Genomic DNA, 226,440 nt, shown 5'->3' with positions numbered 1-226,440 from the left:
CCGGCCGGCCGTGCGGACGCGTACGCCGGGGGTGAGGACGGCGTCGGGCCAGCCGCCGTACAGGGTGCGGCGGTACAGCTCGTCGTGGATGGTGGCGATCGTGTCGGCGTCGATGCCCTTGTGGAGCTGCCACTGGGCGGTGACGAGCCGGTCCCGGACGGGTTCGGCGAGGGCGTGGAAGTAGCGGGTGTAGTCGGGGGTGAAGTGCTCCAGGCCGAGTTTGGAGTACTCCATGGGCGCGAAGGCCTCGCTGCGGCCGATCCAGTGCAGCCGCTCGCGGCCGGCGGGGCGGCCCCGGAGCAGGTCGAGGAAGACCTCGGCGCCGGACTGTCCGGAGCCGACGACGGTGACGTGCTCGGCGGCGAGGAGTGCCGCGCGGTGGTCGAGGTAGTCGGCGGCGTGGAACACCGGGACGGCGGGCGCCTCGACGAGCGGCTTGAGCGGGTCGGGGACGTAGGGCTCGGTGCCGATGCCCAGGACGATGTTCCGCGTGTACGTACGGCCCAGGGCCTCGGCCTCGTCGTCGGTGTCGAGCTGGGTGAAGTCGACCTCGAACACGTCCCGTTCGGGGTTGAAGCGGACGGCGTCGACCTGGTGGCGGAAGTGCAGGGCGGGCAGGTTCTCGGAGACCCAGCGGCAGTAGGCGTCGTACTCGGCGCGCTGGATGTGGAAGCGCTCGGCGAAGTAGAAGGGGAAGAGGCGGTCGCGGGCCTTCAGGTAGTTGAGGAAGGTCCAGGGGCTGGCGGGGTCGGCGAGGGTCACCAGGTCGGCGAGGAACGGGACTTGGATGCGGGCGCCGTCGATGAGCAGGCCGGGGTGCCAGTCGAAGGCGGGGCGCTGTTCGTAGAAGACGGTGTCGAGTTCGGCGAGGGGGTGGGCGAGGGCGGCGAGGGAGAGGTTGAACGGGCCGATGCCGATGCCGACCAGGTCGCGGGGGGTGTCGGTGGTGGGGCTCATCGGGGGGTGGTTCCTTCCACGAGTTTCAGGAGCGCGGCCAGGTCGTCGGGCCGGGTGTGGGGGTTGAGGAGGGTGACCTTGAGCCAGAGCCGCCCGTCGAGCCGGGCCCGGCCGAGGACGGCACGCCCGTCGGTGAGGAGCGTTCGGCGTACGGCGGCCACGGCGTCGTCCGTCACGGCGGGGCGGAAGACGACCGTGCTGATGGTGGGCCGGTCGTAGAGTTCGAAGGCGGGGCTTTCGGCGACGAGGTCGGCGAACTCGCGGGCCAGGTCGCAGACTTGGTCGACGAGCCGTCCGAGGCCGGCGCGGCCGAGGGTCTTCAGTGTGACCGCGATCTTGAGGATGTCCGGGCGGCGCGTGGTGCGCAGGGACCGCCCGAGGAGGTCGGGCAGACCGGCCTCGGTGTCGTCGTCGGCGTTGAGGTACTCGGCGTGGTGGTGGAGGGCGGCGAGGTCCCGGCCGTCCCGGACGGCGAGCAGCCCCGCGGCCACCGGCTGCCAGCCGAGCTTGTGCAGATCCAGGGTGACGGTGTCGGCGGCATCGAGCCCGGCGAGCTCGTCACGGTACCGGTCGCTGAACAGCAGCGGACCGCCGTAGGCCGCGTCGACGTGCAGACGGGCACCGTGCGCCGCGCACAGGCCGGCGATCTCGGGGAGCGGGTCGATGAGCCCTGCGTCGGTGGTACCGGCGGTGGCGGCGACGATGTGCGGGCCGCGGAGACGGGTGAGCGCCTCGTCGAGCGCGGCGGGGTCGAGCGTGCCGGCGGGCGCCGGCACGACAACGGGCTCGGGCAGCCCGAGCAGCCAGGCGGTCCGGGGCAGCGAGTGATGAGCGTTGGCCCCGCAGACGAGGCGGATACCGGGGTGAGCCTCGCGGGCGAGAAGCAGGGCGAGCTGATTGGACTCGGTGCCGCCGGTTGTCACCAGGCAGTCGGGGGCGCCGGGCGGGGCGTCGGCGTGCTCCGCGCCGTAGACCTCCCTTGCGAGGGCCCGGGTTACCAGGTGTTCCAGTTCTGATGCGCCGGGGGCCTGGTCCCAGGAGTCCAGGGAAGGGTTCAGGGTGCTTGCGGCGAGGTCGGCCGCGGTGGCCACCGCGAGGGGTGGGCAGTGGAGGTGGGCCGCACACAGAGGGATCGCCGGGTCCGCCGAGGTTTCCGTCAGGGTTCGTACGACGGTGTAGAGGGCGTCCGGGGTGCCCTCCTGCGGCAGGATCTCGCCCACCGCGGCGCGTACCCGGGCGGCGACCTCGTCCGGGCCTCCCGCGGGCAGGGGGCCGCCGCGGGCTCGCGTGCCGTCCCTCAGGGCGTCGAGGGCCGTGTCGAGCAACGGCCTGAGGGCGTGCGGGCCTTCGGGGCCGGAGGCGAGGGGCGGCGTGCTCATGAGGTTCAGCTTGTACGCCGATGGGGCGGCGTGTCCGAAAAGCCCGGTGATCGGAACCCGAAAGGGGTATGGAGGGGGCGGTCGCCCGCCCCCTCCACAACAGGGCGACTACGCCTGCCGTACCCGCAACGCCCGTGCCAGGTCGTCCAGTTGGTCGACCAGCTTGCGGCGCAGCGCCGGAATCGGCTCCGCGTCGCTCAGACAGGCCTCGCCCAGGCTCAGCGCCTCCGCGTCGACCGCGTACGCCGGGAATGCCCACCGGCCCACGACCTCGGCGATGGCGGGGCCCCGCCGGGCGGCGACGGCGACCGCGTCCTCGTAGAAGCGCGGCACGTACTGCCGTACGAGGTCGGCCTGTTCCGGCTGCCAGAAGCCCTGGGCGGTGGCGGTGAGCAGGTAGTTGGAGAGGTCGTCCGTGGCGAACATCGACTCCCAGGCCCGTGCCTTCGACTCCGCGTCCGGCAGCGCCGCCCGGCAGCGGGCCGCGCCCTCCTGGCCGGTGGCGCTCGGGTCGCGTTCCAGCTCGGCGGCGATGGCCGCCTCGTCGGTGGCGCCGAGGACGGCCAGCCGGGACAGCACGCGCCAGCGCAGCTCGGGGTCGAGCTCCGGCCCGCCGGGCACGGTGCCGTCGGCGAGCCAGGCCGCGATGGGCTCGGGGTGTGCGGCGACGTCGATGAAGTGGCGTACGGCGATCAGGCGCCGGCCGGGGTGGTCGCCGTCCTCGGTGCGGCGGATGAGGTCGCGGCACAGGGAGGAGAGGGTGGCCAGGGCCGCCGGGCGCTCCTCGGGGGTGAGGTAGCGGTCGGCGATCTGGACCGAGGCGAAGGCAAGGACGCCCTGGACCAGGGCCAGGTCCGTCTCGTGCGGGAGGTGGGCGCGGGCGGTCTCCAGGTAGGCCGTGGCGGGGAGTTCGCCGTCGCGGACGGCGTCCCTGAGGGCGTTCCAGACGACCGCGCGGGTCAGCGGCTCGGGCAGCCCGGACAGGTTCGCCCGGACGGCCTCGAAGGACTCGGGGTCGAAGCGGACCTTGGCGTACGTGAGGTCGCCGTCGTTGAGCAGGAGCAGCGCCGGGCGCTTGCCGACGGGCTGGGCGACGGTCTGCGGGACGTCGAGGTCGAGGCGCTCGCGCAGCACGAGATGGCGGCCCTCGTCGGCGACGTCCTGGTCGTAGAGGCCGACGGCGATCCGGTGCGGGCGGCTGCCGGCGTGCTCGACCTGGAGCGTGTACGTGCCGTCGTCGGCGGGCGTGACGCGCGGGGTGAGGGTGTCGACGCCGGTGGTGCGCAGCCAGGCGTCGGCCCAGGCGTGGACGTCGCGTTCGGTGTTGGCGGCGAGGGAGTCGATGAAGTCGGCGAGCGTGGCGTTGGCGAACCTGTGGCGGGCGAAGTGGGTGTTGATGCCCGCGAGGAAGTCCTTCTCGCCGAGCCAGGCGACGAGTTGGCGCAGCGCGGAGGCGCCCTTGGCGTAGGAGATGCCGTCGAAGTTGAGCATGGCGGAGGCGGTGTCGTCGACGGCCTCGGGGGCGACGGGGTGGGTGGACGGGCGCTGGTCGGCGTCGTAGCCCCAGCCCTTGCGGATGACTCCGAAGTCGGTCCAGGTGTCGGTGAAGCGGGTCGCCTCGGTGAGGGTCTGGTAGCCCATGTACTCGGCGAAGGACTCGTTCAGCCAGATGTCGTCCCACCAGCGCAGGGTGACGAGGTCGCCGAACCACATGTGGGCCATCTCGTGGGCGATGACCATGGCACGGGTCTGCCGCTCGGCGTCGGTGACGGCGGAGCGGTAGACGAACTCGTCGCGGAAGGTGACCAGACCCGGGTTCTCCATGGCGCCGGCGTTGAACTCGGGGACGAACGCCTGGTCGTAGGAGTCGAAGGGGTAGGGCTCGGTGAACTTCTCGTGGTAGCGGTCGTAGCACTGCCGGGTGATCTCGAAGAGTTCGTCGGCGTCGGCGTCGAGGTACTCGGCCAGCGAGCGGCGGCAGTGGATGCCGAAGGGCAGGCCGCGGTGCTCGGTGGTCACCGAGTGCCAGGGGCCGGCGGCGACGGCGACCAGGTAGGTGGAGATCAGCGGGGTGGGCGCGGCCTGCCAGCGGCCCTCGCCGAGGTGCTCGGTGATGCCGTTGGCGAGGACGGTCCAGCCCTCGGGGGCCTTGACCGACAGGTCGAAGACGGCCTTGAGGTCGGGCTGGTCGAAGGCGGCGAAGACGCGCTGGACGTCCTCCATGAACAGCTGGGTGTAGACGTACGTCTCGCTGTCGGTGGGGTCGGTGAAGCGGTGCATGCCCTCGCCGGTGCGGGAGTAGCGCATGCTCGCGTCGACGCGCAGTTCGTGCTCGCCGGCGGTGAGGTTCTTCAGGGGCAGCCGGTTCTCGTCCAGGGTCTCCGGGTCGAGGGGCTGTCCGTCCAGGGTCACGGAGCGCAGTTCGGCCGGCTTGACCTCGACGAAGGTGTCCGCGTCGGCGCGCGAGACGAACCGGATGACGGTACGGGAGTCGAAGGTCTCGTCCCCGGTGGTCAGATCGAGTTCGATCGTGTAGCGGCGGACGTCGAGGAGCTGGGCTCGGATCTGCGCTTCGTCGCGCGTCAGTACGGACATGGAGGACATGCTGCCTGATGGCACCGACAAGTCACAGGGGCGGATCGGAACGCGGCCTATGTCCGGTCCTGGGCCGGCTTGGGCCCGGCGGTGTCGCGCTGCGGCGGGACGCGGCTCTCGGGGTGGGGCAGGGCGCGGCGCGGGTCGGCTTCGCCGGCCTCGGGGTGGTCCTTGACCAGGGCGCGCAGTTCGCGCACCTCCTCCTCCAGTGCGCGGTGGCGCCGGTGGGCGTCGTACAGGTAGCGGACCTTGGTGCGCAGCGCCCAGGGGTCGATGGGCTTCATCACGAGGTCGGCGACGCCGAGTCCGAAGGCGGTGGAGGTCAGTTCGTGGTCCGGGCCGAAGCCCGTGAGTAAGACGACCGGGATGTGCTGGGTCTGTTCCAGGCGCCGCATGTAGCGCACGACGTCCAGTCCGCTGACGCCGGGCATGCGCACGTCGAGCAGCAGGAGACCGACCTGCCCGCGGAGCACCTGCTTGAGCGCCTCGTCCCCGGTGGTGGCGCGGCCCAGCTGGTAGCCCAGCGGGGCCAGGGCGCTCTCCAGCGCGTACAGCGTGTCCTCATGGTCGTCGACGATGAGGATCTTGGCATCCGACGGCATGGCCCGACGTCCCTCCCGCATGGGACAACCAGCTTATGTCCGTGACGCTGACGGGGTGTGCCCGTCGGCTGACAAGGAGTGCACAGCGCAGCATGCCCCTCGCAGGCGCCGGTGTCACGCCCTCGGAAGGCTTGCGGGAGGTCAGTTCGCCGTGGGCGCAGAGCCGTTGACCGAATCCTCCGCGATGCTCTCGTGGTGCCGGATCACTTCGGCGATGATGAAATTGAGGAACTTCTCAGCGAAGGCCGGGTCCAGCTTGGCGTTCTCGGCGAGGGTGCGCAGCCGGTCGATCTGCCGCGCCTCGCGGGCCGGGTCGGCGGGCGGCAGCTGGTGGGCGGCCTTGAGGTGGCCGACCTGCTGGGTGCACTTGAAGCGCTCGGCGAGCATGTGGACGACGGCCGCGTCGATGTTGTCGATGCTGTCGCGCAGCCGGGCGAGCTCCTCGCGGACGGCGGGGTCGACGTCACCGGTTCCGGTGTTGCTGGTGGTCATGGGGGACAACCCTACGGTGCGTGGGGTCGCTCGATCCTCGGAGGATCGGCGGGGTCGGGGACGCGGTCGCTCCAGCCGCCGGGGACGGTGCGGCCCTGCTGGGCGCGGAAGCGCACGGGGGCCAGGCCGACGCGGCGGGTGAACAGGCGGGAGAAGTAGGCGGGGTCGTCGTATCCGACGCGGCGGGCGACGGCCGCGACGGGCAGTTCGGTGGCGGCGAGGAGTTCCTTGGCGCGGCCGAGGCGGATGCCGAGCAGGTACTCCTTGGGGCTGCACCCGGCGCCGCGGCGGACGGCGGTGCGCAGTTCGGCCGGGGTCATGCCGTGCCGGGCGGCGTGTTCGGCGACCGTCATCGGGGTGCAGGCGTCGCGGGCGAGGGCCTTGAGTACCTGATCGCCGTCGGGGGTGAGGTCGGCGCGGGCGCGGCGCAGGGCGACGAGGAGCTCGTGGACGGCGGCGCCGGTCTCGACCTCCAGCAGGGGGTTGTCGCGGCGGGCGGCGCGGGCGATCCTGCCGATCACGCCGCGCGGGCCGGAGGCGTCCGAGAGGGGCACCACGGGCCGGTCGGGTTCGATGTAGCCGAGTTCGGTGTACGTGGCCGTCGCGGGCCCGGCGAAGTCGACGAAGCCCTCGTCCCAGCCGGTGCCGGGGTCGGGCGCGTAGTGGTGCGGGACGCCGGGAGTGAGCCACAGCAGCGCGGGCGCGGTGACGGTCGTACGGCGGCCGCCGGGGCTCAGGTACCAGCCGCCGCCGCTGCTGACGACGACGGCGACGTGGTGGTCGAGGGTGCGGGGGCCGACGGTGGGCAGGGCGCCGTACTGGAGGCCGACGCCGAGGCAGACCAGGCCCAGGCGGTGGTGGGCGGGGCCGGGCGTGAGGAAGCGCATCCAGGTGCGGTACACACGCACTCCTTCCCGCTCGTCCGTCCAAGTTGCGCCGATCTTTGTCCATGGACCCTGACCTGCGCCAGAGGCGAGGGTGGGCACATGAGCGAGTTCACTGTGGGGGACACGGATTTCCTGCTGGACGGGCGGCCGGTGCGGCTGCTGTCCGGCGCGCTGCACTACTTCCGGGTGCACGAGGCGCAGTGGGGGCACCGGCTTTCGATGCTGCGGGCGATGGGCCTGAACTGTGTGGAGACGTACGTGCCGTGGAATCTGCACGAGCCGCGGCCCGGCCACCACCGGGACGTGCAGGCCCTGGGACGCTTCCTGGACGCGGCCCGCGAGGCGGGGCTGTGGGCGATCGTGCGGCCGGGTCCGTACATCTGCGCCGAGTGGGAGAACGGCGGCTTGCCGCACTGGCTGACCGGCGAGGTCGGCACACGCGCGCGTACCCGCGACGAGCGCTGGCTGTGGTACGTGCGGAACTGGTTCCACCACCTGATGCACGAGATCGTGCCCCGCCAGATCGACCGCGGCGGCCCGGTGATCATGGTCCAGGTGGAGAACGAGTACGGCAGCTACGGCTCGGACGCCGAGTATCTGCGCAAGCTGGCCGAGCTGCTGCGCGAGAAGGACGTCACGGTCCCGCTGTTCACCTCCGACGGCCCGGAGGACCACATGCTCACCGGCGGCTCGGTGCCGGGTGTCCTGGCGACGGTGAACTTCGGCTCCCACGCGCACGAGGCGTTCGAGACGCTGCGCCGGCACCGACCGGGCGGCCCGCTGATGTGCATGGAGTTCTGGTGCGGCTGGTTCGACCACTGGGGCGCGGAGCATGTCGTACGGGATCCGGGGGACGCGGCGGCGGCCCTGCGGGAGATCCTGGAGTGCGGGGCCTCGGTCAACCTGTACATGGCGCACGGCGGCACCAGCTTCGCGGGCTGGGCGGGCGCCAACCGGGGCGGCGGCGACCTGCACGACGGCCCGCTGGAGCCCGACGTGACGTCCTACGACTACGACGCCCCGATCGACGAGTACGGGCGGCCCACGGAGAAGTTCTGGGCCTTCCGCGAGGTGCTCGCCGAGTACGCCGACGGCCCCCTGCCGGACCTCCCGGCCCCGCCCGCGCCGCTGGGCGCCCCGGCCGAGGCGGGCATGACCGCGTGGGCGCCCCTGGCAGCCGTACTGGAGGCGCGCGGCGGCACGGAGGTGTCCGGGCCCGTCCCGCCGACCTTCGAGGAGCTGGACGTCGACCGCGGTGTGGTGCGCTACGAGGTGGCCGTGCCGGGGCCGCGGCAGCCGTATCCGCTGATCGCGCGCGGGCTGCGGGATCTCGCGGTGGTGTACGTCGACGGGGAGCGGGCCGGGGTGCTCACCGAGCAGGAGGAGCGGCTGAAGGAGCCCGTCGCCGGGCACGCGCGCGTGGAGCTGTGGGTGGAGTCGCTGGGGCGAGTGAACTACGGGCCGCGCACCGGGGAGGCCAAGGGGATCACCGGGGGGATCCTGCACGAGCGGCAGTATCTGCACGACGTACGCGCGCGGGGGCTGCGGCTCGATGCGCTGGACGAGGTGACGGACGTGCCGTTCGGGGAGCTCGACGGGGTGGGTGCGCCGGGGCTGTACCGCGGGACGGTGACCGTGCGGGGGGCCGGGGACGCGCTGCTGGAACTGCCGGGCTGGACACGGGGGTTCGTGTGGGTGAACGGCTTCAATGTCGGCCGGTACTGGTCGGCCGGGCCGCAGCGGGAGCTGTTCGTGCCGGGGCCGGTGCTGCGCGAGGGGGAGAACGAGGTGCGGGTGCTGGAGTTCGAGGGGACTTCGGGGCGGGGGCCGAGGCTGCGCTCCGTGTGAGATGAGCCGCGGGCCGCCTCCGAGAAGGCCCGCGGCTCACGTCCCTACAGGGCCGAGGCGGCCCGGGCTATGTCGGCGGCGAACGTGTTCACCTGGGTGTAGACACCCGGCACGCCCGCGCGTGCGCAGCCGTCGCCCCAGCTGACGATGCCGACCTGGATCCACTTGCCCGCGTCGTCCTTGCGGAACATGGGACCACCGGAGTCGCCCTGGCAGGTGTCGACGGCGCCGCGCGTCCAGCCGGCGCACAGCTCCTCGTTCGGCACCAGCCGGTTGCCGTAGTGGCGCTTGCAGACACGGTCGGCGACGAAGGGCACGGTGGCCTTCTGGAGCTTGGTGGTGCCGGTGCCGGCGCCCTCCCGGGTGTCGCCCCAGCCGGCGATCGTGAACATGCCGCGGTTGTAGCGGTCGGTCGTGGCGATCTTCAGCGTGGGCTTGTCGATGGGCTTGGCCAGCTTGATCAGCGCCCAGTCCTTGCCGGTGCCGTCGTAGCCGGGGGCCACCTTCACCTTGGTCGACCGGACCTTGATCGCCGCGGAGGAGTTGAGGTCGTTGACCCCCGCGGTGACGGTGATGCGGTTGTTGTTGCCGGAGCCGTCCATGCAGTGGGCGGCGGTCAGGACGATGTCCTTCTTGTAGAGCGCCCCGCCGCAGCCCATGGAGAGGTGGACCATGAAGGGGAACTCGTTCTGCGCCGCGGGCGTTCCACCGACGACACGGGTGTCGGCGGCGTTCGCGCTCAGCGGCTGGAGGGAGGCGACGGCGAGGGCGACGGCACCGATGGCCGCGGCTCGCTTCACCAGGGTCAGGCCGCCGCTTCTCTTGGGCGTGTTATGGGTCAACGCATGTCCTTTCGTGGGGGGTTGGGCGGCCCGCAGTATGGGGATCAAGGAGGGTCCATGACAAGGACGGATCTCACGTCCCCCTGGTGGAACCCGACCGGGGAAAATCCCCTCACATCCCCGTAGAGTGGAATCGGGTTCAGGCGTCTTGGGGGTTCGGACGTGGCGAACGGCGGACCGGTCGAGCACGGCTACCCACACCTGGAGACGGTGCGGGCGGCGATCACCGCGTTGTACAAGCGCCTGTCGTACGACACGATCCAGACGTTCGCGAGCAGTGTGGTGCCCGCCGATGTGGCCTTCTGCGACACCGATGACCTGTATCTGGGCACGCAGCGGGTGGCACGGGAGCTGGTGCGGCACTACCGGCTGCCGGACGCCCGGATCATCGTGAGCTTCCGTGAGATGACCCATGCGGCGAACATCGAACTCGCGGCGGGGCCCGAGTACTTCGTGGAGCTGAACGACCGGTTCCGGACGCATCGGCGGGACATCGGGGCGGCGCTCGCGCACGAGATCATGCATGTGTATCTGCACCGGCTGGATCTGTCCTTCGCGGGGACGCGGGACAACGAGATCCTCACGGACACGGCGACGACGTATCTGGGGGCGGGGTGGCTGCTGCTGGACGCGTTCCGGGAGGACGGGGCGTCGTCGCAGAAGCTGGGGTATCTGACGCCGGAGGAGTTCGGGTATGTGCTCGCCAAGCGGGCGCTGGTGTTCGGGGAGGATCCCTCGGTGTGGTTCACCAGTCCGCAGGCGTACACGGCGTATGTGAAGGGGATGGCGGAGGCGCGGAGGGACGGTCAGCAGCCGCCGTTGACTGCGGCGGGGTGGGCGGGGCGGCGGCGGTATGCGCGGGATCGGAGGCATGGGGGTGGGGCGCCGGTGGGGGTGCCGTATGCGTTCACGCCGGATGGCGGGGGGCTGCGGGTGTCGTTTCCGTGCCCTACGTGTCATCAGCGGATACGGGTGCCGGTGCGGGGGCGGGTGCGGGCACGGTGTGCTTTGTGCCGGACGGTGCTGGAGTGTGACACGTAGGTCATCTGCGGGCCGGTGGGGGCTGCTCGCGCAGTTCCCCGCGCCCCTTTGGGGCGCGGGGCCCTACCCCCCGTACACCTGCCCCGGTGCCTCCGCCTCCCCCAGCAGTTTCCGTGCTGTCTTCCCCGCCTCCTCGGGAGTCCAGCGCGCCCCCTTCTCCGCCCCCGGCCCCCGCCGCCAGCCCTCCATCACCGTGATGCGGCCGCCCTCCGCCTCGAAGACCCTCCCCGTCACGCCTGCGCTCGCCGCCGAACCCAGCCAGACCACCAGCGGGGACACGTTCTCCGGGGCCATCGCGTCGAAGCCGGTGTCGGGGGCCGTCATCGTGTCGGCGAACGTGCGCTCTGTCATCCGCGTCCTGGCCGCCGGGGCGATGGCGTTGACCTGGACGCCGTAGCGGGCGAGTTCGGCGGCGGCGACGAGGGTGAGGGCGATGATGCCGGCCTTCGCGGCGCTGTAGTTGACCTGGCCGAGGGAGCCCAACAGGCCTGCTCCGCTGCTGGTGTTGATGATGCGGGCGGTCGGGGTGCGGCCCGCCTTCGTCTCCGCGCGCCAGTGGGCCGCGGCGTGCTTCAGGGGGAGGAAGTGGCCTTTGAGGTGGACGCGTACGACGGCGTCCCAGTCGTCCTCGTCGAGGTTGACCAGCATCCGGTCGCGCAGGAAGCCGGCGTTGTTGACGAGGGTGTCGAGGCGGCCGTAGGTCTCCAGGGCGGTGCGGACGAGGGAGGCGGCGCCGTCCGTCGTGGCGATGTCGCCGCTGTGCGGGACCGCCCGGCCGCCCGCGGCGCGGATCTCTTCGGCCACCTGTGCGGCCGGGCTGTCGGGGTCCGGAGTGCCGTCCAGGCCGGTGCCGAGGTCGTTGACGACCAGCTTCGCCCCCTCGGCCGCGAAGGCGAGCGCGTGGGCGCGGCCGAGTCCACGGCCCGCGCCGGTGACGACCACGACCCGGCCGTCGCAGATTCCGGTCATCTCACGTCTCCTTGCGGGTGGTTGAGGCCTCCGGGAAGGCGGGGCTCTCCCCCTGCCGGCGGTCGAGGGCGTCCAGAAAGGCGGGGTGCACCCCCGTCGCCGTGCACGAGCAGACTCACCCCACCGATGCGAGCGGCGACGGCCTCGGTCATCTCAGCTCCCCCTGTTCACGGTCGAGGCATCCAGAAACGCAGGCCGCTCCCCGCCCCCGTGCACCAGCAGATTCACCCCACCGATGCGAGCGGCGACGGCCTCGGCCATCTCAGCTCCCCCTGTTCACGGTCGAGGCATCCAGAAACGCAGGCCGCTCCCCGCCCCCGTGCACCAGCAGGCTCGCCCCGCTGATGTACGCGGCGGCGTCCGAGGCGAGGAAGACCGCTGCCGCGCCCACGTCGGACGGTTCGGCGAGGCGGCCCAGGGGGACCGTGCGGGAGACGGCGGCGATGCCGTCCTCGCCGCCGTAGTGCAGGCCGGCGGCGTCGGTGCGGGCCAGGCCGACCACCAGCGTGTTCACGCGGACCTCCGGTGCCCATTCGACGGCCATGGAGCGGGCGAGGCTCTCCAGGCCCGCCTTGGCCGCCCCGTAGGCCGCCGACCCAGGCGACGGGCGGCCGCCGCTGACGCTGCCGATCATGACGACGCTGCCCCGCGCCCGCCGGAGGTGCTCGTACGCGGCGAGCGAGACCGTGAGCGGGGCGGTGAGGTTGAGGTCGATCACGCGCGCGTGCCGCTCGGCGTCCGCCTCGGTCAGGAGGCGGTACGGGGTGCCACCCGCGTTGTTGACGAGGACGTCGAGGCGGGGCAGGGCGGAAAGGAAGCGGCGTACGGCGTCGGGGTCCCGGACGTCCACGGCCCTGAACTCGGCGTTCTTGAGCGGGACTTCCGGCGGTCTGCGGGCGCAGACCACGACCTCGGCGCCCGCCTCGGCGAAGGCGCGGGCCAGGCCGGCGCCGAGGCCGCGGGTGCCGCCGGTGACGACGGCGACCTTCCCGTTCAGCTCCATCCGCTGCTACCTTCCACCTAACAAACGTTAGGTGGAAGGTAGCTGATGCGCCCATGGGTGTCTCCACCTCGTCCCCGGAAAAGGGGATCCGTCTCGTCACGGTCGACTTCCCGCCGGTGAACGCCCTGCCGGTGGCCGGCTGGTTCGCGCTCGCGGACGCCCTGCACGCGGCCGGCCGCGACCCGGAGGTGCGCTGTGTGGTGCTGGCCGCCGCCGGGCGCGGGTTCAACGCCGGCGTGGACATCAAGGAGATCCAGGCGCGCGGGCAGAGCGCGCTGATCGGCGCCAACCGGGGCTGCTTCGCCGCTTTTTCGGCGGTCTACGAGTGCGAGGTGCCCGTCGTCGCGGCGGTGCAGGGGCACTGCCTGGGCGGTGGGATCGGGCTCGTGGGCAACGCGGACGCGATCGTCGCGAGCGAGGACGCCACCTTCGGGCTGCCCGAGCTGGACCGGGGAGCGCTGGGTGCCGCCACGCATCTGGCCCGGCTGGTCCCCCAACACCTCATGCGTGCCCTGTACTTCACCTCGCGCACCGCCACCGCGGCCGAGCTGCACGCACACGGTTCGGTGTGGCGGGTGGTGCCGCGAGAGCAACTCCGGGCTGCGGCGTTGGAGTTGGCCAGGGACATCGCGGCCAAGGACGGGGAGCTGCTGCGCCTCGCCAAGGCGGCCCTCAACGGCATCGATCCGGTCGACGTGCGCCGCAGCTACCGCTTCGAGCAGGGCTTCACCTTCGAGGCGAGCGTGAGCGGGGTGGCCGACCGGGTCCGGGACACCTTCGGAGCAGGAGGCGGGCAGTGACCGACAAGACGATGACCGCCGACGAGGCGGTGTCCCGGCTGCACAGCGGCATGACGCTCGGCATCGGCGGCTGGGGCTCGCGCCGCAAGCCGATGGCGCTGGTGAGAGCAGTGCTCCGGTCCGAGATCACCGATCTCACGGTCGTCTCGTACGGCGGCCCGGACGTCGGCATGCTGGCCGCCGCCGGACGGATCCGCCGCCTGGTCGCTCCCTTCGTCACCCTCGACTCGATCCCGCTGGAACCACACTACCGGGCGGCCCGCGAGCGCGGCGCCCTCGAACTGACGGAGATCGACGAGGCGATGTTCCTGTGGGGCCTGCGCGCCGCCGCCAACCGGCTGCCGTTCCTCCCGGTGCGGGCCGGCCTCGGCTCGGACGTCATGCGGGTCAACCCGGGCCTGCGCACGGTGACTTCGCCGTACGACGACGGCGAGACGTTCGTCGCGATGCCCGCCCTGCGGCTGGACGCGGCCCTGGTACACGTCAACCGCGCCGACCGGCGGGGCAACGGCCAGTACCTGGGCCCCGACCCGTACTTCGACGACCTGTTCTGCGAGGCGGCGGACGCGGCGTACGTCTCGTGCGAACGGGTAGTGGACACCGTTGAGTTGACGAAGGAGGCGCCGCAGAGCCTGCTGATCCAGCGCCACACGGTCACCGGCGTGATCGAGGCCCCGAACGGTGCCCACTTCACCTCCTGCGCACCTGACTACGGCCGCGACGAGGCCGCCCAGAAGGAGTACGCGACCACGCCGTGGCCCGAGTTCGCGAAGCGTCATCTCGGCGCACAGGGGGACCGATGACCGCCACCCGCGCCGAGCACTGCGTCGTCGCCTGCGCCGAGGCCTGGCGGGGCGCCGGGGAGATCCTCGCCAGCCCCATGGGCCTGATCCCCTCCGTCGGCGCCCGTCTCGCCCGGCTCACCTTCGCGCCGGACCTGCTGCTGACCGACGGCGAGGCGATGATCGTCCGCGCGGACGGCACCGTCGAGGGCTGGCTGCCGTACCGCCGGCACCTCACCCTGGTCACCGGCGGCCGACGGCACGTGATGATGGGCGCGAGCCAGATCGACCGCTACGGCAACCAGAACATCGCGTGCATCGGCGACTGGGAGAGACCGAAGCGACAGCTCCTCGGTGTGCGCGGCGCGCCGGTCAACACCCTGAACAACCCGACCAGTTACTGGATCCCGCGCCATTCGCGACGGGTGTTCGTCGAGCGGGTCGACATGGTGTGCGGAGTGGGCTACGACCGTGCCGACGGCGCCCGCCACCACCGCATCCCGCGTGTCGTCTCCGACCTCGGCGTCCTCGACTTCGCGACCCCGGACCGCTCGATGCGGCTGGCCTCGCTGCATCCGGGCGTCACGGTCGAGGAGGTACGGGAGGCGACCGGCTTCACGCTCACGGTCCCGGACGAGGTGCCGTACACCCGCGACCCCACGCCCGAGGAACTGCGGCTGATCCGCGAGGTGATCGACCCGGAGAACGCCCGCGCGCGGGAGGTCGATCACTGATGGAGACCGCGCTCACCCGGCTGGTCGGGGTCCGGCATCCGATCGTGCAGACCGGGATGGGATGGGTGGCGGGGCCGCGGCTGGTCTCCGCGACGGCGAACGCGGGCGCCCTCGGCATCCTGGCCTCCGCCACCATGACCGTGGACCGGCTGCGCGAGGCGGTCCGCGAGGTCAAGTCCCGTACGGACGCGCCGTTCGGGGTCAACCTCCGCGCGGACGCGTCGGACGCCGCCGACCGCATCCAGGTGATCATCGAGGAGGGCGTACGGGTGGCCTCCTTCGCCCTCGCGCCCTCCCCTGGGCTGATCGCCGAGCTCAAGGAGGCCGGCGTCGTGGTGATCCCGACCGTGGGAGCGCGGCGGCACGCCGAGAAGGTCGCGGCCTGGGGCGCGGACGCGGTGATCGTGCAGGGCGGCGAGGGCGGCGGCCACACCGGCGAGGTGGCGACGACGGTGCTGCTGCCGCAGGTGGTGGACGCGGTGCGGATCCCGGTGGTGGCGGCGGGCGGCTTCTTCGACGGGCGGGGCCTGGTCGCTGCGCTGGCCTACGGGGCGGCCGGTGTCGCCATGGGCACCCGGTTCCTGCTCACCTCGGACTCCACGGTCCCGGACGCGGTGAAGGCCCGCTATCTGGCGGCGACGGTCCGGGACGTCACGGTCACCACGGCGGTCGACGGCCTCCCGCACCGCATGCTCCGCACGGAACTGGTCGATTCGCTGGAGCGTTCCGGCCGTACGAAAGCCCTGTTCCAGGCGGTACGAAGAGCCGCCGCCTTCCGGAAGCTGTCCGGCACGAGCTGGCCCCGGATGCTCCGCGAAGGCCGCGCCCTCAGACACGGCAAGGACCTCACCTGGAGCCAGGTCCTGCTCGCCGCGAACACCCCGATGCTGCTCAAGGCCTCGATGGTGGACGGCCGCACGGACCTCGGGGTGATGGCCTCGGGACAGGTCGCCGGGGTGATCGACGACCTGCCGTCGTGCCGGGAACTGGTGGACCGGATCATGGCCGAGGCCGCACAAACCCTGGGCGCGTTGTCGGCAGGCGGTGCTTCAATGCCCGCATGACGGAGACGATCAAGGAGCCCTGGGGGCTCAGTGTGTTCGGTGCGGGCAGTGTGCGGGCCGAGCCCCAGCTGGTCCGGGTGAAGCTGGGCGTGGAGGTCCTGGAGGCCGCCCCCGAGCAGGCGTTCCACGAGGCGGGCGCGGCGGTCATGCGGCTGCGCGAGGTGCTGCGCCGGCACGGCATACCGGATGCCTCGGTGTCGGGTTCCCGGCTGAGGCTCAGCTCGGAGTACGGCCATGACAATGGCGCACGGAAGTTCGTCGGCTACCTCTGCCGGGCCCAGTACGTCATCGAGACCGAGACGCTGGACAACCTTCAGCAGCTCTTGGTGGACGTGGTGGAGGCCGGTGCGCGCAGCATCGACAGCGTGGAGTTCGACGTGCACGACAAGCCCGCGCTGCGGGACGAGGCGCGCCGCAGGGCGGTGGCCGCCGCCCGCCGCAAGGCCGAGGTCTACGCGGAGGCGGCGGGCGTGCACCTCGGCGCCGTGATCCACATCCAGGACGTGGACGCCGAGTCGTACGAGTTCCGTCAGTACCGCGGGCACGGCGGCGGTGGCGGGGCCTCCGCCGGTGATCTCGCGCCGGGCATGGTGCAGGTGGCCGCGGGTGTGGTGCTCGGCTTCTCACTCAGCCGCTGACAGCCGCTCGATGATCGTCACGTTGGCCTGACCCCCGCCCTCGCACATCGTCTGCAGCCCGAACCGCCCGCCCGTGCGCTCCAGTTCGTGCAGCAGCGTCGTCATCAGGCGTACGCCGGTGGCGCCCAGCGGATGCCCCAGGGCGATGGCGCCGCCGTTGACGTTGACCCGGTCGGGGTCCGCGCCGGTCTCCTTCAGCCAGGCGAGGACGACCGGCGCGAAGGCCTCGTTGATCTCGACGAGGTCGATGGCGTCGATGGTCAGGCCGGTCTTCTTCAGGGCGTGCGCGGTGGCCGGGATGGGCGCGGTGAGCATCCGGATCGGGTCCTCGCCACGGACCGAGAGGTGGTGCACGCGCGCGCGTGGGGTCAGCCCGTGCTCGCGCACCGCCCGCTCGGAGGCGAGCAGCATGGCCGCCGCGCCGTCGGAGACCTGCGAGGAGCAGGCCGCCGTGATCGTGCCGCCGTCGAGGACCGGTTTCAGCCCCGCCATCTTCTCCAGTGAGGTGTCCCGGCGGGGCCCCTCGTCCACGGCCACGGGGCCGTAAGGCACGACCTCCCGGTCGAAGCGCCCCTCGTCGATCGCCCGGACCGCCCGCTCGTGCGAGCGCAGCGCGAACTCCTCCTGGTCCCGCCTGCTGATCCCCCACTTCGCGGCGATCATCTCGGCGCCGACGAACTGGTTGACCGGCTTGGTCCCGTACCGCGCCCGCCAGCCCTCGCTGCCCGCGAAGGGTCCGGCCGTCAGCCCGAGCGGCTCGGCCGCCTGCCGGGTGGCGAAGGCGATCGGGATCATCGACATGTTCTGCACCCCGCCGGCCACGACCAGGTCCTGCGTGCCGGACAGCACGGCCTGCGCCGCGAAGTGCACGGCCTGCTGCGAGGACCCGCACTGCCGGTCGACGGTCACCCCCGGCACCTCCTCGGGCAGTCCGGCCGCCAGCCAGCAGGTCCGGGCGATGTCCCCGGCCTGCGGCCCCACGGCGTCCAGGCAGCCGAACACGACGTCCTCGACGGCGGCCGGATCGACGTCCGAGCGTTCCATCAGCGCGCGCAACACATGAGCGCCCAGGTCGGCCGGGTGCACCCCGCCGAGCCCTCCCCCGCGCCGCCCCACGGGCGTACGGACCGCTTCGACGATGTAGGCCTCGGCCATGGCAACTCCCCAGTGAGTCACATACGTACGGCGATCCCGTCCAGCACCATCGACAGGTACTGCCGGGCGATCTCCTCCGGGCTGTGGTGTCCGCCGGGCCGGTACCAGGACGCGGCGACCCACACCGTGTCCCGCACGAACCGGTAGGTGAGCCGGACGTCGAGGTCGGCCCGGAAGACCCGGGCCGCGACGCCGCGCTCCAGCGTGGACAGCCACGCCTTCTCGAACCTGCGCTGGGACTCGGCGAGGAACGCGAACCGCTCCTGCGCCACCAGCTGCTTGCTCTCCTTCTGGTAGATCGCGACGGCGGCGCGGTGCCGGTCGATCTCCCGGAACGACTCGGTGACCAGTGCTTCGAGGGTCTCCCGCGGCCCCAGCTCGCCGCCCAGGACGGAGTCGTAGCCGTCCCAGAGCTCGTCGAGGAAGGTGCGCAGGATCTCCTCCAGCATCGACTCCTTGGAGTCGAAGTGGTAGTAGAGGCTGCCCGCGAGCATGCCCGCGTGGTCCGCGATCTTGCGGACGGTGGTGGCGTTGTAGCCCTGTTCGGCGAAGACCTCGGCGGCGGTGTCGAGGAGTTCGCGGCGGCGGGCGGGCGCCGCCGTCACCTGGGGCTTCTTCTTGGTCGGCACGCGGTCCATTGTCCTAGGGGTGCTGGCTGCTGACGGAGACGACCTCTCCGGTCAGGTACGAGGAGTAGCCGGAGGCCAGGAACACGATCACGTTGGCCACCTCCCAGGGCTCGGCGTACCGCCCGAAGGCCTCCTGTGCGGTCAGTTCCTCCAGGAGCCGTGCCGAGGTCACCTTCACGAGGTGCGGGTGCATGGCGAGGCTCGGCGCCACCGCGTTGACGCGTACGCCGTACTCGGCGGCCTCGACCGCCGCGCACCGGGTCAGCGCCATCACGCCGGCCTTGGCGGCGGCGTAGTGCGCCTGCCCGGCCTGGGCGCGCCAGCCGACGACGGAGGCGTTGTTGACGATGACCCCGCCGCCGGTCTCCTTCATGGCGCGCAGGGCGGCCCGGGTGCACCGGAAGGTGCCGTTCAGCGTGACGTCCAGGACGCGGGACCACTGTGCGTCGGTCATGTCGACGAGGGGTGAAGTGCCGCCGAGTCCGGCGTTGTTGACGACGACGTCGAGCCGGCCGTGCAGCCGGACGGCCGTCTCGAACAGCGCCCGCACCTGGGCCTCGTCGGTGACGTCGCAGACGGCCGCGGCCACGGCTCCGGGGAACCGGCGGGCCAGCTCCGCCTCGTGCTCCTTGAGCCGGCGCTCATGGGCGTCGCTGATCAGCACGCGGGCTCCCTCTTCCAGGAAGCGGCGTGCGGTGGCCCCGCCGATGCCCGCGCCCGCGGCCGCCGTGATGACGGCGGTGCGGCCGGTCAGCAGCCCGTGCCCGGGCTCGTAGGCCGGGCTCTCGACGCCTGTCATAGGGGCACGCTAACCTACCAAACACTTGTTAGGGAAGGAGCGGCGGCCGATGGATCTCACCTTCACACCGGCGGAGGCGGCGTTCCGCGCCGAGGCCCGCGCCTGGCTGCACGCGCGCGTGCCGTCCGTTCCGCTGCCGTCCCTTGAGACCGAGGAGGGCTTCGCGGCGCATCGCGCGTGGGAGGCCGAACTGGCCGCGGACCGCTGGTCGGTGGTGAACTGGCCGGCGGCGTACGGCGGCCGGGACGCCACGCTCGTCGAGTGGCTGCTGTTCGAGGAGGAGTACTACGCGGCGGGCGCGCCGGGCCGGGTGGGGCAGAACGGCATCAGCCTGCTGGCGCCGACGCTGTTCGACTTCGGCACCGAGGAGCAGCGGGCGCGGGTGCTGCCGCCGATGGCCACCGGCGAGGTGGTGTGGGCGCAGGCCTGGTCGGAGCCGGAGGCGGGCTCGGACCTGGCGGCCCTGCGCTCGAAGGCGGTGCGCACGCCGGGCGGTTGGCTGCTGAGCGGCCAGAAGACCTGGTCGTCCCGGGCGGCCTTCGCCGACCGCGCGTTCGGCCTGTTCCGCAGCGACCCGGACGCCGCGAAGCCGCACCAGGGCCTGACGTATCTGATGTTCGACCTGCGCGCGCCCGGCGTCACGGTCCGCCCGATCCGCCGGCTGGACGGGAAACCGGCCTTCGCCGAGCTCTTCCTGGACGAGGTGTTCGTGCCGGACGAGGACGTGATCGGCGAGCCCGGCCAGGGCTGGCGGATCGCGATGTCGGCGGCCGGGAACGAACGGGGGCTCATGCTCCGCTCCCCCGGCCGCTTCCTGGCCGCGGCGGACCGCCTGCTCGGCCTGTGGCGGGCCCAAGGGAGCCCCGCGACGGCGCAGGCCCGCGTCGCCGACGCGCTGATCGGCGCCCGCGCCTATCAGCTCTTCGCCTACGCGGCCGCCTCCCGCTTCCTTGAGGGCGGGCCGATCGGCGCGGAGTCCAGCCTGAACAAGGTCTTCTGGTCCGAGTACGACATCGCGCTGCACGAGACGGCGCTCGATCTCCTCGGGGAGGAGGGCGAGTCGGCGGACACGGACTGGGCCGAGCGGTATGTGTTCGCCCTGGCGGGGCCCATCTACGCCGGTACGAACGAGATCCAGCGGGACATCATCGCCGAACGCCTGCTGGGGCTTCCGAAGGGACGCCGCTGATGCGCTTCCTCCTCGACCCCGAGCAGCGGGCGTTCACCGACTCGCTCGACGCCATGCTCACGGCCGCCGGCACGCCGTCCGTCGTCCGGGACTGGAGCCGCGGCGACCACAGGAGCGGGCGCGCGCTGTGGGCCCGTATCGCGGATGCGGGGGTGTTCGCCCTCGCCGTACCGGAGGCGTGCGGCGGGGTCGGCCTGCGTCCCGTCGAACTCGCGCTCGCCTTCGTGGAGTTGGGGCGGCATGCCGTGCCCGGCCCGCTCGTCGAGACCGTCGCGGCCGCCGTCCTGCTGCGCGAGTCCGGGCTCGTCAAACAGCTCGCCTCGGGCGAGACCATGGCAACGGTGGCTTACGGCAGCAGGTATGCCCTCGACGGCGACGCGGCCGGCATCCGCCTCGCCCTCGACGGCGACGGCCTGCGTCTCGCCCCCGGACACGGCCCCGTACGCCCGTCCCTCGACCCCGCCCGCCGCCTCACCGTCCTGGAGCCGGGCGGTGAACTCCTCACCCGGGAACCGCCCGTCGGCCCCGCCCTCGCCCTCGCCCGCCTCACCACCGCCGCCCAGGCCCTGGGCGTCGGCCTCGCCCTCCTGGACCGGACCGTCACCCACGTCCGCCGGCGCACCCAGTTCGGTGTCCCCATAGGCTCGTTCCAGGCCGTCAAGCACCGGCTCGCCGACGCCCGGATCGCCCTGGAGTTCGCCCGCCCCCTGGTCCTCGGCGCCGCGCTGACCATGGCGGCCGCCGACCTCGCCGCCGCCAAGGTCACGGCCTGCGAGGCGGCGTACACAACCGCCCGCACGGCCCTCCAACTGCACGGCGCGATCGGCTACACGGCGGAGTGCGACCTGTCGCTCTGGCTGACCAGAGCCCGCGTCCTGCGCACCGCCTGGGGCACCCCGGACGACTGCCGGGCCGCCGTCCTCAGTGGTGGTGATCGCCGCTGGTGAGCTCCCGGTACTCCTCCACCGTCGGCTTCTCGATCCGCGTCTCGGGCCCGAACATCGCCCGCGCCAGCCGCGCCCGCACCCGCTGCGACGACGTCACCCGGCGGCGCACCCCGTTGGCGTCGACGAGCGGGCCGACCTCGTACGGCGGGTTCTGCTCGTGCTGGGTGAGGGTGTGCAGCTGCTCCTGCGAGAGGGGTTCGTGTATCTCGACGTACTCACCGTGCGGCAGCCGCTTGATGGTGCCCGACTCCCTGCCGTGCAGCACCTTGTCCCGGTCCCGGCGCTGAAGGCCCAGACAGATCCGCTTCGTGATCACGAACGCGAGGACCGGGACCACGAAGACGGAGATCCGCACGAACCAGGTGATCGCGTTGATGGACAGATGCAGATGCGTGGCCACGATGTCGTTGCCACCGCCGATCAGCAGCACCACGTACAGGCTGAGCCAGGCCACGCCGAGGCCGGTGCGCACGGGCACGTTGCGCGGCCGGTCGAGGATGTGGTGCTCGCGTTTGTCGCCGGTGATCCATGCCTCGACGAACGGATACGCCCCGAGCGCCATCAGGATCAGCGGGAAGAGCGAGAAGGGGATGAAGACGCCCGGTTCCAGGGTGTGCCCCCAGAAGGTGATCTCCCATCCCGGCATCACCCGGATCAGGCCCTCGGAGAAGCCCAGGTACCAGTCCGGCTGGGCGCCGGTGGTGACCAGGTCCGGCCGGTAGGGCCCGAACGCCCAGACGGGGTTGATCTGCGCGAGCCCGCCCATGATCGCCAGCACGCCGAAGACGAGGAAGAAGAAGCCGCCCGCCTTGGCCATGTACACCGGCAGGAGCGGCATTCCGACGACCGTCTTCTGGTCCCGTCCCGGGCCGGGGTACTGCGTGTGCTTGTGGTAGAAGACCAGGATCAGATGGGCGACCACCAGGCCGAGCATGATCCCGGGCAGCAGCAGGATGTGGACCGGGTACAGCCGCGCGATGAAGTCGTCCCCGGGGAACTCCCCGCCGAAGAGGAAGAACGCGATGTACGTCCCCACGATCGGGATCGACAGGATCGCACCGTGGGCGAAGCGCAGACCGGTGCCGGACAGCAGGTCGTCCGGGAGCGAGTAGCCGGTCAGCCCGGTGATGATGCCGAGCATCAACAGGGTCCAGCCGAAAACCCAGTTGATCTCGCGCGGCTTGCGGAAGGCTCCGGTGAAGAAGATCCGCATCATGTGCACGAGCATGCCGGTGACGAACACCAGCGCCGCCCAGTGGTGCATCTGCCGGATCAGCAGCCCACCGCGCACATCGAAGCTGATGTCCAGTGTGGACTCGTAGGCCCTGGTCATCAGGACGCCGTTGAGCGGCTCGTAAGTGCCGTTGTAGACGACCTCGTTGGTGCTCGGGTCGAAGAACAGGGTGAGGTAGGTGCCGGTGAGGATCAGCACGATGAAGCTGTAGAGGCAGACCTCGCCCAGCATGAACGACCAGTGGTCGGGAAACACCTTGCGCATATTGGCCTTGGCCATTGCGTAGAGCCCGAGCCGGCCGTCCGCCCAGTCGGCGATCTTCTCGCCCCTGGGCCGGTCGCTCCGTTGGCCCGATCGTGCGCCGTTCATATGTCGTCGCCCTCCCCGTCGGATCAACCTCAGGGTGGCACGACGTTCCGCTCAAGCCAACGGTGCCAACAGCCGTGCGAGCGACTGGCGTGACCCTTCCAGATGGGCGATCCGCTCCTCGATGCCCTGGAGTTGCTCCAGCAGCATCGGCGTCAGGCACGGCTCCACCTCGGCCTCGCTGCCGCACACGCAGTCCAGTACCTCCCGGATCACCCGCGTGGGCAGGCCCGCCTCCAGCAGCGCGCGAATGCGGCGGACGGTCAGGGGCGCCGCGTCGTCGTACACGCGCTGACCGCCCGGGGTGCGCTCGGCATCGAGGAGGCCCTGCTCCTCGTAGTAGCGCAGCAGCCGGATGCTGACCCCCGTGTCCCGGGACAGCTGCCCGATCTTCAAGTGATCCCCCTCACATCGGCTTGAAGCTCACATCCATGTGAGCTCATAGCGTCACAGCCATGACGAACTCCACGGTATTCCGGCTCGGCGGCGACCTCGCAGTACGACGGATCGGCTACGGCGCGATGCGTCTGGCGAACGCCCCGCACGAGCGCTCCGGCATGACGGCCCCCATCTGGACGGCGCCCACCGACCGCGCCGAGTCGATCGCACTGCTGCGCCGGGCGGTCGAGCTCGGGGTGAACCTCTTCGACACCGCCGACGCCTACGCCCTGGGCGCGAACGAGGAGTTGCTGGCCGAGGCGCTCGGCCCGCACCGCGACGACGTCGTGATCGCCACCAAGGCGGGCGTCCTGCGCCCGAGCCCGACGGAATGGATCACGCACGGCCACCCGGCCTATCTGCGCCAGCAGGCCGAGCTGAGCCTGCGCCGGCTGCGCACCGACCGCATCGACCTCTTCCACCTCCACCGCATCGACCCCGAGTACCCGCTCGCCGACCAGATCGGCGCGTTGAAGCAGCTCCAACAGGAGGGCAAGATCCGGCACATCGGTCTCTCCGAGGTGACGATCGCCGAACTCACCGCGGCCGAGGAGATCGCGCCGATCGCGAGCGTGCAGAACCTCTACAACCTGGCCGAGCGCGGCCACGACCCGGTGATCGACCACACCGCGAACCGCGGGATCGCCTTCGTGCCCTACTTCCCGGTCAGCGGCGGCGAGCACGGCCCGCTGGCGCAGGTCGCCGCGGAACTGGGCGCCACACCGTCCCGGACGGCGCTGGCCTGGCTGCTGCACCGCGCCCCGAACGTGCTCCCGATCCCGGGCACCTCCTCCCCCGCCCATCTGGCGGAGAACACCGCGGCGCTCGAACTCGCGCTGACCGAGGAGCAGTTCAAGCGCGTGGCGGGATGATCCCCTGCGCCCGCGCCGCCACCAGCCACTTCGGGAACTCGCCGACGAGACGGTCGTACAGCTCGGCGTCGGACACCTTCCGCGGATCCGAACCGGCGTGGAAGAACCCGGCGTTGTCGACGACCCGCTTGTCCGGCACGGACAGTTCGTCGAGCTTGCGCAGATAGTCGAACTGCCTGCTCGACGCGTCGCCGAAGCCGATGAACTGCCAGAACAGCGGCAGCCGCGCCGCCTTGCACAGATACCGCTCCGCGGCGAGCTTGTTGATCGGCCCGCCGTCGGTCTGGAAGACGACGAGGGCGGGTTCGCGGGAGCCGCTGTCGAGGTAGTGGTCGATGACGGCGTCCATGGCGAGGTGGTAGCTGGTCTTGCCCATGTGCCCGAGCCCGGCCACGATCCGCTCGATCCGCCCCTGGTGGTCGGCGAGGGCGATGTCGGTCTCGGCGTCGACGTCGGTGGAGAAGAACACCACCGGCACCCGGCCGTCGTCGTCGAGGTGCGCGGAGAGCCCGAGCACCCGGTCCGCGAGGGCCTGCACACTGCCGTCCTTGTAGTACGGCTTCATCGAACCGGAGTAGTCGACCACGAGATAGACCGCGGCCCGCAGCCCGTCCAGCCCGTGCTTGGTCAGCGAAACTCCCGCGCTCTTGTACAGGCTGACCAGCGCGGGCGCGGTCTCCTCCACCTTGCTCAGACTGATGGCGGCCATACGTTCTTCCCCCTCGGCTCCCCGGACTGAATGCCGAGATTACGGCACCCTGGACCCACCTCTCCCGGCATCCACAGGTGTTCGCTATTTTGTTCGCCGCCGTCCCCACCGGCTCACCGTCCGTCCCATGCCCGAGGAGCCGGCTTGGAATCCGAGCACGCCGTCACCACCTGCTACCGCCATGCCGAGGTGGAGTCCTACGTCCGCTGCACCCGTTGCGAGCGGGTCACCTGCCCGGACTCCATGCGGGAGGCGGCCGTCGGCTTCCACTGCGGGATGGGGACACCTCTGTATCTGCTGGCGGGGCTCGGCAGCTCGGTCCTCGAACTGTTCCTGGCCGACCCCGCGCTGCCCTCGCCGGGACGAGCCTGGCAGGGCCGCCTCGGCGGACTGCTGACCGGCGGGGCGGTGGCGCCGGCGTTCGCGTACGCTCCCCGGAGGCCGCGGCGCGGCCTGATCCAGGCCGCCGCCTGCGTGGCCGTACTGGCGCTGCTGGTGCCGGCAACGGTCGCGCGGGTCGGCGAGCTGACAAGTGGAGGGGTCCAGTGAGACGCACCGGTGTACTGATGTTCGCGGCCGTGCCGGTCGCGATCACGGCGGCGGCCTACTTCCTGATGCCCACCGACTCCGCGGAGAGCCCGGCCAAGCCGCCCGTGTCGGCCGCCCAGCTGGCCCGCGAGGAGGCCAAGGAGCGGGCCGAGACGGAGCGGGCGGAGGACGAGAAGACGATCGCGAGCCTGCCGCCGGGCCTGGCCGACCCCGACAAGAAGGAACTGGCCCTCAAGATCACGGCCACGGCCGAGTTCTCCAGCCTCAACTGGCGCCTGGGCTATGGCAGCGTCGAGGACAACGGCGACGGCTGCGGCTACACGGCCGGCGCCATCGGCTTCTGCACCGGCACCCACGATCTGCTCACCCTGGTCGAGCGGTACACGAAGGCCCACCCGGACAACGGCCTGGCCCGTTATCTGCCCGCCCTGCGCAAGGTCGACGGCACCGACTCCCACAAGGGTCTGGACCCCGGCTTCACCGCCGCCTGGCAGGCGGAGGCGAAGAAGCCGGCGTTCCGCGAGGCCCAGGACGCCGAGCGCGACCGCGTCTACTTCAACCCCGCGGTCCGCCTCGCCAAGCTCGACGGCCTGGGCACGCTGGGCCAGTTCGTCTACTACGACGCGATGGTCTTCCACGGCCCCGACCCGAGCGCGAACGGCTTCTACGGACTGCGCGAACGCGCCCTGCACGAGGCGAAGCTGCCCTCCCGGGGCGGCTCGGAGAAGGCGTACCTCGACATCTTTCTCGACCTCCGCAAGAAGGCCATGAAGGCCAAGAAGCCGAGCACCGACACCAGCCGCATCGACACCGCCCAGCGACCCTGGCTGTACGACGGCAACCAGGAGCTGAGCACTCCGCTGACGTGGCAGATGTACGGGGAGCCCTACCGGGTGCCTTAAGAGGCCCCCCACTTCTCGCGCAGCACGTCCTCCGCGGGCTTGCCGTGCGGGGTGTACGCCAGACGGGCCGGCGTCTCCCCGCTGTCCGGCCAGTCGTCCCACATCCACCAGCAGACCCCGGCCCACCAGTCCCGGCCCGTGAAGGTGTCCAGCAACGCCCGGTAGGCGGCGGCCTGTTCGTCCTCCGCGGGCCGGGAGCTGACGGTCCAGGAGTACGGCGCCGTCGTCGTCCCGCGCTGGCTGACATAGCCGGCCTCGGTGAACAGGACCGGCCGGTCCGTGCGGCGGGCGAAGGCGGCGAGCTCCTCGCTGATCGGCCGCCAGGCGCGGCGCAGCGCCTCGGTGTCCCGGGTGGGGCGGTCGGACAGCGGCCAGTAGGCGTCGATGCCGATGAGGTCGAGCCGGTGCCAGAAGCCGATGCGCCGGTACTCGTCGTAGTTGGCGGCGTAGGTGAGCGGGCCGTCGTAGTGGTCGCGGACCGCCTCGACGACCTCGGCCCAGGCGGCGGTGTGCCGGGAGACGCCGGCGAGTTCGGTGCCCACGGCGAACTGCTCGGCGCCGGTCCGCGCGGCGAGGTCGGCGTAGTGGGTGATGAAGCCCCGGTAGGCGGTGAACCAGGTGGTGCGGTCGCGCGGGCGGATGTCGGCGCGGTCGCCGTCGCCGGGCAGGTCGACATGCGGTTTGATCATCACCTTCAGGCCCGCGGCGTGGGCCCGGTCCACGATCCGCCGCAGCCCGGCGTCGCTCGCGGTCTCCTCGGTGGGCCGCATGACCGAGTCGCCGATGCGTTTCTGGTACCAGGTCGGGGTGAAGGTGACCCAGCGCGCGCCGGTGGCCCGGATGTCCCGCAGATAGCGGTCGGCGGCGGGGCTGTCGTAGTCGGTGCGGTACCACGAGGGCAGGGTGATGCCGCGCATCGCGGGGTCCTTCTCCTCCCTCTCCTCCGGGGTGCAGCCGCCGACGGCGAGGAGGACCGCCGCCAGGACGGCGGCGGTCCTCCCCCTCACTTCCTCCTCACAGGCTCGCGGGGCTGACGAAGGTGTAGCCCAGGGCCTTGATGCCCTCGACCGTCTCGCGCAGCGGCTGGACCGGGAAGTACGGGTGGTAGAAGAAGCTGGCGAAGCCGTCCCGTACCGCGAGGTTGGCCTTGGCCGAGGCGATCAGATCGGCCGGCAGCCGTGGCGGATGATTGTTGAATTCCTCCGGCTCATAATTCCCGATGTTCTCGGGAATCACCTTCGTCCCGTACACATCACGCACCACATACGGGAAGAACTGTCCGATGAAGCGGTTCGGATCCGACGAGACTCCGCTGAGAGTTCCGGCGAAATAAAGCGACCGTTCGAGTCGGGCCGAGAAATTCGAACTGAAGACCCGGTAATCGGTGGCCGAACCCGCGTAGTGCGGAGTGGTCCACAGCTGCGGCCTCGGCAGTCCCGCCGCCGCGAACTCGGCCAGACCGCTGTCGACCCGTCCCTGGGCCCAGGCGGTGGAGTCCTCGGCGACCGGGCCGTCGTAGATCACGCTGTTGTTCGCGTCCACGTGCGCCCGGTAGAACTCGAAGTCGTCGCCGCTGACGCCGTTGTACGGGTTGGCCACATTGCCGTACTGGTGCGTGTAGCCGTGGTTCATCAGTACGGCGCCCCTGGCCAGCATGTACTTCAGCGTGTTGACCAGCTGCGGCCGCTGCGAGAGCCGGATCGTCTCCGGGACGCCGTTGTTGTAGGCGCCGTTCGGGTCCGTGTAGACCGGGATCACGTTGATGCCGTAGGGGATCTTCTGCGCGTACAGGTAGTCCGCGATGGCCCGCAGCTCGGCGGGTTCGGCGTTGGGGCTGATGTCCTCAAGCCGGACGACCGCCCGGTGCCGTTCGGCCGTGCCCGGCGCGAGCGCGTCGAAGAGCAGGTCCTCGAAAACGATGACCCGGTCGCTCTCCGAGACGTAGGCGAAGGGGATCTCACCGACGTAGGTGAGGTTGGACGAACGGACCGCCCACCCGAAGGTGTGCCCGTTGGAGCTGTCCAGCCCCTCCGCGACCCGGGTGACCGGCGGATATCCGGCCCCTGTCAGGACGTTGGGACGCAGTACGCCGCCGTCCTGCCCGGCCGGGATCTTCCGGGTGAGGTTCTGGCCCTTGTACGTCACCTGTGTGACGGTGCCGATCGAGCCGCCGTCCTCGTAGTACGACGTCGTCGGGTCCCAGCCGTACTTCGCGGCGAACTGGGTCGGTCCGACGGCGTTGGCCATGTTCCAGATGTTGGCGCCCATCCAGGTCACGGGCTTGGTGGTGGTCATGGCGTCCTGGTAGAACGCGGCCGGGATCGCGTCCGGGACGTCGCAGCAGTAGTACGTCGACCCGATGTAGATCGTGGCCGTGTGCTGCTCGACCAGACCCGCGGTGTACTGCGAGACGGGCTTCGCCGTCACCGTGCCGAAGTGTCCGGCGAGGTTGGCGGCGGCCATCGCGTACAGCTCGCCGAGGTGCCCGTAGGGGCCGGCCGTGTCGTACAGGACGAGGGTGGTCGGGTCGGCCGCGGGGCCGACGTCGGCCGGGGCGAGCAGCTCCGCCTGGCGGCTCACGGCGGAGGCGAGCGTGGTCGCTGTCGTGCTCGCCGGGGTGACGGCCGCGGCCGTCCGGTCGCGTGCCCGGTCGTGGCGTGCCTTGTCGGCCTTGAGCTGGGCCTTCGCCCAGGCCTTGAGGTCGACGTGGTTGAGTCCGGACCTGGTGCCGGTGGAGTGGCCCCGGTGCCGGTCGGGTTCCCCGGCGGCCTGGGCGCCGGCGGCCAGGAAGGTGCCGCTGAGCAGCGCGGCAACGAGTAACAGGAGTACGGAAAGCCTGGAGAATCTACGTCTCCGCGGTCGGATCACTGTTCTCACGATCATTCCCCCCACCTCGCCGTGTTTCGGCAAAGGCGTTTTCCGACAAGAAGCCACCGATTGTTCTTGGCGATCAAGAGGGGTGTCAATGGTCCGAAGGGTGAATTCCTGTGGGGCCGATGGTCCCCCTTCGTTGATCACCTCGTCCCTTTTTCCGAATACCCTTCTTGCGCGGCCCGACGGTCTGCTACGTTCACCTTCGCGCGATGGGGACGCGCTGTGAAATATGGGGGGACAATGTACGGACGACCCGCTCTGGGGGCACTGCTGCCCCTCGCCGGGGCCATGACCGCACCGGAAGCGATACCGGGTCTACCATTGGCCAAAGCGTTACAGGCAACGGCCGGGGCCGGATTCCTGCTCTACTGCCTGATCGCCTGTCTGATACTCCTGGCCCGGACAAGACTGCGCAGACAAGCACGGAAAGCGCAGGTCAGCGCCGGGAGCAGCCATGATCACTGACCTGCTTCTCTGGGCAAGCGCCGCCCTGATCGTGCTGGCCGGCTGTTACAACACGAGTCTGTTTCTCCTCTCCCGGCGCAGAATTCGCCGTACCCGCACGGAGCGTAGAGAACGCTTCTATATATTTCTTCTCGCATGCCTCAACGAGGAGAAAGTGCTTTCGGAATCCCTGGCGCGTATCACCGCTCTGCCCGCCGGGAATTTCATGGCGCTGGTCATCGACGACGGATCCGACGACCGCACCTCCGAGATCGCCCTGGCGGCGGACCCCGACCGGGTCCGGGTGCACCGGCGCACGCCGCCGAACGCACGCCGGGGCAAAGGAGCAGCGCTCAATGACGGAGTGCGCCACCTGCGCGCGTCCGGTCTGCTCGCCGGCCGCGACCCCGCCGACGTGATCGTCTGTGTGGTGGACGCCGACGGCCGGCTCGACCCGCATGTCGTGCAGTCGGTGGACCCCTACTTCGACGATCCCCGTACGGGCGCCGTTCAGGTCTGCGTCCGTATGTACAACCGGGGCCAGGGCCTGCTCGCCCGGATGCAGGACATGGAGTTCGTCGTCTACGGCGATGTCTTCCAGAGTGCCCGCCGCTTCATCGGCAGCGTGGGCATGGGCGGCAACGGACAGTTCATGCGGCTGTCCGCCCTCGACACGCTCGACGGGGACGGCCCCTGGAGCGACAGCCTCACCGAGGACCTCGACCTCGGGGTGCGGCTGATCGCCAAGGGCTGGACCAACCAGCACTGCACCACCGCCTCTGTCTCCCAGCAGGCCGTGCTCAGTCTGCGCCGGCTCATCCGCCAGCGGTCCCGCTGGTTCCAGGGGCATCTGCAGTCGGCCGGTCTCGTCCCGCTCATCCTGCGGGACGTACCGACCCGTCCGGCGCTGGACCTTCTCTACCACCTGTCCAGCCCGGTGCTGATCCTGCTCACCTCGCTGCTGCCGCTGTCCTTCCTCGTCGCCCTGGGCGCCACCACCGTGGCCTCCGTCCAGGACGGCCAGGCCCTCGTGTCGCCCATGTGGCTGCTCGGCCCGTATCTGCTCTCGTTCACCGCCGCCTACGCGTACGGCTTCGTGTACGCCAAGCGGGAACGGGATCTCGGGCTGGTGCGCTCGGTGCTGCTCGCCCATGTCTTCGTCTTCTACGGCTACATCTGGTTCTTCGCCGGCTGGTGGGGCTTCTGGCGGATGCTCACCGGCAAGCGGACCTGGCTGAAGACCGCGCGCACCTGACTTCTCCTCCCACCTCGCCACTCTCATCTCTCACCCTGCGCGCGGCTTGTGTTGACCGCGCACGCCCAAGGGGGGCTTTCCATGTCCACAGCTCCGTCAGCCGTGCCCGTACGCGCCATGCTGGTGCTCGGCACCCGGCCGGAAGCGATCAAACTGGCCCCGGTGGCCCGTGCGATGGCCGCCGACAGCCAGTTCGAACCGGTCGTCGTCACCACCGGCCAGCACCGCGAGATGCTCCACCAGATGCTCGGACTGCTCGGCGTCGACACCCGGATCGCGCTGGACGTGATGCGCAGCCGCCAGCAGCTGTCCGACCTGACCGCCCGGCTGGTCGGCGAGCTGGGCGAGGTGATGCGGTTGCAGCGGCCGGACCTGGTGGTGGTGCAGGGGGACACCACCACCGCGCTGGCCGGTGCCCTGGCCGCCTTCTACGAGAAGATCCCGGTCGCCCATGTCGAGGCAGGACTGCGCACCGGCGTCATGGACAACCCCTTCCCGGAGGAGCTCAACCGCAGCCTCATCGGCCGGATGGCCCGCTGGCACTTCGCCCCGACCCCGCGCGCCGCCCGTCATCTGACCGACGAGGGCGTGCCCCAGGAGCAGGTCTTCGTCACCGGCAACACGGTGATCGACAACCTGCTGTGGGTGCTGGCCGAGGGCGCCGGCACCTCCGCCTTCCGCACCGCCGCCAAACGGATCCTGGTCACCCTGCACCGCCGGGAGAACCAGGGCGAACGGATGCGCGGCATGGGACGGGCGCTGCGCCGGCTCGCCGGGCGCGGTGACGTGGAGATCGTGCTGCCGCTGCACAAGAGCCCCGCCGTACGGGAGGTGCTGTTGCCCGAACTCGACGGCCACCAGGGCATCGTGCTGGTGGAGCCGCTCGGTTACCTGGACTTCGCGGCCACCCTCGCCGAGTGCGACCTGGTCCTCACCGACTCCGGCGGCATCCAGGAGGAGGCCCCGAGTCTGAGCAAGCCTGCGCTGGTGCTGCGGACGACCACCGAACGCCCGGAGGCGGTGGAGGCGGGGGCGGCCCGGCTGGTCGGCACGGATCCGGAGGCCATCGTGGAGGCCGCCGAGGAACTCCTCGACGACGCGGAGCGGTACCGGCGGATGGCGGGCGCGGGCAACCCGTTCGGCGACGGCCGGGCCGCGGGCCGGGTACTGGCCCAGCTGGCCGAGGACTTCGCCGCGGATGTTCCTGTCGGGGCCACCGTGTTGGGGCCATACTCGACGGCATGACTCGCTCCCGGCGTGGCGTCCTCACCGTGCTCGTGGCGGCGGTGGCGCTCGCCGGACTGCTGAGCATCACATTGAGCCAGTGCGGGTCGGACGAGGCCGGACCGCCGCCGACACCCTGGGCCGACGGTTCCACTCACGGCCGCTGGGTGTCGGTGTTCAACGGCCACGGCACCAACTCGGGCGACGACGACTCGCTCACCCTGTCGCCGATGCCCGCGGAGGACCCGGGAACCACGCACGCGGGTCTGGTGGTGAGTACGGCCGCGTACACCGACGTGCGCTTCGAGGCCCGGATGCGGACCGTCGAGCAACTGCGCGAGCCCGACCCCAACCCATGGGAGGTGCCCTGGCTGGTGTGGGCCTACACCGACCCGGAGCACTTCTACTACGTCACCCTGAAGCCCAACGGCTGGGAACTCGGCAAGCGCGACCCGGCCTACCCGGGCGGCCAGCGCTTCCTGGCCACCGGCCACGAGAAGTACGAGGTGGGCGACTGGCACACCGTGCGGGTGGAACAGCGGGGGGCGGAACTCGTGGTCGAGGTGGACGGCAAGAAGCTGATCACTTTCACCGACACCGAACGCCCTTACCCGACGGGCCAGGTGGGGGCGTACACGGAGGACGCGACGGTGGAGTTCGCGGGGCTGAAGGCAGAGTAAATGCGGCGGCGCCTGCCCTTGTCCGGTCGGGGACTGGGCAGGCGCCGTCTGTGTTCCGTACGCCTTTGTACGGGACGTCTCTTGAGCGGTCCTAAACGGACCGTCAGACCATCAGGGCCCGGTCCGTCGGGCGGATCGGCGCCGGCAGGTCGCTGGCCCCCGTGAGGAAGCGGTCCACGCCGCGCGCGGCCGAACGGCCCTCCGCGATCGCCCACACGATCAGCGACTGGCCACGACCGGCGTCACCGGCGACGAACACTCCGGGCACGTTGGTCTGGAAGTCGGCGTCGCGGGCGATGTTACCCCGCTCGTCGAGGTCCAGACCAAACTGCTCGACGAGGCCGTTCTCCCGGTCGGTGCCGGTGAAGCCCATGGCGAGGGTGACCAGCTGGGCGGGGATCTTGCGCTCCGTGCCCGGCTTCTGGGTCAGCTTGCCCTCGACGAACTCGACCTCGACCAGGTGCAGCCACTGGACGTTGCCGTCCTCGTCGCCCTCGAAGTGGGTGGTGGAGACGGAGTAGATCCGCTCGCCGCCCTCCTCGTGGGCCGAGGTGACCTTGTAGAGCATCGGGAAGGTCGGCCACGGCTGGGAGACCGGGTTCCGGTCGTCGTTCGGGCGGGGCATGATCTCCAGCTGCGTCACCGAGGCCGCGCCCTGGCGGTGGGCGGTGCCCACGCAGTCCGCGCCGGTGTCGCCGCCGCCGATGACGACGACGTGCTTGCCCTCGGCCGAGATCGGCGCGGTGACGTAGTCGCCCTCCTGCACCTTGTTGGCCAGCGGCAGGTACTCCATGGCCTGGTAGATGCCCTTCTTGAGCTCCCGCCCGGGCACCGGCAGGTCACGGGCGGTCGTGGCACCGACGGCCAGGACCACGGCGTCGTACCGCTTCTTCAGATCGGTCGACTTCAGGTCGCGGCCGATCTCGATGCCGGTACGGAAGCGGGTGCCCTCCGCGCGCATCTGCTCGATACGGCGGTTGATGTGCCGCTTCTCCATCTTGAACTCGGGGATGCCGTACCGGAGAAGGCCTCCGATGCGGTCCGCGCGCTCGTAGACGGCGACGGTGTGACCCGCCCGGGTCAGCTGCTGGGCGGCGGCGAGGCCGGCCGGGCCGGAGCCGACGACGGCGACCGTCTTGCCGGACAGGCGCTCGGGGATCTGCGGCGCGACATCACCGGTCTCCCACGCCTTGTCGATGATCGAGACCTCGACGTTCTTGATGGTGACGGCCGGCTGGTTGATGCCGAGCACACACGCCGACTCGCACGGAGCCGGGCACAGGCGGCCGGTGAACTCCGGGAAGTTGTTGGTGGCGTGCAGGCGCTCCTGCGCGGCCGACCAGTCCTCGCGGTAGGCGTAGTCGTTCCACTCGGGGATCAGGTTCCCCAGCGGGCAGCCGTTGTGGCAGAAGGGGATGCCGCAGTCCATGCACCGGCTGGCCTGCTTGCTGATGATCGGCAGCAGGGAGCCGGGGACGTAGACCTCGTTCCAGTCCTTCAGCCGGACGTCCACGGGACGGGACTTGGCGACCTCGCGGCCGTGGTTGAGAAAGCCCTTGGGATCAGCCATTGGTCGCCGCCTCCATCATCTTCTCGGTGATCTCGGTCTCGGAGAGACCGGCTCGCTCGGCGGCGTCCTTGGCGGCGAGCACTGCCTTGTACGTGCTGGGGATGATCTTGCTGAAGCGCTCCGCGGACGCGTCCCAGTCGACGAGCAGCTTCTCGGCGACCGTCGAGCCGGTCTCCTCCGCGTGGCGGCGCACCACATCGTGCAGCCACTGCTTGTCGTCGGCCGACAGCGCCTCGACCGCGTCGAGGTTGCCGACGTTGACGTTGTCCCGGGCGAGGTCGATGACGTAGGCGACACCGCCGGACATGCCGGCCGCGAAGTTGCGGCCCGTCTCGCCGAGCACCACCGCGTGACCGCCGGTCATGTACTCGCAGCCGTGGTCGCCCACGCCCTCGGAGACGACCAGCGCACCGGAGTTGCGGACGCAGAACCGCTCACCGGTCCGGCCGCGCAGGAACAGCTCGCCGCCGGTCGCACCGTAGGCGATGGTGTTGCCCGCGATGGTCGAGTACTCGGCGAGGTGGTCGGCGCCCCGGTCCGGGCGGACGACGACACGGCCGCCGGAGAGGCCCTTGCCGACGTAGTCGTTGGCGTCGCCCTCCAGGCGCAGCGTGACACCGCGCGGCAGGAAGGCACCGAAGGACTGGCCCGCGGAGCCGGTGAAGGTGATGTCGATGGTGTCGTCGGGCAGGCCCGCGCCACCGAACTTCTTCGTCACCTCGTGGCCGAGCATGGTGCCGACCGTGCGGTTGATGTTGCGGATGGCGACCTGGGCGCGCACCGGCTGGGCGTCGGTCGCGGAGTCGGCGGACAGCGCATCGGCGGCGAGCTTGATGAGCTCGTTGTCGAGCGCCTTCTCCAGGCCGTGGTCCTGCGCGATCAGGTGGTGGCGGACCGCGCCCTCGGGCAGCGCGGGCACGTGGAACAGCGGCTCCAGGTCCAGGCCCTGCGCCTTCCAGTGGCTGATCGCGCGGGCCACGTCGAGGGCCTCGGCGTGGCCGACGGCCTCCTCGATGGAGCGGAAGCCCAGCTCGGCGAGGATCTCGCGGACCTCTTCGGCGATGAACTGGAAGAAGTTCACGACGTACTCGGCCTTGCCGGAGAACCGGTCGCGCAGCGTCGGGTTCTGGGTGGCGATGCCGACTGGGCAGGTGTCCAGGTGGCAGACGCGCATCATGACGCAGCCGGAGACGACGAGCGGCGCGGTCGCGAAACCGAACTCCTCGGCGCCGAGCAGCGCGGCGATGACGACGTCACGGCCGGTCTTCAGCTGGCCGTCGGTCTGCACGACGATACGGTCGCGCAGGCCGTTGAGCAGCAGGGTCTGCTGGGTCTCGGCGAGACCGAGCTCCCAGGGGCCACCCGCGTGCTTCAAGGAAGTAAGGGGAGAAGCACCCGTACCACCGTCGTGACCCGAGATGAGCACGACATCCGCGTGCGCCTTCGACACACCCGCCGCAACCGTGCCGACACCGACCTCGGAGACCAGCTTCACGTGAATCCGCGCCTGCGGGTTCGCGTTCTTCAGGTCGTGGATCAGCTGGGCCAGGTCCTCGATGGAGTAGATGTCGTGGTGCGGCGGCGGGGAGATCAGGCCCACGCCCGGCGTCGAGTGACGCGTCTTGGCGACCCACGGGTAGACCTTGTGGCCGGGCAGCTGGCCGCCCTCGCCGGGCTTGGCGCCCTGGGCCATCTTGATCTGGATGTCGTCGGCGTTGACGAGGTACTCGCTGGTCACACCGAAGCGGCCGGAGGCCACCTGCTTGATGCTGGACCGGCGGGCCGGGTCGTACAGACGGTCCGGGTCCTCGCCGCCCTCACCGGTGTTGGACTTGCCGCCCAACTGGTTCATGGCGATGGCGAGGGTCTCGTGCGCCTCCTTGGAGATGGAGCCGTACGACATGGCGCCGGTGGAGAAGCGCTTGACGATCTCGGAGACGGGCTCGACCTCGTCGATGGAGATCGAGGGCCGGTCGGACTTGAAGCCGAACAGGCCGCGGAGCGTCATCAGCCGCTCGGACTGCTCGTTCACGCGGTCCGTGTACTTCTTGAAGATGTCGTAGCGGTTGGCACGCGTCGAGTGCTGGAGGCGGAAGACCGTCTCCGGGTCGAACAGGTGCGGCTCGCCCTCGCGGCGCCACTGGTACTCGCCGCCGATCTCCAGCGCACGGTGGGCCGGCGCGATGCCGGAGGCCGGGTAGGCCTTGGCGTGGCGGGCGGCGACCTCCTTGGCGATGACGTCGATGCCGACGCCGCCGATCTTGGTGGCCGTGCCGTTGAAGTACTCCTCCACGAAGGCCTGGTCGAGACCGACGGCCTCGAAGACCTGGGCGCCGCGGTAGGAGGCGACGGTGGAGATGCCCATCTTGGACATGACCTTCAGCACGCCCTTGCCAAGGGCGTAGATCAGGTTGCGGATGGCCTTCTCGGGCTCCAGGCCGTTGATGAAGGTGCCCGCGCGCAGCAGGTCCTCGACGGACTCCATCGCCAGGTACGGGTTGACGGCGGCGGCGCCGTAGCCGATGAGCAGGGCGACGTGGTGGACCTCGCGGACGTCACCGGCCTCGACCAGCAGGCCCACCTGGGTGCGCTGCTTGGTGCGGATGAGGTGGTGGTGGACGGCCGCGGTGAGCAGCAGCGAGGGGATCGGCGCGTGCTCGGCGTCGGAGTGGCGGTCCGACAGGACGATCAGGCGGGCGCCGTTGTCGATGGCGGCGTCGGCCTCGGCGCAGATCTCCTCGATGCGCGCGGCGAGGGCGTCACCGCCGCCGTGCACCCGGTACAGACCGGAGAGGGTCGCGGCCTTGAAGCCGGGCATGTCGCCGTCGGCGTTGATGTGGATGAGCTTGGCCAGCTCGTCGTTGTCGATCACCGGGAAGGGCAGCACGACGGTACGGCAGGACGCGGCCGTCGGGTCCAGCAGGTTGCCCTGCGGGCCGAGCGACGAGCGCAGCGAGGTGACCAGCTCCTCGCGGATGGCGTCCAGCGGCGGGTTGGTGACCTGCGCGAACAGCTGCGTGAAGTAGTCGAAGAGCAGTCGCGGACGCTCGCTCAGCGCGGCGATCGGCGAGTCGGTGCCCATCGAACCGAGCGGCTCGCCACCGGTCTTGGCCATCGGCGCGAGGATGACGCGCAGCTCCTCCTCGGTGTAACCGAAGGTCTGCTGGCGGCGGGTGACCGAGGCGTGCGTGTGCACGATGTGCTCGCGCTCGGGCAGGTCGCCGAGCTCGATCTCACCGGCCTCCAGCCACTCCGCGTACGGGTTCTCCGCGGCGAGCTGGGCCTTGATCTCGTCGTCCTCGATGATGCGGTGCTCGACGGTGTCGACGAGGAACATCTTGCCGGGCTGCAGCCGGCCCTTGCGGACGACCTTCGAGGGGTCGATGTCGAGGACGCCGACCTCGGAGCCGAGGACGACGAGGCCCTCGTCGGTGACCCAGTAGCGGCCGGGGCGGAGGCCGTTGCGGTCGAGGACCGCGCCGACCTGCTTGCCGTCGGTGAAGGTGACACAGGCCGGGCCGTCCCAGGGCTCCATCATCGTGGAGTGGAACTGGTAGAAGGCGCGGCGGGCCGGCTCCATGGAGTCGTGGTTCTCCCACGCCTCCGGGATCATCATCAGCACGGAGTGCGGCAGCGAACGGCCGCCCAGGTGCAGGAGTTCGAGCACCTCGTCGAAGGAGGCGGAGTCGGAGGCGTCCGGCGTGCAGATCGGGAAGACCCGGTCGAGCTTCTGCTCGCCGAAGAGGTCGGAGACGAGCTGCGACTCGCGGGCGACCATCCAGTTGCGGTTGCCCTTGACGGTGTTGATCTCACCGTTGTGCGCGACGAAGCGGTACGGGTGGGCGAGCGGCCACGACGGGAAGGTGTTCGTGGAGAACCGGGAGTGCACGAGCGCGATCGCGGAGGCGAAGCGGCGGTCGGACAGGTCCGGGAAGAAGGGCTCCAGCTGACCGGTGGTCAGCATGCCCTTGTAGACGATCGTCCGCGCGGACAGCGACGGGAAGTAGACGCCGGCCTCGCGCTCGGCGCGCTTGCGCAGCACGAACGCCTTGCGGTCGAGCGCGATGTCCTTGCTGGCGCCGTCGGCGACGAAGATCTGGCGGAAGGCCGGCATCGTGGACCGGGCGGTGGCGCCGAGCAGTTCGGGCGCGACGGGAACCTCACGCCAGCCCAGAACGGTCAGCCCCTCCTCACCGGCGATCGTCTCGATCTGTGAGACGGCCTCGGTGGTGACGTCCTCCGGCACGAAGGCGATACCGACGGCGTACGCACCGGCCTCGGGCAGCTCGAACCCGGCCACGTCACGGAAGAAGGCGTCCGGAACCTGGGACAGGATGCCCGCGCCGTCACCCGAGTCGGGCTCGGAGCCGGTGGCACCGCGGTGCTCCAGGTTGCGCAGAACCGTGAGCGCCTGCTCGACCAGCGCATGGCTCGCCTCGCCGGTGAGGGTGGCCACAAAGCCGACGCCACAGGCGTCGCGCTCATTGCGGGGGTCGTACATACCCTGCGCAGCAGGGCGAGCATCCATGAACGACCAGTTCTGGCCATTCGTGGAGTGCTGGGACGGCTGGCGCGGCGTACGCATCGGCTCTCCCGTCGTCGTCAGTGGCATTTGGCAGGTGCCGAGGGACGACGTTGGCCCTCTGCGTGAGATCTGCGATGAGATCAAAATTTCGTGCAGGTTACATGATGGAGCGGTTCTCGGGAACCGGATACTCCGTTCCAACATGCGGACACCACGCAGTGGCGACAAGGGTTTCGCGCACGTGGCTTGAAGTGTGTGGGACCAAACAGGACAGATCGGTATCCGTCGGCCCGAGGGGCGGAGGGGGCGTCTTCGCCCACCCCGCGAGTGCGCCGCAGGCGTCATTGCCCACAGCGCTTACGGCTCATGCCCGGTGGTTAAGCATTCGAAACCAGCGAGTAACGGCTACTTATGCGGCCCAACGCATAAGTTCCAGTCGAGCTATCCTACGGCGGTTCCGAACAGAGTGCCCAGGGCGTACGTCACACCGGCCGCGGCACCACCCAGGGCAAGCTGCCGCAAACCGCTGTACCACCAGGTCCGCGCGGTCACCTTGGCCACGACGGCGCCGCAGGCGAACAGCCCGACGAGAGCGAGCAGCACGGCCGGCCACAGCGAGGTCGCACCGAGCAGATACGGCAGTACGGGCAGCAACGCGCCCAACGCGAAGGAACCGAAGGACGACACGGCGGCGACCGTAGGAGAGGGCAGGTCGCCCGGGTCGATCCCGAGCTCTTCACGGGCGTGGATCTCCAGGGCCTGCTCGGGATCACGGGAGAGCTGCCGGGCAACCTCCCGGGCAAGCCGGTCCTCAACGCCCCGCGCACGATAGAGGGCCGCCAGCTCGGCCTCCTCGTCCTTCGGGTGCTTGCGCAGCTCCCGCCGCTCCACGTCCAGCTCGGCCTCGACCAGCTCGCGCTGCGAGGCCACGGAGGTGTACTCACCGGCGGCCATGGAGAAGGCGCCGGCCGCGAGCCCGGCGAGACCACTGAGCACGACGGTCTGATGACTGACCGCTCCGCCCGCGACACCGGTCATCAGGGCGAGGTTGGAGACAAGCCCGTCCATGGCACCGAAGACCGCCGGCCGCAGCCAGCCACCGTTCACATCGCGGTGGGTGTGGTTGTCGCGGTGCGCCACGTGCAGCGGCGCCTGGGTCTCGATGATGGCCACGATGGTCCCCCTTGAACTTAGGAAAGGCTAAGTTTAGACAGTTTCTACTCTTTGACAACCCAAAATCTACGCCGCCTATTCCGTGATCGCCAGCAAGGAAAGGCTGGGCTAACCTGCACTTTTCCCCTCGATCGCTCATTCGATGGAGAGGCTGCACAGATGTCGACCGGGTGACGCTGAGGCCGCCGAGGCTCTCCCCGCCCCCTCCCGTGGGACACATCCGCAAAGGGCTCCTGGGAGCCCCCGGAGGAGAGGCCGCGTATGGCATCGATCGCCTGCATCCCCTCGGTCCCGGCGCCGGGGGACGCCGCCGAACTCCGCGACCGGGCGCGCGGCGCGCTGCTCGGCCTGGCCGTGGGAGACGCCCTCGGGGCCCCCGCGGAGAACATGAAGCCCTCGGAGATCCGAGCCCGCTGGGGCCGCATCACCGGCTACGTGGCGGAGCACCCCTCGGGCACGGACGACACGGAGTACGCGATCTTCTCCGGCCTCCTCCTCGCCCGCCACGGCTCGGCCCTCACCCCGGCCCATGTGGAGGCGGCCTGGCACGAGTGGATCGCCGACCGCGACGAGGGCCCCTTCCGCGGCGCCGGCTTCAGCGAGCGCGGCACGCTGGAGAACCTCCGCCGGGGCCTGGCCGCCCCCATCTCCGCCCAGCACCGCCACGCCTGGAGCGACGGCCTGGCCATGCGGGCGGCCCCCTTCGGCGTCTTCGCCGCGGGTCGCCCCGCCGAGGCCGCCCGCCTGGTGGCGATCGACGGCTCGGTGAGCCACGACGGCGAGGGCATCTACGGCGGTCAGGCCGTCGCGGCGGGCGTGGCGGCGGCGATGGCCGGGGCGCCGACGATCGCGGTGGTCGCCTCGGCCCTGGCGGTGGTCCCGGACGACTCCTGGACGGCCCGCTCCCTGCGCCGCGCCGTGGCCGTGGCCCACCGAGGCGAACGCGCCGTCCGCTCCGCGGTCGTCATCGGCGGCTACCCCTGGACGGACCTGGCCCCCGAGGCGGTCGCCCTCGCCTTCGGCGCCTACGCGGCCGCGGACGGCGACTTCGTCCAGGCCGTACTGACGGCGGTCAACATGGGCCGCGACGCGGACACGACGGCGGCGGTGGCGGGTGCGCTGGCGGGAGCGACCCGGGGCGCGGCCACCATCCCGGCGGAGTGGGCGGAGGCAATCGGCCCGGCACGGGGAAGCTGCCTACCGGCGATGCGCGGCCACCACGTACTGGACGTGGCGGACCTGCTGACGCCGGGTGACTACGTACTGGCAGCGGAGGGGGACCAGTGACCCTCCCAGCCCGTCCGGCGTTCGAGGACGAGGCCGTTCAGGCCGAAGGGGGGTCTGGGGGCGCAGCCCCCAGCGGGGTCGAAGGGGCGGAGCCCCTGGAGGTGGGACGGGTAGGGGCGGCGAGGGCGACCGCATCCAGCGGCTCCGCCGCGGGCCCCCGCCGTATCGAAGGCCTCCTCCTCGGCCTCGCCGCAGGCGACGCCGCCGGCTGGCCCGCCGCCCGCCACCGAGCCGCCCGCATGCCGGACTGGACCCGCCGCCTCACCCGCGAACTCGACACCTTCGCCGAACAGAACGCCACCACCACCCTCCCCGTCCCCATCGCCCTGAACCAACCCCCCGAACCCCTCCGCCTGGGCCCCTCCGACGACGCCGAATGGGCAGCCTTCGCCGCCGAAGCCGTACTCCGCGCCGGCGACGACACCGCCCTCGGCGACCTCAGCCGAGAACGCCGCACCAGAGCCGCCATCGACCTCACCTGGAACGCCCTCGCCAGCGAAGTCGCCGCGGCAGCGGACCGCGCCCCGGAGGTCGAATCCGCCGTACTCCCCCTGCGCGCCCGCATCTCGGTAAGGGCAGGCCTCGGCAACCTCGCCACCGGCCTCCGCCCACCCGCCACCGGCCACGACAACCCCCACTACTTCGACGACGCCGCCTGCGTACGGGCCTGCGTCCTCGCCGTGGCCCACCCCGGCGACCCCCGACTCGCCGCCGCGCTCGCCGAGTTCGACGCCCGCTACACCCAGGACGGCGACGGAGTCCACGGCGCCCGCGCCATGGCCGCCGCCCTCGCCCTCGCCCTGTCCGGCGCCGACGTCGACGCCTGCGTCACGGCCGCGCTCGAAGAGCTCCCACCCGGCACGGAGATCGGCCGCAACGCCCGTCACGCCCTCACCCTCGCCCGCGACGCCGACAGCGCCTTCGCCCTCGTCCCCCACCTGGAACACCAGATCGTCGACCACGTCTACAGCTACGGCATCGCCGCCGCCGAGACCGTCCCCGTCGCCCTCGCCCTCGCCACCGCGGCCCGCGGCCGGATCGCCGAGGCCGTACCGGCGGCGGCCTGTCTCTCCCGCGTCGCCGACTCCGCCCCCGCCCTCGCCGGCGCCCTGACCGGAGCGCTGGGCGGCGGCGCGTCGATCCCCTCCTCCTGGCGCGACTCCTGCCGCACCCTCTCCGGCTGCGCCCTGCCCCGGCTCACCGGCACCGACCTGGTGGAACTCGCCGAACTCCTCGAAGCCACGCAACCGGCCCGATCAGGAGGATGATTCGGCACATGACGGCCAAAGCAACCGAAAACCAAGGGACAAGCCTGGACGACCGCATCACCGGAGCCCTCGTCGGAGCCGCCGTCGGCGACGCCCTCGGCGGCCCCGTGGAGGGCTACTCCCCCGCGCAGATCCTGGAACGTCACGGCGGCCGCGTCCACGGCATCGTCGGCCCCTGGAACGGCGACGCCTGGCGCACCGCCCGCCCCATCGCCCCGTACCACAAGGGCGACGGCCACGTCACCGACGACACCTTGATGACCCACGCCCTGGTCCGGGTGTACGCGACGGTCCGCGACCACCTGGATGCGTACGCCATCGCCGACCACCTGGTCCCGGACCTGATGACGAACCCGCGCTGGATCCCGGAGCTGGAGGCGGAGGCGCTCCCCCTGCAACGGATCTTCCTGGCCGAGAAGTGGCTCGTCACCCGCCTCCACTACGGCCATGTCGACCCCCGCGAGGCGGGCACCGGCAACATCGTCAACTGCGGTGCCGCGATGTACATGGCCCCGGTCGGCCTGGTCAACGCGGCCGATCCGCGCGCCGCCTACGCCGAGGCGCTCGACATCGCGGGCGCCCATCAGTCCTCGTACGGCCGTGAGGCGGCGGGCGTCTTCGCGGCGGCGGTGGCAGCGGCGACCGCACCGGGCGCGACCCCGGACTCGATCGTCTCGACGTGCCTGACCCTGGCGAAGGACGGCACACGAACGGCGATCGAGCGGGTGTGCGAAGTGGCGGCGCGGCACACGGAGTTCGAGTCGGCACTGGACCCGCTGCGGCAGGCGGTGGCGCCGTACGACACCGTCGGCCCCGACTACCGCGCCCCCTCCCTCGGCGCCCGCCGCCCGTCCCGACTGCACGCGATCGAGGAACTCCCCGTCGCGCTCGGCATGTTGCTGATCGCGTCCGGCGACTTCCGCCACGCGGTGCTGGGCTCGGTCAACTACGGCCGCGACTGCGACTCCATCGCCACGATGGCCGGCGCCCTGTCCGGCGCCCTCGGCTCCCCGGTCCCCGAGGACTGGTCGAAACAGGTCGCCGAGGCCAGCCGCCTGGACCTGTGGGCACCGCCCCGAACGCTCGCCGAAGTCACCCGGGAGATCTTCGAACGGGACGTACGCCGCCGCCGCGCCCACGAACAGGCCTTCACCGACCTCGGAGGCACGGGATGCTCCGACTGACCTGGGTCCAGCCGGAGGACCTGATCGGCCACGAACTGCGCCAGGCGGTGCAGGACGGCAGAGAGCCGTTGGCGATCGCGGCCCGCTGGAGAGCGGCGGGCGGCCAGGAGGCCCCACTCCGGGCGGGCGCCTCCCCGGAACCGGCGTCGCGCTACCTCCGCCAGCTCGCGGAGGACCTGCTGGACGAACTGGCGGACTTGCCGAGCAAGTTGACGGAAGAGGAGCCGACCAGCCTCGCCAAGATCAAGGCTTCCTGCCCGTCGTGGCCCAGCCCTGCCGTCAGCCTGCGGGCATGCGTGCCGCCTGGGGCGGCACGGGTGGGCGCAGGCGGCACCCCGCAAGCGCCGGGCTGCGCAACCCACCCCCGCCCAGCCCCCACCCCGCCCCACTACGAAGCGGCCTGGCTCGGCAGAGCCATCGGCTGCCTCCTCGGCAAACCCGTGGAGAAGCTCCCCTTGGACGCCATCCGCGCCCTAGCCAAATCCACCGGCAACTGGCCCCTCCACACCTACTTCACCGCAAAGGGCGTCCCCCAGGACCTCCTCACCACCCACCCCTGGAACCGCCGCTCCGCCACCACCTCCCTCGCCGAGAACATCGACGGCATGCCCGAGGACGACGACCTCAACTACCCCCTGCTCAACCTGCTCCTCCTCCAGCGCCACGGCCGCACCTTCACCACCACCGACGTGGCCACCCTCTGGCTCGACGAACTCCCCGCCGGCCGCACGTTCACCGCCGAACGCGTCGCCTACCGCAATCTCCTCTCCGGCCTGGAACCCCCGCGCACGGCCGACCACCGCAACCCCTTCCGCGAATGGATCGGCGCCCTGATCCGCGCCGACGTCCACGGCTGGACCAACCCCGGCAACCCGGCAGCCGCAGCGGAGCAGGCGCACAGGGACGCCGCCCTCACCCACACCGCCAACGGCGTCTACGCGGCGATGTTCACGGCCGCCACCATCGCAAGCGCCGCGACCGGCACGAACGACATCCACACCTGCCTGCGCACCGGCCTCACCGTGATCCCCCCGGCCTCCCGCCTCGCCACGGCAGTCGCCCACGCCGTCCAACTGGCCCAGGAGCACGAGAACTTCGACACCGTCGTGGACCACCTCCACGCCACCCACACCCACCACTGGGTCCACGCGATCCCCAACACCGCCCTGATCGCCGCCGCCCTCACCCACGCGGACGGCGACTTCACCGGCTCCATCTGCCGTGCCGTCTCGGGAGGCTGGGACACCGACTCCAACGGCGCCACGGCCGGCAGCATCGCCGCCCTCCTCGCCGGCACCCCGTCCGCCCTCCCCGACCGCTGGACGACCCCCCTGAAGAACCGGCTGTCCACCTCCGTCGGCGACTTCAACGGCATCGGCTTCGACACCCTGGCCCACCTCACCCACCGGGAGGCAGTCCGCCCATGACCCATATCGCCGTACTCGGCAGCACGAACATGGACCTCGTCGCCTTCGTCGAGAAGGCCCCGCAGCTCGGCGAGACGGTCACCGGCCGCGAGTTCCGCACCATCCCCGGCGGCAAGGGCGCCAACCAGGCGATCGCGGCGGCCCGCGCGGGCGCCACCGTCTCGATGATCGGCGCGGTCGGCAACGACTCCTTCGGCGCCCGGCTGCGCTCCACCCTCGAACACTCCGGCGTCGACACCGACCATCTGCGCACGGTCGAGGGCCCGTCCGGCACCGCCCATATCGTCGTGGACGACGAGGGCGGCAACGCGATCGTCGTGATTCCCGGCGCCAACGGCACCGTCGACCACCTCGCCCCCGGCGACGAGGGCCTCATCGCCTCCGCCGACGCCCTGCTGCTCCAGCTGGAGATCCCCCTGGCCGCGGTCTACGCGGGCGCGCAGGCCGCCCGCGCCCACGGCGTCCGCACCGTCCTCACCCCGGCGCCCGCCCAGCCGCTGCCCGCCGAACTCCTCGCCTCCGTCGACCTGTTGCTCCCCAACGAGCACGAGGCCGCCACCCTCACCGGCCGCACCGACCCGCGCGGCGCGGCCCTCGCCCTGCTCGACCAGGTCCCGGAGGTGGTCGTCACCCTGGGCGCGGCGGGCAGCCTGTACGCGGCACGCGGCGCCGAGCCGGTCACCGTGCCCGCGCCCCGGGTCACCGCCGTGGACACCACCGGCGCCGGTGACACCTTCGCCGGCACACTCGCGGTGGCGCTCGCCGAGGGCCGCCCGATGCGGGAGGCGCTGGCCTGGGCGGCCGCGGCCGGCGCGCTGTCCGTCCAGCGGGCCGGGGCGTCGGACTCGATGCCGTACCGCTCCGAGATCGACGCGCAGTACGCCTCATGACGCCCGCACCCCTCGCCGGCCTGCGGGTCCTGGACTGCGCCACCCTCTTCGCCGGTCCTCTCGCCGCCACCATGCTCGGTGACTTCGGCGCCGAGGTCATCAAGATCGAGCACCCCGCGAAGCCCGACCCGTCCCGCGGCCACGGCCCGTCGAAGGACGGGATCGGCCTGTGGTGGAAGCACCTCGGCCGCAACAAGCGCACGATCACCTTGAACCTGTCGACCCCGGGCGGCCGCGCCACGCTGCTTCGCCTCGCCGCCACCGCGGACGTGGTCATCGAGAACTTCCGCCCCGGCACCCTGGAGAAGTGGGACCTCGGCTGGCCGGAGCTGTCCGCCGTCAACCCCCGGCTGGTGCTGACCCGGGTCACCGGCTTCGGCCAGTTCGGGCCCTCCGCCCACCGCCCCGGCTTCGGCACCCTCGCCGAGGCGATGAGCGGCTTCGCCGCGCTCACCGGCGAACCGGACGCCCCGCCGACGCTGCCGCCCTTCGGCCTCGCCGACTCCATCGCCGGCCTTGCGACGGGGTACGCCGTGCTCACTGCGCTCGCCGCCCGCGAGCGCACCGGCGAGGGCCAGGTCGTCGACCTCGCCCTCATCGAGCCGATGCTGTCGGTCCTCGGCCCCCAGCCCACCTGGTACGACCAGCTCGGCTACGTCCAGCAGCGCACCGGCAACCGCTCCGCGAACAACGCCCCGCGCAACCTCTACCGCACGGCCGACGGGAGCTGGGTCGCCGTCTCCACCTCGGCCCAGTCGGTGGCGGAACGCGTGCTGCGCCTGGTGGGCCGGCCGGACCTGATCGACGAGCCGTGGTTCGCCACGGGCGCCGATCGGGCCCGTCACGCCGACGTCCTGGACGAGGCGGTCGGCGGCTGGATCGCCGAACGCACCCAGGACGAGGTCCTCGCCGCCTTCGAGAAGGCGGAGGCCGCGGTCGCACCGATCCAGGACGTACGGGAGGTGATGACGGACCCGCAATACCAGGCCCTCGACACCATCACCACGGTCGACGACCCGGACCTGGGCCCGCTGCGCATGCAGAACGTCCTCTTCCGCCTCTCCGCCACACCGGGCGCGATCCGCTGGACGGGCCGCCCGCACGGCGCCGACACGGACGAGGTCCTCGGAGAACTGGGCCTGACCCTGGCCGAGGTGGCGTCGCTGCGCGCGGACGGCGCCGTATGACCACACCCCTGACCTGGCTCTACGCCCCCGGCGACCGCCCTCACGTGGTGGCCAAGGCCCTGCTGGCCGGCGCCGACGTCGTGGTGATCGACCTGGAGGACGCGGTCGCCCCGGACCGCAAGGAGTACGCCCGCGCCGCCACCGCCGACCTCCTCGCCGACCCGCAGCCGGTCCCGGTGCACGTCCGCGTCAACGCCCCCGGCACTCCCCCGGCGGCCGCGGACCTCCGGGCCCTGGCCGCCCTCCCCGGTGTCTCGGGCCTGCGCCTGCCCAAGGTCACCTCCCCCGAGCAGATCCGCCGTGTCGCCGCGACCACGTCCCACGCCCTGTACGCCCTGCTGGAAACGGCCCTCGGCATCGAGCACGCCTACCCGATCGCCCGTGCCCACCCCGCCCTGCACGGCATCGCGCTCGGCGAGGCCGATCTCCGCGCCGACCTGGGCGTACGCGAGGACACGGGCCTGGACTGGCCCCGCTCCCGAGTGATCGTCGCAGCCCGGGCAGCCGGCCTGCCGCCCCCGCCCCAGTCGGTCCACCCCGACACCCGCGACCTCGACGGCCTGGCCGCGTCCTGCGCCCACGGCCGCGCCCTGGGCTTTGTCGGCCGAACGGCCATCCACCCCCGCCAGCTCCCGGTCATCGAACGCGCCTACCTGCCCACGGAGCAGCAACTGGAACACGCGGAAACGATCATCAAGGCGGCCACCGCGAGCGAGTCCGCCCAAGCCCTCCCGGACGGCACCTTCATCGACGCGGCGGTGGTGGCGGAAGCCCACCGCACCCTGTCCCTCGCGCGCCGGAATTGACGAAGGGCGCCCGGCCAACCCGGGCGCCCTCATCCTCGTACGACCGACCGGTCAGCTCTTCTTCGCCGACCCGGCCTCGTCGTTGGCTTCGTCCTTCACTTCGGCGGCCTCCGCCTTTTCCGCGGCCTCTTCCTCGCCCTCGGCCTCCGCGTCACCGTCGGTCTTCGCGCCCTCTTCGGCCGCACCGTCGGAGCCACCCGCGCCCGGCTCGACCACAGCCTCGCGGCCCGGCCGCTTCTTCGCCGACAGCACGATGTACAGCACCGCGAGCAGGAACACGACCAGCGCGGTCCAGTTGTTCAGCCGCAGACCGAGAATGTGGTGGGCCTCGTCGACCCGCATGTACTCGATCCAGAAGCGGCCGACGCAGTACGCCGCGACGTACAGCGCGAACGCCCGTCCGTGGCCCAGCGTGAACTTCCGGTCGGCCCAGATGACGAGCAGCGCGACGCCGATGCACCACAGCGACTCGTACAGGAACGTCGGGTGGTAGGTGCCCGGCACCCGCCCGTCCGAGGAGGACGTGATCTCCACGGCCCACGGCAGGTCGGTGGCCTTGCCGTACAGCTCCTGGTTGAACCAGTTGCCCCAGCGGCCGATGGCCTGCGCAAAGGCGATTCCGGGGGCGACGGCGTCGGCGTAGGCGGGCATCGGGATGCCGCGGCGCCGGCAGCCGATCCAGGCGCCCAGCGCTCCGAGCGCGATGGCGCCCCAGATACCGAGGCCGCCCTCCCAGATCTTGAAGGCGTCGACCCAGTCACGGCCCTCGCTGAAGTACAGCTCGTAGTCCGTGATCACGTGGTAGAGCCGGCCGCCGACGAGGCCGAAGGGAACGGCCCAGACCGCGATGTCGGCCACCGTGCCGGCCCGCCCGCCGCGGGCGATCCAGCGCTTGTTGCCGAGCCAGACCGCAACGAAGACGCCGATGATGATGCAGAACGCGTAGCCGCGCAGCGGAACGGGGCCGAGGTACAGCACTCCGCGCGACGGGCTGGGGATGTAGGCAAGTTCCATGGCAAGGTCGACGCTACCGTGCCGGGCCGGGCACGCGACGGGCAGCCCGGCTACGGCTCCATAACGGGCGGCGAGAACCCCTCACCCCGCGGCCGCCTCCTGTACCTGCTGCTTCAGCTTGGCCGGGGTCATCGACTGGTCCTGGTAGATGTTCTTGCCGTCGAGCAGAACGGTGGGCGTGCCGGTGAAGCCGCCGCTGCGGAAGGCGTCGTTGGACTTGGCGACCCAGCTGTTGTGCGTGCCCTTCTCGACACAGGTGCGGAACGCCGACGTGTTGAGGCCGTCGACCTTGGCCGCCAGCTCGAACAGCTTGGCGTTCTTGGCGAAGGCGTCGTCGGTTTCGGCAGGCTGGTTCTGGTAGAGCACGTCGTGGTAGTCGACGAACTTTCCGGCGTCCTGGGCGCAGGCCGCGGCGTTCGCGGCATTGCGCGAGCCCGTGCCGCCCATGTTGCCGTCGATGATCGTCGCCAGGCGGTACTCCACTCTCAGCTGACCGGCGTCCGTCAGCTCGTGGATCGTCGAGCGATAGGCGTCCTCGAAGGACTTGCAGGCGGGGCAGCGGAAGTCCTCCCAGACGACCAGCGTCGACTTCGCGCCCTCCTTGCCGACGGGGATCGCGAGGCTGTCCTCGCCCTGCGCTCCCGAGGGCACCACGACGGGGCCCGCGGAGTCGCCGCTGTCGTCCTTGCCGGCGTTGGCCGCGACGATGCCGATCACCGCCGCGAGCCCCAGGACGCAGACGACGCTCGCCCCCACGATCAGCGCGCGCCGTCGCTTCTCCGCGGACTTCTGCTTCTCGCGCTCGACCGCCAGCCGCTCCCGGGCGGTGCGCTTTCCCTCACGATTCTTCTCGCTCACACCCCGGAAACGAACCGGGGAGGCGCCCAGCGCCTCCCCGATCCCAGGTCCACCCGTTCGAGTGACCGCTTTCTTGATGTTTTTCCCGTTACGGCAGGACAGGCGCCGTTACACCCGGCCGCGCACGCCCTTCGCGAGGTCCCCGGCAAGCGCCCGAACGGCCTCGATACCGGCGGCATGGTCCGGCGCGTCCAGCATCCGCTTCACGAAGGCCGAGCCGACGATCACACCGTCGGCGAATCCCGCGACCTCGGTGGCCTGCTCGGCGTTGGAGACGCCAAGCCCGACGCAGACCGGCAGGCCGGTGCCGGTGGCCCGGGTCCGCTCGACCAGGTCCTGCGCCTGCGCGCCCACCGACTCACGCGTGCCGGTGACACCCATCAGCGAGGCGGCGTAGACGAAGCCGCTGCCCGCCGCGGTGATCCGGGCGAGCCGCTCGTCCTTGCTGCTGGGCGCGACGACGAAGACCGTGGCGAGCCCGTGCTTCTCCGCGTGCTCCCTCCACAGCGCCGACTCCTGCACGGGCAGGTCGGGCAGGATGCACCCGGCGCCCCCGGCCTCGGCCAGCTCGGCGGTGAAGCGCTCGACGCCGTAGCGGTCGATCGGGTTCCAGTACGTCATCACGAGCACCGGCTTCCCGGTGGCCTCGTGGGCCTCCTTGACCGTCCGCATGACGTCCGCGATCCGCACGCCGCCGCGCAGGGCGATGTCGTCGGCGGTCTGGATGACCGGGCCGTCGAGGACCGGGTCGCTGTGCGGCAGACCGACCTCGACGACGTCGGCGCCGCCCTCGAAGGCCGCCTTGATCGCGTCGATGCCGCCGTCCACGGTCGGGAATCCGGCCGGGAGGTAGGCGATGAGGGCCGAGCGCCCCTCGGCCTTGGCGGCGGCGAGGGTGTCGGACAGCAGCTGAATGTTCCCGCTCACTTGGCGTCCCCCTCGATCTCAGCGATGTCGGCGGCGTTCGCGGCCACCTCGGCGTCGGTGTCGTACAGGCCGAAGTAGCGCGCGGCCGTGTCCATGTCCTTGTCGCCGCGGCCGGACAGGTTGACGATGATCAGCCCGTCCTTGCCCAGCTCCTGGCCGACCTCCAGGGCACCGGCCAGCGCGTGCGCGCTCTCGATGGCCGGGATGATGCCCTCGGTGCGCGACAGCAGGCGCAGGGCCTGCATGGCGGCGTCGTCGGTGACCGCGCGGTACTCGCCGCGGCCGCTGTCCTTGAGGTAGGAGTGCTCCGGCCCGATGCCGGGGTAGTCCAGACCGGCCGAGATCGAGTACGGCTCGGTGATCTGGCCCTCGTCGTCCTGGAGGACGTAGGAGCGCGAACCGTGCAGGATGCCGGGCTCGCCCGCGGTCAGGGTCGCCGCGTGCTCGCCGGTCTCCACGCCGTGCCCGGCCGGTTCGCAGCCGATGAGGCGTACGCCGCTGTCCGGGATGAAGGCGTGGAAGAGGCCGATGGCGTTGGAGCCGCCGCCGACGCAGGCGACGGCCGCGTCGGGGAGACGGCCGGCCCGCTCCAGGATCTGGCGGCGGGCCTCGACGCCGATGACTCGGTGGAAGTCGCGGACCATCGCCGGGAAGGGGTGCGGTCCGGCGACCGTGCCGAACAGGTAGTGCGTGTGGTCGACGTTGGCGACCCAGTCGCGGAACGCCTCGTTGATCGCGTCCTTCAGCGTGCGGCTGCCGGACTTCACGGCGATGACCTCGGCGCCGAGCATGCGCATGCGGGCCACGTTGAGGGCCTGGCGCTGGGTGTCGATCTCGCCCATGTAGATGGTGCATTCGAGGCCGAACAGCGCGCAGGCCGTCGCCGTGGCGACGCCGTGCTGACCGGCGCCGGTCTCGGCGATGACACGGGTCTTGCCCATGCGCTTGGTGAGCAGGGCCTGGCCGAGCACGTTGTTGATCTTGTGCGAGCCGGTGTGGTTGAGGTCCTCGCGCTTGAGGAACACCCGGGCTCCGCCGGCGTGCTGGGCGAACCTCGGCACCTCGGTGAGGGAGCTGGGTCGGCCGGTGTAGTTGACCATCAGGTCGTCGAGCTCGCGGGCGAACTCGGGGTCGTGCTTGGCCTTGTCGTACTCGACGGCGACCTCGTCCACGGCGGCGACGAGGGCCTCCGGGATGAACTTGCCGCCGAAGGCGCCGAAGTAACCCTCGGCGCTGGGGACTTGACCCTCGGGGTCAGGGATGAAGAACTGGCTGGGCATGCGTGTACCTCACGGTGAGTGCGTGGAAAAGAACACCAATCGCCGTGGGGGCGGGGCTTTGTCAGTCGGCCGCGGGCCGGCTGTGGCTTGTCGCGCTCGCGCGGCGGTAGCCGCAAATCAAACAGGGCCCCGCGCCCCTGAAGGGGCGCTGCCATCGACGGCCGTTCACCTGTCCGGGTTCGTCACCGATGACGTACCGCACACGGCGGCCGTGTACCCGGCGGGCCGGGGCGCGGCAGCCGCGGGGGCGGCAGCCGCGCGCGAGGCGCGCGTGCCGGTCCGCGGTCGTCACAGTGAGAGTCATCGGAGTCAACCCTACCGGGTGATCATCCGCGGCCGTGCCGCAGTGCGGGATGCTCGCCCGCCGCCACCAGGTCGGCGACCGCCGACTTCGGGTCGCGGCCGGTGACGAGGGACTCGCCGACCAGGACGGCGTCGGCGCCGGCGTTGGCGTAGGCGATGAGGTCGTGCGGGCCGCGGACGCCGGACTCGGCGACCTTGACGATGCCGGCCGGGATCTCGGGCGCGACGCGCTCGAACGTGCCGCGGTCGACCTCCAGCGTCTTGAGGTTGCGCGCGTTGACGCCGATGATCTTGGCGCCCGCGTCCACGGCGCGCTCCACCTCGTCCTCGTCGTGCACCTCGACGAGCGGGGTGAGCCCGATGGACACCGCGCGCTCGATCAGCGACTCCAGGGCCGACTGGTCGAGGGCCGCCACGATCAGCAGCGCGAGGTCGGCGCCGTACGCCCGTGCCTCCCACAGCTGGTACGAGGTGACGATGAAGTCCTTGCGCAGCACGGGGATGTCCACGCGCGCGCGGACGGCCTCCAGGTCGGCGAGCGAGCCGCCGAAGCGCCGCTGTTCGGTGAGGACGGAGATGACGGCCGCGCCGCCCGCCTCGTAGTCCGCGGCAAGGCCGGCCGGGTCGGCGATCGCGGCCAGGGCACCCTTGGAGGGGCTGGACCGCTTGACCTCGCAGATGACCTTGACGCCGTCGCCCTTCAGTGCGGCGACCCCGTCCTTGGCCGCGGGAGCCTTGGCCGCGCGCTCCTTGAGCTCGTCGAGGCTGACGCGCGCCTGCCGCTCAGCGAGGTCGGCACGGACTCCGTCGATGATCTCGTCGAGCACACTCACGCGAGCGGCCCCCTTCCAGACTGTTGACGGACAAAACCGATGGTCACTGCGATGGTATCCGCAGGAGGGCGTAGGCCTCGCATCCGGTTGACGCCGGTCCCACTACCTGGACGTTCACCAATTGATCAAGGATGCAGCCAGTCACCGAACGGCAGGTTCCGGACAACGGTGAAGACCAGCAGCAACGTCCCGAGCGTCCACAGGTGCACCGGCCCGGGATCGAGCCGCACGGGCCGCCCGCGCACCGCGCGGATCACCCAGACGGTCCACAGCACGGCGAACCCCACATAGCCCAGCACGGCCGCCGCGTTGTCCTGGAACGCCGCCGCGAAGTCGCCGTGCACGACGGCGTGCGCGCTGCGCAGTCCGCCGCAGCCGGGGCAGTAGACGCCGGTGTACTGCAGGAGCGGGCAGGCCGGGTAGTGGCCGGGCTCGTTGGGGTCCACGGTGCCCACATAGGCGAAGGCCCCCGCGACGGCCGCGAGCACCCCCGCGGGCACGGCCAGCCGCCCCAGCAGGGTGACGCGGGGCAGCGCGCGCTGACTGTCGGCGTTCACATCTCGCATTGTGCCCCGCGCGGGCCCCGGACGCGCTTGAGGGGCGGCATGGGGCCGCCCCTCAAGCGAAGTCGTACGAAGTCGTACGGGGAGATCAGCTCTCGATGCCCGCCGGCTCGCGCTGGGTGGTGACGAGCGCCTTGTGGGCGTCCTTGGGCTGGCCCATCCCCATCGCGCTCATGATCCAGCCGACGACACCGCCGAGGACCACGATCCCCATGCCGCCCCAGAAGCCCGCCGGCTGGGCCATCACCATGAAGGCGCCCGCGACGCAGAAACCGATGAAGGCGATTGTGACACCGGTCCAGGCGGCCGGGGTGTGACCGTGGCTGCTGCCCGCCATGACTTGCTCCTCGTTGCTGTGTGTACGTCTCCGAGCCGGACGCTCGCCATCATTGTCCCGCACGCGCGCGTGCGGGATGCTCGGGGGTCGCTCTCGCGAGTCGTTCAGGCTCCGGTCGGATCCTCGCCCCGGTCCAGCGCCTTCCAGAGGTCCTCGGGTCGATCGGGGTCGACGACAGGAGCCTTGCGGGCCCGGGGAGTTCCATTGCGCTCGTACCGGCTGGACATCGCCGGCCACAGCGGCGCGTAGCGCAGCGCCAGCAGCCCGGCCACCAGCAGCAGCACGCCGCCGACGGCCGCCACGTACGGCCAGGCGGTGTGGCTGAGCGCACCGACGGTCGCGGCCGTGTCGCCCGTGGCCTGCGCCGCCTGCTCGTCCAGCGCGGAACTGTCGTCCGCGCCGATGAGGGAGGCAGCCACCGTCCCCGCGCCGGACAGCGCAAGCAGCCCGGCGACGAACACCCGGCCGAGACGACGGACGGCGAAGACGGCGACCAGCGCGGCGAGGCCCACTATGGCCAGCGACGCGGGCACGCCCGTGACGTCGCTGCCCTTGGCGGTGAGGGGGAAGTCGCCGCCGGCCACGGTCGCGGTGCCCTCCGACCACCGCTGACGCGTGGCCAGCAGCGCCACGGCCGCGCCGAGCGCACCGGACAGGAGGGCTACGGCGAGGCTGATGCGGCCGGCCCGGGCGGGGCCTGCGGCTTCGGAACGGGGGTGAGGTACGGCAGTCACGTACTCCACTATCGCCCGAACCCCGGGCGAACCGTCACCCGGGGTTCATATGAGAAGCGCCCTATTTCTTCAGACGGTTCGCCGTGTGCACCGCGCGCAGGACCGCCGCCGCCTTGTTGCGGCACTCGTTGTCCTCGGCGACCGGGTCGGAGTCGGCGACGATCCCGGCGCCGGCCTGGACGTATGCGGTGCCGTCGCGCAGCAGGGCCGTGCGGATGGCGATGGCGGTGTCGGAGTCTCCGGCGAAGTCGAGGTAGCCGACGCAGCCGCCGTACAGGCCGCGGCGGGACGGTTCCAGTTCGTCGATGATCTGCATCGCGCGGGGCTTGGGCGCGCCGGAGAGGGTGCCGGCCGGGAAGCAGGCGGTGAGCACGTCGAAGGCGGTGCGGCCCTCGGCGACCTGTCCGGTCACCGTCGAGACGATGTGCATCACGTGCGAGTAGCGCTCGATGGACATGAAGTCGACGACCTCGACGGAGCCCGGCGCGCACACCCGCCCGAGGTCGTTGCGGCCGAGGTCGACGAGCATCAGGTGCTCGGCGCGCTCCTTGGGGTCGGCGAGGAGCTCGTCGGCGAGGGCCTGGTCCTCCTGCGGGGTGGCGCCGCGGTGCCGGGTGCCGGCGATGGGGTGGACCATGGCCTGCCCGTCCTCGACCTTGACCAGGGCCTCGGGGGAGGAGCCGACGACGTCGAAGCCGTCGAAGCGGAACAGGTACATGTACGGGGAGGGGTTGGTGGCCCGCAGCACCCGGTACACGTCCAACGCGCTGGCCGTGCACGGCGTTTCGAAGCGCTGGGAGGGGACGACCTGGAAGGCCTCTCCGGCCCGGATGCGCTCCTTGATGTCCTCGACGGCCTCCTGGAAGTCCTCGCCGCCCCACAGGGCGGTGTACTCGGGGAGCTCGGAGGGCGGGAGCACGGCCGGGGGCTGGGCGACCGCGCACGTGAGGTCGGCCTCCATGGCGTCCAGGCGGGCCACGGCGTCGGCGTGGGCCTCGTCGACGCCGGTGTCGAGGTCGTTGTGGTTGATCGCGTTGGCGATCAGCAGGACCGAGCCCTCCCAGTGGTCCATGACGGCGAGGTCGCTGGTCAGGAGCATGGTCAGCTCGGGGAGCCGGAGGTCGTCGCGCTCGCCGGGGCCGATCTTCTCCAGGCGGCGCACGATGTCGTAGCCGAGGTAGCCGACCATGCCGCCGGTGAAGGGCGGCAGGCCCTCCTGGTGCGGGGTGTGCAGGGCCTCGATGGTGGCGCGCAGGGCGGCGAGCGGGTCGCCGTCGACGGGGACGCCGACGGGCGGGACGCCGAGCCAGTGGGCCTGGCCGTCGCGTGCCGTCAGCGTCGCTGCCGAGCGGACGCCGACGAACGAGTACCGGGACCAGGAGCGGCCGTTCTCCGCGGACTCCAGCAGGAAGGTGCCCGGGCGCTCGGCGGCGAGCTTGCGGTAGAGCGCGACCGGGGTGTCGCCGTCGGCGAGGAGCTTGCGGGTGACCGGGATGACGCGGCGGTCGGTGGCCAGCTTGCGGAACGTCTCAAGGTCCATGGCGGCTGACCCTACTGATCTCCGGCGTTCACGCCGGAATCCTTGAGCAGGACGTCGGCGTCGAAGCAGGTGCGCGCGCCGGTGTGGCAGGCGGCGCCGACCTGGTCGACCTTGACGAGCACGGTGTCGGCGTCGCAGTCGAGGGCGACGGACTTGACGTGCTGGAAGTGGCCGGAGGTGTCGCCCTTGACCCAGTACTCCTGGCGGCTGCGCGACCAGTAGGTGCAGCGGCCGGTGGTCAGGGTGCGATGCAGCGCCTCGTCGTCCATCCAGCCGAGCATGAGCACCTCTCCGGTGTCGTACTGCTGGGCGATGGCGGGGAGGAGCCCGTCGGCGCTGCGCTTGAGGCGCGCGGCGATCTCGGGGTCCAGCTGGCTGGGCCGGCGGGGCGTGCTGGTGGTCATGGGTGCCATTGTGCCGCGCGGCAGTGACAGTCCTGGCGCTGTGTCCACTGTGCGGACCGGAGGGACGGTCGTAGGCTGACGGCATGTCGACTTTCGCCAAGCGTGAACGACTTCTGCTGGCCGATCTCCTGGAGGCCGAGGGCCCGGAGGCCCCGACGCTCTGCGAGGGCTGGACGACCCGTGATCTCGCCGCGCACATCGTCGTGCGCGAGCGCCGGCCCGACGCCGCCGTGGGCATCCTGATCAAGCAGCTCGCCTCCCGCCTGGACGGGGTGATGGCGGAGTTCACCGACAAGCCCTACGAGGAGCTGATCCAGCTCATCCGTACGGGACCGCCACGGTTCTCGCCCTTCGCCCTGAAGCAGGTCGAGGAGATGTCGAACACGGTGGAGTTCTACGTCCACACCGAGGACGTCCGCCGTGCCCGGCCCGACTGGACGCCGCGCGAGCTCGACCCGGTCTTCCAGGACGCCTTGTGGTCCCGGCTGGAGCGCTCCGCCCGGCTGATGGGCCGGGCCGCCCCGACCGGCCTGGTGCTGCGCCGCCCGGACGGCCAGACGGCGGTCGCGCACCGCGGCACGCCGGTGGTGACGGTCACCGGCGAGCCGTCGGAGCTGCTGCTGTTCCTGTACGGCCGGCAGAACGCGGCCGAGGTGGAGCTGGAGGGCGACAAGGACGCGGTGACCAAGCTGCACGAGGCGAAGCAGCTGGGCATCTGAGCCCGAGGGGTCACTTGGGGAGCTCGGCGCGGCGCAGGTCGCGCACGCACAGCGCGATCACCCCGCCGAGCCCGCACACCACCGCGCTGGCCACGAAGACCGGGCCGGTGCCCCAGGCGCCGATGGCGGCGGCCGACAGCGGCATGCTGAGCGGTGCGAAACCGAGGCTGACCAGCCCGGAGACGGCGGTGACGCGGCCCAGGTAGGCGGGGTCGGCCTGGGTCTGGAGCAGGGCGCCGCACATGGCGCCGCTGAGCCCGGCGAGCAGTCCGATCATCAGGGCGACACCGACGGCCGCGACCACACCGGGCACAAAGGCCAGGGCGCCGATCGCGACCGACCCGGCGATGATCGCGTACCCGGCGACCTGCCCGGCGTGCGGCAGCCGCCCGCGCACGGTCAGCAGCAGCGACGCGGCTCCGGCGCCGACGCCGAACCCGGCGAGCACCCAGCCCATGCCGGAGGCGCCCCAGCCGCGCTCGTCGGCGAGCAGCGTGAGGCCGACGTTGAGCGGGCCGACGAAGCCGAGGTCGCCGAGGGCGATGGCGAGCATCAGCGGGGCGAGCACACGGTGGCGGCGTATGTAGCGGAGGCCGGCGATCAGATCGCGCCAGGCGGTGCCGCCGTGCGCGGCCTTCTTGTCGTCGGCGGGCAGTTCCCGCACGCGTACGGCCATCAGCAGCGGCACGGACACGGCGATGAGCAGCCCCGCGAGGCCGAAGGCCACCGCCGCTCCCCCGACCGCCACGCCGAGTCCGCCGAGCGGGCCGCCGACCACGCTGGCGAAGCGGATGCCGAGGCCCCGCATGCCCTGCACGCGCGCGAGTTGCCCATGTGTCGTCACGCGCGCGGGGAGCGCGCCCACGGCCGGCATGAACACGGCGTCGACGGTGCCGAAGACCAGCGCCAGCGCGGCCAGCGCCCACAGGCCCGGGCCGGAGAGGAACAGCAGCGCCGCCACCGCGAGCACGGCCGCGCAGCGCACGATGTCGCTGCCGATGACGACTCTGCGCGGCCCGAGCCGGTCGGCGATCACTCCCCCGCCCAGCATCAGCAGGGCCCTCGGCACCGCGCTCACCGCCATGACCACTCCGGCCTGCGAGGGCGAACCGGCTTGTACGGCCGCCCAGGACAGGGCGATGTAGTACACGCTGTCGCCGATCATCGAGGAGGTGTAGGCGGCGAGCCAGCGCAGGACGTTGGGGTCACGGTGGGCGGGCCGCTCGACGAGGCCGGCGGGGGCGGTGAGCGTTGCGGTCACGGGAGGGGCCTCTCAGACGTGAGTCAGACGCGGAACGGGAAGCCGTACATGTGCAGGGCGATGTGCTCGCGCCCCTCGGTCTCACCGGCGGCCTCGCGGGCGCGCCCCTGGTCGTCGTACTTCTTGAGCACGTCCAGCAACTCCCGCTTCAGCTCGGCCAGTTCACCGGCCGTCAGCCTGAGCAGGGACTCCGAGTCGACGACGGCCTCGTTCCACTGCGCGCCCCAGTGGGCGCGCTCGTCGAGGTAGGTGCGGTACATCTCGGAGCGCTGCTCCTGGAACAGCCGGGACGCCGCCGTGTGCGCGGCGGCCTTCTCCGGCGCGTCCCGGAAGTCCGCGCTGCGAACGGAAACACCGTCCGAGGCGGGCTGCCACCAGCGCTCCCGGGCGTCCCCGCTGCGCGGCTCGGCCTCCTCGATCAGCCCGTGCTCGGCGAGCTTGCGCAGGTGGTAGCTGACCAGCGAGACGGCCTCGTCGACCTGCTCGGCGAGGTGCGAGGCAGTCGCCGTGCCGGCCAGGAGCAGCAGCCGGTACAGCTTCATGCGCAGCGGATGGGCGAGCGCCTTCAGGGTGCCGACGTCCGTGATCCGACGGTTCTCTTTGCTTGCCATGACCCCGACCCTAGATACAAAAGAAAAGTTGCGCAATAGATTTTGCGCAACTTCTCTTTCGCGTCTGCCCACAAGAAAGCCCCGGCCGCCGCAAAGGCAACCGGGGCTCGGACCGGCGTCAGCGGACGGGGTGGCCCGCTTCCTTCAGCGCCTGCTTCACCTCGCCGATCCGCAGATCGCCGAAGTGGAACACCGACGCCGCCAGCACCGCGTCCGCGCCCGCCTCGATGGCCGGGGCGAAGTCGGCGAGCTTGCCGGCACCGCCGGAAGCGATGACCGGAACGGTCACGTGCTTACGCACCGCCTCGATCATCTCCAGGTCGTAGCCGTCCTTCGTGCCGTCCGCGTCCATCGAGTTGAGCAGGATCTCCCCCGCGCCCAGCTCGGCGGCCCGGTGCGCCCACTCCACGGCATCCATGCCGGTGCCGCGCCGGCCACCGTGGGTGGTGACCTCGAAGGTGCCCTCGGGAGTGCGCCGGGCGTCCACCGACAGGACCAGCACCTGACGGCCGAAACGCTCCGCGATCTCACGGATCAGCTCGGGCCGCGCGATGGCGGCCGTGTTCACGCCCACCTTGTCCGCGCCCGCCCGCAGCAGCTTGTCCACGTCCTCGGCGGTACGGACGCCGCCGCCGACCGTCAGCGGGATGAACACCTGCTCGGCGGTGCGGCGCACCACGTCGTAGGTGGTCTCCCGGTTGCCCGAGGACGCGGTGATGTCCAGGAACGTCAGCTCGTCGGCGCCCTCGGCGTCGTACACCTTCGCCATCTCGACGGGGTCGCCCGCGTCGCGCAGGTTCTGGAAGTTGACGCCCTTGACGACCCGGCCGTTGTCCACGTCCAGGCAGGGGATGACTCGGACCGCCAGGGTCATGAATCCACGGCTCCTCTGAATGCTTCTAGTTCCACTTCGACCAGGATGCGCGGGTCCACGAACCCCTCCACGACCAGCAGGGTCGAGACCGGACGCACCTCGTCGAACAACTCCTTGTGGGCCCGGCCCGCCTCGTCCACGTCCCGCAGATGCGTCAGGTACATCCGCGTACGGATCACGGATCCGACGTCGAGCCCGAACTCGCCGATCGCCTCGATCGCGCTGGTGAAGGCCGTCTTGGCCTGCTCGTACGGGTCGCCCTCGCCGTACAGCACCCGGCCCTTGAAGGACGTGGTGCCCGCCACCAGAACGCGGTCTCCCGCCGCGATGGCGCGCGCAAAACCGAAGGACTCTTCCCAGGGACTTCCGCTCTGCACACGCCGCACGGCATCGCTCATGACGACACAGCCTCCAAGGCCTCTTCCAGGGTGAACGCCTTCGCGTACAGGGCCTTCCCGACGATGGCGCCCTCGACACCGAGAGGTACCAGCTCGGAGATCGCGCGCAGGTCGTCCAGCGACGACACGCCGCCGGAGGCGACGACCGGGCGGTCCGTCGCCGCGCAGACGTTCCTCAGCAGCTCCAGGTTGGGTCCCTGGAGCGTGCCGTCCTTGGCGATGTCGGTCACGACATAGCGCGCGCAGCCCTCCTGGTTGAGGCGCTCCAGCGTCTCGTAGAGGTCGCCGCCGTCACGGGTCCAGCCGCGCCCGCGCAGGGTCGTGCCGCGTACGTCCAGGCCGACCGCGATCTTGTCGCCGTGCTCGGCGATGACCTTGGCGACCCACTCGGGGGTCTCCAGGGCGGCGGTGCCGAGGTTCACCCGGGTGCAGCCGGTGGCGAGGGCCGCGGCGAGGGTGTCGTCGTCGCGGATGCCGCCGGACAGCTCGACCTTGATGTCCATCGCCTTCGCGACCTCGGCGATCAGCGCCCGGTTGTCGCCCGTGCCGAACGCGGCGTCGAGGTCGACCAGGTGCAGCCACTCGGCGCCGGAACGCTGCCAGGCGAGGGCGGCCTCCAGCGGAGAGCCGTACGAGGTCTCCGTACCGGACTCGCCGTGCACCAGGCGGACGGCCTGGCCGTCGCGGACGTCAACGGCCGGGAGGAGTTCGAGCTTCGAAGCCATCAGAGGGTTCCGATCCAGTTGTTCAGCAGCTGCGCTCCGGCGTCGCCGGACTTCTCGGGGTGGAACTGGGTGGCCCACAGGGCGCCGTTCTCCACGGCGGCCACGAAGGGCTTGCCGTGCGTCGACCAGGTGACCTTCGGGGCGTGCATCGCCGTGTTGTGCGTCTCCAGGGTCCAGTCGTGGACGGCGTAGGAGTGCACGAAGTAGAAGCGCGCGTCCGCGTCCAGGCCGGCGAACAGCTCGGAGTCGGCCGGGGCCTCGACCGTGTTCCAGCCCATGTGGGGCACGATGTCGGCCTGCAGCGGCTCGACCGAGCCGGGCCACTCGTCCAGGCCCTCGGTCTCCACGCCGTGCTCGATGCCGCGTGCGAACAGGATCTGCATCCCGACGCAGATGCCCATGACCGGGCGCCCGCCGGACAGCCGGCGGTCGACGATCCAGTCGCCGCGCGCCTCCTTCAGGCCCCGCATACAGGCGGCGAAGGCACCGACGCCGGGCACCAGCAGGCCGTCGGCGTTCATGGCCTTGTCGAAGTCACGCGTTATCTCGACGTCGGCCCCGGTGCGCGCGAGGGCACGCTCGGCGGAACGGACGTTGCCGAAGCCGTAGTCGAAGACGACGACCTTCTTGGGGGCGCTCAATTCCACACCTCCAGCCTCATGACGCCCGCGACGAGACACATCGCGGCGCCGATGGAGAGCAGCACGATGAGCTGCTTCGGCATCTCCTGCTTGACGAAGGAGATGATCCCGCCGACCAGGAAGAGGCCGACGACGATCAGGATGGTCGACAGGCCGTTCACAGCGCGCCCTTCGTGGAGGGGAGGATGCCGGCCGCGCGCGGGTCGCGCTCGGAGGCGTACCGGAGCGCCCGGGCCAGCGCCTTGAACTGGCATTCGACGATGTGGTGCGCGTTGCGCCCGTAGGGCACGTGCACGTGCAGCGCGATCTGCGCCTGGGCCACGAAGGACTCCAGGATGTGCCGGGTCATCGTGGTGTCGTACTCGCCGATCATCGGCGCCATGTTCTCGGGCTCGGTGTGCACGAGGTACGGGCGGCCGCTGAGGTCCACCGTCACCTGGGCGAGGGACTCGTCCAGCGGAACCGTGCAGTTCCCGAATCGATAAATCCCCACCTTGTCGCCGAGGGCCTGCTTGAAGGCGGCGCCGAGGGCGAGGGCGGTGTCCTCGATGGTGTGGTGCGAGTCGATGTGCAGATCGCCCTCGGTCTTCACGGTCAGGTCGAACAGACCGTGCCGGCCGAGCTGGTCGAGCATGTGGTCGTAGAAGCCGACGCCGGTCGCCACATCGACCTGGCCGGTGCCGTCGAGGTTGATCTCGACGAGGACCGAGGTCTCCTTCGTCACCCGCTCCACACGTCCTACGCGGTTCATGCGCTCTGCTCCTCCGGGGGTGTGGGGGTGTCCCCCACATAGCTCAGTAGTTCACGGACCGCGTCGAGGAACGCGTCGTTCTCCTCCGGGGTTCCGGCGCTGACCCGCAGCCACCCCGGGATGCCGTTGTCCCGGACCAGGACACCCCGGTCGAGGATCTTCTGCCAGGCCGTGTGCGCGTCCTCGAACAGACCGAACTGCACGAAGTTCGCGTCCGACTCGACGACCTCGAAGCCGGTCGCGCGCAGTTCGGTGACCAGCCGGTCCCGCTCGGCCTTCAGCTGCTCGACGTAACCGAGCAGCGTGTCGGTGTGCTCCAGGGCGGCCAGCGCGGTCGCCTGGGTGACGGCCGACAGGTGGTAGGGCAGCCGTACAAGCTGGACGGCGTCGACGACGGCCGGGTGCGCGGCGAGATAGCCGAGGCGCAGGCCCGCCGCGCCGAAGGCCTTCGACATCGTGCGGGAGATGACCAGATTCGGCCTGCCGTCGAGCAGCGGCAGCAGCGAGTCGCCGTGGCTGAACTCGATGTACGCCTCGTCGACCACGACCATCGACGGCTTCGCCGCCTGCGCGGCCTCGTACAGCGCGAGGACCGTCTCAGGCGGGACCGCGTTGCCCGTGGGGTTGTTGGGGGTGGTGATGAAGACGACGTCCGGCCGGTTCTCGGCGATGGCCTGCTCGGCGGCGGCGAGGTCGATGCTGAAGTCCGCATTGCGCGGCCCGGAGATCCAGCCGGTGCCGGTGCCCCGCGCGATGAGGCCGTGCATCGAGTACGACGGCTCGAAGCCGATCGCCGTACGGCCCGGTCCGCCGAAGGTCTGCAGCAGCTGCTGGATGACCTCGTTGGAGCCGTTGGCGGCCCAGACGTTGGCGAGGCCGACCTCGTGCCCGGACGTGTTCGTCAGGTACTCGGCCAGCTTCGTGCGCAGTTCTACGGCGTCCCGGTCCGGGTAGCGGTTGAGGTTCCGGGCCGCCTCGCGCACCCGCTCGGCGATGCGCTCGACCAGCGCCTCGGGCAGCGGGTAGGGGTTCTCATTGGTGTTCAGCCGTACGGGGACGTCCAACTGGGGCGCGCCGTAGGGGGACTTGCCGCGCAGCTCGTCCCGTACGGGGAGATCGTCGATGCCAGTCACTTGCCTTCAGGAACCTTCCAACCGAACCGAGCCTTGATCGCCGCCCCGTGGGCCGGCAGGTCCTCCGCCTCCGCCAGCGTGACCACGTGATGCGCCACGTCGGCCAGCGCGTCCTTCGTGTAGTCGACGATGTGGATGCCGCGCAGGAAGGACTGGACGGACAGGCCCGAGGAGTGGCAGGCGCAGCCGCCGGTGGGCAGGACGTGGTTGGACCCGGCGGCGTAGTCGCCGAGCGAGACCGGCGCCCAGGGGCCGATGAAGATCGCGCCGGCGTTCCTGACCCGGTCGGCGAGCGCGGTGGCGTCGGCGGTCTGGATCTCCAGGTGCTCGGCGCCGTACGCGTCGACAACCCTGAGGCCCTCCTCGACACCGTCGACCAGCACGATCGCGGACTGCTTGCCCTTGAGCGCAGGGACGATCCGGTCGTCGACGTGCTTGCTGGCCGCGACCTGCGTCTCCAGCTCCTTCTCCACCGCGTCCGCCAGGGCCGGGGAGTCGGTGACCAGGACGGCGGCGGCCAGCGGGTCGTGCTCGGCCTGGCTGATCAGGTCCGAGGCGACGTGGACCGGGTCGGCCGTGTCGTCGGCCAGGACCGCGATCTCGGTCGGGCCGGCCTCGGCGTCGATGCCGATCTTGCCGGTGAAGTAGCGCTTGGCGGCCGCCACCCAGATGTTGCCGGGGCCGGTCACCATGTTGGCGGGCGGGCAGGACTCGGTGCCGTACGCGAACATCGCGACGGCCGTGGCGCCGCCGGCCGCGTACACCTCGTCCACGCCGAGCAGCGCGCACGCGGCGAGGATCGTCGGGTGCGGCAGGCCGTCGAACTCGGCCTGGGCGGGCGAGGCGAGCGCGATGGACTCGACGCCGGCCTCCTGGGCGGGCACGACGTTCATCACGACGGAGGACGGATACACCGACCGGCCGCCGGGCGCGTAGAGGCCGACGCGCTCGACCGGCACCCACTTCTCGGTCACGGAACCGCCGGACACCACCTGCGTCGTGTGCGTCGTACGGCGCTGCTCGCGGTGGACGAGACGGGCGCGGCGGATGGACTCCTCCAGGGCCGCGCGGACGGCCGGGTCGAGCTCCTCAAGCGCCTTGGCGAGGGCCTCGGCGGGCACCCGCACCCGGTCGAGCCTGACCCCGTCGAACTTCTCGGCGAAGTCGATCAGCGCCGCGTCGCCACGATGATGCACGGCCTCGCAGATCGGACGCACCTTCTCCAGGGCGGCCTGAACGTCGAAGTCGGCTCGGGGCAGCAGGTCGCGCAGGGCGGGGCCCTCGGGAAGGGCGTCGCCGCGCAGATCGATTCGGGAGATCACGCGGTCAATTCTCTCAGACCGGGATCGGGCACTGTTCGCGTGTATCAATGGCTGATACAGAGTGCGGGGGGTCGCGCCCCTTCAGTGAGGCGCTCCGCGTTCGGCGCGTCACCGAGCGGGCATGAACGGTCGTACGAAACCAGTGAGCAGCCGAGGGGGAAGAGAACACCGTGACCGAGGGGGCCGGCGTGCGCGACGGAGACCTGCCGGACGATCTGACCGCCGCCGAGGCCGGCATGTGGCAGGCCTTCCGCAACGGCACCGTCTACGACCTGAGCAGCGGCGACGCGCTCGTGGACGATCCGCACGGCGGGCATCCGTGGGGGCCCGAGCGGACCGTGCGGGCCCGCATCGTGTGCTGGCTGCTGCTGGACGGGCCGCCCGCGCTGGCCGGCCGGGTGTCGTCCCTGAAGCTCGCCGGAATCCGGATCAGCGGCTGCCTGGACCTCGCGGGCGGCACGGTGGTGCCGTACGTCGAGATGCGCGGCTGCCGTTTCGAGCGCGAGGTCCTGCTGCCGGAGGCGCGCTTCACGACCGTACGGCTGGTGGACTGCTCGGTGCCGCGTCTTGAGGCGGCGCGGGTGCACACCGAGGGCGATCTGCATCTGCCGCGCTGCCGCTTCCACAACGGCATCCGGCTCACCGACGCCCAGATCGGCACCGACCTGCTGCTCAGCCAGGCCGTCGTGTACCGCGACCGCACCGGCAAGTCGATCGCCGGGGACGGCATGACCGTCGGCCAGGACGTGCAGGCCGAGCTGCTGGAGTCGCACGGCGAGCTGAGCCTGCGCAGCGCCAAGATCGGGGTGTCGCTGAGCCTGCGCGGCGCACGGCTGATCAACCCGTACACCCGGCACGCGCTCAACGCCCCCCAGCTGACCGTCGAGCGCTCCCTGTACCTGACCCCGGCCGGCCTCGGGAACCCGCTGCTCAGCGGCGCGACCCCCGCGCGCGGGACCCGGGTCCAGCGGTTCGAGTGCCAGGGCGGGGTGCGGCTGGACGACGGGCGGTTCGGGGACGCGGTCGACCTGGAGCGGGCCCGGTTCACCTTCAGCGACGACCAGGAGCTGTCGCTGCGCCGGATCCAGACGCCGGAGCTGCGCTTCCTCGGGGAGCGGCCCGCGCGGGGCACGGTCGTGCTGTCGGGGGCGCGGATCGTCAACCTCATGGACCGCGCGGACGCCTGGCCGGGCCCCGGCCGACTGCACATGGGTGGCTTCTCCTACGAGAACCTCGTGCCGCGCGGCCCGTTCCCGCTGGCCGAACGGCTGGAGTGGGTGGCCGCGGCGACCGCCGAGTACAACCCGGAGCCGTACGAGCGGCTGGCCGGGGTGCTGCGGGCGGGTGGCGAGGACGAGGACGCCCGCGAGGTACTGCTCGCCAAGCAGCGCCGACGCCGCGAGAGCCTGCCGATCGCCGCCAAGCTGTGGGGATACGTGCAGGACTGGACGGTCGCCTACGGGTACCGCCCCGGCCGGGCCGCGGTATGGATGGCGGTGCTCTGGGCGCTGGGCTCCGTGGCCTTCGCACAGGCCGGCCATCCGCCGATCAAACGCGGTGAACACCCGGAGTGGAGCCCTACCCTGTTCGCCCTGGACCTCCTCCTGCCGGTCATCGACCTCGGCCAGGTCGGCTTCTGGCAGCTCAAGGGGGGCTGGCAGTGGCTGGCCACGGTGCTGATCCTGCTGGGCTGGACCTTGGCGACGACGGTGGCGGCAGGGGCTACTCGGCTGCTGCGCAGGGGTTGACCTCACATGGCTCCTCACCCACCTCGCGCGGTCCTTTTTACCCGTCCTTGACCGGCCGCCGTACAACTTTCCATGAGTTGCCCGGTGCCCCTGGCGCCGTCTCGAACTGCGGCTTTTCAATGGTCGACACCATGGCTCTGATGCTGCCGTTCATCCGCGCGCCCCGGATGGCCAGGACCGCGCCCCACCCCGTCGCCGGGCCCTCGGCCGACGACGAGGTACTCCTCGACGTGCCCGACCAGCGCCTGGGACCGGCGCTGGTCGCGGCCGCCCAGGGCGACCACGCACCCGCCGCCGCGCTGCTCTCCGCCACCCGCGCGGCCGCCGAGTGGGACCACCGCGACCGGTACACCGCCCGGCTCGCCGCCTTCGCCCACGCGCGCCCCGAGTGGTTCGAGGCCTGGCGCGCCGCCGCGCCGGACGATCCCGACGGCCTCCTGGTCGATGCCCAGCTGCGCGTGGACCGCGCCTGGCTGTCCCCGGCCCGGGCGGAGCTGCTGCGCGAGGTGAGCCCGCTGGTCACCGCCGCGGCACACGGCGACGACCGCGACCCGGTGCCCTGGCGGATCGCCCTGGACCACGCGCGCGGGGCGCAGGCCGGACCCCGCTACGTCGAGGAGCTGTGGGAGGCGGCGGTGCGCCGCGCCCCGCACCACTACGGCTGCCATGTGGCGGCCCTGCGCTATCTGGCGGCGTCCTGGCAGGGCTCGCACCGCGAGTGCCTGGACTTCGCCGACCGGGCCGCCCAGGACGCGCCGGCCGACTCGCTCGTCCAGGCGCTGCCGGTGCGGGCGGTGTTCGCCTGTCTCACCGACGGCGGCGGGCCCGAGGTGCCGCGGGCGCAGCTGGACGCGGCGGCCGACCGGGCGATCGCCCTGTCCGCCCGCCTCCCGCTCGCGGATCCGTGGCCGGCGGAGATCCGCAACCTGCTGACCTACGTCCTGGTACGGCTGGACCGGCGGGCGGACGCCCTGGAGCAGCTGCGGCTGACCGGCCCGTACGCCACGTCCTTCCCCTGGGACCGCTTCTCGGACGACCCTCTGGGCCACTGTCTGCGGGTGCGCGACGAGATCCGGGACCCGTCCGGGCATCCACGGACCGGGCACACCGGACGCGCACACTCCGGCGACCATTAGGCTTCTGCGTCGTGACCACCGTCCGGCTCCCGCTCTTCCCCCTGAACTCAGTACTGTTCCCGGGGCTGGTGCTGCCTCTGAACGTCTTCGAGGAGCGCTACCGCGCCATGATGCGCACCCTGTTGAAGACCCCCGAGGACGAACCGCGCCGCTTCGCCGTCGTGGCGATCCGCGACGGCCACGAGGTGGCGTCGACCGCACCCGGCATGCCCGACCCGACCGCACTGCCCGAACGCGGGCCCGCGGCCGGCTTCGGCCCGGAGCCGATCAAGTCGTTCCACTCGACGGGCTGCGTGGCGGACGCCGCGACGATCCGCGAGCGCGCGGACGGCACCTTCGAGGTACTGGCGACGGGCACGACGCGGGTGCGGCTGCTGTCGGTGGACGCGTCGGGCCCGTTCCTGATGGCGGAGCTGGAGGAGCTGCCCGAGGAGCCGGGCGAAGAGGCCGGCGCGCTGGCCGAGGGCGTACTGCGGGCGTTCCGCCAGTACCAGAAGCGCCTGGCGGGAGCGAGGGAACGCTCGCTTGCCACGGGCGCGGACCTCCCGGACGAACCGTCCGTCGTCTCGTACCTGGTGGCCGCGGCGATGATGCTGGACATCCCGACGAAGCAGCGCCTGCTCCAGGCCCCCGACACGGCCTCCCGCCTCCGCGACGAACTGAAACTCCTTCGCGCCGAGACGTCGATCATCCGTAGCCTGCCCTCACTGCCGGCGTCGGAACTGACGCGCGGCCCGACGAGTCTGAACTGAGGCCGGAACCCGGGATGGCGAAGAAGCCGAAGAAGCAACAGCAGCAGTCGGGAGGCGGCACGCCGGCAACGGTGGCCCTGACGAGCGCAGGCGTGCCGTTCACGACCCACTCCTACGACCACGACCCCTCCCACCCCTCCTACGGTGAGGAGGCGGCCGAGGCGATGGGCGTCTCACCGGACCGCGTCTTCAAGACTCTCGTCGCCGACGTCGACGGCAAGCTGACGGTGGCCGTGGTCCCGGTCGCGGGCCAGCTGGACCTCAAGGCCCTGGCAACGGCGGTCGGCGGCAAGCGCGCCGCCATGGCCGACCCGTCCCTCGCCGAACGCACCACGGGCTACGTCCGAGGCGGCATCTCCCCCCTCGGCCAGCGCAAGAAACTCCCCACGGTCCTGGACGCCTCCGCCTCCGCCCACACCACGATCTGCGTCTCGGCGGGCCGCCGCGGCCTGGAGGTGGAACTCTCCCCCACCGACCTGACCAACCTCACGGAAGCGGTACTCGCCCCCATCGGCCGCGCATAACCCCTCGACGCAAGTCCCTTCCTCGGCTAGGTACGAGGGACATGTCGAAGAAAACACGCAAGCGAAAGTGGCGCATCAAGAAGGGCCGCTCCAACCACGGCAGGCGCCCGGCGTAGAACCACCGACCGTGCGGGCCCGTACGCCCCAGCCCGTCCGGCGTTCGAGGACCTTCCAGCCCGTCCGGCGTTTGAGGACGAGGCCCGTTCAGGGCCGAAGCGGGGGTCTGGGGGCGGCAGCCCCCAGGGATGGGACGGGTAGGGGCGGCGGGGGCGAAAAACCGACTACGCCGACGGCGCCCCGTACCCGTCCCGCTCCCCCGGCCGCTGCTCATACGGATCCGGATCCCGAGGCCCGAACAACGCCGTCAGCCCCAGATGCACAACCAGCGCCGCCACCGACCAAGCCAGCAACGCCCCCTTCGCGTCCAACTCCAAGGGCGCCGAGAACGTCACCCCCTTGCCCACATCCTTCGCATGGGCGATCACATCCGAGGCCGGCCCCAGCCACACCCCGATCCGCCACGCCAGCAACGACCCGAGCAGCCCACCCACAGCCAGCCCGACCACCAGCGGGACACCCCCACGCCGCCGCACCAGAAAGACAGCCAGCGCACTCACGAACCCGAACGCCAGCGCCAGCAGCGTGAACGTCCCGTCCACCCCCACCGCCTGCTCCCCCTCGGTGTCCTTGAGGTAGACGACCCAACCGCCGTCGACAACGTCACCCACCAGCGGCACCCGCGGCGCAAGCCACCACCACAACACCCCGAGCAGCACCCCACCGAGCGCCACCGCCACCGTGATCACGGCAGCCTCCCGCACCTCGGTCTTCATCCCAGGACCGTCCTGTTCGTACAAGCCGTGCGAGCCCTGCGACCCGGGCGAGCCGGGAAAGCCGTACCCACCCCCCACGGCGGCAGGCGGCTGCTGCCACGCCTGCTGAGGGGACTGGTCACGCGGCGGCGGAGGAGGAGTCAGCGGTGCGGTCACCCTGACATCGTGCCAGGCCCGCCTGTGCGGCGCGTCACCGGACGGCCGCCCGACGGTACGCCCACGTCGCGGCGGCCAGCGACACCACACCCACACCCGCGCACACGGCCAGATCCCCGAGCACGAACGCCCAGTCGGGCCGCGCCCCGAAGGTCCGCGCGAAGGCCTCCACGCCGTACGTCGACGGCAGCAGATCCCGCGCCAACCGCACCACCTCCGGCATCCGCTCGGCCGGCAGCACCCCCAGCAGCAGCGCCGCGGACATGCCCAACTGCCCGAGCACCGTCGCCAGTTCCGGCCGCGGCGCGAGCAGCCCGAGCGCGGCCCCCAGCCCGGCGAGCGCGGCCCCGGCCAGCGGGATCACCGCGGCCAGCACCCACAGGTGCGCCAGCGGCAGCCCGAACAGCACACACCCGAACACGGCCGTCACCACGGTCCCGGGCACGGTGAAGGACGCGTACGCGCCCGCCGCCCCCAGCACCACCGCGGCCGGCGGCACCGGCAGCGTGGCGTAATGATCAAGCCCGCCACTCGCCCGCAACTGCCCGAAGTACTGGGCGAGCAGGTTCAGCGCGACGAAGGCGACGACGAGCACCGACGACCCGGCGACGACGGCCCGCGCCTCCTCCCCGCCGTCCACGACCCCGCGCATCAGGATCATGATCCCGATCGACTGGAAGGTCGCCACGAACAGCAGCGGGATGCGCGCGACCCGCGCACGGGACAGCTGCGCACGGTAGACAGCGCACAGCGACGGCCACAGCCGGGCCCGCGGCCCGAGCTCGGCCGCGTCCGTGGCGGCCGTCTCGTCCGCGGCCAGGACGCCACCCGGCAGAACCTCGGCGGGTACGACACTCACGTGGCGCTGCTCCTCTTCGCTCCTGCGGTGGTCCCGTTCCGTACGGATGCGACAGCCTGTGTACTCAAGCCCTCACCAGACGTGCTCAAGCCTTCACCAACCCCTGCTGCGCGGCCCCGCCCAGCGCCAGGTAGACGTCCTCCAGGCTGGGCGTGGCGAGAGTGAAGTCGTCCAGGGCGGAGAACGCGGCCCCGCCGGTGACGGTGGCGACGACCGCGCGCGCCTCCTCGGGGGCGAGCCGCAGCGTCCACTTCCGCCCGGACTCCAGCACCCGGTCCTGGAGCGCGGCGACCTCGGGAACGTGCAACGGCGCGGCCGAACGCCACACCAGCTCGACCCGGACCTCCCCGGCGACCTGCTCCTTGAGCCCGGCCGGGGTGTCGCAGGCGATCACCCGGCCGCGGTCGAGCACCGCGACCCGGTCGAGGACGGTCTCGGCCTCGATGACGTTGTGGGTGACGAGCAGCACCGTCGTCCCCTGTTCGGCCCGCCTCCGGTCGACGGCGGACCAGACGGCCCGCCGCGCCACGGGGTCCATCCCGGTGGTCGGCTCGTCGAGCACGAGCAGCGGCCGCCGGCCCACCAGCGTGGTGGCGAAGCAGGCGAGCCGCCGCTGGCCTCCGGACAGCTTCTTCAGGGGGCGCCCGGCGAGCGGGGTGAGCCCCAGCTCCTCCAGCACGGCGTCCCGCTCGGCCCGTGCCTGGCGTACGTCGAGGCCGCGCAGTCGTCCGGTGGTCTCGGCGGCCAGGGAGACGGTGAGTTCGTCGAGGGCGGTCGACTCCTGCCCGAGGTAGGCGAGGATCCGCGCGGCCCGCTCCGGGTGGCGCACGATGTCGTGGCCGAGGATCTCCACGCTGCCGCGGTCGGGCCGCATCAGCCCGGTGAGCTGCCGTACGAGGGTGGTCTTGCCGGCGCCGTTGGGCCCGAGCAGTCCGAAGATCTCACCGCGCCGGATGTCCAGCCGTACGTCGTCGGTGGCCCGCACCTCGGGAGTCGCGGGGGTGCCACGCCGGCCGCGTACCGCCGGATAGGTCTTGGTCAGCCCGCGCACCGCGCACACGACATCACCACTGGGCCGAAGTGCCTGTGCCGCGCGCGTACTCACAAGGGATGAGAGTACGGGGTCGGGCAGCTGCACTCGTCCTTGGGGCGGCGTATGTGCCGTTTCACTCCCCCGCGGGAGCGTGCTCCGCCGCCGTCCGTACGTCGATCTCCCGCCAGAACCCGGCCCGGATCGCGTACCGGTCGTGCTCGTCGATCTGGTCGTCCTTGTGCGCGAGCAGCCCGAACCGGGCCGCGTACCGCAGCAGCTCGCCGTCGATGCGGTGCGGGATCCGCGGATACATCCCCGACAGCTTCTGGAGATGGCTCTGGTCGCCCAGCCGCTCCATCCACCGCCGCGCGAAGACCTGCCCCACCTCGTACGGGTCTCCGCCGACGGTGGTGATGTCCTCCTCCCGGTCCGCCCACCGCTGTTCCGCGGTGGTCAGCTGGGCGAGGGTCGGCATGGAGGCGACCTCGGGCGGCTCGGCGGCGGTGCCGGGGCGGTCGACCCAGCCCTTGTCGGAGGACCAGCGCAGGGTCGCGCTCGCCGGGTGCGGTGCGGGCTGGACGCCGGGGGCGCGCAGGGCGGCCAGGTCCTTGGGGGTGGGTACGCCCTTGGGCGCGGGCACGCGCTCCTGTGTGCCGTTGCCGGCGGCGCCGGCCTGTGCGTGGTGCTCGCGCTCCTCGGCCGGCCGTTCGGCCGCCGCGGCGAGCGCGGACTCGGGCAGCGGCGCGGAGAGGATCGCGGCGATCTCGGGCCGGGGCGCGGGCGGCGGCGCACAGACCCCGCCGAGCTCCTTGGCGCGTACGGCCTTGGTGATCCACGTACGGTCGAGCACGCGCCGCTCGTCGGCCTCGGCGACCAGGTCCTCGGACTGGTTGTAGTCCCCGTCCGCGGCCTGCACGGCCCACAGGTGTACGGCGACTCCGTGCTCCTTGGCGGCCATCATGCCCGGCAGCAGATCGCCGTCGCCGGTGACGAGGACGACGTCGGAGCAGGCGCGGTTGCGGGCCAGTTCGGTGAGTTCGGCGTGCATGGCGGCGTCCACGCCCTTCTGCGCCCAGCGTCCGTCGCTGCGGGTCAGCGCGCCCAGGCGGACCGTGACCCGGGGCATCACGCGCAGCCTGCGGTGCTCGGGCTGGGGGACGCGGTCAGGGGCGCCGTCGAACCAGTAGATGCGCAGCAGCGGCCGCTCCGTGTCCGACTCGGCGCGCTCGCGCAGGCCCTGGATGAGGGCGGCGTGATCGACGGTGATCCGGGAGCGGGAGGGCTCTCCGGCGAGGAGAGAGGCGGCGGCCCCCAGCAGATACCCGGCGTCCACCAGGACGATGCAGCGGTCCACGCGATCCACCCTCTTTCCGGGAGGTTTGCTTCGGGCTTCCTTCGAGTCTGCCCGACCGCGCGAAGGTTAACGGCCGGAACTCGATCTTCGGCGTGGCGTTTCGGTGCGCAGCGCTCCGACGAGCGCCGTCACGGACGGTAATTATCCGAAATGCGGTCTTTGTCAGCCTATGTGAATCTGGTCGCGGCCCTGGCCCCTAGATCCCCCACAGGAGGCAGATCACCATGGCCAAGAACAAGAACCGTGAGCGAAAGCAGCCGCAGTCGGAGCGCGGGCAGCAGCAGGCCCAGCAGTCCTCGATGGAGGCGCAGGCCGAGCAGCGGCTGTCCCAGGTGACGCCGGCGGACGTGGCGCGCAAGGGCAAGCAGAAGCGCTTCGGTCACAACTGACATCTTCATAACGGGCCGTTGAAGCCCAGGCACATGACGAGGGGCGCACCCCATCACAGGGTGCGCCCCTCGCGCGCGTGTCAGTGGGTCAGCCGGCCAGGCAGGACGGTCCGAGCAGCACCTTCAGATCGCCGAACAGCGCCGGGTCCGGCTTCACCCGGTGCCGGTCAAGCCGTAGCACCGTCGTCCTGGTCGGCCCCTGGAGCCTGATCCGGACCTCGCTCTCACCCTTGTGGTGGCTGAGGATCTCGCCGAGGCGGCTCACCATCGGCGGGGTGACCCTGGTGGCCGGGATGGTGAGGACCACGGGCGCGTTGGTGCCCGCGTTGGAGAGGTCGGGGACCTGGAGCTCCATCGCGACCAGCCGCGGCACGTCCTCGCGCTTGTCCAGGCGGCCCTTGACGAACACGACGGCGTCCTCGACGAGCTGGGTCGACACCAGCTGGTAGGTCGCCGGGAAGAACATGCACTCGATGGAACCGGCGAGGTCCTCGACGGTGGCGATGGCCCAGGCGTTGCCCTGCTTGGTCATCTTGCGCTGGAGGCCGGAGATGATGCCGCCGATGGTGACGACCGCGCCGTCGGCGTGCTCACCGCCGGTGAGCTGGGCGATGCCCGCGTCGGCCTTGTCGGACAGCACGTGCTCCAGGCCGAAGAGCGGGTGGTCGGAGACGTACAGACCGAGCATCTCCCGCTCCTGGGCGAGCAGATAGGTCTTGTCCCACTCGTCGGGTGAGAACTCCACGTCGAGTCCGAAGCCCGGCTCGTTGCTCTCCTCCTCGCCCATGCCGCCGAAGAGGTCGAACTGGCCCTCGGCCTCCTTGCGCTTGACCGCGACCACGTTGTCGATCATCGAGTCGAAGTGCGCGGTCAGCCCCTTGCGGGTGTGCCCCATCGTGTCGAAGGCGCCGGCCTTGATCAGCGATTCCGTGGTGCGCTTGTTGCAGGCGACCGCCTCGACCTTGTCGAGGTAGTCGGGGAAGGAGGCGTACTTCCCCTTGGCCTTGCGGCTGCGGATGATCGACTCGACCACGTTCGTACCGACGTTGCGCACGGCTTCGAGGCCGAAGAGGATCACGTCGTCGCCCTGCGCGGCGAAGTTGTGCACCGACTCGTTGACGTTCGGCGGCAGCACCTTGATGCCCATGCGCCGGCACTCGTTGAGGTAGACGGCCGACTTGTCCTTGTCGTCCTTGACCGAGGTGAGCAGCCCGGCCATGTACTCGGCGGGATGGTTGGCCTTCAGATAGGCCGTCCAGTACGAGACCAGGCCGTACGCGGCGGAGTGCGCCTTGTTGAAGGCGTAGCCGGCGAAGGGGACCAGCACGTCCCACAGGGCCTGGATGGCCTCGTCGCTGTAGCCGTTCTTCTGGGCACCGGCCTGGAAGATGGTGAAGTTCTTCGCCAGTTCCTCGGGCTTCTTCTTGCCCATCACGCGGCGGAGGATGTCGGCCTCGCCGAGCGAGTACCCGGCGATGATCTGGGCTGCCTTCTGCACCTGCTCCTGGTAGACGATCAGGCCGTAGGTGACGTCCAGGACCTCCCTGAGGGGCTCTTCGAGCTCCTTGTGGATGGGCGTGATCTCCTGGAGCTTGTTCTTGCGCAGCGCGTAGTTGGTGTGCGAGTCCATGCCCATCGGGCCGGGACGGTAGAGCGCGGAGACGGCGGAGATGTCTTCGAAGTTGTCGGGCTTCATCAGGCGCAGCAGCGAGCGCATGGGGCCGCCGTCGAACTGGAAGACGCCGAGGGTGTCGCCGCGCTGGAGCAGTTCGAAGGTCTTCGGGTCGTCCAGCGGCAGGGCCAGCAGGTCGAGGTCGATGCCCTTGTTGGACTTCACCATCTTGACGGCGTCGTCCATGATCGTCAGGTTGCGCAGGCCGAGGAAGTCCATCTTCAGCAGGCCGAGCGACTCGCACTGCGGGTAGTCCCACTGCGTGATGGTCACGCCGTCGGTGTGCCGCACCCAGATCGGGGCGTGGTCGACGATGGGCTCGCTGGACATGATCACGCCGGCGGCGTGCACACCCATCTGCCGGACCAGGCCCTCGACGCCCTTGGCGGTGTCGATGACCTTCTTCACGTCCGGTTCGTTCTCGTACATCCCGCGGATCTCGCCCGCCTCGCTGTAACGCGGGTGCGAGGGGTTGGTGATGCCGTCCAGGTCGATGCCCTTGCCGAGGACGTCGGCGGGCATGGCCTTGGTGAGCCGGTCGCCCATCGCGTACGGGTAGCCCAGCACGCGCGCGGAGTCCTTGATCGCGTTCTTCGCCTTGATCTTGCCGTAGGTGCCGATCATGGCGACCTTGTCGGCGCCGTACTTCTCCGTCACGTACCTGATGACCTCGACGCGCCGACGCTCGTCGAAGTCGATGTCGACATCGGGCATCGAGATGCGCTCGGGGTTGAGGAACCGCTCGAAGATCAGGCCGTGCGGGATCGGGTCGAGGTCGGTGATGCCCATGGCGTAGGCAACGATCGAACCGGCCGCGGAACCACGACCCGGGCCGACCGCGATGCCCTGGCTCTTGGCCCACATGATGAAGTCGGCGACGACGAGGAAGTAGCCCGGGAACCCCATCGAGATGATGGTGTCCATCTCGTACTCGACCTGCTTCATACGGTCGTCCGGGATGCCGCCCGGGAACCGGCGGTGCATGCCCCGCATGGTTTCCTCGCGGAACCAGCTGACCTCGGTGTAGCCCTCGGGGATGTCGAACTTCGGCATGAGGTTCTTGGCCTCGAACATGCCGCTGGTGTCGACCATCTCGGCGACGAGGAGCGTGTTGGCGCAGCCCTCCTGCCAGGCGTCCGAGGAGTCGACGGCGTACATCTCGTCGGTGGACTTCAGGTAGTAGCCGGTGCCGTCGAACTTGAAGCGGTCCGGGTCGGAGAGGTTCTTGCCGGTCTGGATGCACAGCAGCGCGTCGTGGGCGGTCGCCTCGTGCGCGTACGTGTAGTGCGAGTCGTTGGTGACCAGCGGGGGGATGCCGAGCTTCTTGCCGATCTCCAGGAGGCCGTCGCGGACCCGGTGCTCGATCTCGATGCCGTGGTCCATCAGCTCCAGGAAGTAGCGGTCCTTGCCGAAGATGTCCTGGTAGTCGGCGGCGGCCTTCAGGGCCTCGTCGTACTGGCCGAGCCGGAGCCGGGTCTGGAGCTCGCCGGAGGGGCAGCCGGTGGAGGCCACGATCCCCTCGGACCACTGGGCGATGGTCTCCTTGTCCATCCGCGGCCACTTCTGCAGCCAGCCCTCGGCATACGCGTCCGAGGACAGCCGGAAGAGGTTGTGCAGGCCCGTCTTGTTCACGGCCCACATCGTCTTGTGGGTGTAACCGCCGGAACCGGAGACGTCGTCCCGCTTCTGGTGCGGCTGGCCCCACTGGATCTTGCGCTTGTTGCGCCGGGACTCGGGGGCGACGTAGGCCTCGATCCCGATGATCGGGGTGACTCCGGCCTTCTTCGCGGTGTGGAAGAAGTCGTACGCCCCGTGGAGGTTGCCGTGGTCGGACATCGCGATATGGGTCATGCCCATCTCGTTGCACGCGTTGAACATGTCCTTGAGCCGCGCGGCACCGTCCAGCAGCGAGTACTGGGTGTGGACGTGCAGGTGCGTGAACGGCGGCTTTGACACGGCTTGGCCTCCAAGGAAAACAGTCGGCGACGGGCTGGCGCACAGTTCGGGGGACAGCTGCGAAGTCTATGCCTCGGCACTGACACTCCGGGCGCTGCCCCGCGTACCTTCACAGCGAGAGGCCGCGGGCACTTTCGTGCGGCTCCGCCCGTTGAGACGACAGAAACGCTGTCGTACACATGCACCAGGAGGCACCCTGCGATGTCGGTCCCGCAGCTCAGTGACGAGCACCGCGGCGAGGAGATCCTCGCTGTCTTCGACACCGCCTTCGGCGAGCTCCTGGCCGCCGACCCGGCCGCGTTCCGCGTGAAGTTCCGGAAGATGGCGGCCTCCGCCTTCGCGTTCTACCGGGGTACGGCGTGCCTCTTCTACCACGACCTGGACGCGGAGCGGGCCGGGACCATAGACAGCGGCCCTTACCTGGACGAGCGCACCTCGCGCGTGTGGATCCACGGCGACCTGCACGCGGAGAACTTCGGCACGTACATGGACTCCACGGGCCGTCTGATCTTCAACGTCAACGACTTCGACGAGGCCTACGTCGGCCCGTTCACCTGGGACCTGAAGCGCTTCGCCGCCTCCGTGGCGCTCATCGGGTACGCCAAGGCGCTGAGCGACGGGCAGATCACCGACCTGGTGCAGGTGTACGCGGGCGCGTACCGCGAGCGGATCCACGCCCTGGCCACCGGCGCCAAGAGCGACGAGGTGCCGCCCTTCACCCTGGACACCGCTCAGGGGCCACTGCTGGACGCCCTGCGCGACGCCCGCGCGCTGACCCGGTTCGGGCTGCTGGACTCGATGACCGAGATCCGTGACTTCGAGCGCCGCTTCGCCCCGGGCGGCGGCTCCATCGAGCTGGACGCGGCCACGCGCTACAAGGTGCTGGCCGCCTTCGACGGCTATCTGGAGACGCTGCCCGAGTCCTCCCTGGCCCGCCCGGACTCCTACCGGGTGAAGGACGTCGTCGGCCGTCGCGGCATCGGCATCGGGTCGGCCGGCCTGCCGTCGTACAACATCCTTCTGGAGGGCAACAGCGACGCCCTGGAGAACGATGTCGTGATCTACATCAAGCAGGCCCAGACCCCGGCCGTCTCCCGGCATGTCACGGACCCGGCGATCCGCGGCTACTTCCAGCACGAGGGGCACCGCACGGTGATCTCCCAGCGTGCCCTCCAGGCGCACGCCGACCCGTGGCTGGGCTGGACCGAACTGGACGGCGCGGGCCAGCTGGTCGCGGAGGTCTCGCCGTACGCCGTGGACCTGGACTGGGGCGACATCGACGACCCGGAGGAGATCGCGGCGGTCGTCGCGGACCTCGGCCGGGCCACGGCCACTATGCACGCGGCGGCGGACGACACCTCCGGCGAGTCCCTGGTGCCCTTCTCCACCGAGCGCGCCATCGACGCGGCCATCGCCGCCGACGAGGACGGGTTCGCCGACCTTCTGGTGGGCTTCGCGCACGACTACGGCGCACGCGCGCGTGCCGACCACCAGATCTTCGTGGACCTCTTCCGCAACGGCCGGATTCCCGGTCTGTGACGCAGTCCTTCCCACCGGGCCGGTTCACAGGGAACCTTTAAGGGTCCCTTACCGGCCCTCGTGACAGACTCTCAGCGCTATGGACATATCCGGGACCCAGCTACGAGCGCTCCGCGCGGCGCTGTTCACGGCACTCGTCGTGACGCTCAGCACCGCGTCGCACGTGCTGCTGTCCCGGGTCCCGCTGCCGCTGAACACGGTGGCCCTGGTCGCCGCCACGGTGTTCGTCGTCGCCTACGCGCTGGCCGGCCGCGAGCGGGGCTTCGGGCGGATCGCCGCCCTGCTGATCCCGCTGGAGCTGGCCGCCGACACGCTCTTCACCACCGGCCAGCACGCCTGTTACGGCGCCGCGGGCGGCCCGGTCACGGGCCCCTTGCGCTCGGTCGGTCTGGACGTGCTGTGCGGCGACGGCACCCGCGTCGGCACCGCACTGACCGCGATGTCCGAGAAGACCGGCACCGACCGGCTCGCCGCCCTCCTCGCCCACGCCGACCCCTCGACCGCCTGGCTGCTGCTCGGCGCGCACATCGGCGTCGGTCTCCTCGCGGCCGTCTGGCTGCGCCGTGGCGAGCGGGCGCTGGCCCAGCTGCTGGGGGCGGTGGCGGCCACCACCTTCCGGCCGCTGCTGCTGGCGGTCGCCGCGGTGTCGGTACGGCCGGCCCGGTCGCCGCGCCGCCTGCCGCGCCCGCACCGTCGTACCTCCCCTGCGCGCGAGCGGATACTCGTGCACTCCTTGGGACGGCGTGGACCGCCGTGCTCGGCCTCATTCGCCTGAGCACGACCAGTCCACCCTTACGTATTCCGCACACCCGGTGTGTGCGCGTCCCCATGGAGAACAACCGAGATGAGCAAGCGGAACAGCCAGTCGGCGAAGTCGGCGGCCCGCGAGCGGCTGCGTGCCGAGCGTGAGCGCGAGGCCAAGAAGGCCAAGGCCAAGCGGCAGGTCATCGTGGCCGCCACGGTCGTCGGCGTGCTGGCCGCGGCCGGCGGCATCGGCTACGCCGTCGTCCAGGCCAACAAGCCGGGCCACTGGGAGGCCGTGCGGGACGAGAAGGTCGTCGCCCCGGCCAACACCACGGGCACCAACGGCACGACCGTCGTCATCGGCAAGGACAGCGCGAAGAAGACCCTGAAGGTCTACGAGGACCCGCGCTGCCCGGTCTGTGCCTCGTTCGAGCAGGCGGTCGGCTCGACCGTCGAGAAGGACGTCGAGGACGGCAAGTACAAGGTCCAGTTCGTCGGCGGCACCTTCCTCGACGGCGACTCCCTCGGCGACGGCAAGATAGGCAGCAACGGCGAGGGCTCCAAGAACGCGATGAGCGCCCTCGGCGCCGCGCTGAACGTCAGCGACGAGGCCTTCCTCCAGTACAAGGCGGCGCTGTACTCGGCGGATTACCACCCGGAGGAGTCGGACGACAAGTTCAAGAGCGACGACTACCTGATCGAGATCGCCGACTCGGTCGACGCGCTCAAGAACAACACGAAGTTCCAGAACGCCGTGAAGAACGGCACGTACGACGCCTGGGCGCTGGCCATGTCGAAGACCTTCGACACCAACAAGGACGAGGTGACCGGCACGCCGAGCCTCGTCATGGACGGCAAGATGCTCACCACCGACCAGAACAACCCGCCGATGACGGCGGACGAGTTCAACACGCTGGTGGACGCGGCACTCAAGGCCTGACCCAAGCGACTCGGACACGAAGAGCGGGCGAACTTTTACCAGTTCGCCCGCTCTCGTTCATACCGGTCAGTAACCTGATCGCTCGTGACCAGACGATACAGATCAACCGAGCCGCTCAACGCCCTTTCCCCACGCCGCCGTACGGTCGTCAAGGCCGCGGCGGCCACTGTCGTCCTGACCGGACCTCTCGCCGCCGCCGGCACCGCCCGCGCCGCCGATGCCCCCGCCTTCCTGCACGGCGTCGCCTCCGGCGACCCGCTGCCCGACGGCATCCTGCTGTGGACCCGGGTGACCCCGACCGCCGAGGCGATACCCGGCTCCGGGCTCGGCCCGGACACCGAGGTCAGCTGGGTCGTGGCCACGGACAAGGCGCTGACGAACATCGTCGCCAAGGGCTCCACCACGGCAACCGCCGCCGCCGACCACACGGTCAAGGCGGACATCCGCGGCCTCAAGCCCGCCACCGACTACTGGTTCCGCTTCTCGGCCGGCGGCACCGACTCCCCCGCCGCCCGCACCCGCACCGCGCCCGCCGCCGACGCAGCCGTGGCGGGCCTCCGCTTCGGCGTGGTCTCGTGCGCCAACTGGGAGGCCGGCCACTTCTCGGCGTACCGCCATCTCGCCACCCGCGGCGACCTGGACGCCTGGCTGCACCTGGGCGACTACATCTACGAGTACGGCACGGGCGAGTACGGCACCCGCGACACCGTCGTACGGCCGCACGCCCCCGCCCACGAGATCCTCACGCTCGCCGACTACCGGACCCGGCACGGGCGTTACAAGACCGACCCCGACCTCCAGGCCCTGCACGCGGCCGCGCCGGTCGTCGCGATCTGGGACGACCACGAGATCGCCAACGACACCTGGTCGGGCGGCGCCGAGAACCACACCGAGGGTGCCGAGGGCACCTGGGCCGCACGTCAGGCCGCCGCGAAGCAGGCGTACTTCGAGTGGATGCCGGTGCGTCCGGCGGTGGCCGGCACCACCTACCGCCGGCTGCGCTTCGGCAAGCTCGTCGACCTGTCCCTGCTGGATCTGCGGTCCTACCGCTCGCAGCAGGTCACGATCGGCAACGGCACGGTCGACGACCCGGAGCGCACGCTCACCGGCCGCGCCCAGCTCGACTGGCTGAAGGCGGGCCTGAAGTCCTCCGACACCACCTGGCGGCTGGTCGGCAACTCGGTGATGATCGCGCCGTTCGCCATCGGCTCCCTCTCCGCCGAGCTGCTCAAGCCGCTCGCCGAGCTGCTCGGCCTGCCGAAGGAGGGCCTCGCCCTCAACACCGACCAGTGGGACGGCTACACGGACGACCGCCGCGAACTCCTGGCCCACCTGCGCTCGAACGCGATCCGCAACACCGTGTTCCTCACCGGCGACATCCACATGGCCTGGGCCAACGACGTTCCGGTGAACGCCGCCACCTACCCGCTGTCCGCCTCGGCCGCCACGGAGTTCGTGGTCACCTCGGTGACCTCCGACAACCTCGACGACCTCGTGAAGGTCCCCGAGGGCACGGTCTCCGCGCTCGCCGCACCGCTCATCAAGGCCGCCAACCGGCATGTCCGCTGGGTCGACACCGACCGTCACGGCTACGGCGTCCTGGACATCACGGCCGACCGCGCGCAGATGGACTACTACGTCCTGTCCGACCGCACGAAGGCCGACGCGACCTCCTCCTGGGCCCGCTCGTACCGCACCCGCACCGGTACGCAGAAGGTCGAGCGGACGTACGACCCCGTGTAAAACCCGCGTTTCAACAGCGACTTTCGGCCAGCGGCGGGTGGCGGAACCGGGTGCTGAATCCGGCCACACCACCCGCCGGGGGCGGGTTGTTTACCCCCTTTGTTGGAGATCTTGATTGGCCGAAACGTTTCTCTTCTGACCTAGGCATGTACACGTAATCTCCGGGCGGCGGCCAGGAAGACCCCTGCGCCCCTTCTCCCCAACGCATCAGCCAGGAGTCAGCATGCGTGCCCTTGCCCGGATAACCCCCTCTACGCGCAGACGCCTTCTCAGCACGGCAGTCGTGGCCGGAACCTTGATGCTCACCCCCCTGTCGGCCCCCACCGGCATCGCGGCGGCCCAGGCTCCGGCCGCCGACTGCGCCGAGACGGACACCCACGCCGCGGCCCGCGAGTCCCACCCCGGACACGCCGGCGAGAGCGTCGCCGAGCCCAACGAGATCAGCGCCGCCAAGGCCCAGGCGATGGACGCGGATCTGAAGAAGAAGCTCGACAAGCTGCCCGCCTCGGGCAGCCGCAGCCTCGCCGCCGCGGCCTCGACGACGATCCCGGTGTACTTCCACGTCATCCACAGCGGCACCACCGGCAAGCTGAGCGCGACCGACGTCAACGCCCAGATGAACGTGCTGAACGCCGCGTACGCCGGCCAGGGCACCGGAAACACCGACTCCGGCTACCAGTTCACGCTGGCCGGCACCGACTACACGGACAACTCCGCCTGGTACAACGTCGGCTACGGCTCGGCGGAGGAGAAGGCGATGAAGTCCACCCTGCGCCAGGGTGGCGCGAACGCCCTCAACGTCTACACCGCCAACCTCGGCGGCGGCCTGCTCGGCTGGGCCACCTTCCCGAGCTCCTACAACTCCAGCCCGTCCATGGACGGCGTGGTCCTGCTGGACGCCTCGCTGCCCGGCGGGTCGGCCGCCAACTACAACGAGGGCGACACCGCCACCCACGAGGTCGGCCACTGGATGGGCCTGTACCACACCTTCCAGGGCGGCTGCAGCGGCAACGGCGACTACGTCGAGGACACCCCGGCCGAGAAGAGCGCGGCCTACGAGTGCCCCGAGGGCCGTGACACCTGTACCCGCAAGGCGGGCGCCGACCCGATCCACAACTTCATGGACTACACCTACGACTCCTGCATGTACCAGTTCACCGCGGGCCAGGTGACACGCATGCAGCAGAACTGGGCGGCGTACCGAGCGGCCGGCTGAGCCGTCTAGAGCGAGTCGAGGAAGCCGAGCGCCACCCGCCAGGTGGCCTCGGCGGCCTCCGCGTCGTAGTCCGGCAGGTCGGGGTCGGTGTACAGGTGACCGGCCCCGGCGTACCGGTAGATCTCCACGTCGGCCCCGGCTCTGCCCATCTGCAGATACCAGGCGCTCAGCCAGTCGTCGGTCTCGAACGGGTCCGGCTCGGCGACATGCAGCTGGACCGGCAGCTCGTCCACCGAGGCGCTCGGCGCGATGTCGGAGGTGCCGTGCAGGAGCAGCAGCCCGCGGGCCTTGTCGTCGCCGAGGGCGAGGGTCTGCGCGATCGAGGCGCCGAGGGAGAAACCGGCGTAGACCAGCCCTCGTTCGGAATAGGGCGCGGCGGCCAGCACGGCCCGCTTGAGCAGCTCGTCCTTGCCGATCTCGTCCTTGGCGGCCATGCCCTCCTCGACCGTCTCGAACGTGCGCCCCTCGAAGAGGTCCGGCGTCCAGACCTCGTGTCCGGCCTCGCGCAGCCGGTCGGCGGCCTGGCGCACCGCGGGACGCAGTCCATAGGTCGAGTGAAAGAGCATGATGTTCATGAGGCCATGGTGCCAGCCGGGTCCGACAACGCCGTGCGCGCCGCCGTACGGGGCCGCATGTTCATCACCCCCCTGAGGCGGTTACGTTCGGAGGCATGGAGAACGTACTCCGCCCGCTGATCGTCCTCGGCGGCTCGGTTCTGCTCACCTTCGTCATCGGGTGGGCCACCGACCGTCTGCTGTGCAAGGCCGACGCACGGCACTCCGAGACGCCCCTGTGGGGCCTGCTGCGCCGCGCCCGGGTCCCGTACCAGCTCGTGCTGTGCGCGGCCATGCTGAGAGGGTCCTACGACTCGGCACAGGTGCTGGAGGAGCACCGGGTCGGGACCGGCCAGGTCCTGACGCTGGTGCTGATCGGCTCGACGGCCTGGCTGGTGATCCGGATCGCGGCGGCGGTCGTGGAGACGACGTACTCCCGCTACGCCCGCGCCAGCCGCGACCCGGCCCGGGTCCGGCGCGTACGTACCCAGGTGACGCTCATCACACGCGTGGTCGCGGCGGTGGTCGGCGTGGTGGCCGTGGCCTCGATGCTGCTGACGTTCCCCGCGATGCGCGCCGCCGGTGCCTCGCTGCTGGCCTCGGCGGGCATCCTCGGCATCGTCGCCGGTGTCGCCGCCCAGTCCACGCTGAGCAACATGTTCGCCGGGCTCCAGATCGCCTTCGGCGACATGGTGCGCATAGGGGACACGGTCGTGGTGGACGGCGAGTGGGGCACGGTCGAGGAGATCACGCTGACCTTCCTGACCGTGCGCACCTGGGACGAGCGCCGGATCACCATGCCGGTGTCGTACTTCACCTCCAAGCCCTTCGAGAACTGGTCCCGGGGCGGTGCCCAGATGACCGGCATCGTCTACTGGCACCTGGACCACTCGGCGCCCCTGGACCTGATGCGCGAGCGGCTGCGCGACATCCTGCGCGAGTGCCCGGCCTGGGACGGCCGCGCCTGCGACCTGTCCGTCACCGACACCACCCCCAACACCATGGAGGTACGGGCGCTGGTGACGGCGAAGGACGCGGACGACATCTGGACGGTGCGGGTCACGGTCCGCGAGCAGATGATCCGCTGGCTGACCGACGCCCACCCGTACGCCCTGCCCCGAGTCAACACGGCGGACGCGGCGCTGCCGAACGGCCGCCCCGGCGTACCCCCGCGCCGCGTCCACGAGCCCCCGCGGGCCGAGCGCTGACCGTCAGCGGCCGCGCTCGGCACCGCCGTTGACCTGGATGACCTGCGAGGTGATGTGTCCGGCGCCCGGGGACGCCAGCCAGTGCAGCGTCGCGGCGATGTCCCCGGGTGTACCGGCACGGCCCGTCAGGGTCTGCGCGACGAGCGTCGCGCGCCGCTCCTCGCTCATCGTGTCGCCGAAGAACTCCGTGTCCTCGACGTAGCCGGGCGCGACCACGTTGACGGTGATCCCGCGGGGCCCCAACTCGCGGGCCAGATCATGGGCGTACGGGTGCAGCGCGGCCTTGGCCGCCCCGTACGCCCCGCTCCCGGACCCGCGGAGGGCGGCGATGGAGCTCAGGAACAGCACCCGCCCGCCGGGTTCGGCGAGCCGCTCCTTCAGCGCCTCGGTGAGCAGCACGGCGGTCAGCGTGTTCAGCCGGAAGTTGACGGTCCAGTTGTGGGCGACGGCGTCGAGGGGGTCGTCGCCCCCGATGGCGGGTTCGCGGGAGCCGCTGCCTCCGGCGCTGTGCACCAGCACGTCCACGGCGCCGAGCTCACGCCCGACGAAGTCGGCGACCCGGCGCACCTCGCGCGGATCACTCAGGTCGGCGGCACAGGTGAGCGCCCCCGGCACCTCGGCCTTCTCCAGCACCTCGGCGCGCCGCCCGAGCAACAGCACCTGGTCCCCGTCGCGCGCGAAGGCCTGCGCCGCGGCACGCCCGATTCCGGTTCCACCGCCACTGATCACTACGTTGCGAGCCATGATCCAACCCTACGGAGGATGGGGCCGAAGCGGGACATAATCAGCGCAGACTCCGCACATCCAGGTGTCGCAGCACCCGGTCCACCACCTCCGGATCGGCCCCCGGCTCGCTGCGCGCCGCCAGCACCTCGTGCCGCGCGGCGCTCAGCATCTCGCCCTGGATCCGCCGCATCCGCTTGAACCGCCGCTGCACATCGCGGCGTTCCTCGTCCCCCATGTCGGGCGAGATCCGCACGCCGATGTCGAAGGCCCGCCGCAGCATCTGCTCCGACAGCTCGTCCGGCAGCTCCTCCACGGCCTCGATCTCCCGGAACCTGCGTTTGGCCGCCTTGGCCGCCCGCATCGCCAGCGTCTTCTCGAACGCCTTCTCCCGCTCGGCGTCCGCCCGCACCCCGAGCCGCTTGACCAGCCACGGCAGGGTCAGCCCCTGGAGCACCAGCGTGGCCATGATCACCCCGAACGCGACGAACACGATCTCGTCCCGGTCGGGAAACGCGGACCCGTCGTCCACCTCCAGCGGAATCGCCAGCGCCAGCGCCACCGACGCGACCCCGCGCATCCCCGACCACCACATCACGACGGTCTCGCGCCAGCTCATCGGGATGTCCTCGTCGTGGTCCCGCCGCGCGTGCAGCCGCTTGGTCAGCCAGGTCGCCGGCAGCAGCCACGCCAGCCGTACGAGGACGACGACGCCCACGATCGCCGCCGCCCACCCGAGCAGCTCGCCCCACCGCCCGGACGCCGTCCGCACGGCGTTGTGCAGCTCAAGACCGATCAGCCCGAAGGCCACCCCGGTGACGAGCGTGTCGACGACGTCCCAGAAGGTGTGCCCGGCGAGCCGGGTCATCACGTCGTCGGCGTCGGTGGCGTACTCGGCGAGGAACAGCGCGGTGGTGAGCACGGCCAGCACCCCGGAGCCGTGCAGCTCCTCCGCGAGCACATAGGAGGCGTACGGCACCAGCAGCGTCAGCCCGATCTGGAGGGTCGGGTCGCCGAGCAGCCCCATGAGCCGGTTGGCGCCCCAGCCCAGAACGAGTCCGACGGCGAGCGCCACGACCGCGGAGAGCACCAGGTCGAACCCGGCCCGCCAGGGCGAGAAGGTACCGCTGACGACCGCCGCGATCGCCACGTGGTAGAGCACGATCGCGGTGACGTCGTTGAAGAGCCCCTCGCCCTCCAGGATGGACACCAGCCGGCGCGGCAGCCCCAACTGCCCGGCGACGGCGGTGGCCGCGACCGGATCGGGCGGCGCCACCAGCGCGCCGAGCGCTACGGCGGCGGCGATGGGCAGCCCCGGAATGATCGCGTTCGCGACCACGGCGACACACACGGTCGTCACGAACACCAGCGCCACGGCCAGCAGAAGGATCGGCCGCACGTTGGCCGCGAACTGCCGCCAGGACGTCCGTCGTACGGCGGCGTAGAGCAGCGGCGGCAACAGCAGCGGCAGGATCAGCTCGGGCCGGATGTCGACGTTCGGCACGAAGTCGAGCAGCGCGAGCACGATCCCGAGGAGCGTCATCAGCACCGGCGCCGGCAGTCCGAGCCGATCACCGACCGGAACACTCACCACGGCCCCGAGCAACAGCACGAACAACAGGGCCAACTGATCCACGGTCAGCGCTCCGGCGGTCTAGGTGATCAAGAAGCCCCCGACGCCCAGAGTGCCACGCGAAACGCTAGAGAGAACGCCGCATCGCCCGGTGCGCAATCCCCGCCTCCATGTACTCCGGGCCGTACGCCTCGTATCCCAGCCGCTCGTAGAACCCCAGCGCATGCGTCTGCGCGTGCAGGTCCACGAACTTCAGTCCACGCGCGCGTGCCGCGTCCTCGATGGCCCGCACCAGCGCGACACCGACCCCGAGCCCGCGGGCCGCCTTCGTCACCGCGAGCCGCCCGAGCGAACCGACGGCCGGATCGTCGACACCCTTCGCCGCGGCCGCCTCGCCGTACAGCAGCCGCCCGGCGCCGAGCGGCACCCCGTCCTCCCGGACGGCCAGCACATGCACGGCCACGGCGTCGTAGGCGTCGTACTCCAGGTCCTCGGGCACACCCTGCTCGCCGACGAAGACCTCCCGGCGCACCGCGAAGCAGGCCTCACGGTCGGCGGTCTCCTCGGCTTCGCGGACCACGTACGACGGCGAACTCATCCGTAGGTCTCCTCGCGCACCTGGTCCAGGGCGTTCTGCAGGTCCTCGGGGTAGTCGCACGCGAACTCCACCCACTGCCCGTCCCCGGGGTGCTCGAAGCCGAGCCGGACGGCGTGCAGCCACTGCCGGGTCAGCCTCAGCCGCTTGGCGAGGGTCGGGTCGGCGCCGTACGTCAGGTCGCCCACGCACGGATGCCGGTGGGCGGCCATGTGGACGCGGATCTGATGAGTGCGGCCGGTCTCCAGCTTCACATCGAGCAGGGAGGCCGCGCGGAACGCCTCGATGAGGTCGTAGTGCGTGACGGACGGCTTGCCGTCGGCCGTGACCGCCCACTTGTAATCGTGGTTCGGGTGACGGCCGATGGGCGCGTCGATGGTGCCGCTGGTCGGGTCGGGGTGGCCCTGGACGAGCGTGTGGTAGCGCTTGTCGACCGTGCGCTCCTTGAACTGGCGCTTGAGCGACGTGTACGCGTACTCGGACTTGGCGACGACCATCAGGCCCGACGTGCCCACGTCGAGGCGGTGCACGATGCCCTGGCGCTCGGCGGCGCCGGAGGTCGAGATGCGGTACCCGGCGGCGGCCAGTCCGCCGATGACGGTGGGCCCGGTCCAGCCCGGCGACGGATGCGCGGCGACCCCGACCGGCTTGACGATCACGACCACGTCATCGTCGTCGTGCACGATCTCCATGCCCTCGACCGGCTCGGCGACCACCTGCACCGGCGCGGCCGCCTGCGGCAGCTCGACCTCCAGCCAGGCCCCGCCGCGCACCCGCTCGGACTTGCCGACCACCGTGCCGTCGACCAGCACCTTGCCCGCCGCGGCGAGCTCCGCGGCCTTGGTACGGGAGAAGCCGAACATGCGGGAGATGGCGGCGTCGACGCGCTCGCCCTCCAGGCCGTCCGGCACGGGCAGGGTACGGATCTCGGGAATCGTGCTCACCCGTCGAGTATGCCGGACGGGTGAGACAGTCCCGACCGCGCGCCCTGACGGGTTCAGTCCTTGTGGACGGTGCCGTCCGGGTCGAGGCCCTTGAACGACAGCAGCACGATCAGGATGCCGCCGCACACGATCGCCGAGTCAGCGAGGTTGAAGACGGCGAAGTGCTTGGGCGCGATGAAGTCCACGACCGCGCCCTCGAAGACGCCCGGCGAGCGGAAGATCCGGTCGGTGAGGTTGCCGAGCGCACCGCCCAGCAGCAGGCCCAGCGCGATCGCCCAGGGCAGGCTGTAGAGCTTGCGGGCGAGCCGGGCGATCACCACGATCACGGCCGCCGCGATCACCGTGAAGATCACGGTGAAGGCCTCGCCGAAGCCGAAGGCCGCACCGGCGTTCCGGATCGCCTCGAAGCGCAGCCAGTCCCCGATGATCTCGATGGGTTCGTGGTGCTCCAGCTTCGCCACCACGAGCATCTTGCTGACCAGGTCGAGGGCGTACGCGAAGGCGGCGACCGCGAACAGGACGGCGATCCGGCGCTTGCCCTTGGGGCGCGCCTCGGAACCCTCCTGCCCCTCCGGTCCGGCCGACTGCTCCGGCTCGGCCTCGGCCCCCTCTGGGGTGTCCGGCGTACCGATGATGCGCTCCGCCTCTGCCACGTGAGTCCCTCAACCCTAGGTACCTGACTGAGGACGAGGGTACGGCACACCCGACAGCACCCTCAGTACCGGCGTTCCTGCTTCTGCTTGCACTCCACGCACAGCGTCGCGCGCGGGAATGCCTGCATACGGGCCTTGCCGATGGGATTGCCACAGTTCTCGCACAGACCGTAGGTGCCCGCGTCGAGCCGCTCCAGGGCACGCTCGGTCTGGGTGAGCATCTCGCGCGCGTTGGCGGCGAGCGCCATCTCGTGCTCGCGCGTGATGTTCTTCGTGCCGGTGTCCGCCTGGTCGTCGCCGGCACCGTCCCCGGAGTCCCGCATCAGGCCGGCGAGCGCCTCCTCGGAGGAGGTGATCTCGGTCCGCAGCCGCAGCGCCTCGGCCAGCAGCTCGGCCCGCGCCTCCTCGACCTCCTCCGGGGTCCACGGGTCCTCACCGGGGCGCACCGCAAGCTCGCCGGGCTCCGCCGCGGCGACCCGCGCCTTGGGAACGGCGGTCGTGGCCGCCGCCGCCGTGCCAGGAGTCTTCTTCGCAACCACTGTCGTGGCTCCCGTCTGCTCCGCGGCCTCGGCCGCGCCCGCCTTCTTGGCCGTGCTGGTCCTGGACGTGCTCTTCTTGGACGCGCTCTTCTTGGACGTCGTCCTCTTGACGGCCGCCTTCTCGGCGGCGGCCGCGGTGCCCTCCCCCTTGGCCACGGCCTCCTTGGTCGCGGCCTTCTTGGCTACGGCCTTCTTGGCCGCCGTCTTCTTCGCCGCGGCCTTCTTCGCCGCGGCCTTCTTGGCGGTGGCCTTCTTCGCCGGAGCCTTCCCGCTCTCCGTGCCCGCCGGTCCCCCGGCCGCCTCCTCGTCGGCCGCCTTCCTCGAAGGAGCCGTCCCGGAGGCCGGCGCCTTCTTCGCCGCGGCCTTCTTGCCGGCCGTCTTCTTCGCCACGGCCTTCTTGGCCGCTCCCTCCGTGCCCGCCGCCCCCTCGGCGGCCCCCCGCGCCACGCGCACCGTCTTCACCGGCTTCGCCGCCTTGGCGGCCCGCTCCGCGGACGCCCCGTGCGTGCTCTTCTTGCCACTCACGTCCTTGGCCGCACCGCCGGAGGCTCTCGTGGACCTGCCGGACGCCGACTGCTGTACGGCGGTCTTCTTCGCCACCATGGCCGCGGCCCCTTCACATATTGTGATCTTGCACGCGAATCGTGCTGGGACGATAAATCGACTTGAGTCCCGCGGCAATGGGGCACACCGCCCGATTCGCCCGCCTCGCGGATGCCGCGCGGCAGATCTGCAAGCGTTGTGCCCAGCTCCCCGCCGGGTAATCCGCCGAGCCGACCGTCCCGGAATCCGAACACCCGTACCGCTCCATTCGGGTCACCGCAGGCCACCCGCGCCCCCTGCCCCACGGCCCGGTCCCGGACCCCGGAAAACCGGTCGGCCGCTGTCCCCGCGGCGCCGTACACTGGGCGAAGCGAAAGGCATGGATGGGGACGAGTAGCGGCGTACGCAGCCCAGAGCGACCCGGGGACGGTGGAAGCCCGGGGGCGAGCGCGACGTGAAGATCACCCCGGAGCCGCCGGAAGAAAGCCCAGCGAGGGCCAGTAGAACCGGCTCGCGACCCCAATGAGGGGGCTCATCGGTGTGGAAGGCGCACCGGGGAGCCAAGGAGGGTGGTACCGCGGGAGCGCGCCGAAGACGGCGCAGGAAATGACGTAGCTCTCGTCCCTCCGGACGGAAGGCAGCAAGTCCGCCGGAGGAAGCTCGCTGATGACAACGCCGACGTACCGCCAGGTGCCCGCACAGGTCGACCTGCCCGCCCTTGAGCACGCCGTGCTCGACTTCTGGCGCGAGCAGAAGATCTTCGCCAAGAGCCTGGAGCAGTCCGAGGGCCGCCCCGAATGGGTGTTCTACGAGGGCCCGCCCACCGCCAACGGCATGCCGGGCGCCCACCACATCGAGGCCCGCGTCTTCAAGGACGTCTTCCCCCGCTTCCGCACCATGCGCGGCTATCACGTGGCCCGCAAGGCCGGCTGGGACTGCCACGGCCTCCCGGTGGAGCTGGCGGTCGAGAAGGAGCTCGGATTCAGCGGCAAGAAGGACATCGAGGCGTTCGGCATCGCCGAGTTCAACGCCAAGTGCCGTGACTCCGTGCTGCGTCACACCGACGCCTTCTCCGAGCTGACGACCCGCATGGGCTACTGGGTCGACCTCGACGACGCCTACGTCACGATGGACCCCGAGTACATCGAGTCGGTCTGGTGGTCGCTCAAGGAGATCTTCAACAAGGGCCTGCTGGTCCAGGACCACCGCGTCGCCCCCTGGTGCCCGCGCTGCGGCACCGGCCTGTCCGACCACGAGCTGGCGCAGGGCTACGAGACGGTCGTCGACCCGTCCGTGTACGTCCGTTTCCCGCTCACCTCCGGTCCGCTGGCCGGCGAGGCCGCGCTCCTCGTCTGGACGACGACCCCCTGGACGCTGGTCTCCAACACCGCGGTCGCCGCGCACCCCGACGTCACCTACGTCGTCGCGACGAACGGCACGGAGAAGCTGGTCGTCGCCGAGCCGCTGGTCGCCAAGGCGCTCGGCGAGGACTGGGAGACCACCGGCCAGTCCTTCACGGGCGCCGAGATGGAGCGCTGGACGTATCAACGTCCGTTCGAGCTCGTGGAGTTCCCGGCGGAGGCCCACTTCGTGGTCAACGCCGAGTACGTCACGACCGAGGACGGTACGGGTCTGGTCCACCAGTCCCCCGCTTTCGGTGAGGACGACCTCAAGGTCTGCCGCGCCTACGGCCTGCCCGTGGTGAACCCCGTCCGCCCCGACGGCACCTTCGAGGAGGACGTCCCTCTGGTCGGCGGCGTCTTCTTCAAGAAGGCGGACGAACAGCTCACCGAGGACCTCCAGCAGCGCGGCCTGCTCTTCAAGCACATCCCGTACGAGCACAGCTACCCGCACTGCTGGCGCTGCCACACCGCGCTCCTCTACTACGCGCAGCCGTCCTGGTACATCCGCACCACCGCCGTCAAGGACCGCCTCCTCCAGGAGAACGAGAACACCAACTGGTTCCCGGAGACGGTCAAGCACGGCCGCTTCGGCGACTGGCTGCAGAACAACATCGACTGGGCCCTGTCCCGCAACCGCTACTGGGGCACCCCGCTGCCGATCTGGCGCTGCGAGGACGACCACCTCACCGTCGTCGGCTCCCGCGCGGAGCTGACCGAGCTGACGGGCTCCGACCAGCCGGGCCTCGACCCGCACCGCCCGTTCATCGACGACGTCACCTTCGCCTGCCCGCAGTGCAAGAAGACGGCCACGCGCGTCCCGGAGGTCATCGACGCCTGGTACGACTCGGGTTCGATGCCGTTCGCGCAGTGGGGCTACCCGTACAAGAACAAGGAACTCTTCGAGTCCCGCTACCCGGCGCAGTTCATCAGCGAGGCCATCGACCAGACGCGCGGCTGGTTCTACACGCTGATGGCGGTCGGCACCCTCGTCTTCGACAAGTCGTCGTACGAGAACGTCGTCTGCCTCGGCCACATCCTCGCCGAGGACGGCCGGAAGATGTCCAAGCACCTGGGGAACATCCTTCAGCCGATCCCGCTGATGGACCAGCACGGCGCCGACGCGGTCCGCTGGTTCATGGCGGCCGGCGGCTCCCCGTGGGCGGCCCGCCGCGTGGGCCACGGCACGATCCAGGAGGTGGTGCGGAAGACCCTCCTCACCTACTGGAACACGGTCGCCTTCCAGGCCCTGTACGCCCGTACGTCGAACTGGGCGCCCTCCGCGGCGGACCCGGCCCCGGCCGACCGCCCGCTCCTGGACCGCTGGCTGCTGTCCGAACTGCACGCGCTGACCGACCAGGTGACACAGGCTCTGGAGGCCTACGACACCCAGCGCGCCGGAAAGCTCCTGTCGGCGTTCGTCGACGACCTGTCCAACTGGTACGTCCGCCGCTCCCGTCGCCGCTTCTGGCAGGGCGACAAGGCCGCACTGCGCACGCTGCACGAGGTCGTCGAGACGGTCACCAAGCTGATGGCCCCGCTGACCCCGTTCATCACCGAGCGGGTCTGGCAGGACCTGGTGGTTCCGGTCACCCCCGGCGCCCCCGAGTCCGTCCACCTCGCGTCCTGGCCGGAGGCGGACCTGTCGGCGATCGACCCGGAGCTGTCGAAGCAGATGCTCCTGGTCCGCCGGCTGGTCGAGCTGGGCCGCGCCACGCGCGCGGAGTCGGGTGTGAAGACCCGCCAGCCGCTGCGGCGCGCGCTGGTCGCGGCGACCGGTTTCGAGGCCCTGTCTCCCGAGCTGCACACGCAGATCACGGAGGAGCTGAACGTCGAGTCGCTGGCGTCGTTGTCGGAGGTGGGCGGTTCGCTGGTCGACACGACCGCGAAGGCCAACTTCCGCGCCCTGGGCAAGCGCTTCGGCAAGCGCGTCCAGGACGTGGCGAAGGCCGTGGCCAACGCCGACGCGGCCGCCCTGTCCCTGGCCCTGCGCGAGGGCACGGCGTCGGTCGAGGTCGACGGCGAGACGATCACCCTGGCTCCCGACGAGGTCATCATCACCGAGACCCCGCGCGAGGGCTGGTCGGTGGCGTCCGACTCGGGTGCGACGGTCGCCCTGGACCTGGAGATCACGGAGGAGCTGCGCCGCGCCGGCCTGGCCCGTGACGCGATCCGCCTGATCCAGGAGGCCCGCAAGAACAGCGGCCTCGACGTGGCCGACAGGATCGCGCTGCGGTGGGTCTCGACCGACCCGGCGACGATCGCGGCGCTCGGCGAGCACGCCGAGCTCATCGCCGACGAGGTCCTGGCCACGGACTTCGCCCAGGGCGAGGCGGACGAAAGCTACGGCTCCCCGTTCACCGACGAGGGCCTGTCCCTGACGTTCCGCCTGCGCAAGGCGTAACAACAGACAACAGCACGAGGGGCCCGGCTTCCCGAGGGGAGCCGGGCCCTTCCGCATGATCCACGCAGCCTGCGGGCATGCGTGCCGCCTGGGGCGGCGCCCGCTGCCAAAGAAGAGCGGCACCCCGCAAGCGCGGGCAAGCGAACCCACCCCCACGCCCACCCCGCGCACCGACACACCCCCGGCGCCAACACCCCCGTAGCAACGCGCGTAAAAAGGGCGAGGCCCCGGGAAAACCCCGGGGCCTCGCCCTGAACGCTGCCGACGCCTAAGGCGTACTACCAACCGTCAGTTGTCGTCCTCGTCGATGAGGAACCCGCGCATCGGCGAGGGAGCCTGTCCCATCGGGGACGGACCCTGCGGCCGGACCGGAGCCATCGGCTGGGTCATCGCCGGCGACATCTGCTGCTGACCACCGTAGGAGGGGGCGGCCGGAGCCGGCGCCCCGCCCATGCCCTGGTTGCCACCGTAGGACGGAGCACTCGCACCGGCCGGAGCCATCGAGGGCGCCGGGGACGGCGGCAGGGAGGCCGTGGCCGGGGTACGCGGCGGAGCCAGCGAGTCGTCGGCCTGGGTCTCCAGCTGACGCAGCTGCGACTCCAGGTAGGACTTCAGACGCGTGCGGTACTCACGCTCGAAGCCGCGCAGGTCCTCGACCTTGCGCTCCAGCGTGGCGCGGGCGGACTCCAGGGAGCCCATCGCGACGCGGTGCTTCTCCTGCGCGTCCCGCTCCAGCGCGTCGGCCTTCGCACGGGCGTCGCGCTCAAGACCCTCGGCACGCGAACGCGCCTCGCCGACAATCTTGTTGGCCTCGGAACGGGCCTCGGCGATCGCCTGGTCGGCGGTCTGCTGGGCCAGCGAGAGGACACGGGCGGCGCTGTCGCCACCGGGGCCCTGACCGGGGCCGCCCATCGGACCGCCCATGGGGCCGCCCATCGGACCGCCCATCTGCTGCTGCATGGGGGGCTGACCCATCGGGCCGGGACCCTGGCCCATCGGACCGGGACCCTGCGGGCCACCCTGGCCGCCGGGACCGGCGGGCAGCTGCGGCGCACCGCTCGGCAGCTGGGGCGGGCCACCCATGGGGCCACCCATCTGCTGCTGCGGCGGGCCCGATATGCCGGCCGGCACCGGGGCGCCCGGGCCGCGCATACCCTGCTGGGGCATACCCTGCTGCGGCATACCCTGCTGGGGCATACCCTGCTGGGGCATACCCTGCGGGGGCATGCCCGGCTGCTGGTCCTGCGGCTCCGGAGGCTTGCGCATGTTCTGCTGGTTCTGGGCAGCAGCACGCGTGGCCGCGGCCAGTTTGGCGCGCAGGTCCTCGTTCTCGCGGAGCAGGCGGGTCAGTTCGGCTTCGACCTCATCGAGGAAGGCATCGACCTCGTCCTCGTCATAGCCTTCTCGGAGGCGGACGGTCGTGAACTGCTTGTTCCGCACGTCCTCGGGGGTCAACGGCATCTCTTCACCTCAACGTAGTCATCGGCAGTCGGCAAGACCGTATCGTCCACTGTCACCTCGCGAGATTGCCCACGATAGAGATCAAGATGTAGACGATGATCATCAGTACGAAGAAGGACAGGTCGAGCGCCACGCCCCCGAGACGCAGCGGCGGGATGAACCGCCGCAGAAGCTTCAGCGGTGGATCGGTGACAGTGTAGGTGGCCTCCAGGACGACCACCATCGCCTTGCCGGGTTGCCACGAGCGGGCGAACTGGAAGACGTAGTCCATGACCAACCGGAAGATGAGCACGATGAGGAACACCATCAGCGCGATGTAGATCACCTGCGCGAACACGCTCATGGTCTGTCTTTCCCTCTCCCCTGTTTCGTACCTGTTGCCGGTCTGTCTGTCTCAGCTCTGGTTGAAGAACCCGCCCTCTGCGATACGGGCCTTGTCCTCCGCCGTGACATCGACGTTAGCAGGCGACAACAGGAACACCTTCTGCGTCACCCGCTCGATGCTGCCGTGAAGACCAAACACCAAACCGGCCGCAAAGTCGACAAGTCGCTTCGCGTCTGTGTCGTCCATCTCAGTCAGATTCATGATCACCGGAGTACCTTCACGGAAGTGTTCCCCGATGGTACGGGCCTCGTTGTAGGTCCGCGGGTGAAGCGTGGTGATCCGGTAAGGCTCTCGTTCCGACACGACCTTGGGCATGATCACCGGCGCGTTCTTCTCCAGGCTTTGACGTTCTTGTGTGATGGATGCCACGGGCGCGATTCGCGCCGGACGCCCGGATTCCGCGGCGAGCGAAGCGGAATGGGGCACCGGATCGCGCGGCGCCGACGGCTGCACCACTCGTACCGATTCGTCCCTTTGGGACTGATGTGAACCGTGCGACTGGTGCGACGGCTCGTGCCGCCGGTGATCCCGCTCGGGCTCGGGGTCGAGTTCGGGTTCGAAGTCGTCGTCGGGGTCGAATCCGCGGCCGTCGTACCCATCGTCCTCCACGAGGCCGAGGTAGACCGCCATCTTGCGCATCGCGCCGGCCATGCTCTGAGTCCTCCGCTCTGTGGTGGATCGGCTGACGACTGCCAAGTGCCACGATCCACGAGGTCGTTACGCCCGCTGTTCAGCGGTAATGACCATATTTTCTGCTGTGGTCCGACTTCCTGGCGACGTTACCCGAGCCTCGGGCGGACTCCGAGTACCGCGGTGCCGACGCGTACATGTGTCGCTCCGGCCGCCACGGCCTGTTCGAGGTCCGCACTCATTCCTGCCGAGACCATGTTCGCAGCCGGATGGGCTCGGCGCAGGTGGGTCGACAAATCCATCAACCGCTCGAACGCCGCCAGTTCGCGTCCCGCGTACTCTCCGGTCAAAGGTGCGACGGTCATCAGCCCGTCGAGCCGCAGCCCCGGAGCCCCGGCGATCAGGTCGGCCAACTCTTCGATTCCGCCGGGCGCCACGCCACCGCGCTCCCCTCGCTCGCGCTCCCCCGCGTCGAGCGCGACCTGGATGAGACAGCCCACCTCGCGCTCGGCCCGGACGGCCTCCTTCGAAAGGGCCGTCACCAGCTTGGAACGATCGACGGACTGCACGAGATCCGCGTAACCGACCACGGATCGCACCTTGTTGGTCTGCAACTGACCCACAAAATGCCACGCAAGGGGCAGATCCGAGCATTCCGCGGCCTTGGGTGCCGCGTCCTGGTCCTTGTTCTCGGCGACATGGCGCACACCGAGCTCCGACAGGATCCGCACATCGCTCGCGGGGTGCGTCTTGGTGACCACGATCAGGCTCACCTCCTCGCGCTTCCGCCCGGCGGCCGCACATGCGGCGGCGATGCGCTCCTCCACTTTCGCCAGGTTTCCGGCGAGTTCGTCCTTACGGTCCGTCATGCCCCATCAGTCCAGCCAGACATAGCCCGCGAGCCGGCCCGTGGTCCGGTCGCGGCGGTACGAGAAATGGTCGCCCGATTCCCGGGTGCACACCGGCGACTGCCTCCGGTCGCGCACCCCGAGCCGGTCGAGCTGCGCGTGCACCCCGGCGGTCACATCGACCGCGGGTGTGCCCCAACTCGTCTCGGCGTACGCCGCCGGCTCGACGGCGGCCACCTCGGCACGCATCGTCTCGGGCACCTCGTAGCACCGGCCGCAGACGGCGGGTCCGGTGCGGGCGACGATCCGGGACGGCTCGGCACCCAGGTCGGTCATCGCGCGTAGCGCGGCGGGGACGACCCCGGCGATCATGCCGGGCCGGCCCGCGTGGGCCGCGGCGACGACCCCGGCGACGGGGTCGGCGAGCAGGACGGGTGTGCAGTCTGCGGTGAGGACGGCGAGGGCGAGTCCGCGTTCGGCGGTGACCACCGCGTCGACCTGCGGCACCGGCCTCTCGCCCCAAGGTTCGGAGACCACGGCCACCTCCGCCCCGTGCACCTGGTTCATCCAGACGACCCGGCCCGGGTCGATGCCCAGCGACTTGGCCGCCAGTTCCCGGTTGGTCGTCACGGCTTCGGCGTCGTCCCCGACCGCCCCGCCGAGATTGAGCTCCTCATACGGAGCGGCGCTCACCCCGCCCCACCGGTCGGTGAAGGCGAAGTGCGCGCCGCTCACGGTGTCGCGCTGTCCTATCACTTCAGGAAGTCCGGCACGTCCAGCTCCTCGGCCGCGCTGTCCGAGTAGGTCCGCGACGGCGGGACCGGCGGGGCGACCGGGAGGTCGGCGGCCGGCTCCGGGGCGGGCGCCGGCTCCTCCTTCGGCGTGACGCTGCCGAGCGAGCCGAAGGACGGACGGCTCTCCGGCTGCCGTACCGGAGTGGGCTCCTCGCGCTTGGCCGAGGCCGAGCCGAGGATGTTGTCCCGCTTGGCCGGCGGCTGGCCGCCGTCGAAGCCCGCCGCGATCACGGTCACGCGCACCTCGTCGCCGAGGGCGTCGTCGATGACCGCGCCGAAGATGATGTTGGCCTCGGGGTGGGCGGCCTCGCTGACCAGCTGGGCGGCCTCGTTGATCTCGAACAGACCGAGGTCCGAGCCGCCGGAGATGGAGAGCAGCACACCGCGGGCGCCGTCGATGGAGGCTTCGAGGAGCGGCGAGGAGATCGCCATCTCCGCCGCGGCCACCGCACGGTCGTCGCCGCGGGCCGAGCCGATGCCCATGAGGGCCGACCCGGCCTCGGACATGACCGACTTCACGTCGGCGAAGTCCAGGTTGATCAGACCGGGCGTGGTGATGAGGTCGGTGATGCCCTGCACACCGGAGAGCAGGACCTGGTCGGCCGACTTGAAGGCGTCGAGCACCGAGACCTGGCGGTCCGAGATGGACAGCAGCCGGTCGTTCGGGATGACGATGAGGGTGTCGACCTCTTCGCGGAGTTCCGCGATGCCGTCCTCGGCCTGGTTGGCGCGGCGCCGTCCCTCGAAGGTGAACGGGCGCGTGACCACGCCGATGGTGAGGGCGCCCAGCGAGCGGGCGATGTTGGCCACCACGGGGGCGCCACCGGTGCCGGTGCCGCCGCCTTCTCCGGCCGTCACGAAGACCATGTCGGCCCCCTTGAGGACCTCCTCGATCTCCTCGCGGTGGTCCTCGGCGGCCTTGCGGCCGACGGCCGGGTTGGCTCCGGCGCCGAGTCCGCGGGTGAGTTCACGGCCGACGTCGAGCTTGACGTCGGCGTCGCTCATCAACAGAGCTTGCGCGTCGGTGTTGATGGCGATGAACTCGACGCCCTTGAGACCGACCTCGATCATCCGGTTGATGGCATTGACACCACCGCCGCCGACACCGATGACCTTGATGACTGCGAGGTAGTTCTGCGGTGCTGCCACGTCGAAGGCCTCTCGCCTCGAATTACGTTGTCGCCGTCGCGCGGTTGCCCGCGCCCCGACGACAGATGCCGAATGGGACGGTCCTGAACGCCGACCCGAACCCTAACGCTGAAGTTTAGGGTTACCAGTGTGTCTGTTCCTTGAAGTCTTCTGAACCTGACACTAAGTCGACAAGTGGCGCGCGTTCAACGAACACGCCGAACCTCCCGTTTTTCTTTTCACCCTATGTGATCAGCCATGTCGCTGCCCAACCAGGGTGCTGGCCTGCGCGGATGTGCGTCAACTCCCTGATGACGCCGGGGCAGTGGGAACGCTGACGTCGAAGTACCGCGCATCCGGCGAGGCTTTCATCAGAGCGGTGAGTGTACGAGCCTTCGCCGCGCCCTTCTCGGCGCTCCCCCAGGCAACGGCCCGACCGTCGGTCAACACCAGCGAGATGTCGTCGTACGAACGGACCTTGACGGTCCGGGTGCGGTGGGCGACGGCGGCCGGAACGGCGCCGGCGACCCGCACCGCCTCGCGCACCAGCCGGTCCTCGCCGAAGCGGCGCAGGCTCGCGGCGGCGGAGCCGGATCGGGAGACGGTCAATTCCAGTGCGGGAACACCTTTTGGCGCCTCGGAAACCGTGGCGAAACGGACACCCTCATCGTCCACTTCGACGAACTTTTCGCCCTTTTGCACAATCAGAACCGGGGTTCGCTCGGTCACTTTCAGCCCGATTCCATGAGGCCAGGAACGAACCACGTCCACCGTGTCAATTCGGGGCAGTTTTCGGCGAAGTCGCGCCTCGATCCCGTCGGTGTCGACCGAGACGAGCGGCGATCCGACGGGTACGTCGGCGGCCTCGCGCACCTGCGCGGGCGTCAGCACCCGGGTCCCCGAGACCGAGACCCGCTCCACACGCAGCCAGTTCGATCCGTACAACACCCAGGCGCCACCGGCACCGAGGAGCACCAGCACGACCGCGAGGACGATGATCGTACGAAGCCGCGGCGGCCGTACCCTCCGAGCGGGGAGCGGGCCGGACGACTCCTGCTGACGTTCACCGCGTTCGGCGGTAGTCGATCCGGCCACGCTTCCAGCCCTCCGTCATACGGTCCTAACGTCGGTGCGAGGCGATCGCCTCGTACACCATGCCGACGAGCAGGTCGTCGGCGTCCCGGCGGCCGAACTCGGCGGCGGCGCGGGACATCTGGTACAGCCGGTGCGGGTCGGCGAGCACGGGCAGTACGTTGTGCTGCACCCACTCGGGGGTCAGTTCCGCGTCGTCGACCAGCAGACCGCCGCCCGCCTTGACCACCGGCTGGGCGTTGAGCCGCTGTTCGCCGTTGCCGATGGGCAGCGGGACGTAGGCGGCCGGGAGCCCGACGGCGGAGAGTTCGGCGACGGTCATCGCGCCCGCGCGGCAGAGCATCATGTCGGCAGCGGCGTACGCGAGGTCCATCCGGTCCAGGTAACTTACCGGGATGTACGGGGGCATTCCCGGCATCTGGTGCACCTGCGGCAGTTCGTTCTTCGGACCGACCGCGTGCAGGATCTGGATTCCGGCCTGCTGGAGCCAGGGCGCGACCTGCTGGACGACCTCGTTCAGGCGCCGGGCGCCCTGGGAGCCGCCGGAGACCAGCAGCGTGGGCAGGTTCGGGTCGAGTCCGAACATCGCGCGGGCCTCGGGGCGCACGGCGGCCCGGTCGAGGGTGGCGATGGAGCGGCGCAGCGGGATGCCGATGTAGCGGGCGTCGCGCAGCTTGCTGTCCGGGGTGGAGACGGCGACCCGGGCGGCGTACCGCGAGCCGATCTTGTTGGCGAGGCCCGGGCGGGCGTTGGCCTCGTGGATCACGATCGGCACGCCGAGGCGCTTGGCGGCCAGATAGCCGGGCAGGGCGACATAGCCGCCGAAGCCGACGACGGCGTCCGCCTTGGTGCGCTCCAGGATCTGCTCGGCGGCCTTGATCGTGCCGCGCAGCCGGCCCGGCACGGTGATCAGCTCGGGGGTCGGCTTGCGCGGCAGCGGCACGGCCGGGATCAGCGCCAGCTCGTAGCCCCGCTGCGGAACGAGCTGGGTCTCCAGGCCGCGCTCCGTGCCCAGGGCCGTGATCCCCACGGTCGGGTCCTGCCTGCGCAGGGCGTCCGCGAGGGCGAGCGCGGGCTCGATGTGGCCCGCGGTTCCTCCGCCGGCGAGTACGACATGCACCGAAATTCACCGCTCTCCGGACGAGCGCGCCGCCGAGGCACGCCGTCGCATCGTGTTCCATCTCCGGGGCTCCCTGGTCCGAGCAGAGCCCCCAGCCCCCCGTTTTCTACCAAAGCGGGGTTGCCGCATCGAAAGCGCCGCCCGCGCAGCGGGCTCGTCGCGTGCGAAGGCGATCAGCAGCCCGATGGCGAACATGGTCGGCAGCAGGGCGGACCCTCCGTAGGAGAACAGCGGAAGGGGGACACCGGCGATCGGCAGCAGGCCGAGCACCGCACCCATGTTGATCACCGCCTGAGCGGTGATCCAGGTGGTCACACCTCCCGCGGCATACCTCACGAAGGGGTCCTCCGTGCGTCCGGCCACGCGGATACCCGCATAGCCTAGAGCCGCGAAGAGGGCGAGCACCGACAGCGTCCCCGCCAGGCCCAGTTCCTCACCGGTGACGGCGAAGATGAAGTCGGTGTGGGCTTCCGGGAGTTGACCCCATTTTTCCACACTCGCACCGAGCCCGGATCCAAAGATTCCGCCGGACGCGAGCGCGTAGATACCGTGCACGGCCTGCCAGCAGCTGTCCCCCGGACCGGGTTCGGTGGCGCCGATGCACTGCAGGCGGGCCATCCGGTTGGGGCTGGTCTTGATGAGGATCAGGCCGATCGCCGAGGCGACCGACAGCACACCGACGAACAGCCGGGTCGGCGCCCCCGCCAGCCACAGCAGGCCGAACAGGATCGCGGTCAGGATGATCGCCGTACCCATGTCGCCGCCGAGCATGATCAGCCCGAGCAGCATGAAGGCCACCGGTACGAGCGGCACCAGCATGTGCTTCCACTGCGTGAGCAGCTTCCTGTCCTGTTTGCGGGCGAGCAGGTCGGCGCCCCACAGCACCAGCGCGAGCTTGCCGAACTCGCTGGGCTGGAGCTGGAAGGGGCCGCCGACGGAGATCCAGTTCTGGTTGCCGTTGACCGACATCCCTATCCCCGGCACCTGCACCAGCGCCATCAGGAAGACGGCGCCCGCGAGGATCGGGTAGGCCAGCGCCCGGTGCAGCTTCACCGGCATGCGCATGGCGGCGAGCATCAGGCCGGTGCCCATGAGGGCGGCCAGGAACTGCTTGCGGAAGAAGTACGACCCGGGCAGCGACAGCTGGAGCGCCTTGATCTGGGAGGCCGAGTAGACCATCACCAGACCCAGCACGGTGATCAGCAGGCTGCCGCCGAGGATCAGGTAGTACGCGGTCAGCGGCCGGTCCCAGGCCTTACGCGCGCGCGTGTAGAGCCGTAGAAAGGGGTTCTCGCGCGAGGGCCGGGGAGCGGCGGGACGTCTGACGGTCCGCTGCACGGGCGGTCGGCCGGTACGGCTACTGGGCATCAGCGCCTCCGCTGCGTCGGTCAGGAGCCGAGTTCGCGAACCGCCTCCGCGAACGCGTCACCGCGCTTGTTGTAGTTGGCAAACATGTCCATCGAGGCGCAGGCCGGGGCCAGCAGCACCGTGTCGCCGGGTTCGGCGAGCCGCTGAGCCTCCTGGACAGCCGCGAGCATCGCCCCAGTGTCGGTCCGGTCGAGGTCGACGACGGGTACTTCCGGCGCGTGTCGCGCCAGGGCGTCGCGGATCAGTGCCCGATCGACACCGATGAGGACGGCTCCCCGAAGTCGCTTTGCCGACTTGGCGACCAGCTCGTCGAAGGTCGCTCCCTTGGCGAGTCCGCCCGCGATCCACACGATCGACTCGTAGGCCGCCAACGAGGCTTCCGTGGCATGCGTGTTGGTGGCCTTGGAGTCGTCGACGTAGGCCACGCCGTCCACATCGGCGACGTGCGCGATGCGGTGGGCGTCCGGGGTGAAGGCCCGCAGGCCGTCCCGTACGGCCTTGGCGGGTACCCCGAAGGCGCGCGCGAGGGCCGCCGCCGCAAGGGCGTTGGCGATGTTGTGCGGGGCCGGCGGGTTGACGTCCGCGACCTCGGCGAGCTCCTGGGCGTTCTTGTGCCGGTCCTCGACGAAGGCGCGGTCGACCAGAATGCCCTCCACGACGCCGAGTTGGGACGGTCCTGGCGTGCCGAGCGTGAAGCCGACGGCCCGGCAGCCCTCCTCGACGTCCGCCTCGCGCACCAGGTCCTCGGTGGCCTTGTCGGCGACGTTGTACACACAGGCGACGCGATTGCCCTCGTAGATACGGCCCTTGTCGGCGGCGTACGCCTCCATGGAGCCGTGCCAGTCGAGGTGGTCGGGGGCGAGGTTGAGGACGGCGGCGGAGTGGGCGCGCAGGGAGGGCGCCCAGTGCAGCTGGTAGCTGGAGAGTTCGACGGCGAGGACGTCGTAGTCCTCGCCGCCGAGGACCGCGTCCAGCAGTGAGACGCCGATGTTGCCGACGGCGGCCGTGCGCAGGCCCGCCGCCTTCAGGATCGAGGCGAGCATCTGGACGGTGGTGGTCTTGCCGTTGGTGCCGGTGACGGCGAGCCAGGGCGCGGCGTCCGGGCCGCGCAGCCGCCAGGCCAGCTCGACGTCGCCCCAGATCTCCAGTCCGGCCGCGCGGGCCGCGGCGAACAGCGGCTTGTCCGGCTTCCAGCCGGGCGCGGTGACGATCAGCTCGGTGCCCTCGGGCAGGGTCGCACCGTCGCCCAGGCGCACGGTGATCCCGAGCGCCTCCAGTTCGGCGGCCTGCTCACGCGCGCGTGCGTCGTCGCCGTCGTTGACGACGGTGACGATCGCCCCGCGCGCGTGCAGCACCTTGGCCGCCGGGACACCGGAGACGCCGAGGCCGGCGACGGTGACGTGCTTGCCCGCCCACTCGAAGGACACCGAGGAGGTCACTTTTCTGCCGCCCATCCCGCGTAGAAGAGACCCAGACCGACAATCACACAGATGCCCTGGATGATCCAGAAGCGGACCACCACGAGCACTTCGGACCAGCCCTTGAGTTCGAAGTGGTGCTGGAGCGGTGCCATCCGGAAGACGCGCTTTCCGGTGAGGCGGAAGGAGCCGACCTGGATGACGACCGACATGGTGATGAGGACGAACAGACCGCCCATGATGGCCACCAGCAGCTCCGTGCGGGAGCAGATGGCCAGACCCGTGAGGACACCGCCGAGCGCGAGCGAACCGGTGTCGCCCATGAAGATCTTCGCCGGCGAGGTGTTCCACCACAGGAAGCCGAGGCAGGCGCCCATCAGAGCCGAGGCGATGACCGCGAGGTCGAGGGGATCTCGTACCTCGTAACAGGCGCCCGGGTTGGTCAGGGTGCCCGCGTTGGCGCAGGACTCCTGGAACTGCCATACGCCGATGAAGGTGTAGGCGCCGAAGACCAGGACGGAGGCGCCGGTGGCGAGGCCGTCCAGACCGTCCGTCAGGTTCACGCCGTTCGACATGGCGAGGATCATGAACAGCGCCCAGATCACGAACAGGATCGGGCCGATCTTCCAGCCGAAGTCCGTGATGAACGACAGCCGGTCGGAGGCCGGGGTGTTGTTCCGGGCGTCCGGGAACATCAGGGCGAGCACCGCGAAGCTGATGCCCACGATCAGCTGGCCGGCCATCTTCGCCTTGGCCCGCAGGCCCAGCGAACGCCGCTTGACGATCTTGATGTAGTCGTCGAGGAAGCCGACCAGCCCCATGCCGACCATCAGGCCGAGCACCAGCAGGCCCGAGTAGGTCGGGGTGTAGCCGGTGATGAGCTTGGACAGGAAGTAGGCGGCGACCGTCGCGAAGATGAAGGCGATACCGCCCATCGTCGGCGTACCGCGCTTGCTGGCGTGCTCACGCGGGCCGTCGTCGCGGATGTACTGGCCGTACCCCTTGCGAGCGAGCAGTTTGATCAGCAGCGGAGTGCCGACCAGGGTCAGGAACAGACCAATGACTCCTGCGAACAGGATCTGCTTCATCATCGGGCGGCAACCTCACCCTCGGCACCGGTCTCAAGCAGCGCCTGGGCAACGCTCTCCAGACCGACCGAACGGGACGCCTTCACGAGTACGACGTCTCCCGGGCGCAACTCGCTGCGCAACAGGTCGACCGCCGCCTGTGCGTCGGACACGTGCACCGACTCCTCACCCCACGAACCCTCGTTATATGCGCCCAGTTGCAGCCAGGACGCTTCCCTGCCCCCGACCGCGACGAGCTTGCCGACATTGAGCCGGACAGCGAGCCGTCCGACCGCGTCGTGCTCGGCGAGCGCCTCGTCCCCGAGCTCGGCCATCTTGCCGAGCACCGCCCACGTACGACGCCCGTTGCCCATGGCCGCGAGCGCGCGCAGCGCGGCTCGCATGGACTCGGGGTTCGCGTTGTAGGCGTCGTTGACGACCGTCACGCCGTCCGGGCGCTCGGTGACCTCCATCCGCCAGCGGGAGAGGGAGCCCGCCTCGGAGAGCGCGGTGGCGATCTCTTCCGCGGACATGCCCAGCTCATGGGCGACGGCGGCCGCGGCGAGCGCGTTCGACACGTGGTGCTCACCGTACAGGCGCATGGTCACTTCGCTGCACCCGGAGGGTGTGTGAAGCATGAAGGAAGGCTGTCCGCTGTCCGTGAGTCGCACGTTCTCGGCACGTACGTCCGCTTCGCCTGACTCTCCGAAAAGGATCACCTTCGCCTTCGTACGGGAGGCCATGGCCCGTACGAGGGGGTCGTCGGCGTTGAGGATCGCGGCGCCGTCCGCCGGCAGGCCCTCCACGAGCTCGCCCTTGGCCTGCGCGATCTGCTCCCGGCCGCCGAACTCGCCGATGTGCGCGGTGCCGACGTTGAGCACGAGGCCGATCCGCGGTGGCGTCAGGTCGGCCAGGTAGCGGATGTGGCCGAGGCCGCGGGCGCCCATCTCCAGGACGAGGAACTGGGTCTCCTCGGTGGCGGACAGGGCGGTCAGCGGCAGCCCGATCTCGTTGTTGAGCGAGCCCGGCGTCCACACCGTGGGCGCCTTGCGCTGGAGCACCTGCGCGATCAGGTCCTTGGTGCTGGTCTTGCCCGCGGAGCCGGTGAGCGCCACGAGGGTCGTACCGAGCCGTCGTACGACGTGCCGGGCGAGGGCGCCGAGCGCGGCCTGGACGTCGTCCACGACGATCGCGGGCACGCCGACCGGTCGCGAGGCCAGGACGGCCGCCGCGCCGGACTCGACGACCGCGGCCGCGAAGTCGTGGCCGTCGACGCGCTCGCCGACGAAGGCGACGAAGAGGCTGCCGGGGCCCGCCTCACGGGAGTCCCGGACGACCGGTCCCGTGACCTGGACGGACGGATCCGGTATGTCGTACGTCTGCCCGCCGACGACTTCTGCGATCTCGGCGAGAGAGAGGGCGATCACAAGTTCATCCCTGGGTCTTCTGGATAGCTTCGCGAAGCACCTGGCGGTCGTCGAAGGGACGCACCACCCCGGCGATGTCCTGGCCCTGCTCATGACCCTTGCCCGCGATGAGCACGGTGTCGCCGGGCTGGGCGCGGGCGACGGCTGCGGCGATCGCGGCGGCCCGGTCCTCGAAGACCTGAACCTCGCCGCGCTCGTGTGCTGGTACGGACGCCGCGCCTTGAAGCATGGTTGCAAGGATCGCGAGGGGGTCCTCGGAGCGGGGGTTGTCAGAGGTCAGTACGGCGGTGTCGGCGAGGCGGGCCGCGGCGGCGCCCATCGGCGCGCGCTTCGTCCGGTCCCGGTCGCCACCGCAGCCGAGCACGACGTGCAGCCTGCCCTCGGTGACCTTGCGCAGCGCACGCAGGACCGATTCGACGGCGTCCGTCTTGTGGGCGTAGTCCACGACCGCGAGATAGTCCTGGCCCGCGTCCACCCGCTCCAGGCGCCCGGGGACGCCCGGCACGGCGGCGATGCCGTCGGCGGCGGTCTGCGGGTCGAGGCCGGCGACGGCGAGGGCGACGATCGCGGCGAGCGTGTTGGCGACGTTGAACGGGCCCGCCAGCGGGGAGCGGGCGCCGATCCGCTCGCCCTTGGGGCCGATGACGGTGAACGTCGAGTCCATGGGCCCGACCTGGACGTCCTCGGCCCGCCAGTCGGCGTCGGGGTGGCCCTCGGCGGAGAAGGTGACGACGGGGACCGTGGCTTCCTTGGCGAGCCTGCGGCCGTACTCGTCGTCGAGGTTGATCACGCCGAGTTTGCTGCGTTTGGGCGTGAACAGCTGTGCCTTGGCCCGGAAGTAGTCCTCCATGTCGGAGTGGAACTCCATGTGTTCCGGGCTGAGGTTGTTGAAGACGGCGATGTCGAAGACGCAGCCGTCGACCCGGCCGAGGACCAGCGCATGGCTGGAGACCTCCATGGCGACCGCCTCGACACCGCGCTCGCGCATGACGGCGAACAGGGCCTGGAGGTCGGTGGCTTCGGGGGTGGTGCGCTCGGACTTGATGCGCTCGTCGCCGATGCGCATCTCGACCGTGCCGATCAGACCGGTGCTGCGGGTGGTCTTCAGGCCGCCCTCGACGAGGTAGGCGGTGGTGGTCTTGCCGGAGGTGCCGGTGATGCCGATCTGGAGCAGATCGCGGCCGGGCCGGCCGTAGATGGTGGCCGCCAGCTCGCCCATCCGCCCCCGCGGGTCGTCCACCACCAGGACGGGCAGGCCCGTCTCGGCGGCGCGTTCGGCGCCGGTCGGGTCGGTCAGTACGGCGACCGCGCCGAGGCCGGCGGCCTGCGTGACGAAGTCGGCTCCGTGCAGCCGGGCGCCGGGCAGGGCGGCGTACAGGTCTCCGGGGCGGACGGCGCGCGAGTCGTGGGTGATGCCCGTGACCTCCGCGTCGGTTCCCGGCCGTGCGGCACCCAGCTGGCCGGCGAGCTCCGCGAGGGGTGTGGCGGAGACCTGGACCGGCCTGGGCGGCCCGGGATATGTCACGGGTGCGCCCTTCTGGGTGGTTTGGGACTGATCAGCGTGTGGCACGGCGGTGAGCGTACCGGGCGCACCCGCCTCGGAGCGAAGCGAGGGGCGGGGGGTGCTCTGGTTCCCGGGATCGGGGGTGATCGTTGTCACGAGGTGGTTCCTGGCTGCTCGGTACTGATCAGGGCTGGAAGGTGACCGGGAGATTGGCCGCCCCGGCCCCGGTCGGCGGGACCTGGAGGGTCTTCAGGGCGAACTCCATGACCTGCTTGTAGACGGGTCCGCAGATCTGGCCGCCGAAGTAGCTGCCCTTCGTGGCGTTCTGGATGGCGCAGTACACGGTGATACGCGGCTGGTCGGCGGGCGCGAACCCGGCGAAGGACGAGGTGTAACCGCGGTACTTGCCGGTGGCCGGATCCACGCGGTTGGCCGTACCCGTCTTGCCCGCGACCCGGTAGCCGGGGATGCGCGCCTTGGTGCCGGTGCCCTCCCGGTCGTCCACGACCGACTCCAGCATCCGGGCGAGGGTCTTCGCGGTCTTGGCGCTGACGACCCTTGTCTTCTCCGGCTTCGGGGCGGGAGTGAAGCGTCCGTCGGCTCCCTTCGTGCCGCGCACGAGGGTGGGTTCGACGCGTACGCCGCCGTTGGCGATCGTCGAGTAGACCGAGGCGGCCTGCATCGCGTTGACGGACACGCCCTGGCCGAAAGGAATCGTGTACTGCTGCGAGGTCGACCACTGGTCCGGCGCGGCGAGGATGCCCTTGGTCTCGCCGGGGAAGCCGAGCCCGGTGTAGCTGCCGAGGCCGAACTTGTGCAGGTAGGAGTAGAGGACCCGGTTGGCCTCCGGCTGCGTCTTGCCGAGCTGCCCGGTGGCCAGGATGGTGCCGATGTTGCTGGACTTGGCGAGCACGCCGTTGAGCGTCAGGTACCAGGTGATGTGGTCGATGTCGTCCCGGAAGAGCCGGTCGCCGCGGTGCAGCCGGTTGGGCACGACGACATGGGTGTCGGGCGTGGCCACGCCCTCCTCCAGGACGGCGGCCATCGACATGACCTTGGCGGTCGAGCCGGGCTCGTAGGCGTCCTCCAGGCTCCAGTTGTGCAGGGAGTTCGCGTCGGCCTCGGACAGGTCGTTGGGGTCGAAGCCCGGCGAGTTGGCCATGGCGAGGATCTCGCCGGTCTTCGTGTCCTGCACGATCACATAGCCGCGGTCGGCCTTGGACTTCTTCACCTGCTCGGTGATCGCGTCCTGCGCCGCCCACTGGATGTCGCGGTCGAGGGTGAGCTCGACGTCGCTGCCGGACACGGCGGGCGTCTCGGCGGAGTCGGCGGTGGGAACCTGGCGGCCGCCGGACTGGGTGTAGCGGATCTTGCCGTCCTGGCCGGCCAGCTCCTGCTCCAGCTGCCGCTCGATGCCGCCGCCGCCCTTGCCGTCGTAGTTGACCCAGCCCAGTATCCCGGCGGCGAGGTCGCCGTTGGGGTACACGCGCTTGCTGCTGGCGACCGAGAAGACGCCCGCGAGGACGTTGACCGTGCCCGGGTCGGTCTCGGCCTTGGTGGCGAGCGCGGACTTGAGGTCCTTGATCTGCTTCCAGACCTGCGGGGTCTGGCGGCGGGAGAGCAGGGCGTACTGGCCCTTCGCCCTGAGCTTCTTGGTGAGGGCCTCCTGCTCCTGGCCGAGGATCGGCGCGAGGAGGGCGGCGGCCTGCTCGGGCCCGTCGTCGACCTTGAGCGCCTTGCGCGTGAACAGCGTGGGGTCGGCGGTGATGTCGTACGCGTCGACGCTGGTCGCGAGGGCCACGCCGTTGCGGTCGGTGATCCCGCCGCGCTCGGCGGCCAGGGTGTAGCCGACGTACCGGTTCTTCTCCGCCTTGGCGGCGTAGGTGCTCGCGTCGACGGCCTGGACCTGGAGCAGTCGTACGGCGAAGGCGACGAGCACCAGGGTCAGCGCGAGGCTGATCATGCGCAGCCGGGGGCGGGGGCTGCCCAGCCGGAGGGCCTGGGGAGCCGTGGGGCGGGGCGGTGCCGGGCGGCGGGCCGGGCGGGCGCCGGGGCCCGGGGTGCGCCGGCCGCCGGGGCGGGCGGGCCGTGCGGGTCCGGGCACGCGGCGGCGCGGCGGTTCCCTGTCGGACACTTCCGTCACCTGCCGGGGGTCGGGGTCGTGGTGGCTGCGGGGGTCGAGGGCGCGCCGGTGGTCGGCGGGGGCACGAAAGCCTCGGGGGCCAGGACGAGGGGGTTGTGCGCGGAGGCCTGCCGGGCGGCGGGGGCCGGGGCGGGGACGCCCTTGACCGTGCCGTCGGGGTCGAGGAAGGCGGGGTCCCCGCCGGGCACCATGCCGAGCTCGCGTGCGCGACGCTGGAGGGCGTCGGGGGCGGAGTAGGCGTCGACGTCCCGCTGGAGGGACTGTTCCTCGTCGGTGAGGCTCTTGGTCTCCTTCTGGAGGTCGTCGAGGCGGAACGCGCCTTCGCTGAGGGCGGAGTTCAGCACGAGGAGCCCGATGAGGCCGCCGCCGAGAAGGAGGACGACGAGCACGACGAAGGGCGTGCGGGCGGCCTGACCGGGGCCCGCCGGGAAGAGTCGCGCGAGCCGGGCGGCCCTCCCCTTCAGTTCGGGTTTCCTACTCACGCGCCCCTCCAGTGAGTTCGGCTTCCCAACTCACTCACGCCCGTCACTCCATGTCCTCCCTGATGCGCTGGGCCCCGCGCAGTCGCGCCGGTGCGGCCCGCCGGTTCTCGGCGACCTCTTCCTCGGTGGGAAGTTCGGCACCGCGGGTGAGCAGCTTGAGCCGCGGCTGGTACTGCTCGGGCACGACGGGCAGCCCGGGCGGCGCGGTGTTGGCGGCACCGGCCGCGAACACCTGCTTCACCAGCCGGTCCTCCAGCGAGTGGTACGACAGCACGGCGATGCGCCCGCCGACGTCCAGCGCCTTCACGGCGGCCGGGATCGCCCGCTCCAGCACGGACAGCTCGCCGTTGACCTCGATCCTGAGGGCCTGGAAGGTGCGCTTGGCCGGGTTGCCGCCGGTGCGCTTGGCGGCCTGCGGCAGCGCGTCCCGGATCAGTTCCACGAGCCGCGCGCTGTTGCTGAACGGCTCCTTCTCGCGCTCGCGCACGATGGCGGACACGATCCTCTTGGCCTGCTTCTCCTCGCCGTACGCCCGCAGGATCCGCACGAGTTCGCCGGCCGGGTAGGTGTTGAGGACCTCTGCGGCGCTGATGCCGGTCGTCTGGTCCATGCGCATGTCGAGCGGGGCGTCCTGGGCGTAGGCGAAGCCGCGGTCGGCCTCGTCGAGCTGCATGGAAGAGACGCCGAGGTCGAACAGAACGCCCTGCACGCGCGCGATGCCGAGCCGTTCGAGAACGTCCGGGAGTTCGTCGTAGACCGCGTGGACGAGGGTGGCGCGCTCACCGAAGGGGGCGAGCCGCTCGCCGGACAGGCGCAGGGCCTCCTTGTCCCGGTCGAGGGCGACCAGCCGGGCCTCGGGGAACTGCTGGAGGAGCGCCTCGCTGTGGCCGCCGAGGCCGAGGGTGCAGTCGACGACGACCGCTCCGGGGGCCTGGAGGGCGGGGGCCAACATGTCCAGGCACCGCTGGAGCATCACCGGGACATGTCGACTCTGGCTCAAGGGGCCCTCTCAGATCCGGCGAGGAGTACGCACTGCCGGGTCCCCGCCCGCTCGTGAAGGGGAGGCCTGCCGGCGCCGGAAGCGTCAGCCGGCCGGGAGCGGGAGGAGGCCGAGCCGTACGTACGCGCCGCGCACGCGGGGAGATCTCCGGCAGGTGTGCCGGGTCCTTCGGAAGTTCAGTCCAGCAGGGAGGGCTCGCCTCCCGCTTCGCGTCACTTTAGTCCACCGTGTCTCCCGGTCAATCAACCGGCCTGCGCGTCGTGGCCCGCGCCGGTTCCGAAGCCGCGAGGCGCGGTGGACCACTCCTACAGCGGCGCTCGTGCCACCCTTGTGGGTTAGCTCACAACAAGACTCAATGACGTTCTTTGTCCCCTCTCACAGCGGGCCCGGATCGGACGTGACCAGTACCGTCATAGGTATGACGACTTCTGCATCGGTTCCCGCAGGTCCCCAAGGCGCGATAGCCGGCGGCGGCACGGTCACCGACCGCCTCGTCGACGCGAACGAGCAGTACGCCGCCGCGTTCACCGATCCCGGAATGGACGCCCGTCCCGTTCTCCAGGTCGCCGTCGTGGCCTGCATGGACGCCCGTCTCGACCTGCACGCCGCACTCGGCCTGGAGCTCGGCGACTGTCACACCATCCGCAACGCGGGCGGAGTCGTCACCGACGACGTGATCCGCTCCCTGACCATCAGCCAGCGGGCGCTCGGCACCCGCAGCGTCGTCCTCATCCACCACACCGGCTGCGGCCTGGAGACCCTCACCGAGGACTTCCGGCACGACCTGGAGATGGAGGTCGGCCAGCGCCCCGCCTGGGCCGTGGAGGCCTTCCGGGACGTCGACCAGGACGTACGGCAGTCGATGCAGCGCGTGCGGACCTCGCCGTTCCTGGTGCACACCGACGACGTGCGCGGCTTCGTCTTCGACGTGAAGTCCGGGCTGCTGCGCGAGATCGACCCGGCGTAACCCCGGCCCGAAGCTGTCGCTTCGCTGTTGATTTCCGGCTGGGCGGTGCCCAAAAGGCCGTAAGCCCCGACATATCGCAGCCAGTTGTCCACAGGCGAGTGACACGAATCGGTAACGGCAGCAAGAATGCGGGTGTGGCGTCGCGCAGAGCCTTTCACGCGTGGTGTCCGTGTTCCAGGGGTGGGCCGGTCCGCATCGCAGAGCGTCGGCCCGGAAAGAACGGGCCGAGGAGGGCCGGGTGACGACCTATGACGATCGAGCGAGCCTCACTGATCTGACCGCCACTGTGGAGCGTGTCCGCAATTCGGTGGAGGGAGTGATCGAGGGCAAGCCCGAGGTCGTACGGCTCTCGTTGACCGTGCTGCTCGCCGAGGGACATCTTCTGATCGAGGATGTCCCGGGCGTGGGCAAGACGATGCTGGCCAAGGCGCTGGCGCGGTCGATCGACTGTTCGGTGCGGCGTATCCAGTTCACTCCCGACCTGCTGCCCTCGGACATCACCGGTGTGTCCATCTGGGACCAGCAGCGCCGGGACTTCGAGTTCAAGCCGGGCGCGATCTTCGCGCAGATCGTGATCGGCGACGAGATCAACCGCGCCTCGCCGAAGACCCAGTCGGCGCTGCTGGAGTCCATGGAGGAGCGGCAGGTCACCATCGACGGGCAGACCTACGAGCTACCCAGCCCCTTCATGGTGGTGGCCACGCAGAACCCGGTCGAGATGGAGGGCACCTACCCGCTGCCCGAGGCCCAGCGCGACCGCTTCATGGCCCGGGTCTCCATCGGCTACCCCAGCGCGGACGCCGAGCTGCAGATGCTCGACATCCACGGCGGGGTGAACCCGCTGGACGACCTCCAGCCGGTGGCCCACGCGCACGACATCGTGAAGCTGGTGGACGCCGTCCGCGGCGTCCATGTCGCCGACCCGGTCCGGAGGTACGCGGTGGACCTGGTCGCCGCCACGCGCACCCACCCCGACCTCAGACTCGGCGCCTCCCCGCGCGCGACGCTGCATCTGCTGCGCGCCGCCAAGGCCTCCGCCGCCCTGAGCGGCCGGGAGTACGCGCTGCCGGACGACGTGCAGGCCCTCGCCGTGGCCGTCCTGGCCCACCGGCTGCTGCCCACCGCCCAGGCCCAGCTCAACCGGCGCACCGCGGAGCAGGTCGTCCAGGAGATCCTCCAGCGCACCCCGGTGCCCCAGCAGCAGGGCGGTATCGGGCTGGGCAACGGCGCGCAGCCGTACGGCCAGCAGCCGCCGCGGAGGCTGTGATGAGCACCGGGGGGACGGGGCACGCGGAGGCCGACCGGGGCGAGCAGGGCGGCGTGCGCACCGCCCTGGCCGGGCTGACCACCCGCGGCCGCTCCTTCCTGGCCGCCGGCATCGCGGCGGCCGTCTGCGCGTACGTCCTCGGACAGAGCGACCTGCTGCGCGTGGGCCTGCTGCTCGCGGTACTGCCGCTGGTGTGCGCGACCGTGCTCTACCGCACGCGCTACCGGGTCGCGGGCAGCCGCCGACTCTCCCCCGCGCGCGTGCCCGCCGGCAGCGAGGCCCGGGTCCATCTGCGGATGGACAACGTCTCACGGCTGCCCACGGGCCTGCTGATGCTCCAGGACCGGGTGCCCTACGTCCTCGGCCCGCGCCCCCGCTTCGTGCTGGACCGGGTCGAGGCCGGCGGGCGCCGCGAGGTGTCCTACCGGGTCCGCTCCGACCTGCGCGGCCGCTACCCGCTGGGCCCCCTCCAGCTCCGCCTGACCGATCCGTTCGGCATGTGCGAGCTGACCCGCTCCTTCTCCACGTACGACACCCTGACGGTGATCCCGCGCGTGGAGCCGCTGCCGCCGGTGCGGCTGAGCGGCGAGGCCAAGGGGTACGGCGACGGACGGCTGCGCTCGCTCGCGCTGGCCGGCGAGGACGACGTCATCCCGCGCGGCTACCGCTACGGCGACGACCTGCGCCGCGTGCACTGGCGATCCACCGCCCGCTACGGCGAGCTGATGGTGCGCCGCGAGGAGCAGCCGCAGCGCGCCCGCTGCACGGTGCTCCTGGACACCCGGGGCCTGGCCTTCCAGGGCGCGGGCCCGGACTCGGCCTTCGAGTGGGCCGTGTCGGGCACGGCCTCGGTGCTCGTACACATGCTTGAGCGGGGCTTCTCCGTACGACTGTTGACGGACACCGGCAGCTCGGTGCCCGGCGAGGGGGCCGACGGCTTCGCCGGTGCCAGCCAGGAGTCGGCGGACGCGGCCGGCCTGATGATGGACACCCTCGCGGTGATCGACCACTCGGACGGCACGGGCCTGTCCCGGGCGTACGACGTGCTGCGCGGCGGGAACGAGGGGCTGCTGGTCGCCTTCTTCGGCGACCTCGACGAGGAGCAGGCGGCGGTGGCCGCCAAGATGCGCCAGCGCAGCGGGGGCGCGGTCGCCTTCGTGCTGGACAGCGAGACCTGGATCCGGGAACCGACCGACGTGGCCGGGCCGTTGGACAGGAACGGGGAGCGACTGCGCATGCTGCGGGAGGCCGGCTGGACGGCCGTGAGCGTGCCGCGGGGCGCGCCCCTGACCGAGCTGTGGCGCCAGGCGGACCGTGAGCGCGCGGGCGTCGTCGCCGCGAGTGGTGGGGAGGGACCGGCATGAGCGGGAGGGCACGACTGGCGCTGTGCGCCGCCGCGGCCACACTGATGGCCTCGTGCGCCCTGCTGCCCCTGGTCGACAAGCCCACGTGGCTCTTCCAGGCGGCCCTGATGCTGGCGGTGCAGACGGGCGTGGGCATGGCCGCGCGGCGGGTGCCGCTGGCCCGGACGCTGACCGTCGGGGCGCAGGCCCTGGTCACGCTGATGCTGCTGACGCTGTCCTTCGCCCGCGAGCAGGCGCTGTTCGGGCTGGTGCCCGGGCCGCAGGCGTTCACCCAATTCGCCGACCTGCTCCAGGCCGGCACGGACGACGTCGGCCGGTACGCGATCCCGGCGCCGCTGTCCGACGGCATCCGGCTGATGCTCATCGGCGGTGTCCTGGTGATCGGCCTCGCGGTGGACACCCTCGCGGTCACCTTCCGCAGCGCGGCCCCGGCCGGGCTGCCGCTGCTCGCGCTGTACTCCGTCGCCGCGGGGCTGTCCGACGGCGCCGCGGACTGGCTGTGGTTCCTGGTCGCGGCGTGCGGCTATCTGATGCTGCTGCTGGCCGAGGGCCGGGACCGGCTGTCGCAGTGGGGACGCGTCTTCGGCGGCGCCCCGCGCACTCCGGGCGGCGAGCCGAGCGGCGCGGTGGCACCCGTGCGCACCGGGCGGCGCATCGGCGTGGTCGCACTGGGCATCGCCCTGGTGGTGCCGCTCGGCATGCCGGCGATGAGCGGAGGGCTGCTGGGCGCCACCGGCGCCGGCGTGGGCGGCGGATCCGGGGGCGGCGGCACGATCTCCGCGGTGAACCCGCTGGTGTCGCTGCGCGACAGCCTGAACGTGGACGAGGACCGCGAGGTCCTGTCCCTGCGCACCAGCACCGACAACCTCTCCAACATGTATCTGCGGATCGTGTCCCTGGACGACTTCGACGGCACCACCTGGAAGCCGGCCAAGCGGAAGATCACCTCGGTGCCGGACGAGTTCCCCACCCCCATGGGCCTGGGTCCCGACATCCGGCGCGCCGAGGTGGTGACCCGCGTCTCGGCCGCGAACTGGTACGCCCAGGACTGGCTGCCGATGCCGTACCCGCCGAGCAGCGTGGACGTCGACGGGAACTGGCGGTACGAACCGCTGGGGATGACGCTCGTCGGTGACCACGGCCAGAACACGCGCGGCGCGACCTACACGGTGCGCAGCCTCGACGTGCAGCCGACGGCGGAGCAGCTGGCCTCGGCACCGGAGCCGTCGGCGGCCCTGAAGCGCGAGTTCACCGAGCTGCCGTCGTCCCTGCCGGACGAGGTCACCGACACCGCGCGCGAGGTCACCGACGGCGCGACGAGCCACTACGAGCAGGCGGTCAAGCTCCAGGAGTACTTCGCCGTCACCGGCGGCTTCCAGTACGACACCCAGGTGCGGGTGGGCAGCGGTTCGACGGCGATCGCCCGGTTCCTGCGGGACAAGCAGGGCTTCTGCGTCCACTTCTCCTTCGCCATGGCGGCGATGGCCCGCTCGCTGGGCATACCGGCCCGGGTGGCGGTGGGCTTCGCGCCCGGTACCCCGCAGGGGGACGAGTCGGTGTCGGTGGGGCTCAAGGACGCCCACGCCTGGCCCGAGCTGTACTTCGAGGGCGTGGGCTGGACCCGCTTCGAGCCGACCCCGACCCGGGGTTCGGTCCCCTCGTACACCCAGACGGATTCGTCCGGCAGCTCCCTCCCGAACACGGAGCGGCCGTCCCAGGCGCCGAGCACCGCGCCCTCGCAGGAACCGTCGGCCAGCGACAACTGCCCGGCCGGGCAGAAGCCGGAGCTGTGCGCGAGCGAGTCCCCGCAGGCGGCGCTGGTCACGGACGACGACGGCCCGAAGTGGTACGTCGCCCTCGCCTGGGCCCTGGGCGGGCTGGTCGTCCTCCTGGTGCCCCTGGCGCCGTTGCTGTGGCGCTTGCGGACCCGGGCGGTACGGCTGGGCGGGCACGGCCGCAGCGAGGCGGACGCGGCCTCGCACACGCTGGCCGCCTGGCAGGAGCTGACGGACACGGCGTGGGACATCGGTATCGCACCGGACGAGTCGCAGACGCCGCGCAAGGCGGCCGCGCGGATCGTGCGGCTCGGGCACCTCGATCCGACGGCCGCGGCCTCGGTGCACCGGGTGGCCGACGCGGTGGAGCAGGTCCTCTACGCTCCTCGGCCGCGCCCGACGGCGGGCCTCGCGGAGGACGTCCGCCGGGTGATCAGCGCGCTGCAGACCACAGTCAGCCGCGGCACGCGCCTGCGGGCACTGTTCGCGCCGCGCTCGGCCGTGCGTGTGACGTGGGCGGCGTCGGCCTGGTGGAGCGGCGTCAAGGCACGGGTGTCCGCGGAACGCCCGATGCCCGGAAAGCCCTCCGGGCAGCAGGGCTGAGGCCGAGGCCGAGGCGACGCGCACAGCGAGGCCCGGGCGGGAATCCGCCCGGGCCTCGGTGCTGCATGGCGGGCACGCCCGAAGGCACGCGTAAGGGGGTGACCACCCTGCTGGTGGTCACCCCCTTACGTCTGTCTGTACGGGAGCTGCGGCTCTTCGAGCTAATGGCCCTGCTCGTCGCGGCGCCGCTGCCAGCGCTGCTCGATGCGGTCCATCATGGAGCGCTTGGGTCGACTCTGACGGCTGGCATGCGGACCGCCGGCGGGCTGTTCACCCGGCTTGGGAGCCTTGCGCCAACCGGTCACGGCGAGTACCGCGCACCCCAGCATGACGAGGAAGCCCACCACGCTGAGCCAGACCTGCTTGGCGACCATTCCAGCCATGAGGAGCGCGATACCCACGAGGAAGCCCGCGACTGCCTGGTATACCCGTCGCCGGGTGTACGTGCGCAGCCCGCTTCCCTCAAGCGCTGTCGCGAACTTGGGATCTTCGGCGTACAGCGCTCGCTCCATCTGCTCGAGCATGCGCTGCTCGTGCTCCGAGAGCGGCACGGAGTCCTCCTCATCGTGCAGTCGCCGGGGCGACCCGGGGGGTCCCTTCAGGATAGGCAGGGAATCGCCCCCGTGAAACCCGCCCCTCTACGCCAATTGGCCAACCGGGATCCGCCATGGACGGTCCGGCTCGCTGAGATCTGCATTCCCCAGCTGCCGACCCGTCATGCCGGGCGGTCTCCCTCGATCATACGGCGCTGAGCGCCCGATCGGGGGGGCTGTGGCGTACTCCATGTGCAGCCAAGTCCCTGATCAGCGGTGCATCACAGGAGGCGGCTCAGGCCTCGGCAGCCCCCTGCGTCTCACCGAGCACATGAAGCTGGGTGGCAACGGAATGGAAGGCGGGGAGCTCGGCCGCCGCCTCCTCCAGCTTCAGCAGTGCCTCCAGGGCTCCGGGCTCGGTGTCCACCAGGACGCCGGGGACCAGGTCGGCGAAGACGCGTACGCCGTGCACGGCGCCGACCGTGAGGCCCGCGCCCTCCACCAGGGCGGTGAGCTGCTCGGCGGTGAAACGGTGCGGCACGGGGTCACCCTCGCCCCAGCGGCCGTTCGGGTCGTCGAGGGCCTGCTTGGCCTCCTTGAAGTGCCCGGCGAGGGCCCGGGCGAGCACCGCGCCGCCGAGGCCGGCGGCGAGCAGGCTGAGGACGCCCTCGGAGCGCAGGGCGGCCACCGCGTTGCGGACGCCCTCGGCCGGGTCGTCCACGTACTCCAGGACGCCGTGGCACAGCACCGCGTCGTAGCCGCCGCGCTCGACCACGTCGAACAGACCGTGGGCGTCGCCCTGAACGCCCTTCACCCGGTCGGCGACGCCGGCCTCGGCGGCGCGGCGCTCCAGCGCGAACAGCGCGTTGGGGCTGGGGTCGACCACGGTGACCCGGTGGCCCAGGCGGGCGAGGGGCACGGCGAAGTTGCCGCTGCCGCCACCGGTGTCGAGGACGTCCAGCGCCTCGCGGCCCGTGGCCTTGACCCGGCGGTCGAGGGCGTCCTGGAGGACCTCCCAGACCACGGCGGTGCGGAGGGAGGCACGAGGACGGGAGGGGTCGGAGCGCAGCGACGTCGTCTGAGGGTGGCGGTGGGCGACGGGCGGGCGCATCGGATCCGACACGGCAGTTGACTCCTCGGCGCGGCACCGCCGCCAGCGACGGCGGAGCGAACGGGGTGCCGCCCGGTCCGAGGTGACGGAACGGAGCGGCTTCAGGCTTCTCCCACCCTATTGCCTCCGGTGCCGCGCCTGGTCACCGCGGGCGTCAGCCCGCGTCCGGGAAGCCGTGCCCCGGGTCCTCCCCCTCCTGGTCTGTGTCCTGGCGGGGCTGCGGGAGCACCGGCTGGAGCACCAGCATCCGCTCGACGAGGCGCAGGAACATCGCCACGTCGCGTATCAGGTCGTCGGCGTCCCGGCGGGTGGCCGCGCCCTGGATACCCGCCTCGGCCCGGGCGCGGCGCCGGGCCCCGGAGGCGAACAGCGCGCTCCACTCGGCGAGCTCGGGCGCGATCTCGGGGAGCACTTCCCAGGCGCTCCTGATGCGGGCCCGGCGTCGGGGTGTGGTCTCGGGGCGTCCGCGTGCGGCGAGCACGGCGGCGGCGGTGCGCAGGGCGGCGAGGTGGGCCGTCGCGTAGCGCTCGTTGGGGGTCTCCAGAACGGCGGCCTCGTCCAGTCCGGTGCGGGCCTGGGCGAGCAGGTCGAGGGCGGCGGGCGGGGCCGTGGCCCGGCGCAGCACGGGGTGCACGTCGCTCGCCGGGCCGGTCAGTGAGGGGGCAGGGCCGGTGGCGCGGCGCCGGCGGGCGGCGGCTGCGTGGTAGCTGGCCATGACGAACCTCCTGTCGTCTGTGTGACGGCACGGGTGCCGTATGTGCCCATCGTGCGGTATGGCACTGACAATCCGTTCTGACCTGGGCTTTTGCTTCGATCGAAAGTTCGGGCTAGTTTTTGCACTGACCAGTCAGTTCAAAAACAGGGGATGGGGAAGCCGTGGCCGGAGTCGGCGTCACGGCCCGGGGTCTCGGTCTCGAAGGGCCTCGCGGATGGGCGTTCCGCGGGGTCTCCTTCGAGGCCGGGCCGGGCTCACTGATCGCGGTGGAGGGGGCGTCCGGGTCCGGCCGTACGTGCCTGCTGCTCGCGCTGACCGGGCGGATGAAGCCCACCGAGGGCACGGCGGCCGTGGGCGAGGCCGCGCTGCCGGGGCACATGGCGGCGGTGCGCCGCGTCAGCGCTCTCGCGCACGTCCCGGGCGTGACCGATCTCGACCCGGCGCTCACCGTGGCCGAGCACCTGCACGAGCGGGCGCTGCTCCAGCGGCGCTTCGGCAGCTCGCTGCGCGGCCTGCTGCGTCCGCGCGCGGAGCGTGCGACGGAGACCCGGCTGCGGATCGACCGCGCCCTGACGGCCGCCGGACTCGACCGGGAGGCCCTGCCCAAGGGCTCCAGGACCGCCGTACGCGATCTGGAGCGGGTGGAGGCGCTGCGGCTGTCCGTGGCGCTGGCGCTGATCGGGGAGCCGCGGCTGCTCGGCGTCGACGACACCGATCTCAAGCTCTCCGACGCCGAGCGGGCCGAGGTCTGGGCGCTGCTGCGGTCGATCGCCGAGGCCGGGACGACGGTCGTGGCGGTGTGCAGCGAGGCGCCGGGGGGCGCCGTCGTCGTGTCCACCGCGCCTCAGGACAAAACCGCGCCTCAGGACAAAGCCGCGCCTCAGGACAAAGCCGCGCCTCAGTGCGAAGAGGCTCCTCAGGACGGAGTGAAGGAGGTGCCCGCCGATGCGCTCGCCGAAGCTGGCCGCGCTTGAGATCCGGCGCTTCGGCCGCGGAAAGCTGCCGCGCGCCGCGCTGGTCGCGCTGCTCGTGCTGCCGCTGCTGTACGGCGCCCTGTACCTGTGGTCGTTCTGGGACCCGTACAGCCGCCTGGACCGGATCCCCGTGGCGCTCGTGAACGACGACAAGGGGGCGACCGCCGACGGGAAGAAGCTCGTGGCGGGCGACGACATCGTGGAGGGCCTGCGCGAGAGCGAGGTCTTCGAGTGGCACGAGGTGAGTGCCGCCGAGGCACGCGCGGGCGTGGAGGACGGCACGTACTACCTGTCGCTGACCATGCCGGCCGACTTCAGCAGGCGGATCGCCTCCAGCTCGGGGAACTCCCCCGAGACGGGCGCACTCCAGGTGCGTACCAACGACGCCAACAACTACATCGTCGGGCAGATCTCCCGGACGGTCTTCGGCGAGGTGCGCGAGGCCGCGTCCACCAAGGCGTCGCGGTCGTTCCTGGACCGGATCTTCATCTCGTTCTCCGACATCCACGGCGCGACCGTGAAGGCGGCCGAGGGCGCCGACAAGCTGGAGAGCGGCATCGGCACGGCGGAGAAGGGCTCGCGGGACCTCGCCGACGGGCTGAAGGACGCCAAGAGCGGCAGCGGCGAGCTCGCCAAGGGCGTGAAGAAGCTCCACAAGGGCGCCGGCGACCTGGAGGACGGCTCCCAGAAGGTCGCGGAGGGCACGCAGAAGCTCGCCGACAAGGTCAACGCGACGGCCGAGAAGGTCGGCCCGTTCCTCAAGGACAACGAGAAGACCATCGGTGACACGGCCCAGCTGGTCGCCGACGCGTCCGGGACGATCCGCGACAACCTCGACGCCCTGGAGAGGCGCGCGCCGACCGCCGCCAAGGACGCGCGGACGGCCGCGGACGACCTCGCCGAGGTCCACCGGACGCGCTGCGAGGACGCTCTCGTACCCGACACCGCCTGCTCCGACCTGAAGGCGGCGAAGGACGCGGCCGCCGTCGTGGCGGGGGTCGCCGACGACGTCAACACGCTGGTCACGGACCAGGACGACACCCTGGACCGGCTCGACAGGCACCTGGCCACCCTCCAGAAGCAGGCCCAGGCCCTCGCCGACCGCGCCCCGCACCTGTCCGAGGATCTCGACGACGCCGTCACCAAGATCAACGATCTGAACGAGGGCGCCGCCAAGGTCGCCGCCGGGGCGAAGACCCTCCACTCCGGGCTCGGCACGGCCAAGACCGGCGCCACCGACCTGGACAAGGGCGTAGGCGACCTCAAGACGGGCGCCAAGGACCTCAAGGACGGCCTGTACAAGCTGGTGGACGGCTCCGGGGAGCTCTCGGACGGGCTGCACGACGGCGCGGAGCAGATCCCCGACTACGGCAAGCGGGACCGCGACGAGCGCACCGAGGTGATGGCCGACCCGGTCCGGCTCGTCTCGCAGGACCTGCACAAGGCGCCCAACTACGGCACCGGATTCGCCCCGTACTTCATCCCGCTGTCCCTGTGGGTGGGCGCGATGGTGGCGTACATGCTGGTCGCGCCGATGAACCGGCGCGCGCTCGCGGCGGGCGCCTCGGCGTGGCGGATCGCGCTGGCGGGCTGGCTGCCGGTGGTGGTGATCGGAGTGCTCCAGACGACGGCCCTGATGTCGGTGCTGCACTGGGCGGTCGGGCTGCAGATGGCCCGCGCGGCCGGGACCGTGGGCTTCCTGTTCCTGGTCACGGCGTGCTTCGCGGCGATCGTGCAGTGGCTGAACGCGCGCTTCGGACCGGCCGGGCGGATCCTCGTCCTGGCCCTGCTGATGCTCCAGCTGACGTCCGCTGGCGGCACGTACCCCGTCCAGACCAGCCCGGGCTTCTTCAACGCGCTCCACCCCTTCCTGCCGATGAGCTACGTCGTGGAGGCCCTCAGGAGGCTCATCACGGGCGGCGGCCTGACTCCGGTGTGGCACGCGTGCGTGGTGCTCCTCGTGTTCACCGCCGGCGCCCTCGCGCTGACGGCACTGTCGGCGCGCCGCCGACAGGTGTGGACGCTCGACCGGCTGCACCCGGAGCTGAGCCTGTGAACGCGCGCGGGACAATCATGGTCATGGAAAGCAGCAGCGCCGCGTCGGGCGGCAGAACGCGCCGCGAGGCCACCCGGCAGAAGCTCTACGAGGCGGCCGTCACGCTCATCGCCGAGCAGGGCTTCTCCGCCACCACGGTGGACGAGATCGCCGAGCGCGCCGGGGTCGCGAAGGGCACGGTGTACTACAACTTCGCGAGCAAGTCGGTCCTCTTCGAGGAGTTGCTGCGGCACGGTGTGGGCCTGCTGGCCGCGTCCCTGAAGGAGGCCGCCGAGCGCACCGCCCGGGAGGGCGGCAGCAAGGTGGACGCTCTGGACGCGATGATCCGCGCGGGGCTCGGCTTCATCGCCGCCTATCCGTCCTTCACGCAGCTCTACGTCGCCGAGCTGTGGCGCACCAACCGGGCCTGGCAGTCCACGCTGATGGTGGTCCGGCAGGACGTGATCGCCGTCGTCGAGGGCGTGCTGCGCGACGGCGTGGCGAACGGCGAGTTCAGCGACGAGATCGACGTCCCGCTGACCGCGGCCGCCCTGGTGGGCATGGTCCTGGTGGCCGCCCTGGACTGGCAGTCCTTCCAGCCGGAACGCTCCCTGGACGACGTGCACGCGGCGCTGTCGCGGCTGTTGCAGGGGCGGGTCAGCGGCCGGGGCTAGGCGCTCCGCTGGAGCCGCGGTGACGGGTCGACGTTCGGCTGCGGCGCCGTCGTGGCCGGTCGCGCAGTTCGCCGCGCCCCTGGAGGGCATTGCCGAACCGCAGTGGACTTCACCAGGTCCGCTCAGGAGCCCCCGAGCACACACGAAAGCGCCGGTCCGCCGATGGCCACGTCCCCCACGTGGCACCGCGAACCGGCGCTCTCGCCGTACTCCCCCGTTGGTCCCCCGTTGATCCCCCGTTGGACCCCCGTTCGGTCGTTCCCCCGGGTCCCCCCGTGCCTCGCTTCCGCCGACGCGCGGTCGGCGGAAGGAGCGGATCGGGGGCCGCTCCGTTCCGGCGCCCCGTGTCGCCGGTGCCGGAGCCGGGCCCCTTTTCCGTGTCTCCACTGTCTCGTTCACGCAGGTCGGCCCCCATCCGCGCGCGTACTCATCTCACCGACTAGGTACGCGTACTCACACCTGCGCACGCAGGCCCAGGCCGCTCCCCCGCCCACTGGTGACGATCGCGTCCGTGTCCGTACTCCCCCCGGCCGGGCCTCCGGCGCCGTGACTGTCAGTGGCGGCGGATAAAGTCCCTGGCATGGCACGGATTGCGGTGATCGGCGCCGGGATGGGCGCGATGGCGACCGCTGCCCGGCTGGCCGTCGCGGGCCACCGGGTGGCGGTGTACGAGCGCACGGAGACGTACGGCGGAGCGGTGCGCCGCTTCGAGCGGGACGGCTTCTCGTTCGACACCGGGCCCGGACTGCTGCCGCTGCCCGCCGTCTGGCGGGACCTGTTCGTCAAGACCGGCAAGGAGCCGCTGGAGGAGTGCGTCGACCTGGTCCAGGTCGACCCGTCCTCGCGGCACGTCTTCGCGGACGGCACCGAGGTCCGGCTGCCGAACGCCTCGCGCGCGGGCGTCGTCGCGGCCCTGGACGAGGCGCTCGGGGCGGGCACGGGCGCACGCTGGGGCGACTTCCTGGTCCGGGCCCGCGAGGCCTGGGACCGCACCCGCAGACCGCTCCTGGAGGAGCCGCTGTGGCCCAACTGGTCGGTGCTGGCCGAGCGGGAGCCCTACCCGGCGGTCCCGCACAAGCGCCTGCTCCGCACCCGCCTGGCCGCCACGCTCGCCGAGGTCGGCGCCTGGGAACTGCGCGACCCCCGGCTGGCCGCGCTGCTGGAGAGCCACGCGCTCGGGTACGGCCTGGATCCCGAGGCCGCACCGGCGAGCGCCGCGGTGCTGCCGTACATGGAGTTCGCCTTCGGCACCTGGTACGTACGCGGCGGCATACGGGAGTTGGCGCGCGCGGTGTACGAGCGGTGCCTGGCCAGGAAGGTCGAGTTCGCCTTCGGCGCCGAGGTGACCGCTGTGCTGGAGAAGGACGGCCGGGCGGCGGGCGTGGAGCTCGCCGACGGCACGGTGGCGGAGGCGGACCTCGTGGTCGGCACCGGTCCGTGGCGGCTGGACGAGCTGGTGCGCGGCCGGGAGCTGTACGGCGTGGCGGACGTCGAGCCCAGGCCGGAGGGGACGGCCGCGGGCCGGGTCGTGGTCTGCCTGGCCCTGCGCGGCGCGCGTGAGGAGGGTGCCGCGCATCTGACGGTGGTGCACACCCCGGACCGTCGGGCCGAGTCGGGCGCCCTCGGCCTCGGTGAGCCGCCCGTGCGGCCGACGGTCCGGGTCCACCGCCCGGACGATCCGGCCATGGTCCCCGACGCGGCCCACGAGTCCGTGGTCCTCACGGCGACGGTGCCCTCGCAGACGCTGTACGACTGGACGGCGGCCGGCGCGGCCGACGCCTTCGCGGACCGGATGACCGAGGCGGCCGAGCGTGCCGTACCGGGTCTGCGCGAGCGCGTGCTGTGGCGTGAGGTCCGGACCCCGGTGCACACCCGCGCGGAGACGGGCGCCGAGGGCGGCGGGGTGCCCGCACCCGCGCTGGCCGCGGCCGAGGGGACGTTCCTGTTCCCGTCGAACAGCACCCGTGTCCCGGGCCTGTTCACCGCCGGCGGCTGGTCGCACCCCGGCGGCGGTCTCCCCCACGCGGGCATGTCGGGCGCGCTGGTCGCCGGGCTGATCGTGGAGGGTCCGGACTTCCGGGGTTCTCAGTAGGACCCGACGTAGGACCCGACGCGCCGACAGGACCGAAGCTCGGAAGCGGTACCGAAGGTCAGAAGCGGTACTGCTCGTCGTACCCGTTGCCCTGCTGCCCCTGGCCGCCCTGGTACGGATACGGCTGCTCCGGCGGGAGTTCCCCGCCGTAGGGGTCGTCGGTGCTGCGCTGCTGCGGGACCCACACCCCGCCGGGCGGGGTCTCGCCGGCGTAGGTGCCGGTGGCGTACTGGTCCTGGCCGTAGCCCTGCTGGCCGTACTGCTGTCCGTAGCCGGCGTCGTACGAGGCGCCGCCGTAGGTCTGGGTGCCGATGTACGGGTCGGAGTAGGCGGCGTACTGCTGCTGGCCGGAGGTGTCGTAGCCGTACTGCTGCTGGTCGTAGCCGGTGTAGCCGTCGTAGCCGTAGGGCTGCTGGTCGGTGCCCTGGGCCGCCGTCGCGTACTGGTCCTGCGGCTGTCCTGCCGCGGCGTAGGACGGGTCGGCGGCGGGGTAGGCGGAGGTGTCGTATATGCCGTAGGAGCCGGTGTCGTCCGGCATGGGCTGCGGCTCGTAGACCGCGGTGGTCTCGGCCGCCGAGGGCTGGCGGGTGGGCGTGAACACGTCGTCGCGGTCGTCTTCGTCCCGGCCGTAGGCGGGGCCCGCGTGGCCGTAGCCCTCGTCGCCGTAGGCCCCGTCGGACGCTTCGAGGTCGGAGACCTCAAGGGTCGGGTCCTGGCGGTCCGGACGCTTCCTGCCGCCGAGCACCGGTGCGTTCATCGCCCAGCCGGCCGCGAAGCCGCGCCGGAAGGACAGCGTGACGTAGGTCTGGCCGACCGCGAAGGCGGCCGTGCCGAGCCCGATGACGATCACGGACGGGATGAGCACGCCGAGCACGACGCCGAGGAACCCGACGAAGGCGAGCAGCCGCCAGCGCAGGCGCGCCTTGTACTGCAGGAGCACCTCACCCAGCAGCCACAGCGCGACAATGCCGAACGCGATGTAGAGGACCGTCCAGCCCATGTACGCCCCTCTCCCAGTGGCCGTTACGCAGTGTGTCGTAAACCGGTGCGGCCGGTCTAGGCCTGCGGTGGGTGGTGCAGGCCCAGGTTCTCGTAGATCTCCAGGGTCGCCGTGGAGTTGTTGAGCGTGATGAAGTGCAGTCCGGGCACTCCCTCGGCCAGCAGCCGTGCGCAGAACTCCGTGGCGAACTCGATGCCAATGGAGCGTACAGCGGCAGGATCGTCTTTTGCTGTGAGGATCCGCTCTTTCAGGGAGTCCGGGAAGGCGGCGTTGGTGAGGGAGGGCACCCGCGCGAGCGTCTTTGCGCTGGCGATCGGCATGATCTCGGGAATGATCGGGGTGTCGCAGCCGGCGGCCGCGACCCGGTCGCGCAGGCGCAGGTAGTCCTCGGGCTGAAAGAACATCTGCGTGATGGCGTAGTCCGCGCCGGCCCGGCACTTGTCGACGAAGTGCCGGACGTCCGTCTCCCACTCGGTGGAGCGCGGGTGCATCGCGGGGAAGGCCGCGACGCCCACGCAGAAGTCGCCGGACGTCTTGATCAGCTCGACGAGTTCGGCGGCGTAGGTGAGGCCCCGGGGGTGCGGCACCCAGTCGCCCATCGGGTCGCCGGGCGGGTCGCCGCGCAGGGCCAGCATGTTGCGGATCCCGGCGTCGGCGTACTGGCCGATGATGTTGCGCAGGTCGGCCACCGAGTGGTCGACCGCGGTGAGGTGGGCGATCGGGGTGAGCGTGGTGTCCGAGGCGATGGCCTCGGTCGCCTTGACCGTGCCGGCCCGGGTGGAGCCGCCCGCGCCGTAGGTCACGGAGACGAAGTCGGGTGCCACGGCCTCGACCCTGCGCAGCGCGTTCCAGAGGTTCCGCTCGCCCTTCGGGGTCTTCGGGGCGTAGAACTCGAACGAGTACGTCGTCTTGCCGGTCGCGAGCATGTCGCGGACGGTGCGAGCGTGGTCCGACCTGGTGGATGCGGTGCCGAGGGCCATACGGGCAGGTTAGCCAGGGGTCGGCGGTCCCCCAACCGGATGACGGGAATTTGCCCGATTTGTCGGCTTGTTGTCCAGCCCTTGGACAAACAGCGGCTTCCGGGGCCCTCCACGACCCCGCTACGTCCGTTCCGTGGACGCCCTACGCCTCCCGCAGCCGCTTGGCGAACTCCGCCGCCGCCGCGCCCGGGTCGTCCGCTTCCGTGATCGCCCGGACGACGACGACCCGGCGGGCGCCCGCCTCGATGACCTCGTCCAGATTGCCCAGGTCGATACCGCCGATGGCGAACCAGGGGCGGTCGGTGCCGAGGCCCGCGGTGTATCGGACCAGGTCGAGGCCGGGGGCGTGCCGGCCGGGCTTGGTGGGGGTCGGCCAGCAGGGGCCGGTGCAGAAGTAGTCCACACCCTCCTGGACGGCGGCCGCGGCGGCCTCGGACTCGGCGTGCGTGGAGCGGCCGATGAGGACCTCGTCGCCGAGGATCGCGCGGGCGGCGGGGACCGGGAGGTCGCCCTGGCCGAGGTGCAGCACGTCGGCGCCGGCGGCGTGGGCGACGTCCGCCCGGTCGTTGACCGCGAGGAGCTTGCCGTGGCGGGCGCAGGCCTCGGCGAAGACCTTCAGCTGCTCCAGTTCCTCGGCGGCCTCCATGCCCTTGTCGCGCAGCTGCACGATGTCGACGCCGCCCGCGAGGGCCGCGTCGAGGAACTCGGCGAGGTCGCCCTGGCTTCTACGGGCGTCCGTGCAGAGGTAGAGCCGGGCGTCGGAAAACCGGGCTCGTGCGGTCGCGGGCATACGTGTCCCCCCGTTGTCGGTGGTGTACGGGCCGCGAGCGCCCCGCGACCCGTACACCTCGGTGTCGATCAGTGATTCAGACGGCGAGCGCCTGGGCGCGGCGCTTCACCTCCGTACCGCGATTCTCGCTGAGGGCCTGCGCGGGGGTGCCGGGCAGGCTGTCGTCGGGGGTGAAGAGCCACTCAAGCATCTCTTCGTCGGTGAAGCCGTCGTCCCGCAGGAGCGTCAGGGTGCCGGTCAGGCCCTTGACGACCTTCTGCTCGGCCTCGTCGATGAAAGCGGCGGGGACGTGCAGCGCCCGGTTCTCACCACGGCGTACGGCGATGAGCTGGCCCTCCTTGACCAGCTGCCGCACACGCGTCACCTCGACATCGAGCATCTCGGCGATGTCGGGGAGGGTGAGCCAGGCGGGGACGAGAGCATCGGTTTTTGCGTCAATCTCGGTCACGGTTACAAGCCTGCCATCCCGCACTGACAGTCGGAAGCCAGGCCCGTCCGACCAGGGACGGCACAGGGACGGCAGAGGGACGTCGGCCCGCTACGCCACCGCCGCCTTCAGCGGGCGAGCCGGGTCCACCAATACCTCCGGATCCATCCGCGCCCCCGCCTCGATCAGCCGCCGCCCCTGTGCCAGGTCCCGGGGCCGGCCCACCGCCAGCAGGGCCACCAGGCGGCCCTCGCGCAGCCAGCAGACCGTCCAGGCCGGGCCGGACGGGTCGCCGCGCCACAGCGTGCTGTCGGCCGACGCGTGATGGCCGGCGTACTGGACGAAGCGGCCGAACTGCTCCGACCAGAAGTACGGCACCGGGTCGTAGACGGCCGGGGTCTCGCCGATGATGTTCGCGGCGACCGTGCGCGGGCCCTGGAGGGCGTTGTCCCAGTGGTGGACGAGGAGGCGCTCGCCGTACCTGGCCGAGGGGAAGGAGGCGCAGTCGCCGACCGCGTAGACGTCCGGCACGGAGGTGCGCAGGTGGTCGTCGGCCACGACCTCGCCGTGGCGGCCGAGCTCGATGCCGGAGCCGGCGAGCCAGACGGTGGCGGGGCGCGCCCCGATGCCGACGACGACGGCGCCCGCGGGCAGCCGCGAGCCGTCGTCGAGGACGACCGCGCCGGGCTCGACGTGCGCCACGCGCGCGTGGGTGCGCAGCTGCGCTCCACTGTCGGCGTACCAGCCGGTCATCGGCGCGGCCACCTCGGCGGGCAGCGCACCCGCGAGCGGCCGGTCCGCGGCCTCGACGACGGTCACCGCACAGCCCGCCTCGCGCGCGGCGGTGGCGAACTCGGCGCCGATCCAGCCCGCGCCGACGACCACGATGTCGTGCTGTCGGGCGAGCACGGGCCGCAGCCGTTCGGCGTCGTCCAGGGTGCGCAGCAGATGCACCCCGGCGACGCCCTCGGCGCCCGGCAGCCGGATCGGTTCGGCACCAGTGGCCAGCACCAGCACGTCGTACGGCACCGGGCCCTCGGCGGTGTCCAGCTCGTGCTCGGCGGGCCGTACGCCCAGCACCTCGCGGCCCAGCCCGAGTTCGATGTCGAGCGCCTCGAAGTCCACGTCGAAGGCGGAGCCCTCGGCCTTGCCGAGCAGCACGGCCTTGGACAGCGGGGGCCGGTCGTACGGCTGGTGCGGTTCGGCGCCGATCAGCGTCACCGGGCCGGCGAAGCCCTGTTCCCGCAGGGCGACCGCGGTCTGTACGCCGGCCATGCCCGCGCCGACCACGACCACCCGCCGCTGCGACTGCCTCTGCTCGCTCACCTGATCACCATAGACAACTGACAATTTGTCAGTCAGCCGTCGTGCTCCGTGACCTGCTCCACAACGCTGGTCCCACTGCCCGGCTGCGACTCCCACTCCCAGCTCTCCTCAAGCCGCAGCCGCCCGTCGGGGAGTTCCACGACCGTGGACACACAGTGCCCGGACGAGGTCGTCCCATCATGCTTGAGCTGCACGTACCGGAAATCCAGCCGGTCACCTTCTCGTCTACCCACGAGATGACCGCGTACGACATCGCCGCCCACGTACTCGGCCCAGATCTCGCCGTCCTTCTCGTGGTAGGTGAAGCGGGTCCGGGTGCCCACCTGACCTGGGGCCTGGTCGGCCACCGGGGCGAGGACGAGGCCGTCGAGCGAGCGGGGCATGGACAGAGGCTCCCTTACTGAGACATGAGGCATCGGGCTAGGGTGGCCAACGTAAAGCACTCGCGGGAGCCCGGACGCACCGGGCTGAGAGGGAGGCTGGCGGCCTCCGACCGTACGAACCTGATCCGGGTCATGCCGGCGAAGGGAGGGGCTGGACGCCCATGTCGCCTACGCGTACGTCAGACGTCCTCGTCTTGGGGGGCGGAATCATCGGGCTGGTCACGGCCTGGCGGGCCGCCCAGCGCGGGTTCGCCACGGCCGTGGTGGACCCCGAGCCGGGCGGCGGCGCCGCCCAGGTGGCCGCCGGGATGCTGGCCGCCGTCACGGAGCTGCACTACGGCGAGCAGACCCTGCTCGGCCTGAACCTCGCCTCGGCCCGCCGCTACCCCGACTTCGCGGCCGAGCTCGGCGACCTCACCGGCCACGACCTCGGCTACCGCCGGTGCGGCACGCTCGCGGTCGCGCTGGACGCCGACGACCGTGCCCACCTGCGCGAACTGCACGCCCTGCAACAGCAGTCGGGGCTGGAGTCCGAGTGGCTGTCCGGACGGGAGTGCCGGCGCCTGGAGCCGATGCTCGCGCCGGGCGTGCGCGGCGGGCTGCGGGCGGACGGCGACCACCAGATCGACCCGCGGCGCCTGGCCCGGGCGCTGGTGGCCGCCTGTGAGCGGGCCGGTGTGGTGTTCCACCGGGTCTGGGCCGAACGGCTGTCCGTCCTGCGGGGGCGGGCGGCGGGGTGCGTGACGCGGGACGGTACCGCGCTGGGCGCCGGTCAGGTGGTCCTTGCGGCCGGCAGCCTCAGCGGGCGGCTGGCGGGCGTCCCGGACGACGTGCTGCCGCCCGTACGGCCGGTGAAGGGGCAGGTGCTGCGGCTCACTGTGCCGAAGCGCCACGCGCCGTTCCTGAGCCGCACCGTACGGGCCGTGGTGCGCGGCAGCCAGGTCTACCTGGTGCCGCGGGAGAACGGCGAGCTGATCGTCGGCGCGACGAGCGAGGAGCTGGGCTGGGACACGACGGTGACCGCCGGAGGCGTCTACGAGCTGCTGCGCGACGCGCACGAGCTGGTCCCCGGCATCACGGAACTGCCGCTCACGGAGACGCGCGCGGGGCTGCGCCCCGGCTCCCCCGACAACGCGCCGCTGCTCGGTCCGACCGAGCTGGACGGGCTGCTGCTGGCCACCGGGCACTACCGCAACGGCGTGCTGCTCACGCCGGTCACCGGCGACGCCCTGGCCCACGCCCTGGCCTCCGGCGAACTCCCGGACGAGGCCCGCCCGTTCACCCCGAAGCGCTTCAGCACCACGGCACTCACGGAGCAGCCCGCATGAACATCTCGGTCAACGGCGAGCGTCGTCGGATCGCGCCGGGCACGGCCCTCGACACGCTCGTGAAGTCCCTCACCGCGGCGCCCTCCGGAGTGGCCGCCGCCCTCAACGAAACCGTCGTCCCGCGCGCGCAGTGGCCGTCGACCGCCCTCTCCGAGGGAGACCGTGTCGAGGTCCTCACCGCCGTCCAAGGAGGCTGAACCATGGCCGACGATCCCTTTGTCCTCGGCGGTACGTCCTTCACGTCCCGGCTGATCATGGGTACGGGCGGGGCGCCCAGCCTGGAGGTCCTGGAGCGCTCGCTGGTGGCCTCCGGGACGGAGCTGACCACGGTCGCGATGCGGCGGGTGGACCCCTCGGTGCACGGCTCGGTGCTGTCGGTGCTGGAGAAGCTGGGCATCCGGGTGCTGCCGAACACGGCGGGGTGCTTCACGGCCGGTGAGGCCGTCCTGACGGCCCGCCTCGCGCGCGAGGCGCTCGGCACCGATCTGATCAAGCTGGAGGTCATCGCCGACGAGCGGACGCTGCTGCCGGACCCGATCGAACTGCTGGACGCGGCGGAGACGCTGGTGGACGACGGGTTCACGGTGCTGCCGTACACGAACGACGACCCGGTGCTCGCGCGGAAGCTGGAGGACGTGGGCTGCGCGGCGATCATGCCGCTGGGCTCCCCGATCGGGTCCGGGCTCGGCATCCGCAACCCGCACAACTTCCAGCTGATCGTCGAGCACGCGCGCGTGCCGGTGATTCTGGACGCGGGGGCCGGTACGGCGTCGGATGCGGCGCTGGCCATGGAGCTGGGGTGCGCGGGTGTGATGCTCGCTTCGGCGGTGACGCGGGCGAAGGAGCCGGTGCTGATGGCTTCCGCCATGCGGAACGCCGTGGAAGCGGGGCGGTTGGCGTATCGGGCCGGGCGGATTCCCCGGCGGCACTTCGCCGAGGCCTCGTCGCCGGTGGACGGCATCGCGGCACTGGATCCGGAACGGCCCGCCTTCCAGTAGGAGACACGTCACAGCTCGGCTGCAGTCCCGCCCCGATCCTGCCCGAACCGGCGGGAGTGTCAGCCTCGGCTCGTACACTCACCTGCGTGGATACGACCCTTCAGGACCCTCTGGTCGGGCAGCTGCTCGACGGCCGTTATCGCGTCGAGGCGCGGATCGCGGTCGGCGGGATGGCCACGGTCTACCGGGCCGTGGACACCCGCCTCGACCGTGTCCTCGCGCTGAAGGTGATGCACCCCGCCCTCGCGGCCGACGGCACGTTCGTCGAGCGGTTCATCCGGGAGGCCAAGTCGGTCGCCCGCCTCGCGCACCCCAACGTCGTGCAGGTCTTCGACCAGGGCAACGACGGGTCGTACGTCTACCTGGCCATGGAGTACGTCGCCGGCTGCACCCTGCGTGACGTGCTGCGCGACCGCGGGGCGCTGCAGCCGCGGGCCGCGCTGGACATCCTGGAGCCGGTGCTCGCCGCGCTCGGTGCCGCGCACCGCGCCGGTTTCGTGCACCGGGACATGAAGCCCGAGAACGTGCTGATAGGGGACGACGGCCGGGTCAAGGTCGCCGACTTCGGGCTCGTGCGGTCCGTGGACACCGTGACCAGCACCACCGGTGCCGTGCTCGGCACCGTCTCCTACCTCGCGCCCGAGCAGATCGAGCAGCCCGGCGCCGCGGACGCCCGCGTCGACGTGTACGCGTGCGGTGTCGTCCTGTACGAGATGCTCACCGGCGAGAAGCCGCACGACGGGGACTCCCCGGCGGTGGTGCTCTACAAGCATCTGCACGAGGACGTCCCGCCGCCCTCGGCGCTCGTGCCGGGGCTGCCGTACGAGCTCGACGAGCTGGTCGCGTCGGCCACCGCGCGCACCCCGGAGGTCCGCCCGCACGACGCGGTCGCGCTGCTGGCCGAGACCCGGCGGGCGCGCGGTGCGCTGAGCGCGGACCAGCTGGACGCCGTGCCGCCGCAGGCGCTCTCCACGGAGCACGACAACGCCGACGACCGCACGAGCGTGATCCCGCGTTCGCTGACCGTGCCCCGCCCGCTGCCGGTCAACGAGGACGAGGAGCAGGAGCGGTTCCACCGCACCAGCCGCCTGGAGACCCCGCCGCCGCTGCCGCCGCAGCGCCGCCGTGTCCCGGCGCCCCGGCGCGGTCCCCTCGCGATCGTCGTCGCCATTTTGCTGGTCCTCGGCGTGGGCGCGGGCATCTGGTACATCAACTCCGGCCAGTTCACCCAGGTCCCGGCGCTGCTGACGAAGACGGAGGCGCAGGCCGAGGACCGGCTGGCGGAGGCCGGCCTGGAGGTCGGCAAGGTCGAGCGCAGCTACAGCGACACCGTCAAGCGCGGCCAGGTCATCAGCACCGACCCCGCGGCGGGCGAGCGCATCCGGCACAACGACTCGGTGAACCTGGTCATCTCCAAGGGCCCCGAGGTCGTGAAGGTCCCCGACCTGGAGGGCTACCGCCTGGACAAGGCGAAGGCCGTGCTGAAGAGCGAGGGCCTGGAGCCGGGCATGGTGACCCGGGAGTTCAGCGACAGCGTCGCCAAGGGCTCCGTGATCTCCACCGAGCCCGGGGCCGGCACCGAGCGCCGTTCGGGGACCGCGGTCGCGCTCGTCGTCAGCAAGGGCATCCCCGTCGACGTGCCGGACGTCACCGGCGAGAGTCTCGCGGACGCCCGGGCCGAGCTGGCGGAGGCCGGTCTGAAGGTGCGGGTCGCCACCGAGGAGGTCAACTCCTCCGAGTACGACAAGGGCCAGGTCGCCCAGCAGACCCCGGAGGCCGACAGCCAGGCGGTCAGGGGCGACACGGTGACGCTGACGCTGTCCAAGGGCCCGGAGATGGTCGAGGTGCCGGACGTGGTCGGCGACAACGTCGACGACGCGAAGGCGGAGCTGGAGGCCGCCGGCTTCGAGGTCGACGAGGACCGCGGTCTGCTGGGGCTGTTCGGGGACACCGTCGAGGGCCAGTCGGTGGAGGGCGGCGAGACGGCCCCCAAGGGCTCGACGATCACCATCGAGATCGGCTGAGAGATCATCCGACAGGTCCGCTGACGGGGCACCCCCGCCGCCATGACACCCTGAACGGGTGAGCATCGAGCAACTCCGCAACCCCGTCGGCGGCCATGTCCCGGTGGCCGGCGGCCTGAACTCCGTGGGTCTGGCCTACGCCCGTGACCTCAAGGCCGAGACCGTGCAGGTCTTCGTCGCCAACCCGCGCGGCTGGGCGACACCCGTCGGCAATCCGCGGCAGGACGAGGAGTTCCGTGCGGCCTGCGCCGCCGAGTCGATCCCGGCGTACGTCCATGCCCCGTATCTGATCAACTTCGGCTCGCACACCGAGGCGACGGTCGAGAAGTCGGTGGAGTCGCTGCGCCACTCGCTGCGGCGCGGGCGGGAGATCGGGGCGCGCGGCGTGGTCGTGCACACGGGCAGCGCGACCGGCGGGCGGGACCGGTCCGTGGCCCTGAAGCAGGTGCGGGAGTATCTGCTGCCGCTGCTCGACGAGCTCACCCACGACGACGATCCGTATCTGCTGCTGGAGTCCACCGCCGGCCAGGGTGCCTCGCTGTGCTCGCGCACCTGGGACTTCGGTCCCTACTTCGAGGCGCTGGACGCCCATCCGAAGCTGGGCGTGTGCCTGGACACCTGCCACATCTTCGCGGCGGGCCACGACCTGACCGGGCCGAGCGGGATGCATCAGACGCTGGACCTGCTGGTGGAGACGGTCGGCGAGGGCAGGCTGAAGCTGATCCACGCCAACGACTCCAAGGATGTGGTGGGCGCACACAAGGACCGCCACGAGAACATTGGCTCGGGCCATATCGGCGAGGACCCGTTCCGGGCCCTGATGACCCACCCCGCCACCGAGGGTGTACCGCTGATCATCGAGACGCCCGGCGGCAAGGAGGGGCACGCGGCGGACGTGGAGCGGCTGAAGAAGCTCCGGGACGCCTAGGTCACAGCTCCGGCCCGTCCCCGGGCTCCTCCTGGTACGAGTACCGCTGTTCCTTCCAGGGATCGCCGATGTTGTGATAGCCGCGCTCCTCCCAGAAGCCGCGGCGGTCGGCGGTCATGTACTCGACGCCGCGGACCCACTTGGGGCCCTTCCAGGCGTACAGGTGGGGGACGACGAGGCGGAGCGGGAAGCCGTGCTCGGCGGTGAGCAGTTCGCCGTCCTTGTGGGTGGCGAAGATGGTTTCCTCGGCGGCGAAGTCCGCGAGGCGTAGGTTCGAGCTGAAGCCGTACTCGGCCCACACCATCACATGGGTGACAGCGGGCGCGGGCGGGGCGATCTCCAGGATCGTCCGCGCCGGAATGCCGCCCCACTCGGATCCGAGCATGCTGAACTTCGTGACGCAGTGCAGATCGGCCACGACGGTCTTGTACGGCAGGGCCGCGAACTCCTCGTGGTTCCAGCAGTGCTTCTCGCCGTCGGCGGTGGCGCCGAAGACCCTGAACTCCCAGCGCTCGGGGCGGAACTTGGGGACCGGCCCGTAGTGGGTGACCGGCCAGCCGCGTTGCAGTCGCTGCCCCGGCGGGAGCTCCGGCTGTACCGCTCCTCCAGATTCGCTCTCCACCGGCTGACCCATGTCTCCATCCTGACAGACCCGGAGCAGTGCACAGGACCAGCCCGATCCCAAACCGCCCAAATTGGACTAAGCATGCACTTACTTACTAAGTGAAGACTTACTGGACGATCTTCGTTACCGGTGCAAGGATGCGGCGCAACCTGCCAGTTCCCCCCGCTTGGAAGGAGCCTCTGCGATGCAGGGCGACCCCGAGGTCATCGAATTCCTGAACGAGCAGCTGACCGGCGAGCTCACCGCGATCAACCAGTACTTCCTGCACGCGAAGATGCAGGAGAACTTCGGCTGGACGAAGCTCGCCAAGTACACGCGGCACGAGTCGTTCGACGAGATGAAGCACGCGGAGGTGCTCACCGACCGGATCCTGTTCCTGGAGGGGCTGCCCAACTACCAGCGGCTGTTCCACGTCCGGATCGGGCAGACGGTCAAGGAGATGTTCGAGGCCGACCGGATGATCGAGGTCGAGGCGATCGACCGCCTCAAGCGCGGCATCGAGGTGATGCGCAACAAGGGCGACATCACGTCCGCGAACATCTTCGAGTCGATCCTTGAGGACGAGGAGCACCACATCGACTACCTCGACACCCAGCTGGAACTGCTGGAGAAGCTCGGTGAGGCGCTCTACATCGCCCAGCTGATCGAGCAGCCGGAGAGCTAGGCGGCTTCGTCGAGCTCGGCGAGGACCGGCTGACCCTGATCGGCCAGCTCACGGCGAGGGCACGCCCCCCGGCCGAGGATCGCCTGGATGCGCCGTACGCACGACCCGCAGTCCGTGCCCGCCTTGCAGGCGGACGCTATCTGGCGAGGGGTGCAGGCGCCGTCCGCCGCGTGCTTCTTGACCTGCTGCTCGGTGATGCCGAAGCAACTGCAGACGTACACGCGGTTCACCTCCCGGCGGGATTGAAAGGTCGTGCCATCCCGATTGATCGGTGAGGCTAACCTAACCTTACCCGTCACACAGGAGCCTTAAAAGTGGCACGGGGCGCGGATCGTATGTGATCCGCGCCCCAATGTGCTGTTGTGTAACAACCGAACCGGCTACTGGTCCCTGTACATCTCCGCGACCAGGAAGGCCAGGTCAAGGGACTGGCTGCGGTTCAGGCGGGGGTCGCAGGCCGTCTCGTAGCGCTGGTGCAGGTCGTCGACGAAGATCTCGTCGCCGCCGCCCACGCACTCGGTGACATCGTCACCGGTGAGCTCGACATGGATGCCGCCCGGGTGGGTGCCGAGGGCCTTGTGGACCTCGAAGAAGCCCTTGACCTCGTCGAGCACGTCGTCGAAGCGGCGGGTCTTGTGGCCGGAGGCCGCCTCGAAGGTGTTGCCGTGCATCGGGTCGGTCACCCAGGCCACCGTGGCCCCGGACGCCGTGACCTTCTCGACCAGCTCGGGCAGCTTGTCGCGGACCTTGTCGGCGCCCATGCGGACGATGAAGGTCAGCCGGCCCGGCTCACGGTCGGGGTCCAGACGCTCGATGTACTGCAGCGCCTCCTCGGCCGTCGTCGTCGGGCCGAGCTTGATGCCGATCGGGTTGCGGATCTTCGACGCGAACTCGATGTGCGCGTGGTCCAGCTGCCGGGTGCGCTCACCGATCCACACCATGTGCGCGGAGACGTCGTAGAGCTGTCCGGTGCGGGAGTCGACGCGGGTGAGCGCGGACTCGTAGTCGAGCAGCAGCGCCTCGTGCGAGGAGTAGAACTCGACGGTCTTGAACTCCTCCGGGTCGGCCCCGCAGGCGTGCATGAAGTTCAGCGCGTTGTCGATCTCGCGGGCGAGCTGCTCGTAGCGCTGACCGGACGGGGACGACTTCACGAAGTCCTGGTTCCAGGCGTGCACCTGGCGCAGGTCGGCGTAGCCGCCGGTGGTGAAGGCGCGCACCAGGTTGAGCGTGGAGGCGGAGGCGTTGTACATCCGCTTCAGGCGCTCGGGGTCCGGAACGCGGGCGGCCTCGTTGAAGTCGAAGCCGTTGACCGAGTCGCCGCGGTAGGTCGGCAGGGTCACGCCGTCCCGGGTCTCGGTGCCCTTGGAGCGGGGCTTGGAGTACTGGCCGGCGATACGGCCGACCTTCACGACCGGCACCGAGGCGGCGTACGTGAGCACGGCGCCCATCTGGAGCAGGGTCTTGAGCTTGTTGCGGATGTGGTCGGCGGACACCGCGTCGAACGCCTCGGCGCAGTCGCCGCCCTGGAGGAGGAACGCCTCTCCCTTGGCGACGGCCGCCATCCGGGCGCGCAGCTGGTCGCACTCGCCCGCGAAGACGAGCGGCGGATACGACTCAAGGTCCGCGATCACTGCGCGCAGAGCCTCGGTGTCGGGGTACTCGGGCTGCTGCGCCGCGGGCAGGTTTCGCCAGGTGTTGCCAGCGCTCGCGCTGGTCTTAGCGTTCACGGTCACGGCGTCAACATTACGGGGTTGTGTCCGTCGTCCATTCCCTGGCTCACCAAGTGAGACGCAGCGCGCTCACTCGCGGCGGCCAGCGCGAGCCGCCGGTGGGTGCGCCGGAGCATCAGCCGGGCCATGAAGGGGTGGGCGTGGCGGACGACGGACCAGTACAGACGACCGCGCCAGTTGTGGATCCGGACCACCGAGCCGAGGGTGACCCTCCCGGCCGCCACGTCCACCAGGACCGAGGCGCGGTAGTCGAGATGGCCGGCGTCCTCGCCGAGCAGGACCTCGTCGTCCGTACGGCCGACCACCGGGGTACCCCGGAGCGTGCCCTCCCAGGCCGCCGGGTCGGTCGGCATCCCCGGGCGCAGCTCCAGGGCGTAGGCGTCGGCGTAGTCGGGCGCGCGGAAGGCGGCGCGCAGCAGGGCGGCCCCTTCGGGCACCTCGACGGTCTCCGGGCGGTCCCAGCTGAGCCGCTGGAGCAGGCGGACGTACCGGCCGCGGCGCACGGGCCGGGCGACGGAGCCGGTGGCGGCCAGCTCGGCGTTGTCGAACAGCTCCTCGATGACCGAGCCGTGCATCGCGCGCACCGCGAGCAACCAGCCCAGGCGCTCGCCGAGCGGCTGGGGCTGTTCCAGGAGGTGGCGGATGCGGCAGCGGCCGGCACCGAGCGGCTCGACCGACAGCTCGTGGAAGCCGGTGCCGGGCGGGTCGAAGGCGAAGCGGATACGGCGGCCCGGTTCGTACTCGGCGACCGAGTAGCGCACCGGGCCGTGACCGCCGACGGCGCCGACGGAGAGCGGCCGGTCGAAACGGGCGGGGGGCCAGGCGGGGCTCGGGAAGAGCGGGTCGTCGGGGGCGGCGAGCCGGTCCAGGAGGGGGCCGACACGCTCGGCGGGTGCGGCCAGAACACGGTCGTGAACGTTGCGTACAGTGCCCATCGGAGCACCTCCATACGGTGGCGTATGGTCAACCGTACGGTACCGTACGGTCATGGTGCAACGCCTCCCCCGCAAGACCTCCGGCAAAGCCCGGCTGAGCGCCGCCGACTGGGCCGACGCCGCGCTCGTCGCGATGAGCGAGGGCGGGCTCGCCGCCGTCGCCGTGGAACCGCTCGCCACCCGGCTCGGCACCACCAAGGGCAGCTTCTACTGGCACTTCGCCAACCGGGACGCGCTGATCGAGGCGGCGCTGGAGCGCTGGGCCGAGACCGAGACCGAGGCGCTCATCACCGAGCTGGAGGCGGAGCCAGATCCGGAGCAGCGGCTGCGCCTGCTGTTCGCCGAGGCGATCCGGTCGGCGGCGGACGATCCGCTGGAGGTCACGCTGCTGGCGACCGCCGACGACCCCCGTGTCGCGTCTGTGCTCGGCCGCGTCACCGAACGCCGGGTCGCCTATGTGGCACAGCTCTTCGCCGAGGCCGGCTTCCCCGAGCCGGAGGCGCGGCGGCGCGGGCTGCTCGCCTACAGCGTCTATCTGGGCCACGCCCAGCTCGCCCACGCCGTCCCCGCCACCCTCCCGGAGGGCGACGCGCTGACGGGCTATCTCGACCGCGCCCTCGATCTGCTGCTGATGCGCTAGGGTCGGGGCATGTTCGCGCACTCGACCCAGATCCAGAACTGGTGGTGGACCGCTTCTCCGGCGGCCCACTGACTGCGCGTACGCAAGACTTCGCGAAGGCCGCCCGAGGGGCGGCCTTCGGTGTTTCCGGCGGCCCGCTCCTCTCCCCCTGAGAAGGAGCACGGACCATGAACCTGCTCGGTCTGCTGAACGATCCCCGCCCGTTCGCCCTGCTGCGCCGCCGCACCCCCGGCCACGACCACGACGTGGTCGAAGTGCTGATCGGCGAGGTCACCGCCCACGACCGCCTCGCCGACCTCCCCGAAGAGGGCCTCGCGCTCGTCCCGTTCCGCCAGATCCGCGAGCGCGGCTTCGACGTCCGCGACGACGGGACGCCGCTGTCGGTGCTGATCCCCGAGGAGACGTACGAGATCCCGCTCGCCCGGGCCCTCGATCAGCTTCCCGCCCATGACGTGCGCGTCGAGCGGGGCGGCTTCGACGTGGCCGACGAGGAGTACGCGGAGATCGTCGGCCGGGTGCTGCGGGAGGAGATCGGGCGGGGCGAGGGCGCCAACTTCGTGATCCGGCGGACGTACGAGGGGGAGATCCCGGGCTTCTCCCGCAAGGACGCCCTCGCCCTGTTCCGGCGGCTCCTCGAAGGCGAGCGGGGCGCGTACTGGACGTTCGTCGTGCACACCGGAAATCAAAAGGGGCCCGAAGGGCCTTCCTTGGAAGGGCGGGGGTGGGAGACGGGTGGGCGGACCCTGGTCGGGGCGAGTCCCGAGGTGCATGTGCGGATGTCCGGCGGCACGGTCGTCATGAACCCGATCAGCGGAACGTACCGCTATCCCGCCGAGGGCCCCACCCCCGAGCACCTGCTCGACTTCCTCGCCGACGGCAAGGAGATCGAGGAGCTGTCGATGGTCGTCGACGAGGAGCTCAAGATGATGTGCACCGTCGGCGACATGGGCGGCGTCGTCATCGGGCCTCGGCTCAAGGAGATGGCCCATCTCGCGCACACCGAGTACGAGTTGCGCGGGAAGTCCTCGCTGGACGTCCGGGAGGTCCTGAAGGAGACCATGTTCGCGGCCACCGTCACCGGCTCCCCCGTGCAGAACGCCTGCCGGGTGATCGAGCGTCACGAGGTGGGCGGGCGCGGCTACTACGCGGGGGCGCTCGCCCTCCTGGGCCGGGATTCCGGCGGCGCGCAGACCCTCGACTCCCCCATCCTCATCCGCACCGCCGACATCTCCGCCGACGGCCGGCTGCGCGTGCCGGTCGGCGCGACCCTCGTCCGGGGCTCGGACCCGGCGAGCGAGGTCGCCGAGACCCACGCGAAGGCGGCGGGCGTGCTGGCGGCTCTGGGCGTACGTCCGTCCCGGCCGCGTACGGAGGGCACCCGCCCCCGGCTGTCCGACGACCCCCGCGTGCGTGCCGCGCTCGACGGGCGCCGCGCCTCGCTCGCCCCCTTCTGGCTGCGGATGCAGGACCGGTCCGACGAGCTGACCGGGCATGCCCTGGTGGTCGACGGCGAGGACACCTTCACGGCGATGCTCGCGCATGTCCTGCGGTCGAGCGGCCTCGACGTCACCGTCCGCCGGTACGACGAGCCGGGGCTGCGGGAGGCCGTGCTCGCGCACGAGGGGCCGCTCGTCCTCGGCCCCGGACCGGGCGACCCGTCCGACACCGCCGACCCCAAGATGCGGTTCCTGCGCGGCCTGACCGCCGAGGTGATCCGGAGCCACCGGCACGGCGTCCTCGGCGTCTGTCTCGGCCACGAGCTGATCGCGGCCGAGCTGGGGCTGGAGATCGTACGCAAGGAAGTGCCGTACCAGGGGGCCCAGACGGAGATCGACCTGTTCGGGCGGACCGAGACCGTCGGCTTCTACAACAGCTTCGTGGCGCACTGCGACGACGAGGCGGCAGCGGAGCTGGCCGCGCACGGTGTCGAGGTCAGCCGCAGCGCCTCGTACGAGGTCCACGCGCTGCGCGGAGAGGGGTTCGCCGGGGTGCAGTTCCACCCCGAGTCGGTCCTGACGCTGGACGGCGCCGCGGTCGTCCGGGAGCTGGTCGGTCAGCTGCGCGGCACCAGTACGTTCTCCGAGCGGCGGCCCTCCTTGTAGTCGAGGACGTTCTTGACCGTGGTGTCGATGATCTGGCCGACGGCGTCCGCGGTGTAGTACGCCTGGTGCGAGGTGACCAGGACGTTCGGGAAGGTGACCAGGCGGGCCAGGGTGTCGTCCTCGACGGCCTCCAGGGACTTGTCGAGGAAGAACAGGCCCGCCTCCGCCTCGTACACGTCGAGGCCGACGCCGGTGAACCGGCCGGCGCGCAGTTCGGTGACGAGGGCCGCGGTGTCGATCAGGCCGCCGCGGCTGGAGTTCACCAGGATCGCGTCGTTCCGCATCGACTTCAGCGCGGCCGCGTCGATCAGGTTCCGGGTCTCCGGCATCAGCGGGACGTGCAGGCTGATCAGGTCGGACTCGGCCAGCAGCTGGTCCTTGGGCACGTACTTCATGCCGAGTTCCATGCAGGCCGGGTTCTCGGCGACGTCCCAGCCGAGCAGCTTCATGCCGAAGCCGTGGGCGATCCGGGCGAACGCCTCGCCGATCTTTCCGGTGCCGAGGACGCCCGCGGTGCGGCCGTGCATGTCACGGCCCATCAGCCCGTCGAGCCGGAAGTCGAAGTCGCGGGTGCGGATGGAGGCCCGGACGATACGGCGGTTGACCGCCATGGCGAGGGTCCAGGCGAACTCGGCGACGGAGTACGGCGAGTAGTACGAGACCCGGGCGACCGTCATGCCGACGCGTTCGGCGACGTCGAGGTCGATGTTGTTGAAGCCGGTGGAGCGCTGGGCGATCATCTGCGTGCCGCCGGCCGCGAGGATCCGCAGGACACGTGGGCCGAGGTCGGCGTTGACGCTGGTGGAGACGATCTCGTAGCCGGCCGCGATCGGTGCGGTGTCCTCGTTGAGGAAGACATCCAGACAGCGCACCTCGTGGTGGCCCCGGAAGGCCTGCTCGATCAGGGGCTTCTCGTCCGCCTGGACACCGAAGGCAAGGATCTCCAAGACTGCTCCCGTTTCATTGGGTTATGGGCCGAATATACGGCCCATAACCCACGGGTGCCGCGTCAGCCGAAGAACACCCCGACCTCGTCGTACAGCTTCGGATCCACCGTCTTCAGCTTCGCCGTCGCCTCCGCGATGGGCACGCGCACGATGTCCGTGCCGCGCAGGGCGACCATCTTGCCGAAGTCGCCGTCGCGGACCGCCTCGATGGCGTGCAGTCCGAACCGGGTGGCCAGCCAGCGGTCGAAGGCGCTGGGCGTGCCGCCCCGCTGGACGTGGCCGAGGACCGTCGTACGGGCCTCCTTGCCCGTCCGCTTCTCGATCTCCTTGGCCAGCCACTCGCCGACGCCGGAGAGCCGCACATGCCCGAAGGAGTCCAGCGACTCGTCCTTGAGGACCATGTCGCCGTCCTTCGGCATCGCACCCTCGGCGACGACCACGATCGGCGCGTACGACGCCTTGAACCGGGAGGTCACCCAGGCGCACACCTGCTCGGTGTCGAAGCGCTGCTCGGGGATGAGGATGACGTTGGCGCCGCCCGCGAGGCCGGAGTGGATGGCGATCCAGCCTGCGTGACGGCCCATCACCTCCACCACCAGGACGCGCATATGGGACTCGGCGGTGGTGTGCAGCCGGTCGATGGCCTCGGTCGCGATGCCTACGGCGGTGTCGAAGCCGAAGGTGTAGTCGGTGGCGGACAGGTCGTTGTCGATCGTCTTCGGCACCCCGACACAGGGCACCCCGTAGTCGTCCGACAACTGCGCGGCCACGCCCAGCGTGTCCTCGCCGCCGATCGTGATGAGCGCGTCGACCTCCTGTTTGGCGAGGTTCTCCTTGATCCGGCGGATGCCGTTCTCGTGCTTGAGCGGATTGGTGCGCGAGGAACCGAGGATGGTGCCGCCGCGGGGCAGGATGCCACGCACGGCGGGGATGTCGAGACGCACGCTGTCACCGTCGAGCGGACCGCGCCAGCCGTCCCGGAAGCCGACGAAGTCGTATCCGTACTCCTGCACGCCCTTGCGGACGATGGCCCGGATGACGGCGTTGAGACCGGGGCAGTCGCCGCCTCCGGTCAGTACTCCGACCCGCATGGAAATGTCCCTTCGCCGCGGTTGCCTGATACGGCTCACGCTAATGGTGATCCAGGTCACAGAGGGATGGGCGGGAAGGGCAATTCCGGTGAAACGTCGGGCGGTTGGTTTACCCGCCGTCAAGCTCGTGGGTCACTCGTCGTCGAGGCCGCGCTCTATCGCGTAGCGCACCAGCTCGACCCTGTTGTGCAGTTGCAGCTTGCCGAGGGTGTTCTGGACGTGGTTCTGCACCGTGCGGTGGGAGATGACCAGGCGTTCGGCGATCTGTTTGTAGCTCAGGCCCTTGGCGACCAGCCGCAGCACCTCGGTCTCCCGGTCGGTGAGCCGCGGGGCGCCGGGCTGGTCGGCGTCCTGCGCGGCGGGCGCGGGCTCGGAGGCCAGACGGCGGTACTCGCCGAGGACCAGGCCGGCCAGTCCCGGGGTGAACACCGGGTCGCCCACGGCCGTACGGCGCACCGCGTCCAGCAGCTCCTCCGTCGAGGCCGACTTCAGCAGATAGCCGGTGGCGCCCGACTTCACCGCCTCCAGGACGTCGGCGTGCTCGCCGCTGGCCGACAGGACGAGGACACGCAGGGCGGGATTGTGGCCGACCAGCTCCTTGCAGACCTGGACGCCCGGCTTGGCGGGCAGGTTCAGGTCGAGGACGAGGACGTCGGGGGCGGCGGCCTTGGCGCGGCGCACCGCCTGGTCGCCGTCGCCCGCGGTGGCGACCACGTCGAAGCCGGACTCGGCCAGGTCGCGGGCGACGGCGTCGCGCCACATGGGGTGGTCGTCGACCACCATCACCTTGATCGGGCCGCTCGGTCGCTCGCTCATCGCATCCCCCGTGACATCTGCTTCGGTACCTTCAGTTCCACTTCGGTGCCCTGCCCGGGCACCGAGATGAGGTCGGCGCTGCCGCCGATGTCCCGCAGCCGCCCCCGGATCGACAGGGCGACCCCGAGCCGCCCCTCCCCCTCGGCCTGCGCGAGCCGCCCCTCGGGGATGCCGGGGCCGTCGTCGCGGACGGTCACGATCACCTCGTCGGGCTCGTCCTCCACGAGGATCCACGCGCGCGCGTGCTCCCCGGCGTGCCTGCGCACATTGTCCAGGGCGGCCCCGACGGCCGCGGCCAGCTCGCGCGCGGCGGCCGGGGGCAGGACGACGGGCGCGCCGGGCTCGGCGAGGTTGACCCGCGATCCGGCGTACGGGGCGAGCAGCGCCCGCAGATCGACGGGACCGTCGGAGTCGTCCGGCTCCTCCACGGCCCGTACGAGCGCCCCCTGGGCCGCGTCCTCCGACACCCGGGAGACGGGCGTCAGGCCGCCGGAGACCAGGGTGCGCAGCGCCACCTCCTGCTCGCCGGCCAGCCGGCCCAGCTCGGCCGCCTCACCGCCGATGACGGCGCCGCGCCGCTGCACCATGGCGAGCACCTGGAGCACGCTGTCGTGGATGTCCCGGGCGAGCCGTTCACGCTCACGGGTGGCGGCCTCGATCTCCAGGGCGCGGGCCAGGGTGCGCTCGGAGGCGCGGGCGACCTCGACGACGTAGCCGATGGCGATGGAGGCGACCCAGACGAGGATCACGGCGTGCACGGTGTCGCGGGCCGGGGTGCCGCGGTGCAGGAGGTTGGCGACGGCGACGAGCGTGGAGGCGAAGGCGGCCCAGCGCCAGCCGCCCTTGATGGCGAACGCCAGCACCGAACCGGCCGTCCATATCGACGGCAGTGTCGGGCTGCCCGACTCTATATGCGCGGTCGAGTCGGCGAAGCGGGTGAGCAGGATGCCGACGAGCGCGATGGTCAGGTCCGCCGCGAGGAACCGCTTGGTGCAGGCCGCGGCGCCCGAGACCTTGGGCAACGTCGCGAACGTCCACACCGCCAGGACGGCGAAGTAGGCGATCGCGACCCAGGGCCGGGCGAACTCGTCGTAGGCGCTGACGAACAGGCCGATCGCGTACAGCAGCGTCAGGACCCGGTACCCCCTGAGCGCACCCCACAGCGGCTGCTCGACCGACATCCTCATGACTTTCTCGCGCTTGGCCATGGCTTCCCCCCACCCGACCCCCAGACTGCCCCGCCTAGGAGTCGGACTTCTCCTTTTCCGCCTGATCCTTCTCGGCCTTCGCGAGCGCGGCCTTCGCCGCCTTCTCCGCTTCCTTCTCGGCCTTCGCCGCGTCCGCGATCTGCCGCTTGGCGGCGGTCGCGTACATGTCGACGTACTCCTGGCCGGAGAGCTTCATGATCTCGTACATGACCTCGTCGGTCACCGCGCGGAGCACGAAGCGGTCGTGCTCCATGCCCTGGTAGCGGCCGAAGTCCAGGGGCTTGCCGATGCGGATGCCCGGCCGCATCAGCTTGGGCATCACCTTGCCCGGCGGCTGGATCTTCTCGGTGTCGATCATGGCGACGGGGATGACCGGCGCGCCGGTGGCGAGCGCCACGCGCGCGAGGCCGCCGGGCTTGCCCCGGTACAGCCGGCCGTCCGGCGAACGGGTGCCCTCCGGGTAGATCCCGAACAGCTCACCGCGCTCGATGACCTCGATGCCGCTCTTGATGGCGGCCTCGCCCGCACCGCGCGCCCCGGAGCGGTCCACCGGGAGCTGGCCGACGCCCTTGAAGAAGGCCGCGGTCATCCGGCCCTTGAGGCCGGGCGTGGTGAAGTACTCGGCCTTCGCGATGAAGGTGACCTTGCGGTCCAGGACCGCGGGCAGGAAGAACGAGTCGGAGAACGAGAGGTGGTTGCTCGCCAGGATCGCGGGGCCCTCGGCGGGAATGTTCTCCAGGCCTTCCACCCAGGGCCTGAAGGCGAGCTTCAGCGGCCCCCCGATGGATACCTTCATCGCGCCGTACAACAACCGTGTGCCTCCTGTGTCTGTCGATCAGACCTTAACCCGGAGCGCTGTCAAAGACCCCGACGACCCTGGTCGGTGTCAGTGCGGTCGCGTACGGTGAAGTACCTGCAATCGACCTCATGAACAGGAGACCGAAGGTGCCGGTCCTTCCTGGAGCCGAGCCGTACCGCCATGAGGGCGGGGAGGTCGGAGTCCTCCTCTGCCACGGCTTCACCGGTTCCCCGCAGTCGCTGCGCCCCTGGGCGGAGTATCTCGCCGAGCGCGGCCTGACCGTCTCGCTGCCCCTGCTGCCCGGGCACGGCACGCGCTGGGAGGACATGCAGCTCACCGGCTGGCAGGACTGGTACGCGGAGGTGGACCGCGAGCTGCGCGCCCTGCGCGAGCGCTGCACGCGCGTGTTCGTCGCCGGGCTGTCCATGGGCGGCGCGCTGGCCCTGCGGCTGGCCGCCAAGCACGGCGGCGCGGTCGACGGCGTGGTGGTCGTCAACCCGGCCAACAAGGTGCACGGCCTGTCGGCGTACGCCCTTCCGGTGGCCCGTCACCTCGTCCGGTCGACGAACGGCATCGCCAGCGACATCGCCAAGGAGGGCAGCGAGGAACTCGGCTACACGCGTGTGCCGCTGCACGCCGCGCACTCCCTGCGGCTCTTCTTCCGGCTGGTCGACGGGGAACTGCCGCAGGTCACCCAGCCGCTGCTGCTCCTGCACAGCGTGCAGGACCATGTGGTGCCGCCGGCCGACTCGGCCCGCGTCCTCAGCCGGGTGTCGTCGACGGACGTGACGGAGATCGTGCTGGAACAGAGCTACCACGTGGCGACGTTGGACCATGACGCGGACCGGATCTTCGAGGAGAGCTACGCGTTCATGAACCGGATCGCCCCCAGTCTCGGCAAGGAAGGGACGGCCGTAGGTGGCTGAGCACGACTCCGACCGCGAGGACCGCGAGCCGGACGATCAGGGTGCCCGGTTCGACGAGGATGCCGCCTGGGCCGCGATCGTCGCCGGGTACGGCGAGGAGCCGCCGGACCCGCCGGGTGCCAAGCCGTTCAAGTCCGTCGAGGACCTGGCGCTGCTTGAGGCCGAGACGAACGACGACGAGGGCGACAAGGGCGACGAGAAGGCCACGGACGAGAAGGCGGAGCCGGCCAAGCCGCTGGGCAGCTCGATCGCCTTCGCGCCCGGCGTCGGCCCGCGCGACTACACCGCGCCCGAGCCGAAGGACGAGGACCTGGGCGAGGACGACGAGGGCCACTTCGTCCCGCCGGAGCCGCCGCCGTTGCCCGCGGCCGACGCGACGGCGAAGTTCGCGTGGCTGGCGGTGATCGGCGGGCCGATCCTGCTGCTGCTCGCCGTCCTGCTGAGCTGGGACATGACCTGGTGGCTCACGACACTCGGCGTCGGCGGCTTCCTGGGCGGCTTCGCCACCCTGGTCATGCGCATGCGCCCGGACGACGAGGACGACGACGATCCGGGGCGCGGGGCCGTCGTCTAGCTAACTCGCCGGAATTCTGAGGGCGGCCAGCACCGGAAGGTGGTCCGTGGCCGCCCTCAGGTCTGTCCCGGTGATGCCGGGCAGCCCCAGCGGCACCCCGCAGCCGAGCACCTCGACGCCCTTCGTGGCGAAGATCGCGTCGATGCGCTGGTGGGGCTCCGTACGCGTCCAGGTGTGCTCGGCGCCGTGGGGGGCAGTGGCCCAGCAGTCCTGGAGGTTGCCGGCGATACGGGCGAAGGCGCGGCCGCCCGGCCGGTCGTTGAGGTCGCCGCCCGCGATCGCGTGGTCCACGTCCATTCCGGCGAGGCGGTCAAGGAGCATGCCCGCCTGGTCGTGGCGCTCGCCCTGGTCCAGCGAGAGATGGCAGCTCAGCACACCGAGACGGGTGCCGCCGTACCGTACGACGGCGGTGGCGAAGCCGCGGCGGTGCCGGCCCGGGGTGAGCGGGAGCAGCACGTCCTCGGTGCGTTCGACGGTCGTCCGCAGCGAACAGAGGACGGCCGGGCCCGCGGCGGTGGCGCCGCCGGTGAGGATCACCAGGTCGGCGGCGCGGGCCAGGCGGGCCAGTTTCTTGCGCCAGCGGAAGAAGCGGGGCGCTTCCTGGACGAGGACGAGGTCGGGCGCACAGGCGCGGATCACCCGGGCGAGGGCCGCGGTGTCGTCGCGCATCGAGCGGATGTTGTAGCTGAGCACCCGGATCACGGCGGAACCATCGGCTTCGGTACGGGAGGTGGGCAGTTCCTTGCTCGTCTCCATGCGCTCAACATACGACGAGGCCCGCCGCCCCGGAGGGGGGCACGGCGGGCTCATCACGTACGGTCGGCCACCGGCTACATGATCGGGTCCGGCTCCCGGGCCAGGTCGGCGGCGCCCACCATGCCCGCCTTGTTGCCCAGCTGGGCGGCGATCACATCGGCGACCGGGCGCCAGTTGCCGCCCACCAGCCAGCGCTTGTAGGACTTGCGGATCGGGTCGAGGACCAGCTCGCCCTCGTCGGAGAGACCGCCGCCGACGATGAACGCGGACGGGTCGAAGAGCGAGGCGAGGTCGGCGAGACCGGCGCCGGCCCAGCGGGCGAGCTCACGGTAGGAGTCGACGGCCACCGGGTCGCCCTGGCGGGCGGCCATGGAGATGTGCTTGCCCTCGATGCCCTCGGGGGAGCCGTCGCCCAGGCCGAGCAGGACCTCGGCGCTCTCGGGGGTGGCGTTGGCGCGCTGCTTGGCGTACCTCACCAGCGCACGGCCCGACGCGTACTGCTCCCAGCAGCCCTGCGAGCCGCAGCCGCACAGCAGGCCGTCGGGGACCATCCGGATGTGGCCGAACTCGGCGGCGACGCCGAAGTGACCGCGGCGCAGCTTGTTGCCGATGATGATGCCGCCGCCGAGGCCGGTGCCGAGCGTGATGCAGATGACGTTGCGGTGGCCCTTGCCGGCGCCGAACTTGTACTCGCCCCAGGCCGCGGCGTTGGCGTCGTTCTCGACGACGACGGGGAGGCCCACGCGGGCCTCGACCTTCTCCTTCAGCGGCTCCTGGCGCCAGTCGATGTTCGGCGCGAAGTAGACGGTGGAGCGCTGCCGGTTGACGTAACCGGCCGCTCCGATGCCCACGCCGACGATCTCGTGGCCGGCGCGCGCACCCTCTACGGCGGAAGCAATGGCGTCCACGATGCCCTCGGGCGTGCCCGGGGTCGGCACCTTGTGGGTCGAGAGGATGTTGCCTTCCTCATCGACCACGCCGGCCGCGATCTTCGTGCCGCCGATGTCGACGCCGATGGTGAGTCCCATGAATCCCTCAGTTTCGGTCGAGCCCCGCTACGGCCAACCGTACCCGAGCGGACTTCAGTCCAAGTCGATGCGTTCGCTCGGACCGGCATCGTCGCCGCGGTCGCGGCGCTCCTCCAGGTCGTGGTCGTCGCGGCTCGTCCAGCGGCGCTCCTGGGCCTGGACGGCGGAGCGGTAGGCGGCGAGCAGTTCGTTGCCGGCGGCCGCGAGGTGGTCGAAGACGTCCGGGTTGCGCTCGATGACAGGCTCCACGGCCGCCTTCGCCTGCTGCACGACCTGCTTGACCACCTGCTGGGCGGCCGGTCCGGCGACCGCGCCGAGCAGCGGGGACTGCAGGGAGGACAGCTTGTCGGCGACGGCGTCGGCGAGCTTGCGCAGCTCCTCGGCGGCCGAGCCCGGGGGCGGGCCGTGCTGGGCGCGACGGCGGGCCTTCTCCGCCGCGAGGTCCTCGGCGCACGCCGTCGCCCACGCGTCGGCGTCGGACGCCCGCACCTCGTCGAGCGCCTCCTCGTCGGCGGCGTCGGACGGGGGGAGCTCTTCGCTCATGACGGACTCCTGACTACGGTTCGTCCCTACGACGTTACCCGAACGGAGGTATCCGGTTCACCGGGTCACGGGCCACAGATCCGGGTCGGGCGCGAACCGTATGCGCAGCTCCCCCTCGCGCAGCGCGGCACCGTCGACGGTGCACCGGCGCAGGGCGGAGGGCAGGGGCACGATCCGGCGGAACGGACCGGCGGTGAGGACGAGTTCGTCGCCGCGGCGGACGAGGTCGAGTGTGTCGCGTATCGCGCCGGGCAGCGGGATGTGCCACACCAGCACACCGTCGTCGGCGAGGCGGTCGGCGACCGGCCACTCGACGGCGGAGGCCGCCTCGGCGGCGTCCGGGACGGCGAGGGCGGCGAGGTCGTCGGCGCCGCGCGGGTCCTGTCCGAGGTGCGCCACGGTCCGCACGTCGTACGTCTCCCGCCACTCCTCCAGGGTCTTGCGCTGCTGGGCCACGAGCCCGGCGGGCCAGGTCTCCGGTACGACCCGGTTGGCGACCAGCATCTCGGGGCGCAGACCGCGCAGGGCCAGGGCGAGGGTCGCGGTGCGTACGGCGTCGTCGCCGGCCGGACCGGGTTCGGCGACCAGGCGTACGGCGGTGTCTCGGTCGGCCACGACGGCCTCGACGGCGGCGAGATCGACGTCCCAGCGGGCGGCGGTCTCGTACAGCCACTCCGCGGGCATCGGAACGCCGGCCAGCCGCCCCAGGACGGGGCGCAGGGCGCGGGCCGCCTGGCGCTCCGGGGGGAGCAGGCGGCGGAGGTAACGGCGCAGCTCCTCCGGGAGGGCGAGGAGGGCAAGGGCCTGCGGGGTGGCCGGGAGGTCGACGACGAGGAGGTCGTGGCGCTCGGACAGCGCGGCGTCGCGCAGGGCGCGCAGGAAGGTGAGCTCCTCGGCGCCGGGCAGGGGGGTGACTTCCTCGGGGTCGAGGCGGGAGGCGCCGAGGAGGTCGAGGGCGGAGGTCGCGCGTTCCTGGAAGGCGGCGAGGTCGTCCCGGAAGCCGGCGGTGGCGTCGGGGCGCCAGACGGTGAGGTTCTCGGCGGCTTCCACCGGCGCCGGGCCCGTCTCGGTGGCCAGGGCCGCGCCGAGGGTGTCGGTGCGGTCGGCGCTGAGGAGGAGGGTGCGGGTGCCGTTGCCTGCGGCGCGCAGGGCGGTGGCGGCGGCGACGGTCGTACGACCACTGCCGCCGGGGCCGGTGATCAGGATGGTGCGCATGAGGGTGAACGGTAACGGACGTCCGGGTTCAGCCCTGTTGGGTTCGTGCGCGGGGTGGGGCCGGCGTGGGGGGTTGGTCGCGCAGCCCGTCGCCAACGGGGTGCTACTTGGCCGTGCCCGACTCCACCCGCTTCTTCAGGCCCGCCAGCGCCCGGTCGATGATGACCTTCTCCGCCTTGCGCTTGATCATGCCGAGCATGGGGATCTTGACGTCGACCGTCAGCTGGTAGGTGACCTCGGTCGCGCCCGCGCCCGCCGGCTTCAGGATGTAGGAGCCGTCGAGCGAGCGGAGCATCTGCGACTTCACCAGGGTCCAGGAGACCTCATGGTCGCCGGTCCAGGTGTAGCCCAGGACCTGGTCGTCCTTGATGGCGCCCGCGTCCATCACGAGCCGTACCTGTTCGGCGCGGCCCTGGGGGTCGGTCGCCAGGACCTCCGCCTCCTTCACCTCGCCGGTCCAGTCCGGGTAACGGGAGAAGTCGGCGATCACCGCCATGACATCAGTCGGTGCCGCCTCGATCGTGATGCTCGAACTGGTGTGTTCCGCCATCGCCGTGGCTCCTCCAGATGCGGGCCGGTAAGTCGTGCGTGCGCACGTGTGTGCAGCGTGAAGGCTACCGCGCACCCGACCGGCCGACTTCACCCCCCGTCCACGAATGGTCACCACTCCAGCGCCCACGGCTTCCCGGTGCCCGCGAAGTGGCCCACGTTCACGCATTCCGTCGACCCGATCCGCATCCGCCGGGCCAGCGGCTGGTGGACATGGCCGAAGAGCGAGTAGCGCGGCCGGGTGCGGCGGATCGCGTCCAGCAGCGCCCGGCTCCCCCGCTCGAAGCGGCGCGCGACGGTGTCGTAGACGAGTTCCGGCACCTCCGGCGGGATGTGGGTGCACAGCACGTCCACCTCACCCACCGCCTCGATCTTCGCCGCGTACTCCTCGTCGCTGATCTCGTACGGGGTGCGCATGGGCGTGCGCAGTCCGCCGCCGACGAAGCCGAAGACCCAGCCGCCGATCTCCACCCGCTCCCCGTCGAGCACGGTCGTGCCCGGTCCGGCGTACTCGGGCCACAGTGGCGGCATGTCGACATTGCCGTAGGTGGCGTACGTCGGGGCGGGGAACACCGCGAACATCTCGGCGTACTGCTTGCGTACCGCCTTCTCGATCACCGCGCCCCGGTCCGCGCCGATGCCGGCCCACAGCCGGGCGCCGAACTCGCGGGCCTCCTCGAAACGGCGGGCGTTGCGCAGTTCGACGATGCGGTCGGCGTTCTCGACGCCGAAGAGGTCGGGGAAGATGCCGCGTGAGTGATCGGCGTAGTCCAGGAAGAGGACCAGGTCACCCAGGCAGATCAGGGCGTCCGCGCCGTCACCGGCTCTGGCCAGGTCACGGACGTTTCCGTGTACGTCGCTGACCACGTGAACGCGCGTCCTGCTGTTACCGGCTGGTGTGGATGCCATGGCGATCAAGCGTAGGCCTGTGCGGCATGCGTGAACAGTGGCGGCCGGACCTGCGGTTACTGGCTAGTCATCAAAGTGGTCGACTACTGTGCGCGAAGAAGCATCAATCCGTGTGACGCAGCGAACATCTCGCCGGAACCCCCTGTCGAAGAAGCCATACCGGCGGGTAACGTCCGGGCAGTCCAGTCGTGCTCAGGGTTTCAACCACTGAATGCCTGAGTACCTGCCCGAGCCTTGGACCGCACCGTCGCAGCACACAACGTCGTGGCGCCGGCGCCCTATGAGGAGCAGCAGTCTTGCGCGAGTTCAGCCTTCCGGCCATGTACGAGGTCCCTGCCGACGGCAATCTGACCGACATCGTCCGCAGAAACGCCGCGCAGCATCCCGACGTCGCCGTCATCGCCCGCAAGGTCGGCGGCACCTGGCAGGACGTGACCGCGACGACCTTCCTCGCCGAGGTGCGTGCCGCCGCGAAGGGGCTCGTCGCGGCCGGCATCCAGCCGGGCGACCGGGTCGGCCTGATGTCCCGCACCCGCTACGAGTGGACCCTGCTGGACTTCGCGATCTGGTCGGCGGGCGCGGTCACCGTGCCGGTGTACGAGACCAGCTCGCCGGAGCAGGTGCAGTGGATCCTCGGCGACTCGGGCACGACCGCCGTCATCACGGAGCTGGACAACCACACGGCCGCCGTGGAGTCGGTGCGCGACCGGCTGCCCGCCCTCAAGCACGTCTGGCAGATCGAGGCCGGCGCCATCGAGGAGCTGGGCCGCCTCGGGCAGGACGTCAGCGACGAGACGGTCGAGGAGCGCAGCTCGCTGGCGAAGGCCGACGACCCCGCGACGATCGTCTACACCTCCGGCACGACCGGCCGCCCCAAGGGTTGTGTGCTCACCCACCGGAACTTCTTCGCCGAGTGCGGCAACATCGTCGAGCGGCTGCGCCCGCTGTTCCGTACCGGCGAGTGCTCGGTGCTGCTGTTCCTGCCGCTCGCGCACGTCTTCGGCCGGCTGGTGCAGATCGCCCCGATGATCGCGCCGATCAAGCTGGGCTGTCTGCCGGACATCAAGAACCTCACCGACGAACTGGCCGAGTTCCGGCCGACGCTGATCCTCGGTGTGCCGCGCGTCTTCGAGAAGGTGTACAACTCGGCGCGCGCCAAGGCGCAGGCGGACGGCAAGGGCAAGATCTTCGACAAGGCGGCGGACACGGCGATCGCCTACAGCCGCGCGCTGGACAACCCCTCGGGCCCGTCGCTCGGCCTGAAGATCAAGCACAAGGTCTTCGACAAGCTCGTCTTCAGCAAGCTGCGCGCGGTCCTCGGCGGCCGGGGCGAGTTCGCCATCTCCGGCGGCGCCCCGCTGGGCGAGCGCCTGGGTCACTTCTTCCGCGGCATCGGCTTCACGGTCCTGGAGGGCTACGGCCTGACCGAGACGTGTGCCGCCACCGCCTTCAACCCGTGGGACCGCCAGAAGATCGGCACGGTCGGCCAGCCGCTGCCCGGCTCGGTGGTGCGGATCGCCGACGACGGCGAGGTGCTGCTGCACGGCGAGCACATCTTCAAGGAGTACTGGAACAACCCCGGGGCGACCGAAGAGGCCCTGGCCGACGGCTGGTTCCACTCCGGTGACATCGGCACCCTCGACGAGGACGGCTACCTCAGGATCACCGGCCGCAAGAAGGAGATCATCGTCACCGCGGGCGGCAAGAACGTCGCCCCGGCCGTGATCGAGGACCGGATCCGCGCGCACGCGCTGGTCGCGGAGTGCATGGTGGTGGGCGACGGGCGGCCGTTCGTGGGCGCGCTGGTCACCGTCGACGAGGAGTTCCTGGGCCGTTGGGCCGCCGAGCACGGCAAGCCGTCGGGTGCCACCGCGGCGTCGCTGCGCGAGGACGCGGACCTGATGGCCGCGATCCAGTCGGCGATCGACGACGGCAACGCCGCGGTGTCCAAGGCGGAATCGGTGCGGAAGTTCCGCATTCTGTCCTCCCAGTTCACGGAGGAGTCGGGCCACCTGACGCCGTCGCTGAAGCTCAAGCGGAACGTGGTGGCGAAGGACTTCGCGGACGAGATCGAGGCGATCTACGCGAAGTGACCGACCGGGTCGCTCATGGCGCGGTGTCCTCGGCGAGGACCCGCGCCATCGTGCGTTCGGCGAGCGCGGTGATCGTCACGAACGGGTTCACTCCGATCGACCCGGGCACGAGCGAGCCGTCGGTGACGTAGAGCTTGGCGTATCCCTTCACCCGGCCGTAGTCGTCGGTCGCCCGACCCAGCACACAGCCGCCCAGCGGGTGGTAGGTGAAGTCGTCGGCGAAGGCCTTGTTGGACGAGCCGAACAGGTCGTACCGGTAGATCGTGGCGTTCGCCGCGTTGATCCGGTCGAACAGCTTCTTGGCCATGGCGACGGAGACCGCGCTCTGGGCGGCCGTCCAGCCGAGCCGCATCGCCCCGTTCGCGTACGTCAGCGCCGCCCGCTCGGGGTTCTTGGTGATCGCCAAGTAGAGGCTGACCCAGTGTTCGAGTCCCGTGGGCAGCGGGGCTATCTCGGCGAAGACGGGGTTGGCGGTGTTGGCCCAGTCGTCGATCCCCATCACCGGCATCGTCGACTGGTTCGCCCCGACCGTGTCCCACAGATGGTTGGCCCGCCCGAGCATCACATTGCCGTTGGTGCCCCAGCCGGTGCCGACGCTCGCGTCGAGGGCGGGCAGGGTGCCCGTCTCCCGTGCGCGCAGCAGGAGTTCGGTGGTGCCGAGGCTGCCGCCGCCGAGGAAGAGGTACGTGCAGCTGTACTCCTTGGTCTCCACGACCGTGCCGGCGTTGTCGATCCGCTCGGCGGACAGCAGGTAACTGCCGTCGGCGGCCCGGCTGATGGCGGTCACCCGTTCCATGGAGTGGATCGTGACGTTCCCGGTGCCCAGGGCCGAGGCGAGGTAGGTCTTGTCGAGGGTGCGCTTGCCGTGGTTGTTGCCGTAGACCACCTCTCCGGCGAGCGCCGACTTCGTCGCCGTACCGGCCGCCTCGCGCTGCATGTACCCGAAGTCGTAGACGTTGGGCACGAAGGTGGTCCTCAGGCCGGTGTTGGCCGCGTGCTTGCGGGAGATCCGGGTGTAGCGGTACCACTCGGTCGACTCGAACCAGCTCGGGTCGACGGTGTTGACACCGAGCATGGAACGGGCGCGCGGGAAGTACGTGCCGTACATCTCGTTCGCGTCGACGGTCGGGAACTGCTCGGCGAAGTACGACTTCAGGGGTGTCACCGCCATACCGCCGTTGACCAGGGAGCCTCCGCCGACGCCGCGGCCGACGTAGACGGACATGTTCGCGAAGTGCACGCGGTCCAGGACGCCGGGGTAGGGGCTGATGTCCTTGTTGACGACGTCCAGCCACAGGAAGGTGGCGAGCGGGGCCTCGGTGCGGGTCCGGAACCACATGGAGCGGTGGTCGGGGGCGGCGGTGGAGCAGAAGGTCTTGCCGTCGGGGCCGGGGGTGTTCCAGAGGCGGCCCATCTCGATGACGATCGTGCGGATGCCGGCCTGGCCGAGGCGGAGAGCGGCGACTGCGCCGCCGTATCCCGAACCGACCACGATGGCGGGGGCGTTGTCCACGGCGGCGGGTTCTACGGCCGACGCCGACTGGAGACCGATGCGGGTGAGACCCGAGGCGGCGGCGGTCTGCAGGGCCACCATGCCTAGGATTTGACGTCTCGTCAGCTGACGTTGCATCAGTTTTGCTGTCATGTGCGGAGCATGCGCGGATTTTCCGGTTCCGCCTAGTGGGGTGCCACATACTCATGGCTGGCGGGTGCGGGTTTGTCCGTGGTTGGTCGCGCCCACGCGGCGGAGCCGCATATCGATACAGCCCCGCGCCCCTAAAGGGGCGCTTCTACAGCAGCGTCTTCAGACGCTCCGCCAGGAGGTCCCAGCGCCACCTCTCCTCCACCCACTCCCTGCCCCGCTCCCCCATCCTGCGGCGCAGTTCGGCGTCGCCCAGGAGAGCCACGATGCGGTCCGCCGCCTGTTCCGGTGAGCCGCCCCGCACCACCCACCCCGTCTCGCCGTCCAGTACCGCGTCGGGTGCCCCGCCCGAGTCGCCCGCGACCACCGGCAAGCCCGTTGCCGAGGCCTCCAGGTAGACGATGCCCAGGCCCTCCACGTCCAGCCCCCGCCTCCGCGTCCGGCACGGCATCGCGAAGACGTCGCCGGCGCCGTAGTGGGCGGGGAGTTCGGACCAGGGGACCGCTCCGGTGAAGCGGACCGAGCCGGCGACGCCGGTCTCGTGGGCGAGGCGGCGCAGCTCCTTCTCGTACGGGCCGCCGCCGACGATGAGCAGGACGGCGTCCGGCTCCTTGGCCAGGATCCGGGGCATGGCCAGGATCAGCGTGTCCTGGCCCTTGCGCGGCACGAGACGGGAGACGCAGACGACCACGGGCCGGTCGGTCAGGCCGAGGCGGGCGCGGACCAGGTCGCCGCCCGAGCCGGGGTGGAAGGTCTTCTCGTCGACCCCCGGCGGGAGCTGCACCATCCGCGCGGCCGCGTCCGGCGTCAGCGCGCCGGCGATCCGCGAGCGCGTGTACTCGCCGAGGTAGGTGATCGTGTCGGTGGTGTCCCCGATCCGGCTCAGCAGCTGCCGGGACGCGGGCAGCTGCGCCCACCCGGCCTCGTGCCCGTGGGTGGTGGCCACCAGCCGCTCGGCCCCGGCCCTGCGCAGCGCCGGAGCCATCAGCCCGAGCGGTGCCGCGGCCCCGAACCACACCGAGCGGCACCCGTGTTCCCGCAGCAGCCCGACGGCCCGCCGGGTCGCCTGCGGCGTCGGCAGCAGCATGGTCGTGGAGTCGCGTACGACGGTGAAGGGCTGCTCGGCGTCGAAGGCGGCCGTGGCCTCGACGCCCTCCCGGCTGCGCTTCCAGGTCGAGGCGTAGACGACCAGCCGCTCCGGGTCGAGCCGCAGGGCCATGTTGTGCAGGAAGGCCTGGATGCCGCCGGGCCGCGGCGGGAAGTCGTTCGTCACGATGAGCGTCTTGTGCATCGCCGCCGACCCTACCGAAGGCGCCGGCCACAGCGCGTCACGGCCGCGCTTGTGGCCCGCGCACAGCTTCCCGGGACATCATGTTCCCCTCAAGACGATTCGAACGGCAGGGGACCAGGTGGAGACGACGGGCGCGCGGCGGTCCCTGGCGTGGCTTCTGGGCACCTGGTCCCTGACCAGGCTGATCCTGCTGCTCTTCGTGTTCAAGGTGTACGTCTTCCCCGGCCCGGACGTCACCAGCGACGTGTCGGTCATCTACCAGGGCTGGTACGGGGTGCTGAGCACCGGAACGTTCCCGCTGGACGACGTGACCTGGCAGTACCCGCCCGCCGCCGCCCTCGCGATCCTCTCCCCCGGGCTGCTGTTCTACCTGGACTACGCCTCCGCCTTCTTCGTCCTCGCCTTCACCGCCGACCTGGCCGTCCTCGCCCTGCTGCTGTACGCCGGTGTGCGCCCCGGGCGGACCCTGCGCGGTGCCTGGGTGTGGGCGGTGGGCGTACCGCTGCTCGGCCCGACCGTCTACGCCCGCTACGACGTGATGGTGACCGCGGTGGCGGTGGCGGCGCTGCTCGCCGGTGCCCGGCACCCGCGGCTGATGGGCGCGCTGACCGGCGTCGCCGCGATGCTGAAGGTGTGGCCGGTGCTGCTGCTGGTCGCGGCCCGCCGGCGGTCCGCCTGGGTGTCGGCGGCGGTGACGGCCGGTGTGCTGGCAGCGCTGTTCGCGGTGGCCATGCCCGGCGCGTTCGCCTTCCTGACCTTCCAGCGCGACCGCGGCACCGAGGTCGAGTCGCTGGGCTCCCTGGTCTTCCACGTGGCCCGGCACCACGGCTGGGACGGCAAGGTGCTGCTGAACTACGGCTCGGTGGAGTTCCTCGGCCCGTACGTGGAGGTCGTGAGCAGGGTCGCCCTGGCCCTGACCGCCCTCGCCTTCGGCTGGCTGCTGCTGTGGCGGCTCAGGGCCACCCGGTTCCTGCCGCACACGCTCGCGGACGCGGCGTTCGTCGCGGTGCTGATGTTCACCACCACCAGCCGGGTGATCAGCCCGCAGTACATGGTGTGGCTGGTCGGTGTGGCGGCGGTCTGCCTGTGCTTCCGCGGCAGCCGGATGGGGCTGCCCGTCGGCCTGGTCCTGGTGGCGTGCCTGGTGACGGTGCTGGAGTTCCCGGTCTGGTTCGCGCACGTCGTGGCGAGCGACTCGCTCGGCATCACCCTGCTGTCCGTCCGCAACGGGCTGCTGGTCCTGGCCACGGTCCTCGCCGCCCGGGAGCTGTGGCGCGCCACGGTGACCAGCTCCGTCCCGACGCCGTTCCCGGCTCAGGCCACCCGCACCAAGGAGACCTCGCTCCCCTCCTGACGCGGAACGCGCCGGAACAGCACCAGCACCGCCGCGCACTGCCCGGCCATCGCGAGCGCCAGCGCCAGGCACACCCCCGGCAGGCCAAGACCGGCCAGGCCGTACGCCAGCGCGAGCTGGACGGCCGTACCGAGGACGGTCACCCGCAGCAGCACGGCCGCGCCGCCACTGCCCTCGAAGACCCCGCCGAGCGCGATGAAGCAGGCCATGAGCAGCAGGTAGGGCCCGATGCAGCGCAGGAACAGCGTGCCCTGGCGGGCGACCTCGGGGCCGGCGCCGAAGGCGGCCATGAGCCAGGGGGCGGCCGCGGCCAGCAGGACGGCCGCCGCGAGGCCCGCCGTGCCGGACACCAGCACCGCCTGCCGTCCGATCGCCCGCCGGGCCTCCCGGCCGGCACCGCGGGTGTGCGCCGTGTGGATGGAGGCGGCCTGACGCACGGCGTAGAAGGCCATGGTGGCGACGTAGAGGATCTTGTAGGCGATCGCGTAGGCGGCCACCGCGGTCACGCCGAGGTGCGCGACGATCGCGACCATGGCGAGGGCGCCGGTCTGCCGCACGGTGAAGTCGGCGGACATCGGCAGCCCGGTGGTGAGTGTCCGGCGCGGTGAGAGCGCGGCGCGTGTCCGGGCCGCCTCCCGCAGGAGCGCGTTGCGGCGCAGGGCGAGCAGGCCCGCCCCGAGGGCCACGCACCGGCACAGCACGGTCGCGGCGGCGGCGCCCCGGACGCCGTAGAGGTGGATCAGGAACGGGTCGCAGACCAGGATCAGGCCGCCGGCGAGGAGCGCGAGGCGCATCGGGGTCCGGGTGTCGCCGGCGCCCTTGAGGATGCCGTCGACGAGGGTCTGGGCGTAGAAGACGGCGATGCCCGGCAGGGAGATCGCGAAGTAGTCGACGGCGAGCGGCACCGCCTCGCCCCCGCCGCCCAGCACCAGCCGGGCGAGGGGCTCGCGCAGCAGGAACCCGCCGACCCCGACGACCGGCGTGATTAGCGCCCACAGCGCCCAGCCCCCGCGCACGGCCGCCCGTACGGCTGCGGGGTCGCGCGCACCTCTGGCGTGCGCGACCAGCACGGTCGTACCGGAGCCGAAGACCAGGGCCACGCCGAGCAGCACGTTCTCGGTGTTGGTCGCGACGGCCACGGCGGCGACGGCGGGGCCGCCGAGTGCGGAGACCCAGACGGTGTTGACGATCCCGGCGGTGACGGAGGCCAGGAGCGAGAGGTACACGGGGTGGGCGAGCGAGACGAGCTGCTTGCGGTGGGCGTTGATGGCGATCCCCCCTCGATACGAGCCACATCGATACCGACTGCATCGATCCGAGCTATCTCGATTCGAGGTAGCTCGGTTAGAGGTACCATGTCGGCACGACACCCGCAAGGAGGAACCGGTGCTGGAGCTGTCGATCCTGGGCTTCCTGGCCGAAGAGCCGCTGCACGGCTACGAGCTGAAGGAACGCATCAAGGCCCTCAGCGGCCATGTCCGCCCGGTCAGCGACGGCGCGCTGTATCCGGCGATCACCCGGCTCACCGAGGCGGGCCGCATCGACCAGCACACGGAACCGGGCGCAAGCGCCGCGCCGCGCCGCGTGCTCTCCCTCACCGAGGCCGGTCGCGAGGAGCTGCTGGAGCGTCTGCGCCGGCCTAAGGACGTGGAGATCACCGACCAGGTCCGGTTCAACACCGTCCTGTCGTTCCTGCACCACCTGCCGGACCGCCGGGAGCAGGCCGCGGTGCTCCGGCGCCGCCTGGACTTCCTTGAGACCCCGGCGAGCTTCTTCTACCGCGACGGAGAACCCGTACGGTCGGAGGAGGCCGGCGATCTGTTCCGGCAGGGCATGCTGCGCGTGGCGCGGGCGACCGGCCGGGCGGAGCGGGCCTGGCTCAAGGAGGCCATCGACCTCCTCGATCAGCCCAGCTGAACCCGCAGATACTCCCGCCACTGCCAGGTGAAGTCCTCCAGGGTCGTCCCGAGCACCTTCTCCATGGCGTCCTCGACCGCGCCCGCCCGCTTCTCGTGCGCGCCGACGGCCCGGTAGAACTCCCGGAGCTTGTCCTCGCCCCACTGGTCGGCGACGAGCCGGCAGGCCAGCCAACCGGCCTCGTAGGCCTGCGCCAGCTCGGACGCGCTCCCGGTGAACCCGAAGTCCTCGTCGGTGGGCAGCGCCGCAGGCACCCGCCCGTCGGTCACCGCCCGCCACAGCTCCGGCGCGGCCTGGGAGGGCGTACGCCCGGCGGCGAGATAGCCGACCCAGTCCGCGTATCCCTCGGACAGCCACAGCGGGGTGGCGGCGCCGGTGTGGGCGCGGGTGGCGACATGCGCGGTCTCGTGGGTGAGCACGATCTGCTTGCCGGTCGCGCCGAGGACGCCGTACGCCACGGGATTGACGATGATCCGGTCCGCGGGCGACTCGCCCTTGGTGCCCGTCTCGCCCGTGGTGACGGCGGCGATGCCCCGGTACGAGGAGGCGGGCGAGCCGAGCAGCCCCGCCATCCCCTCCAGCGACTCCGGAACGAGCACCACCGTGCGCCGGGGCCACTCGGTGCCCCAGGCACGTGTCACCTCCGGCACCGCGCGGTCCGCCAGCTCGGCGTAGGAGGCCAGTTTCTCGGCGGACTGCCCGACGCCCAGCACCATGCTGCGCTCGCCCCGGGCCACCATCACCTCGCCCTGGTCCCACAGTTGCTCGGCGGCCTTCTTCGCGGGGCGCTCGGAGTCGACGTACCACTCGCCCCCGGCGTCCAGGCCGAGCCGCAGGGTCCGGCCGGCGACGACGGGGGCCGTGTCGTGGCCCTCGACGCGGTACCGCAGGTCGGCCTCGACGGTGGCCGTGTCCCCGGTGCGGTGCAGGCCGGTCACTCGGTAGGACCACTCGGCGAAGGGCACCGCGCGCAGTCTGTCGAACCCCTCGCGCGCTCCCGTCCGGGCGAAGGCCGACGCGTCACGGTCGAGGACCGCGGCCGACCGCCGGTCGAGCACCCGCTGCACCGCGTCCGTGGCCGCGTCCGCGGCGGGCCGGCCGCCGCACGCCACGAGCGAGACGAGCAGCAGACACAGCGCCACAACCGAGCACCCCGACGCACGCCGTCGACCAGCCATGCCGCGATCGTACGGCGGCCGGAGCCCGTAGGTCAGACCCCCGTCAGACCCTCGTGACCGTCGCGCCCGGCATCATGCCGACCGGGTCGTAGCGCACGGGCGCGCCGGGATAGGGCGCGTGGACGACCTGGCCGTTGCCCATGTACATCCCGACATGGCTCGCGTCCCCGCGGTAGGTGACCAGGTCGCCGGGCTGGGCCTGGGCGAGCGGGACCTGCCGGCCGGCGTACCGCTGGCCCTGCGAGGTGCGCGGCAGGGAGACCCCGGCCTGCGCGTACGACCACTGCATCAGGCCCGAACAGTCGAAGCCGTTGGGCCCGTTGGCGCCCCACACGTACGGCTTGCCGACGGCGGAGCGGGCGGCGGCGACCGCGGCGGCGGCGCGGCCCGAGGCCGGGACGGCGCCCCCGAGGTTGGGCATGCCGGAGCGGCCGGAACGGGAGGCGCGGTCGTAGGCGGCGCGCTCGGCGGAGGGCAGGGAGTTGAGCAGTTGCCGGGCCTTGGCGAGCTTGTTCTCCACGGTCCGTTTGTGGGAGGCGACGGCCTTGCGGCTCTTCTCCAGCTCGCCGAGCTTGCGGGAGGCCTCCGCGCGCTCCTGGGCGAGTTCGCGCATAGCGCCCTGAAGGTCCTTCAGCTCGCCGGCCTGGTGCGCGGTGATCCGGTCGAGGACGGCCGCCTTGTCGAGGTAGTCGTCCGGGTCGTCGGAGAACAGCAGGGCCAGGGACGGGTCGAGGCCGCCGGAGCGGTACTGGGCGCCGGCCAGCGAACCGAGCGCCTCCCGCATGGCGTTGATGCGCTCCTGCTGCCGGGCGATCCGGTCCTGCGCGTTGCCGACCTGCTTGCGCAGCGCGTCGGCGCGTTCGTCCGCCTTGTTGTACGCCTCGGTGGCCTTCTCGGCCTCCTCGTAGAGGCGGTCCACCTCGGCCCGGGTGTCGTCGTGCGGCGCGGCCATCGCGGAGGTGGCCGGTACGGCCCCGAGGGCGGCTGCCGCGGCTGACATGACGCAGAGCGCGGCACTGGCGCCCCGGTCGAACCCGGACGGTACAAGGCGACGATGTGACCTCACGAGAAGCCGCACCCCATCTCACTGGCGGACAGGAAACGCGGCAGACAGTAACCCCGGGACGGGGCACCGACCAACGACCGCCGTGGGCACACACCGTGACGCCCCGCCTATGACGCAGGTCATGGGCGGGGCGCGGGGTCAGTTCAGGTCGGCGGGATTCGCCCGAACGGGCGGTGCCGTGTCCTGATCTTGGAGGGTGAGGGCGATCAGATCCGGACGCCGAACTGGAACGGCATGTTGTTGATCGACTCGTAGCGGACGACCGTGCCGGTGCGCGGGGCGTGCAGGATCTGGCCGTTGCCCGCGTAGAAGCCGACGTGGTGCTGGTCGCTGTAGAAGATGACCAGGTCGCCGACCTTGAGGTCGGACTGGCTGTAGATCCGCGTGCCGGCACTGGCCTGGGCCTGCGAGGTGCGCGGGATGGAGACGCCGGCCTGGGCGAAGGCCCAGGAGGTCAGGCCCGAGCAGTCGAAGGAGGAGGGGCCGGAGGCGCCGTAGACGTAAGGCGAGCCGATCTTGCTCTGGGCAGCCTGGTAGGCGGCCATCGCGCGGCCGGAGCCGGCGGGGGCATCGCCGAGCTCGACGCGGTCGGAGGCGGAACGGCTGGCCCGCTCCTCCTCGGCGGCGAGGGCGGCCTTCTCGGCGGCGGTCAGGGTGTTGAGCAGCTTCTGCGCCTCGGCCAGCTTCGCCTGGACTTCCGTCTTGTTCTTGCCCAGTTCGGTCCGGGTGGAGGCGAGGTCCTTGAGCTTCTCGGTGGCCTCGGCCCGGTCCTGGGCGAGTTCGCGCTGCTTGTCCTGGATCTTCTTCAGCGCCTCGACCTGCTGGCTGCTCAACTGGTCGAGCGTGGAGGCCTTGTCGAGGTAGTCGTCCGGGTCGGAGGAGAGGAAGAGCTGGACGGAGGAGTCGATGGACCCCGTGCGGTACTGGGCGGCGGCCGCCAGACCTATGGAGTCACGCATCTCGTTCAGGTCTTCCTGACCGCGCGCGACGTTGTCCTGGATGGTGGAGATCTCCTTCTGGAGCTTCTCCTGCTTCTCCTTGGCGCCGTTGTACTTCTCGGTCGCGTGCTCGGCCTCTTCGTAGAGCTTGTCGACCTTGGCCTTGACCTCGTCCTTGCTCGGCTTCTCACTGGGAGCGGCGTTGGCCGCCTGCGAGCTGATGGCCACGGCGGCAGCGGCGGCGGTGGTCAGCACGGTGACACGCGCGCGGCTCGGCTGCTTGGGTCGACGGTGGGACGCCACGGAGGCGAGCTCCTTCTTCTCAGTGACCTTCCGAGCGAAGGTTCGAAGGTTCGAAGGCAGACCCTAGTGACACAGCTGTGATCAGTTCAAACCCATGGGCGATTTATCCCGGTTACCGTCCGCATTCTTTGCCATCAACCCACGTGCAGTGATGTCCACTTGACGCTACGTTGCGTGACGCTTCCGTCAATTCGGGCAATGCGTCTGTACGTTGACCTTCAGGACAGGCGCTTGAGAAGCACCGCAGAAGCCACCGGCCGGGCGCCCGCCTTGGCGACCCCGTCGGCCACCTCGCGGTCGGTCGAGGCGACGATGACCGGCCGGCCGGGCGGCTCGGCGCGCACCAGCTGACGGATCAGTTCGTCCGCCGTGACACCGGGCTTGGAGAACAGCACACGGACCCCGCGCGGCGGCGCGAGCAGCACCGGCGCGGCCAGTTCGGCGCCGTCGAAGACACACGTCACCTCGGCGCCGGTCTGCGCGGCCAGCTGCGAGAGCTGCCCGAGCAGCCTGAGGCGCTGCTTCTCCAACGGCATCTGCGGATAGCCGGTCTTGGTGACGTTGTAGCCGTCGACGACCAGATGCGCCTGGGGCAGGGCGAGCAACTGGTCGAGAATCGCGGGGTCGTTCTCGGACAGCGCCCGCGCGGCGATGTCCTTCGGCGTCATACGTCCCGGTTCGACCGCATCCACGGTCTCCGCCGGACGCACCGACACCGGCGGCAACGCCAGCTCCCGGCGCAGCCCTTGGGCGGCGTCCAGCAGGGTGTCCAGCAGCAGCCGGACCCGCATGTCCTCGACGCTGCGGCCCTCGCGCGCGGCCCGGCGGGTGGCCTCCAGAGCGGCCTCGGCCTCGCCGAGCCGCCCCTTCAGCCGCCGGGTCTCGCTCTCGGCGGCGGACACCTGCGCATGCGCCTCGGCACGCAGGGCCTCGGTCTCGACGTGCACCTTGCGCAGCGCCGCCTCACCACGCTTGACATCGCTGAGAGCGGCGCGCAGCTTGCGGTGAAGCGATTCGGCTTCCTTCTTGGCCGTCTCCAGTTCGGCGCGCAGCCGCTCGGTCTCCGCCCGGGTCAGCTCCCGGGCCAGGGCGAGTTCGCCGCGCAGCCGCTCCAGCTCGGCCCGGCTCTCCTCGTCGGCGCGCTCGGCGTCGACCCGCTGGGCCTCCTCGCCGGCCGCGGTCACGAGCTTCACCCAGCCGGTGGGCCGCAGTACGTAGGCCGCGGCCGCGACGTCCAGCGGATCCGCGGCCGGGGGCGGCGAGCCCGAGTCGAGGGCGCCGGTGAGTTCCGGCTGGGCCTCTCTCAGCTTCTCCCCGATGCGCTGCCGGAACAGCGGATCGGTCTCCAGCGCGGCAGCCATCGCGTTACCGGCGAACTTGGCCCGCCGGTTCGGAGCAAAACGGGCGTACTGCCGTAGCTGGGCCGGGAGTTCACCGACGGTCAGCCCACCGAAGCCGTCGGAGACGATCTGTACGACCCGGCGGCGCACTCCATCGGGCAGCGGACGGTCGAGCACCTCGGCGGCGCCGTCGCCCGGCCCCCCGCCTGCGGTCTCCACCATCCGTCGTCACCCCAATACCTGTGCGGATCCCCCGGCAGGGGGGATCGCCTGTGCGGGGCCCGCTCCCGATCAGGAGCCGGCGCCCGGCCTGTCCACGAGTTCCACCTGGTCCACGGCATTGCACCAGCGGCAGCGGACCGACTCGATGGTCTCACTGACCACCTCGCGCTCCTCCACGTTCGGCTCGCCGGCCAGGTCGAGGTGGACGTACTCGACGACCTTCGACGAACGCGTCACGTCGAAGCGGGTGAGGTTGCCGCAGAGGGTGCAGCGCCACCGCGTGGTGGCGGTCGGCAGGGGAACCGTCATCGCGACTGTTCTTTCCTTCCAGTGTCGGTGACTCACCGGTGTCCCCGGTGCGTGTGGCTCGTAACCCTACGGCCTGGCGGGGACTCGCCGCTCGGGCGTCCACGGCGGCGAGGCAGTCTGTTCTATTCCATCCTGTTACGTCATGCTCTGTGTTCATGATCAGCAACTGGAGCACAACGGTCGGCAGAGCGGTCCGGACGCCTTCGCCGGTGACATACGGACTGATCGCCCTGTGCTCGCTGATCTTCCTGATCGGCCCCGCCTCGGGCCTCAATCCGGTGTACGGCACCGGCGACGAACTGCTCGCCGCGCAGCGCGCCTATTTCCGCCGCTGGGGCGTGGTCCCGGCCGAACTGTTCGAAGGCTCGGCCCGCGCCGCCCTGACCCCGGCCACGGCCCTCTTCGTCCACGGCAGCTGGGTGCACCTGCTGGGCAACATGCTGTTTCTCTACGTCTTCGGCGTGCTCACCGAGGAACGGATGGGCCGCGTCCAGTTCACCCTGTTCTATCTGGGCTGCGGCTATCTCGCCCTGCTGGGCTACGCGGCCGCCAACGCCGACTCCGAGCAGTCCCTGGTCGGCGCGTCCGGCGCGATCTCCGCGGTCCTCGGGGCGTTCCTGGCGCTGTTCCCACGGGCCCGGGTGACCAGCCTGCTGCCGTTCCTGTTCTTCCTGCCGCTGCGCTTCCCGGCGTGGATCGTGCTGCCGTTCTGGGCGGCCCTGCAGTGGCTGGCGGCGGGGCGGGCGGCGAGCGGGCCGGGGGTGGCCTATCTGGCGCACCTCGTGGGCTTCGGCCTGGGCCTCTGCTTCGCCTGGGTGCGGTTCGGCCGTACGACTAGAGTGAAGGCCACCCCAGCGACGCCGGCCCCCGAGGGAGAGAACCAGCCGTGATCACCGCGATCGTCCTCATCAAGACCAGCGTGGACCGGATCCCCGAGATCGCGGAGCAGATCGCTTCGCTGGACAGCGTGAGCGAGGTCTTCTCCGTCACCGGTACCTACGACCTGATCGCGATGGTCCGGGTGAAGCAGCACGAGGACCTCGCCGAGGTCATCCCCGGCCGGATCAGCAAGATCCCCGGCGTGGAGGGCACGGACACGCACGTGGCGTTCCGGACGTACTCGCAGCACGACCTGGAGGCGGCGTTCGCGCTCGGCCTGGACAGCTAGGACACGGGATCGGGGGTGTGCGGCGACCGCCGCACACCCCCGATCCGCTTCAGACCGCCGGGACGCAACGCCCGTCCTCCGTGCGGTAGTTCCACTTCGCGCCGTCGGTGACGAGTTCGCGCACGGCGTTCACGAACCGCTCGACGTGCTCGTCCGGCGTACCCGCGCCGAAGCTGACCCGGATCGCGTTGAGGGACTTCTCGCCGGGCGCCGCCTCGGGGGCACCGCACTCACCCTGCGTCTGCGGGTCGCTGCCCAGCAGGGTGCGGACCAGCGGGTGGGCGCAGAACAGACCGTCGCGGACGCCGATGCCGTACTCGGCGGAGAGCGCGGCGGCGAAGTGGGAGCTGTTCCAGCCCTCGACGACGAAGGAGATCACGCCGACCCGCGGGGCGTCGTCGCCGAACAGGGAGAGGACACGCACCTCCGGGACCTCGGCGAGGCCCGCCCGGACCTTCTCGATCAGGTGCTGCTCACGGGCGACCAGGGTGTCGAAGCCCGCCTCCGTCAGCGCCTTGCAGGCCGACGCGATGGAGTAGACACCGATGACGTTCGGCGACCCGGCCTCGTGCCGCGCCGCGCTCTCGTGCCACTCCACGGCCACTCCCCCGTCCTCGCGCCGGGTGACCTTGCGGCTGGCGCCGCCGCCCGCGAGGTAGGGGTCGGCCGCGCGCAGCCAGTCGGCGCGGCCGGCCAGTACGCCAGAGCCGAAGGGGGCGTAGAGCTTGTGGCCGGAGAAGGCGACCCAGTCGACGTCGAGATCCTGGACGGACACCGGGTGGTGCGGGGCGAGCTGGGCGGCGTCGAGGACGATCCGGGCGCCGTGCGCATGGGCGGCGGCGGCGAGTTCCCGTACGGGCCACAGCTCGCCGGTGACGTTCGAGGCGCCGGTGACGCAGACCAGGGCCGGGCCGTAGGGGTCGCGGTCGGCGAGGGCGCGCTCCAGGGTGGCCACGGCCTGCTGCGGGGTGCGCGGGGCGTTGAGGTAGGTGACCTTCGCGTCCTGCCAGGGCAGCAGCGAGGCGTGGTGCTCGGTCTCGAAGACGAAGACCTGGCAGTCGGCAGGGAGGGCCGCGGCCAGCAGGTTCAGCGAGTCGGTGGTGGAGCGCGTGAAGATCAGCTGGTCGTCGGCGCGGCAGTCGAGAAACTCGGCGACGGTCCTGCGGGCGTTCTCGAAGAGGTCCGTGGACAGCTGGGAGAGGTATCCGGCGCCCCGGTGGACGCTGCCGTAGTACGGCGCGTAGGCCGCCACGTCGTCCCAGACCCGCTGGAGGGCGGGGGCGCTGGCGGCGTAGTCGAGGGCCGCGTAGGTGACCTCGCCGCCGGTGACGAGCGGGACCGTGACATCCCGGCCCAGAACGGCCAGGGGGGCACAAACGGACTGGTCGGCGGCAACGCTGGAGACAGACATGACGGAACTCCCGTGAGAGGGCATGCCGGCAGCAGGCAACGGCATGCGGGAAAAGCGGAGAAAAGGGGATGCGGAGGCGGGGCTCTGCGGCCCTATCGCATTCGCTTGCTCACGGAAGACTCCTCGACGACCAGGACCCCTGGTGACGCGAGGGGTCCGCGCTTGCCGTAAGCCTTTGTGGCTACGGCCTGGTCTTCACCCGGGGCACCCCGCCACGGACGGAGGGTTGCCGGACAGTCGGCCGGGGCCTCATGACTGTCACTCATGACCTGGTACAGGAACGTACGTGAAGTGATCGATGTCCCGCAACCCGTGTCCGGATCGCGGGACATCCCGGCACGGAACCTACGCGTTGCTGGCCGCCACCCAGCGCTCCAGCGTCCGCTTCGCCGCCCCCGAGTCGATGGACTCCGCGGCCCTCGCCATCCCGGCGCGGATCTGGTCCGTCAGGGGGGCCTCGGTCGGGTTCAGGGCCACCAGCGCCGCCGCCGAGTTCAGCAGCACCGCCTCGCGCACGGGGCCGGTCTCGCCGTCCAGGAGCCGCCGGGCGACCTCCGCGTTGTACGACGCGTCCGCGCCCCGCAGAGCCTCGACCGGGACCAGCTCGATGCCGACCTCCCGCGGGTCGAAGGCCTCCTCGGTGACCTTGCCGTCGCGGACGATCCACACCCGGGAGGTGGCCGTGGTCGTCAGCTCGTCGAGCCCGTCGTCGCCGCGGAACACCAGTGCGGACGAGCCGCGCTCGGCCAGCACACCGGCCATCAGCCCGGCCATACGGGTGTCGAAGCAGCCGATCGCCGAGGAGGTGACCCGGGCGGGGTTGGTCAGCGGGCCGAGGAGGTTGAACGAGGTCGGAATCCCCAGGTCCCGGCGGACCGCGCCGACGAACCGCATCGAGGGGTGGAACTTGGCCGCGAAGCAGAAGGTGATCCCGGCCTGGTCCACCACCTGCGCCACCCGCTCGGGCGACAGGTCCAGGTTGATGCCGAGCTTCTCCAGCACGTCCGACGAGCCGCTCGCCGAGGACGACGCCCGGTTGCCGTGCTTGACGACCTTCGCCCCGGTGCCCGCGATCACGATGGCCGACATGGTCGAGATGTTGACCGTCCTGGCCCGGTCGCCGCCCGTGCCGACGATGTCGACGGCCGGCCCCGGGATGTCCAGCGGCTGCGCGTGCGCGTACATCGCCTCGACGAGACCGTTGATCTCCTCGACGGTCTCTCCCTTGGCCCGCAGCGCCACCATGAAGCCGGCGATCTGGGCGTCCGTCGCCTCGCCGCTCATGAAGCGGTTCATGGCCCACGCCGTGTCGCCGGCGCTCAGGTCCCGTCCGGCGAGCAGGGCGCTGAGGACGTCGGGCCAGGAACGGCCCGCCGCGGTGTCGCCTCCAGCGGGGGTCACAGCGCTCATAAGGCCGCTCCTGGGTGTCGTAGATGACTGTGGACCCCACCCTATCCAGCCGGAAGGCATGGCAAAGGGCCCCGTCCGAAGACCGGACGGGGCCCTTTGGCCGGCGTGGCGACGCCGCAGCGATCAGTGGTGGCCGTGGCCGCTCGTGATCTCCTTGTACTCCTCGACGGTCGGCTTCGGAATCTGGGACTCCTCGCCGTAGTACGCCTCGCTGAGCTTGGCGCGCAGCTTCTGGGAGCCCTTCACCTTGCGCTCGACACCGTTCTCGTCGACCGTCGGGCCGATCTCGGCCGGCTTGTACTGCTCGTGCGCGGTGAGCGTGTGCAGCTGCTCCTGGCTGAGCGGCTCGTGCACCTCGATGAACTCACCGTGCGGCAGGCGCTTGATGATGCCCGACTCGCGGCCGTGCAGCACCTTGTCCTTGTCGCGGCGCTGGAGGCCGAGGCAGATCCGCTTGGTGACGATGAACGCGATGACGGGCGCGACGAAGAACGCGATCCGGACGAACCAGGTGATGGCGTTGATCGACAGGTGGAAGTGGGTGGCCCAGAGGTCGTTTCCACCACCGATCAGCAGCACCATGTACCAGGTGATCCAGGCGACACCGAAGGCCGTACGGGTCGGCGCGTTGCGCGGGCGGTCCAGGATGTGGTGCTCGCGCTTGTCGCCGGTGACCCAGGACTCGATGAACGGGTAGACCGCGATCGCGACCAGGACCAGCGGGAAGATCATCAGCGGGATGAACACACCCAGGACGAGCGTGTGACCCCAGAAGTTGACCTCCCAGCCCGGCATGACACGGATCAGGCCCTCGGAGAAGCCCATGTACCAGTCGGGCTGGGCGCCGGTCGACACCTGGTCCGGACGGTAGGGGCCCATGGACCAGATCGGGTTGATCGTGGCGATCGCGGAGATGACCGCGATGACACCGAAGACCAGGAAGAAGAAGCCGCCGGCCTTGGCCATGTACACCGGCAGCAGCGGCATGCCGACGACGTTGTTGTTCGTCTTGCCGGGGCCCGCGTACTGCGTGTGCTTGTGGTAGAAGACCAGGATCAGGTGGGCGACCACCAGACCGAGCATGATGCCCGGCAGCAGCAGGACGTGGACCGAGTAGAAGCGGGCCACGAAGTCGCCGCCCGGGAACTCTCCGCCGAAGAGGAAGAACGACAGGTACGTGCCGACGATCGGCACGGACAGGACCGCGCCCTCCATGAAGCGGACACCGGTGCCGGAGAGCAGGTCGTCCGGGAGCGAGTAACCGGTGAAGCCGGTGAACATGCCCAGGACGAACAGCAGGAAGCCGAACAGCCAGTTGACCTCACGCGGCTTGCGGAACGCACCCGTGAAGAACACGCGCATCATGTGCACGAACATGCCGGCGAGGAAGATCAGCGCCGCCCAGTGGTGGATCTGCCGGATCAGCAGACCACCGCGCACATCGAAGGAGATGTGCATGGTCGAGTTGAACGCCTCGGACATCAGCTGGCCCTGCAGCGGGACGTAGCTGCCGTGGTACTCCACCTCGTTCATCGACGGGTGGAAGAACAGCGTCAGGTACACACCCGTGAGGATGATGATGATGAAGCTGTAGAGGCAGACCTCGCCCAGCATGAACGACCAGTGGTCGGGGAAGATCTTGCGCATGTTGGCCTTGGCCAGGGAGTAGATCCCCAGCCGGCCGTCGGCCCAGTCGGCGACGCGCTCGCCGGCCGGTGCCTTCCCGCGAGAGCGGGACTCGGGGGTCGTCGTAGTGCTCATCCGCGCTCCCAGAAAGCAGGACCAACGGGCTCGTCGAAGTCGCCGAGCGCCTCAAGGTAGCCCTCGTCGTTCACGCCGATGCGCAGCTGCGGCAGGGCGTGACCGGCCGGGCCGAAGATCACTCGGGCACCGTCGGCGAGGTCGAAGGTGGACTGGTGGCAGGGGCAGAGCGCGTGGTGCGTCTGCTGCTCGTACAGCGAGATCGGGCAACCGACGTGGGTGCAGATCTTCGAGTACGCCACGATGCCCTCGTGCGACCACTCAAGCTCTTGCTTGTCCTTGATGTTGTCCGGCTGGATCCGGACGATCATCAGGGCCGCCTTGGCGATTTCCTTCTGGAAGTCGTGGTCGTGCTCCTCCAGGCCCTCCGGCTTGGCGAAGGTGAGGGAGCCGACCGCGACGTCCGAAGGACGCAGCGGCTCGTTGGTGTTCATGTTGACGAGCAACTTGCCCTTGGCCCACAGGGTGTGGCGCAGCTTGTCCTCGGGCAGCGGGCCGAGGTCGCGCAGCAGGACGACACCGGAGAGCGGGAACAGGGCCAGCGCGCCGAACATCGTGTTGCGGATCAGCTTGCGGCGGCCGAGCGCGGACTCCTTGGCGCCGTCCGCGAAGTCGGCCAGAACCTTGGCCTTGACCTCGGGCGGAGCCTCGATCGGGTGCCGCTCGTCGGCGATCTCCACGTCCGACATCAGGGTGCGGGCCCAGTGGACCGCGCCCGCGCCGATGCAGAACAGCGAGATGCCCAGCGTCATGCCCAGCGCGAAGTTCAGCGCGCTGATGTGACCCAGCGGGAAGATGTAGACCGACTTGTCGGCGTCGATCCCCACGTAGGAGGCGATGAAGCCGACGGTGGCCAGCATCGAGACCGTGAACAGGAAGGCGACCGAGCGCTCGGACCGCTTGGCGGCCCGCTCGTCGATGTCCTGGATCCGGTGCTCGTGGGGCGGCAGGCCGGGGTCCGCGAACGGGTCCTTGTCGTCCGCGACGCTCACCGCGCCGTGTGCGTCCTGCTCTGCGGGCAGGTTCTCTTCTGGAATGTCTTGGCTACTCATGACTTCTTGGCCTTTGCGGTCCGAGCGGCAACCCAGACGGCGACCGCGATCAGCGCGCCGAGTCCGAAGACCCACGCGAACAGGCCCTCACTGACCGGACCGAGTCCGCCCAGCTCAAGACCACCGGGGCTCTCGGTGTCGTCGCTGTTGACCGCGTCGAGGTACGCGATGATGTCCTTCTTGTTCTGCTCCGACAGCGTGGTGTCGGGGAAGGAAGGCATGTTCTGCGGGCCGGTCTGCATGGCCTCGTAGATGTGCTTCGGGTCCACGCCCTCAAGGGTCGGCGCGAACTTGCCGTGCGTCAGCGCACCACCCTTGCCGGTGAAGTTGTGGCACTGCGCGCAGTTCGTGCGGAACAGCTCGCCACCCTTGGCGATGTCGGCACCCTCGGGGGCGTACTCGGCCTCGGTCGGGATGGACGGACCGGCGCCCAGCGAGGCGATGTACGCCGCGAGCTGGTCGATCTCGGCCTGGGTGTAGACGACCTTCTTCCGCGGCGCCTGGGCGCCCTGGGAGGTCGCGGCCGGCATGCGGCCGGTGCCCACCTGGAAGTCGACGGCCGCGGCGCCGACGCCCACCAGGCTCGGACCGTCGGAGGAGCCCTGACCGCCGGTTCCGTGGCAGCTGGCGCAGCCTACGGCGTAGAGCTTCTTACCCTCGTCGATGGCGAGAGACTGGGCGGTTTCGTCTGCCTGCGCCTTGCCCGTGGGCGCGACAAAGGCGTACAGCCCCCCAGTGGCCGCCAGCGCGAGGAGTAGGACGACGACCGCCGCCAGCGGATGGCGTCGTCGTGCGGAGAGCTTTTTCACGGATTACCCCGGTGTCAGGATCTTCTGCGTCGATGCTTCTGGGATGTGCGCTTGCTTGCTCGTGTGCTCGCAGCGCGCGGGAGCGGGCCCGGCTACTTGATCATGTAGATCGTGGCAAAGAGGCCGATCCAGACGACATCGACGAAGTGCCAGTAGTAGGACACGACGATCGCGGCGGTCGCCTGCTCGTGAGTGAACCTCTTGGCCGCGTAGGTGCGGCCAAGAACGAACAGGAAGGCGATGAGGCCACCCGTCACGTGCAGGCCGTGGAAGCCGGTGGTCAGGTAGAAGACCGAGCCGTACGGGTCGGAGGAGAGCGAGAGGCCCTCGTGCTTCACCAGCTCGGTGTACTCGTAGACCTGGCCGCCGATGAAGATCGCACCCATCACGAAGGTGACGATGAACCACATCCGGAGCTTCTTCACGTCACCGCGCTCGGCGGCGAAGACGCCGAGCTGGCAGGTCAGGGAGGAGAGCACCAGGATCGTGGTGTTGGTCGCGGAGAAGGGGAAGTTCAGGAAGTCCGCCTTCTCCTTCCAGAAGTCTGGACCGGTCACCGATCGGAGGGTGAAGTACATCGCGAAGAGGGCCGCGAAGAACATCAGCTCGGAACTCAGCCAAATGATGGTTCCGACGCTGGTGAGGTTCGGTCGGTTGACCGACGGGTGCGCGTGCCCGGTTTCTACTGTCGTTGCTGTCGCCACGACCGACATTATGTCGGTCGCTTATCCCGCCCTCACTCCGGGGGGTGCCGTTCGGAGTGTCTCCCTGCTCCATACCGGTGTTGACGTGGTGTTCATGGGAGTAGCATCCGCCCCAACGGGCCTGTCCTTAACGACGCTGACGTCACGGAGGAACAATGCAGCCGACCGCCACGGTGCTGGTCTACAGCGACGACTCCAACACCCGCGAGCAGGTGCGGCTTGCCTCCGGCAGGCGGCCGGCTCCTGATGTGCCGCTGGTCGAGTTCGTGGAGTGCGCGACGCCTGCGGCGGTGCTGAAGGAGCTGGACAAGGGCGGGATCGACGTCTGTGTGCTGGACGGCGAGGCCGTGCCCATGGGGGGCATGGGGGTGTGCCGGCAGATCAAGGACGAGGTGTTCAACTGTCCGCCGGTGCTGCTGCTGATCGGGCGGCCGCAGGACGCGTGGCTGGCCACGTGGAGCCGGGCGGAGGCGGCGGTGACGTTGCCTGTGGATCCGGTGGAGTTCGCGGCGGCGCTGGCGGCTCTGCTGCGGACGAAGAGGCTGCAGAGCGCCTAGGAGTTAGGAGTTCGGGGGCTGCTGTGTGCGGGCGGCTGCGGGCCGTTTGTGGCCGTTCGCGCCCACGCGGCGGAGCCGCATGTCGATACAGCCCCGCGCCCCTGGGCGCGCTGTCCCTGACGCCTGTCACACGCTCTCCGGACGCAGTCGGGCCCTTTCCTCCGGGCGGGGGCCCTCCGGTGTGCCGCCCACCAGGGCGCTGCCCTTGCGCCACTTCTTCCAGGCGAGGTTCCAGTCGCCGAAGCCGTTGCCGAACGGTTCCATCGTGTCGCCGTAGGAGTTGACGACCTTGACGAGGTCGCCCTCGCGGACGTTGTCGAAGAACCACTCGGCGTTGCCGGTGCTCATGCCGGTGCAGCCGTGGCTGACGTTGGCGGAGCCCTGGGAGCCGACGGACCAGGGGGCGGCGTGCACGTACTCGCCGCTCCAGGTGACCCGGGTCGCGTAGTAGACGGGCAGGTCGTACGACTCCGAGGAGCCCTCGGCGATGCCGATGCTGGTGCCGCGCATCCGTACGAAGTACTCCTTGCCCAGCACCACCTTGACGCCGTTGCGGGTCTCGAAGCCGGGCTTGCCGGTGGTGACCGGCATGGAGTTGATCTCCTCGCCGTTCTTGTAGACGGTCATCCAATGGGACGACGCGTCGGTCACGGCGATGACGCGGTCGCCCGTCGTGATCTTCAGGGGCTTGGCCCTGCCGCCCCACAGCCGGTCGCTGATCTTGATGCCCTGCAGGTTGCTGCGGACCTGGATGGTGGCCTTGGTGGGCCAGTACTCCTTGGGCCGGTAGTGGAGTTTCTTGTCGTCCACCCAGTGCCAGGCGCCGTCCACGGCGGGCATGGAGTCGACCTTGAGGGCGCGCTCCACGACGGCCCGCTGTGCCCTGTCCTTGACGGGCCTGCTCAGTTCGGCGGTGATGGGCTGGCCGACGCCGTACTTGCCCGCCTTGGGGCTGAAGGTGACGTTCAGTCGCTTCTTGGTGAGCGGCTTGCCGGTGTCGAGGGTGAGGACCTTGCGGCCGGGGGCGCCGTCCTCGTCCTCCGTGGACACACGGACCGTGTAGCGGGCGTTGGCGGCCAGCGGAGAGGTGCTGTGCCAGCGACCCCCGTCGGCGTCGAGTTCGCCCGCCACGTAGCGGCCTGTGGCGTCCACGGCCGTGACGTCCGTGATGCGTCCGTCGGAGCTGTCGGCGGTGACCTCCAGGGGCTTGTCCGGGTCGGCCTTCTTCCCGTCGCCCGTGGGGCCGTTGAAGGAGATCTGGTCCGCCGCGTCGAACGGCGCGGCGGACAGCGGGTGGCCGTCGCTGCCGCATGCGGTGACGCTCGCGCTGAGCGCGATCACCAGCAGCGTGCAGCTGAGGACGGTGCGGGTGCGCGGAGTGTGGCTCATGCGTTTCACGCTAGGGAGCTTCGTCAGCACCGGCGCGGTGGGTCACTCCTGCGGGGGACCGCGACTGCGGCAAAAGGGGGAGCCCGGACGCTCCTGACGGAGTGTCCGGGCTCCAGAACGCTGTTCGCGTGTTACTGGGTGCGGTTCTCACCGCGGTAGTACTCGAAGACCCAGCCCCAGAGGCCGACGAGGATCAGCGGGGCGCCGAAGTACATCAGCCACCAGCCGATCGCGACCGACAGGAACGCGAGCGCACCACCGAGAGCCAGCGACAGCGGCTGCCAGCTGTGCGGGCTGAAGAACCCGACCTCGCCGGCGTCGTCCGCGACGTCCGCGTTCTTGTCGTCCTGCGCACCGGCGTCCACCCGCCGGGCCGTGAAGCCCAGGTAGAAGCCGATCATGATGGACAGACCGAACGCCAGGAAGAGAGCCGTGGTACCGGCCGGCTCCTTCGACCACACGCCATAGACGATCGCCATGGCGAGGATGAAGACGCTCAGCCAGATGAACATCCTGCCCTGGACCTTCACTTGCCGGCCTCCTTGCCACCGGCCAGAGCCTTCTCGCCGTGAGGCGCGTTCTCCAGCTGGTCGAGCGCTGCGATCTCAGGGTGGTGCAGGTCGAACGCCGGGGATTCACTGCGAATCCGCGGCAGGGTGAGGAAGTTGTGCCGGGGCGGCGGGCAGGACGTGGCCCACTCCAGCGAGCGGCCGTAGCCCCACGGGTCGTCGACCTCGATCTTCTTGCCGTACTTGGCGGTCTTCCAGATGTTGTAGAAGAACGGCAGGATCGACGCGCCGAGCACGAACGAGCTGATCGTCGAGACCGTGTTCAGGGCGGTGAAGCCGTCGGCCGCGAGGTAGTCCGCGTAACGCCGCGGCATGCCCTCGGCACCCAGCCAGTGCTGGACCAGGAACGTGCCGTGGAAGCCGACGAACAGCGTCCAGAAGGTGATCTTGCCGAGACGCTCGTCGAGCATCTTGCCGGTGAACTTCGGCCACCAGAAGTGGAAGCCGGCGAACATCGCGAACACCACGGTGCCGAACACCACGTAGTGGAAGTGCGCCACCACGAAGTACGAGTCCGAGACGTGGAAGTCCATCGGCGGCGAGGCCAGGATGACACCGGTCAGACCACCGAAGGTGAAGGTGACCAGGAAGCCGGTCACCCAGAGCATCGGGGTCTCGAAACTCAGCGACCCCTTCCACATCGTTCCGATCCAGTTGAAGAACTTCACGCCTGTTGGCACGGCGATGAGGAACGTCATGAAGGAGAAGAACGGCAGTAGGACGCCGCCGGTGACGTACATGTGGTGGGCCCACACCGTCACGGACAGACCCGCGATCGCGATGGTCGCCGCGATCAGACCCATGTAGCCGAACATCGGCTTACGGGAGAAGACCGGGATGATCTCACTGACGATGCCGAAGAACGGCAGGGCGATGATGTACACCTCTGGGTGGCCGAAGAACCAGAAGAGGTGCTGCCACAGCAGTGCGCCGCCGTTGGACGAGTCGAAGATGTGGCTGCCGAACTTGCGGTCCGCCTCCAGCGCGAACAGCGCCGCGGCCAGGACTGGGAAGGCGAGCAGGACCAGTACACCGGTCAGCAGCACGTTCCACACGAAGATCGGCATACGGAACATCGTCATGCCGGGTGCGCGCATGCAGATGATCGTGGTGATGAAGTTGACCGAGCCGAGGATGGTGCCGAAGCCGGAGAAGGCCAGACCCATGATCCACATGTCGGCGCCGATGCCCGGGCTGCGGACCGCGTCCGACAGCGGGGAGTAGGCGAACCAGCCGAAGTCGGCCGCGCCGTCCGGCGTGAGGAAGCCGGCGACCGCGATCAGCGAGCCGAACAGGTACAGCCAGTAGGCGAACATGTTCAGCCGCGGGAAGGCGACGTCGGGGGCACCGATCTGGAGCGGCATGATCCAGTTCGCGAAGCCGGCGAACAGCGGCGTCGCGAACATCAGCAGCATGATCGTGCCGTGCATCGTGAACGCCTGGTTGAACTGCTCGTTCGACATCATCTGCAGGCCCGGACGGGCCAGCTCCGCGCGCATCAGCAGTGCCATGAGGCCACCGATGCAGAAGAACGCGAACGACGTGACGAGGTACAGCGTTCCGATCGTCTTGTGGTCGGTGGTCGTCAGCCACTTCACCACGACGTTGCCGGGCTGCTTGCGCCTGACCGGCAGCTCGTTCTCGTACGAGTCCTCAGCTGCCGCGGCACCCTGGGGTTCGTTGAGGATGCTCACAGGTTGTTCGTCTCCCGGTTCTTCTCGTGGCTCGTCTGCGCGATGCCGGCGGGAACGTAACCGGTCTGCCCCTTCTTCACGAGGTCCTTGAGGTGCTGCTCGTAGCGCTCCTGGGAGACGACCTTCACGTTGAACAGCATCCGCGAGTGGTCGACGCCGCAGAGCTCGGCGCACTTGCCCAGGAAGGTGCCCTCCTGGTTCGGGGTCACCTCGAAGGCGTTGGTGTGGCCCGGGATGACGTCCTGCTTCATCAGGAACGGCACGACCCAGAAGGAGTGGATCACGTCACGCGAGGTCAGGACGAAGCGGACCCGCTTGCCCTCGGGCAGCCACAGGGTGGGGCCCGGGTTGCCGGTCTGTTCGTTGCGCGTGCCGGGGGTGCCGCAGTCGTAGACGCCGCCGGCGTTGGCCGGGAAGTCTTCCTTGAAGCGGTCCGGGATCGCGTCCAGTTCCTTGGCCTTGGTGGCGTCACCGGTGGAACCGTCGACGCCCTCGACGTAGTTGAAGCACCAGCTCCACTGGAAGCCGACGACGTTGATGGTCACGTCGGGCTTGTCCTTGAGCTCAAGGAGCTTCGACTCGTCCCGGGCCGTGAAGTAGAAGAGCACCGAGACGATGATCAGCGGGACCACCGTGTACAGCGCCTCGATCGGCATGTTGTACCGGGTCTGCGGAGGGACCTCGACCTTGGTGCGGCTGCGCCGGTGGAAGATGGCACTCCACAGGATCAGGCCCCACACCAGCACGCCGACGGCGAGCGCGGCAGCCCAGGAGCCCTGCCACAGGGAGAGGATCCGCGGAGCCTCTTCCGTGGTCGGGGTGGGCATACCAAGGCGGGGGAAGTCCTTGTATGTGCAACCGGTGGCGGTCGCCAGGACCAGGCCCGCGGTCAGTGCCTGCAGCAGCTTCCGCCGCATCGGGCGCCGCGGCGAGCGGTCGGAGCCGTTGGGACTCACGTAGCGCCTTCCCGAGAGTCTCGCCCGCGCTGTTCGGCTGCGGCCTGGCCTTCTCGCTGGTCGGTCGCCGCCCTGCGTCGGGCAGGGGTTTGGATGTTTATGCGGACCAAACCCTAGCCGACGCGATTTGCGGTCGCGCGAGGAGGGGGGCCTAGTAACTCGGGTGGTTCGCTTGTTTGGCGGCTGCGGGTTGTTTGTGGCTTGTCGCGCCCCGCGGCGGAGCCGCAAATGGACTCAGTCCCGCGCCCCTCAGGTCCGCCGCCCTGCCGGACGTTTTAGCGTTGAGGTGTGTCCTACTTTGACGCAGCTTCCGCTGCCCCTCTTCATCCCGTTGCTCGTCAGGCGCTGTTGGCCTCCCTCGACGAAGGGTGGGCCGATCCTGCGCGGCTGTACCGGGAGGGGCGGCGGGCGCGGATGCTGCTGGATGCTGCTCGGGAAGCCGCTGCCGAGGCCGTGGGATGCCGTCCCGACGAGCTGACCTTCACCTCCTCCGGCACCCAGGCCGTACACACCGCTGTCGCCGGGGCGTTGGCCGGACGCAGGCGCGTCGGGCGTCACCTGATCGTGTCAGCGGTTGAACATTCCTCCGTGCTCCATTCGGCCGAAGTCCATGAGCGGAATGGCGGTACGGTCACCCAAGTCGCCGTCGGCCGAGCGGGAGCCGTCGAGCCCTCGGCGTACGCGGAGGGGCTCCGGCAGGACACCGCGCTGGCGTGTCTGCAGTCGGCCAACCATGAGGTGGGGACCGAGCAGCCGGTCGCGGAGGTGGCCGAGGTGTGCCGGGCGGCCGGGGTGCCGTTGCTGGTGGATGCCGCTCAGTCGCTGGGGTGGGGGCCGGTGGAGGGGAACTGGTCCCTGCTGACCGCAAGTGCGCACAAATGGGGTGGGCCCTCCGGGGTCGGTCTGCTCGCCGTGCGCAAGGGGGTGCGGTTTGCGAGCCAAGGGCCCGTGGATGAGCGGGAGTCGGGGCGGACCGCCGGGTTCGAGAACATCCCGGCGATCGTGGCGGCAGCGGCCTCGCTGCGGGCGGTGCGGGTGGAGGCGGCCCAGGAGGCGGTGCGGCTGCGGGAGCTGACGGAGCGGATCCGGACGCGGGTGCCGCGGCTGGTGCCGGATGTGGAGGTGGTCGGCGATCCGGTGCGCAGGCTGCCCGGAATCGTCACCTTCTCCTGTCTCTATGTCGACGGGGAGACACTGCTGCACGAGCTGGACCGCGCCGGTTTCTCCGTCTCGTCCGGATCGTCCTGTACGAGCAGCACGCTGACGCCCAGCCATGTGCTCAAGGCGATGGGGGTGCTGAGCGAGGGGAACGTGCGGGTGTCGCTGCCGTTCGGGACGGTGGCGGAGGACGTGGAGCGGTTCCTTCAGGTGCTGCCGGGGGCGGTGGCGGGGGTCCGGGAGAAGCTGGGAGCGCCGGTCGCCGAGACCGTCGTACAGGACGACGTCCTGGTCGTGGACTCCCTGGGCAAGCGCTGCCCGATTCCGGTCATCGAGCTGGCGAAGGTCATCGGCGATGTGCCGGTGGGCGGTCTGGTCCGGGTGCTCTCGGACGACGAGGCGGCGCGGCTGGACATCCCGGCGTGGTGCGAGATGCGGGGGCAGGAGTACGTGGGAGAGGAACCGGCGGAGCAGGGCACTGCCTACCTGGTCCGCCGGGTCTCATAGGCGTCGCCTACGCCAGGTGCTCCTGGACCTCGGCGGCGGCGTCGTCGCCGTAGGCCTTGGTGAAGCGCTCCATGAAGTGGCCGCGGCGCAGCTGGTACTCCTGTGTGCCGACCGTCTCGATGACGAGCGTGGCCAGCATGCAGCCGACCTGGGCGGCGCGCTCCAGCGGGACGCCCCAGGCCAGGCCGGACAGGAAGCCCGCGCGGAAGGCGTCGCCGACGCCGGTGGGGTCGGCCTTGCGCTCCTCCTCGGGGCAGCCGACCTCGATCGGGTCCTCGCCGACCCGCTCGATACGGACGCCGCGCGAGCCGAGGGTGGTGACGCGGTGGCCGACCTTGGCGAGGATCTCCGCGTCGCTCCAGCCGGTCTTGGTCTCGATCAGGCCCTTCTCGTACTCGTTGGAGAAGAGGTAGGTCGCGCCCTCCAGCAGTATCCGGATCTCGTCGCCGTTCATCCGGGCGATCTGCTGGGAGAAGTCGGCGGCGAAGGGGATGGACCGGGAGCGGCACTCCTCGGTGTGCCGGAGCATCGCCTCGGGGTCGTCGGCGCCGATCAGGACCAGGTCGAGGCCCCCGACGCGGTCCGCGACGGTCTTCAGCTCGATCAGCCGGGCCTCGCTCATGGCGCCGGTGTAGAACGAGCCGATCTGGTTGTGGTCGGAGTCCGTGGTGCACACGAAGCGGGCGGTGTGCAGGGTCTCGGAGATGCGCACCGAGTCGGTGTCGACGCCGTGCCGGTCCAGCCAGGCCCGGTACTCGTCGAAGTCGAAGCCCGCGGCGCCGACCAGCAGCGGTTCGGTGCCCAGCTGGCCCATGCCGAAGGCGATGTTCGCGCCGACGCCGCCCCGGCGTACGTCCAGGTTGTCGACCAGGAAGGAGAGCGAGACCGTGTGCAGCTGGTCCGCGACGAACTGGTCGGCGAAGCGGCCGGGGAAGGTCATGAGGTGGTCGGTGGCGATGGAGCCGGTGACTGCGATGCGCACGGCGAGGACTCTCCTGTGGGGAGAAACTGGATTGACAGTTCACGCTACCGGGTCTGCGGGCGCTCTGAAATGGCCAAAACTACCCGATAGTAGATCTTTCTTCGCGGGCCTCTTCGTGCATACGGTGCCGTCATGACGAACCTCAAGGTCCACAGCCCGGCCGAGCTGGACGGCGACCTGGCGTCGCTGCGCGGCGACTGCGCCCGGATGGCTCCCCACTGGGCGGCTCCCGACCGGGTGGCCCCCCTTCCGGTCCCGCCGTCGCTCATCCACGGGGTGACCGTGCCACCGAGGTCCGCCCGGCTGCTCGACGCGATGTCGGACTACGGCGACTGAAACAGCGCCTTTCCGGGAACCGCGCGCTCCCCTGCCGCGTCTCATCGCCGTCCCCCGTAGAGGGGATGCGGGATACGACCCTAGGAGCGATGCGGTGAACATCGAGCGACCCGACAACGACGATTCCGTCGGGACGGACGAGAAGAGCGCCGGTACCGGCCGGCGCCGCTCCCCCGCGGTCATCGCGTCCGTGGCGGCCGCGGTCCTGTTGGTCGGCGGTGGCGGGGCCTACCTGGCCGCCACTGCCTCCGGCGGCTCGGACGACGGTACGACGTCGGGGGCGCCCGGCGGTGACACTCCCCCGCCGCTCGCGCTCGACGGCTACTCCGAGGGCGGCACGGGCGGAATCGCGCCGGGTGAGCCGAATCCGTACGGCGCCACCTTCCGGGCCGACGGCGAGCTTCCCGAGGGGCCCGGTTCGGCTCCCGTGTACCGGACGCGGGGCGAGGTCACCGAGGCGGAGGTGGCCCGGCTGGCCGACGCGCTCGGCATCTCCGGGACGCCGGTGCTCCAGGGGCAGGCCTGGCGGATCGGGGCGAAGGACGGTTCCGGGCCGAGTCTGCAGGTGAACCGGCAGGCGCCGGGCACCTGGACCTTCCACCGCTACGCCGCCGGCCCCGACGCCTGCGAGAGCACCACCGTCTGCTCGGACAAGCCCGCCGGTCCGACCGGTGACCCGGTGAGCGAGGCCGCCGCCAAGAAGGCCGCCGCGCCGGTGCTGAAGGCGGTGGGCCAGGACGACGCGAAGCTCGACGCGACCCAGGTGATGGGCGCCCGGCGGGTGGTGAACGCCGATCCGGTGGTCGGCGGGCTGCCCACGTACGGCTGGACGACCGGGGTGAGCGTGAGCGCGCAGGGCGAGGTGGTCGGCGGCAGCGGCCAGCTGAAGGCGCCGGTGAAGGGTGACACGTATCCGGTGCTGAGCGCGGAGAAGACGCTGGGGCTGATGAACGCGGCGCCGGCGGACGATCCGCAGGCGGGCATCGGCGGTTGCGCCAGCCCCGTACCGCTGGAGGGTGAGCCCTCGTGCGGGGAGCCGGGGAAGAAGGAGACCATCACGGTCGAGAAGGCCGTGTTCGGGCTGGCCTCGCACTATGTGGACGCGCGGCAGGCGCTGGTGCCGTCCTGGCTGTTCGAGGTGCGGGCGCCGGGCGCGCAGGACGTCTTCACGGTGACGCATCCGGCCATCGACCCGAAGTACCTGGCGTCGACCACGCCGTCCGGTACCCCGAGCGGGCAGCCCAGCCCGCGGCCGACCGGTCCCGGCGACGAGCCGACCTCGGCGCCGAGCACCCGGGACGTACCGGTGGAGGGCTACACCGCCGAGGGCCGGGAGCTGACCGTCAGCTTCACCGGCGGGGTGTGCGCCGACTACGACGTGGCCGCGAGCGAGGGCAAGGACGCGGTGACGGTCACGGTGACCGAGACCCCGTACCCCGACAAGATCTGCATCATGATCGCCAAGGTCTTCCACCGCACGGTGCAGCTGGACGAGCCGCTCGGTGACCGGAAGGTCGTGGGCTCGGACGGCAAGGCGGTCCCGCTGGAGAAGGCAGGGGCACGGCTGCCGGAGACATCCTCGCCGCGTTAGCCCTTGACGCCGGGTGGTGCGGCCGGTGGGATGCAGCGGTCGGCGATCTTGGAGGCAGGCGTGCGGAAGTGGGCTCCCCTCGGGGCGGCGGTGCTGGCTCTGGGCGTCGGGGCGTGCGGGGCGTCGGCGGGTGAGGGCGATCCGGGGGATGCGCGGCCCGCGTCCCCCTCCTCGCCGGGGCCCGTCCGCCGCTCGACGCCGCCTCCCCCTGTCCGCACGCTCGTCCACGTGTCCGGCGAGCTGCCCGAAGGCCCGGAGACGGTCGCGCCCTACCAGCTCGACGTCATCAGGAGCGAGGAGACCGTCGGGCGGCTGGCGCGGGCGCTGGGACTGCCGAAGCCGCAGGACACGGGCACGCACTGGAGCCACGATCCGAACGGTGGCCGCCCGCTGTTCACCGTCTTCAAGAACGACATCGTCCCCTGGGCGTTCGAGCGCGGCTGGAAGCGCCCGGCCGACGGCCCCCGGCTCGACCCCGGCAAGGCGAAGGCTGCCGTGCTGCCCGTGCTGCGGGCACTGGGGCTGGAGGAGTCCGTGCTGACCACGGCTCCGGGGGCCGGGTCATGGACGGAGGTGACCGCGGATCCGGTGCTCGGCGGCGTGCCTACCGAGGGCTGGTCAGTCAAGGTGTCCGTCGACGGCGAGGGCCGGGTGATGGCCGCCTCCGGGCTCATGGGACGGCCCCGCCGCCTCGACCCGGTGGAGCCGGTCGGGGCGAAGGAGTCCCTGCTCCTGAACGGAGATGAGATCGCCGGGCCCGGCACGGCCTCGGAACTCCCCGGAGTGATCACCCGTCACCGCGAGGTGCCCTCCGCGCGGCTGTACCTGCGCGGCGGCCCCTGCATGGACGGCAGCGGCTTCTGGCTGGAGCCGGTCTGGGAGTTCGGCGGGGGCCCGGACGGGAAGCGGGTCGGCCGGGCCGTGCCGACCGGGACGGACTGCGCCTGAGCCCGGGCAAGCAGACGGCGGCGCCCCCGGTCGCCCCGGAGCCGCCGCCGTACCGCGTTTTCCCGCTGTCAGCTGAAGGAGTCGCCGCAGGCGCAGGAGCCCGTCGCGTTCGGGTTGTCGATCGTGAAGCCCTGCTTCTCGATGGTGTCGACGAAGTCGATCGTGGCGCCGCCCAGGTACGGGGCGCTCATGCGGTCGGTGACGACCTTCACACCGCCGAAGTCCTTCTCCACGTCGCCGTCGAGGGAACGCTCGTCGAAGAAGAGCTGGTAGCGCAGGCCGGAGCAGCCGCCGGGCTGGACGGCGACGCGCAGGGCGAGGTCGTCACGGCCTTCCTGGTCGAGCAGGGCCTTGACCTTTTCCGCGGCGGCGTCGGTCAGGACGATGCCGTCGGTGACGGTGCTGGTCTCGTCCGATACGGACATCTACATCTCTCCCGGGTTGTACGGAGACTGCTTGCCGACGGTTCCAACCGGCGGGGGCGCGGATTCATTCCGGCCCGGCGCTTGTCTTACCGGTCGTGCGGTTCCTTCTTCATGCTCGCACACGGGACGGGGAGCGGAAAACGTCCCTTTCGGGAATGAACGGCGGCTCACAGGGATTCACGTCACATAGACGCTATGGGCATCGTCAAACTGACGTGAATCGCTTATGATAGATAGCGTCATTTCGACGAAAAGCCAGATGGTGACCCCGCCGACCGGTGAACACCGGCCGGCGAGCCGCAGAACAGAAAGGGTGCGTGTCGTGACCACCGCCCAGACCCAGGAGCTCGACGTACAGCCGACGCCCCTCGCCCTGCTGCTCCTCGGCCGTGAGGCCGACCCCAAGAGCGAGCGCGGTGTGGAGTGCCCCGGCGACCTGCCCTCGCCGTCCGACCCGGACCTGGTCGAACGCGCCCGCGCGGCCAAGGAGAAGCTCGGCGACAAGGTGTTCGTGCTCGGCCACCACTACCAGCGCGACGAGGTCATCCAGTTCGCGGACGTCACCGGCGACTCCTTCAAGCTGGCCCGGGACGCGGCCGCGCGGCCCGAGGCCGAGTACATCGTGTTCTGCGGCGTGCACTTCATGGCGGAGTCCGCGGACATCCTGACGGGCGACGACCAGAAGGTGGTCCTCCCCGACCTCGCCGCCGGCTGCTCCATGGCCGACATGGCGACGGCCGAGCAGGTCGCGGAGTGCTGGGACGTGCTGACCGAGGCCGGGATAGCCGAGCAGGTCGTGCCCGTCTCGTACATGAACTCCTCCGCGGACATCAAGGCGTTCACGGGCAAGCACGGTGGCCTGATCTGTACGTCGTCCAACGCCAAGCGCGCCCTGGACTGGGCGTTCGAGCAGGGCGAGAAGGTGCTCTTCCTGCCCGACCAGCACCTCGGCCGCAACACGGCGGTGCGGGACATGGGGATGTCGCTCGAAGACTGCGTCGTCTACAACCCGCACAAGCCGAACGGCGGCCTGACCGCCGACGAGCTGCGCAACGCCAAGATGATCCTGTGGCGCGGCCACTGCTCGGTGCACGGCCGCTTCTCGCTGGACTCGGTCAACGACGTGCGCGAGCGCATCCCGGGCGTGAACGTCCTGGTCCACCCCGAGTGCAAGCACGAGGTCGTGGCCGCGGCGGACTACGTCGGCTCGACCGAGTACATCATCAAGGCGCTGGAGGCGGCCCCGGCCGGCTCCAAGTGGGCCATCGGCACGGAGCTGAACCTGGTCCGCCGCCTGGCGAACCGTTTCGCGCCGGAGGGCAAGGAGATCGTCTTCCTCGACAAGACGGTCTGCTTCTGCTCGACGATGAACCGCATCGACCTCCCCCACCTGGTCTGGACCCTGGAGTCCCTGGCCGAGGGCAACCTCGTCAACCGCATCGAGGTCGACAAGGAGACCGAGGCGTTCGCGAAGCTGGCGCTGGAGCGGATGCTGGCGCTGCCGTAACCCCCGTAGGACGTTCGCTCACCCCGATACGGGTTTCCGGTCGGGGTGAGCGGGGTCGAGGCTGAAGACGTCGCCGGCCGGGGTGGCGACGACCAGGGCGCCCCGGTGAAGCAGCACCTCGGGCAGCTCCGAGGTCCGGGCGACCCACTTGGCACGCGGCAGCGTCTCCCACAGCAGCGTGCCCTTCCTGGTCTCCAGGGCGGCGACCCGGCCGCTGGCGCTGGAGAGGTAGACCACGCGGGCGCGCGGGTCGTAGGTGACGGCGCTCGGCTGTTCCAGGCTCGTCGGCGACTGCCACAGCTGCTTGCCCGTCCGGGCCGACACGGCGGTCACCTGGCCGGAGGAGCCGGTGAACCACAGCGTGCCGCCCGCCAGCGTCACCTTGCCCTCGAAGTTCTCCGCCAGCTTCGTCGTCGTCGCGACGCCCGTCTCCGGGTGCACCAGCCGGATCCGGGAGAACGGCCCCTCGTCGCCCGCGAGTATTTTTCCGTCCTCGTTCTCGGCCGGGTCGAGATAGAGCAGGTGGCCGTCGTACATCCCGAAGAGGGATCCCCGGTCGGGGACCGTCAGGCGTCGCTCGGAGCCGTCGGACCGGTCGAGATTCAGGAGCAGTGCGCTCGGGGTGGGCGAGATGTCCGACGAGCACTCCCAGTAGAGGTCCTCGACGGTCTCCACGGCATAGCAGTACTGCTCCTTCGGGAGCGGCACCGTCCAGCGCTCGGTGCCGGTGCGCGGCGAGCGGGCGGTCACCGAAGTGCCGCTCTCGTCCGGGAGGATCACGAGGTCACCGGAGAGGTACGGGGTGGTCCAGCCGATGTTCACCGCGCGATGCCAGAGCCGCTTCCCGGTCTCGGTGTCGAAGGCGGTGACCGAGGCCGCGCCGTTCTCCCCCTCCCACCGGACCAGCATCGTGTCGTCCACGACGCCGAGGAGCTCGTAGAGGTACGACGCCTTGCCCGTTGCAGGCCGCTCCACGTCGGCGCGCCATTCGGTCCGTCCGGTGAGCCCGTCGATTCGCACGGGGAACACCCCGCCGCCCGCGCAGTAGGCGGATCCCTCGTACATCCGGCACCCCGGGCCGCTGTCCGTCCCTTCCGTCAGCAGGTCGCGCCCCTTTTTCAGGCCCCGCTCGGCGGTTGCGTTCACCGTGGTCTGCCAGGGCTGCCAGCCGCCCGGCAGCTCCTGCGTCCAGCGGGAGGCGGCGGCCTCCGTGCGGGTCGCGCCGCCCTCGCCCTCGCTGTCCGCCCATCCCGGCCCGTTCAGCAGATACGCCGTCAGCCCGAGGGCCAGCGCGCCGATCGTGCCGGTCGCGGCCCACAGCGGGCGCAGTCGGCGGCGGCCGGAGGAGGTGGCAGGGACCCCGGTCCCCGTGGGGGGAAGCGGGCGCAGGGTCACCGTCGCCGGGTCGTCCGCCGCCCCCTCCGGCAGCACCGTCGCGAACTCGCGGGCCAGCTCGTCCAGTCCGGGCCGGTCCTTGGCGTCCTTGGCCAGACAGCGCTCGAGGATCGCGCGCAGAGGCTGTCGTACGCCGTCCAGGACGGGCTCGTCGTGGACCACCCGGTACGCCGTCAGGTAGGGGCTGTCCGCGTCGAACGGCCCCCGGCCGGTGAGGGTGTACACCAGCAGCGCGCCGAGTGAGAAGACGTCGGAGGCCGGGCCCACCGAGCGGGCGTCGGTGAGCTGTTCCGGGGACATGAAGGGCGGGGTGCCGATCATCTGGCCGGTCTCGGTGAGGGTGATGTTCTCCGCGGCCCGGGAGATGCCGAAGTCGATGACGCGCGGGCCGTCGTCGGCCAGCAGGACGTTGGCGGGCTTGAGGTCGCGGTGCACGACTCCCGCCCGGTGGATGTCCCGCAGCGCCTCGACCAACCCCAGCGCCAGCCGCCGCAGTTCGGTCTCCCGCAGCGGGCCCAGCTCACGGATCCGTTCGGCGAGCGAGCGGCCCGGCACGTACTGCGTCGCCATCCACGGCCGCGCCGCCTCCGGGTCGGCGTCCACGACCGGCGCGGTGAAGGCGCCGCTCACCTTGCGGACGGCGTCGATCTCCTGGTGGAAGCGGGCGCGGAAGACCCGGTCCCCGGCGTACTGCGCGTGCACCACCTTGACGGCGACCTCGCGTCCGGAGCGCGATCTGCCCCGGTAGACGACGCCCATGCCGCCGGCTCCCAGCCGGTCGACCAGCCTGTACCCGCCCACCGACCTCGGATCGTCCTTGTGCAGCGGCACGCCCCGATCCCTCTCCCCCGTATGCCAGTTGAGGGAAAGGATACGGCCGGGTTCCGTACGCGCACGTACGGAACCCGGCCGCCCCGGTCAGACCTTCACAGGCTCCGGCTGCGCCGGTACCTCCGCCTTCTTCTCCCGCTTCGCCGCGCGCTTCTTGGCCCGGCGCTCCTTGCGGAGCTCCAGCATCGTGTAGAGCGTCGGGACGAGGAGCAGGGTGAGCAGGGTCGAGGTGATCAGGCCGCCGATCACCACCACCGCGAGCGGCTGGGCGATGAAGCCGCCCTCGCCGGTGACGCCCAGCGCCATCGGAAGGAGGGCGAAGATCGTCGCCAGGGCCGTCATGAGGATCGGGCGCAGCCGGTGGCGGCCGCCCTCGATCACGGCCTCGACGACGCCGTAGCCCTGTGCGCGGTACTGGTTGATGAGGTCGATCAGCACGATCGCGTTGGTCACCACGATGCCGATCAGCATCAGCATGCCGATCATCGCGGGGACGCCCATCGGGGTGCCGGTGGCGATCAGGAGGCCGATGGCGCCCGTGGCCGCGAACGGGATGGAGACCAGCAGGATCAGCGGCTGGGCGAGCGAGCGGAAGGTCGCGACCAGGAGCATGAAGACGATCGCGATGGCCGCCAGCATCGCCAGGCCCAGGTTGGCGAAGGCCTCGTCCTGGTCCTGGGAGACCCCGCCGATGTCGGCGGTGGCGCCCGCGGGGAGCTTCAGGCCGTCGATCTTCGCCTGGAGGTCCGCGCTCACCGCGCCGGTGTTGTCACCGGTCGGCTTCGCCGTGATCGTCGCGGCACGCCGGCCGTCGATGCGGGTCATCGACACGGGGCCGTCGACCAGCTTCACCGTCGCCACGTCGGACAGCTTCACCGGGCCCAGGCGCAGGGCCTTGAGCTCGGCCAGCGTCCGGGCGGGGTTCGCCGAGCGGATGACCACATCGCGCTCGGTGTCGTCCAGCGTCGCCTTGGCCGCCGTGGTGCCGCGGACCGCCTGGGCGACCGCCGCGCCCAGGCCGGCGTCGTCGAAACCGGCCGCCGCCGCCTTGTCGTTGGCCTTGACCGAGATGCGCGGGACGCTCTGCGACAGGTCGCTGGTGACGTCGGTGACGTCGTCCAGGCCGGCCACGGCCTTGCGGACCTCCTCCGCGGACTCGCGCAGCACCTGCGCGTCGGCCGCCTTCACGACGACGCTCAGGTCCTGGCTGCCGAAGCCGTCACCGACGGCGACGGTGGTGGTGCCGATGTTCTTGAGGTCCTTCAGCCCGGCCTCGATGCGGTCGGTGACGTCCTCGGACAAGGCCGAGTCCTCCAGCATCACCGAGTACGACGCCTGGTTGGTGTCCGTGCCGCCGCCGAAGGCCGCCATGAAGCCGGACGAGCCGATGGTGACCTGGTAGTCCTTGACGCCCTCGGTCCCCGCGAGCAGCTTCTCGACCTTCCTCGCCTGCGCGTCGGTCGCGGCCAGGCTGGTGCCGGGCTTCAACTCCTGCTTGACGGTGAGGACTTCCTGCTCGCCCTGGTCGAAGAAGTTCGTCTTCAGCAGCGGGGTCATGCCGAAGGTGCCGATCAGGATGACGATCGCGAGGGCCACGCTCGTCATGCGGCGGCGTGTGGCGAAGCGCAGGACGGGGACGTAGAGGCGCTGCAGGCGGCTCCTCGCCTCCTTCTCCTCGGCCTTGCGGCGGGCTTCGCCGGCGTCCTCCGGGGTGCCCTTCGGGGCGCGCAGGAACCAGTACGACAGCACTGGCACGACCGTCAGCGAGACGAGGAGGGAGGCCAGCAGGGCCGCCGTCACCGTCAGGCTGAAGGAGCCGAACAGCTCGCCCACCATGCCGCCGACCAGGCCGATCGGCAGGAACACGGCGACGGTGGTGAGCGTCGAGGACGTCACCGCGCCGGCCACCTCGCGGACGGCCTTCAGGATGGCCGCCTCGCGCTCCTCGCCGTAGCCGAGGTGCCGCTTGATGTTCTCCAGGACCACGATCGAGTCGTCGACGACCCGGCCGATGGCGATGGTCAGGGCGCCCAGCGTGAGCATGTTCAGGGAGAGGTCCTGGGTCCACAGCACGATCAGGGCCAGGACGACGGAGAGCGGGATGCTCACCGCCGTGACCAGCGTGGAGCGGACCGACGCCAGGAAGACCAGGATGACCAGGACCGCGAAGAGCAGACCCAGGGCGCCCTCGGTGGTCAGGCCGTCGATGGACTTGGCCACCGCCGGACCCTGGTCGCTGACGACGGTCACCTCGGCGCCGAGGTCCTCGCTCAGCCGCGGCAGCCTGTCGTTCACGGCGTCCGAGATCGCCACCGCGCTGCCGTCGCGGTCCATGGTCACCATGACCGCGAGGCTCGGCTCGCCGTTGGTGCGGGTGATCGAGTCGGCCGGGGCCTGCTCCTGCTCGACCGTGGCGACGTCACCGAGGCGGACCGGCTTGCCCTCGGTCCTGATCCGCAGGTTCTCGATCTGCGCCAGCGAGGTGAAGCCGCCGCCGACCTGGACGGTCCGGTTGGCGCCGTCCTCGTCGAAGGAGCCGGCCGGGACGGTGGCGCCGCCCGCCTGGAGGGCCTGCGCGAGGGACTGCGCGGTCAGACCGGCCTCGGCCAGCTTCGCGTCGTCCGGGGTGACACCGACCTGGAGGTCGCGTACGCCGTCGACGGTGACCTGGCCGACGCCGTCGATGTCCTTCAGGACCGGTACGACCGTCCGGTCGAGCTGGTCGGCCAGCGCCTGCTGGTCCTTGTCGGCGGTGACGGCGAGCACGACGGTCGGCATGTCGTCCGTCGAACCGGCCACGACCTGCGGGTCCACGTCGTCCGGGAGCTGGACGCGGGCCCGGTTCACGGCCTGCTGGACGTCGGCGACGAGCTGCTGGGTGTCGTTGCCGTAGTCGAAGGAGGCCATGATCAGGGCGTTGCCCTCACTGGCCGTGGAGGTGACGCCGGTGATGCCGTCCACGCCTTCGAGGCTGTCCTCGATGGGCTCGACGACCTGCTTCTCCACCACGTCGGGGGACGCGCCCTGGTACGGCGCCAGCACCGACACCATGGGCAGTTCGATGGACGGCAGCAGCTGCTGCTTGAGCTGGGGTATCGCGATCGCGCCGAAAGCGAGCGCGATGATCGACACGAGCCCGATCAGGGCTCGTTGCGCGAGGCTGAATCGTGACAGCCAGGACATGGGATCAGGGTCTCTCTTCTGTCGAGCAGAGCGGCCCCTTCACCCTCAGCCATGCGGAACCGCCGATTCGTAGCCCCGAAGTCCCGTTCCTTATCTCGCGCATACTCCGGGCGCAGTACGCCCGGCCGTCGCTCAGTCCACCCTTGGACGGACCAGCCCCGACTCGTAAGCGATCACCACGAGCTGCGCCCGGTCCCGGGCGCCCAGCTTGGACATGGCCCGGTTGACGTGCGTCTTCACGGTCAGCGGGCTGACCTCAAGGCGTTCGGCGATCTCGTCGTTGGAGTGCCCGCCGGCCACCTGGACCAGCACCTCGCGCTCCCGCACGGTGAGCGCGTCGAGGCGCTGGGCGCGGGCGGGGTCGCGTTCCTCGTCCGCCGGGCCGCCCTGGGCGAGGAAGCGGGCGATCAGGCCCTTGGTGGCGGCCGGGGAGAGCAGGGCCTCGCCGCCGGCAGCGACCCGGATGGCGTTGAGGAGTTCGTCGGGCTCACTGCCCTTGCCGAGGAAGCCGGAGGCGCCGGCCCGCAGCGACTGCACGACGTAGTCGTCGACCTCGAACGTGGTCAGGATGACGATACGGACGTGGGCGAGACCGGGGTCCTCGCTGATCATGCGGGTGGCCGCGAGGCCGTCCGTGCCGGGCATCCGGATGTCCATGAGGACGACGTCGGCCCGGTGCTCCCGGGTCAGCCGCACCGCCTCCGCGCCGTCGGACGCCTCCCCCACCACCTCCATGTCGGACTCGGAGTCGACGAGCACACGGAAGGCGCTGCGCAGCAGGGCCTGGTCGTCGGCGAGCAGGACACGGATGGTCATACGGAGTCCTCCGTGGCGCGGGATCGGGTCTTGACGGGCAGGATCGCATGGACGCGGAAGCCGCCTCCGTAGCGGGGACCGGTGGTGAGGGTGCCGCGCAGGGCGGTGACGCGCTCGCGCATGCCGAGCAGACCGTGGCCGCCGCCGGAGACGGGGGCGTCCTCGTCCCGGCTGCCGTTGTCGAGCACCGTGATCTCCACGTTCGGGCCCACGCGTACGACGCTGACCTCGGCCTTCGCCTCCGCACCGGCGTGCTTCTGCACATTGGTGAGGGCTTCCTGGATGACGCGGTAGGCGGCCAGGTCGACGGCGGCGGGCAGGGTCGTGCCCTGGTCGGTGCGGGCGACCTCGACCTGGAGTCCGGCGCTGCGGAAGGTGCCGACGAGCTCGTCGAGGCGGTCCAGGCCGGGGGCGGGCTCGGTGGGGGCCTCGGGGTCGCCGGACTGGCGCAGCAGGCCGACGGTGGCGCGCAGTTCGTTGAGCGCGGAGCGGCTGGCCTCCCGTACGTGGGCCAGGGCCTCCTTGGCCTGGTCGGGACGCTTGTCCATGACGTGCGCGGCGACTCCGGCCTGCACATTGACCAGGGCGATGTGGTGGGCGACGACGTCGTGCAGGTCGCGGGCGATGCGCAAGCGCTCCTCGGCGACCCGGCGGCGGGCCTCCTCCTCGCGGGTGCGTTCGGCGCGCTCGGCGCGTTCCCGGATCGCGTCGACGAAGGCACGACGGCTGCGGATCGCGTCGCCGGCGGTGGCCGCCATACCGGTCCAGGCGAAGATCGCCAGGTTCTCCTGGGCGTACCAGGGCAGGGGGCCGGCCAGCATGGCGACGCCGGTCAGCACGGTCATGGTGAGCAGGCCGAGACGCCAGGTGGTGGGGCGGTCGGTGGTGGAGGCGACGGTGTAGAGGGCGACGACCGCGGACATGGCGACGGGGGCGCGGGGGTCGCTGGTGACGCTCTCGATGATGGAGAAGGCGCCGGTGAGGGCGAGGACGGTACGGGGGGCTCGGCGGCGGAAGACGAGGGCTGCGGCGCCGAGGGTGATGAGGATCAGGCTGGGGGTGTCGGGGGTGCGGACGCCCCAGGTGACGCCGTTCTTGCCGTGCGGGTCCACGAAGGAGCCGGCGACCATGCAGAGCAGGACGCCTGCGGCGAGGGCCGCGTCCAGCGCCATGGGGTGCGCTTTGAGATGGGCTCTGGCGCGGTCGAGGGTGCTCACGGCTGTTTACGGTAGCTGGGGTTCATGTGTCTGCGAATGCCGCCCGGCGTTGGGCTGAGCGGGGGTGGGTGCGCAGCCCGGCGCGACGGGGTGCCGCCTCTCTTTGGCAGCGGGGCCGCCCCAGGCGGCACTCATGCCCGCAGGCTGAGCCGGTTCAGCCCGGGATCAGGCCATCGTCGCTCAGCAGCTCCCGGACCTCCTCCAGGGTTGCGTCCGGGGACGGGAGGATCAGTTCCGACGGTTCCAGGGAGTCGTCCGGAAGTGGCTCGCCCAGTTCGCGGACCTTGATGAGCAGGGCATGGAGGGTGCGGCGGAAGCCGGGCCCGTCGCCGTTCTCCATCTCCCTCAGGAGTTCGTCGTCCAGCTTGTTCAGTTCGGTGAGGTGGCTGTCGGCCAGCCTCACCTGACCCTCCCCCATGATCCTTACGATCATGTCGCCCTCCTAGGCGTGGGCCCCGGCCGGGTTACTGCTTGTCGAAGCGCGGGGTGTCCTGCGGCTGCTGCTGGCCCTGACCGGTGCCGCCCTCGATGGCCTGCTGCTGCCCCGAGGTGCCTCCGGCCAGCTCGGCCTTCATGCGCTGCAGTTCCAGCTCTACATCCGTACCACCGGAGAGCCGGTCCAGCTCGGCCTGGATGTCGTCCTTGTGCATGCCGGACTGGTCGTCCAGGGCGCCGGAGGCGAGCAGTTCGTCGATCGCCCCGGCCCTGGCCTGGAGCTGGGCGGTCTTGTCCTCGGCCCGCTGGATGGCCAGGCCGACGTCGCCCATCTCCTCGGAGATGCCGGAGAAGGCCTCGCCGATCCGGGTCTGGGCCTGGGCCGCCGTGTACGTGGCCTTGATGGTCTCCTTCTTCGTACGGAAGGCGTCGACCTTGGCCTGGAGCCGCTGGGCCGCGAGGGTGAGCTTCTCCTCCTCGCCCTGGAGGGTCGCGTGCTGCGTCTCCAGGTCGGTCACCTGCTGCTGGAGGGCGGCGCGGCGGGACAGCGCCTCGCGGGCCAGGTCCTCCCGGCCCAGCGCGAGCGCCTTGCGCCCCTGGTCCTCCAGCTTCGACGACTGCGACTGCAGCTGGTTCAGCTGGAGCTCCAGGCGCTTGCGGCTGGTGGCCACGTCGGCGACGCCGCGGCGGACCTTCTGGAGGAGTTCCAACTGCTTCTGGTACGAGTAATCGAGGGTCTCGCGCGGGTCCTCGGCCCGGTCAAGGGCCTTGTTCGCCTTCGCGCGGAAGATCATCCCCATACGCTTCATGACACCGCTCATGGGCTTCGCGCGCCCCCTTCTGACGGACTCCAGCTCCAGCTCCTGCGACAGAACCCACAGTACGGGCCCTGCATCCATTACCGCACTGTTCGGGGACGGATGCGCTCATCCCCGAGGACGACTGTGCTCGCCCGCTCTCCGGCGTAGGGAGTAGGTGCTTCCCGGGGTCCCTGCCAGGGTCCTCGGAAACGAACACAACGTCCCCTCTGTCCCCCTACATGACGACTGGTGTTGCCGGATCGTTCCCCATCGGGCTGGGGCTCATGCGTCCGCACCCCGTACCCTTGGGTTTTGTGTTCCGTAGCCGTGCCAAGGAAGAGAAGGCCGCTGCCGCCGACAAGGCGCCGCTGACCGACTCCAAGCAGCCCCGTGACCCGCAGGCCCCCAAGGGTCGGCCCACGCCCAAGCGCAGTGAGGCCCAGACCCAGCGCCGCAGCGTCGCCAATACGCCGACCTCGCGCAAGGAGGCCGCCAAGCGTCAGCGCGAGGAGCGCCGCCAGGCCCTGACCCGGCAGCGCGAGGCGCTGGCGAACGGCGACGAGCGGTACCTGCCCGCCCGTGACAAGGGCCCGGTGCGCCGCCTCGCGCGTGACTTCATCGACTCGCGCTTCAACGTCGCGGAGTTCTTCCTCCCGATGGCCGTGATCATCCTCGTGCTGAGCATGGTGCGGGTGGCCCAGCTGCAGAGCATCGCGCTGCTGCTGTGGCTCGTCGTGATCGTGCTGATCGTGCTCGACTCGATCGTCACCGGCGTCCGCCTGAAGAAGCGCCTGAACGAGCGCTTCCCCGACGAGAGCAAGCGCGGTGCCGTCGCCTACGCGCTGATGCGCTCCCTCCAGATGCGCCGGCTCCGGCTGCCCAAGCCGCAGGTCAAGCGCGGGGAACGGCCCTGAGCACGACGCCTTTCTCCGGGGGCGCGGCGCAGTCCTGGCTGACCAAGCTGGGTGGTCTGCGTGACGTCGTACGACAGGAGCTGGTGGCCCGGCAGCTCGACGAGCAGATAGCCGGGCGCTTCCCGGTGGGGCAGCGCCTTCGGGTCCTCGATGTGGGGATGGGGCAGGGCACGCAGGCCCTGCGGCTGGCCCGGGCCGGGCACCAGGTGACCGGCCTTGAGCAGGACGCCACGATGATCTCCGCGGCGCGCGAGGCGCTGGCCTCGGAGCCGGACGGGATCCGCGAGCGGATGCGGATCATCGAGGGCGACGGCCGGGACACCGGTGTGCACTTCCTGCCGGGCAGCTTCGACGTGGTGCTCTGCCACGGCGTGCTCATGTACGTCGAGGAGCCCGACGCCCTGCTCGCGGGGATGGCGCGGATGCTCGCCCCGGGCGGGCTGCTGTCGCTGCTGGTCCGCAACGCCGACGCGCTCGCCATGCGGCCCGGCCTGTCCGGCGACTGGACCGGCGCGCTGGCCGCCTTCGACACGACGGCGTACCGGAACCGGCTGGGCCTCGATGTCCGGGCGGACCGCCTGGACACCCTGACGGCGACGCTCGCCGGCATCGGTGCCCCGCTGCACGCCTGGTACGGCGTGCGGGTCTTCACGGACACGGCGGCGGACGGGGCCGAGATCCCGGCCGACGTGGAGGCGCTGCTGGCGGCCGAGGCACGGGCCGGGCGGACGGATCCGTACCGGGCTGTCGCGGCTCTGCTGCACCTGTGCGGAGTGCGGGGCTGAGACCCGTTCGGGCGTTCACCGCAAGCCGGACATACGCCTCGACACAAGACTCGGGGCATGGATGCTTCCCACACCCGCGCGCGGCGGCGTGCGCTCGTCTGCGCCGCCGCGTTCACCAGTTCCGTCGTGCTCCTCGCCGGGTGTTCCGACTCCGGGTCCGGCTCGCAGACGGAGTCCTCGACGACCCAGGCCGCCCTCCCCGCCGCCGACAGTGACCTTCAGGAGGACTACCTGAAGGTGATCAAGGACGTCCTGCCGTCGGTCGTGCAGATCCAGGCCAGCCGCGATCTGGGATCGGGTGTCGTCTACGACGGTGAGGGCCATGTCGTCACCAACGCGCACGTCGTCGGGGACGAGAAGACGTTCAGGGTGACGACCGCGAACAGCGAGGACGAGCTGTCCGCGAAGCTCGTCTACTCCTACCCCGACCAGGATCTCGCCGTCATCAAGCTGGACAAGGTGCCGGACGGGCTGAAGGCCGCCTCCTTCGGGGACTCCTCGAAGGTCGAGGTCGGCCAGATCGTGCTGGCGATGGGCTCGCCGCTCGGGCTCTCCTCCAGCGTCACCCAGGGCATCGTCTCGGCGACCGGACGGACCGTCACCGAGGGCCGCTCCGGCGGCGGGACGGGCGCCACGATCGGCAACATGGTGCAGACGTCGGCCGCGATCAACCCGGGCAACAGCGGCGGGGCCCTGGTGAACCTGGACGGCGAGGTCATCGGCATCCCGACGCTCGCGGCCACCGCCCCCGACCTCGGGGACAGTGCGGCGCCCGGCATCGGGTTCGCGATCCCGGCGTCGATGGTGAAGACGGTGGCCGACCAGATCATCGAGGAGGGCAAGGTCACCGACTCGGGGCGGGCGGCGCTCGGCATCACCGCGCGGACGGTCGTCGACGACGACTACCGGGCCGCCGGGGTCGCCGTGGTCGAGGTCAAGGACGGCGGCGCGGCCGACGAGGCGGGCATCGAGCCCGGGGACATCATCACGAAGCTGGGTGACACGGACATCACCACCGTCACCTCGCTGGCCGAGGCGCTTGCTTCGGAGCAGCCGGGGGACGAGGTGGCGGTGACGTACACGCGCGACGGCGGTGAGAAGACCGTCGACGTGACGCTGGGCGAGCAGTGAGGAGGGGGCGCCCCGGAGCGCCCCGCTCCGTCAGGCCTGTTCGGCGTGCAGGCTCATCGGCCCGTAGATCTCCGTGGTGTCCTCGAACAGCCGTACCTGGTCGACGCCGCCGGCGAGCAGGTCCTTCCACACCTCGCCGATCCAGGACTCGGCGTCCCCCTGCGTGGTGAACTCCTCGGGCTCCACGGCGGGCGCGGTCTCCGTCCCGTCGGCCTTCTCGAAGCGCCAGGTCCATGCTGCCATGCGGGCCTCCTTGGTGAACTGTCGTCACGATCAGCGTATTCGCTCCGTTGGCCCAGCCGAAGAAGATCGGGCCCCTGTCACAGCGCCCCAGCCGCGCGAGTTCTGCCGTCACCGGTGAAAATCAGTCCGTGGAACTGACTCTGCTCGGCACCGGTGCCCCTACCGGCCTCCCCCGCCCCAACTGCCCCTGTGCCGCCTGTGCGACCGCTCTGGGGGCGGATGCCCGGGCGGCGACCGCGTTGCTCGTGGACGGGGCGGTGCTGATCGATCTGACGCCCGGTGCGGCGTTTGCGGCTGCCCGGGCCGGGCGGTCGCTGGGCGGGGTGCGGCAGGTGCTGTTGTCGCATCCGCACGAGGGGCCGGCCGTCGAGGTGCCGGCGGGGCTGCCGGCTCCGGGGCGGGTGCCCGACGGGCGCGAGTTGGCGCTGCTGACGGGGCATCGGGTGCGGGCGCTGGCGATGGACGCGGGCGGTACGGGGTACGCGGTGACCGGGCCGGACGGGCAGCGGCTGCTGTACCTGCCGCCGGGAAGCGCGCCGGCCGGGCTGGAGAACGGGGACATCGAGGCGTACGACATGGTCGTCGCGGATGTCGTGGGGCGGCCGGACGCGCTGGCGCGGCTGCGGGCGGTGGGGGCGCTGCGGCCGACGACGGATGTCATCGCCGTACATCTGGACCACGATGTGCCGCCGGGGGCCGAGTTGCGGCGGCGGCTGGCCTCGGTGGGGGCGCGGGCCGTGCCGGACGGGACGACGCTGGTGGTGGGGGTGTACGAGGAGGTGCCGGACGTGCCGCGGCGGACGTTGGTGCTGGGCGGGGCCCGGTCGGGGAAGTCGGTGGAGGCGGAGCGTCGGCTGGAGGCGTTTCCGGACGTGCTGTACGTCGCGACGGGCGGGCTGCGCAACGGGGACGGCGAGTGGGCGGCGCGGGTGGCGTTGCACCGGGAGCGGCGGCCGGGGTCCTGGCGTACGACGGAGACATGTGACCTGGTGCCGCTGCTGGCGGAGGACGGGGCGCCGGTGCTGATCGACTGTCTGTCGCTGTGGCTGACGGACGCGATGGACTCCGTCGGGGCGTGGGACGACGCGGTGTGGGCGGACGGTGGGGAGCGGGCGCTGCGGGAGCGGGTGCGGGAGCTGACGGACGCGGTGCGGTCGGCCCGGCGGACCGTGGTGGCCGTGTCCAACGAGGTGGGGTCGGGGATCGTCCCGGCCACGGCGTCGGGGCGGCGGTACCGGGACGAGTTGGGGCGGTTGAACGCGGCGTTCGCCGGTGAGTGCGAGCAGGTGCTGCTGGTGGTGGCCGGCCAGGCGGTGATGCTGCGCGGGTGAGGCGGGCTAGGCGGGCTGTGTGCGGGCGATGACGCGGTAGCAGGTCAGGAACGGGCTGCGGCTCGTGGTGATGATCGTGCAGCCCCGGGACTCCAGTTCCCCGCGCAGGTCGGGCAGGGCAAGCGGGGGGATGGGGCGGGGGTGCCGCAGTGCGGCGAACAGTCCCTGTGGGTCGGGGAGTTCGAGCAGGACGTGGCCGCCGGGGCGCAGTGCCGTGAGGGCAGCCTGGATCTGTTCGCGGGGGTGCACGGTCTGCGGCAGGTGGTGCAGGACGCTGACCACGTCGTAGCGGGCGCGCAGATGGGCCATCAGATGGGGGTTCGTCAGGTCGCCCGCGTACGCCTCCTCCACGCGGTCCGCCGCCTGGGCCCGTTCCACGCGGGCCGTGGGGTCCACGCCGTCGAAGGACGTGTACGGGAAGACCTGCTTCGCCGCCGCCGGGAACGCGCCGTCGCCGGTGCCGATGTCCAGCCAGCTCTCCGGTTCGCCGAAGGGGAGCATCGCGCGGGCGGTGGCCGCCAGGTGCCGCTGTCGCAGCAGTTTCGAGCGGCACCACGGGCAGTCGTCGCGGCGCGGCCGGTGGAATCGGTCCGTTTCCGGGGCGAGTTCGGCGGGATCGGCTGCGGGGGCGGACATGGGCGACTCCGGGCGCGAGAGGGGTACGACAATCCGCTGCAAAACGGAACGTATGGGATCGCGATCTTGGACGCAACGACGTCGGGTCGATGTGGCGGCGTTCCGTTCGGTCGAGGCCGGTACTGTTCGGCGAATGAGCTCGCTTAATCTCGACGACTTCACCGATCTGATCGAGCGCCCCGACGGAGGGGTGCGCCGCGACGCCGAGGCGCGCCGGGAGCGTCAGATCGTGCCGCCCGGGTCGCTGGGCCGCCTGGACGACCTGGGTGAGTGGCTGGCCGCGGCGCAGGGCGCCGTGCCGGTGCGGCCGGTCGAACGGCCGCGAGTGGTGCTGTTCGCCGGTGACCACGGCATCGCCGAGCTGGATGTCTCGGCGCGGCCCGCGGGCAGCGCCGGTGAGCTGGTGCAGGACATCCTGGAGGGCGGCCGGCCGGTGTCGGTGCTCGCGCGGCGGCTGGGCGTGCCGGTGCGGGTGGTCGACATGGCGCTGGACTGCGACCCGGCGACGCTGCCCGAGGACGTCGTACGGCATCGGGTGCGGCGCGGCAGCGGGCGGATCGACATCGAGGACGCGCTGACCCTGGAGGAGGCGGAGGCCGCGTTCCGGGCCGGTGTCGCGGTGGCCGACGAGGAGGCCGACTCCGGTACGGATCTGGTCGTTCTCGGCGATGTGAGCGTGGGCGGAACCACGGTGGCGGGTGTGCTGGTGGCCGCGCTGTGCGGGACCGACGCGTCGGTGGTGACCGGGCGGGGCGGTCTGGCGATCGACGACCTGGCCTGGATGCGCAAGTGCGCGGCGATCCGGGATGCGCTGCGGCGGGCCCGGCCGGTGCTCGGCGACCAGTTGCAGCTGCTGGCGACGGTGGGCGGGGCCGACCTCGCCGCGATCACCGGGTTCCTGCTGCAGAGCGCGGTGCGCAAGCTGCCGGTGATCCTCGACGGCGTCGTGGTCGCCGCGTGTGCGCTGGTGGGCCAGCGGATCGCCTTCCGGGCGCCGGACTGGTGGCTGGCCGCCCACGACAGCGGGGAGCCGGGCCAGGCGAAGGCGCTGGACCGGATGGCCCTGGAGCCGCTGCTCACGCAGGGCGTGCGGGTCGGCGAGGGCGCGGGTGCCCTGCTGGCGCTCCCGATGGTCCAGGCCGCGGCGGCGCTGGCGGCGGAGCTGCCGGAGAGGCCGGAGAAGCCTGTGGAGCCCGTGGAGCCCGTGGAGCCTGCGGAGGAGAAGGCTGAGGAGCAGGCCGAGGAGTAGCAGCCGGGATTTCCAGCTCGCGCCGGTTCCGCTCAGCGGCGTTCCAGGGAGCGGGTCGGCTCGGGGTCCGGCTTGCCGCCGATCCAGTCCTGGAGCCGGCGGGCGGGGCCGGACCAGCGGCGGTCGTGGCGGTAGGCGCGCAGGGTGGCCCTGGCCCGGGCGCGGGGGCGGCGACCGTAGAAGCGTCTGGCCCATGGGGAGGCGGGGCGGGCCAGGCGTACGGCGCCGACGAGGGCGATGACGGGGACGATCACGCCGAAGAGCGCGGTGCGGGTCTTGCCCTTGCCGAGGGCGATCAGGGCGAAGACGAAGTTCGTCAGGACGGTCGTGATGACCGTGCCGCGGTCCTGGAGCTCGTCCTCGCTGAGGTCGTTGACGCCGAACGGCGCGAAGCCGCACAGGACCAGACCGACTAGCGCGGCCGTGAGGACGACGACCTCGACGCTGCGCCGGCCCTCCTCGGTCCAGTAGACGTCGTCGAGGTGGAGGATCAGCGCGAACTCGTCCAGGACGAGGCCCGCGCCGATGCCGAAGACCACGGCGGTCAGGGCCGAGCCGAAGCCGTGGTGACCGCCGGCGACCGCGCCGAAGCCGCCGACCACGGTGAGGACGACGCCGGGGACGACGTGGTGGATGTGCACACCGCCGGCGCTGATGTTGCCGAAGGGGCCTTTGCCCGCGCGGATCAGGCGGGTGACGATCCGGGTGATCAGGAAGGTGAGCACGAACGCGGTCAGGGCCAGGAGCAGGGGGAGCTTGCCCGGTTCGACGATGTTGCGGTGCAGCCATTGGCCCATGTGCCCCAGCTTCCCGAGGCGAGGGGTGGGCCGCCTCGTGGGTGCGGCGTCCGGGCTAGTCTGCCGACGTGTCCATGACCCCGCCGCTCGACGGTCTCCGTTTCGCCTTCGGCACCCTCAGTGTCATACCCGTCGAGGTGCGGCGCTGGGACCGGGAGGCCGCCCGGGGCGGAATGCTCTGCGCCCCCCTGGTCGGTGTGGCGCTCGGTGCCCTCTCCGCCGCCGTCGGCCTCTTCCTGCTCTTCCTCGGTGCCTCGTCGCTGCTCTCCGCCGTCGCCACCGTCGCCGTACCCGCCGTGCTCACTCGTGGGCTGCATCTGGACGGGCTGGCGGACACGGCCGACGGGCTCGGGAGCGGCAAGCCCGCCGAGGACGCGTTGCGGATCATGAAGCAGTCGGACATCGGGCCGTTCGGTGTGATCACGCTGCTGTTCGTGCTGCTCGGGCAGGTCGCCGCGGTCGCGCGGCTCTACGACGACTCCTGGGCCCGGGGTGCGCTCGGTGCCGTCGTGGCCGCGGTGGCCGCGCGGCTCGCGCTCACCCTGGCCGCGCGTGCCGGGGTGCCGGCGGCGCGGCCCGAGGGGCTCGGTGCGGCCGTCGCGGGGGTGGTGCCGGTGCGCGGGGCGGCCGGCGCGGCCGTGGCCGTCACCGTGGGGGCCGCCGCAGCGGGGGCGCTCTTCGGCGCGGACGACGTCGTACGGACCGCCGTAGCCGTTCTCCTCGCCCTCGGTGTCGCCGAACTCCTGCTGCGCCGCTGTGTCCGCCGCTTCGGCGGGGTCACCGGTGATGTCTTCGGCGGGGTCGCGGAGACGGCGGCCACCGCCGCCCTGGTGGTGCTGAGCCTCGGGCTCTAGCAGGCCCGGCGCCACGCTCCCAGTTCGTACTTCTTCAGCAGGGAACTCAGCCCCAGCCGACGGGAGTCCGCGCAGAAGCGGTCGGTGGGCAGCTCGTACTCGACGTGGAAGACGGCCTTGTCCGCGTCCACGAACGGCTTCAGGGCGGAGCACTCCTGGTACTGGGCGCACTGCTCGTTGACCGCGAAGTCGAAGTCGTCGACCAGGTCCGGGATCTGGTCGAGGTCGTTCTTCAGGCCGACGGCGAGGCCGCGGTCGTGGGCCAGCTTGGCGATGAGGCGGTTGTAGCGGAGCTGGTCGCGGGCGGTGAGCGGGAAGCCGGTGCGGTTGCGGTAGCCGTCCATGTTGTCCGGCTCGACGGCGTCGAAGCCCTTCTCGCGGCACATGTCGAGGCGGGCCGCCATGAGGGGTTCGAGGACGTCCGTGCGGCGGATGTCGAGCCAGCGTTCGCCCTTCCAGCCGTTGCCCCGGCCCAGCACCGACCTGGGGAAGTCCGCGGCGTCGGGTCGGAACTCCTCCCAGGCGCCGGTGGAGAGGTAGCAGATGACCTTGCGGCCGTCGTCGTGGAGCGCGGCGACCGTGTCGGCATCGTGGTCGAAGCCGTCGATGTCGTAGACGGGCACGTCGACGGAGGTGTCGAGGCGGCCGCTGAGCTGCCACTGCCAGTCGGTGCCGGGCCGCGGCTGCCAGCGCGGGCCGGGCGGTTTGCCGTCGGAGGCGGTCGTGCAGCCCGCGAGCAGCAGCACGAGCAGGGCGGTCAGGACAGCGGGGCGTCTCACCGGGTGGGCTCCAAGGAGTGCGGCAGCGTACCCCACGGATGATCTCCCACGCCGGGCACCGCGCAGTGCACCGCGGCCCCCCGTGCGCGGGCCAGCCGCTCGGCGTCCACGCCGGCCGGGACGCCGTACACCAGATGGCACAGGCGCATCCCGGGGCCGCCGGGCCGGGGCTGCGGGGGGAGGTCGCGGTACGCGGTCCAGGGTCCCTCGAAGGTGACGAGGACGTCGGCGATGCGGGCGTAGGAGGGGTGGGGTGAGGTGCCGTGGTTGAGGGTGAGCGTGCGGCAGCCGAGGCCCCAGGCCGCCGCGGCCAGCCGTTGGTAGTGGGCGAACTCCTCGCGGCCGGAGGCGACCTGGTCCAGGAAGGCGCCGTCGGTGCCGTACCAGTCGCGGTGCCGGGAGAGGTCGCGTACGACATCGGCGTGCGGTCTGCGGCCGTAGCCGGTGTCGGCGTAGCCGAGGACGCGGACGTCCGCCGCGCGCAGCCGGGCGGCGACCTCGGCGAAGGCGGCGTCGGGGCGGTCGCCGGGGCCGCTGGCCGGGTTGAGGACGACGCTGTGGAGGCGGGGGGCGGCGGCGAGGATCGCGTCCCATTCGGCGGGGCGGATCGAGGGGTGTTCGTAGTACGGGACGAGCAGGGTCTTCATCGGTGGGCGGTCGCCCTTCCGAGCAGGGAGCACACGAGCGCGGACTGGGCCACGGCCGCCGCGCCGTACACGGCCGGGCCGACGGTGTGCGGGGCGCCGGTGTGGGTGGCGAGGGCGAGGGTCTGGGCGAGGGCGGCGAGGACGCAGACGGTGGCGGCGCCGGTGATCGCGCCGAACGACTGGAGCAGCAGGCCTGTCCACATCACTACGCCGAGCAGGAGGAGGGCCGTGAGGCGGGTGGCATCCGTGCCGGGTGCGTGCGGCCACAGGGCGGTGGTGGCGAGGCCGAGGGCGAGCAGGGCGGTGAGGTAGGCGGCGAGGCACGCGATGAGTGTGCGGGCGGTTGTGCGTCGGAAGGCGCTCGGTGTGCTGGTGGAGCGCAGGCCGGCGAGGCTGCCGCTGCGGAAGCGGTGCAGCAGCCATTCGGCGGGGCCCATGCTGAGGGTGAGCGCGACGGCCGCGGGGGCGGCTACGGCGGTGGTGTCGTCGCCCGCGAGGACGTCCCCGAGGGCCGCGTATACGACGAGGACGCCGCTGCCGAGGCCGAAGAGGGCGTACGGGAGGGATGCGGTGAGCGTGGGTCCGGGGGTGCGGGGGGTGGGGGCGGGCGTGGGGTGGGTCGCGCTGCCCGGCGCTTGCGGGGTGCCGTCCGCGCCCACCCGTGCCGCCCCAGCGGCACGACTGCCCGCGGATCGACGGCTCATGCCCCCGCCAGCATTGCCGCTCGCGGGTTGACGGCTCACGACCCCGTCGGCTTGACCGCCCGCGGGTCGACGGCTCGTCTGTGCCCCGCGGAGCGCCCCGAAGGGGAGCAGTGCGGTCAGGGCGGGCGTCCAGTTTCCCGCGCCCAACTCCCTTACCCGCGGGGCTACTTCCAGCAGCGCCAGGATTCCCACCGCGACCAGGGAGCCCAGCAGCAGCGCAAGTCTTGCCGTGTTGGGGAGGGGATGTACCAGGGCCAGGAGGGCGCCCGCTGTCATCGGTGTCAGTGCCGCCAGTAGGGCTCGTTCGCGGCCCAGCACCAGGAGGGCCGTGGCCGCGGCCAGGTAGCAGGACTGGCCCGCGGCGAAGAGCACCGCCGTCGGGGCTGCCGTGCCCGCGACGGACAACGCGACCAGGGCTCCGAGGAGCGCGCCCGCCTGGCCGCCGATCAGCAGGGAGCGGCGGGCTGCCGCTCGGTCGCCCAGGCCGAGCCAGGTGTAGGCCCGGTGGGCCAGGCCCTGGTTCCAGGTCCAGCCGCACAGGGCGCCGGCCAGCAGTGGGACCGTGCCCGCGGGGAGGCCGAAGTCGCCCTTGGGGCCGGCGAGGAGGGGGGCGCCGAGGACGTAGCCGAAGCCAGGGAGGGCGAAGACCACGCCGCGCAGCAGGCAGGCCAGGAGGCCCGCAGACTGCCAGGGGTCGTGAGGTGGGGCTTCCGGCTCGGGGTAGCGGCGGGGGACGCGTTCGTAGAGCTCCTCGGCCAGCGCGAAGGAGTTCCTGACGCCGTAGCGTTCGCGGATCTGGTCGTCGGAGAGTCCGTCGGACTCCAGCAGTGCGGCGATCTCGTCGGGGTGAACGGCGGCGGCGACGAACTCCTCCAGGCGTTCGGCGAGTTCGTCGACGGGGTCCGGCTGGGCCCAGCCCGGCGTGCGCTGTCTGGGGATCGAGGGCAGGGCGTCGGCGCGGGTGCCCGGGGGCATCCAGAGTCCGCCGCTCACCAGTCGGTCCCGTCCGTGGCGACCTTCTCGTACCAGGGGTCGCGCAGTTCCAGGGTCCAGTCGGCGACGGTCTCGACGGTGGGCTCGTACACCTCGGGCAGGCCCGCGAGTTCCTGGTAGATGGTCCGGAAGGCGTCCACGGAGCGGCGCAGGGTGAACCGGTCGATCACCCGCTGGCGGGACAACTCGCCCAGTTTCAGGCGACGTTCGTCGTCACGCAGCAATGTCAGCGCGGCCGCGGCCATCTTCTCCGGTTCCCGCGGCGGGACGACCAGGCCTGTGTCGCCGACGGCCTCCCGCACTCCCCCGACGTCCGTCGAGACCGTCGTACGGCCGCAGGACATGGCCTCGATGATGGAGAACGGGAAGCCCTCGGAGATCGAGGACAGCATGACGACGTGTCCGGCGGCGTAGGCGCGCCAGACCTCGCTGATGCGGCCCTCGAAGGTCAGGCCGTCCGTCACGCCCAGCTCGGCGGCGAGCTTCTCCAGCCGTGTCCGGTAGGCCTCGCCGCCGGGCGGGACCGGGCCGAACAACCGCAGCCTGGTCTCCGGGAGTTCGGCGCGGACCATGGCGTAGGAGCGGAGGAGAGTCTCCAGGTCCTTGATGGGGTCCACCCGGCCGCACCAGGTGAGGGTGGGGACCTCCGGCTCGGGGCCCGCGTGCGGGAAGGCGTGCGGGTCGACGCCGTTGTAGACCGTGCGGATCCGGTCGGCGTCGGCGCCGCCGCGCTCCTCCCAGCGGCGGTTGTACTGGTTGCACGGTGTGATCAGGTCGGCGGCGCGATAGCCGAGTGAATTGAGTTCACGGTAGAAGCCGAGCATGAACGCCTTCACGGGCCAGCGCTGTTCGGCGCTGCGGTAGCCGAGATAGCGCTCGCGCAGATAGATGCCGTGCTCGGTGAGCAGGAACGGTACGCCGTCCAGCTTGCGCGCGGCGAGCGCGGGCAGCGTGGCCAGACCGCTGCTCACCGCGTGCGCGACCGAGTCCTCGGGGATCCGCACGGCCAGCGGGCGCAGGGCGTGCTCCAGCAGGTCGGTGGCGGTGAGCGCGTCATGGACGCTGGGGCGGGCGGCGGCCGTCGGCAGATGCGGCATCGTCCAGATCCACATCAGCGAGCGCAGCGCGGACTCGGTCCGCAGCGCCGCCGACAGACGTCCGTCGCGGGCGAGTTCGGCCAGCTCGTAGAGGGCCTCGCCGAAGTCGCAGCGGGCCTCGGGGTCGAGGAAGGAGAGCAGGAACCGCTCGTAGGAGTGGAGGAAGCGGCGGCGGGCCCGGCCGTACGGGGCGCGTCCGCGAGGTCTGGGGCCCCAGGTGGGTACCGAGCTGTGCCGGCGGACATTGGACGGCAGCTCCCAGGTCACCGGTTCGCGGCCGGTCCCGGTGAGCGAGACGATGTGGAAGTCGACCTCCGGCATGCCCTTGACGAGCTGGTCGCACCAGGTGCTGACCCCGCCGTGGACATGCGGATAGGTGCCTTCGGTGAGCATGGTGACATGACGGCCCGTTCGCCTCATGCGTGAGTTCCCCCCTGCGGAACAGGTACGACGGCCCGAAGCGCACCCCGGCCGGTCGGTCCGGGGTGCGCGTGCGGTGCCGGGTGCTACGACGGCAGCTTCAGCGTGAGCGCGGACTGGAGCGCGGCCGGCGTGGTCCAGGCCGAGCGCGCTCCCGCGTACGGGGTGCCGAACGCGGTGGTGCCGAGCAGCAGTTGCTTCTTCGTGCCCTCCGGCGCGGTCACCGGGATCTGGGTCCCGGACGGTGCCGTGACGGTGACGGTCGTGCCGATGCGGTACGCCGTGACCCGGTTGTTCGCCACGGCCGTCTGCCAGGCGGCGCGGCGCTGGAGCTCGATGCCGATGGGCTTCTGCGCGAGGTTCTCCACCGGGGTGTTGTCGGCGAACAGGGCCCGGTAGTCGGCCAGGACCTTCTCCATCACCGGGTAGAGGATCCGGTCCTCGGCCAGGTTGGACTGGTGGGCGTAGTGCGGGCGCGGGTCGTTGCTGACTACGTGCCCCAGGGCGATGCGGGCCTCCTGCGGGACGATGTACTCGTCGTAGCCGGTGGCCGCGTCCAGCGGGGCGTCGAGGCAGGTGGAGGCCGGGTTGGTGGTGCAGACGCCGCTGCCGCCGTCCTCGGCCGAGGTGTAGATCCAGTTGTACTCGTCGGCCATCTCGGCCTCGGTGCCGGTGTTGTAGTACACGTTCATCGGGTGCCGGGGCACGGTCAGGGCGGCGCCCACCGCGCGCTGCTCGGGCTCGCGGGAGTTGTCGGAGGCGACCCACTTGACGCCGCTGTCGGCGAGGGCGCCGGCCAGGTTCGGGTTGTCGTCCGGCTGCTGCGGCAGCGTCCTCAGGCCCGAGTGCTCGCCGGTGACGAGTTCGGTGCGGTCGAGCGGGAGGCCCTTGGCGACGCCCCAGTTGTGGTTGTCGCGGATCTGCGCGGCGATCTCGGCGCGGCTCATGTACTTCGTCGAGCCGTCGGCGTTCTTCGCGCAGCTCCACGGCACGGTCGAGGTGTCCTGGACGCAGCCGAGGAAGGGGTGCGTGTAGGTGTGGTTGATCCAGCGGTACTGCGCCCGGTCCGCGAGCAGCCGGTCGGTGAGCGCGTCGGTGCCGCCGTGCTCGCTCTTCCACTCCTCGCCGGAACCGGCGTTGTAGACCATGTCGAGGGTGAAGCCGTGCTCGCGCTGCCACTGGGCGGCGTGGACGGCGTCCTCGGCCGTCATCCGGATCGGGTTGATCTCCTCGCCGCCTCCGACGCAGTCGATGTCGCCGGGGGTGCAGTTGCGTTCGCTGTCCCAGCGGGCGTCGGGGGCGAAGACGTCGTCGATGTGCACGGCGAAGTGGTTGCGGTCGCGGCCCAGATGGACGCCCTGGGTCAGCCATTCGACGATGCCGCGGGCGAGCAGCCGGAACTGCTGCTGGTGCTGGTTGTAGGCGAAGGTGACCACCAGCTCGCGCCGCCCGTCGTGCGCGTACTCGCCGACCAGGCTGCCGCTGCCGGAGCCCTCGGGCACGGGGATGTCCACATAGCTGGTGAAGCCGGCCCGGGGACGGGCGACGTAGCCGTAGCTCTCCTGGATCGTGGGGGCGTTGTCCTCGAAGGCGAAGGCGCCGTCGAGGTAGCCGAACCACTTCGTCTTCCCGGCGTCGGTGACGGACGCCCGGCGCCCGTCGAGGCTGCCGGACCAGCCGCCCTCGCTGGTGTAGTCGAGGCCGACCCCGGGGTGCGCCCAGGTGTAGGCGTCAACCTGCGGGATGCCGTACGTCCGCTCGTAGGTCTCCAGCGCGGTCTGTTCGGCGGAGCCGGCGCCGAAGGGGGCCTCGTTCGGCAGGACGACGCCCTGGAACTTCGCCCGCGGCCGGCCGCTCACCGTGTCACTCAGGAACGCCTCGGTGAGGACCGGACGGCCGGAGTCGTTCAGGTCGACGGTCGTGTACGGGATGCCGGTGCTCTTCAGCTGGGCGGCGATGGCACGTACGGCGCTGCCGCCGTCGTCCACCACCAGCACCCTGAGATCGATGCGCGGATCCTCCGCGGCCGTCGCGCCGGGCACCCCCGGGCCCAGCGTCAGCACGCCCGCCGTGGTCAGGGCGGCGGCCGTGTTTCTCCATCTGCGCGCACTCTGCGCCATGTGTCGTCCCTCCCCCAGAAGATCCCCCTGTGGTAAATCCGGGGAGGATCAATGGAAATCATGCGAAGCGGTGAGCTACCGGCTCACCGGAACGCGATGAGTGTGGCTCAGGTCACCCGCAGTGAGGGTTGGGAAGTGGCGATGACGCCACCGACAGGTGAACGGCCGTAGGAATGAGCGAACGACACACACGCGCGTAGGCTCATCCCGAGTGTCAGCCGCACCGGGGAAGGCCCCGCTGAGGCCGCACCCTGAGCTCGGATCTAGGGTCGGTCGACGGGCCCGGTCGACCCACACCTTTCGGCCACAGCAACTTCACATCGGAAGCGAGATTTCACCACCGTGACTGCTCTCACTCTCAGCACCGCCGCGGCGCACGGCCTGCGGGCCGACGCGATCGTGATCGGTGTCGCCAAGGGCGCCAAGGGCCCGGTCGTAGCCCCCGGCGCGGAAGCCGTGGACAAGGGGTACGACGGCAGGCTCGCCGCCGTCCTGGAGACCCTCGGCGCCTCCGGCGGCGAGGGCGAGGTGACCAAGCTCCCCGCGCCGTCCGGCTTCAAGGCACCGCTCGTGGTGGCCGTGGGCCTCGGCGCCGAGCCCGAGAAGGACGCCCAGTACGACGCCGAGGCGCTGCGCCGGGCCGCCGGTGCGGCCGCCCGCGCCCTGGCCGGCACCAAGAAGGCCGCCTTCGCCCTGCCGCTCGCCGACGCCGCCGACGCCGGTGCCGTCGCGGAGGGCGCGCTGCTCGGCGCCTACACGTTCGACGCCTACAAGGAGAACGGCAAGGACCCGAAGGCCAAGAACAGCAAGGCGCCGCTCGCCGAGGTCGCCCTGCTCGGCGGCAAGCCCCGCGACAAGGCGTACAAGGCGGCGCTGGAGCGCGCCACCGCCGTCTCCGAGGAGCTCAACCGCGCCCGCGACCTGATCAACACCCCGCCGAACGACCTCAACCCCGAGTCGTTCGCCGCGGTCGCCCAGACCGCGGCCAAGGAGCACGGCATCAAGGTGCAGGTGCTCGACGTCAAGGCGCTGGAGAAGGGCGGCTACGGCGGCATCCTCGGCGTCGGCTCCGGTTCCGCGGCGGGCCCGCGCCTGGTGAAGCTGTCGTACACCTCCGCCAAGGCCAAGAAGCACCTCGCCTTCGTCGGCAAGGGCATCACCTACGACTCGGGCGGCATCTCGCTCAAGCCGGCCGGCCACAACGAGACCATGAAGTGCGACATGAGCGGTGCGGCGGCGGTCTTCGCGGCCGTGGTCGCCGCCGCGCGCCTCGGCCTTGAGGTCAACGTCACCGGCTGGCTGGCGCTCGCCGAGAACATGCCGTCGGGCTCCGCCACCCGCCCGGGTGACGTGCTGCGCATGTACAGCGGCAAGACGGTGGAGGTGCTCAACACCGACGCCGAGGGCCGGCTGGTCCTGGCGGACGCCCTGTGGGCCGCGTCCGCGGAGAAGCCGGACGCCATCGTGGACGTCGCGACGCTGACCGGCGCGATGATGCTGGCGCTGGGCAACCGGACGTTCGGGATCATGGCGAACGACGACGCGTTCCGCTCCGCGCTGTACGAGGCCGCCGAGGAGGTGGGCGAGCCGGCGTGGCCGATGCCGCTGCCGGAGCACCTGCGCAAGGGCATGGAAACGCAGGTCGCCGACCTCGCGAACATGGGCGAGCGGATGGGCGGCGGGCTGGTCGCCGGTCTGTTCCTGCGGGAGTTCGTGGGCGAGGGCATCACCTGGGCGCACCTGGACATCGCGGGTCCGGCCTTCAACGAGGGCGGGCCGTTCGGCTACACGCCCAAGGGCGGCACGGGGTCCGCGGTGCGGACGCTGGTGCGGGTCGCTGAGCTGACCGCTGCGGGGGACTTGGGGTGACGTTCGCCCAATAGCTCGGTGCCTGAGGGGGCGCGGGCGGCTGCGGGCCGGTTGTGGCCGGTCGCGCCCCGCGGCGGAGCCGCTGATGGATGCAGCCCCGCGCCCCTGGCGTATGTCCATCCACTGTTACTTGTGAGCGTGTGGTGTCTCACACGTCGGCCCCGCGTCTCGTACCGCCCCGACAAGTGCGAAGATGGGGCTCGGCAGGACAGGGCCCCCACCACAGGGCCGAAGAAAGAGCGGCCGGACACCAGCCGCCGCCCGGTCACTGGAGACCGGCGTACGGCGCACATGCATGGAGGACGTGACGTGGCGAACGACGCCAGCACCGTTTTCGACCTAGTGATCCTCGGCGGTGGTAGTGGCGGTTACGCCGCGGCCCTGCGCGGGGCGCAGCTGGGCCTGGACGTCGCCCTGATCGAGAAGGACAAGGTCGGCGGCACCTGCCTGCACCGGGGTTGCATCCCCACGAAGGCCCTGCTGCACGCGGGCGAGGTCGCCGACCAGGCCCGCGAGAGCGAGCAGTTCGGCGTGAAGGCCACCTTCGAGGGCATCGACATCGCCGGGGTCCACAAGTACAAGGACGGCGTGATCGCCGGCCTGTACAAGGGCCTCCAGGGTCTTGTCGCCTCCCGCAAGGTGACCTACATCGAGGGTGAGGGCCGTCTGTCCTCCCCGACCTCCGTCGACGTGAACGGCAAGCGCGTCCAGGGCCGCCACGTGCTCCTCGCGACCGGCTCCGTGCCGAAGTCGCTGCCGGGCCTGGAGATCGACGGCAACCGCATCATCTCCTCGGACCACGCCCTCGTCCTGGACCGCGTGCCGAAGTCCGCGATCATCCTGGGCGGCGGCGTCATCGGCGTCGAGTTCGCCTCGGCGTGGAAGTCCTTCGGCTCCGAGGTCACCGTCATCGAGGGCCTGAAGCACCTCGTCCCGGTCGAGGACGAGAACTCCTCCAAGCTTCTTGAGCGCGCGTTCCGCAAGCGCGGCATCAAGTTCAACCTGGGCACCTTCTTCCAGAAGGCCGAGTACACCGCCGACGGCGTCAAGGTCACCCTGGCCGACGGCAAGGAGTTCGAGGCCGAGGTCCTGCTGGTCGCCGTCGGCCGCGGCCCGGTCTCCGCCGGTCTCGGCTACGAGGAGCAGGGCGTCGCGATGGACCGCGGCTACGTCCTGGTCGACGAGTACATGCGCACCAACGTGCCCACCATCTCCGCCGTCGGTGACCTCGTCCCGACCCTCCAGCTCGCGCACGTCGGCTTCGCCGAGGGCATCCTGGTGGCGGAGCGTCTGGCCGGTCTGAAGACCGTCCCGATCGACTACGACGGTGTCCCCCGCGTGACCTACTGCCACCCGGAGGTCGCCTCCGTCGGTATCACCGAGGCCAAGGCCAAGGAGATCTACGGTGCGGACAAGGTCGTCGCTCTGAAGTACAACCTGGCGGGCAACGGCAAGAGCAAGATCCTCAACACCGCGGGCGAGATCAAGCTCGTCCAGGTGAAGGACGGTGCCGTGGTCGGCGTCCACATGGTCGGCGACCGCATGGGCGAGCAGGTCGGCGAGGCCCAGCTGATCTACAACTGGGAAGCGCTGCCGGCCGAGGTCGCCCAGCTCATCCACGCCCACCCGACGCAGAACGAGGCGCTCGGCGAGGCCCACCTTGCCCTGGCCGGCAAGCCCCTTCACGCGCACGACTGACCCTCGGTCGACGAACGCGACGACACAGACTTCCGCAATCCGTTAGGAGCAACCGAAACCATGGCGGTTTCCGTAACCCTTCCGGCGCTCGGCGAGAGCGTCACCGAGGGCACTGTCACCCGCTGGCTGAAGGCCGAGGGCGAGCGCGTCGAGGCCGACGAGCCGCTGCTTGAGGTGTCGACCGACAAGGTCGACACCGAGATCCCGGCCCCCGCCGCGGGCATTCTTGCCTCCATCAAGGTCGCCGAGGACGAGACCGTCGAGGTCGGCGCCGAGCTGGCCATCATCGACGACGGCACGGGCGCGCCCGCTGCCGCCCCCGCCCCGGCCGCCGAGCCGGCCCCGGCTCCGGCCCCGGCCCCCGTGGCCGAGGCCCCCGCCGCCCCGGCCCCGGCCCCCGAGGCCCCGGCCACCCCCGCCGCTCCGGCCGGTGGCGCCGCCGAGGGCACCGACGTGGTCCTGCCCGCCCTGGGCGAGTCCGTCACCGAGGGCACCGTCACCCGCTGGCTGAAGTCGGTCGGTGACAGCGTCGAGGCCGACGAGCCCCTGCTTGAGGTCTCCACCGACAAGGTCGACACCGAGATCCCGGCGCCCGCCTCCGGCGTGCTCCTGGAGATCGTGGTCGGCGAGGACGAGACGGCCGAGGTCGGCGCCAAGCTGGCCGTCATCGGCGCCCCGGGTGCCGCTGCCGCTCCGGTTGCCGCCCCGGCCACCCCGGCTCCGGTTGCCGCCCCGGCCCCCGTGGCTCCGGCCGCCCCGGCCGCTCCGGCTCCGGCTCCGGCTCCGGTCCAGCCCGTGGCCCCGGCTCCCGCGCCGGTCGCTCCGGCTCCGGTCACCCCGGCCCCCGTTGCCCCGGCTGCTCCGGCTCCGGCCGCGCCCGCCGGTGACGACGGCGCCTACGTCACCCCGCTGGTGCGCAAGCTCGCCGCCGAGAACGGCGTCGACATGGCCACCGTCAAGGGCACCGGCGTCGGCGGCCGTATCCGCAAGCAGGACGTCCTCGCCGCCGCCGAGGCCGCGAAGGCCGCCGCCGCTGCTCCGGCTCCGGCCGCTGCCGCCGCCCCGGCCGCCAAGAAGGCGCCGACCCTGGAGGCCTCCCCCCTCCGTGGCCAGACCGTCAAGATGCCGCGCATCCGCAAGGTCATCGGCGACAACATGGTCAAGGCGCTGCACGAGCAGGCCCAGCTGTCGTCGGTCGTCGAGGTCGACGTCACGCGTCTGATGAAGCTGCGCGCCCGTGCCAAGGACGCGTTCGCGGCTCGTGAGGGCGTCAAGCTCTCCCCGATGCCGTTCTTCGTCAAGGCCGCGGCCCAGGCGCTGAAGGCGCACGCGCCCGTCAACGCCAAGATCAACGAGGCCGAGGGGACCATCACCTACTTCGACACCGAGAACATCGGTATCGCGGTGGACTCCGAGAAGGGCCTGATGACCCCGGTCATCAAGAACGCCGGTGACCTCAACCTCGCCGGTATCGCCAAGGCCACCGCCGACCTGGCGGGCAAGGTCCGGGCCAGCAAGATCACGCCGGACGAGCTGTCGGGCGCGACCTTCACCATCTCCAACACCGGTTCGCGCGGTGCGCTCTTCGACACGATCATCGTGCCGCCGGGCCAGGTCGCGATCCTCGGCATCGGCGCCACCGTCAAGCGCCCGGCCGTCATCGAGACGGAGGAGGGCACGGTCATCGGCGTCCGCGACATGACGTACCTGACCCTGTCCTACGACCACCGTCTGGTGGACGGCGCCGACGCGGCCCGTTACCTGACCGCGGTCAAGGCGATCCTGGAGGCGGGCGAGTTCGAGGTCGAGCTCGGCCTCTGACGCCTCCCGGCACAACGCGTCGGTGCCCCCGTTCGGAGCTGCTCCGGGCGGGGGCACCGCCGTATCCGCGTGTAAGTCTCGTCTCACCTGCATGAAAGCGCCCCTGTGCGCCCCGCCGGGACGCCCCTGCGGCCTTATTGTCTAAACGTCAAACGCCTCCGGGGCCGATGCGCCGCCCCTCCTTAAGGAGCCCTCATGACCGCGCCCGTCGTCCACTCGCTGCGCGAACAGATCCGCGAGCACATCCTGGAAGGGATCATCAGCGGACGCTGGCAGCCGGGCGAGCGGATCGTCGAGCGGCGGATCGCGACCGAGCTGGAGGTCTCGCAGACGCCGGTGCGGGAGGCGCTGCGCGAGCTGGAGTCGCTGCGGCTGATCGAGTCGGCGCCCAACAAGGGCGTACGAGTGCGGAATCTGACCGCCGCCGACCTGGAGGAGAGCTACCCCGTCCGGGCCGGTCTGGAGGCCATCGCGGCGGAGCTGGCGGCCGAGCGGCTGGCGGAGGACTGCTCGGCGCTGGAGCCGCATGTCGCCGCGCTGTACGAGGCCGACCGCAAGGCGGACGGAACGGCGCAGGTGCGGCACACGGTGGGCTTCCACCGGGAGCTGGTGCGGGCGGCCGGGAACTCGGTGCTGCTGCACACCTGGGAGGGGCTGGGGATCGAGGTGTTCACCGCGCTGTCGATCCGGTGGCTGGGGACGGTGCAGCAGTCGTACGCGGAGGAGCACGAGGAGTTGGTGCAGGCGTTCCGGCGCCGTGACCCTCGTATTGCGGAGCTGGTCAAGGCACACGTACTGGGCTGCGCCCCGCGCCACGAAGGCGAGTAGGCGGCGGCGTCGGGGGGGCGCGCAGCCCGGCGCTAGCGGGGTGCCGCCGCGCCCACCCGTGCCGCCCCAGGCGGCACGACTGCCCGCGGATCAACGGCTCACGGCATCGCCCCCTCAGGGGCGCGGGGAACTGCGCGACCAGCCCCCACCGGCCCGCAGCCGAACGCGGCTCATCTGTGTCCCACCCCCGCTCAAACGCCGTCCCACCTGCAAAAACCGGCGTCCGCGAGGTCACCCCGTGCCACCGCCGGAGGCACCCCGTGCCGACTTTTTCGTGATCAAGAGGTTTTCACCCTCAACCCTTTGATCGATCATCGATCAGGGAGTTACAGTCGCCGACGGGCTTGCCACCCAAGCCCCATGCCCTGTCCTGCCAAAGACCAAGGGCACCCCCGAACCCTTACCGATGAGGGAACCCCCTTCGACTGAGGAAGGCGGCGACATGACCGACCCCAACGCCATCCAGCCGAGCGAGCTCGACCAGCTCCACGACCGGGACCCGGAGGAGACCGCCGAATGGCAGGCCTCCCTGGACGCGGTCGCCAAGGCTGCCGGCCCGCACCGTGCGGCTTATCTGATGCGCCGCACGCTGGAGCGCGCGGAGGGCACCGGCATCGCGCTGCCCAAGCTCCTTGAGACGGACTACGTCAACACCATCCCCACCGCCGCGGAGCCCGCCGTTCCCGGTGACGAGGAGATGGAGCACCGGATCACCGCCTGGAACCGCTGGAACGCGGCCGCCATGGTGACCCGCGGTTCGAAGTACGGCGTCGGCGGCCACATCGCCACCTTCGCCTCCGCCGCGTGGCTGTACGAGACCGGCTTCAACCACTTCTTCCGGGGCAAGGAGGCCGACGGGTCCGGCGACCAGCTCTACATCCAGGGCCACGCCTCCCCCGGCATCTACGCCCGCGCCTTCCTCGACGGCCGGCTGAACGAGTCCCACCTGGACAACTTCCGCCAGGAGTCGGGCGGCAACGGCCTCCCGTCGTACCCGCACCCGCGCCGGCTGCCCTGGCTGTGGGAGTTCCCGACCGTCTCCATGGGTCTCGGTCCGCTCTCCGCGATCTACCAGGCGCGCTTCAACCGCTACCTGACCAACCGCGGCATCAAGGACGTCTCCGCCTCCCACGTGTGGGCGTTCCTCGGCGACGGCGAGATGGACGAGCCCGAGTCGACGGCGGCCCTCGCGCTCGCCGCCCGCGAGGAGCTGGACAACCTCACCTTCGTCATCAACTGCAACCTGCAGCGCCTCGACGGTCCGGTCCGCGCCAACTTCAAGATCGTGCAGGAGCTGGAGGCCCAGTTCCGCGGCGCCGGCTGGAACGTCGTCAAGACGCTGTGGGGCTCGGCCTGGGACGAGCTGTTCCGGCTCGACACCACGGGCGCGCTGGTACGCCGACTGCGCGAGGTACCCGACGCGCAGGTCCAGACGTACCAGACCCGCGACGCCGCCTACATCCGCCAGGACTTCTTCGGCTCCGACCCAGCGCTCGTCGAGATGGCGAAGCTGCTGAGCGACGACAAGATCCTTGAGGTCTTCCACCTCTCCCGCGGCGGCCACGAGGCCCGCAAGGTCTACGCCGCGTACAAGGCGGCCCTGGACCACAAGGGCGCGCCCACCGTGATCCTGGCCCAGACGGTCAAGGGCCACACCCTCGGCGAGGGCTTCGCGTCGAAGAACGCCAACCACCAGATGAAGAAGCTGACGGTGGACGAGTTCAAGACGATGCGTGATCTTCTTGAGCTGCCCATCAAGGACAGCGACTTCGTCGACGGTCAGGTCCCCTACGGCCACCCGGGCGCCGACTCCCCCGAGGTCCGCTACCTCCAGGAGCGCCGCGCGGCCCTCGGCGGCCCCGCCCCGGCCCGTCGTACGCACGCCCTCGCGCCGCTGCCGACCCCCGCCGAGAAGGCCTTCGCCTCCTTCGACAAGGGCTCCGGCTCGCAGAACGTGGCGACCACCATGGCCTTCGTCCGGCTCGTCAAGGACCTGGTCCGCGACAAGGAGACGGGCAAGCGCTGGGTGCCGATCGTCCCCGACGAGGCGCGCACCTTCGGCATGGAGTCGCTCTTCCCGTCGCTGGGCATCTACTCGCCCAAGGGCCAGACGTACGAGCCGGTCGACCGCGACCAGCTGATGTACTACAAGGAGGCCAAGAACGGCCAGATCCTCAACGAGGGGATCACCGAGGCCGGTTCGATGGCCGACTTCATCGCCGCGTCCACCGCGTACTCCACGCACGGCGAGACGATGATCCCGTTCTACATCTTCTACTCGATGTTCGGCTGGCAGCGCACGGCCGACCAGATGTGGCAGCTCGGCGACCAGCTCGGCCGCGGCTTCCTGGTCGGCGCGACGGCCGGTCGTACGACGCTGACCGGTGAGGGCCTGCAGCACGCCGACGGCCACTCCCCCGTCATCGCCGCGACCAACCCGGCCGCGCTGACCTACGACCCGGCGTTCGCGTACGAGGTCGCCGCCATCGTCAAGGACGGTCTGCGCCGGATGTACGGCGAGGCCGCGCCGGGCGAGGACCCGAACGTCTTCTACTACCTGACGGTCTACAACGAGCCGCTGCCGCAGCCGGCCAAGCCGTCCGGTCTCGGGATCGACGAGGGCATCGTCAAGGGCCTGTACCGCTTCAACACGGCGGAGTCGGCGGGCGTGGACGTGGCCGCCGCCAACGCCCCGCGCATCCAGCTGCTGGGCTCCGGCACGGCGATCCACTGGACGCTCAAGGCGCAGCGCATGCTCGCCGAGGAGTGGGGCGTGGCCGCCGACGTGTGGTCGGCGACGTCCTGGACCGAGCTGCGGCGTGACGCCCTGGAGGCGGACGCGGCGCTGCTGCGGGGCGAGGAGCGGGTGCCGTACGTGCGTCAGGCGCTGCAGGGTGCCGACGGGCCGGTGCTGGCGGTCTCCGACTACATGCGTCAGGTCCCGGACCAGATCGCGCAGTGGGTCGAGCAGGACTGGTCGTCGCTGGGCGCCGACGGCTTCGGTCTGTCGGACACCCGCGAGGCGGCCCGCCGCCACTTCGGTGTCGACGCCGAGTCGATCGTCGTGGCGGCCCTGGCCCAGCTGGCCAGGCGCGGTGAGGTCAAGGCGACCGCGGTGAAGGAAGCGCGCGAGAAGTACGGCCTGTAAGACAGGTCGTCAGGAAGGCCCCCACTTCGGTGGGGGCCTTCCTGCATGATGGCCGTATGCGCGCTGCCCGGCTCATCAAGATGGTCCTGCTGCTCCAGTCCCGGCCCTCCATGACCGCCGCCGAACTCGCGCGGGAGCTGGAGGTGTCCGAGCGGACCGTCACCCGGGACGCGCAGGCCTTGTCCGAGGCGGGCGTTCCGGTGTACGCGGACCGGGGGCGGGCCGGCGGGTACCGGCTCATCGGCGGGTACCGGACGCGGCTGACCGGGCTGGCGCGCGGTGAGGCCGAGGCGCTGTTCCTGAGCGGTGTGCCGGGGGCGCTGCGGGAGATGGGTCTTGAGGACGTCGCCTCGGCGGCGCGGCTGAAGGTGTCCGCGGCGCTGCTGCCGTCGTTGCGGGACGCCTCGCGGACGGCGGGGCAGCGGTTCCATCTGGACGCGCCGGACTGGTTCAAGGAGCCGAAGACGCCCGAGCTGCTGTCCGCCGTGGCGGACGCCGTGTGGGACGACCGGCGGATCACCGCGGTGTACCGGCGCGGGGAGGGCGAGGTGCGGCGGGATCTGGAGCCGTACGGGCTCGTGCTGAAGGCGGGCGTCTGGTACCTGTGCGCGCGGGTCGCCGGGCACGGGACGTACCGGGTCTACCGCATCGAGCGGTTCACGGCCGTGGAGGCCGGCGAGGAACGCTTCGAGCGGGACGGGGAGTTCGCCCTGCCGGCCTTCTGGGACGAGCGGGCCGAGCAGTTCGCGCGCTCCATCCTGCACGCCGAGGTCGTCGTACGGCTGTCCGGGACCGGTGTGCGCCGGCTGCCGTACACCGTCGATCCGCAGGCCGCCCGTGAGGCGCTGGCGGCGGCGGGTGAGGCGGGCGACGACGGGTGGGTGACGGTGACGCTTCCCGTGGAGTCCGAGGAGGTCGCCCACAGTCAGCTCGCGGCGCTGGGCCCCGAGGCCGAGGTGCTGGCGCCGGAGAGCCTGCGGGCCCGTTTCGCGAGCGACGCGGCACGACTGGCGGCGCTGTACCGGCCGTGAGCGGTCCCTCCGATAACAATCCGCCTCACTCCACGTGCGCCCCACCCGTCCAGGGCCGATGCTGGACCCGTGATGGACGAGACGGAGTTCTGGGAGCTCGTGGACGCCGCCCGTGAGGCCGCCGAGGGCGATCCCGAGGAGCAGGCCGACCTGCTGGTCGAGCGGCTCCTGTCGCTGGACCCGGAGTCGGTCCTGGACTTCGCACGTCACTTCGAGGCCCGCTACAACCGCGCGTACACCTGGGATTTGTGGGGCGCCGCCTGGGTGCTGCTCGACGGGGCGAGCGACGACGCGTTCGACTTCTTCCGGTGCTGGCTGATCGGCCAGGGCCGGGAGGTGTACGAGGGCGGCGTCCACGATCCCGATTCGCTGGGCGATCTCCTGGACGAGTTCGACGAGGAGATCGACGGCGACGGCGAGGAGCTCGGGTACGCGGCCGACGAAGCGTATGAACAGCTCACCGGTGTCGTGGCTCCCGATCTCGGCATTCCGCCCGCGTCCGCGGAACCGGAGGGCACGCCGCTCGACTTCGAGAGCGAGCGGGTGCTGTCCGCGCGCTATCCCAAGCTCTGGGAGCGGTTCCGGGGCTGAGCCGGGAGGTAGGCCTGCGCCTGGTCGGCCTTCACCCCGTGGTACAGCGGTGCCTTGTTGGCCTGGTCGAGCGCGGACGCCGTGACGGCGGCCGGTCCCAGGACGACGGCCGCGACCGCACAGACCACCGTCCATGCACGAGTACTGCTGCTGCTCATGATCCCCACCTCCGGTCGGCTTGTGAGGACGACGGTAGGGCGGCGGGTTCTGAGCGGCCTGCGGGTCCGCTGTGGTGATCCTGTGAGCCTCAGGGGCGGCCCTGGAAGCGGGCCGCGCGCTCCCGGATCTGGGGCAGGCGGGCGCTGAGGGCGGCGCCGGGGCAGCTGGTCATGTAGCCCTCGTCGTGTCCGGCGAGCGCGGGCAGGGTGACGGTGGTGCCGGAGGGGTACCGGCTGAGGCTGTTGCTGGAGACCAGGGGGACCTTCGCGCGCGGGTCGGTGCCGGAAAGGCCCAGCTTCCAGGCGGCCAGCGCGGCGATCGCGTCGGTCATGGCCCGCGGCACCTCGGCGCCGGCGGTGAAGGTGCCGAGGGCGGCGATGCCGGCGGTGCGGTGGTTGAAGCCCTGGGTGTGGGCTCCGGTGACGGGCCGGTCGACGCCGCCCGCGCGGCCCTCGTAGATGGTGCCGCAGCGGTCGACGAGGAAGTTGTAGCCGATGTCGTCCCAGTCGCGGGGGCCGGTCTGGCCCGCGTACAGGTAGCGGATGATGCGGGGCGCGTCGGCGCAGTCGTAGCCGTTGGGCGAGTCGGTGTGGTGGACGAAGACGGCGACTACCTTGTCGTCGTAGCGCGGCGGTGGCTGGTCGTGCCGGGTGGCGTCGTCCAGCCAGACCGAGCGCGGCACTATGTGCGGGCGGGACGCGGAGTGGACGGCCGCGGGGCGGGCCGCGAGGGGCCGGGCGGCCGTCGCGGCGGTGCGCTCCACGCCGCTGGCGCACAGCCCCAGCGCGACGACGGCGGCGGCACCGGGCAGGCAGCCCATCAGGACCAGGGCGGCGCCCGGTATTCGGGGGGCGCCCGGTATTCGGGGGGCGCGGCGGCCTCGCGCCTCCCGCGCCCTTCGCATGACCCTTCGGAAGACACGCATGGTCCCACTGTCGGCCGGATCCGTTCCGCCCGCGATGTGTGCTGTGCCACCCGGTGGAACCATCGTCCTGTTCCGTGACGTTTTCCGGGGTGTACACGCGCGCGTGCAAGGGTGTGCCGGCTGATCACCGGGCGCGTCCCGTGCGTACTGGAGGGCCCGAGAGAAAGGCGGCCGGCGTGGACCTGCTCGACATCCTGCTCCTGCTGGCGATCGCGGCCTACGCGGCGTCCGGCTACCGGCGCGGTCTGGTCGCCGGATGCGTGTCGCTGGCGGGTTTCGTGGGCGGCGCGGTCGTCGGTGTGTGGGTCCTGCCGTGGGTGATGGGCCTGGTGACGCCGGGGACGACGACGGCGACGGTGACCGCGGTGCTGACGGTGCTGGTACCGGCGGCGGTGGGCCACGAGCTGGCGGGGCGGCTGGCGCTGCGGCTGCGCCGGGAGCTGGGCCGTGCCAGTCTCGGTCCGCTCAGGGTGGCCGACGGGGTCGGCGGGGCGGTGGCCAACTCGGTGGCGGTGCTGATCGTGGCCTGGGTGGCGGCGAGTGTGCTGGCCGCGTCCTCCTCGCCGCTGCTCACCTCCGCGATCCGGGACTCGCGGCTGCTGGGGACCGTGCAGGACGCGATGCCGGACACCACCCCGGCCTGGTTCTCGCGGGCCACCTCCGCGCTGGCCGAGGCGGGCTTCCCGCAGGTCTTCAACCCGTTCGAGAACGAGTCGACGGCCGAGGTCGCCAGACCCACCGGGGACAGCGTCACCGCGGCCGCCACGAACGCCGCCAAGCTGAGCACGGTGAAGATCGAGGGCATCGCGGGCACCCAGGGCCGCGAGGGCAGCGGCTTCGTGTACGCGCCGCGGCATGTGATGACCAACGCCCATGTGGTGGCCGGCATCGACGAGCCGAGCGTGCGGGTCGGCGGGGTCGGGCAGGCGTACGCCTCGCGGGTGGTGCTCTTCGACCCGGACAAGGACGTGGCGGTGCTGTACGTGCCCGAGCTGAGCGCGCCGGTGCTGAAGT

The 226,440-nt window shown here is 71.1% G+C and carries 207 protein-coding genes, 1 pseudogene and 2 riboswitches (2 of these 210 only partly in view); of the genes and pseudogenes, 79 read left to right on the top strand and 129 right to left on the bottom strand.

Annotated features, from left to right (window positions below; translation table 11 throughout):
- The 6 genes from AB0Q90_RS08120 to AB0Q90_RS08095 all read right to left on the bottom strand — a co-directional run.
- Window positions 1-957: the 5' portion of a SidA/IucD/PvdA family monooxygenase gene (locus AB0Q90_RS08120; RefSeq protein ID WP_363158185.1), read on the bottom strand. 453 nt of this gene lie to the left of the window's left edge; only the first 957 of its 1,410 coding nucleotides appear in the window; its start codon is at window positions 955-957; its stop codon lies beyond the left edge, outside the window.
- Window positions 954-2,336, bottom strand: coding sequence for an aminotransferase class V-fold PLP-dependent enzyme (locus tag AB0Q90_RS08115; RefSeq protein WP_363158184.1), 1,383 nt, complete (start codon window positions 2,334-2,336; stop codon window positions 954-956). Before AB0Q90_RS08115 ends, AB0Q90_RS08120 begins: the two co-directional genes overlap by 4 nt.
- A gap of 108 nt (window positions 2,337-2,444) precedes the next feature.
- Window positions 2,445-4,931 (bottom strand): aminopeptidase N, encoded by a 2,487-nt coding sequence (gene pepN / locus AB0Q90_RS08110; protein WP_363158183.1) that lies wholly within the window; start codon window positions 4,929-4,931, stop codon window positions 2,445-2,447.
- A gap of 56 nt (window positions 4,932-4,987) precedes the next feature.
- Complete coding sequence (locus AB0Q90_RS08105; protein ID WP_363158182.1) at window positions 4,988-5,533, bottom strand: response regulator; 546 nt, start codon at window positions 5,531-5,533, stop codon at window positions 4,988-4,990.
- Window positions 5,534-5,674: 141 nt separating this feature from the next.
- Window positions 5,675-6,025, bottom strand: a complete 351-nt coding sequence (locus AB0Q90_RS08100) for a chorismate mutase (protein ID WP_363158181.1) — start codon at window positions 6,023-6,025, stop codon at window positions 5,675-5,677.
- Between the two features lie 11 nt (window positions 6,026-6,036).
- Window positions 6,037-6,927 carry an AraC family transcriptional regulator gene (locus tag AB0Q90_RS08095; RefSeq protein ID WP_363158180.1) on the bottom strand — a complete coding sequence of 297 codons (891 nt, stop codon included), beginning with the start codon at window positions 6,925-6,927 and terminating at the stop codon, window positions 6,037-6,039.
- An 84-nt stretch (window positions 6,928-7,011) separates the two neighbouring features.
- Here AB0Q90_RS08095 and AB0Q90_RS08090 point away from each other — a divergent pair, with 84 nt between their 5' ends.
- Window positions 7,012-8,760: a beta-galactosidase family protein gene (locus AB0Q90_RS08090; protein ID WP_363158179.1), complete on the top strand. Its 1,749-nt coding sequence runs from the start codon at window positions 7,012-7,014 to the stop codon at window positions 8,758-8,760.
- A gap of 44 nt (window positions 8,761-8,804) precedes the next feature.
- Here the strand turns inward: AB0Q90_RS08090 and AB0Q90_RS08085 are convergent, their stop codons facing one another.
- Window positions 8,805-9,602, bottom strand: coding sequence for a serine protease (locus AB0Q90_RS08085; RefSeq protein WP_363158178.1), 798 nt, complete (start codon window positions 9,600-9,602; stop codon window positions 8,805-8,807).
- A gap of 162 nt (window positions 9,603-9,764) precedes the next feature.
- On the opposite strand from AB0Q90_RS08085, the gene AB0Q90_RS08080 reads away from it, so the two are divergent.
- The gene (locus tag AB0Q90_RS08080) at window positions 9,765-10,643 is read left to right on the top strand and encodes a hypothetical protein (RefSeq protein ID WP_363158177.1); all 879 of its coding nucleotides are present in this window, start codon (window positions 9,765-9,767) and stop codon (window positions 10,641-10,643) included.
- 63 nt (window positions 10,644-10,706) lie between these two features.
- Here the strand turns inward: AB0Q90_RS08080 and AB0Q90_RS08075 are convergent, their stop codons facing one another.
- From AB0Q90_RS08075 to AB0Q90_RS08065, 3 genes and pseudogenes are all read right to left on the bottom strand, one after another.
- On the bottom strand, window positions 10,707-11,612 hold the full coding sequence (locus tag AB0Q90_RS08075) for an SDR family oxidoreductase (RefSeq protein WP_363158176.1): 906 nt from the start codon (window positions 11,610-11,612) through the stop codon (window positions 10,707-10,709).
- 153 nt (window positions 11,613-11,765) lie between these two features.
- Window positions 11,766-11,858 (bottom strand): annotated as a pseudogene (locus tag AB0Q90_RS08070) (short-chain dehydrogenase); the annotation flags it as partial.
- Window positions 11,859-11,874: 16 nt separating this feature from the next.
- Window positions 11,875-12,615: an SDR family oxidoreductase gene (locus AB0Q90_RS08065; RefSeq protein WP_363158175.1), complete on the bottom strand. Its 741-nt coding sequence runs from the start codon at window positions 12,613-12,615 to the stop codon at window positions 11,875-11,877.
- A 53-nt stretch (window positions 12,616-12,668) separates the two neighbouring features.
- Here AB0Q90_RS08065 and AB0Q90_RS08060 point away from each other — a divergent pair, with 53 nt between their 5' ends.
- The 5 genes from AB0Q90_RS08060 to AB0Q90_RS08040 are packed head-to-tail and all read left to right on the top strand — an operon-like array spanning window position 12,669 to window position 16,633.
- Complete coding sequence (locus AB0Q90_RS08060; protein ID WP_363158174.1) at window positions 12,669-13,415, top strand: enoyl-CoA hydratase family protein; 747 nt, start codon at window positions 12,669-12,671, stop codon at window positions 13,413-13,415.
- Window positions 13,412-14,218: a CoA-transferase gene (locus AB0Q90_RS08055; RefSeq protein ID WP_363158173.1), complete on the top strand. Its 807-nt coding sequence runs from the start codon at window positions 13,412-13,414 to the stop codon at window positions 14,216-14,218. The genes AB0Q90_RS08060 and AB0Q90_RS08055 overlap by 4 nt, the downstream gene beginning before the upstream one ends.
- The gene (locus AB0Q90_RS08050; protein WP_363158172.1) at window positions 14,215-14,931 is read left to right on the top strand and encodes a CoA-transferase; all 717 of its coding nucleotides are present in this window, start codon (window positions 14,215-14,217) and stop codon (window positions 14,929-14,931) included. The genes AB0Q90_RS08055 and AB0Q90_RS08050 overlap by 4 nt, the downstream gene beginning before the upstream one ends.
- Window positions 14,931-15,995 (top strand): nitronate monooxygenase, encoded by a 1,065-nt coding sequence (locus AB0Q90_RS08045; RefSeq protein WP_363158171.1) that lies wholly within the window; start codon window positions 14,931-14,933, stop codon window positions 15,993-15,995. The genes AB0Q90_RS08050 and AB0Q90_RS08045 overlap by 1 nt, the downstream gene beginning before the upstream one ends.
- Window positions 15,992-16,633, top strand: coding sequence for an SIMPL domain-containing protein (locus AB0Q90_RS08040; protein WP_363158170.1), 642 nt, complete (start codon window positions 15,992-15,994; stop codon window positions 16,631-16,633). The genes AB0Q90_RS08045 and AB0Q90_RS08040 overlap by 4 nt, the downstream gene beginning before the upstream one ends.
- On the opposite strand, the gene AB0Q90_RS08035 is transcribed toward AB0Q90_RS08040, so the two are convergent.
- The 3 genes from AB0Q90_RS08035 to AB0Q90_RS08025 are packed head-to-tail and all read right to left on the bottom strand — an operon-like array spanning window position 16,619 to window position 19,216.
- Window positions 16,619-17,788, bottom strand: coding sequence for an acetyl-CoA C-acetyltransferase (locus tag AB0Q90_RS08035; RefSeq protein ID WP_363158169.1), 1,170 nt, complete (start codon window positions 17,786-17,788; stop codon window positions 16,619-16,621). The two genes, AB0Q90_RS08040 and AB0Q90_RS08035, sit on opposite strands and share 15 nt — an antisense overlap.
- A gap of 17 nt (window positions 17,789-17,805) precedes the next feature.
- On the bottom strand, window positions 17,806-18,417 hold the full coding sequence (locus AB0Q90_RS08030; RefSeq protein ID WP_363158168.1) for a TetR/AcrR family transcriptional regulator: 612 nt from the start codon (window positions 18,415-18,417) through the stop codon (window positions 17,806-17,808).
- A 13-nt stretch (window positions 18,418-18,430) separates the two neighbouring features.
- Window positions 18,431-19,216 carry an SDR family oxidoreductase gene (locus tag AB0Q90_RS08025; protein WP_363158167.1) on the bottom strand — a complete coding sequence of 262 codons (786 nt, stop codon included), beginning with the start codon at window positions 19,214-19,216 and terminating at the stop codon, window positions 18,431-18,433.
- 49 nt (window positions 19,217-19,265) lie between these two features.
- Here AB0Q90_RS08025 and AB0Q90_RS08020 point away from each other — a divergent pair, with 49 nt between their 5' ends.
- Both AB0Q90_RS08020 and AB0Q90_RS08015 read left to right on the top strand, forming a co-directional pair.
- A complete protein-coding gene (locus tag AB0Q90_RS08020) occupies window positions 19,266-20,405 on the top strand; it encodes an acyl-CoA dehydrogenase family protein (RefSeq protein ID WP_363158166.1) in 1,140 nt (379 codons plus the stop codon).
- Window positions 20,405-21,352, top strand: coding sequence for an acyl-CoA dehydrogenase family protein (locus tag AB0Q90_RS08015; protein WP_363158165.1), 948 nt, complete (start codon window positions 20,405-20,407; stop codon window positions 21,350-21,352). Before AB0Q90_RS08020 ends, AB0Q90_RS08015 begins: the two co-directional genes overlap by 1 nt.
- On the opposite strand, the gene AB0Q90_RS08010 is transcribed toward AB0Q90_RS08015, so the two are convergent.
- Together AB0Q90_RS08010 and AB0Q90_RS08005 are read right to left on the bottom strand one after the other, a co-directional pair.
- Window positions 21,327-22,955: a cytochrome bc complex cytochrome b subunit gene (locus AB0Q90_RS08010; RefSeq protein WP_363158164.1), complete on the bottom strand. Its 1,629-nt coding sequence runs from the start codon at window positions 22,953-22,955 to the stop codon at window positions 21,327-21,329. The two genes, AB0Q90_RS08015 and AB0Q90_RS08010, sit on opposite strands and share 26 nt — an antisense overlap.
- A gap of 51 nt (window positions 22,956-23,006) precedes the next feature.
- Window positions 23,007-23,348: a MerR family transcriptional regulator gene (locus tag AB0Q90_RS08005; protein WP_363158163.1), complete on the bottom strand. Its 342-nt coding sequence runs from the start codon at window positions 23,346-23,348 to the stop codon at window positions 23,007-23,009.
- Between the two features lie 59 nt (window positions 23,349-23,407).
- On the opposite strand from AB0Q90_RS08005, the gene AB0Q90_RS08000 reads away from it, so the two are divergent.
- Window positions 23,408-24,262, top strand: coding sequence for an aldo/keto reductase (locus AB0Q90_RS08000; protein ID WP_363158162.1), 855 nt, complete (start codon window positions 23,408-23,410; stop codon window positions 24,260-24,262).
- Here the strand turns inward: AB0Q90_RS08000 and AB0Q90_RS07995 are convergent.
- A complete protein-coding gene (locus AB0Q90_RS07995; RefSeq protein ID WP_363158161.1) occupies window positions 24,243-24,971 on the bottom strand; it encodes a VWA domain-containing protein in 729 nt (242 codons plus the stop codon). The two genes, AB0Q90_RS08000 and AB0Q90_RS07995, sit on opposite strands and share 20 nt — an antisense overlap.
- Window positions 24,972-25,115: 144 nt before the next feature.
- On the opposite strand from AB0Q90_RS07995, the gene AB0Q90_RS07990 reads away from it, so the two are divergent.
- Window positions 25,116-25,520: a hypothetical protein gene (locus AB0Q90_RS07990; RefSeq protein WP_363158160.1), complete on the top strand. Its 405-nt coding sequence runs from the start codon at window positions 25,116-25,118 to the stop codon at window positions 25,518-25,520.
- On the top strand, window positions 25,517-26,422 hold the full coding sequence (locus tag AB0Q90_RS07985) for a chitosanase (protein ID WP_363158159.1): 906 nt from the start codon (window positions 25,517-25,519) through the stop codon (window positions 26,420-26,422). The genes AB0Q90_RS07990 and AB0Q90_RS07985 overlap by 4 nt, the downstream gene beginning before the upstream one ends.
- Here AB0Q90_RS07985 and AB0Q90_RS07980 read toward each other — a convergent pair.
- Window positions 26,419-27,429: a hypothetical protein gene (locus tag AB0Q90_RS07980; protein WP_363158158.1), complete on the bottom strand. Its 1,011-nt coding sequence runs from the start codon at window positions 27,427-27,429 to the stop codon at window positions 26,419-26,421. The two genes, AB0Q90_RS07985 and AB0Q90_RS07980, sit on opposite strands and share 4 nt — an antisense overlap.
- A gap of 7 nt (window positions 27,430-27,436) precedes the next feature.
- Window positions 27,437-29,290, bottom strand: a complete 1,854-nt coding sequence (locus AB0Q90_RS07975; RefSeq protein WP_363158157.1) for a DUF2334 domain-containing protein — start codon at window positions 29,288-29,290, stop codon at window positions 27,437-27,439.
- Between the two features lie 460 nt (window positions 29,291-29,750).
- On the opposite strand from AB0Q90_RS07975, the gene AB0Q90_RS07970 reads away from it, so the two are divergent.
- The 3 genes from AB0Q90_RS07970 to AB0Q90_RS07960 all read left to right on the top strand — a co-directional run bounded on the left by AB0Q90_RS07970 (window position 29,751) and on the right by AB0Q90_RS07960 (window position 32,899).
- On the top strand, window positions 29,751-30,995 hold the full coding sequence (locus tag AB0Q90_RS07970) for a glycosyltransferase (RefSeq protein ID WP_363158156.1): 1,245 nt from the start codon (window positions 29,751-29,753) through the stop codon (window positions 30,993-30,995).
- A gap of 81 nt (window positions 30,996-31,076) precedes the next feature.
- Entirely contained in the window at window positions 31,077-32,240 is a 1,164-nt protein-coding gene (gene wecB, locus AB0Q90_RS07965) for a UDP-N-acetylglucosamine 2-epimerase (non-hydrolyzing) (protein WP_363158155.1), read from the top strand.
- Window positions 32,237-32,899: a family 16 glycoside hydrolase gene (locus AB0Q90_RS07960; protein WP_363158154.1), complete on the top strand. Its 663-nt coding sequence runs from the start codon at window positions 32,237-32,239 to the stop codon at window positions 32,897-32,899. The genes wecB and AB0Q90_RS07960 overlap by 4 nt, the downstream gene beginning before the upstream one ends.
- 103 nt (window positions 32,900-33,002) lie before the next feature.
- On the opposite strand, the gene AB0Q90_RS07955 is transcribed toward AB0Q90_RS07960, so the two are convergent.
- From AB0Q90_RS07955 to AB0Q90_RS07945, 3 genes are all read right to left on the bottom strand, one after another.
- Window positions 33,003-34,469 (bottom strand): glutamate synthase subunit beta, encoded by a 1,467-nt coding sequence (locus AB0Q90_RS07955; protein ID WP_363158153.1) that lies wholly within the window; start codon window positions 34,467-34,469, stop codon window positions 33,003-33,005.
- A complete protein-coding gene (gltB, locus tag AB0Q90_RS07950; RefSeq protein WP_363158152.1) occupies window positions 34,462-39,054 on the bottom strand; it encodes a glutamate synthase large subunit in 4,593 nt (1,530 codons plus the stop codon). Before gltB ends, AB0Q90_RS07955 begins: the two co-directional genes overlap by 8 nt.
- 381 nt (window positions 39,055-39,435) lie before the next feature.
- Complete coding sequence (locus AB0Q90_RS07945; RefSeq protein WP_363158151.1) at window positions 39,436-40,167, bottom strand: VIT1/CCC1 transporter family protein; 732 nt, start codon at window positions 40,165-40,167, stop codon at window positions 39,436-39,438.
- 261 nt (window positions 40,168-40,428) lie between these two features.
- Between AB0Q90_RS07945 and AB0Q90_RS07940 the strand changes: the two genes are divergently transcribed.
- The 7 genes from AB0Q90_RS07940 to AB0Q90_RS07910 all read left to right on the top strand — a co-directional run bounded on the left by AB0Q90_RS07940 (window position 40,429) and on the right by AB0Q90_RS07910 (window position 48,216).
- A complete protein-coding gene (locus tag AB0Q90_RS07940; RefSeq protein WP_363158150.1) occupies window positions 40,429-41,454 on the top strand; it encodes an ADP-ribosylglycohydrolase family protein in 1,026 nt (341 codons plus the stop codon).
- Between the two features lie 101 nt (window positions 41,455-41,555).
- Window positions 41,556-42,722, top strand: a complete 1,167-nt coding sequence (locus tag AB0Q90_RS07935; protein WP_363158149.1) for an ADP-ribosylglycohydrolase family protein — start codon at window positions 41,556-41,558, stop codon at window positions 42,720-42,722.
- A gap of 8 nt (window positions 42,723-42,730) precedes the next feature.
- Window positions 42,731-43,906 (top strand): ADP-ribosylglycohydrolase family protein, encoded by a 1,176-nt coding sequence (locus tag AB0Q90_RS07930; RefSeq protein ID WP_363158148.1) that lies wholly within the window; start codon window positions 42,731-42,733, stop codon window positions 43,904-43,906.
- The gene (locus AB0Q90_RS07925) at window positions 43,894-45,333 is read left to right on the top strand and encodes an ADP-ribosylglycohydrolase family protein (protein WP_363158147.1); all 1,440 of its coding nucleotides are present in this window, start codon (window positions 43,894-43,896) and stop codon (window positions 45,331-45,333) included. Before AB0Q90_RS07930 ends, AB0Q90_RS07925 begins: the two co-directional genes overlap by 13 nt.
- On the top strand, window positions 45,330-46,223 hold the full coding sequence (gene rbsK, locus AB0Q90_RS07920) for a ribokinase (protein WP_363158146.1): 894 nt from the start codon (window positions 45,330-45,332) through the stop codon (window positions 46,221-46,223). The genes AB0Q90_RS07925 and rbsK overlap by 4 nt, the downstream gene beginning before the upstream one ends.
- Window positions 46,220-47,410, top strand: a complete 1,191-nt coding sequence (locus AB0Q90_RS07915) for a CoA transferase (protein WP_363158145.1) — start codon at window positions 46,220-46,222, stop codon at window positions 47,408-47,410. Before rbsK ends, AB0Q90_RS07915 begins: the two co-directional genes overlap by 4 nt.
- Complete coding sequence (locus AB0Q90_RS07910; RefSeq protein WP_363158144.1) at window positions 47,407-48,216, top strand: CoA ester lyase; 810 nt, start codon at window positions 47,407-47,409, stop codon at window positions 48,214-48,216. Before AB0Q90_RS07915 ends, AB0Q90_RS07910 begins: the two co-directional genes overlap by 4 nt.
- A 51-nt stretch (window positions 48,217-48,267) precedes the next feature.
- On the opposite strand, the gene lgt is transcribed toward AB0Q90_RS07910, so the two are convergent.
- The 10 genes from lgt to hisI form a co-directional block, all read right to left on the bottom strand.
- A complete protein-coding gene (lgt, locus tag AB0Q90_RS07905) occupies window positions 48,268-49,230 on the bottom strand; it encodes a prolipoprotein diacylglyceryl transferase (protein ID WP_363158143.1) in 963 nt (320 codons plus the stop codon).
- An 81-nt stretch (window positions 49,231-49,311) separates the two neighbouring features.
- Complete coding sequence (locus AB0Q90_RS07900) at window positions 49,312-50,088, bottom strand: thioredoxin domain-containing protein (protein ID WP_363158142.1); 777 nt, start codon at window positions 50,086-50,088, stop codon at window positions 49,312-49,314.
- Between the two features lie 108 nt (window positions 50,089-50,196).
- On the bottom strand, window positions 50,197-51,015 hold the full coding sequence (gene trpA / locus AB0Q90_RS07895) for a tryptophan synthase subunit alpha (RefSeq protein WP_363158141.1): 819 nt from the start codon (window positions 51,013-51,015) through the stop codon (window positions 50,197-50,199).
- Window positions 51,012-52,295 carry a tryptophan synthase subunit beta gene (trpB, locus tag AB0Q90_RS07890; protein ID WP_363158140.1) on the bottom strand — a complete coding sequence of 428 codons (1,284 nt, stop codon included), beginning with the start codon at window positions 52,293-52,295 and terminating at the stop codon, window positions 51,012-51,014. Before trpB ends, trpA begins: the two co-directional genes overlap by 4 nt.
- Window positions 52,296-52,621: 326 nt before the next feature.
- Window positions 52,622-53,431, bottom strand: a complete 810-nt coding sequence (gene trpC / locus AB0Q90_RS07885) for an indole-3-glycerol phosphate synthase TrpC (protein ID WP_363158139.1) — start codon at window positions 53,429-53,431, stop codon at window positions 52,622-52,624.
- Window positions 53,432-53,556: 125 nt separating this feature from the next.
- A complete protein-coding gene (locus tag AB0Q90_RS07880; RefSeq protein ID WP_363158138.1) occupies window positions 53,557-53,997 on the bottom strand; it encodes a DUF2752 domain-containing protein in 441 nt (146 codons plus the stop codon).
- A gap of 85 nt (window positions 53,998-54,082) precedes the next feature.
- Entirely contained in the window at window positions 54,083-54,331 is a 249-nt protein-coding gene (locus tag AB0Q90_RS07875; protein WP_363158137.1) for an HGxxPAAW family protein, read from the bottom strand.
- Between the two features lie 104 nt (window positions 54,332-54,435).
- The gene (locus AB0Q90_RS07870; protein ID WP_363158136.1) at window positions 54,436-55,074 is read right to left on the bottom strand and encodes a TIGR02234 family membrane protein; all 639 of its coding nucleotides are present in this window, start codon (window positions 55,072-55,074) and stop codon (window positions 54,436-54,438) included.
- A gap of 52 nt (window positions 55,075-55,126) precedes the next feature.
- The gene (locus AB0Q90_RS07865; RefSeq protein ID WP_363158135.1) at window positions 55,127-56,605 is read right to left on the bottom strand and encodes an anthranilate synthase component I; all 1,479 of its coding nucleotides are present in this window, start codon (window positions 56,603-56,605) and stop codon (window positions 55,127-55,129) included.
- Window positions 56,606-56,616: 11 nt separating this feature from the next.
- Window positions 56,617-57,018, bottom strand: coding sequence for a phosphoribosyl-AMP cyclohydrolase (gene hisI, locus AB0Q90_RS07860; RefSeq protein WP_363158134.1), 402 nt, complete (start codon window positions 57,016-57,018; stop codon window positions 56,617-56,619).
- Between the two features lie 74 nt (window positions 57,019-57,092).
- Here hisI and AB0Q90_RS07855 point away from each other — a divergent pair, with 74 nt between their 5' ends.
- On the top strand, window positions 57,093-57,728 hold the full coding sequence (locus tag AB0Q90_RS07855; protein WP_363158133.1) for a TIGR03085 family metal-binding protein: 636 nt from the start codon (window positions 57,093-57,095) through the stop codon (window positions 57,726-57,728).
- Between the two features lie 10 nt (window positions 57,729-57,738).
- Here AB0Q90_RS07855 and AB0Q90_RS07850 read toward each other — a convergent pair whose 3' ends face one another.
- From AB0Q90_RS07850 to hisD, 10 genes are all read right to left on the bottom strand, one after another.
- Entirely contained in the window at window positions 57,739-58,989 is a 1,251-nt protein-coding gene (locus AB0Q90_RS07850) for an MFS transporter (RefSeq protein WP_363158132.1), read from the bottom strand.
- Between the two features lie 23 nt (window positions 58,990-59,012).
- Window positions 59,013-59,600 carry a helix-turn-helix domain-containing protein gene (locus tag AB0Q90_RS07845; protein ID WP_363158131.1) on the bottom strand — a complete coding sequence of 196 codons (588 nt, stop codon included), beginning with the start codon at window positions 59,598-59,600 and terminating at the stop codon, window positions 59,013-59,015.
- A gap of 118 nt (window positions 59,601-59,718) precedes the next feature.
- Entirely contained in the window at window positions 59,719-60,474 is a 756-nt protein-coding gene (gene hisF, locus AB0Q90_RS07840) for an imidazole glycerol phosphate synthase subunit HisF (RefSeq protein ID WP_363158130.1), read from the bottom strand.
- Window positions 60,471-60,872 carry a RidA family protein gene (locus tag AB0Q90_RS07835; RefSeq protein WP_363158129.1) on the bottom strand — a complete coding sequence of 134 codons (402 nt, stop codon included), beginning with the start codon at window positions 60,870-60,872 and terminating at the stop codon, window positions 60,471-60,473. The genes hisF and AB0Q90_RS07835 overlap by 4 nt, the downstream gene beginning before the upstream one ends.
- The gene (gene priA / locus AB0Q90_RS07830) at window positions 60,869-61,597 is read right to left on the bottom strand and encodes a bifunctional 1-(5-phosphoribosyl)-5-((5-phosphoribosylamino)methylideneamino)imidazole-4-carboxamide isomerase/phosphoribosylanthranilate isomerase PriA (RefSeq protein ID WP_363158128.1); all 729 of its coding nucleotides are present in this window, start codon (window positions 61,595-61,597) and stop codon (window positions 60,869-60,871) included. Before priA ends, AB0Q90_RS07835 begins: the two co-directional genes overlap by 4 nt.
- Window positions 61,597-62,238 carry an imidazole glycerol phosphate synthase subunit HisH gene (gene hisH / locus AB0Q90_RS07825; protein ID WP_363158127.1) on the bottom strand — a complete coding sequence of 214 codons (642 nt, stop codon included), beginning with the start codon at window positions 62,236-62,238 and terminating at the stop codon, window positions 61,597-61,599. Before hisH ends, priA begins: the two co-directional genes overlap by 1 nt.
- Entirely contained in the window at window positions 62,235-62,399 is a 165-nt protein-coding gene (locus tag AB0Q90_RS07820) for a hypothetical protein (RefSeq protein WP_363158126.1), read from the bottom strand. Before AB0Q90_RS07820 ends, hisH begins: the two co-directional genes overlap by 4 nt.
- Complete coding sequence (hisB, locus tag AB0Q90_RS07815; RefSeq protein WP_363158125.1) at window positions 62,396-62,989, bottom strand: imidazoleglycerol-phosphate dehydratase HisB; 594 nt, start codon at window positions 62,987-62,989, stop codon at window positions 62,396-62,398. Before hisB ends, AB0Q90_RS07820 begins: the two co-directional genes overlap by 4 nt.
- Window positions 62,986-64,122 carry a histidinol-phosphate transaminase gene (locus tag AB0Q90_RS07810; RefSeq protein ID WP_363158124.1) on the bottom strand — a complete coding sequence of 379 codons (1,137 nt, stop codon included), beginning with the start codon at window positions 64,120-64,122 and terminating at the stop codon, window positions 62,986-62,988. Before AB0Q90_RS07810 ends, hisB begins: the two co-directional genes overlap by 4 nt.
- Entirely contained in the window at window positions 64,119-65,444 is a 1,326-nt protein-coding gene (hisD, locus tag AB0Q90_RS07805) for a histidinol dehydrogenase (protein WP_363158123.1), read from the bottom strand. The genes AB0Q90_RS07810 and hisD overlap by 4 nt, the downstream gene beginning before the upstream one ends.
- A 170-nt stretch (window positions 65,445-65,614) precedes the next feature.
- On the opposite strand from hisD, the gene AB0Q90_RS07800 reads away from it, so the two are divergent.
- The 4 genes from AB0Q90_RS07800 (at window position 65,615) to ybaK (ending at window position 69,604) form a co-directional block, all read left to right on the top strand.
- Window positions 65,615-67,192, top strand: a complete 1,578-nt coding sequence (locus AB0Q90_RS07800) for an oxidoreductase (RefSeq protein ID WP_363158122.1) — start codon at window positions 65,615-65,617, stop codon at window positions 67,190-67,192.
- A 119-nt stretch (window positions 67,193-67,311) separates the two neighbouring features.
- A complete protein-coding gene (locus AB0Q90_RS07795) occupies window positions 67,312-68,328 on the top strand; it encodes a hypothetical protein (protein WP_363158121.1) in 1,017 nt (338 codons plus the stop codon).
- Between the two features lie 11 nt (window positions 68,329-68,339).
- A complete protein-coding gene (locus AB0Q90_RS07790) occupies window positions 68,340-69,080 on the top strand; it encodes an LON peptidase substrate-binding domain-containing protein (protein ID WP_363158120.1) in 741 nt (246 codons plus the stop codon).
- 14 nt (window positions 69,081-69,094) lie between these two features.
- Window positions 69,095-69,604: a Cys-tRNA(Pro) deacylase gene (ybaK, locus tag AB0Q90_RS07785; protein WP_363158119.1), complete on the top strand. Its 510-nt coding sequence runs from the start codon at window positions 69,095-69,097 to the stop codon at window positions 69,602-69,604.
- A 281-nt stretch (window positions 69,605-69,885) separates the two neighbouring features.
- Here the strand turns inward: ybaK and AB0Q90_RS07780 are convergent, their stop codons facing one another.
- From AB0Q90_RS07780 to AB0Q90_RS07765, 4 genes are all read right to left on the bottom strand, one after another.
- Window positions 69,886-70,593, bottom strand: coding sequence for an AAA family ATPase (locus AB0Q90_RS07780; RefSeq protein WP_363158118.1), 708 nt, complete (start codon window positions 70,591-70,593; stop codon window positions 69,886-69,888).
- Window positions 70,594-70,627: 34 nt separating this feature from the next.
- Window positions 70,628-71,452 (bottom strand): ABC transporter permease, encoded by an 825-nt coding sequence (locus tag AB0Q90_RS07775; protein WP_363158117.1) that lies wholly within the window; start codon window positions 71,450-71,452, stop codon window positions 70,628-70,630.
- A gap of 85 nt (window positions 71,453-71,537) precedes the next feature.
- A complete protein-coding gene (locus tag AB0Q90_RS07770) occupies window positions 71,538-72,512 on the bottom strand; it encodes an ABC transporter ATP-binding protein (RefSeq protein ID WP_363158319.1) in 975 nt (324 codons plus the stop codon).
- Between the two features lie 106 nt (window positions 72,513-72,618).
- On the bottom strand, window positions 72,619-73,839 hold the full coding sequence (locus AB0Q90_RS07765) for an NYN domain-containing protein (protein ID WP_363158116.1): 1,221 nt from the start codon (window positions 73,837-73,839) through the stop codon (window positions 72,619-72,621).
- 224 nt (window positions 73,840-74,063) lie between these two features.
- On the opposite strand from AB0Q90_RS07765, the gene AB0Q90_RS07760 reads away from it, so the two are divergent.
- A complete protein-coding gene (locus AB0Q90_RS07760; protein ID WP_188291664.1) occupies window positions 74,064-74,228 on the top strand; it encodes a hypothetical protein in 165 nt (54 codons plus the stop codon).
- Window positions 74,229-74,316: 88 nt separating this feature from the next.
- Here the strand turns inward: AB0Q90_RS07760 and dnaE are convergent, their stop codons facing one another.
- Window positions 74,317-77,856 carry a DNA polymerase III subunit alpha gene (gene dnaE / locus AB0Q90_RS07755; RefSeq protein ID WP_363158115.1) on the bottom strand — a complete coding sequence of 1,180 codons (3,540 nt, stop codon included), beginning with the start codon at window positions 77,854-77,856 and terminating at the stop codon, window positions 74,317-74,319.
- A 201-nt stretch (window positions 77,857-78,057) separates the two neighbouring features.
- On the opposite strand from dnaE, the gene AB0Q90_RS07750 reads away from it, so the two are divergent.
- The 5 genes from AB0Q90_RS07750 (at window position 78,058) to AB0Q90_RS07730 (ending at window position 84,038) form a co-directional block, all read left to right on the top strand.
- Window positions 78,058-79,395, top strand: a complete 1,338-nt coding sequence (locus AB0Q90_RS07750) for a DUF2252 domain-containing protein (RefSeq protein WP_363158114.1) — start codon at window positions 78,058-78,060, stop codon at window positions 79,393-79,395.
- 79 nt (window positions 79,396-79,474) lie between these two features.
- Window positions 79,475-80,170, top strand: a complete 696-nt coding sequence (locus tag AB0Q90_RS07745) for a hypothetical protein (protein WP_363158113.1) — start codon at window positions 79,475-79,477, stop codon at window positions 80,168-80,170.
- A gap of 69 nt (window positions 80,171-80,239) precedes the next feature.
- A complete protein-coding gene (locus AB0Q90_RS07740) occupies window positions 80,240-81,079 on the top strand; it encodes a thioredoxin domain-containing protein (protein WP_363158112.1) in 840 nt (279 codons plus the stop codon).
- 84 nt (window positions 81,080-81,163) lie between these two features.
- On the top strand, window positions 81,164-82,822 hold the full coding sequence (locus AB0Q90_RS07735; RefSeq protein ID WP_363158111.1) for an alkaline phosphatase D family protein: 1,659 nt from the start codon (window positions 81,164-81,166) through the stop codon (window positions 82,820-82,822).
- 223 nt (window positions 82,823-83,045) lie between these two features.
- Entirely contained in the window at window positions 83,046-84,038 is a 993-nt protein-coding gene (locus AB0Q90_RS07730) for a zinc metalloprotease (protein WP_363158110.1), read from the top strand.
- Window positions 84,039-84,043: 5 nt separating this feature from the next.
- Here AB0Q90_RS07730 and AB0Q90_RS07725 read toward each other — a convergent pair whose 3' ends face one another.
- Complete coding sequence (locus AB0Q90_RS07725) at window positions 84,044-84,613, bottom strand: dienelactone hydrolase family protein (protein ID WP_363158109.1); 570 nt, start codon at window positions 84,611-84,613, stop codon at window positions 84,044-84,046.
- Between the two features lie 95 nt (window positions 84,614-84,708).
- On the opposite strand from AB0Q90_RS07725, the gene AB0Q90_RS07720 reads away from it, so the two are divergent.
- Window positions 84,709-85,800, top strand: coding sequence for a mechanosensitive ion channel domain-containing protein (locus tag AB0Q90_RS07720; RefSeq protein WP_363158108.1), 1,092 nt, complete (start codon window positions 84,709-84,711; stop codon window positions 85,798-85,800).
- 3 nt (window positions 85,801-85,803) lie between these two features.
- Here AB0Q90_RS07720 and AB0Q90_RS07715 read toward each other — a convergent pair whose 3' ends face one another.
- The 6 genes from AB0Q90_RS07715 to AB0Q90_RS07690 form a co-directional block, all read right to left on the bottom strand.
- Window positions 85,804-86,544: an SDR family oxidoreductase gene (locus AB0Q90_RS07715; protein WP_363158107.1), complete on the bottom strand. Its 741-nt coding sequence runs from the start codon at window positions 86,542-86,544 to the stop codon at window positions 85,804-85,806.
- A 40-nt stretch (window positions 86,545-86,584) separates the two neighbouring features.
- Window positions 86,585-88,159 (bottom strand): Na+/H+ antiporter, encoded by a 1,575-nt coding sequence (locus AB0Q90_RS07710; RefSeq protein WP_363158106.1) that lies wholly within the window; start codon window positions 88,157-88,159, stop codon window positions 86,585-86,587.
- Window positions 88,160-88,223: 64 nt separating this feature from the next.
- Window positions 88,224-88,694, bottom strand: coding sequence for a GNAT family N-acetyltransferase (locus tag AB0Q90_RS07705; protein ID WP_363158105.1), 471 nt, complete (start codon window positions 88,692-88,694; stop codon window positions 88,224-88,226).
- On the bottom strand, window positions 88,691-89,635 hold the full coding sequence (locus AB0Q90_RS07700; RefSeq protein ID WP_363158104.1) for an RluA family pseudouridine synthase: 945 nt from the start codon (window positions 89,633-89,635) through the stop codon (window positions 88,691-88,693). The genes AB0Q90_RS07705 and AB0Q90_RS07700 overlap by 4 nt, the downstream gene beginning before the upstream one ends.
- Before the next feature lie 53 nt (window positions 89,636-89,688).
- Window positions 89,689-90,288, bottom strand: a complete 600-nt coding sequence (gene lspA / locus AB0Q90_RS07695) for a signal peptidase II (RefSeq protein WP_363158103.1) — start codon at window positions 90,286-90,288, stop codon at window positions 89,689-89,691.
- A 62-nt stretch (window positions 90,289-90,350) separates the two neighbouring features.
- Entirely contained in the window at window positions 90,351-91,430 is a 1,080-nt protein-coding gene (locus tag AB0Q90_RS07690; RefSeq protein ID WP_363158102.1) for a TraR/DksA family transcriptional regulator, read from the bottom strand.
- Between the two features lie 606 nt (window positions 91,431-92,036).
- On the opposite strand from AB0Q90_RS07690, the gene ileS reads away from it, so the two are divergent.
- Window positions 92,037-95,174: an isoleucine--tRNA ligase gene (gene ileS / locus AB0Q90_RS07685; RefSeq protein ID WP_363158101.1), complete on the top strand. Its 3,138-nt coding sequence runs from the start codon at window positions 92,037-92,039 to the stop codon at window positions 95,172-95,174.
- A gap of 288 nt (window positions 95,175-95,462) precedes the next feature.
- Here the strand turns inward: ileS and AB0Q90_RS07680 are convergent, their stop codons facing one another.
- From AB0Q90_RS07680 to rsmH, 16 genes are all read right to left on the bottom strand, one after another.
- The gene (locus tag AB0Q90_RS07680) at window positions 95,463-96,635 is read right to left on the bottom strand and encodes a DivIVA domain-containing protein (protein ID WP_363158100.1); all 1,173 of its coding nucleotides are present in this window, start codon (window positions 96,633-96,635) and stop codon (window positions 95,463-95,465) included.
- A 52-nt stretch (window positions 96,636-96,687) separates the two neighbouring features.
- Window positions 96,688-96,978 (bottom strand): YggT family protein, encoded by a 291-nt coding sequence (locus AB0Q90_RS07675; protein WP_004932337.1) that lies wholly within the window; start codon window positions 96,976-96,978, stop codon window positions 96,688-96,690.
- Between the two features lie 51 nt (window positions 96,979-97,029).
- The gene (gene sepF, locus AB0Q90_RS07670) at window positions 97,030-97,671 is read right to left on the bottom strand and encodes a cell division protein SepF (protein ID WP_363158099.1); all 642 of its coding nucleotides are present in this window, start codon (window positions 97,669-97,671) and stop codon (window positions 97,030-97,032) included.
- Between the two features lie 128 nt (window positions 97,672-97,799).
- Window positions 97,800-98,519, bottom strand: a complete 720-nt coding sequence (locus AB0Q90_RS07665) for a YggS family pyridoxal phosphate-dependent enzyme (protein WP_363158098.1) — start codon at window positions 98,517-98,519, stop codon at window positions 97,800-97,802.
- Window positions 98,520-98,525: 6 nt separating this feature from the next.
- Entirely contained in the window at window positions 98,526-99,254 is a 729-nt protein-coding gene (gene pgeF / locus AB0Q90_RS07660) for a peptidoglycan editing factor PgeF (protein ID WP_363158097.1), read from the bottom strand.
- The gene (ftsZ, locus tag AB0Q90_RS07655) at window positions 99,251-100,441 is read right to left on the bottom strand and encodes a cell division protein FtsZ (protein WP_363158096.1); all 1,191 of its coding nucleotides are present in this window, start codon (window positions 100,439-100,441) and stop codon (window positions 99,251-99,253) included. Before ftsZ ends, pgeF begins: the two co-directional genes overlap by 4 nt.
- 279 nt (window positions 100,442-100,720) lie before the next feature.
- Window positions 100,721-101,515 (bottom strand): cell division protein FtsQ, encoded by a 795-nt coding sequence (gene ftsQ / locus AB0Q90_RS07650; RefSeq protein ID WP_363158095.1) that lies wholly within the window; start codon window positions 101,513-101,515, stop codon window positions 100,721-100,723.
- 25 nt (window positions 101,516-101,540) lie between these two features.
- Window positions 101,541-102,632 (bottom strand): undecaprenyldiphospho-muramoylpentapeptide beta-N-acetylglucosaminyltransferase, encoded by a 1,092-nt coding sequence (murG, locus tag AB0Q90_RS07645; protein ID WP_363158094.1) that lies wholly within the window; start codon window positions 102,630-102,632, stop codon window positions 101,541-101,543.
- Window positions 102,633-102,638: 6 nt separating this feature from the next.
- On the bottom strand, window positions 102,639-104,000 hold the full coding sequence (gene ftsW, locus AB0Q90_RS07640) for a putative lipid II flippase FtsW (RefSeq protein WP_363158093.1): 1,362 nt from the start codon (window positions 103,998-104,000) through the stop codon (window positions 102,639-102,641).
- 20 nt (window positions 104,001-104,020) lie between these two features.
- Complete coding sequence (gene murD / locus AB0Q90_RS07635) at window positions 104,021-105,454, bottom strand: UDP-N-acetylmuramoyl-L-alanine--D-glutamate ligase (protein WP_363158092.1); 1,434 nt, start codon at window positions 105,452-105,454, stop codon at window positions 104,021-104,023.
- Entirely contained in the window at window positions 105,436-106,509 is a 1,074-nt protein-coding gene (gene mraY, locus AB0Q90_RS07630; RefSeq protein WP_363158091.1) for a phospho-N-acetylmuramoyl-pentapeptide-transferase, read from the bottom strand. Before mraY ends, murD begins: the two co-directional genes overlap by 19 nt.
- Window positions 106,506-107,912 carry a UDP-N-acetylmuramoyl-tripeptide--D-alanyl-D-alanine ligase gene (gene murF, locus AB0Q90_RS07625; protein WP_363158090.1) on the bottom strand — a complete coding sequence of 469 codons (1,407 nt, stop codon included), beginning with the start codon at window positions 107,910-107,912 and terminating at the stop codon, window positions 106,506-106,508. Before murF ends, mraY begins: the two co-directional genes overlap by 4 nt.
- Before the next feature lie 4 nt (window positions 107,913-107,916).
- Window positions 107,917-109,437, bottom strand: a complete 1,521-nt coding sequence (locus AB0Q90_RS07620; RefSeq protein WP_363158089.1) for a UDP-N-acetylmuramoyl-L-alanyl-D-glutamate--2,6-diaminopimelate ligase — start codon at window positions 109,435-109,437, stop codon at window positions 107,917-107,919.
- A gap of 163 nt (window positions 109,438-109,600) precedes the next feature.
- Window positions 109,601-111,550: a penicillin-binding protein 2 gene (locus AB0Q90_RS07615; RefSeq protein ID WP_363158088.1), complete on the bottom strand. Its 1,950-nt coding sequence runs from the start codon at window positions 111,548-111,550 to the stop codon at window positions 109,601-109,603.
- 5 nt (window positions 111,551-111,555) lie between these two features.
- Entirely contained in the window at window positions 111,556-112,041 is a 486-nt protein-coding gene (locus AB0Q90_RS07610; RefSeq protein ID WP_363158087.1) for a septum formation initiator family protein, read from the bottom strand.
- Between the two features lie 43 nt (window positions 112,042-112,084).
- Window positions 112,085-113,041 (bottom strand): 16S rRNA (cytosine(1402)-N(4))-methyltransferase RsmH, encoded by a 957-nt coding sequence (gene rsmH / locus AB0Q90_RS07605; protein WP_363158086.1) that lies wholly within the window; start codon window positions 113,039-113,041, stop codon window positions 112,085-112,087.
- Window positions 113,042-113,459: 418 nt separating this feature from the next.
- Here rsmH and AB0Q90_RS07600 point away from each other — a divergent pair, with 418 nt between their 5' ends.
- The 4 genes from AB0Q90_RS07600 to AB0Q90_RS07585 all read left to right on the top strand — a co-directional run bounded on the left by AB0Q90_RS07600 (window position 113,460) and on the right by AB0Q90_RS07585 (window position 119,017).
- Complete coding sequence (locus tag AB0Q90_RS07600; RefSeq protein WP_363158085.1) at window positions 113,460-114,008, top strand: carbonic anhydrase; 549 nt, start codon at window positions 113,460-113,462, stop codon at window positions 114,006-114,008.
- A 238-nt stretch (window positions 114,009-114,246) separates the two neighbouring features.
- The gene (locus AB0Q90_RS07595; protein WP_363158084.1) at window positions 114,247-115,275 is read left to right on the top strand and encodes a MoxR family ATPase; all 1,029 of its coding nucleotides are present in this window, start codon (window positions 114,247-114,249) and stop codon (window positions 115,273-115,275) included.
- Complete coding sequence (locus tag AB0Q90_RS07590) at window positions 115,275-116,639, top strand: DUF58 domain-containing protein (RefSeq protein ID WP_363158083.1); 1,365 nt, start codon at window positions 115,275-115,277, stop codon at window positions 116,637-116,639. Before AB0Q90_RS07595 ends, AB0Q90_RS07590 begins: the two co-directional genes overlap by 1 nt.
- Entirely contained in the window at window positions 116,636-119,017 is a 2,382-nt protein-coding gene (locus AB0Q90_RS07585) for a DUF3488 and transglutaminase-like domain-containing protein (RefSeq protein ID WP_363158082.1), read from the top strand. Before AB0Q90_RS07590 ends, AB0Q90_RS07585 begins: the two co-directional genes overlap by 4 nt.
- A 161-nt stretch (window positions 119,018-119,178) precedes the next feature.
- Here AB0Q90_RS07585 and AB0Q90_RS07580 read toward each other — a convergent pair whose 3' ends face one another.
- From AB0Q90_RS07580 to AB0Q90_RS07570, 3 genes are all read right to left on the bottom strand, one after another.
- The gene (locus tag AB0Q90_RS07580) at window positions 119,179-119,568 is read right to left on the bottom strand and encodes a DUF3040 domain-containing protein (RefSeq protein ID WP_363158081.1); all 390 of its coding nucleotides are present in this window, start codon (window positions 119,566-119,568) and stop codon (window positions 119,179-119,181) included.
- A 277-nt stretch (window positions 119,569-119,845) separates the two neighbouring features.
- Window positions 119,846-120,673, bottom strand: a complete 828-nt coding sequence (locus AB0Q90_RS07575; RefSeq protein WP_363158080.1) for a methyltransferase — start codon at window positions 120,671-120,673, stop codon at window positions 119,846-119,848.
- Between the two features lie 142 nt (window positions 120,674-120,815).
- Complete coding sequence (locus AB0Q90_RS07570; protein ID WP_363158079.1) at window positions 120,816-121,376, bottom strand: SAV_6107 family HEPN domain-containing protein; 561 nt, start codon at window positions 121,374-121,376, stop codon at window positions 120,816-120,818.
- Window positions 121,377-121,537: 161 nt separating this feature from the next.
- Between AB0Q90_RS07570 and AB0Q90_RS07565 the strand changes: the two genes are divergently transcribed.
- The 4 genes from AB0Q90_RS07565 (at window position 121,538) to AB0Q90_RS07550 (ending at window position 127,151) form a co-directional block, all read left to right on the top strand.
- Window positions 121,538-122,350 carry an ATP-binding cassette domain-containing protein gene (locus AB0Q90_RS07565; protein WP_363158078.1) on the top strand — a complete coding sequence of 271 codons (813 nt, stop codon included), beginning with the start codon at window positions 121,538-121,540 and terminating at the stop codon, window positions 122,348-122,350.
- The gene (locus AB0Q90_RS07560) at window positions 122,322-124,406 is read left to right on the top strand and encodes a YhgE/Pip domain-containing protein (protein WP_363158077.1); all 2,085 of its coding nucleotides are present in this window, start codon (window positions 122,322-122,324) and stop codon (window positions 124,404-124,406) included. Before AB0Q90_RS07565 ends, AB0Q90_RS07560 begins: the two co-directional genes overlap by 29 nt.
- A 23-nt stretch (window positions 124,407-124,429) precedes the next feature.
- Window positions 124,430-125,059, top strand: coding sequence for a TetR/AcrR family transcriptional regulator (locus AB0Q90_RS07555; protein ID WP_363158076.1), 630 nt, complete (start codon window positions 124,430-124,432; stop codon window positions 125,057-125,059).
- Window positions 125,060-125,639: 580 nt separating this feature from the next.
- Complete coding sequence (locus AB0Q90_RS07550) at window positions 125,640-127,151, top strand: NAD(P)/FAD-dependent oxidoreductase (RefSeq protein WP_363158075.1); 1,512 nt, start codon at window positions 125,640-125,642, stop codon at window positions 127,149-127,151.
- Between the two features lie 58 nt (window positions 127,152-127,209).
- Here AB0Q90_RS07550 and AB0Q90_RS07545 read toward each other — a convergent pair whose 3' ends face one another.
- From AB0Q90_RS07545 to AB0Q90_RS07520, 6 genes are all read right to left on the bottom strand, one after another.
- Complete coding sequence (locus AB0Q90_RS07545; RefSeq protein WP_363158074.1) at window positions 127,210-128,151, bottom strand: hypothetical protein; 942 nt, start codon at window positions 128,149-128,151, stop codon at window positions 127,210-127,212.
- A gap of 56 nt (window positions 128,152-128,207) precedes the next feature.
- Window positions 128,208-129,131 carry a methylenetetrahydrofolate reductase [NAD(P)H] gene (gene metF / locus AB0Q90_RS07540; protein WP_363158073.1) on the bottom strand — a complete coding sequence of 308 codons (924 nt, stop codon included), beginning with the start codon at window positions 129,129-129,131 and terminating at the stop codon, window positions 128,208-128,210.
- Window positions 129,132-129,273: 142 nt separating this feature from the next.
- On the bottom strand, window positions 129,274-129,921 hold the full coding sequence (gene thiE, locus AB0Q90_RS07535) for a thiamine phosphate synthase (RefSeq protein ID WP_363158072.1): 648 nt from the start codon (window positions 129,919-129,921) through the stop codon (window positions 129,274-129,276).
- Window positions 129,922-129,997: 76 nt separating this feature from the next.
- Window positions 129,998-130,369 (bottom strand): Rv2175c family DNA-binding protein, encoded by a 372-nt coding sequence (locus AB0Q90_RS07530; protein WP_363158071.1) that lies wholly within the window; start codon window positions 130,367-130,369, stop codon window positions 129,998-130,000.
- Window positions 130,370-130,459: 90 nt separating this feature from the next.
- On the bottom strand, window positions 130,460-131,623 hold the full coding sequence (locus AB0Q90_RS07525) for an FAD-dependent oxidoreductase (protein WP_363158318.1): 1,164 nt from the start codon (window positions 131,621-131,623) through the stop codon (window positions 130,460-130,462).
- An 83-nt stretch (window positions 131,624-131,706) separates the two neighbouring features.
- Entirely contained in the window at window positions 131,707-132,057 is a 351-nt protein-coding gene (locus tag AB0Q90_RS07520) for a hypothetical protein (RefSeq protein ID WP_363158070.1), read from the bottom strand.
- Window positions 132,058-132,109: 52 nt separating this feature from the next.
- A riboswitch (TPP riboswitch) is annotated at window positions 132,110-132,221 on the top strand.
- Here AB0Q90_RS07520 and thiO point away from each other — a divergent pair.
- From thiO to AB0Q90_RS07495, 5 genes are all read left to right on the top strand, one after another.
- Window positions 132,219-133,385 carry a glycine oxidase ThiO gene (gene thiO, locus AB0Q90_RS07515; protein WP_363158069.1) on the top strand — a complete coding sequence of 389 codons (1,167 nt, stop codon included), beginning with the start codon at window positions 132,219-132,221 and terminating at the stop codon, window positions 133,383-133,385. Its footprint overlaps the riboswitch before it by 3 nt.
- Window positions 133,382-133,582, top strand: coding sequence for a sulfur carrier protein ThiS (gene thiS / locus AB0Q90_RS07510; RefSeq protein WP_363158068.1), 201 nt, complete (start codon window positions 133,382-133,384; stop codon window positions 133,580-133,582). The genes thiO and thiS overlap by 4 nt, the downstream gene beginning before the upstream one ends.
- A 3-nt stretch (window positions 133,583-133,585) precedes the next feature.
- Window positions 133,586-134,383 (top strand): thiazole synthase, encoded by a 798-nt coding sequence (locus AB0Q90_RS07505; protein ID WP_363158067.1) that lies wholly within the window; start codon window positions 133,586-133,588, stop codon window positions 134,381-134,383.
- Window positions 134,384-134,469: 86 nt separating this feature from the next.
- Window positions 134,470-136,407 carry a Stk1 family PASTA domain-containing Ser/Thr kinase gene (gene pknB, locus AB0Q90_RS07500; protein WP_363158066.1) on the top strand — a complete coding sequence of 646 codons (1,938 nt, stop codon included), beginning with the start codon at window positions 134,470-134,472 and terminating at the stop codon, window positions 136,405-136,407.
- A 58-nt stretch (window positions 136,408-136,465) separates the two neighbouring features.
- Complete coding sequence (locus AB0Q90_RS07495; RefSeq protein WP_363158065.1) at window positions 136,466-137,335, top strand: deoxyribonuclease IV; 870 nt, start codon at window positions 136,466-136,468, stop codon at window positions 137,333-137,335.
- Between the two features lies 1 nt (window position 137,336).
- Here AB0Q90_RS07495 and AB0Q90_RS07490 read toward each other — a convergent pair whose 3' ends face one another.
- Entirely contained in the window at window positions 137,337-137,969 is a 633-nt protein-coding gene (locus AB0Q90_RS07490; RefSeq protein WP_363158064.1) for a sulfite oxidase-like oxidoreductase, read from the bottom strand.
- A 175-nt stretch (window positions 137,970-138,144) separates the two neighbouring features.
- Between AB0Q90_RS07490 and bfr the strand changes: the two genes are divergently transcribed.
- Window positions 138,145-138,624 (top strand): bacterioferritin, encoded by a 480-nt coding sequence (gene bfr / locus AB0Q90_RS07485; RefSeq protein ID WP_363158063.1) that lies wholly within the window; start codon window positions 138,145-138,147, stop codon window positions 138,622-138,624.
- Here the strand turns inward: bfr and AB0Q90_RS07480 are convergent.
- The 3 genes from AB0Q90_RS07480 to AB0Q90_RS07470 all read right to left on the bottom strand — a co-directional run bounded on the left by AB0Q90_RS07480 (window position 138,621) and on the right by AB0Q90_RS07470 (window position 141,289).
- Complete coding sequence (locus tag AB0Q90_RS07480; RefSeq protein WP_363158062.1) at window positions 138,621-138,845, bottom strand: (2Fe-2S)-binding protein; 225 nt, start codon at window positions 138,843-138,845, stop codon at window positions 138,621-138,623. The genes bfr and AB0Q90_RS07480 overlap by 4 nt on opposite strands.
- 159 nt (window positions 138,846-139,004) lie before the next feature.
- The gene (locus AB0Q90_RS07475; RefSeq protein ID WP_363158061.1) at window positions 139,005-140,357 is read right to left on the bottom strand and encodes a class II 3-deoxy-7-phosphoheptulonate synthase; all 1,353 of its coding nucleotides are present in this window, start codon (window positions 140,355-140,357) and stop codon (window positions 139,005-139,007) included.
- Window positions 140,354-141,289: a DUF2867 domain-containing protein gene (locus AB0Q90_RS07470; RefSeq protein ID WP_363158060.1), complete on the bottom strand. Its 936-nt coding sequence runs from the start codon at window positions 141,287-141,289 to the stop codon at window positions 140,354-140,356. The genes AB0Q90_RS07475 and AB0Q90_RS07470 overlap by 4 nt, the downstream gene beginning before the upstream one ends.
- 52 nt (window positions 141,290-141,341) lie before the next feature.
- Between AB0Q90_RS07470 and AB0Q90_RS07465 the strand changes: the two genes are divergently transcribed.
- From AB0Q90_RS07465 to AB0Q90_RS07455, 3 genes are all read left to right on the top strand, one after another.
- Window positions 141,342-141,929 (top strand): TetR family transcriptional regulator, encoded by a 588-nt coding sequence (locus AB0Q90_RS07465; RefSeq protein ID WP_363158059.1) that lies wholly within the window; start codon window positions 141,342-141,344, stop codon window positions 141,927-141,929.
- Window positions 141,930-141,938: 9 nt separating this feature from the next.
- Window positions 141,939-142,001, top strand: a complete 63-nt coding sequence (locus tag AB0Q90_RS07460) for a trp operon leader peptide (RefSeq protein WP_188291734.1) — start codon at window positions 141,939-141,941, stop codon at window positions 141,999-142,001.
- Between the two features lie 95 nt (window positions 142,002-142,096).
- Window positions 142,097-144,031: an anthranilate synthase family protein gene (locus tag AB0Q90_RS07455; protein WP_363158058.1), complete on the top strand. Its 1,935-nt coding sequence runs from the start codon at window positions 142,097-142,099 to the stop codon at window positions 144,029-144,031.
- Here the strand turns inward: AB0Q90_RS07455 and AB0Q90_RS07450 are convergent.
- The 5 genes from AB0Q90_RS07450 to AB0Q90_RS07430 all read right to left on the bottom strand — a co-directional run bounded on the left by AB0Q90_RS07450 (window position 143,983) and on the right by AB0Q90_RS07430 (window position 148,889).
- Window positions 143,983-144,978 (bottom strand): 2-hydroxyacid dehydrogenase, encoded by a 996-nt coding sequence (locus AB0Q90_RS07450; RefSeq protein ID WP_363158057.1) that lies wholly within the window; start codon window positions 144,976-144,978, stop codon window positions 143,983-143,985. The two genes, AB0Q90_RS07455 and AB0Q90_RS07450, sit on opposite strands and share 49 nt — an antisense overlap.
- A gap of 62 nt (window positions 144,979-145,040) precedes the next feature.
- On the bottom strand, window positions 145,041-146,069 hold the full coding sequence (locus tag AB0Q90_RS07445; protein WP_363158056.1) for a 6-phosphofructokinase: 1,029 nt from the start codon (window positions 146,067-146,069) through the stop codon (window positions 145,041-145,043).
- A 132-nt stretch (window positions 146,070-146,201) separates the two neighbouring features.
- On the bottom strand, window positions 146,202-146,885 hold the full coding sequence (locus AB0Q90_RS07440; RefSeq protein WP_363158055.1) for a response regulator transcription factor: 684 nt from the start codon (window positions 146,883-146,885) through the stop codon (window positions 146,202-146,204).
- Window positions 146,882-148,093, bottom strand: coding sequence for a DUF5931 domain-containing protein (locus AB0Q90_RS07435; protein WP_363158054.1), 1,212 nt, complete (start codon window positions 148,091-148,093; stop codon window positions 146,882-146,884). Before AB0Q90_RS07435 ends, AB0Q90_RS07440 begins: the two co-directional genes overlap by 4 nt.
- 34 nt (window positions 148,094-148,127) lie before the next feature.
- Window positions 148,128-148,889, bottom strand: coding sequence for a lysophospholipid acyltransferase family protein (locus AB0Q90_RS07430; RefSeq protein WP_363158053.1), 762 nt, complete (start codon window positions 148,887-148,889; stop codon window positions 148,128-148,130).
- Between the two features lie 149 nt (window positions 148,890-149,038).
- Between AB0Q90_RS07430 and AB0Q90_RS07425 the strand changes: the two genes are divergently transcribed.
- On the top strand, window positions 149,039-149,818 hold the full coding sequence (locus AB0Q90_RS07425) for an alpha/beta fold hydrolase (RefSeq protein ID WP_363158317.1): 780 nt from the start codon (window positions 149,039-149,041) through the stop codon (window positions 149,816-149,818).
- Complete coding sequence (locus AB0Q90_RS07420) at window positions 149,811-150,392, top strand: hypothetical protein (protein WP_363158052.1); 582 nt, start codon at window positions 149,811-149,813, stop codon at window positions 150,390-150,392. The genes AB0Q90_RS07425 and AB0Q90_RS07420 overlap by 8 nt, the downstream gene beginning before the upstream one ends.
- Here AB0Q90_RS07420 and AB0Q90_RS07415 read toward each other — a convergent pair whose 3' ends face one another.
- From AB0Q90_RS07415 to AB0Q90_RS07390, 6 genes are all read right to left on the bottom strand, one after another.
- Window positions 150,393-151,148, bottom strand: a complete 756-nt coding sequence (locus tag AB0Q90_RS07415; protein WP_363158051.1) for an endonuclease/exonuclease/phosphatase family protein — start codon at window positions 151,146-151,148, stop codon at window positions 150,393-150,395.
- A 74-nt stretch (window positions 151,149-151,222) separates the two neighbouring features.
- Window positions 151,223-152,176, bottom strand: coding sequence for an ROK family glucokinase (locus tag AB0Q90_RS07410; protein ID WP_363158050.1), 954 nt, complete (start codon window positions 152,174-152,176; stop codon window positions 151,223-151,225).
- Window positions 152,177-152,230: 54 nt separating this feature from the next.
- Entirely contained in the window at window positions 152,231-152,719 is a 489-nt protein-coding gene (locus AB0Q90_RS07405; RefSeq protein WP_363158049.1) for a DUF5304 domain-containing protein, read from the bottom strand.
- Between the two features lie 57 nt (window positions 152,720-152,776).
- A complete protein-coding gene (locus AB0Q90_RS07400) occupies window positions 152,777-153,934 on the bottom strand; it encodes an ArsA-related P-loop ATPase (protein ID WP_363158048.1) in 1,158 nt (385 codons plus the stop codon).
- A 103-nt stretch (window positions 153,935-154,037) separates the two neighbouring features.
- On the bottom strand, window positions 154,038-154,484 hold the full coding sequence (locus AB0Q90_RS07395) for an SRPBCC family protein (protein ID WP_363158047.1): 447 nt from the start codon (window positions 154,482-154,484) through the stop codon (window positions 154,038-154,040).
- A gap of 110 nt (window positions 154,485-154,594) precedes the next feature.
- A complete protein-coding gene (locus tag AB0Q90_RS07390; RefSeq protein ID WP_363158046.1) occupies window positions 154,595-155,392 on the bottom strand; it encodes a metallophosphoesterase in 798 nt (265 codons plus the stop codon).
- A gap of 296 nt (window positions 155,393-155,688) precedes the next feature.
- Between AB0Q90_RS07390 and AB0Q90_RS07385 the strand changes: the two genes are divergently transcribed.
- Window positions 155,689-157,485: an AMP-dependent synthetase/ligase gene (locus tag AB0Q90_RS07385; RefSeq protein WP_363158045.1), complete on the top strand. Its 1,797-nt coding sequence runs from the start codon at window positions 155,689-155,691 to the stop codon at window positions 157,483-157,485.
- A 13-nt stretch (window positions 157,486-157,498) separates the two neighbouring features.
- On the opposite strand, the gene AB0Q90_RS07380 is transcribed toward AB0Q90_RS07385, so the two are convergent.
- Both AB0Q90_RS07380 and AB0Q90_RS07375 read right to left on the bottom strand, forming a co-directional pair.
- On the bottom strand, window positions 157,499-159,079 hold the full coding sequence (locus AB0Q90_RS07380; RefSeq protein ID WP_363158044.1) for a GMC oxidoreductase: 1,581 nt from the start codon (window positions 159,077-159,079) through the stop codon (window positions 157,499-157,501).
- A 196-nt stretch (window positions 159,080-159,275) separates the two neighbouring features.
- The gene (locus AB0Q90_RS07375) at window positions 159,276-160,418 is read right to left on the bottom strand and encodes a glycosyltransferase family 4 protein (RefSeq protein ID WP_363158043.1); all 1,143 of its coding nucleotides are present in this window, start codon (window positions 160,416-160,418) and stop codon (window positions 159,276-159,278) included.
- Window positions 160,419-160,536: 118 nt separating this feature from the next.
- On the opposite strand from AB0Q90_RS07375, the gene AB0Q90_RS07370 reads away from it, so the two are divergent.
- Window positions 160,537-161,772, top strand: coding sequence for a glycosyltransferase family 87 protein (locus AB0Q90_RS07370; protein ID WP_363158042.1), 1,236 nt, complete (start codon window positions 160,537-160,539; stop codon window positions 161,770-161,772).
- On the opposite strand, the gene AB0Q90_RS07365 is transcribed toward AB0Q90_RS07370, so the two are convergent.
- Window positions 161,733-163,040, bottom strand: a complete 1,308-nt coding sequence (locus AB0Q90_RS07365; RefSeq protein ID WP_363158316.1) for an MATE family efflux transporter — start codon at window positions 163,038-163,040, stop codon at window positions 161,733-161,735. The two genes, AB0Q90_RS07370 and AB0Q90_RS07365, sit on opposite strands and share 40 nt — an antisense overlap.
- A gap of 118 nt (window positions 163,041-163,158) precedes the next feature.
- Between AB0Q90_RS07365 and AB0Q90_RS07360 the strand changes: the two genes are divergently transcribed.
- Entirely contained in the window at window positions 163,159-163,689 is a 531-nt protein-coding gene (locus tag AB0Q90_RS07360; RefSeq protein WP_363158041.1) for a PadR family transcriptional regulator, read from the top strand.
- Here the strand turns inward: AB0Q90_RS07360 and AB0Q90_RS07355 are convergent.
- The 5 genes from AB0Q90_RS07355 to AB0Q90_RS07335 form a co-directional block, all read right to left on the bottom strand.
- On the bottom strand, window positions 163,677-164,867 hold the full coding sequence (locus tag AB0Q90_RS07355; protein ID WP_363158040.1) for a hypothetical protein: 1,191 nt from the start codon (window positions 164,865-164,867) through the stop codon (window positions 163,677-163,679). The genes AB0Q90_RS07360 and AB0Q90_RS07355 overlap by 13 nt on opposite strands.
- A 43-nt stretch (window positions 164,868-164,910) precedes the next feature.
- On the bottom strand, window positions 164,911-165,933 hold the full coding sequence (locus AB0Q90_RS07350; RefSeq protein ID WP_363158039.1) for an NlpC/P60 family protein: 1,023 nt from the start codon (window positions 165,931-165,933) through the stop codon (window positions 164,911-164,913).
- 206 nt (window positions 165,934-166,139) lie between these two features.
- Window positions 166,140-167,174 carry an NlpC/P60 family protein gene (locus AB0Q90_RS07345; RefSeq protein WP_363158038.1) on the bottom strand — a complete coding sequence of 345 codons (1,035 nt, stop codon included), beginning with the start codon at window positions 167,172-167,174 and terminating at the stop codon, window positions 166,140-166,142.
- A gap of 218 nt (window positions 167,175-167,392) precedes the next feature.
- Window positions 167,393-168,736: an NYN domain-containing protein gene (locus AB0Q90_RS07340; RefSeq protein ID WP_363158037.1), complete on the bottom strand. Its 1,344-nt coding sequence runs from the start codon at window positions 168,734-168,736 to the stop codon at window positions 167,393-167,395.
- 69 nt (window positions 168,737-168,805) lie between these two features.
- Entirely contained in the window at window positions 168,806-169,045 is a 240-nt protein-coding gene (locus tag AB0Q90_RS07335; protein ID WP_020939540.1) for a hypothetical protein, read from the bottom strand.
- 155 nt (window positions 169,046-169,200) lie between these two features.
- On the opposite strand from AB0Q90_RS07335, the gene AB0Q90_RS07330 reads away from it, so the two are divergent.
- Window positions 169,201-169,935, top strand: a complete 735-nt coding sequence (locus AB0Q90_RS07330; RefSeq protein ID WP_363158036.1) for a rhomboid family intramembrane serine protease — start codon at window positions 169,201-169,203, stop codon at window positions 169,933-169,935.
- Window positions 169,932-170,213: an Lrp/AsnC ligand binding domain-containing protein gene (locus tag AB0Q90_RS07325; RefSeq protein WP_188286244.1), complete on the top strand. Its 282-nt coding sequence runs from the start codon at window positions 169,932-169,934 to the stop codon at window positions 170,211-170,213. The genes AB0Q90_RS07330 and AB0Q90_RS07325 overlap by 4 nt, the downstream gene beginning before the upstream one ends.
- Before the next feature lie 49 nt (window positions 170,214-170,262).
- On the opposite strand, the gene AB0Q90_RS07320 is transcribed toward AB0Q90_RS07325, so the two are convergent.
- From AB0Q90_RS07320 to AB0Q90_RS07295, 6 genes are all read right to left on the bottom strand, one after another.
- A complete protein-coding gene (locus AB0Q90_RS07320; protein WP_363158035.1) occupies window positions 170,263-171,624 on the bottom strand; it encodes an aminotransferase class V-fold PLP-dependent enzyme in 1,362 nt (453 codons plus the stop codon).
- 153 nt (window positions 171,625-171,777) lie between these two features.
- Window positions 171,778-171,894, bottom strand: a riboswitch (SAM riboswitch).
- A 75-nt stretch (window positions 171,895-171,969) separates the two neighbouring features.
- The gene (gene trpD, locus AB0Q90_RS07315; protein WP_363158034.1) at window positions 171,970-173,034 is read right to left on the bottom strand and encodes an anthranilate phosphoribosyltransferase; all 1,065 of its coding nucleotides are present in this window, start codon (window positions 173,032-173,034) and stop codon (window positions 171,970-171,972) included.
- A gap of 123 nt (window positions 173,035-173,157) precedes the next feature.
- On the bottom strand, window positions 173,158-174,795 hold the full coding sequence (locus tag AB0Q90_RS07310; protein WP_363158033.1) for a cytochrome bc complex cytochrome b subunit: 1,638 nt from the start codon (window positions 174,793-174,795) through the stop codon (window positions 173,158-173,160).
- Window positions 174,792-175,847, bottom strand: coding sequence for a Rieske 2Fe-2S domain-containing protein (locus tag AB0Q90_RS07305; RefSeq protein ID WP_363158032.1), 1,056 nt, complete (start codon window positions 175,845-175,847; stop codon window positions 174,792-174,794). The genes AB0Q90_RS07310 and AB0Q90_RS07305 overlap by 4 nt, the downstream gene beginning before the upstream one ends.
- Window positions 175,844-176,656, bottom strand: coding sequence for a c-type cytochrome (locus tag AB0Q90_RS07300; RefSeq protein ID WP_363158031.1), 813 nt, complete (start codon window positions 176,654-176,656; stop codon window positions 175,844-175,846). The genes AB0Q90_RS07305 and AB0Q90_RS07300 overlap by 4 nt, the downstream gene beginning before the upstream one ends.
- A gap of 92 nt (window positions 176,657-176,748) precedes the next feature.
- Entirely contained in the window at window positions 176,749-177,369 is a 621-nt protein-coding gene (locus AB0Q90_RS07295; protein WP_363158030.1) for a heme-copper oxidase subunit III, read from the bottom strand.
- A 146-nt stretch (window positions 177,370-177,515) separates the two neighbouring features.
- On the opposite strand from AB0Q90_RS07295, the gene AB0Q90_RS07290 reads away from it, so the two are divergent.
- Window positions 177,516-177,917 carry a hypothetical protein gene (locus AB0Q90_RS07290; RefSeq protein WP_363158029.1) on the top strand — a complete coding sequence of 134 codons (402 nt, stop codon included), beginning with the start codon at window positions 177,516-177,518 and terminating at the stop codon, window positions 177,915-177,917.
- A gap of 126 nt (window positions 177,918-178,043) precedes the next feature.
- On the opposite strand, the gene AB0Q90_RS07285 is transcribed toward AB0Q90_RS07290, so the two are convergent.
- From AB0Q90_RS07285 to coxB, 4 genes are all read right to left on the bottom strand, one after another.
- The gene (locus AB0Q90_RS07285) at window positions 178,044-179,306 is read right to left on the bottom strand and encodes an Ig-like domain-containing protein (protein WP_363158028.1); all 1,263 of its coding nucleotides are present in this window, start codon (window positions 179,304-179,306) and stop codon (window positions 178,044-178,046) included.
- A 131-nt stretch (window positions 179,307-179,437) separates the two neighbouring features.
- A complete protein-coding gene (locus AB0Q90_RS07280) occupies window positions 179,438-179,836 on the bottom strand; it encodes a cytochrome c oxidase subunit 4 (RefSeq protein ID WP_363158027.1) in 399 nt (132 codons plus the stop codon).
- On the bottom strand, window positions 179,833-181,569 hold the full coding sequence (ctaD, locus tag AB0Q90_RS07275) for a cytochrome c oxidase subunit I (RefSeq protein WP_363158026.1): 1,737 nt from the start codon (window positions 181,567-181,569) through the stop codon (window positions 179,833-179,835). The genes AB0Q90_RS07280 and ctaD overlap by 4 nt, the downstream gene beginning before the upstream one ends.
- A complete protein-coding gene (gene coxB, locus AB0Q90_RS07270; RefSeq protein WP_363158025.1) occupies window positions 181,566-182,525 on the bottom strand; it encodes a cytochrome c oxidase subunit II in 960 nt (319 codons plus the stop codon). The genes ctaD and coxB overlap by 4 nt, the downstream gene beginning before the upstream one ends.
- A 288-nt stretch (window positions 182,526-182,813) precedes the next feature.
- Here coxB and AB0Q90_RS07265 point away from each other — a divergent pair, with 288 nt between their 5' ends.
- Window positions 182,814-184,190, top strand: coding sequence for an aminotransferase class V-fold PLP-dependent enzyme (locus AB0Q90_RS07265; protein WP_363158024.1), 1,377 nt, complete (start codon window positions 182,814-182,816; stop codon window positions 184,188-184,190).
- Between the two features lie 7 nt (window positions 184,191-184,197).
- Here AB0Q90_RS07265 and AB0Q90_RS07260 read toward each other — a convergent pair whose 3' ends face one another.
- Window positions 184,198-185,172: a carbohydrate kinase family protein gene (locus tag AB0Q90_RS07260; RefSeq protein WP_363158023.1), complete on the bottom strand. Its 975-nt coding sequence runs from the start codon at window positions 185,170-185,172 to the stop codon at window positions 184,198-184,200.
- A gap of 132 nt (window positions 185,173-185,304) precedes the next feature.
- Here AB0Q90_RS07260 and AB0Q90_RS07255 point away from each other — a divergent pair, with 132 nt between their 5' ends.
- The 3 genes from AB0Q90_RS07255 (at window position 185,305) to AB0Q90_RS07245 (ending at window position 188,047) form a co-directional block, all read left to right on the top strand.
- Window positions 185,305-185,508 (top strand): hypothetical protein, encoded by a 204-nt coding sequence (locus tag AB0Q90_RS07255; protein ID WP_363158022.1) that lies wholly within the window; start codon window positions 185,305-185,307, stop codon window positions 185,506-185,508.
- Between the two features lie 94 nt (window positions 185,509-185,602).
- Complete coding sequence (locus AB0Q90_RS07250) at window positions 185,603-187,099, top strand: hypothetical protein (protein ID WP_363158021.1); 1,497 nt, start codon at window positions 185,603-185,605, stop codon at window positions 187,097-187,099.
- 228 nt (window positions 187,100-187,327) lie between these two features.
- Window positions 187,328-188,047, top strand: a complete 720-nt coding sequence (locus tag AB0Q90_RS07245) for a hypothetical protein (protein WP_363158020.1) — start codon at window positions 187,328-187,330, stop codon at window positions 188,045-188,047.
- A gap of 68 nt (window positions 188,048-188,115) precedes the next feature.
- Here the strand turns inward: AB0Q90_RS07245 and AB0Q90_RS07240 are convergent, their stop codons facing one another.
- Window positions 188,116-188,472 carry an iron-sulfur cluster assembly accessory protein gene (locus AB0Q90_RS07240; protein WP_363158019.1) on the bottom strand — a complete coding sequence of 119 codons (357 nt, stop codon included), beginning with the start codon at window positions 188,470-188,472 and terminating at the stop codon, window positions 188,116-188,118.
- A gap of 322 nt (window positions 188,473-188,794) precedes the next feature.
- Here AB0Q90_RS07240 and nadA point away from each other — a divergent pair, with 322 nt between their 5' ends.
- Window positions 188,795-189,979 (top strand): quinolinate synthase NadA, encoded by a 1,185-nt coding sequence (nadA, locus tag AB0Q90_RS07235; RefSeq protein ID WP_363158018.1) that lies wholly within the window; start codon window positions 188,795-188,797, stop codon window positions 189,977-189,979.
- A gap of 18 nt (window positions 189,980-189,997) precedes the next feature.
- Here nadA and AB0Q90_RS07230 read toward each other — a convergent pair whose 3' ends face one another.
- The 6 genes from AB0Q90_RS07230 to AB0Q90_RS07205 form a co-directional block, all read right to left on the bottom strand.
- Complete coding sequence (locus AB0Q90_RS07230; protein WP_363158017.1) at window positions 189,998-192,205, bottom strand: serine/threonine-protein kinase; 2,208 nt, start codon at window positions 192,203-192,205, stop codon at window positions 189,998-190,000.
- Window positions 192,206-192,292: 87 nt separating this feature from the next.
- Window positions 192,293-195,388 (bottom strand): efflux RND transporter permease subunit, encoded by a 3,096-nt coding sequence (locus AB0Q90_RS07225; RefSeq protein ID WP_363158016.1) that lies wholly within the window; start codon window positions 195,386-195,388, stop codon window positions 192,293-192,295.
- Window positions 195,389-195,520: 132 nt separating this feature from the next.
- Window positions 195,521-196,204 (bottom strand): response regulator transcription factor, encoded by a 684-nt coding sequence (locus tag AB0Q90_RS07220; protein WP_363158015.1) that lies wholly within the window; start codon window positions 196,202-196,204, stop codon window positions 195,521-195,523.
- Complete coding sequence (locus AB0Q90_RS07215; RefSeq protein ID WP_363158014.1) at window positions 196,201-197,421, bottom strand: histidine kinase; 1,221 nt, start codon at window positions 197,419-197,421, stop codon at window positions 196,201-196,203. The genes AB0Q90_RS07220 and AB0Q90_RS07215 overlap by 4 nt, the downstream gene beginning before the upstream one ends.
- 154 nt (window positions 197,422-197,575) lie before the next feature.
- The gene (locus AB0Q90_RS07210) at window positions 197,576-197,854 is read right to left on the bottom strand and encodes a hypothetical protein (protein ID WP_363158013.1); all 279 of its coding nucleotides are present in this window, start codon (window positions 197,852-197,854) and stop codon (window positions 197,576-197,578) included.
- A 31-nt stretch (window positions 197,855-197,885) separates the two neighbouring features.
- On the bottom strand, window positions 197,886-198,665 hold the full coding sequence (locus tag AB0Q90_RS07205) for a PspA/IM30 family protein (protein ID WP_363158012.1): 780 nt from the start codon (window positions 198,663-198,665) through the stop codon (window positions 197,886-197,888).
- A 230-nt stretch (window positions 198,666-198,895) separates the two neighbouring features.
- Here AB0Q90_RS07205 and AB0Q90_RS07200 point away from each other — a divergent pair, with 230 nt between their 5' ends.
- From AB0Q90_RS07200 to AB0Q90_RS07190, 3 genes are all read left to right on the top strand, one after another.
- Window positions 198,896-199,570: a DUF3043 domain-containing protein gene (locus AB0Q90_RS07200; RefSeq protein WP_363158011.1), complete on the top strand. Its 675-nt coding sequence runs from the start codon at window positions 198,896-198,898 to the stop codon at window positions 199,568-199,570.
- Between the two features lie 83 nt (window positions 199,571-199,653).
- Window positions 199,654-200,355: a methyltransferase domain-containing protein gene (locus AB0Q90_RS07195; protein ID WP_363158010.1), complete on the top strand. Its 702-nt coding sequence runs from the start codon at window positions 199,654-199,656 to the stop codon at window positions 200,353-200,355.
- Between the two features lie 57 nt (window positions 200,356-200,412).
- The gene (locus AB0Q90_RS07190; RefSeq protein ID WP_363158009.1) at window positions 200,413-201,486 is read left to right on the top strand and encodes a trypsin-like peptidase domain-containing protein; all 1,074 of its coding nucleotides are present in this window, start codon (window positions 200,413-200,415) and stop codon (window positions 201,484-201,486) included.
- A gap of 30 nt (window positions 201,487-201,516) precedes the next feature.
- Here the strand turns inward: AB0Q90_RS07190 and AB0Q90_RS07185 are convergent, their stop codons facing one another.
- On the bottom strand, window positions 201,517-201,729 hold the full coding sequence (locus AB0Q90_RS07185) for a hypothetical protein (RefSeq protein WP_363158008.1): 213 nt from the start codon (window positions 201,727-201,729) through the stop codon (window positions 201,517-201,519).
- A gap of 128 nt (window positions 201,730-201,857) precedes the next feature.
- On the opposite strand from AB0Q90_RS07185, the gene AB0Q90_RS07180 reads away from it, so the two are divergent.
- On the top strand, window positions 201,858-203,060 hold the full coding sequence (locus tag AB0Q90_RS07180) for a bifunctional adenosylcobinamide kinase/adenosylcobinamide-phosphate guanylyltransferase (RefSeq protein WP_363158007.1): 1,203 nt from the start codon (window positions 201,858-201,860) through the stop codon (window positions 203,058-203,060).
- Window positions 203,061-203,066: 6 nt separating this feature from the next.
- Here the strand turns inward: AB0Q90_RS07180 and AB0Q90_RS07175 are convergent, their stop codons facing one another.
- On the bottom strand, window positions 203,067-203,696 hold the full coding sequence (locus tag AB0Q90_RS07175; protein ID WP_363158006.1) for a class I SAM-dependent methyltransferase: 630 nt from the start codon (window positions 203,694-203,696) through the stop codon (window positions 203,067-203,069).
- A 133-nt stretch (window positions 203,697-203,829) separates the two neighbouring features.
- On the opposite strand from AB0Q90_RS07175, the gene cobT reads away from it, so the two are divergent.
- Window positions 203,830-204,945 (top strand): nicotinate-nucleotide--dimethylbenzimidazole phosphoribosyltransferase, encoded by a 1,116-nt coding sequence (gene cobT, locus AB0Q90_RS07170; protein WP_363158005.1) that lies wholly within the window; start codon window positions 203,830-203,832, stop codon window positions 204,943-204,945.
- 32 nt (window positions 204,946-204,977) lie between these two features.
- Here the strand turns inward: cobT and AB0Q90_RS07165 are convergent, their stop codons facing one another.
- Window positions 204,978-205,742: a hypothetical protein gene (locus tag AB0Q90_RS07165; protein ID WP_363158004.1), complete on the bottom strand. Its 765-nt coding sequence runs from the start codon at window positions 205,740-205,742 to the stop codon at window positions 204,978-204,980.
- Between the two features lie 74 nt (window positions 205,743-205,816).
- Between AB0Q90_RS07165 and AB0Q90_RS07160 the strand changes: the two genes are divergently transcribed.
- Window positions 205,817-206,596 carry an adenosylcobinamide-GDP ribazoletransferase gene (locus AB0Q90_RS07160; protein ID WP_363158315.1) on the top strand — a complete coding sequence of 260 codons (780 nt, stop codon included), beginning with the start codon at window positions 205,817-205,819 and terminating at the stop codon, window positions 206,594-206,596.
- Here AB0Q90_RS07160 and AB0Q90_RS07155 read toward each other — a convergent pair.
- The 5 genes from AB0Q90_RS07155 to AB0Q90_RS07135 all read right to left on the bottom strand — a co-directional run bounded on the left by AB0Q90_RS07155 (window position 206,593) and on the right by AB0Q90_RS07135 (window position 213,356).
- Window positions 206,593-207,375: an endo alpha-1,4 polygalactosaminidase gene (locus AB0Q90_RS07155; RefSeq protein WP_363158003.1), complete on the bottom strand. Its 783-nt coding sequence runs from the start codon at window positions 207,373-207,375 to the stop codon at window positions 206,593-206,595. The two genes, AB0Q90_RS07160 and AB0Q90_RS07155, sit on opposite strands and share 4 nt — an antisense overlap.
- Window positions 207,372-208,022, bottom strand: coding sequence for a spherulation-specific family 4 protein (locus tag AB0Q90_RS07150; RefSeq protein WP_363158002.1), 651 nt, complete (start codon window positions 208,020-208,022; stop codon window positions 207,372-207,374). The genes AB0Q90_RS07155 and AB0Q90_RS07150 overlap by 4 nt, the downstream gene beginning before the upstream one ends.
- Window positions 208,019-209,701, bottom strand: a complete 1,683-nt coding sequence (locus AB0Q90_RS07145; protein WP_363158314.1) for a hypothetical protein — start codon at window positions 209,699-209,701, stop codon at window positions 208,019-208,021. Before AB0Q90_RS07145 ends, AB0Q90_RS07150 begins: the two co-directional genes overlap by 4 nt.
- A gap of 14 nt (window positions 209,702-209,715) precedes the next feature.
- Entirely contained in the window at window positions 209,716-211,236 is a 1,521-nt protein-coding gene (pelF, locus tag AB0Q90_RS07140) for a GT4 family glycosyltransferase PelF (RefSeq protein WP_363158001.1), read from the bottom strand.
- Between the two features lie 86 nt (window positions 211,237-211,322).
- Window positions 211,323-213,356, bottom strand: coding sequence for a hypothetical protein (locus tag AB0Q90_RS07135; RefSeq protein WP_363158000.1), 2,034 nt, complete (start codon window positions 213,354-213,356; stop codon window positions 211,323-211,325).
- Between the two features lie 342 nt (window positions 213,357-213,698).
- On the opposite strand from AB0Q90_RS07135, the gene AB0Q90_RS07130 reads away from it, so the two are divergent.
- The 7 genes from AB0Q90_RS07130 (at window position 213,699) to AB0Q90_RS07100 (ending at window position 224,342) form a co-directional block, all read left to right on the top strand.
- Window positions 213,699-215,225, top strand: coding sequence for a leucyl aminopeptidase (locus AB0Q90_RS07130; protein WP_363157999.1), 1,527 nt, complete (start codon window positions 213,699-213,701; stop codon window positions 215,223-215,225).
- A gap of 309 nt (window positions 215,226-215,534) precedes the next feature.
- On the top strand, window positions 215,535-216,923 hold the full coding sequence (gene lpdA / locus AB0Q90_RS07125; protein WP_363157998.1) for a dihydrolipoyl dehydrogenase: 1,389 nt from the start codon (window positions 215,535-215,537) through the stop codon (window positions 216,921-216,923).
- Window positions 216,924-216,983: 60 nt separating this feature from the next.
- Window positions 216,984-218,744 carry a 2-oxoglutarate dehydrogenase, E2 component, dihydrolipoamide succinyltransferase gene (gene sucB, locus AB0Q90_RS07120; protein WP_365732746.1) on the top strand — a complete coding sequence of 587 codons (1,761 nt, stop codon included), beginning with the start codon at window positions 216,984-216,986 and terminating at the stop codon, window positions 218,742-218,744.
- A gap of 195 nt (window positions 218,745-218,939) precedes the next feature.
- Window positions 218,940-219,572 carry a GntR family transcriptional regulator gene (locus AB0Q90_RS07115; RefSeq protein ID WP_363157996.1) on the top strand — a complete coding sequence of 211 codons (633 nt, stop codon included), beginning with the start codon at window positions 218,940-218,942 and terminating at the stop codon, window positions 219,570-219,572.
- Window positions 219,573-220,014: 442 nt separating this feature from the next.
- On the top strand, window positions 220,015-222,720 hold the full coding sequence (aceE, locus tag AB0Q90_RS07110) for a pyruvate dehydrogenase (acetyl-transferring), homodimeric type (RefSeq protein WP_363157995.1): 2,706 nt from the start codon (window positions 220,015-220,017) through the stop codon (window positions 222,718-222,720).
- A 56-nt stretch (window positions 222,721-222,776) separates the two neighbouring features.
- Window positions 222,777-223,751: a WYL domain-containing protein gene (locus AB0Q90_RS07105; protein ID WP_363157994.1), complete on the top strand. Its 975-nt coding sequence runs from the start codon at window positions 222,777-222,779 to the stop codon at window positions 223,749-223,751.
- A gap of 72 nt (window positions 223,752-223,823) precedes the next feature.
- The gene (locus tag AB0Q90_RS07100) at window positions 223,824-224,342 is read left to right on the top strand and encodes a DUF4240 domain-containing protein (RefSeq protein WP_363158313.1); all 519 of its coding nucleotides are present in this window, start codon (window positions 223,824-223,826) and stop codon (window positions 224,340-224,342) included.
- Here AB0Q90_RS07100 and AB0Q90_RS07095 read toward each other — a convergent pair.
- Window positions 224,309-224,500, bottom strand: coding sequence for a hypothetical protein (locus AB0Q90_RS07095; RefSeq protein WP_363157993.1), 192 nt, complete (start codon window positions 224,498-224,500; stop codon window positions 224,309-224,311). The two genes, AB0Q90_RS07100 and AB0Q90_RS07095, sit on opposite strands and share 34 nt — an antisense overlap.
- A gap of 89 nt (window positions 224,501-224,589) precedes the next feature.
- Window positions 224,590-225,426 carry a peptidoglycan recognition protein gene (locus AB0Q90_RS07090; protein ID WP_363157992.1) on the bottom strand — a complete coding sequence of 279 codons (837 nt, stop codon included), beginning with the start codon at window positions 225,424-225,426 and terminating at the stop codon, window positions 224,590-224,592.
- 176 nt (window positions 225,427-225,602) lie between these two features.
- On the opposite strand from AB0Q90_RS07090, the gene AB0Q90_RS07085 reads away from it, so the two are divergent.
- A protein-coding gene (locus AB0Q90_RS07085; RefSeq protein ID WP_363157991.1) for a MarP family serine protease crosses the window boundary here: on the top strand, window positions 225,603-226,440 show its 5' portion. Its footprint extends 356 nt past the window's final position; only the first 838 of its 1,194 coding nucleotides appear in the window; the start codon lies at window positions 225,603-225,605; its stop codon lies off the right edge, out of view.

The sequence above is a fragment of the Streptomyces sp. NPDC079141 genome (assembly GCF_040686775.1).
Taxonomy (GTDB): domain Bacteria; phylum Actinomycetota; class Actinomycetes; order Streptomycetales; family Streptomycetaceae; genus Streptomyces.
This window is presented reverse-complemented; position numbering and strand designations above follow the sequence as displayed.

What these genes read in the sequence shown, in the direction of transcription:
- AB0Q90_RS08115 (WP_363158184.1), bottom strand. Translation starts at nt 2,336, where the DNA reads ATGAGCACGCCGCCCCTCGCCTCCGGCCCCGAAGGCCCGCACGCCCTC.
- pepN (WP_363158183.1), bottom strand. Translation starts at nt 4,931, where the DNA reads ATGTCCGTACTGACGCGCGACGAAGCGCAGATCCGAGCCCAGCTCCTC.
- AB0Q90_RS08105 (WP_363158182.1), bottom strand. Translation starts at nt 5,533, where the DNA reads ATGCCGTCGGATGCCAAGATCCTCATCGTCGACGACCATGAGGACACG.
- AB0Q90_RS08100 (WP_363158181.1), bottom strand. Translation starts at nt 6,025, where the DNA reads ATGACCACCAGCAACACCGGAACCGGTGACGTCGACCCCGCCGTCCGC.
- AB0Q90_RS08090 (WP_363158179.1), top strand. Translation starts at nt 7,012, where the DNA reads ATGAGCGAGTTCACTGTGGGGGACACGGATTTCCTGCTGGACGGGCGG.
- AB0Q90_RS08075 (WP_363158176.1), bottom strand. Translation starts at nt 11,612, where the DNA reads ATGACCGGAATCTGCGACGGCCGGGTCGTGGTCGTCACCGGCGCGGGC.
- AB0Q90_RS08065 (WP_363158175.1), bottom strand. Translation starts at nt 12,615, where the DNA reads ATGGAGCTGAACGGGAAGGTCGCCGTCGTCACCGGCGGCACCCGCGGC.
- AB0Q90_RS08060 (WP_363158174.1), top strand. Translation starts at nt 12,669, where the DNA reads ATGGGTGTCTCCACCTCGTCCCCGGAAAAGGGGATCCGTCTCGTCACG.
- AB0Q90_RS08050 (WP_363158172.1), top strand. Translation starts at nt 14,215, where the DNA reads ATGACCGCCACCCGCGCCGAGCACTGCGTCGTCGCCTGCGCCGAGGCC.
- AB0Q90_RS08045 (WP_363158171.1), top strand. Translation starts at nt 14,931, where the DNA reads ATGGAGACCGCGCTCACCCGGCTGGTCGGGGTCCGGCATCCGATCGTG.
- AB0Q90_RS08040 (WP_363158170.1), top strand. Translation starts at nt 15,992, where the DNA reads ATGACGGAGACGATCAAGGAGCCCTGGGGGCTCAGTGTGTTCGGTGCG.
- AB0Q90_RS08035 (WP_363158169.1), bottom strand. Translation starts at nt 17,788, where the DNA reads ATGGCCGAGGCCTACATCGTCGAAGCGGTCCGTACGCCCGTGGGGCGG.
- AB0Q90_RS08025 (WP_363158167.1), bottom strand. Translation starts at nt 19,216, where the DNA reads ATGACAGGCGTCGAGAGCCCGGCCTACGAGCCCGGGCACGGGCTGCTG.
- AB0Q90_RS08020 (WP_363158166.1), top strand. Translation starts at nt 19,266, where the DNA reads ATGGATCTCACCTTCACACCGGCGGAGGCGGCGTTCCGCGCCGAGGCC.
- AB0Q90_RS08015 (WP_363158165.1), top strand. Translation starts at nt 20,405, where the DNA reads ATGCGCTTCCTCCTCGACCCCGAGCAGCGGGCGTTCACCGACTCGCTC.
- AB0Q90_RS08010 (WP_363158164.1), bottom strand. Translation starts at nt 22,955, where the DNA reads ATGAACGGCGCACGATCGGGCCAACGGAGCGACCGGCCCAGGGGCGAG.
- AB0Q90_RS08000 (WP_363158162.1), top strand. Translation starts at nt 23,408, where the DNA reads ATGACGAACTCCACGGTATTCCGGCTCGGCGGCGACCTCGCAGTACGA.
- AB0Q90_RS07995 (WP_363158161.1), bottom strand. Translation starts at nt 24,971, where the DNA reads ATGGCCGCCATCAGTCTGAGCAAGGTGGAGGAGACCGCGCCCGCGCTG.
- AB0Q90_RS07970 (WP_363158156.1), top strand. Translation starts at nt 29,751, where the DNA reads ATGATCACTGACCTGCTTCTCTGGGCAAGCGCCGCCCTGATCGTGCTG.
- wecB (WP_363158155.1), top strand. Translation starts at nt 31,077, where the DNA reads ATGTCCACAGCTCCGTCAGCCGTGCCCGTACGCGCCATGCTGGTGCTC.
- AB0Q90_RS07960 (WP_363158154.1), top strand. Translation starts at nt 32,237, where the DNA reads ATGACTCGCTCCCGGCGTGGCGTCCTCACCGTGCTCGTGGCGGCGGTG.
- AB0Q90_RS07955 (WP_363158153.1), bottom strand. Translation starts at nt 34,469, where the DNA reads ATGGCTGATCCCAAGGGCTTTCTCAACCACGGCCGCGAGGTCGCCAAG.
- gltB (WP_363158152.1), bottom strand. Translation starts at nt 39,054, where the DNA reads ATGCGTACGCCGCGCCAGCCGTCCCAGCACTCCACGAATGGCCAGAAC.
- AB0Q90_RS07940 (WP_363158150.1), top strand. Translation starts at nt 40,429, where the DNA reads ATGGCATCGATCGCCTGCATCCCCTCGGTCCCGGCGCCGGGGGACGCC.
- AB0Q90_RS07930 (WP_363158148.1), top strand. Translation starts at nt 42,731, where the DNA reads ATGACGGCCAAAGCAACCGAAAACCAAGGGACAAGCCTGGACGACCGC.
- AB0Q90_RS07925 (WP_363158147.1), top strand. Translation starts at nt 43,894, where the DNA reads ATGCTCCGACTGACCTGGGTCCAGCCGGAGGACCTGATCGGCCACGAA.
- rbsK (WP_363158146.1), top strand. Translation starts at nt 45,330, where the DNA reads ATGACCCATATCGCCGTACTCGGCAGCACGAACATGGACCTCGTCGCC.
- AB0Q90_RS07915 (WP_363158145.1), top strand. Translation starts at nt 46,220, where the DNA reads ATGACGCCCGCACCCCTCGCCGGCCTGCGGGTCCTGGACTGCGCCACC.
- AB0Q90_RS07910 (WP_363158144.1), top strand. Translation starts at nt 47,407, where the DNA reads ATGACCACACCCCTGACCTGGCTCTACGCCCCCGGCGACCGCCCTCAC.
- lgt (WP_363158143.1), bottom strand. Translation starts at nt 49,230, where the DNA reads ATGGAACTTGCCTACATCCCCAGCCCGTCGCGCGGAGTGCTGTACCTC.
- trpB (WP_363158140.1), bottom strand. Translation starts at nt 52,295, where the DNA reads ATGCCCAGCCAGTTCTTCATCCCTGACCCCGAGGGTCAAGTCCCCAGC.
- AB0Q90_RS07880 (WP_363158138.1), bottom strand. Translation starts at nt 53,997, where the DNA reads ATGCGAGATGTGAACGCCGACAGTCAGCGCGCGCTGCCCCGCGTCACC.
- AB0Q90_RS07875 (WP_363158137.1), bottom strand. Translation starts at nt 54,331, where the DNA reads ATGGCGGGCAGCAGCCACGGTCACACCCCGGCCGCCTGGACCGGTGTC.
- AB0Q90_RS07865 (WP_363158135.1), bottom strand. Translation starts at nt 56,605, where the DNA reads ATGGACCTTGAGACGTTCCGCAAGCTGGCCACCGACCGCCGCGTCATC.
- hisI (WP_363158134.1), bottom strand. Translation starts at nt 57,018, where the DNA reads ATGGCACCCATGACCACCAGCACGCCCCGCCGGCCCAGCCAGCTGGAC.
- AB0Q90_RS07855 (WP_363158133.1), top strand. Translation starts at nt 57,093, where the DNA reads ATGTCGACTTTCGCCAAGCGTGAACGACTTCTGCTGGCCGATCTCCTG.
- AB0Q90_RS07845 (WP_363158131.1), bottom strand. Translation starts at nt 59,600, where the DNA reads ATGGCAAGCAAAGAGAACCGTCGGATCACGGACGTCGGCACCCTGAAG.
- hisF (WP_363158130.1), bottom strand. Translation starts at nt 60,474, where the DNA reads ATGACCCTGGCGGTCCGAGTCATCCCCTGCCTGGACGTGGACAACGGC.
- AB0Q90_RS07835 (WP_363158129.1), bottom strand. Translation starts at nt 60,872, where the DNA reads ATGAGCGATGCCGTGCGGCGTGTGCAGAGCGGAAGTCCCTGGGAAGAG.
- priA (WP_363158128.1), bottom strand. Translation starts at nt 61,597, where the DNA reads ATGGCTTCGAAGCTCGAACTCCTCCCGGCCGTTGACGTCCGCGACGGC.
- hisB (WP_363158125.1), bottom strand. Translation starts at nt 62,989, where the DNA reads ATGAACCGCGTAGGACGTGTGGAGCGGGTGACGAAGGAGACCTCGGTC.
- AB0Q90_RS07795 (WP_363158121.1), top strand. Translation starts at nt 67,312, where the DNA reads ATGGTCGACACCATGGCTCTGATGCTGCCGTTCATCCGCGCGCCCCGG.
- ybaK (WP_363158119.1), top strand. Translation starts at nt 69,095, where the DNA reads ATGGCGAAGAAGCCGAAGAAGCAACAGCAGCAGTCGGGAGGCGGCACG.
- AB0Q90_RS07760 (WP_188291664.1), top strand. Translation starts at nt 74,064, where the DNA reads ATGGCCAAGAACAAGAACCGTGAGCGAAAGCAGCCGCAGTCGGAGCGC.
- AB0Q90_RS07750 (WP_363158114.1), top strand. Translation starts at nt 78,058, where the DNA reads ATGTCGGTCCCGCAGCTCAGTGACGAGCACCGCGGCGAGGAGATCCTC.
- AB0Q90_RS07745 (WP_363158113.1), top strand. Translation starts at nt 79,475, where the DNA reads ATGGACATATCCGGGACCCAGCTACGAGCGCTCCGCGCGGCGCTGTTC.
- AB0Q90_RS07740 (WP_363158112.1), top strand. Translation starts at nt 80,240, where the DNA reads ATGAGCAAGCGGAACAGCCAGTCGGCGAAGTCGGCGGCCCGCGAGCGG.
- AB0Q90_RS07730 (WP_363158110.1), top strand. Translation starts at nt 83,046, where the DNA reads ATGCGTGCCCTTGCCCGGATAACCCCCTCTACGCGCAGACGCCTTCTC.
- AB0Q90_RS07725 (WP_363158109.1), bottom strand. Translation starts at nt 84,613, where the DNA reads ATGAACATCATGCTCTTTCACTCGACCTATGGACTGCGTCCCGCGGTG.
- AB0Q90_RS07720 (WP_363158108.1), top strand. Translation starts at nt 84,709, where the DNA reads ATGGAGAACGTACTCCGCCCGCTGATCGTCCTCGGCGGCTCGGTTCTG.
- AB0Q90_RS07715 (WP_363158107.1), bottom strand. Translation starts at nt 86,544, where the DNA reads ATGGCTCGCAACGTAGTGATCAGTGGCGGTGGAACCGGAATCGGGCGT.
- AB0Q90_RS07705 (WP_363158105.1), bottom strand. Translation starts at nt 88,694, where the DNA reads ATGAGTTCGCCGTCGTACGTGGTCCGCGAAGCCGAGGAGACCGCCGAC.
- AB0Q90_RS07690 (WP_363158102.1), bottom strand. Translation starts at nt 91,430, where the DNA reads ATGGTGGCGAAGAAGACCGCCGTACAGCAGTCGGCGTCCGGCAGGTCC.
- ileS (WP_363158101.1), top strand. Translation starts at nt 92,037, where the DNA reads ATGACAACGCCGACGTACCGCCAGGTGCCCGCACAGGTCGACCTGCCC.
- AB0Q90_RS07680 (WP_363158100.1), bottom strand. Translation starts at nt 96,635, where the DNA reads ATGCCGTTGACCCCCGAGGACGTGCGGAACAAGCAGTTCACGACCGTC.
- AB0Q90_RS07675 (WP_004932337.1), bottom strand. Translation starts at nt 96,978, where the DNA reads ATGAGCGTGTTCGCGCAGGTGATCTACATCGCGCTGATGGTGTTCCTC.
- sepF (WP_363158099.1), bottom strand. Translation starts at nt 97,671, where the DNA reads ATGGCCGGCGCGATGCGCAAGATGGCGGTCTACCTCGGCCTCGTGGAG.
- AB0Q90_RS07665 (WP_363158098.1), bottom strand. Translation starts at nt 98,519, where the DNA reads ATGACGGACCGTAAGGACGAACTCGCCGGAAACCTGGCGAAAGTGGAG.
- ftsW (WP_363158093.1), bottom strand. Translation starts at nt 104,000, where the DNA reads ATGCCCAGTAGCCGTACCGGCCGACCGCCCGTGCAGCGGACCGTCAGA.
- murD (WP_363158092.1), bottom strand. Translation starts at nt 105,454, where the DNA reads ATGGGCGGCAGAAAAGTGACCTCCTCGGTGTCCTTCGAGTGGGCGGGC.
- mraY (WP_363158091.1), bottom strand. Translation starts at nt 106,509, where the DNA reads ATGATGAAGCAGATCCTGTTCGCAGGAGTCATTGGTCTGTTCCTGACC.
- AB0Q90_RS07600 (WP_363158085.1), top strand. Translation starts at nt 113,460, where the DNA reads ATGACGACTTCTGCATCGGTTCCCGCAGGTCCCCAAGGCGCGATAGCC.
- AB0Q90_RS07590 (WP_363158083.1), top strand. Translation starts at nt 115,275, where the DNA reads ATGAGCACCGGGGGGACGGGGCACGCGGAGGCCGACCGGGGCGAGCAG.
- AB0Q90_RS07585 (WP_363158082.1), top strand. Translation starts at nt 116,636, where the DNA reads ATGAGCGGGAGGGCACGACTGGCGCTGTGCGCCGCCGCGGCCACACTG.
- AB0Q90_RS07570 (WP_363158079.1), bottom strand. Translation starts at nt 121,376, where the DNA reads ATGGCCAGCTACCACGCAGCCGCCGCCCGCCGGCGCCGCGCCACCGGC.
- AB0Q90_RS07560 (WP_363158077.1), top strand. Translation starts at nt 122,322, where the DNA reads ATGCGCTCGCCGAAGCTGGCCGCGCTTGAGATCCGGCGCTTCGGCCGC.
- AB0Q90_RS07555 (WP_363158076.1), top strand. Translation starts at nt 124,430, where the DNA reads ATGGAAAGCAGCAGCGCCGCGTCGGGCGGCAGAACGCGCCGCGAGGCC.
- AB0Q90_RS07550 (WP_363158075.1), top strand. Translation starts at nt 125,640, where the DNA reads ATGGCACGGATTGCGGTGATCGGCGCCGGGATGGGCGCGATGGCGACC.
- AB0Q90_RS07545 (WP_363158074.1), bottom strand. Translation starts at nt 128,151, where the DNA reads ATGGGCTGGACGGTCCTCTACATCGCGTTCGGCATTGTCGCGCTGTGG.
- metF (WP_363158073.1), bottom strand. Translation starts at nt 129,131, where the DNA reads ATGGCCCTCGGCACCGCATCCACCAGGTCGGACCACGCTCGCACCGTC.
- thiE (WP_363158072.1), bottom strand. Translation starts at nt 129,921, where the DNA reads ATGCCCGCGACCGCACGAGCCCGGTTTTCCGACGCCCGGCTCTACCTC.
- AB0Q90_RS07525 (WP_363158318.1), bottom strand. Translation starts at nt 131,623, where the DNA reads ATGGCCGGCGTACAGACCGCGGTCGCCCTGCGGGAACAGGGCTTCGCC.
- AB0Q90_RS07520 (WP_363158070.1), bottom strand. Translation starts at nt 132,057, where the DNA reads ATGCCCCGCTCGCTCGACGGCCTCGTCCTCGCCCCGGTGGCCGACCAG.
- thiO (WP_363158069.1), top strand. Translation starts at nt 132,219, where the DNA reads ATGTCGCCTACGCGTACGTCAGACGTCCTCGTCTTGGGGGGCGGAATC.
- thiS (WP_363158068.1), top strand. Translation starts at nt 133,382, where the DNA reads ATGAACATCTCGGTCAACGGCGAGCGTCGTCGGATCGCGCCGGGCACG.
- AB0Q90_RS07505 (WP_363158067.1), top strand. Translation starts at nt 133,586, where the DNA reads ATGGCCGACGATCCCTTTGTCCTCGGCGGTACGTCCTTCACGTCCCGG.
- AB0Q90_RS07490 (WP_363158064.1), bottom strand. Translation starts at nt 137,969, where the DNA reads ATGGGTCAGCCGGTGGAGAGCGAATCTGGAGGAGCGGTACAGCCGGAG.
- bfr (WP_363158063.1), top strand. Translation starts at nt 138,145, where the DNA reads ATGCAGGGCGACCCCGAGGTCATCGAATTCCTGAACGAGCAGCTGACC.
- AB0Q90_RS07470 (WP_363158060.1), bottom strand. Translation starts at nt 141,289, where the DNA reads ATGGGCACTGTACGCAACGTTCACGACCGTGTTCTGGCCGCACCCGCC.
- AB0Q90_RS07465 (WP_363158059.1), top strand. Translation starts at nt 141,342, where the DNA reads ATGGTGCAACGCCTCCCCCGCAAGACCTCCGGCAAAGCCCGGCTGAGC.
- AB0Q90_RS07455 (WP_363158058.1), top strand. Translation starts at nt 142,097, where the DNA reads ATGAACCTGCTCGGTCTGCTGAACGATCCCCGCCCGTTCGCCCTGCTG.
- AB0Q90_RS07445 (WP_363158056.1), bottom strand. Translation starts at nt 146,069, where the DNA reads ATGCGGGTCGGAGTACTGACCGGAGGCGGCGACTGCCCCGGTCTCAAC.
- AB0Q90_RS07440 (WP_363158055.1), bottom strand. Translation starts at nt 146,885, where the DNA reads ATGAGCGAGCGACCGAGCGGCCCGATCAAGGTGATGGTGGTCGACGAC.
- AB0Q90_RS07435 (WP_363158054.1), bottom strand. Translation starts at nt 148,093, where the DNA reads ATGGCCAAGCGCGAGAAAGTCATGAGGATGTCGGTCGAGCAGCCGCTG.
- AB0Q90_RS07430 (WP_363158053.1), bottom strand. Translation starts at nt 148,889, where the DNA reads ATGAAGGTATCCATCGGGGGGCCGCTGAAGCTCGCCTTCAGGCCCTGG.
- AB0Q90_RS07415 (WP_363158051.1), bottom strand. Translation starts at nt 151,148, where the DNA reads ATGGAGACGAGCAAGGAACTGCCCACCTCCCGTACCGAAGCCGATGGT.
- AB0Q90_RS07410 (WP_363158050.1), bottom strand. Translation starts at nt 152,176, where the DNA reads ATGGGACTCACCATCGGCGTCGACATCGGCGGCACGAAGATCGCGGCC.
- AB0Q90_RS07405 (WP_363158049.1), bottom strand. Translation starts at nt 152,719, where the DNA reads ATGAGCGAAGAGCTCCCCCCGTCCGACGCCGCCGACGAGGAGGCGCTC.
- AB0Q90_RS07400 (WP_363158048.1), bottom strand. Translation starts at nt 153,934, where the DNA reads ATGCGCACCATCCTGATCACCGGCCCCGGCGGCAGTGGTCGTACGACC.
- AB0Q90_RS07395 (WP_363158047.1), bottom strand. Translation starts at nt 154,484, where the DNA reads ATGGCGGAACACACCAGTTCGAGCATCACGATCGAGGCGGCACCGACT.
- AB0Q90_RS07390 (WP_363158046.1), bottom strand. Translation starts at nt 155,392, where the DNA reads ATGGCATCCACACCAGCCGGTAACAGCAGGACGCGCGTTCACGTGGTC.
- AB0Q90_RS07380 (WP_363158044.1), bottom strand. Translation starts at nt 159,079, where the DNA reads ATGGTGGCCCTGCAGACCGCCGCCGCCTCGGGTCTCACCCGCATCGGT.
- AB0Q90_RS07375 (WP_363158043.1), bottom strand. Translation starts at nt 160,418, where the DNA reads ATGCACAAGACGCTCATCGTGACGAACGACTTCCCGCCGCGGCCCGGC.
- AB0Q90_RS07355 (WP_363158040.1), bottom strand. Translation starts at nt 164,867, where the DNA reads ATGGCTGGTCGACGGCGTGCGTCGGGGTGCTCGGTTGTGGCGCTGTGT.
- AB0Q90_RS07340 (WP_363158037.1), bottom strand. Translation starts at nt 168,736, where the DNA reads ATGGTGGAGACCGCAGGCGGGGGGCCGGGCGACGGCGCCGCCGAGGTG.
- AB0Q90_RS07335 (WP_020939540.1), bottom strand. Translation starts at nt 169,045, where the DNA reads ATGACGGTTCCCCTGCCGACCGCCACCACGCGGTGGCGCTGCACCCTC.
- AB0Q90_RS07330 (WP_363158036.1), top strand. Translation starts at nt 169,201, where the DNA reads ATGATCAGCAACTGGAGCACAACGGTCGGCAGAGCGGTCCGGACGCCT.
- AB0Q90_RS07320 (WP_363158035.1), bottom strand. Translation starts at nt 171,624, where the DNA reads ATGTCTGTCTCCAGCGTTGCCGCCGACCAGTCCGTTTGTGCCCCCCTG.
- trpD (WP_363158034.1), bottom strand. Translation starts at nt 173,034, where the DNA reads ATGAGCGCTGTGACCCCCGCTGGAGGCGACACCGCGGCGGGCCGTTCC.
- AB0Q90_RS07310 (WP_363158033.1), bottom strand. Translation starts at nt 174,795, where the DNA reads ATGAGCACTACGACGACCCCCGAGTCCCGCTCTCGCGGGAAGGCACCG.
- AB0Q90_RS07305 (WP_363158032.1), bottom strand. Translation starts at nt 175,847, where the DNA reads ATGAGTAGCCAAGACATTCCAGAAGAGAACCTGCCCGCAGAGCAGGAC.
- AB0Q90_RS07295 (WP_363158030.1), bottom strand. Translation starts at nt 177,369, where the DNA reads ATGTCGGTCGTGGCGACAGCAACGACAGTAGAAACCGGGCACGCGCAC.
- AB0Q90_RS07290 (WP_363158029.1), top strand. Translation starts at nt 177,516, where the DNA reads ATGCAGCCGACCGCCACGGTGCTGGTCTACAGCGACGACTCCAACACC.
- AB0Q90_RS07285 (WP_363158028.1), bottom strand. Translation starts at nt 179,306, where the DNA reads ATGAGCCACACTCCGCGCACCCGCACCGTCCTCAGCTGCACGCTGCTG.
- AB0Q90_RS07255 (WP_363158022.1), top strand. Translation starts at nt 185,305, where the DNA reads ATGACGAACCTCAAGGTCCACAGCCCGGCCGAGCTGGACGGCGACCTG.
- AB0Q90_RS07240 (WP_363158019.1), bottom strand. Translation starts at nt 188,472, where the DNA reads ATGTCCGTATCGGACGAGACCAGCACCGTCACCGACGGCATCGTCCTG.
- AB0Q90_RS07225 (WP_363158016.1), bottom strand. Translation starts at nt 195,388, where the DNA reads ATGTCCTGGCTGTCACGATTCAGCCTCGCGCAACGAGCCCTGATCGGG.
- AB0Q90_RS07220 (WP_363158015.1), bottom strand. Translation starts at nt 196,204, where the DNA reads ATGACCATCCGTGTCCTGCTCGCCGACGACCAGGCCCTGCTGCGCAGC.
- AB0Q90_RS07210 (WP_363158013.1), bottom strand. Translation starts at nt 197,854, where the DNA reads ATGATCGTAAGGATCATGGGGGAGGGTCAGGTGAGGCTGGCCGACAGC.
- AB0Q90_RS07205 (WP_363158012.1), bottom strand. Translation starts at nt 198,665, where the DNA reads ATGAAGCGTATGGGGATGATCTTCCGCGCGAAGGCGAACAAGGCCCTT.
- AB0Q90_RS07200 (WP_363158011.1), top strand. Translation starts at nt 198,896, where the DNA reads ATGACGACTGGTGTTGCCGGATCGTTCCCCATCGGGCTGGGGCTCATG.
- AB0Q90_RS07190 (WP_363158009.1), top strand. Translation starts at nt 200,413, where the DNA reads ATGGATGCTTCCCACACCCGCGCGCGGCGGCGTGCGCTCGTCTGCGCC.
- AB0Q90_RS07185 (WP_363158008.1), bottom strand. Translation starts at nt 201,729, where the DNA reads ATGGCAGCATGGACCTGGCGCTTCGAGAAGGCCGACGGGACGGAGACC.
- AB0Q90_RS07175 (WP_363158006.1), bottom strand. Translation starts at nt 203,696, where the DNA reads ATGTCCGCCCCCGCAGCCGATCCCGCCGAACTCGCCCCGGAAACGGAC.
- cobT (WP_363158005.1), top strand. Translation starts at nt 203,830, where the DNA reads ATGAGCTCGCTTAATCTCGACGACTTCACCGATCTGATCGAGCGCCCC.
- AB0Q90_RS07165 (WP_363158004.1), bottom strand. Translation starts at nt 205,742, where the DNA reads ATGGGCCAATGGCTGCACCGCAACATCGTCGAACCGGGCAAGCTCCCC.
- AB0Q90_RS07160 (WP_363158315.1), top strand. Translation starts at nt 205,817, where the DNA reads ATGACCCCGCCGCTCGACGGTCTCCGTTTCGCCTTCGGCACCCTCAGT.
- AB0Q90_RS07150 (WP_363158002.1), bottom strand. Translation starts at nt 208,022, where the DNA reads ATGAAGACCCTGCTCGTCCCGTACTACGAACACCCCTCGATCCGCCCC.
- AB0Q90_RS07145 (WP_363158314.1), bottom strand. Translation starts at nt 209,701, where the DNA reads ATGCCCCCGGGCACCCGCGCCGACGCCCTGCCCTCGATCCCCAGACAG.
- pelF (WP_363158001.1), bottom strand. Translation starts at nt 211,236, where the DNA reads ATGAGGCGAACGGGCCGTCATGTCACCATGCTCACCGAAGGCACCTAT.
- AB0Q90_RS07135 (WP_363158000.1), bottom strand. Translation starts at nt 213,356, where the DNA reads ATGGCGCAGAGTGCGCGCAGATGGAGAAACACGGCCGCCGCCCTGACC.
- sucB (WP_365732746.1), top strand. Translation starts at nt 216,984, where the DNA reads ATGGCGGTTTCCGTAACCCTTCCGGCGCTCGGCGAGAGCGTCACCGAG.
- AB0Q90_RS07115 (WP_363157996.1), top strand. Translation starts at nt 218,940, where the DNA reads ATGACCGCGCCCGTCGTCCACTCGCTGCGCGAACAGATCCGCGAGCAC.
- aceE (WP_363157995.1), top strand. Translation starts at nt 220,015, where the DNA reads ATGACCGACCCCAACGCCATCCAGCCGAGCGAGCTCGACCAGCTCCAC.
- AB0Q90_RS07105 (WP_363157994.1), top strand. Translation starts at nt 222,777, where the DNA reads ATGCGCGCTGCCCGGCTCATCAAGATGGTCCTGCTGCTCCAGTCCCGG.
- AB0Q90_RS07100 (WP_363158313.1), top strand. Translation starts at nt 223,824, where the DNA reads ATGGACGAGACGGAGTTCTGGGAGCTCGTGGACGCCGCCCGTGAGGCC.
- AB0Q90_RS07095 (WP_363157993.1), bottom strand. Translation starts at nt 224,500, where the DNA reads ATGAGCAGCAGCAGTACTCGTGCATGGACGGTGGTCTGTGCGGTCGCG.
- AB0Q90_RS07090 (WP_363157992.1), bottom strand. Translation starts at nt 225,426, where the DNA reads ATGCGTGTCTTCCGAAGGGTCATGCGAAGGGCGCGGGAGGCGCGAGGC.